The sequence below is a fragment of the Streptomyces cavernicola genome, from assembly GCF_029968035.1.
GTDB classification, from domain to species: Bacteria; Actinomycetota; Actinomycetes; order Streptomycetales; family Streptomycetaceae; genus Streptomyces; species Streptomyces cavernicola.
On sequence record NZ_JASCIQ010000002.1, the window covers coordinates 56492 to 287177 of the forward strand.

The window sequence follows — 230686 nt, forward strand, 5'->3', positions numbered from 1 at the left end:
CTCACCGACTGGACGATCGGCACGCTCCAGCGCGTCTTCGAGACCCGGCGGGCGGGCCAGCCGGTCAAGGCCTACCCGGCGCTCGTCGACGAGGGCGCCACCGTCGCCGTACGCCTCTTCGACACCGAGGCCGAGCAGCTGGAGTCGATGTGGCAGGGCACGCGGCGCCTGATCCTGCTCAACATCCCCGTGAACGCGGCCAAGTTCGCCACCGGCAAGCTCACCAACCAGCAGAAGCTCACCCTCTCCGCCAACCCGCACGGCTCCATCCAGGCCCTGGTGGAGGACTGCGCCACGGCCGCCGCGGACAAGCTGATCGCCGACTTCGGCGGCCCGGCCTGGGACGAGGCGTCCTACCGCGCGCTGTACGAGAAGGTCCGCGCCGACCTCGTCGACGCCACCGTGCACACGGTCGGCCAGGTCCAGCAGGTCCTCGCCACCTGGCAGGCCTGTGAGCGCCGCCTGAAGTCCACCAACTCCCCGGCGCTCCTGGCCAACCTCACGGACGTACGCACGCAACTGGACGCCCTGGTCAGGCCCGGCTTCGTCACGGCGACGGGGCTGCGCCGGCTGCCGGACCTGATGCGGTACCTGACGGCCGCGGACCGCCGGCTGCAGCAGATGCCGACGAACGTGCAGCGGGACACCACGCGCATGCACAAGGTCCACGAGATGCAGGACGAATACGCCTGGCTCCTCGAGCAGTTGCCGCAGGGCCGCCCGGTCCCGCAGAACGTGCGGGACATCCGCTGGATGCTGGAGGAGCTGCGGGTCAGCTACTTCGCGCACGCGCTCGGCACGGCGTATCCGATCTCGGACAAGCGGATCGTGAAGGCCGTGGACGCGGCGGCGCCGTAGCGAAAAGGGGTGCGACCGTGGCGAAAAGGGCGTGACGGGCCGCTCACGGAGAGCGAGTTCGACCCTGGCCAGCTGCTGCTGTAGAGTCTCTTCTCGCAGCGCAACGCACTGATCAAGCGCCGCAACACCTGGTCCTGTGGAGCAGTTTGGAGTGCTCGCCACCCTGTCAAGGTGGAGGCCGCGGGTTCAAATCCCGTCAGGACCGCACAGATTCGAAGCCCGCATCCGTCGGATGCGGGCTTCGGTGCGTCTTGACTCCGTCAGCCGCCGCCGGTACTCACACACCAAGGGGTGGACGGGGCGAGGAGGTCGCACATGCGGGCGTCCCCACGGCGACATGAGACACGGGCACTGCTGCGGGCCCATCTGGCCGCGGTCTCCGGCAACGGCTCCGGCTATCGCCATCTGACGCGCCACTGCCCGATCTGCCATCGCCTCCTGCGGCTCGCGATGGAACCGCCGCCGCGACCTCTGAGCGAGCGTCAGAAGCCGCTGGAGGCCCCTCAGGCCACAGAGGACGAGAGTCCCGCCTCCGCATGACCTATGCCACCCCACAGACGCCCGCCGCAGTGGCACGCTGGGCACGGAGGGACCGTACGGCCGGAGCGCCGGTTCGGGTGATCTCCCTTAGCGCAGAAGCGACTTGAGGAACAAGCTGCGCCTCATGTGACGGGTGTCACCGAACTGGTTTTGGAAACGCCGGGACTTACACCCTCCCTACAAAGGGTCAATTTAATATGTGCAATTGCACTACCCTCCGAGGCCTGTTGCACGGTCCGTCGAGGCTCTCCCCAAAGATCTCCGGGGGTGGGCCCGAGGCACTTCCGACGGACTCCCACAGACCCCCTCAGGCTCCAACACGACGCGCCCGACCAGGTGTTCAGGGATCAACATCGGAGCCACCGCTCCCGTCCCGCCCCGCTTTGTGGGCACAAAAAAGATCGCGCTGGACCCGGCGGAGTCCAGCGCGATCGACGACGTACCCATGATGCTCGGGCGCGGAGCCTGTTGGGGCAGGCTCCCGTCATATGGAGCTGTTTCGGGCGGTTTTCGGGTTGGGGGACCCTGAACTGCCCGGTAATGCAGTGCTAGGCGGTGTTTCAGGCCTCGCTGCGCTGCTGCGGGATCCCCGCAAGAAGCGCGCGGACCTCAGCCTCGCGGTAACGGCGGTGCCCACCCAGGGTGCGGATGGACGTGAGCTTGCCGGCCTTCGCCCAGCGCGTGACCGTCTTCGGGTCGACGCGGAACATCGTGGCGACCTCAGCCGGGGTCAGCAGCGGCTCGGCATCAGGGGTGCGAGCGGTCATGAGCGGCCTCCTCGGGTGAACCGAAGCTTCTCGGTTCATTCCTCTAAATTCTGCACCTTGACCCACGTTGCCCGAAATGGGAGACGCGGGTCGAGTCGGTTATAGGACGAACGGCTTGTCCTCGGCACTACAACTACACCATCTGTCCAGCCGCGTCGGCCAAACCGATGGAATTGCCCTCTCAGGTGTCCATCAGCGGCGGAAGCCAATGGACCGTGCCATAGCGGACAGTCACGCCACTGTGACGATCAGTCACAGGGTGATCAGCAGTCATCAGGCCCCCCATAGAGTGCAATGCCAAGCACTCCGCCCATAATTGGACGGAAGGAGCCCTCCCCGGACTCCTTGTCCTATTTTGGCACGAGGGTAGGGGAAGAGGGCAAGGGCGATGTAAGTGCGGTCCGTCACGCTTGAGACAAAAGCCCGGATCGGGACCTACGTCCTCGCGGTCCTCCGACGATAGACCCACTTCACCCGAGGCATTGGCCCCGAAGGGTCCGCTTCGTCAGGATAACTACTAGCTCGCGAACTGCCGTTCGCGGACCGCGCGCCACCGTTCCACGAGCCGCGCATAGGCCTCGCCGGCCCGGACCCCGTCCCCGTCACGCAGCGCCTCGACGCCCTCCGCGACATCCGCCGCCGAGTGGTCCGCATCGAGCCGGTCGGCCGGAAGAGCGTGCACGAGCCCGCCGTAGTCGAGCTCGACCAGCGAACGGGGGTGGAACTCCTCAAGCCAACGCCCCACATCTACCAGGCCGTCGATCAACGCCCCCTCGTCCAGGGCGTCCCGCAGCGCCTTCAGGGCCCGCGCGAGCCGGCGCCGCGCCTGCACCATCGGCGTCCGGTACCGCAGCGCCGGCGCCCCGGCCTCGGTGGCGGGGTCCCCCGACCCCTTCTCGTAACTCCGCTCCTCGTCGGCGAAGAGCGCGAACCAGTGCAGCGGCACCTGCCAGGTTCCCGTGCGGATCCAGGGGCGGGCGTCGGGGTTGCGCTCGCGCCACTCCTCGTAGTCCGCGCTCGCCTGCAGCCGGACCACCGGCGGCAGGACCGCGTCGAGCACCGGCAGCGGCAGCTCCTCGGCAAGATCGCCGAGCGCCTGCCAGCCGCGCAGCCGCGTCCGCCAGGGACAGACGCAGAGCACCCCGTCCACGTACGTCACGAACGCGTCCGCACTCTCGTGCGCCGGCACCGGCATCGGCGGCGTGGGCAGCAGGTCACCGAGGGAGCGACGGAGTTCGACCTGGTACGTCGGACGCTCCGGGCGCTCCGCGTAGCGCGCCCAGTGGCTGCGCTCAGGCTCGGGAAACGCGGCGAGCGGCTCGTACACGCGCAGGTACGAGGCGTAGGGGACGCAGAGCGATGCGGGCGGGGTCGCTTCGGGCACGTTTCGCTCCCTCCCCTCACGACAGCCGGGAAAACCCTGCCGATCGTCCCATGTGCGGGCGCACCATGGAGTGATCCACGACACTGCCTCCCTGGAGTGCCATGACAGGTCGTACTCTCTTGCTCACGCGGCCCACCAGCCGCCCACCACAGCTCGCCCCCACCCTCCGCCCGCCACAAGCAGGCGGCGAGACAGAGCTGGTTCCATCCGCCGCTACCCACCCGGGAGTCACCACCGTGACCGAAGTGACCGGCGCGCCTGCCGACGTACTGCACACCCTGTTCCACTCGGACCAGGGCGGCCATGAGCAGGTCGTGCTCTGTCAGGACCGCGCCAGCGGCCTCAAGGCCGTCATCGCGATCCACTCCACCGCACTGGGCCCCGCCCTCGGCGGCACCCGCTTCTACCCGTACGCGACCGAGGCCGAGGCCGTCGCCGACGCGCTCAACCTCGCGCGCGGGATGTCGTACAAGAACGCCATGGCCGGGCTCGACCACGGCGGCGGCAAGGCCGTCATCATCGGCGACCCCGAGAAGATCAAGACTGAGGAACTCCTGCTCGCCTACGGCCGGTTCGTGGCCTCGCTCGGCGGACGCTACGTCACCGCCTGCGACGTCGGCACGTACGTCGCGGACATGGACGTCGTGGCCCGCGAGTGCAGGTGGACCACCGGCCGCTCCCCCGAGAACGGCGGCGCCGGCGACTCCTCGGTGCTCACCGCGTACGGCGTCTTCCAGGGCATGCGCGCCTCCGCGCAGCACCTGTGGGGCGACCCGACGCTGCGCGGCCGCAAGGTCGGCGTCGCGGGCGTCGGCAAGGTCGGCCACCACCTGGTCGAGCACCTTCTGGAGGACGGCGCCGAGGTCGTCATCACCGATGTGCGCGAGGAGTCGGTGCGCCGCATCCTCGACAAGCACCCGGGCAAGGTGACCGCCGTCGCCGACACGGACGCGCTCATCCGCACCGAGGGCCTCGACGTGTACGCGCCGTGCGCGCTCGGCGGCGCCCTGAACGACGAGTCGGTCCCGGCGCTCACCGCCAAGGTGGTCTGCGGCGCGGCCAACAACCAGCTGGAGCACCCGGGTGTGGAGAAGGACCTCGCCGACCGCGGGATCCTCTACGCCCCGGACTACGTGGTGAACGCCGGCGGCGTGATCCAGGTCGCCGACGAGCTGCACGGCTTCGACTTCGAGCGCTGCAAGGCCAAGGCGTCCAAGATCTTCGACACCACGTTGGCCATATTCGCACGTGCGAAGTCGGACGGGATTCCGCCCGCCGCGGCAGCGGACCGGATCGCGGAGCAGCGCATGGCGGAAGCCCGCAGCGCACGCTGAGCCGATCACTCCGGGTGACCCTCCGGCGGGGGTTGTCTCATCACGTGGACATGACGAGACAAGCCTCACCCCCGTCGGCGGGTCGCTCGCCGAGAAGAGGTTAAAATCGCCTGTGACCAGCGAGGACGTAGCTCCTCCAGGGTCTGTGGGCAAGGCGCGTCCTGTGGGCGGCGTACCGTATGGCCGCCGAAGCAGGTACCGTTGAAGCCCTACGGACCGGTCTCTCCGAGGAGAGTCCGTTCTGAATCATGAACGCGTGTCAAGACTCTGGGGCCGTCGAGCCCCGTATCCGAGGGGGTCGAGCCATGGGGCGCGGCCGGGCAAAGGCCAAGCAGACGAAGGTCGCCCGCCAGCTGAAGTACAGCAGCGGCGGGACTGACCTGTCGCGTCTGGCCAATGAGCTGGGCGCATCGACGACTTCGAGCCAGCCGCCGAACGGCGAGCCGTTCGAGGACGACGAGGACGAAGACGACCCGTACGCGCAGTACGCGGATCTCTATAACGACGACGATGAGGACGAGGACGACGAGTCCGGTCCTTCGTCGCAACATCGCCGCGGCGCGTAACCAGCTCGCCGCACCTTCGCACTTCACCCGGTCCCGGGTTCGCCGGGCCGGGTTTCGTGCTGTCTTCCTGCTTACGGGTGTGAGGTGGCCGGACGCGATGCCGCTTGCCCTCTTGCATGGCTGAGGAGCGGGGCTCCGTCCCGGAACCCCGCTTCCTGCATGCCTTGGTGGTCCGGCCTCAGGCGTAGTCGCCGGTGAGGGTCGCGCCCGTGGCGTGGTCGCCACGCTCGGTGATCTCGCCGGCGACCCAGGCCTCCACGCCGCGGTCGGCGAGGGTGGCGAGGGCGACGTCGACGGAGGTCTCGGGGACCACGGCGATCATGCCGACGCCCATGTTCAGGGTCTTCTCCAGCTCCAGGCGCTCGACCTGGCCGGCCTTGCCGACGAGGTCGAAGACCGGGCCGGGGGTCCAGGTGGCGCGGTCGACCGTGGCGTGCAGGCCGTCCGGGATGACCCGGGCCAGGTTGTTCGCCAGGCCGCCGCCGGTGACGTGGCTGAAGGCGTGCACCTCGGTCGTACGGGTCAGGGCCAGGCAGTCCAGGGAGTAGATCCGCGTGGGCTCCAGGAGCTCCTCGCCGAGCGTGCGGCCGAACTCGGCGACCTGCTCGTCGAGGGACATCTTCGCGCGGTCGAACAGCACGTGCCGGACCAGCGAGTAGCCGTTGGAGTGCAGGCCCGAGGAGGCCATGGCCAGGACCACGTCGCCCTTGCGGATGCGGTCGGCGCCGAGGACCTGGTCGGCCTCGACTACGCCGGTGCCGGCGCCCGCGACGTCGAAGTCGTCCGCGCCGAGCAGGCCCGGGTGCTCGGCGGTCTCGCCGCCGACGAGGGCGCAGCCGGCCAGGACGCAGCCCTCGGCGATGCCCTTGACGATGGCGGCGACGCGCTCGGGGTGGACCTTGCCGACGCAGATGTAGTCGGTCATGAACAGCGGCTCGGCACCGCAGACGACCAGGTCGTCGACGACCATGCCGACGAGGTCGTGGCCGATGGTGTCGTACACGCCGAGCTTGCGGGCGAGGTCGACCTTCGTGCCGACGCCGTCGGTGGCGGAGGCGAGGAGCGGGCGCTCGTACCGCTTCAGGGCGGAGGCGTCGAAGAGGCCGGCGAAGCCGCCGAGACCACCGAGGCCGGTGGTCTCGGGGCGCTGGGTCTTCTTCACCCACTCCTTCATCAGCTCGACGGCGCGGTCGCCCGCTTCGATGTCGACGCCCGCGGCTGCGTAGCTGGCACCAGTGGTCTCGGACATGGCGGAGAGAACCTTCGTGTCGTTACTGCGGGTGTTACTGCGGCTGTTACGGACGACGGATCGCGTCGGTCGCGGCCGTGGCGGCGGCGCCCGCGGCGAGCTCCGTCTCCAGAAGCTGCTTGCCGAGCAGCTCGGGGTCGGGGAGCTCCATCGGGTACTCGCCGTCGAAGCAGGCACGGCAGAGGTTCGGCTTGGCGATGGTGGTCGCCTCGATCATCCCGTCGATGGAGATGTACGCCAGGGAGTCGGCGCCCATGGACTTGCCGATCTCGTCGACCGACAGGCCGTTGGCGATCAGCTCGGCGCGGGTGGCGAAGTCGATGCCGAAGAAGCAGGGCCACTTCACGGGCGGCGACGAGATGCGCACGTGCACCTCGGCCGCGCCGGCCTCGCGGAGCATCCGGACCAGGGCGCGCTGGGTGTTGCCGCGCACGATCGAGTCGTCGACGACGACCAGGCGCTTGCCCTTGATGACTTCCTTGAGCGGGTTCAGCTTCAGCCGGATGCCCAGCTGGCGGATCGTCTGCGAGGGCTGGATGAAGGTCCGGCCGACGTAGGCGTTCTTGACCAGGCCCACGCCGTACGGAATGCCGCTGGCTTCCGCGTATCCGACGGCGGCCGGGGTGCCGGACTCCGGCGTGGCTATCACCAGGTCGGCGTCGGCGGGGGCTTCCTTGGCGAGCTTGCGGCCCATCTCCACGCGGGAGAGGTAGACGTTCCGCCCGGCGATGTCGGTGTCGGGGCGGGCCAGGTAGACGTACTCGAAGACGCAGCCCTTGGGCTTTGCTTCGGCGAATCGGGAGCTTCGCATCCCGTTCTCGTCGATGGCGATCATCTCGCCCGGCTCGACCTCGCGGACGTACGCGGCGCCGCAGATGTCCAGCGCCGCGGACTCCGAGGCCACGACCCAGCCGCGCTCCAGGCGGCCGAGGACCAGCGGGCGGATGCCCTGCGGGTCACGGGCCGCGTACAGCGTCTGCTCGTCCATGAAGACGAGGGAGAAGGCGCCCTTGACGTGCGGAAGCACCTGGGGGGCGGCGTCCTCCACGGTCAGCGGCTTGCCGTCGGCGTCCGTCTGGCCCGCGAGCAGGGCGGTGACCAGGTCGGTGTCGTTGGTCGCCGCGACCTGCGTCGAGCGGCCGTTCTCCTTGGGGAGGTCGGCGACCATCTCGGCGAGCTGGGCCGTGTTGACCAGGTTCCCGTTGTGGCCGAGCGCGATCGATCCGTGCGCGGTCGCACGGAACGTCGGCTGCGCGTTCTCCCACACCGAGGCTCCGGTGGTGGAGTAGCGGGCATGACCGACCGCGATATGGCCCTGGAGGGAACCCAGGGAGGTTTCGTCGAAGACCTGCGAGACCAGACCCATGTCCTTGAAGACGAGGATCTGGGACCCGTTGCTCACTGCGATGCCCGCGGACTCCTGTCCACGGTGCTGCAGGGCATACAGTCCGAAATAGGTGAGCTTGGCGACCTCTTCACCCGGAGCCCAGACACCGAAGACGCCGCAAGCGTCCTGGGGGCCCTTCTCGCCGGGGAGCAGGTCGTGGTTGAGTCGTCCATCACCACGAGGCACGCCACCGAGTGTAGGCGAGATCGACCACTGGTCCGAATTGGGGACGCCGGTCAACGCGCGTAGGTGATACGGCTCGCAATCGGGTGGGCCGGATCGTGCGTGAGGGGGCGGTGGCCGGGGGGTTTGCGCGCCCCCGGCCCCGGCCCTTCTCTCACTTCTTCGCGGCCGCCTCCGCGTTGAGGCCGAGGCCGTCCTTGCCGGTGAGGTGCAGGGTGCGGTGGTCGATCTCGTACGTCACCGTCGAGCCGAAGAGCTTCGCCAGGTTCTGCTCGGCCTTCATGACCTCGCCGTCGCACATCTTGCGGGTGAGGCGCGGGGTGCCGAGCTCGATCTTGCCGTCGGTGACCGTGGCCTTGGCGTTGACCTCGTTGCAGCCGAGGTTGCCGTGGACCGTGCCGGCCTTCTCGTCGAAGATCAGGTGGGCCTTGTCGGCCTTGCTCGCGCTCTCCGGCAGGGAGGTCGCGACCTCCTTCTCGACGACCGCCTTCAGCAGCCACTTCGTGCCGGCCAGCTCGGCGGGCGGTTCGGAGGTGAGCGTGATCGAGTCGCCCTTGGCCGTGGTCAGGGTCAGCTTGTCGCCCTTCACGGAGGCCTTGAGCTTGCCCTTGAGGGCCTCGGTCAGGGTGGTCTCCAGCTTGTCGATCTCGTCGCCGCAGGACATCTCCGTCTTGGCGATCTTGTCGACGGTGATGGTGTCGCCCTTCACCGAGGCGGTGCCGCCGAAGCCGTTGCACCCGAAGTTGCCCGTGGCCCGGCCCTTCTTGTCGAAGGCGACATGGGCCTTGGTGCCCGGGGCGTCGATCTTCTTGCCGCCGGCCGTGACGCTGTCCACGGTCCAGTGCGTGCCGGTCACGGGCACGCTGGGTTCGGCCGGGGCGTCGCCGGCGCTGGTCTTGTCGGCGCCGCAGGCCGTGAGCAGCCCCAAGGCCGCTACGGCACTGACGGCTCCGACGGTGCTGAGGGTCTTTCGCTGGGTGTGCATGCCGATGTGACGGAGGAGGTGGGGGAATCGGTTCCGTTCTTTTTCCGGTCACCTCTCCCCGACAATCGCTCCGGCCCGAGCTCAGCTCATGACCGGCAGGAGCGCCGAGAGGTCGGCCCGCTCGCCGCCGGCCGAGACCTTCGCCTCGTCGAGCGCGGTGGCCCAGTCCGTACGTCCCGTGGCGAGCCGGACCCAGGTCAGCGGGTCCGTCTCCACCACGTTGGGCGGGGTGCCGCGGGTGTGCCGCGGGCCCTCGACGCACTGCACCACGGCGTACGGCGGGATCCGCACCTCCGTCGCACCGCCGGGGGCCTTCGCGGCGAGCGCGTCCGCGAGGAACCGGGTGCAGGCGGCCAGGGCCTGGCGGTCCATCGGCACGTCGATGCCGGTCGCCCGGTTCAAGTCGTCGGTGTGGGTGACGAGTTCGACCGTGCGCGTCACCAGGAAGTCGTTGAGGTACATGGTGCCGATCCGTGTCGCGACCGTGCGGTGCGGGTCGGCCGTGGCGAGGCGGTCGTCGAAGTCGGCCAGGGTCCGCTCGAACAGCTCGTCCAGCTGCTCCGGGGCCCGCGCGGCCATCTCCGGCACCACGTCGGCCAGCGCACCGGCGAACCTGGCGGTGCCGGCCGGCCAGTCCAGGAGCGGCAGTTCGGCCTTGGGCGGCTCGACGTCGTCGATGTGCCGGACCACCGCGGACACGGCCATGTCGATGTGCACCAGAAGCTCGCGCACGGTCCAGGGGTGCAGGTGCGTGGGGCTCGCCAGCTGCTCGGACGTGAGCTCCTTCGCGGCTTCCCGTACGGCGGCGAACTGGGCCCGGACGGCTGCGGCGGTCTTCTTCGGGTCGTACGTACGCGGACGCTTCTTCGCAGGCGGCATGCGGGAACCCTACGTCTGGGGTACGACAACGGGTCTCGCCGCGGGGGTTGCTGTTTCGTCGCCGGGTGCGGCCCGATGAGCGGCGGCGCAGCCGCATCGCTCAGGGGCGCGGGGAACTGCGCGAGGACGGACCACCGGCCCGCACCCTGCGACGAAACCGCACCCAGGAACGCACTTCGGCCCCGCCAGAACACCCGGGCGGGGCCGAAGCCGCGTACATACGAGACGTACGGGAGGAGGAACCTCAGGCCAGCAGGCCCGGGACCGTCTCCTCGTGGGCCGTGCGCAGCTCGCTCAGCGGGATGCTGAACTCGCCCTGCACCTCCACGGCGTCGCCGTCGATGACGCCGATCCTCGTGGCCGGAAGCCCGCGCGCCCCGCACATGTCCGTGAACCGGAGCTCCTCGCTGCGCGGCACCGCGACGATCGCGCGGCCCGCGGACTCGGAGAGCAGGAACGTGAACGCGTCCAGGCCGTCGGGCACGACGAGCCGCGCACCGCGACCGCCGCGCAGGCAGGACTCGACGACCGCCTGCACGACACCGCCGTCGGACAGGTCGTGCGCGGCGTCGATCATGCCGTCGCGCGAGCCGGAGATCAGGATCTCGGCGAGCAGCCGCTCCCGCTCCAGGTCGACCTGCGGGGGCAGACCGCCGAGGTGGTCGTGGACGACCTGCGACCAGGCCGAGCCGCCGAACTCCTCGCGGGTCTCGCCCAGGAGGTAGAGCAGCTGGCCCTCCTCGGCGAAGGCGATCGGCGTACGACGGGTCACGTCGTCGATCACACCGAGCACCGCGACGACGGGCGTCGGGTGGATCGCCGTGTCCCCGGTCTGGTTGTAGAGCGAGACGTTGCCGCCGGTCACCGGGGTGCCGAGGATCTGGCAGGCGTCCGCGAGGCCGCGCGTGGCCTCGGCGAACTGCCACATGACGCCCGGGTCCTCGGGGGAGCCGAAGTTCAGGCAGTCGGAGATCGCGAGCGGCTTGGCGCCGGAGGCGGCCACGTTGCGGTACGACTCGGCGAGCGCCAGCTGCGCGCCCGTGTACGGGTCGAGCTTCGCGTACCGCCCGTTGCCGTCCGTGGAGACGGCCACGCCGAGGTTGGTCTCCTCGTCGATCCGCACCATGCCGGAGTCCTCCGGCTGCGCGAGGACCGTGTTGCCCTGCACGAAACGGTCGTACTGGTCGGTGATCCACGCCTTGGAGGCCTGGTTCGGGGAGGCCACCAGCTTGAGGATCTGCTCGCGCAGCTCGTCCGCGTTGGCCGGCCGGGCCAGCTTGTTGGCGTCGTCGGCCTGCAGCGCGTCCTGCCACTCGGGGCGGGCGTACGGCCGGTGGTACGTCGGGCCCTCGTGGGCCACGGACCGCGGCGGTACGTCGACGATCTGCTCGCCGTGCCAGAAGATCTCCAGGCGCTCGCCCTCGGTCACCTCACCGATGACGGTGGCGATGACGTCCCACTTCTCGCAGATCTCCAGGAAGCGGTCCACGTTGCCGGGCTCGACGACCGCGCACATGCGTTCCTGCGACTCGCTCATGAGGATCTCCTCAGGCGAGAGCGTCGCGTCGCGCAGCGGCACGGTGTCCAGCTCGACCCGCATGCCACCGGAGCCGGCCGAGGCCAACTCGCTGGTGGCGCAGGAGAGTCCGGCGCCACCGAGGTCCTGGATGCCCGCGACGAGGTCCTCGCGGAAGATCTCCAGGGTGCACTCGATGAGCAGCTTCTCCTGGAACGGGTCGCCGACCTGGACGGCCGGGCGCCGGGACGGACCGGTCGAGTCGAAGGTCTCGGAGGCGAGCACGGAGACGCCGCCGATGCCGTCGCCGCCCGTGCGGGCGCCGTACAGGATGACCTTGTTGCCGGCGCCGGAAGCCTTGGCGAGGTGGATGTCCTCGTGCTTCATGACGCCCACGCAGAGCGCGTTGACCAGCGGGTTGCCCTGGTAGCAGGGGTCGAAGACGACCTCGCCGCCGATGTTGGGCAGGCCCAGGCAGTTGCCGTAGCCGCCGATGCCCGCGACGACGCCCGGCAGGACGCGCTTGGTGTCGGGGTGGTCCGCGGCGCCGAAGCGCAGCGGGTCCATGACGGCGACCGGGCGCGCGCCCATCGCGAGGATGTCGCGCACGATGCCGCCGACGCCGGTCGCGGCGCCCTGGTACGGCTCGATGTACGAGGGGTGGTTGTGCGACTCCACCTTGAAGGTGACCGCGTAGCCCTGGCCGACGTCGACCACACCGGCGTTCTCGCCGATGCCGACGAGCAGCGCGTCGTTCTCGGGCGCCTTCTCGCCGAACTGCTTGAGGTGCACCTTGGAGGACTTGTACGAGCAGTGCTCGGACCACATCACCGAGTACATGGCGAGCTCGGCGCCGGTGGGACGGCGGTCGAGGATCTCGCGGATGCGCTCGTACTCGTCCTGCTTGAGGCCGAGTTCCTTCCAGGGCTGCGCGGACTCGGGGGTCTCGGCGGCGTGCTTGACCGTGTCGAGCGTCATGCGTTGGCCCCCTTGAGGAGGTTCTTCAGGATCGAGGTGAAGAAGCCGAGCCCGTCGGTGCGGCCGGTGCCGACCAGCGGCTCGACGGCGTGCTCGGGGTGCGGCATCAGACCGACGACGTTGCCCGCCTCGTTGCTGATGCCGGCGATGTCACGGAGCGAGCCGTTCGGGTTCACGTCGAGGTAACGGAAGGCGACGCGGCCCTCGGCCTCGAGCATGTCCAGGGTGCGCTCGTCGGCGACGTACCGGCCGTCGATGTTCTTCAGCGGTACGGAGATCTCCTGGCCGGCCGAGTAGTCGGAGGTCCAGGCGGTCTTGTCGGTCTCGACCCGCAGCTTCTGGTCGCGGCAGACGAAGTGCAGGTGGTTGTTCCGCAGCATCGCGCCGGGCAGCAAGTGCGTTTCTGTCAGCACCTGAAAGCCATTGCAAATGCCCAGAACCGGCATTCCGCCCTTGGCCTGCTCGATGATCGTCTCCATGACCGGCGAGAACCGGGAGATCGCCCCGGCCCGCAGATAGTCGCCGTAGGAGAAACCGCCGGGAAGGACCACGGCGTCGACCTGCTTCAGGTCCTTGTCGCGGTGCCACAGCGGCACCGCTTCCGCGCCGGCGACACGGACCGCGCGCTGCGTGTCACGGTCGTCGAGTGTGCCGGGAAAAGTGACGACTCCGATACGAGCAGTCACTTCGACTCCCCAGCCGTGGCGGGTTCTTCGACCTTGACGACGAAGTCCTCGATGACGGTGTTGGCGAGGAACGTCTCGGCCATCTCGTGGATACGGGCGAGGGCGGCCTCGTCGACCGGCCCTTCGACTTCGAGCTCGAAGCGCTTTCCTTGACGTACGTCCGCGATGCCCTGGAATCCCAGGCGCGGCAGTGCACGCTGCACCGCCTGTCCCTGGGGGTCGAGGATCTCGGGCTTGAGCATGACGTCGACTACGACGCGTGCCACTGGCACTCCCGGTGTGTGGTGCGTGAGAACGGTTCCTTCAGCGTATCCGACGGAAATTTCTACGCGCATAGATTCGTAGAGTCCTACGTGATGGCCGTCACTTTAGGGAGACATCGGACGCCCACCGGGGAAAATCCAGGGAAAATTCCGTGCAGGCATTGCCACACCCATTGCACACGGACACGCTGACGTATTCAGTCGGACTTCCCAATGCATTGCCAAGACCTGTACAAAGGAAATGGCAATAACTCGGGACAGTCGGCACTCCACCCGGAAATCGTCCGAGGAAGAGCCGCAACACAGCCGAACAGCAGTCGGCCATCGCCGCATGTCAGCGCGGTGAGTCCGCATGAAGGGACCGATATTCGTGGCGCAACGTGTCGTGGTCACTCTCTTTGACGACATCGACGGCGGAGAAGCGGCGGAAACGGTCGCCTTCGGTCTCGACGGCAAGTCGTACGAGATCGACCTCAATCAAGCCAATGCCAAGAAACTGCGCAAGGTGCTCGCCCCCTACCTGCAGGCGGGCCGCAAGCAGTCGCGGACGAGCCGGGCCGGCAAGCCGGGCAAGGAGTTCAAGCACACCGCGGTGACCGCCGACCCGGCCGCGGTCCGCGCCTGGGCCCGATCGCACAAGATGGAGGTCCCGGCCCGCGGGCGGATCCCCAAGAAGGTCTACGAGGCGTTCGAGGCCGCCAACTGACCGTCGCCGCACGGCCGCTGCGGCGGCGCTCGCGGCGGTGCTCCAAGAGGCCGCCGCGACAGCCGACTTGCACAACACCCCTGCAGGTCGGCTAAAGTCTGGAGCGCGCCGCGGGGCGAGGCCGAGAGGCCGGACTCCACGGAGAACGCGCGGGTGTAGTTCAGTAGCAGAACACCCTCTTTCCAAGAGGGAGGCGCAGTGTGCAATTCCTGTCACCCGCTCTGCATCGGTTACCAACCACTCCGGTGGATCAGGTACTCTGGTGCTCGCGCCGATCGGTGAGAGCCGGTCGGAGGCAATGCGAACGTAGCTCAGTTGGTAGAGCGCAACCTTGCCAAGGTTGAGGTCGCGAGTTCGAACCTCGTCGTTCGCTCCATATCGAAGGCCCCGGTCCACTGGACCGGGGCCTTCGGCGTATGCACCCCGGCGGCTCTCTGACATTTGTCATGCCCGCTCATGACAGCGCGCACTGCCGCCCGCCCGCCGGCCGGGAAAAGCTGGATCACATGAACACCGATGACCACGTGATCGAAGTCACCGATCTGCGGCGCGTGTACGGGGGCGGTTTCGAGGCCGTACGGGGAATCTCCTTCGCCGTCGGCCGCGGCGAGCTCTTCGCCCTGCTCGGCACCAACGGCGCGGGCAAGACCTCCACCGTCGAAGTGCTCGAAGGACTGGCCAGGCCCACCGGGGGACGGGTGCGGGTGCTCGGGCACGACCCGTACGCCGAGCGGAGCCTCGTACGGCCGCGGATCGGCGTGATGCTGCAGGAGGGCGGATTCCCCTCCGAGCTGACCGTCGGCGAGGCGGTCCGGATGTGGGCCGGGTGCACCAGCGGCTCCAGGCCCACGGGAGAGGCCCTGGAGCTTGTGGGCCTCGGCCACCGTTCCCGCGTACGCATCAAGCAGCTGTCCGGCGGCGAGAAGCGGCGGCTCGACCTCGCGCTCGCCCTGCTCGGCCGGCCCGAAGTGCTGTTCCTCGACGAACCCACCACCGGACTCGACGCCGAAGGACGCGTCGAGACCTGGGAGTTGGTGCGGGCGCTTCGCGCCTCCGGCACCACCGTGCTGCTCACCACGCACTACCTCGAAGAGGCCGAGTCGCTCGCCGACCGGCTCGCGATCATGCACGCCGGGCGGCTCGCGGTGAGCGGCACGCCCGCCGAGGTCACCGCCACGCAGCCCTCGCAGATCAGCTTCGAACTGCCCGACGGGCACCACCTCGGCGACCTGCCGCCGCTCGGCCCGCTCGGCGTCACGGCGCACGAGACGGCCGGGCGGACCGTGAAGCTCCGTACCGACGCGCTCCAACAGACCGCCACCCGGCTGCTGTTGTGGGCGCAGGACGCGGGCGTGGAGCTGCGCGGGCTCGATGTGCGGTCGGCCTCGCTCGAGGAGGCGTTCCTGCGGATCGCTCGGGACGTCAAGCAGGAGGACGCACGGCGGCAGGACGCACCTCAGCAGGACGCCCTGGACAAGGAGAAGGCAGCATGAGCGCAGCGACCACCACCGCAGGAGCCGCCACGACCGCCGCAGGGCGCCTCGCGGCCCTGGGGCGGGCCGAGTTGACGCTGCTCGGCCGCAGCAAGGGCATGCTCGTCACCGCGGTCGTCGTGCCGCTGCTGCTGCCGCTGAGCGTCCAGCAGACGCTGAAGGGCGACATGTTGGAGAAGGCCGGGCTCAGCATGGGGACCGCCATGCTGAGCGCCGGCATCGGGTTCGCGATGCTCTTCGCGGTGTACGCGGCGCTCGTCAACATCTACGTCGCCCGCCGCGAGGAGCTCGTCCTCAAGCGGCTGCGCACCGGCGAGCTGCTCGACCGGGAGATCCTCGCCGGGACCGCGCTGCCCGCCGCGCTCATCGGGATCGCGCAGTGCGTCGTGGTGGCGCTCGCCTGCACGGCGCTCATCGACCTGGAGGCTCCCGAGGCGCTCCATCTGGCCGTCCTGGGCGTGCTGTTGGGGATCGTGCTCATGGTCGCGCTCGGGGCCGTCACCGCGGCGTTCAGCCGTACCGCGGAGAGCGCGCAGGTCAGCAGCCTGCCGCTGATGTTCGTCTCGATGATCGGCTCCGGCATGACCGTGCCGCTGGAGGTCTTCCCCGACCGCGTCGCCTCGGTGCTCGAACTGCTGCCGCTGTCCCCCGCGATCCGCCTCGTGCGCGGCGGCTGGACCGGGGAGCTCTCCGCGTACGAGGCGCTCGGCGCGACCGCCACGGCGGTGGCCTGGGTCGTGCTCGCGGTGTTTGCTGTACAGCGGTGGTTCCGCTGGGAACCGCGGCACTGAACGGGGAGTGGGCGACGGTGGGCGTGCGGTTCGGTAAGTGGCGGCAGAGCAGTGCGCTGGAACGGGTCGACCTCTACACGCGCGGCACCATCTACCTGCTCGTCTGGGTCGCCGTCCCCGTCATGATCGCCCTGTCCGTGACGCGGCCGGTCCGGCAGCACGCCCCGGCCGCCCTGATCGCCGCCGTGGTGCTGCTCGCGCTCGCCCAGGGCTGGTGGTCGATCCGGCTGATCCGCGGCGCGTTCCTGCAGTACTTGGGTGTCGAGGACGTGCCCCGGCGCCGGGTCGCGGTGGGTGCCGCGCTCACCGCGGCCCTGCTCGTCGGCCTGCTCGCGCTCGGCCGGATCAGCGGGATGACCGAGTACCCGATGCTGACGACGGCCCTCGGCTGCGCCACGCTGCCGTTCTTCTGCGGGTACGCCCTGCTCGTCCCCGCCCGCACGGCCGTCCGCCGGATCCTCGCGATCGCCGCGGTGGTCTGCGGGGCCGTGTGGCTGCTCAGCGGGAGCGTGGGGCTGACACTGTCCGCGCTGATCGGGCAGACCTTCGCGGGCTGCTGGATGGCGCTCACGGCGCGCGCCTCGGCCTGGGTCCTCGGCGTGATGTACGAGCTGCGCGAGGCCCGCGACATCGAGACCCGCCTCGCCGTCGCGGAGGAGCGGCTGCGGTTCGGGCGCGATCTGCACGACGTGCTCGGCCGCAACCTCGCCGTGGTCGCCCTCAAGAGCGAGCTCGCCGTCCAGCTGGCCCGGCGCGGCCGGCCCGAGGCGGTGGAGCAGATGATCGAGGTCCAGCGGATCGCCCAGGAGTCCCAGCGCGAGGTCCGCGAGGTCGTACGCGGCTACCGCGAGGCCGGACTCGGGGCCGAACTCGCCGGTGCGCAGGGCGTGTTGAAGGCCGCCGGGATCGACTGCCGGGTACTCGGCGCGGAGGCCGCGGACGCCCTGCCGTCCGCCGTGCACGCGGCGCTCGGCTGGGTCGTCAGGGAGGCGGCCACGAACGTGCTGCGGCACGGGGACGCGGAGCGCTGCACGATCGCCCTGCGCGTACGGGACGGGGCCGGGTCCGCCGCCGTCCTGACGGTCGAGAACGACGGCGTACGGCCGTCGGCCGCGCCCGCCGCCTCACGCGGCTCGGGCCTCGTGGGGCTGCGCGAGCGGCTGTCCGGCGTGGACGGCGTCCTGGAGGCGGGCCCGGCCCAGGGCGGCCGCTTCCGCCTGACGGCCGAGGTCCCGCTGCCCACCGGCGCCGAGGCGGAGCCCGCAGCAGAGAACGCCGCAGAAGAGAACCCCGTAGAAGAGAACAAGGCGTCGCAGGCCGGCGAGCCGGTCGGCACAGCACGGAAGGACAACCGGTGACGGCCGTACGCGTACTCCTCGCCGACGACGAGCATCTGATCCGGGGCGCGCTCGCCGCACTGCTCGCGCTGGAGGACGACCTGAGCGTGGTCGCCGAGGCGGCCTCGGGACCCGAGGCGCTCGCCATGGCGCGGGCGCACCGGCCGGACGTCGCGGTCCTCGACCTGCAGATGCCGGGCGCCGACGGTGTGACTGTGGCCACATCGCTACGGTCCGAACTTCCCGACTGCCGCACCATGATCGTGACCAGTCACGGCCGTCCCGGACACCTCAAGCGTGCCCTCGCGGCGGGCGTGCGCGGCTTCGTCCCGAAGACGGTGAGCGCCCAGCGGCTCGCCGAGATCATCCGCACCGTGCACGCCGGAAACCGTTATGTGGACCCGGAGTTGGCGGCCGACGCGATCGCCTCGGGGGACTCTCCGCTGACCGCGCGGGAGGCCGAAGTGCTCGAGCTCGCGGCCGACGGAGCCCCCGTCGCGGAGATCGCGCAGCGGGCCGCCCTGTCGCAGGGAACGGTCCGCAACTACCTCTCGTCGGCCGTCTCGAAACTGTCCGCCGAGAACCGTCATGCGGCAGTGCGCATCGCACGCCGTCGAGGTTGGCTATAGTGGAGGTGCACCGACGCGGTGCACGCCTTGCGGACGTAGCTCAGTTGGTAGAGCGCAACCTTGCCAAGGTTGAGGTCGCCAGTTCGAACCTGGTCGTCCGCTCCAGATCGAAGCCCCCGGCGCCATCGGCGCCGGGGGCTTCGTCGTGTGTCCTACCAGCGGGTGCCGGTCAGCTTCTCGTACGCCTCGATGTACTTGGCGCGGGTCCGCTCCACCACCTCGGCGGGCAGCGCGGGCGGCGGCTGCTCGCTCTTGCGGTCCCAGCCGGAGGCCGGCGAGGTCAGCCAGTCCCGGACGTACTGCTTGTCGTACGAGGGCTGGGCGCGGCCCGGCTCCCAGGTCTCGGCCGGCCAGAAGCGCGAGGAGTCCGGCGTGAGCACCTCGTCGGCGATCACCAGCTCCGTGCCGTCGAAGCCGAACTCGAACTTGGTGTCCGCGAGCAGGATGCCGCGCTCGCGGGCGATGTCCCGGGCCCGGCCGTAGACGGCGAGGGTCGTCTGGCGCAGCTGGGCGGCGGTCTCGGCGCCGACCTGGCGGACCACTTCCTCGTACGAGACGTTCTCGTCGTGCTCGCCGACCTCGGCCTTCGTGGCAGGCGTGAAGATCGGCGCGGGCAGCTCGGAGCCGTCGACGAGGCCCTCGGGCAGGGCGAGGCCGCAGACCGTGCGGGACTCCTTGTATTCGACGAGGCCCGAGCCCGTCAGGTAGCCGCGCGCGACGCACTCGACCGGGACCATCTGCAGCGACTTGCAGATCAGCGTGCGGCCCGCCCAGTCGGCCGGGGCGCCCTCGGGCAGCTCGGTGGAGAGCACGTGGTTGGGGACCAGGTCGGTGAGCTGGTCGAACCACCAGAGCGACAGCTGTGTGAGGACGCGGCCCTTGTCGGGGATCTCGCTGGGCAGCACCCAGTCGTACGCGGACATACGGTCGCTGGCGACCATCACGAGGTCGCCCGCCTCGTTCTGGTACAGCTCGCGCACCTTGCCGGTGTGCAGATGCACCAGACCCGGAACCTCGATGGGCTCGGGCTTTTCAACGAATCCGGACACGGTTCCTCCCCGTGGTTTTGGCTGAGTGCTTCGCATTCTCCCGTACGCGGGGGGCTGCTTTCGGCCAGGGGACCAGGGGTGGGGCCGGGTGGTGGCAGGTGTCAGTCGCGTTTGCAGATGCGGTCGAGGAGGTTGGCCGTGGCGCGCTGGATGCGCGGGTCGACGTGGCCCGGACGGTCAAGGGCCGGGGACCAGGCGAAGGTGCCGGAGGCGAAGACCAGGGCGCCGGAGGGGGCGCGGTAGAGCGAGGTCTCCTGGTGGCGGCGGGCGCCGCCCGCGTCCTGGTAGGGCGAGTGGGCGAGGAGGATGCGGCCGCGGTGCTCGGGGAGCGCGGTCCGCGGGTAGTAGCGGTCGGCCTCGCCGGCGACCAGGCCGTCCAGCTCGTCGCCCTCGTGCGCCCCGGTCGCCTCCCACAGCCAGTGCTCGGCGTTGCGCACGACCAGCGGGAACGGTTCGGGTACGCGGCCCGCGTACTGGATGCCGAGGAGCTGCTGCTCGGCCCGGTCCACCTCGCGCCACAGGGCGGCCTTTCCCGGACCTCGGCGTTTGCGGCAGGTCAGCAGGCGGTCGGGGATGCCGGACGGGGAAGGGCTCAACTCCACTTGCCAGTACATGGTGTTGGCGGAGAGGAAGACGAGCGACGTGCCGCCGTCCCTGGCCTGCTCGGCGGTGCGGCGCATGGGCGCCGACCAGTACTCGTCGTGGCCGGGGAAGACCAGGCCGCGGTAGCGCGTGGGGTCGATGCGGCCCGCGTGCAGGTCACGGGCGTCGGCGTACGCCAGGTCGTAGCCGTACCGCTCGGCCCAGCGGATGAAGTCGTAGGCGTGGCCGACGTGCAGGGGGAGGCCCGCGCCCGCGTACGGCCGGTCGAAGGAGACCGTGACCGCCGCTTCGCTCTCGCCGAGCAGCCGGCCCTCCTCGTCCCAGGCGTGGTAGAGGCTGGCACCGGTCCGGCCGTCCTCCGGGTACAGGTTGTACGCCTGCCAGGTGATGTCCGGGAGCAGCAGGAGGAGGTCGGCCGGGCGGTCGTCGCGGACGGTGAACGGGATGTGCGAGCGGTATCCGTCGGCGGTGGTGAGGACCGCCACGTACGCCCCGATGTTCCAGTAGCTGGGGATCTGCAGGCGCCAGGAGAGCCACCAGTGGTGGCAGGAGACCGTGCGGTCCGCGGCGAGCGGGGGCGGCTGGACGATGCCGGAGAGGCGCGGGCTGGTGGTGATCTTCGCGGCGCCGTCGCCCGCGTAGTGCCCGATGCGGTAGACGTCGACGCCGAACTCCTGTGGCGGGTCCACGGTCACATGGAAGTCGATCGCCTCGCCCGGGGCCACCGCTCCGGTCGACGTGAAGCCCTTGATCTGCCGGTGCACGTCGTCCGCGGTGCGGGGGCCCGCCGTTCCCGTGCGCGGCTGCGGGATCCCGGGGGCGGCTCGGGTGGCGCTCGGCCGGGCCTCGGTGGGCTGCGCCTCGCCTGCCTCGGCAGGGGCCAGGTCTACGTACCAGGGGACGACCTTGCCCGTGTCGTCGAAGTAGTGCTCGCTGCCGCGCAGCCAGGGCAGCGGGCCCTGGCCGAAGGGGTCGGTGACGCCGTGCGCGAGGGCGCCGGACTCCCAGCGCCGGATCGGCCGCTTCGGGCCCCGGGTCCGCGACGCCTGCCGCTGCGCCGCCCGTTCCGTCCCCATGCCGCCCCTCTCTCGCTTCTCGGGTGCCCCGCCCTCGTCTGTGCGCCTCAGCCCTCTTCGTGTGGGTCCTGGCCTGTTGTCCGGATGGCCGTGCACAGCACATCACATAACGCATGCACGCCGTCACCCTTCGTCGCGAATTTCAGGGTTTCTCAGGGGAGTTGGAGGGTCTCCCCTGACATGTGTCGGGGTCGGACCACCGGATTCCGCTTCGGCGCTCTCGACCTCGGCTCCCGGGTGCGGCGGGGCGGCGCTGCCCCGGCTACACCAGGCGTACGGGCTTCTCCGGGCGCACGCCCAGGACCTTCAGCCAGCCGCGCAACGGCTCCGGATCACCGTCCTCCACAAGGCTCTGGACACGGGGCGCGAGGTCCACGACGCGCTCACCGGCGACGAGCAGCGTGGGCCCGTCCAGCCAGTCGAGCCCGGGGGCGGCGCCGGCCGTGTCGACGGCGGCGCAGCAGATCATCGCCAGCACGTGGTCCGTCAGCAACTCGCGTCCGGAGCGCGGGGGTTGCAGCGGGAAGAGCGGCAACTGCCCGTCGCCCCACAGGGCTTCGTCCGGCCCGATGCCTGCCGCCACGGGCACCGGAGCGGCGGCCTCCTCCCGCGCCACCTCTGCGGTGAGCCGCGCGGCCAGGGCGGCTGCCTCGGCCGACTCCGCGGAGTCCGTCGCGTCCGCTGAATCGGCGTGGATGGTGGGGTTGTTGAGGTCGAAGGGGTCTGTGGAGTCTGTGGGGTCCGTGGGGTCTGCTGTGGCCTCGGGTTCCGTCACCGTGGCCGCGGTGACCGTCTGCGAACGCGCTCCGGAGGCGGCCGAGGCGGGGGCAGAAGCGGCGGAGGCCGAGAGCGAAGAGACGGCGGACGACGAAGGCCCGGTCGGCTCGGAGGCGGCGGCACCGGATCCGGCACCGCCGGGTCTCGCCGACAGATGGTCCAGGATGCGCGCGAGCGTGGGCGGCTCCGGGTCGTCCTGAGCCGTGCCCGTGCCCGTGTCTGTGCCTGTGTCTGCGCCTGTGCCTGTGTCTGTGCGAGTGCCTGCGCCTGCGCCTGCGCCTGCGCCTGCGCCTGCGCCTGCGCCTGCGCTGCGTACGCCCAGGTCGTTCAGTACGCGGTGGAGGCGCGCCGCGTCCGTGCGCCACTTCCGGTCGACGACCTCTTCCGGATACTCCTGCCAACCGACCGGCGCCCAGTCCGGACCCCGCTCCGCGGGACCGCCGTGGAAGAGGCGGGCGGCGAGCAGGGACGTCGCCTCGTCCACCGCGCCGGGCTCTTCGAGCAGGTCGCAGGCGGGCCGCTCGCCCAGCCGTGAGGCGAAGCCCTCCGCGAGCCGGTCGCGCCGGGACAGCTCGGTCAGGGCGGCGACCACTCCGGCGTCCAGCTGATCGGGCCAGCGCCCCATGCGCCAGGCGGGCAGCGCGACCCTGGTGAGGAGCCGGTCCCAGCCCGCGTACGCCAGGCCGACCTGCTCCTGCGCGGCGATCCGCAGGCCGTAGTCCACCGTCTGGGCGCGCTCGGCCGCAGCGGAGGCGACGCCCCGCTCCATCTCGGCGGCGTGCCCACGGCAGGCCCGCAGCATCAGCCGGGAGACCCAGCCGACACCGGCGAGGACGGCTCGCGGCACCGAACTCCGGCCCGGCTTCGAGGCCACCGCGACCGCCGCGTCCAGGCCGCGCACGAAGCGCCGGGCCGCCGCTATGTCGGGTTGCGCGGAGGGCCCCGTACCGGCGACGACCGGGGCGAGGACCGCGCGCAGCTCGCCGACGCGCATCCACCACAGGAACGGCGAGCCGATGACGAGCACGGGCGCGGTGGGCGCGGGCTCGGCAGCCGTGGCGGAGCCGGGGGCCGTGGCGGAACGGTCGGACGGCGAGCGCTCTGCGGCGGGGCGGGGCGGGCCGTGCGCCGGGTGCGTACGGTCCTCCAGCCAGCTGTCGCAGTCGGGCGTGAGGGCTATGGCGGAGGGCGCCGGAACGTCGAGCCGGTCCGCGAGGTCGCGCACCAGGCGGTACAGATCCGGGGCGGACTCCTCGGCGATGGGGACCGTGGGACTGAGCGCGGGCCGCGCGCGGGCCACCACCAGCGCGACGCCCGCCGCCGCGAGCAGCACGAGCAGTGCGGCGCCGGTCACGATCCAGCGCACGACGTCCCAACTCCCGCCGCCGATACGGCCGGTGACGCCTCCGACCAACAGCACCACGGCCACCGCCGCGGGCAGCAGAGCCACCGCGACGGCACGGCTGCGCACCCGCAGCACGGCCAGCGCACGGAAGCGCGCCGCCTGCGCGCCCATCTCACCCTGCACACCGGTTCCGGACACGGCCGGACGTCACCCCCTCTGCCCTGCGACGGCTTTGCTCACTCCCCCACTGTGGCACCCACCACTGACATCGCAATGCCGGTGGGCCAAGTGCCGGAATGCTTGCGCCGCACCCTAGTTGGGGCATCGGGGCACGTCAGCCGGTTGGGCCAGCGGTCACTCGATGGAATGGCTTTGGCTAAAGGTGGATGACGATCACGTCCCCGATCAGGCGTCAGATCCAGCCGACGTCCCGCGGGCCCGGGAGGCGTGCGCGGCGGCGTCCACGCGGGCGTATCGGGGCGCCCAGACGTACACGGGAAAGCCGCCGGTGAGCCCACAACCGCATGGCAGAACGCGGACTGCGCGGGCCGTGAAGATCACGTCCCGCGCAGTCCGGTGAGGTGAACGCCGAATCGGCTGAGCTTCGCGCTCGGGATACGGGCTGGTCAGCCGGCGGTCGGCGTTCCGGCGGCGGCCTTGGCCGCGATGTCCGTACGGTGCTGCCCGCCGTCGAGACGGATCCGGCCCAGGGCGGCGTACGCGCGCTCCCGCGCCTCGGTCAGGTCGGTGCCGGTCGCGGTCACGGACAGCACACGGCCGCCCGCGCTGACGACCGCGTCGCCGTCGCGCTTGGTGCCGGCGTGCAGCACGTACGCGTGCGGAGCGTCCTGCTCCGCCACCGCGTCGAGGCCGTCGATGGGGTCGCCCGTGCGCGGCGTGCCCGGGTAGTTGTGCGAGGCGACGACCACGGTGACCGCGGCGTCGTCGCTCCAGTTCAGCGGGGGCTCGTCGGCGAGGGTGCCCTCCGCGGCGTGCAGCAGTACGCCCGCGAGCGGGGTCTTGAGGCGGGCCAGGACGACCTGGGTCTCGGGGTCGCCGAAGCGGGCGTTGAACTCGATGACCCGCACACCCCGCGAGGTGATCGCGAGACCCGCGTACAGCAGACCGGAGAACGGCGTTCCGCGGCGTCGCAGCTCGTCGACCGTGGGCTGGAGGACGGTGTCCATGACCTCGTCGACCAGCTTCGGATCGGCCCACGGCAGCGGCGAATACGCGCCCATGCCACCGGTGTTGGGGCCTTCGTCGCCGTCGAGGGCGCGCTTGAAGTCCTGCGCGGGGGTGAGCGGCAGGACCGTCACGCCGTCGGTGATCGCGAAGAGCGAGACCTCGGGGCCGTCCAGGAACTCCTCGATGACCACGCGCTCGCAGGCGTTGGCGTGCGCCCGCGCGGCCTCCAGGTCGTCGGTGACGACGACGCCCTTGCCCGCGGCGAGACCGTCGTCCTTCACGACGTACGGGGCGCCGAAGGCGTCGAGCGCCTCGTCGACCTCGGCCGGGGTGGTGCAGACGTACGAGCGGGCCGTGGGCACGCCGGCGGCGGCCATGACGTCCTTGGCGAACGCCTTGGAGCCTTCCAGCTGCGCGGCCTCGCCGGACGGGCCGAAGCACGGGATGCCGGCGGCGCGCACGGCGTCGGCGACCCCCGCGACGAGGGGCGCCTCCGGGCCGACCACGACCAGGCCGGCGCCGAGCTCGGTGGCGAGCGCGGCCACGGCCGCGCCGTCGAGGGCATCGACCGCGTGCAGCTCCGCGACCTCCGCGATGCCGGCGTTGCCGGGCGCGCAGTGCAGGGCGGTGACCGCCGGGTCGAGGGACAGAGAGCGGCACAGGGCGTGTTCGCGGGCGCCGCTGCCGATGACGAGGACCTTCACACGTGCAGCCTAGCCGGAACGACCCGGTGCTTTTGTACGGGGCGACGGGCGTGAGACGCGTCGCCTTTCGTAGGTTCCTCTACCTGGCTCTACCTGGAGGAAAGGCGCGGGCGGCGGCGACCGCTACTCGTTCGTGAACTCCTCGACCACCGTCGCGCCCAACTCCCGCATGATCAGGTCGTGTCCGGAGAGCGCCGAGTCGTCCAGGTCCGGGTCGTCGTCCGCCGGGACGTCGTCCTCGATGGAGTACGGCGGCGGCTCCGGCGCGGAGGGCTCGGGACGCGGGGCGGGCGCGGCCGGAGCCGGTGCCGAGGCCTGCGGCGGTGCGGGGCGCTGCGGGGCCGGGGCCTGCTGCGGCTGTACGGGGGCCTGCGGCTGGGGCGCGGGCTGGCGCGGAGCCGGAGCGCCGCCGCCGAAGTTGGCCGCGGCGGGCGGCGGTGCGGCACCGCCCGACGGGTCGACGATGGCCTCGATCTTCCAGTGCGCGTTGAACTGCTCGGCCAGGGCCTGGCGGAGCACGTCCTCGCTGCCGCTGCTCACGAAGTTGTCCCTGGCTCCGGCGTTGATGAAGCCGACCTGCAGGGTCTGGCCGTCGAACCCGGCCACCGAGGCGTTCTGGCTGAGCAGGATCCAGGTGAAGCGGCGGCGGTTCTTGACCGCCTCCAGGATGTTCGGCCACAGGCTGCGGGCGTCGAGCCCACCGGCGGGCGGCCCCACCGGGGCACCGGCCGGGGGGCCCTGCGGAGGCTGCGGCGCCTGCGGGGCGGCGGCCTGCGCCGGGGCCGGGCTCGGCGGGTTCGGACGGCCGCCGCCCGCGGGGGCGGCCGTGGGCCAGGCGCCGGGACGCGAGCCGCCGCCGGCAGGCGCACCGCCCTGACCGGGACCGCCGCCGGAACCGGCACCCGAGACCGTCGGCCACGCACCGGGCGCGGGCGCGGCAGCCGGACCGCCGGCCTGCGCGGCCGGCGCCATCGGAGCAGCAGCAGGAGCCGCGGGCTGTACGGGCGCGGGGGCGGGCTCGACGGGAGCGGCAGCCGGAGCCGGAGCCGGGGCGGGCGCAGGAGCAGGCGCGGGCGCAGGAGGCGTTGCTTCCGGAGCAGCGGGGGCCGGAGCCGGAGCGGAGCCGGAGGGAGAGGGAGCGGCACCGGCTCCGCGCACCGCAGCACGCGCGGCGGCCGGTCCCCCACCGGGAGGCACGGCGGGGCCGGGCTGCGGCATGGGCGCGTGGGCGTCGGGCCCCGGCACGTACCCCATGGCGGGGGCCTGGGCGCCGGCGTTGAAGTTCCCGCCGCGCTCCAGGCGGTCGAGCCGGGCCATGACGGCGCGCTCGTCGTCGTACGCGGCGGGCAGCAGCACGCGCGCGCAGATCAGCTCCAGTTGCAGCCGCGGCGAGGTGGCGCCGCGCATCTCCGTCAGGCCTGCGTTGACGAGGTCGGCGGCGCGGCTGAGCTCGGCGGCGCCGAAGACCCCGGCCTGCGCCTGCATCCGCTCCACCACATCGGCGGGGGCGTCGATGAGCCCCTTCTCCGCGGCGTCCGGCACCGCGGCGAGGATGACGAGGTCCCGCAGCCGCTCCAGCAGATCGGCAACGAAGCGGCGCGGGTCGTTGCCGCCCTCGATGACCCGGTCCACCACCTCGAAGGCGGCGGCGCCGTCACCGGCCGCGAAGGCGTCCACCACGGAGTCGAGCAGGGAGCCCTCGGTGTAACCGAGCAGGGACGTCGCCATGGTGTACGTCACACCGTCCGCGCCCGCGCCCGCGAGGAGCTGGTCCATGACGGACATGGAGTCACGCACGGAGCCCGCGCCGGCCCGCACCACCAGCGGCAGCACCCCGTCCTCCACGGGGATGTCCTCCTTGCCGCAGACCTCGCCGAGGTAGTCCCTGAGGGTGCCCGGCGGCACGAGGCGGAAGGGGTAGTGGTGCGTACGCGAGCGGATGGTGCCGATGACCTTCTCGGGCTCCGTCGTCGCGAAGATGAACTTGAGGTGCTCCGGCGGCTCCTCGACCACCTTCAGGAGGGCGTTGAAGCCCGCCGAGGTGACCATGTGGGCCTCGTCGATGATGTAGATCTTGTACCGACTGCTGGCCGGGCCGAAGAAGGCCTTCTCGCGCAGGTCACGGGCGTCGTCCACGCCACCGTGCGAAGCCGCGTCGATCTCGATGACGTCGATCGAGCCCGGCCCGTTGCGCGCGAGGTCGCGGCAGGACTGGCACTCGCCGCAGGGGTTCGGAGTGGGACCTTGCTCACAGTTGAGGCAGCGCGCCAGGATGCGCGCGCTGGTCGTCTTACCGCAGCCGCGCGGGCCACTGAACAGGTACGCGTGATTGACCCGGTTGTTCCGCAGCGCCTGCTGCAGCGGGTCGGTCACATGTTCCTGCCCGATGACCTCGGCGAACGACTCCGGGCGATAACGGCGGTACAGCGCAAGGGACGACACGCATACGAGGTTAATGGTGCCCACCGACAACCGGCCCCGCCCACGGACTGCGGCGGCCCCCCGGCCCCTCCCCGGAAACGCAAGCGCCCCCCACGCACCCGCCAGAGCCGACCTACCCTTGCTGCCTTCCGGCCCTGGGGGAGTTCAGTCAGATAGCGCCACGTGAGGGGCTGCGCCAAGAGTACATGCTCCGGGCGGAGGGGAACGAGTTCGCGAGCACTCCTCAACGTCTTGTATTGTTTGCCGCGGAGGATTCGCCTAGAGGCCTAGGGCGCACGCTTGGAAAGCGTGTTGGGGGCAACCCCTCACGAGTTCGAATCTCGTATCCTCCGCCAGTGCCTCACCGGGCACGATGTCGAAGGGCCCCACCGTTCGCGGTGGGGCCCTTCGACGTTTCCGCCGCCAAGTCGGGCTCTGTGCCGCCCGTTTCCGCCTCTTAAAGGTGCCGGTTAGAGGTGTCGGTCAGGGGTGCCGGTCAGGGGTGCCGGTCAGGGGTGCCGGCCTTCATCTCCCGTTCCCGCGCAGTGAGCCCGGGGTGCGGGCGAGGAGGGTTCGGGAGGTGCGGGTCAGGTGGGGCTGGTCGGCGAAGCCCGCTGCGGCCGCGGAGTCGGCCGGCGAGGAGTGCGGGAGGGCCGCGACCGCTTCGCGCAGGCGGGACCAGCGGCGCAGCAGGGCGAGCGGGACGCCCACCGACTCCCGGACCAGGGCGCGCAGTCGGGGCGGGGAGAGGCCGACGTCGGCGGCGATCTCGTCCAGGGGCGCGTGCGGGACGGGGCGGGCGGCCTCGCGTACGGCCTGCACCACGCGCGCGTCCAGGGTGGGCCCGGTCCCGGTGTGCGGGCGCAGCAGCGCGTGGAGTTCGGCGTGGACGGCGGGCAGGTCGGGCGGCGCCGCGTCGGCGGTGACCGGGCCGAGGGCCGCGAGCAGGCGTCGTACGGCGTGCTGATCGAGGCGTACGAGGCCCAGGTCGGGGCGGAGGTGCCAGGCGTCGAGGAACAGGGCGGCGTAGCCGGAGGTCGTGGCGCAGGTGTGGGCCAGCTGCGGGGGCACGATCAGGCCCGGTGCGGTGAGCGGCGGGCGGGCGCCGCGGCCCAGGACGGTGTGGCCGGCGGTCGGCAGGACGACCTTCCAGGCCGGGTGCCGGTGGCGGGTGACGGCGAACGGCGCGGACTCGGCGAACAGCGTCGCCTCGGGGCCGGTGGCGAACGCCCGTAGCCGATCGTTCTGTTCAAGCGTCCAGGTGCGGGATGAGTCGAACATCGCGGCATGGACTCTATGGGTGCGGTCGCGCTGGCGGTGTTCCTTGTGGCGGCGGGGTGTGCGCACTTCGTGTTCCCCGGCTACTTCCGGTCCCTTGTTCCCGAGTAGCTCGGGGCGGGTGGGGTGCTCGTGGTGGTTTCCGGGGTGGTGGAGGTGCTCGTCGGGGCGCTTGTGCTCGCGCCCGCGAGCCGGGCGGTCGGGGCGTGGGCCGCTGCGGGGCTCTTCGCCGTGTATCTCGTGCCGCATCTCGACGCCTTTCGGCCCGTGCACCGCGACCGGCCCGGCGTGCTGTGGCAGCCGGCCGGGGTGGCGGCGCGGCTCGTGGTGAACATCTGGTACGTGGGCTGGGCGGTCGCCGTGGCGCTCACCGCCTGAGCGGCCCGGGACCGAGCTCTCTGGGCCCGAGCGGTCCGGGACGAGCTGTCGGGGCCCGAGCGGTCCGGGTCGGACTGCGTCGGAGGGCCGTTGTCAGTGGGCGCGACTAGCCTGAAAACATCATCGGCTTGATCCCCATTTGGGAGGTTTCCATGGCTTCGCGCCTCAATCCGTACCTCAGCTTCGACGGCGACGCCCGGCAGGCGATGGAGTTCTACAAAGAGGTGTTCGGCGGCACGCTCTCGCTGAACACCTTCGGTGATCTCGGCGGCCAGGCCGGCGGCGCCGAGGCCGACAAGATCATGCACTCCATGCTGGAGACCGCGAGCGGCTTCACGCTGATGGGCGCGGACAACCCGCCGGGAATGGAGTTCAAGGCGGGCAACAACTACTCGGTGAGCGTCAGCGGTGACGACGACGCGGAGCTGCGCGGGTACTGGGAGAAGCTCTCCGCCGACGGCACGGTGGCCGTGCCGCTGGAGAAGCAGATGTGGGGAGACGTCTTCGGGATGTGCACGGACAAGTTCGGCGTCCCGTGGATGGTCGACATCACCCAGCCGCAGGGCTGAGCCGGAGATCGCGCGCGGGCGGCCGGCTCCGGGACCGACTGACTCCGGAGGCCGACCGGCCTCGGGGGCCGACCGGCTCCTAGGAACCGACCGTCTCGCGGGCCAGGGCGACCAGGTCCGGGATGGCCGGATGGCCGCCCCGTTCGCGCCAGGCAAGGAGGACGGGGACGTCGGGTGCGTCGACGAGGGGCCGGTAGGCGACGGCGGGGTGGGCGTTCATACGGGGAGTGGATTCGGGGGTGACGCCGATGGCGCGGCCGGCGGCGATCGCGGCGTGCCAGTCGTCGGTGTTGGTCACCGACACCACGGCCGTGGGCCGGCGGGTGGCGGGCCACAGGTCGAGGTTGGTGATGCCGGAGACGGTGTTGATCGCGACCGGCTGGTCCGCGAGCTCCGCCAGGGTCAGCTCGGGGCGCCCGGCGAGCACGCTGTCGGCGGCCACGACGGCGACCCGGCGCTCGGTGAGCAGCGACTCGCTGACGAACCCGGGGGCTTGGAACGGGGCGCGCAGCAGGGCGACGTCGGATCTGCCCTGGGTGAGGCCTGCCGTGCGGTCGTCGATACGGAGCAGCTCGAGCGGCGTCTCGGGGTGCCGTCGGTCCCAGCGGCGCAGCAGTTCCGAGGTGTGCTCGCCGAGCGCGGGTCCGGTGTGCCCGAGGCGCAGCGGCCAGGGGGCCAGGGCTCCGGGGTCGAGCGCGGCGTCCACCGCGGCGACGGCGGCAGCGGCCCGGTCGCGGAACACCCGCCCTTCCGGGGTGAGTTCGAGGTGGTGCGTGGAGCGGTCGACGAGCCGGGCGCCGAGGTGGTCCTCAAGGGCGCGCAGAGTGCGGGAAAGGGCGGGCTGGCTGATGTGGAGACGGGCAGCGGCGCGGGTGATCGTGCCCGCGTCGGCGATCGCGAGGAAGCAGCGCAGGTGGCGCAGTTCTACGGCCATCGCCCCCCCTCGCTCCTCTCACGTACCGGCCCGCTGCCTCTCACGTACGGGTCCGCTGCCTCGGCGGGCGTACGGTCATGCGTGTCGAGCATAACCACGGGTCATTGCGCATTTCACCTGGAGCGGAGGGCTCCGTAGCGTGGAGGGCATGACGACGACCGCCCCTCGCCCCGCTTCCGTCTCCGCCGGTACGGCCACGGGTCCCGAGCCGTCGGCGGGGCGCGGTCGGCTGGTCGGGGTGGGGCTCGTCGTGGCCGGGGCGCTGTCGACGCAGTTCGGGTCGGCGGTCGCCGCGCTGCTGTTCCCGCGGGCGGGCGCCCTCGGGATCGTCACGCTGCGGCTCGTGCTCTCGGCGGTGCTGCTGCTCGCCGTGTGCCGGCCGCGGCTGCGCGGGCACACGCGCTCCGACTGGGCCGTGGTGTGCGGGTTCGGGCTCGCGCTCGGCGGGATGAACACGTTGTTCTACCAGTCCATCGAGCGGATTCCGCTCGGCCCCGCGGTGACCCTTGAGGTGCTCGGTCCGCTCGCCCTTTCCGTGATCGCCTCGCGGCGGCTCGCCAGCCTGCTGTGGGCGGCGCTCGCCCTGGGCGGTGTGTTCCTGCTCGGCGAGGGCGGCTTCGGCCAACTCAACCTCGCCGGTGTCGCGTTCGCGCTCGGCGCCGGGGTGATGTGGGCCGCGTACATCCTGATGAGCGCGCGGGCCGGGGCGCGGTTCCCGCGGGCGGACGGGCTGGCGCTCGCGATGGGAGTGGCGGCTGTGGTCAGCCTGCCGATCGGCCTGGCGAGCGCGGGGGCGGCGCTGTTCGTACCGTCGACGCTGGCGCTCGGGCTCGCGCTCGCCGCGATGTCCTCCGGGCTGCCGTACTCGCTCGAGCTGTTCGCGCTGCGCCGGCTGCCCGCGTCGACCTTCGCCGTACTGATGAGCCTCGCGCCCGCGGTCGCCGCGCTGGCCGGACTGCTCGTCCTGGGGCAGGAGTTGGCGGTCACGCAGTGGCTGGCCATCGCACTCGTGGTCACGGCGAGCATCGGGGCGGTACGGATGGGATCGGCGCGGCGTACGCCCACCCGTCTGCGCATGCGTACGCGCACGAAGGGCGTCACGAAGGGCGTGGGGTAGCGCGCGGCCGCGTCGAAACGGTCAACTGAGGGTCCACCCCCATCCGGCCGGGAGACGAGATGCCGCAAGCACCGGAGCACGGCCAGGACGCCGAGCCCGAGCCCGACACCACGCTGCGCGAAGGGCCCGAGCACGTGGACGTTCTCATCGTCGGCGCCGGGCTCTCCGGCATCGGTGCGGCCTGCCACCTGCGGCGCAGCGCGCCCGGCAAGAGCTTCGCCGTGCTCGAGGGGCGGGAGGCGATCGGCGGGACCTGGGACCTGTTCCGGTATCCGGGGGTCCGCTCGGACTCGGACATGCACACGCTCGGCTACGCGTTCCGGCCGTGGACCGAGGAGCGGGCGATCGTCGACGGCGCCTCGATCCGCGCGTACATCCAGGAGACCGCGCGCACGTACGGCGTGGACCGGGCGATCCGGTTCGGGCACCGGGTGAGCCGCGCCGAGTGGTCCTCCGCCGAGGGCCGCTGGACGGTGACCGTGCAGCGCGCGGGCGCCCCCGGAGAGACGCACCCCGAAGGGACCCACCACAGCGAGACGCACCCCGGAGAGAAGGACCTCGGCGAGAAGGACCTCGGCGAGAAGCGGCTGACCTGCACGTTCCTGTTCGTCTGCGCCGGTTACTACCGCTACGACGAGGGGTACACCCCGGACTTCCCCGGCATCGCGGAGTTCGGCGGGCAGGTCGTGCACCCGCAGCACTGGCCCGCGGACCTGGACCACGCCGGCAAGCGGATCGTGGTGATCGGCAGCGGGGCGACGGCCGTGACGCTCGTACCGGCGCTCGCCGAGACCGCGGCCCACGTGACGATGGTGCAGCGCTCGCCCAGCCATGTGCTCGCACTGCCCTCGAAGGACCTGTTCGCGCGCCCGCTGAACCGGATCCTGCCGCGCCGCACCGCGGGCAGCGCGCTGCGCTGGAAGAACGCGCTGCTCGCCCTTGCCAACTTCCAGCTCAGCCGGCGCGCGCCGCGGTTCGTCGCGGGCGCCCTGCGCCGGGCCGCGCGCCGCCGACTGCCCAGCGGGTACGACGTGGACACGCACTTCCGGCCGAGCTACGGGCCCTGGGACCAGCGCCTCTGCATCGCGCCGGACGGGGATCTGTTCACCGCGATCCGCAGGCGCCGGGCGTCCGTGGCGACCGACACCGTCGCCGGGTTCACGCCCACCGGGGTGCGGCTCGGCTCGGGCGAGGAGCTGGCGGCCGATGTCGTGGTGACGGCGACGGGCCTGAACCTGCTGGCGATCGGCGGGATCGGCCTGACCGTCGACGGCAAGGAGATCGATGTCGCGGACACGGTCGCGTACAAGGGGATGATGCTGTCCGGCGTGCCGAACTTCGCGCTGACCATCGGCTACACCAACGCGTCCTGGACCCTGAAGGCCGATCTCGTCGCGACGTACGTCTGCCGGCTCCTGGCGCACATGGACGAGCACGGGTACGACGTGTGCACACCCCAACTCCCCGACGACGGCGGCGCGTTGAGGCCGCTGATCGACCTGGACTCGGGGTACGTGCGGCGCTCGCTCGACGCGCTGCCGAAGCAGGGGGCGACGGCGCCGTGGCGGCTCAACCAGAACTACCCGCGCGATGTGCGGACGCTGCGCCACGGGCCGGTGCAGGACCGGGGCGTCCGGTTCGAGCGCACCGCCCGCACCCGCCCTTGACCTCAACTTTGCTTGAGGTTCTACGTTCGCCACATGACGACGACACAGCGCGACCACGGCAACGGCAACGGCAACGGCAACGGCAACGGCAACGGCAACGGCAACGACCAACAGCCCGCCCGCACTGATGAGTTCACGTACAGCCATGACGACGCCGGGCTGCTCAACCAGCCCATCGGCTACTGGAGTTGGGCCGCGAACAAGGCCGTCGTCGACTTCATCCGGGCCGGCCTCGCCGAGGTCGGCCTCACCCAGCCGCAGTGGTGGGTCGTCAACCAGGTCCGGGAGGGGGCCCGCCCGCGCGACGAGGTGTTCACGATGCTGCGGGGCTACCTCGGCGTGGGCGACGCCCTGCACGCGGACATCGACGACCTGATCGACCGCGGCCTCCTCGCGACCGGCCGGGACGGCGCCGGCGCGGAGCTGATCTCCCTGACCGACAGCGGCGTGGAACTCCTCGAAACCGCCACCGCACGCCAGCGGATCTCCCTCGCGCGCGTCCATGAGGGCGTGTCCGACGAGGAGTTCCTGACGACGATGAAGGTGCTGCAGCGGATGATCCACAACACCGGTGGCAAGGCCTGGCACCACTGAGCACGCCCACGAGCACCCCCGCGAAAACACCCGCGAACACACCCACCGAGGGTCAGCCTCACGAGCCACTTAAAGGAACGGGACCCCCGTTAGGCTGACCCCATGACCTCCGACGAAGCCCCACCCGCGCCCGAACCCGGCACCGTCCGCCCCGGCGGCCGCACCGCCCGAGTGCGGGCCGCCGTGCTCGACGCCGCGGGGGACGTGCTCGCCGAGGGCGGGTTCGCGGGCCTCGACCTGGGCGACGTCGCCCGCCGCGCCGGGGTCGGCAAGACCACCGTCTACCGCCGCTGGGGCACGCCCGCCGCACTGGTCGCCGACCTGCTCGCGGACATGGCCGAGCAGTCCTCGCCGCGCGCGGACACCGGCGTGCTCCTGGACGACCTGCGGGCCAACGCCCACCTGGTCCGCACCACCCTCACCGACCCGCGCCAGGGCCCCCTGTTCCGGGCGGTGATCGCGGCGGCGACCTGCGACGAGCGGACCGCGCACGCCCTGCACCGCTTCTACGAGATCCGCGTCGCCGAGTGGGTTCCGTGCGTCGAACTCGCCGTACAGCGCGGCGAGTTGCCCCCGGAAACGGATGCGCAGGAGGTCGTGCGCGCCGTCTCCGCACCCCTCTACCACCGGTTCCTGCTCTCCGGCGCCCCGCTCGACGAGGAGTCCGCCGAGCGCGCGGCGCGGGCGGCGGCGGCCGCGGCGCGCGCAGGCGCGTACCGGACGACGGCCGCGCCGCCCTGCGCGATCATCGAGGCATGACCAAAGCACCGAAGCCCGCCGACATCCACCTGGCCCAGGAGCCGGAGGCCGACGCACTGCTCGGCCGCAGCCCGCTGGCCGCGCTCGTGGGCATGCTCCTCGACCAGCAGGTTCCGATGGAGAAGGCGTTCTCAGGGCCGTACGTCATCGCGGAGCGGCTGCAGGCGGACGACCTGGACGCGCACGACATCGCGGCGTACGACCCGGAGCAGTTCGCCGAGCTGATGAAGGCGAAGCCCGCCGTGCACCGCTATCCCGGCTCGATGGCCGGCCGGGTGCAGAAGCTGTGCCAGTACCTCGTCGACGAGTACGGCGGCGACGCCGAGGCGGTCTGGCGCGACGCGAGCAGCGGCACGGAACTCCTCGCCCGCCTCAAGGCCCTGCCCGGGTACGGCGACCAGAAGGCGCAGATCTTCCTGGCCCTGCTCGGCAAGCAGTACGGGGTCACGCCGAAGGGCTGGCGCGAGGCGGCCGGCCTCTACGGCGAGAAGGACGCGTTCCGCTCCGCGGCCGACATCACGGGCCCGGAGACGCTGGCCAAGGTGCGGGCGTACAAGCAGGAGATGAAGGCCGCGGCCAAGAAGAAGTAGCCGGGCCGACCGCCAGGCCCGGCTTTCTTGACAGAGGATTCCGCTCAACGGAGCATAGATTCCGTATAACGGAAGTAACTTCTGGAAGCGTGGGAAGCAGGGGCAGGCAATGGCAAAGATCGGTTTCATCGGCCTCGGCATCATGGGCAGCCCGATGGCGATCAACCTCGTACGCGCCGGGCACACGGTCACCGGCTGGAACCGCAGCCCGGAGAAGACCGCGCCGCTCGTCGAGGCGGGCGGCTCGGCGGCCGCGACGATCGCGGACGCGGTGCGCGACGCCGACGTCGTGATCACGATGGTGCCGGCCTCCCCGGAGGTCGAGGCGGTGGCGTACGGACCGGACGGCATCCTGGAGAACGTCCGCCCCGGCGCCCTCCTGATCGACCACTCCTCGATCACACCGCAGACCTCGGTCGACCTGGCCGAGAACGCCCGCGACCACGGCGTCCGTGTCCTCGACGCCCCGGTCTCCGGCGGCGAGGCGGGCGCGGTCGAGGGCGTCCTGTCCATCATGGTCGGCGGCGACAAGGCCGACTTCGACGCGGCCAAGCCGGTCCTCGAAGCCATGGGCACGACGATCGTGCACTGCGGTCCGCACGGCTCCGGCCAGACCGTGAAGGCCGCCAACCAGCTGATCGTCGCCGTGAACCTGGAGGCCTGCGCCGAGGCCGTCACGTTCCTGGAGAAGTCCGGCGTCGACCTGAAGGCGGCCCTTGAGGTCCTCAACGGCGGCCTCGCCGGGTCCGCCGTCCTGACCCGCAAGATGGAGAACTTCCTGCTCCACGAGTACCGGCCGGGCTTCAAGGTCGACCTGCACCACAAGGACATGGGCATCGTCACCGAGGCCGCCCGCAACGTCGGCGCGGTGCTGCCCGTCGGCGCCGTCGCCGCCCAGCTGATCGCCTCCGCCCGCGCCCAGGGCTGGGGCGACAACGACCACTCGGTGCTACTCAAGGGCGTGCAGCGGCTCAGCGGGGACGCGGACGCCTGATCAGCAACTGCCGTACGCCGGGCCGCCGTTCCCCTCCCGGGGGCGGCGGCCTCAGCGCCTGCGGCGCGTGCCGAACACCGACCGGGAGATCTCCCGCCCGATCTGCGTACCGAGCGAGCGCGCAAGGGACTTGAAGATCCCCGAGCCCATCACCTGATCCACCATCGAGGCGTCCTGCCCGGACCGTCCCGCCCCCTTCCGGTCGCCCTTCTCCGCCTCGGCCGCCTCCGCCTCCGCCCGCTTCTGCGCGTCCCGCTCGGTCTCCCGCGCGGTGAGCACCTCGTACGCCGACTCCGGATCCACGGCCTCCGCATACCGCGCGTACAGTGTCGAGGCCTTCACCGCACGGTCGAGCTCCGCCGCGTCGACCGGGCCCATCCGCGACTCGGGCGCGCGCAGCCGGGTCGCGGCCACCGGGGTCGGCGCGCCCTTCTCGCTCAGCACGGTGACGACGGCCTCGCCGGTCCCGAGCGAGGTCAGCGTCTCCTCCAGGTCGTACGCCGAGTGCGGGAAGGTCTTCACCGTTGCCCGCAGCGCCTTCTGGTCGTCCGGCGTGAAGGCCCGCAGCGCGTGCTGGACCCGGTTGCCGAGCTGGGCGAGCACATCGCCCGGGACGTCCTTCGGCGTCTGCGTCACGAAGAAGACGCCCACGCCCTTCGACCTGATCAGCCGCACGGTCTGCGTGATCGACTCCAGGAACGCCTTGCTCGCCCCGTTGAACAGCAGATGCGCCTCATCGAAGAAGAAGACCAGCTTGGGCTTCTCCACATCGCCGACCTCGGGCAGGTTGTTGAACAGATCGGCGAGCATCCACATCAGGAACGTCGAGAACAGCTGCGGTTTGTCCTGTACGGCTGGCAGTTCGAGCACCGACACCTGCCCCCGCCCGTCCGCCGCCGTACGCAGGAACTCGCTCACGTCGAACTCCGGGTTCCCGAAGAACGGCGCCATGCCCTGCGCCTCGAACGCGGTGAGCGCCCGCAGGATCACCCCGGCCGTGACCGTGGAGAGCCCGCCGATGTTCTTCAGCTCCGGCTTGCCCTCGTCGGAGGTCAGAAACGCGACGACCGCCCGCAGGTCCTTCAGGTCGTGCAGCTCAAGCCCCTTCTGGTCCGCGTAGTGGAAGATCAGCCCGAGCGACTGCTCCTGCGTCTGATTGAGCTGCAGCACCTTCGACAGCAGTACGGGCCCGAAACTCGTCACCGTCGCCCGTACGGGAATCCCCTCGCCGAGCCCTCCGAGCGCGTAGAACTCGCACGGGAAACCCTTGCCCGCCCAGTCCTGCCCGACCTCGCCGGAACGCTGCCGCACCTGGTCGTTCGCCTCGCCCGGCGCCGCGAGCCCGGACAGGTCGCCCTTCACGTCGGCGAGGAAGACGGGCACGCCCTGCGCGGCCAGCTGCTCGGCGATCAGCTGCAGCGTCTTGGTCTTGCCGGTGCCGGTGGCCCCCGCGACCAGGCCGTGCCGGTTGAGCATCGGCAGCGGGATGCGCACCTGCGCGTCGGCCAGGCACGCGCCGTCCCAGAGCAGCGCCCCGAGGTCGAGGGCGGGCCCGCCGAAGGCATAGCCGGCGGCGATCTCCATGGCCTCCCGCGGCAGCGCGGACGCGGAGCGCACGCCCTCCCCGGCGACCAGCGGCGCGGAGTGCGCGGCCGGCGCGGGAGCCGGGTCGGCGGGCGCGGGATCGGCGGTCGCGCCGTCGGTCGCGTCAGCGGCGGGGGCCGGGGATTCGCCCGTGCGGGGGACGCGCTCGGCGGCGGTCGTCGGGGCCGCGCCCGCCGGTGGCGTGGGCGTCGCAATCGGGGCCGACCGGGCCGGTGTCTCCCCGGGCTGCTGCGGCTCGCTCTCGCTCATTTCAGGCCCCTGTTCCCGGTTTGACTGTCACCGGTATGTCGGCTTTGCGGCGGCATATTCCAGCCTCGCACTCGGTCGCCATGGCTGCGCCCGGAGCCCCTTGCCCGGTAGGCTTTCCGTGTGATCTTCAAGCGCATCGGAAACGGCCGGCCGTACCCCGACCACGGCCGGGAAAGCACCCGGCAGTGGGCGGACGTCGCGCCGCGCCCGGTCCGCCTCGATCAGCTGGTGACGACCAAGGGCCAGCTCGACCTGGAGACCCTGCTCGCCGAGGACTCCACGTTCTACGGCGACCTCTTCGCGCACGTGGTGAAGTGGCAGGGCGACCTGTACCTGGAGGACGGGCTGCACCGCGCCGTGCGCGCCGCGCTCCAGCAGCGCCAGGTCCTGCACGCCCGCGTCCTCGAACTGGGCTGATCCGGACCGGAGTTCAGACCTCCGCCCCCCCTCTCGGCCGCCGCCCACCCCTGGGCCGCAGCCGCCCGAGCCCGCTCCCGGCCGCCCGATCAGCGCGCCCCGCCGCCCTGATCGTCCACCGCTGCCCGTCTCGTACGTATTGGCCCTTTCGGGTTGGCTCGCACCCGGTCGATTGATCATCTAGTAGGCATCACGCCCCGGCCGCATTACGCTGCGCACATGAGCATGCTCACACCCCCCGGAATGGGCGGCGAATACCGCATCACCGGGGACAAGTACCCGCGGATGCGCCGCAATCGGCACCGCCGGACCGTGCTCGCAGTGATCGCCTCGGCCGCCGCCCTCGGCCTGGTCGGCTGGGGCGTCGTGCAGCTCGTCGACGTGTTCTCCGGCAGCGAGAAACGCGGCGCCGTCGCGGCTGACCGGCCCGACTGCAAGCCCGCGCCGAAGCCGTCGCCGTCCCCGAAGGCGCTGCCGAAACCCGGCCAGATCAAGGTCAACGTCCTCAACGCCACGCCCCGCACCGGCCTCGCCAAGAAGACCGCCGACGAGTTGAAGAAACGTGGCTTCACGATCGGCGAAGTGGGCAACGCGACCAAGGAGTACGACAAGAAGGTCGAGGCCGCCGCCGTGCTGCTCGGCCCCAAGTCCGCCCTGAAGAGCGGCCTGCCCGTGCTCGGCACACAGCTCGCCGGCGCCGAGCGGAAGACGGACGGCCGCAAGGGCGAGGAGATCGACTTCATCATCGGCAAGGCCTTCAAGTCCCTGGCGAAGAAAGAGGACGCCGAGAAGGCCCTGACCAAGCTGGCCGAACCCGCCCCGACGCCCTCACGCGGCAACTGCTGAGCCCAACGGCTCGCCGAGCTACTCCGCGGAGCCGTACATCCGGTCGCCCGCGTCGCCGAGGCCCGGGACGATGTAGCCCTGGTCGTTGAGCCGCTCGTCGACCGCCGCCGTCAGGACCGTCACCGGGGTGCCCGCCAGCTCGCGCTCCATCACCTCGACGCCCTCGGGCGCCGCGAGCAGCACGACCGCCGTCACGTCGTCGGCGCCGCGCTTGATCAGCTCCTGGATCGCCGCGACGAGCGTGCCGCCGGTCGCCAGCATCGGGTCCACCACGTACACCTGCCGCCCCGACAGGTCCTCCGGCATGCGCGTCGCGTACGTGGAGGCCTCCAGGGTGTCCTCGTTGCGGACCATGCCCAGGAAGCCGACCTCGGCCGTCGGCAGCAGGCGGACCATGCCGTCGAGCATGCCGAGACCGGCGCGCAGGATCGGGACGACCAGGGGGCGCGGGCGGGCCAGCTTCACGCCGGTGGTCGGGCCGACCGGGGTGTCGATGTCGACCTGCTCGGTGCGCACGTCGCGCGTGGCCTCGTAGGCGAGGAGGGTGACCAGCTCGTCGGCGAGGCGGCGGAAGGTCGGGGAGTCGGTTCGCTTGTCGCGCAGCGTGGTCAGTTTGTGCGCCACCAGCGGGTGGTCGACGACGTGCAAGCGCACAGGAGCCTCCGTGGGTCTGATCTGCAACAACGGCCGCAGCAGCGACCCGCCCTTCAGGCTACCGGGGCCCTGCGGCCACCGCGCCCGCCCGGCCCGGCCTTGCCCCGAGCCTGTCTCTCCGTACCGCATCGCTGGCATCAAAGCCGCCGAGCGGGGGAAAGTGGAGGGAACGGACGACCCCGGGTACCCCACTGGGCAGGGTGGTGGAGCCATGCAGGACGGCGAGAAGGAACCGGAGCAGCTGGAGACCGACGCGGAGCGGCGCCGCCGCCGCGCCCAGTTCCTCCGCGAGCTGCACGAGGCGAAGGAGCTGCGCGCCCGCGTCCAGCCCCGCAAGGCGCGCGCGGCCCGGATGCGTCAGCAGATGCGTATGCGCACCTTCCGCTGGTAGTCCGGCGACAGCGTGCCGGGCCGCGACGTGCGGCGCGCCACAGACACAGCGCGCGGAAGACCTCTCGCAACGGCTCCGTTTCTGCCACGATGCCGACTGGGCGGGCGCACTTCGCGACTCCCCGCCCGTCAACCTCCGCCGGGGGGAACCCCAACCGGCAGCCTCTTACCAGTGGGAGAGTCACGGTGTACTTCGCCGCACTGCTCGCGCGCACCGAAGACGGGTGGGAAGCGAGCGACACAGAGCTCGACGATGTGGAGACCCTGTCGGATCTCGCCGACCTGGCCCGCGAGGCCACGTCCGGCGGGTACGACGACGAGACAGTGCTCGTTTTCATCGAGCAGGAGGACGCCTGGTTCGGCATCGTGCGTGTGGAGGGTGAGGACGACCCTCGTATCTACGTCTCGGACGCGGCCGCCGCGTCCCGCAGCAGTTACGGCGAGATCCTGGTCACGGACGAGCTCCTCGGCCGTGAACCCGGCTCGTCCGACGACTCGGCGCACCTGGAGGAGCTCGTCGACCTCGACGGCACCGAGGACGGCGAGCCGGCCACCGACCCCGACGACGACAGCGACGACGGCGACGCATCGGTCCCGGCCGGGCCGCTCGGGGACATCGCGATCCTCGACGACCTGGGCCTGCCCGAGAAGGAGTTGCTGTCCCTGAGGACCGACGCCCTCAACACGATCGCCGAGGCCCTCGGCGCCTCGGACGTACTCGAGGCCGTCCGCTAGTGAACGAGTTGCACGACCTGTGAACGACCCCGTACGAGACCGCTGGCTGCCGGCGATGCGCATCGCCCTCGAGGAGGCCGAACAGGCCGCACTCGGGGGCGATGTCCCCGTCGGCGCCGTGGTTCTCTCCCCGCACGGCGAGACCATCGCCACCGGCCACAACGAACGCGAGGCGACCGGCGACCCCACCGCGCACGCCGAGGTGCTTGCGCTGCGCCGGGCCGCCGCCCAGCTCGGCGAGTGGCGGCTGACCGGCTGCACGCTCGTCGTCACCCTCGAACCCTGTGTGATGTGCGCGGGCGCCCTCGTGCAGTCCCGCGTCGAGCGCCTGGTCTACGGCGCCAGGGACGAGAAGGCCGGCGCGACCGGTTCGCTCTGGGACCTGGTCCGTGACCGGCGGCTCAACCACCGGCCCGAGGTGATCGACGCCGTGCTCGCGGACGACTGCTCGGCACAGCTGACCCGCTTCTTCCGGGACCGCTGAGCCCGCCGCGCCCGCGTCGAACCCCCGTCGGCAAGGCCTCGGGACCGCTTCGCGGATATGGATTTCGGCGCACGGGCATCTTTGGGCTAGAGTTCCTCTCGGTAGCGTGTCCGAGCGGCCGAAGGAGCTCGCCTCGAAAGCGAGTGTGGCGTAACCCGTCACCGTGGGTTCAAATCCCACCGCTACCGCTCTTGGAAGTGGCCCCGATCCGTGCGAACGGATCGGGGCCACTTCGTTTTTCCGGTGCGCGCACGGGCGTTGGCGTTGCACGCTGGGGCGAGCGAGCCGGGCCGGGCGGACGGCCCGGCCCCCAGCGGAAGGTGAACCATGTCCGAGGAACCGCCCGCGGACCGGAGCGTCCGGGAGGTACGCCTGGGGATCTACGCCACCGAGCGGCAGGCCGAAGAGGTCAAGGAGCAGATCGCGCGGCTGCTCTGTCCCGACCCCGAGCACGCCTCTCCGTGCCCGATCCCGTGGTCGATCAGCGTCCTGGACGGCTCGGACCTGGAGGACGAGGACCCGTACCCGGAACTGATCGAGCAGGCCCGCGCGGAGCAGCAGGCGCTCGGCGGCCGCCCCTGAGCCGCCCTGCGTACGTACGACGAGAGCCCCGGCGCCATGACCCGTGCGCCGGGGCTCTCGTGCGAGGAGGCCGGGGGAAGCGGCATCGGGGGGACAAGCCGCTTCCCCCGATGAGGACCGGGCTCTCAAGTCCACGTCGCTGTCAGGGGGAAGCCCACGACGTGGACCCCGCAGTGGAGCCGGGTCCCTGCCCTGCGGATTCCTGCCAGACCCGCCGGGCTCACCACCCATACTGAGCCGCCGACCGCCGCCCGCGGCGCGGCAAAGGGCCTGGACCGGTGGGCCGTTGGTCCCTAAAAGGCGTGTGAAGGCGTGTGAGCGCGAGAGCCCTGGGCAGTCGCCGCAGGGGGCGCGAGCGCCGGGGCGTGCGGCCACTGGCGTGATCCGCGCGGCGGGATAGACTCACCCGACTGCACGCGGGGACAGAGAACAGGCAGGGGAGGCCGGGACGTGGTGCAAGCCAAGAAGATCGCCCTTTACGTGGTGATCGTCTTCGTTTTCTACACCATCATCAACTCCCCCGACCGGGCCGCCGACCTCGTCCAGGTGGGCTTCGAGGGGATATCCGACGCGGCCCAGGGCGTCGGCGACTTCATGACCCAACTCGTGCAGTAGGCAACGCTCGTACGACCTCTCACCGGAATCGGTGGGGGGTCTTTTGTGCGTTTGACCCCAACTTGCCCTCAACACGGCGTTATCGGGTGCTTGCACACAGTGCACATGTCTTGTGATGCTATGACCGCTTTTGACGGATGAGTGGAACGGTTCGACCAGAACGGTTCGTTTCGAAAAGGGGTGGCGTTGACCGTGCCGGCCAGTACTGCGCCTCAAGTGCCGCCCCAGGACGCCCCACAGGAGGCGACCAGGGCCACGGCCGGGGCGGCCGAGGCATCTCCCGCCAAGAAGCGGGGCGCGGACACCCGGGCACTGACACAGGTGCTGTTCGCCCAACTCAAGGACATGACCCCGGGAACGCCCGAGCACGACCGCGTGCGGGCCGCCCTGATCGAGGCCAACCTGCCGCTGGTGCGGTACGCGGCAGCCCGCTTCCGCAGCCGCAACGAGCCGATGGAGGACGTCGTCCAGGTCGGCACCATCGGCCTGATCAACGCCATCGACCGCTTCGACCCGGAACGCGGTGTGCAGTTCCCGACGTTCGCGATGCCCACCGTCGTCGGCGAGATCAAGCGCTACTTCCGCGACAACGTCCGCACCGTGCACGTGCCCCGCCGGCTGCACGAGTTGTGGGTGCAGGTCACCGGGGCCACCGAGGACCTCACCACGGCGTACGGGCGCTCCCCCTCGACCGCCGAGATCGCCGAGCGGCTGCGCATCGGCGAGGACGAGGTGCTGGCCTGCATCGAGGCCGGACGGTCGTACCACGCAACGTCGTTGGAGGCCGCGCAGGAGGGCGACGGGCTGCCGGGGCTGCTCGACCGGCTCGGCTACGAGGACCCCGCGCTCGACGGCGTCGAACACCGCGACCTCGTGCGGCACCTGCTCGTCCAACTCCCCGAGCGCGAACAGCGGATCCTGCTCCTGCGCTACTACAACAACCTGACGCAGTCGCAGATCAGCGCCGAGCTCGGCGTCTCCCAGATGCACGTCTCCCGGCTGCTCGCCCGCAGCTTCGCGCGGCTGCGGTCCGCCAACCGCATCGAGGTCTAGCTTCCGCCAAGGCCCGCGGCGCGCCCTGTCCCGCCCCCGTCCGGCTCGTCACTCCCGTACGAGCCGGGCGGGGGTTTCTCGTGCGCCGTACGAGCCGGGTGCGGGGGTTTCTCGTGCGCCGTACGAGCCGGGTGCGGGGGTTTCTCGTGCGCCGGTCGTGCTTCCACCGTGCGCCCCCCTGTACTCCCTCCCAGGTCCCCCGTGCGGGCGGCATACTCCGGCACAACCTGCGGAGGTCGAGGTTCCGCACAAGGGAGCGAACGGCCACCGTGACGGGTGGAGCTGGATCTTGGGGCGCTGCGGCAGAAAAGCCACAGACCAGGCTTTTCCTGTACAGATTTGTCGACTTGGCGCTACAGCGTGTTGCCGACATGTGACATTCTGCTGGAACCGCGTTTGCCGCAGCCTCATGACCGGTATTCAGGTGGAGGCTGCGTTCCTGAAGACGGAGCGCCCGCCGCGACCGTCCGCGACCTCAAGGGGGTGGCATGTCCGCAGAACAGGGCAGCTCGAAGGTGCTCACGCTCACGAAGAGCGCACCCAGCGCACCCGAGGAGCTCCGTCCGGAGCCATCGACAGCCATCGACACCCGCACGTTGTCCCGTTCCCTGTTCCTGCGCCTGGCCGCGCTGGACGAGGACAGCCCGGAGCGCGCGTACGTACGTGACACGCTCATCGAGCTGAACCTGCCGCTGGTGCGGTACGCGGCGGCGCGGTTCCGCAGCCGCAACGAGCCGATGGAGGACATCGTCCAGGTCGGCACGATCGGCCTGATCAAGGCGATCGACCGCTTCGACTGCGAACGCGGCGTGGAATTCCCGACGTTCGCGATGCCGACGGTCGTCGGTGAGATCAAGCGCTTCTTCCGGGACACCAGTTGGTCGGTGCGCGTGCCGCGCCGGCTGCAGGAGCTGCGGCTCGCGCTCACCAAGGCGAGCGACGAGCTGGCGCAGAAGCTGGACCGCTCGCCGACCGTGCCCGAACTCGCCGCCGCGCTCGGCGTGTCCGAGGAGGACGTGGTCGACGGCCTCGCGGTCGGCAACGCGTACACCGCCTCCTCGCTCGACTCGCCCGCGCCCGAGGACGACGGCGGCGAGGGCTCGCTCGCCGACCGGCTCGGGTACGAGGACAGCGCACTGGAGGGAGTGGAGTACCGCGAGTCGCTGAAGCCACTGCTCGCCAAACTCCCGCCCAGGGAGCGGCAGATCATCATGCTCCGCTTCTTCGCGAACATGACGCAGTCGCAGATCGGCGAGGAGGTCGGCATCTCGCAGATGCACGTCTCGCGACTGCTGACGCGTACGCTCGCGCAGCTGCGGGAGGGTCTGATCCAGGACTGAACCCGCCTCTCGGGGTTCAGATTTGACGGAGCGTCAGCCAGACTGGCGCCCATGACACGAGCACGAGCCGGTATCGCTTGGGCACGCAGCCGCCGAGGCGCCGTGACTACGGCCTCGGTGGCTGTCGTGTGTCTGGGAACGCTTCTCGCCGCCTGCGGAAGCGACTCCTCCGCGGAGGACGACGGATACGTGGCGGTCGGCGCCGTGGGAGCCACGCCCGACAGAACCCCGCAGCGCACGGTCGCCCCCACGGGCGAGGTGCGGATGGTGCCGTTGGAGGGGGCCGGGGAGGGTTCCGGGTCCAAGGGTGGGGGCTCCGGGAGCGGAGGTTCCGGGTCCGATGGCGGTACGGGTACGGGCGGTACGGGTGGTACGGGGAGCGGCTCCTCCGAGGGTGCGCCCTCCGGGGATCCGGCGAGCCCGCCGGCGACGCCCGAGCCCGGCACGCCCGCCGAGGGCGGCAACTCCGGCTCGGGGGAGGGGAGTTCCGACGACTCCGAGCCGCCCGGCTCCGGCGACTCCGACGGCTCGGGCGAGGACACTCAGCAGCCCTCCGGCCCCGCCGTGCTCAAGATCGGGGAGCCGGTGCGCAAGGCGCTGGAGGAGCGCTGGTGCGAGAAGGTGACCGTGAAGTTCCACAACTCCGGTGGCACAGCGGTGCGTTCGGGGACCGTCACCTTCGGCACGCACGTCATCGGCGGGCTCGGCGTCGACTGGGCCACCGTCGAGTCGGAGCGGAAGCTGCCCGCGCCGATCGAGCCGGGCGAGACCGTCACCGAGTCCTGGAACCTCTGCGTGGACGCCTGGCGGGTGCCGCTCGGCATGCGCATCGAGACCCAGGACGTCTCGGTGAAGTGGAAGTGACCCCGCCCCTGCAAGGAATCTTGCAAGGAAACCCGCAAGGAAACCTGTAAGGAGACCGCCCTCAGGACAGGGCGAGCCAGGCCACCGCCGCGACGATCGCGACGACGGCCACGACGCCGACGATCAACCCGACGCGCGAGCCGCCGCGGGCGGACTCCTGCTGCTGCGGGGCCGCGTCGTCGACGAAGGCGCGGAACATCTGCGTGCTGCCCGCGGGGTCGTTGCCGCCCTGGGGGTTCTGCGGGGCGTGGGGGTTGTGTGCCATGGGGCAGGACCCTAGCGAATCCGGGGATCCGGCCCAAGCCCTGGGTGACTCTCGGTCGCGGGCGCGCACGGACCGTCCCCTTTGCCTGAGCATTGCCAGCTTTTTAGCCGCGAGGCCCCTTTTTAGTTTGCCTTCGGCAACCAACTGCTTCTATCGTTGCTCTAAGCAACAAACAGTGGTGGAAGGGTGGCCATGGCCGCACAACCTCAGTACGAGGAACTCGGTCGGCAGCTGAGTGCCATCGGCGCCGTCAAGCGGGAGCTCTCCCGCACCCTCCCGGCCGAGTGTCCGGCCGGAGCGGCCGCCGTCCTTCTGCTCCTCGACAAGTACGGCGAGATGCGGATGAGCCGGCTAGCGGAGCTGCTCGCCGTCGACATGTCCGTCACCAGCCGCCATGTCGCGCACGTGGCGGACCGCGGCTGGATCGACCGGTCCCCCGACCCCGACGACCGGCGCTCCCGCATCCTGCGGATCACGCCCGAGGGCTCGGACGTGCTCCAGCGACTCTCCGAGCGCTACACGGACGCGCTCGCCCACTACCTGCGGGACTGGTCCGACGACGACGTCAACCAGCTCAGCGCCCTGCTCGCCCGGCTGCGGAGCAGCTTCGGCGAGTGCCGGCAGGCCCGCTCCCACACTTCGCCCACCCGTACACCCGCGTAAGAAGTAAGAGAAGGAAGTTCATGGCAACGACCACACCGGCCGGTGTGCGGGGCAGCCATGCCAAGCACGGCGGCCAGGCGGGTCACGACGATGCCTCGCCCATGACGCACCGGCAGATCATGGAGGCCCTCTCGGGCCTGCTGCTCGGCATGTTCGTCGCGATCCTCTCGTCGACGATCGTCTCCAACGCCCTGCCCGAGATCATCTCCGACCTCGGCGGCGGCCAGTCCGCGTACACCTGGGTCGTCACGGCCTCGCTGCTCGCGATGACGGCGACGACTCCGCTGTGGGGCAAGCTCGCCGACCTGTTCAGCAAGAAGCTGCTCGTCCAGATATCGCTCGTCATCTTCATGGCGGGCTCGGTCGTCGCGGGCCTCTCGCAGGACCCGGGCATGCTGATCGCCTGCCGTGTCGTGCAGGGCATCGGCGTCGGCGGTCTCTCCGCCCTCGCGCAGATCGTGATGGCCGCGATGATCTCGCCGCGCGAGCGCGGCCGGTACAGCGGCTACCTCGGCGCGACCTTCGCGGTCGCCACGGTCGGCGGCCCGCTGCTCGGCGGCGTCATCACCGACCACTGGGGCTGGCGCTGGTGCTTCTACGTCGGCGTGCCCTTCGCGGTCGTCGCGCTGATCGTGCTGCAGAAGACCCTGAAGCTCCCCGTCGTGAAGCGGGACGTCAAGGTCGACTGGGGCGGCGCGTTCTTCATCTCCGCCGCCGTCTCCCTGCTCCTGGTCTGGGTGACCTTCGCGGGCGACAAGTACGACTGGCTGTCCTGGCAGTCGTACGCGATGGTCGGCGGCTCGGTGCTGCTCGCGCTGATCTTCATCTTCATCGAGACCAAGGCCAGCGAGCCGATCGTCCCGCTGCGGCTCTTCCGCAACAAGACGATCACCCTGGCCTCGCTCGCCTCGCTCTTCGTGGGCATCGCGATGTTCAGCGGCACCGTGTTCTTCAGCCAGTACTTCCAGCTGGCCCGGGACAAGTCGCCGACGATGTCCGGCGTCATGACGATCCCGATGATCGGCGGCCTGTTCGTCTCCTCGACGGTCTCCGGCCAGATCATCACCAAGACCGGCAAGTGGAAGGCCTGGCTGGTCAGCGGCGGTTTCCTGGTGACGGCGGGCATGGGCCTGCTCGGCACGATGCGGTACGACACCGAGTACTGGCACATCGCGATCTTCATGGCCCTGATGGGCCTCGGCATCGGCATGATGATGCAGAACCTCGTGCTCTGCACCCAGAACCAGGTGGACCCGAAGGACCTCGGCGCGGCCAGCTCCGTCGTCACGTTCTTCCGGTCCCTCGGCGGCGCCATGGGCGTCTCGGCGCTCGGCGCCGTGATGGCCACCCGCGTCACCGACTACGTCAAGGACGGCATCGCCGAGCTCGGCCCGAAGGCCGCGGGCCTGGCCGGACACGGCGGCACCGGCGGCGGCGCCATCCCGAACCTGGACGAGCTGCCGGCTCCGATCCGCACCGTGATGGAGAGCGCGTACGGACACGGCGTCGCCGACGTCTTCCTGTACGCGGCGCCCGCGGCGCTGCTGGCCTTCCTCCTGACGCTGTTCATCAAGGAGGTCCCGCTGAAGACCGGCGCGATGGCGAAGGCCGTCCCGGCCGAGGCCGCCGAGCTGCCCGAGTCCGCCGGCACCCCGACCGCGACCCCGGCTCCGGTCTCCGTTCCGACCCCGCAGCCCGAGGAGGCGCAGACGATCGTGCAGAGCGGCACGGCCGGCAAGCCCGGCATCGAGGTACGCGGCGTGGTCCGCGCCGGCGACGGCGCCGGGGTCCCCCGGGCCGCGGTCACGCTGATCTCCCTCGGCGGACGGCAGTTGGGCCGCACCATCGCCCAGAACGACGGCGGGTACGTCCTCGACGCCCCCGGCGCCGGTTCGTACGTCCTGATCGCCTCGGCCGACGGCTTCCAGCCGCAGGCCTCCACCGTCGTCGTCGGCGCCGAGCCGCTCGCGTACGACGTGCTGCTCAGCGGCACCAGCGGCCTGGCCGGTGTGGTGCGGACGGCGGACGGGGCGAAGCCCGTGGTCGGCGCGATGGTCGTGGTGACCGATGTGCGCGGCGACGTGCTGGCCACCGGACAGACCGGCGAGCAGGGCGAGTTCACGTTCGGCGAGCTGGTCCCGGGCCCCGTGACCCTGGCCGTGAACGCCGAGGGCCACCGGCCGCTGGCGCTCCCCGTCGACGTGGCGGGCCAGGGCGTCACCCGTATCGAGGTGGCGCTGCAGGCCGGTGCGCGGGTGCAGGGCACCGTGCTCGCGGCGGGCGGACCGCTGCGGGACGCGCGGGTCACCCTGGTCGACGCGGCCGGGAACGTGGTCGCCACCTCGACCACCGGTGAGGACGGCGCGTACGCCTTCACCGACCTGGACAGCGGCGAGTACACGGTCATGGCGAGCGGCTACCCGCCGGCGGCCATGGCGCTGACGGTCGGCGGCAGCGACGCCGACGGTCACGACATCGAACTGGCCCACCCGGACGCATAGTTCGGGACCCCCGGACGCGTAGTTCGGGCGGTCGGTTCACGACTCCGGTCGCCTGTGTCCGTTCCGAGCGGAGGCGGGCACGGCGAGCGGCAGGAGGAGGGCCCGGCGGGCAGGGGACGGCCCGCCGGGCCCCATATTTTTTCAGCAATACGTGATTTGCGGGGCTTTCGACCTTGGCCCCGGACCTTTGGCGAGGAGTGGAACGTGGGACTCAGCGCACGGATTCGTACGCGTGACGGGTGGGCCGTGCAGCACGCCGTCGTCACCCTGACCGACATGCGCGGCGCCCAGATGCTGCGCGCCGAGGCGGACGAGGAGGGCGTCGTACGCGGCGACTCGCTCGCGCCCGGCCCCTACACGGCGATCGTGACCGCCGTCGGCTACGCGCCCGCGGCCGCCACGGCCCTGGTCTCGGCGAGCGGCCGGGCCGACCTCGGCACGGTGACCCTGACCCGGCAGGGCGGCGCCGAACTGCCGCCGCCCGGGGTGTGGACCCTGGACCCGGCGCACTCCTCGGTGGGCGCGGTCGCCCGGCACCTGGGCATCTCCAGCGTGCACGGCCGGTTCACGGAGTTCGGCGGGCAGATCGAGATCGCCGAGGCCCCCCTCGCCTCGCGGGTGGACGCGGTGATCAGCGCGGCCTCGGTCGACACCGGCAACGGGATGCGCGACAAGCACCTGGTCTCGCCGGACTTCCTGGACGTGGAGCAGTACCCGGAGATCCGCTACCGCAGTACGTCGGTGAGCGCCGCCGGGCCCGACCGCTGGACCGTGCACGGCGAGCTTTCGCTGCACGGCGTGGTGCGCCCGGTCGACCTGGACCTGGCCTACCTCGGCACCGGGCCCGACCCGTGGGGCGGACTGCGGGCGGCGTTCCACGCGACGGCCGAGCTGCGCCGCGAGGACTTCGCGATGAACTACAACCAGGTCGTGCAGGCGGGGATCTCCGCGATCGGCGCGACGCTGCGGGTGGAGCTGGACATCCAGGCGGTGCAGGGGGAGAGCCTGCCGGGTGCGGCCTAGTCCGAGGCGGGGGGGGCGGGGCACTGCCGGGTGCGGCCTAGTCCGACGCGGGGGGCGGGGCACTGCCGGGTGCGGCCTAGTCCGACGCGGGGGGCGGGGCGCTGCCGGGTGCGGGATGGTCGGGCAGCGCCTAGGGTCGGCGTATGGCCCCTCAGATCGCTTCCAACACCCGTGTCGACCTTGCCGAGTTGCTGGACTTCGTACGGCCTCGGCACCGCGCGATCCTGCTCACCCGGCGGTCCGACGGATCGCCCCAGGGCTCGCCGCTGACCTGCGGTGTGGACGACTCCGGCCGGATCGTGGTGTCCACGTACCCGGAGCGCGCGAAGACGCGGAACGCGAAGCGGGATCCGCAGGTCAGCGTGATCGTGCTCAGCGACGAGTGGAACGGGCCCTGGGTGCAGGTCGACGGCACGGCCGAGGTGCTCGACGTGCCGGAGTCCGTGGAGCCGCTCGTCGAGTACTTCCGGAACATCTCCGGCGAGCACCCGGACTGGGACGAGTACCGCGCCGCGATGGTGAAGCAGGGCAAGTCGATCCTGCGGATCACGCCGGAGCGGTGGGGTCCGGTGGCGACGGGCGGGTTCCCGGCGCGGCTGGCCGGCTGAGCCCGCCGGGGTTCAGGAGGTTCAGGACTCCGTCGCGTACCGGGTGACCATCGCCTCGATGCCCGCGATCATCAGGTCGAGGGCGAAGGCGAAGTCCGCGTCCCAGACCTGGGCGACCGTACGGCCGGCGTGCGCGCCGATGACGTCCTTGAGCTCGTCGATCTGCTCGGACGTCCGCGGGTTCTCCGTGAAGGCCTCCATGGCCTCCTCGTAGTACTCGTCCACGGTCAGGCCGGAGGCGGCGCAGCGCCGGCTGAAGTTGCCCTCCATCGTGCCGAAGCCGTACGCGAACTGGAACACCGCGGCCGTCGCCCCGGTCCGCACCGAGACGGGCAGGCCCGTGGTGCGGATGATCTTCTGGACGGCCTCCGCGAAGGCGATCGAGTGCGGGCCGATGTTCAGGTACGTGTTGAGGATCGTCGAGACCCAGGGGTGCCGGACCAGCACCTCGCGGTAGTCGGCGGCGAGCCTGCGCAGGTGGACGCGCCAGTCCTGGCCGTCGTCCGGGTCGGTGAGCGGGAGTTCGCCGAAGACCGCGTCGACGGCCAGTTCGAGGATGTCGTCCTTGGTGTCCACGTACCAGTAGAGGGACATCGCCGTGACGTTCAGCTCGGTGGCGATGCGGCGCATGGAGAGCTTGGGCAGGCCCTCCGCGTCCAGGAGTCGGACGGCGGTCGCCACGATCCGGTCGCGGTCGAGGCCCTCCGGCTGCTCCGCCTTTCGGCTGCTCGCGGGGCGGGCGGCCTTGTCCTCCAGCCAGACGCTGGAGCGCGCCGGGTTCCTCGCGCGGTTCGCTGCGCTGACCATGTCGTCCCTCTTACGTCGTCCTGCGCGTGCGGTTGTCCTGGGCACCGTACCCGGGGGCTGCGCCCCCGGACCCCCGCCCCCTTTCTCGGCCTTCGGCCTCGTCCTCAGGCTCCGGACGGGCTGGATTTACCCCGGGGCGGGCTGTTCTTCTCCGCCCGCTCCGCCCGCTCCGCCCGCGCCAGCATCGCCGCCGCCACAAGCCCACCCGCGAACACCGCGGCCGCGCCGACCAGTTGGCTGGTCTGCAGGCCCGAGGCGAAGGCCTCGGCGATCTGCTTCCGCTCGGCCGGGCCGTGCGCCGCCGCGAGGGCCGCGGGCAGCGAGGCCGCGGTGACCGTGACGAGCGCGGCGAACCGGGCGTTGAGGACCGCGCCCAGGACGGCCACCCCGAGCCCGTTGCCGAACTCGGCGAGCGTGCCGTTGATGCCCGCGCCGACGCCCGCCTTCTCCGGCGGAATGGCGCTCATGATGGCGTTGGCCATGGCCGGCTGGGACACCGCCATGCCCGCCCCGAACAGCACGAGGCCGAGCAGGATCCCGCCGTACGAGCCGTCCGTGCCGCCGCCGAGCAGGGCGATGGACGTCAGCCCCGCGGCCACCATCGTCATGCCGAGGACGACCGTACGGGGCGTGCCCAGCTTGACGACGACCTTCGGGCCGAGCCCCGACAGGTTGAGGCCGACGATGGTGAGGGCCAGCGGCGCCATCCGCAGGCCGGCCTCCAACGGCTCGTACCCGAGGACGAATTGGAGGTGCTGGGTGAGCAGGAACAGCGAGCCGCCCATGCCGAAGACCACGAGCAGCGAACCGGCGATCGCGCCGACGAACTTCGGGGACCGGAAGAAGTGCATGTCGAGCATCGGGTACGGGGTGCGCAGCTCCCAGAGCGCGAAGAGCACGAGGACCACGACGCCGGCGGCGGCCGGGAGCAGGACCTGCGCCGAGGTCCAGCCGTGCTCGGGCCCGACGATGATCGCGTAGACGAGCGTGGCCATGCCGATGGTGGAGAGCAGCGCGCCGAGCAGGTCGGGCCGGTCGCCGTGGGGGTCCCCCCTGCTCGAACGAAGTTGAGAGCTTGGGGGAGGGTTCTTGGACTCGGGGACGAGCTTGACGACGGCCACGAGGCCGAGCAGGGCCACGGGGATGTTGATCAGGAAGATCGCGCCCCACCAGTAGTGGTTCAGGATGACGCCGCCGATCAGCGGCCCCGCGGCGAAGCCGAGCGAGCCGACGGTGGCCCACAGGGCGATGGCCTTGACGCGCTCGGCCTCGTCGAAGATCTGGATGACCACGGCGAGCGTGGTGGTCATGAGCAGCGCGCCACCGATGCCCATGCCCGCACGGGCGGCGATCAACTGCCCGCTGGTCTGGGCGAGTCCGGCACAGAGCGAGCCGACGCCGAAGAGCGCGAGGCCCGCGGTGAGCATCTTCTTGCGGCCGTACCGGTCGGCGGCGTTGCCCGCGGTGAGCAGCAGCCCGGACTGGACGAGGGAGTACGCGTTGATCATCCACTGGATGTCGGCGGTGGACGCGTTCAGCTCCGTGGTGAGGGAGGGAATCGCGACGCCGAGGACGGTGTTATCGAGCAGCACGGTCAGCTGGGCCAGGCAGATGACGCCGAGGATCAGCCAGCGCTGCGGGTGGCCGCCGGACGTGGCGGCGGCTTCGGCTTCGGCTTCGGGCGGTTGATCGGTCGTCGCCGCCACGGGCACTCGCCGCCCCTCTTGTACGGTGTACGGGACCTTCCCCATACACCGTACAAGAGTTCCTCTTACACCGTACGGTTATTTCTTCGGCGTGCGCTCCGTGAGGTCGTAGAGGGTGGCGACCCCGGCGGCGGCGCCCGAAACCGAGGCCGGAGCCGAGGCCGGAGCCGAGGCGTCCGGGGTTCGCTCAGGCCGCGGCCGTCGCCTCCGCGGGCTTGATCAGGTAACCGGCCCCGCGCCGCGTGTGGATCATCGGCGACCGCCCGGCGTCGATCTTCCGCCGCAGATACGAGATATAGAGCTCGACCACGTTCGCCTGCCCCCCGAAGTCGTAGCTCCACACGCGGTCCAGGATCTGCGCCTTGCTGAGCACCCGCCGCGGGTTGCGCATCAGATAGCGGAGCAGCTCGAACTCGGTGGCCGTGAGGTGGATCGAGTCCCCGCCGCGCGTGACCTCGTGGCTGTCCTCGTCGAGAGTCAGGTCGCCGACGGCGAGCACGGACTCGCTGCGCCGGGCCGACGCCCCCGACCGCCGGATGAGCCCGCGCAGCCGCGCCACGACCTCCTCCAGGCTGAACGGCTTCGTCACATGGTCGTCGCCGCCCGCCGTGAGCCCCGCGATCCGGTCCTCCACCGCGTCCTTGGCGGTGAGGAAAAGCACGGGCACGTCCGGCTGTTCACGCCGCAGCCGGCCGAGGACGGTGAGCCCGTGCATGTCGGGCAGCGTCACGTCGAGCACGACGGCGTCGGGGCGGAACCCCCTGGCCGCCGCCACGGCCCCGGCCCCGTCGGCGGCGGTACGGATCTCCCAGCCCTCGTAGCGCAACGCCATGGAGAGCAGCTCGGTCAGGGACGACTCGTCGTCGACTACCAGCACCCGCACGGGGCTGCCGTCGGGCCTGAGCAGTTCGGTACGCGATTCGGAGCTCGTGGTCATACGCGCCACCCTGGCCCCGCCCTCTGAGAACACCCTTTCCCGAACCTGTGAATTCCCTGAGAAACGAGTGCCGGTTTCTGAGAAACGAGTTCCGGTTCCGCGAGTTGTCAGGCGGAACAGCCCCGATGTCAGGCTGCGGCAGCGCCGAGCCCGAACAGCCGCGCCCCGTTGTCGTGACAGACCCCCCTCAGCCACTCGTCCCCGAGCCCGAGCCGCTCCAGCGCTTCGAGCTGGTGGACGTACGGATACGGGATGTTGGGGAAGTCCGTACCGAGCAGGACCCGGTCGCCCAGATCGGCGAGCCGGGACCGCTCCTCGACCGGGAACGGGCTGAGCCGCTCGCTGAAGTCCGTGAACGCCATCGTCGTGTCGAGCCGCACCTCCGCGTACCGCTCGGCGAGGTCCAGGAAGTCCGCGTACTCCGGCATCCCCATGTGCGCCACGATCAGCCGCAGCCGCGGATGGCGCGCGAGGACCCGCGCCACCGGCTCCGGCCCGGTGTGCTTGCCGGGCTGCGGGCCCGAGCCGCAGTGCATCACGACGGGCGTGCCGGACTCGGCGAGCAGCCCCCACGCCGGGTCGAGCAGCGGGTCCGCCGGGTCGTAACCCCCCACCTGCACATGGGACTTGAAGACCCGCGCCCCCGCCTCGACGGCCTCGCGCACATACGTCTCCACGCCGTCCTCGGGAAACAGCGTCGCCGTGTGCAGGCAGTCCGGCGTACGCCCCGCGAACTCGGCCGCCCAGCCGTTCAGCCAGGACGCCATGCCCGGCTTGTGCGGATAGAGCATCGCCGTGAACGCCCGCACCCCGAACTCCCGCAGCAGCGCGAGCCGTTCCTCCTCGTCCTGTCGGTACGAGATGGGCCACTCCATCCCGGTGAGCGGCCCGACGCCGTCGAAGTACGCCCAGACCTTGCGCAGCACCCGCTCCGGCATGAAGTGCGTATGCACGTCGACCAGCCCGGGAACCCCGAGCCGCCGCCAGAACGCCCGCACCCGCACCCGCTCCCGCTCACCGCCCCCGGCGGTCCCGCCGCTACTCCCGCTCCCGCTGCTGCTCCCGCACAAAGGAGTAGCTCCTCTCCACCTTGCTGACGTGCACCGAGAAGTTCTCGTACCACTGCGCCCTGCCGCGCTCCCGCGCCGCCCGGTGCTCGACCTGCGAGCGCCACTCCCTGATCGCGTCCTCGCTCTCGAAGTAGCCGACGGTGATGCCGAGCCCGCCCGGCGTACGCGCCGAGTCCATCCCGAGGAACCCGGGCGTCTTCCGCACCAACTCCTCCATCCGCTCGGCCGTTTCGCCGTACCCCGCGCCGTCGGACATGCGCAGCGACGTGAAGATGACGGCGTAGTACGGCGGCTCGAACGGCGGCACAGGCACCGGCGGCGCAGGCGGCTGCGGCACAGGCGACGGCTGCACAGGCGACGGCGCCGCAGCCGCGGCGCCCGAATCAGTGGTCATGCCATCCACTCTCGCCACACACTCCCCATCTGTCCACGCCCTTCCGGTAGTTGAGGGCGCAGCCGACCCCGCCCCTCTCCAGTCCGCCCTCAGAACAGCCCGCCCTGCACGCCCCTGCTCCCCTCGTCCCGCACCGTCAGCGCCTCCACGGGAACGCTCACGCCCGCCCGCTCCGCCTCCGTCTCGGCCGCGACGAGCCGCCAGCCGCCCAACAGCCGCCCGTCCACGACCACTGGCCCGCCCCCGTCCCGCGGCCGCAGCAGCAGATCGGGTCCTGCGACGCCCACGAGCCGCCCGGCGACCCCGCCGCCGTCCACCAACTCCCGTACGACCCGCACCTCCGCCACATCGCGCAGCTCCTCCAGCCCGAACAGCCCAGCGTGGTCGACCGGTTCGAACTCCACCCGCCGCAAGGACTCCGGCCAGCCGGCGAGCGCGACGGCCCGCGCATGGCAGTCCCGCAGCTCCGCGACCCGCGCGGCGAGCGGCGGCAGGTCGAGCCGCGCGGCCCGCTTGCGCGCGTACGAAATCCGGTCGGGCACCTTGAGCGCCGCCCCGAGCAGCTCCTCCGCCCGCCGAGCCGCCATCAACGGCCCCCGCCCCAGCCAGGCGAACGCCACCGCCCCCTGCTCGAGGAGCCGAGCCGGCCCCCGCCGCACGCCCGTGATCCCCACCTTCAGCAACCCGGGCCCGAACCACGCCAGATACACCGCGTACGGCCGCTGGTCAGCGGCGTTGGTGTCGGCGGCGACGGAGAACGAGCGGTCGATCCGCGCGCACTCCGCGCACTGGTCCCGCGTCCCCCGCCCCGGCACGACGGCCCCCACCGGACACGGCGTACGCCGCCCCGCTCTCCACACCCCGACACAACACCGCTCCCCCCGCGCCACGAACGCCAACTCCTGCCCGAACCCGAGCACACTGCCCCGCTCCCCCCGCCCGTCCCCGAACCACCGCAGCTCCGGCCGCCCCTCACGCCACCGAACCCCCGCACACCACCACGCCATATCCCCAGCATGCTCCCCACCACTGACAACGCGACGGGCCCCGGACTCTCGTCCGGGGCCCGTCAGGAAGGTCCGCGCTACGCACCGGGTTTCCGGTACCGGACCTCCCCGGCCTTCCGCAGGGCGTCCATGGTCTCGTCGACGCTCAGCAGAACGGTCGTCTCGAACGAGCTGAGCGCACCGCCTCCGCTGATCGCCAGCGCGACCGAGGCCATGGAGACGTTGTCGGGCGCCTCCCACAGGTTGTAGCCGTCGCGAGCCCCGAACGCGTACCAGAATCCGTGCAGCTTGCCCCCGACGGACTCGATGTACGACTGAGCGGCCTTGGCCCGGTCCTCGGGGTTCCCGATGAGCCTCGCCCAGGTCTCCGGCGTATAGCTGAACCGCGACAGATAGAGCGGCATCACATCTCCCTTCGTCCCCCAAGAGATGCCCCCGGCCCGGACCAGGGCCCCGACACCGCCCACACATCCCCCGAGCGGCCGACACCGACAACGCAAGAGGCCCGGACTCTCGTCCGGGCCTCTTGTCTGTGTGCACTCGGCAGGATTCGAACCTGCAACCTTCTGATCCGTAGTCAGATGCTCTATCCGTTAAGCTACGAGTGCTTGTTCTGTTTTCGTCTCCGCTCCCCGGCCTTTCGGCCCGCTCGCGGCGACAGGAAGAACATTACATGACTGCCGTCGTCATGTGAAATCCGATTGCCTCACCCCTTGTGACCTGCGAAAACGCACCTGTCAGCGGTCATGGGGCCCCGGACGCACCGAAGCCCCGGTCCTGTTGGACCGGGGCTTCGGATCTTGCTGCGGAGGCGGAGGGATTTGAACCCTCGATGGGCTTTAAGACCCAAACCGCATTAGCAGTGCGGCGCCATAGACCGGACTAGGCGACGCCTCCAGCACACCTCGCTTGCGCGTGGTGCGTTGCAGATGATGACACAGCCCAGCGGGCTGTCACCAATCGCCCCCCACGGTACTAGGCGGGCGGGCGGCAGGGCAAAGCGTTAGCCCCGGCGCGGCCTGCGGCGATGTGGGCGGGGCGCGCGGGGCGCAACGTCGGGGCGCGTCAGGCGTTAGTAGGGGTGAAGCGTTTCCTCTCCGCCCGCACACTCTCCTGGAGTCCCCGTGCTGCTGCGCCGTCTCGCCTGTACCGCCGTCGCCTCCCTCGCCGCGCTGTCCGCCGCCGCCCCCGCCGTGGCGCAGGAGGCCGCCCCCGCGCCCCGGTTACCGCTGGCCGAGCAGGACCACCTGACCGTGACCGTCTCGGACACCGGCACCGAGGAGGACGGGACGTACCAGCTGGAGTGCGGGCGGGACGGGAGCTTCGGCGGTACGCACCACCGGGCCGAGGCGGCCTGCGAGCGGCTCGGGCAGTTGGCCGAGGAGAACGAGGACCCGTTCGCGCCGGTGCCCGCGGACTCGCTCTGCACTATGCAGCACGGCGGCGCCGGCACGGCCCACGTCACCGGGGTCTGGCAGGGCCGGCCGGTGGACGCCTCGTACGACCGCAGCGGCGGGTGCGAGATCGGGCGCTGGAACACGATGGTGCCCGTGCTGCCCGAGTTCGCGGGCGGCCGAGGAAGCGAGGCGGCAGAAGGCGGAGCAGGCGATGGGCTCGGCGGTGGGCTCGGCGGGCCGCTCGGCCTGCGCTGAACCGACCGGGCACGCCCCTGGGCGCACCCGAGCAACTCCGGTACGCCCAGGGGCTGCTGGGGAAGACGGGTGGAGGGGAGCGGGCGGGGTCGTGTGCGGCTCGTGTGGGGCTTGCGCACCTCACGTATGCACTCCCGTCACGGCGTGCGCGCGAGGCGCTCACACCTCCTCCGTGCGACCTCCCTCTCATCCGGCGTCGCGAGCGGAACGGGTGCCCGTAGACTCCTTCCCGTGACACGCCAAGGGCCGCGGGACGGGGAGTCCCAGAGGCCGGCAAAAGGGCAGTAACAGGGAGGATCCGTCGTCGTGAGCAGCAGGCCATCCCGAGGCGCTGCTCGCCTCGCAGCCATACTCGACGCCCTTCCGGACGCGCTGTTGCTCGTCAACGCCAACGGCACGGTCGTCAACGCCAACAGCATCGCGCTGGAGACCTTCGAGACCTCCGGCTGGTCCCTGGTCGGGCGCGGTCTCCTCGACCTGCTGCCGGAGTTCGACTCCCGGCTGATCCCGGGTTCGATGCGCCGCCCCGACTCCGTGGACGCGGACAGTCACGGGCGGACGAAGCCGCGGCGGATGACGGCACGGCGCACGGACGGAAGCGAGTTCCCGGTCGAAGTCACCAGTGCGAATCTGGAGGACTCCCGGGACGCGTACGAGTCCCACGGCACCTACGGGTATTCCGGTGACGAGCTGCTGATGCTCGTCGTACGGGATCTGTCGGGCACCGTGGACACCGAGGCGGAGCTGGCGCGTTCGCAGCGACAGACCGAGATGATCCTGCGAGCCGCCGCCGAGGGCTTCGTGGGCACCGACACCGAGGGCCGCGTCGTCCTCGTGAACCCGGCCGCCGCGCAGATCCTCGGCTACCGCGCGAGCGACCTGGGCGGCAAGGAGCTGCACGCGCTCGTGCAGCACTCGCGCCCGGACGGCGAGCCCTTCCCGTACGAGGAGAGCCCGCTCGCGGACACGTTGCGGTCCGGGCGCAAGCACCGGGTGCGCGGGCAGGTGCTGTGGGCCAAGGACGGCAGCAAGGTCAGGGTCGACCTGACGACCGCGCCGGTGCGGGACGGGGACGAGCTGGTCGGCGCGGTCCTGGCGTTCACCGACCGGCGGGCGTACGACGAACTCGTCGAGCGGCACGCGAAGGAGACCGCGCAGGCCGAGCAGCGGTACGCGGACCTGGAAGCGCGCGAGCAGCAGCGGTACGCGGAGCTGGAGACGCGCGAACAGCAGCGGTACGCCGACCTTGAGGCGCGCGAGCAGGAGCGGTACGCGACGCTCGAGGAGCGCGAGAAGGACCGGTACGCGGCCCTCGCCGAGCGGGAGAAGGACCGGTACGAGGCCCTCGTCGAGCAGGAGACCGAGCGGTACGAATCGCTCTCCGCGCGGCATGCCCAGCTGATCGCGGTGCTCGGTGAGTCGCTGCGCGGCCCGCTCGAGGAGATGCGCCGCGAGCTCGGCACGCTCGCCGCGGACCCGGCGGGCCAGCTGTGGCCCGAGGCGAACCAGGTCCTTCACCACCTCGCCGCCGGGTACGCGCGGATGACGACCCTCGTCGACAACGTCCTGGCGTACCAGCACCTCGACACCGGCACGGCCGAGCTGCAGAAGCAACGCGTCCTGATCGACGGTGTGGTGGCCGCGGGCGTCGAGGGCGCCGTCGAGCTGATCGGGCCCGGCCGCGCCCAGTTCGCGGTGCACGCGCCGCCGTTGGAGGCCGAGGTGGACGGGCCCCGGCTCGCCACCGCGCTCGCGCATCTGATCGCGGACGTCGCCGGCATCGACGCGACCGGCAACGCGCGCGTGCCCGCGGGTCCCGGCGCCTCGGCGCAGGTGGACTCCACGATCGTGGTCGCGGCGGCTCGGCGCGGCGAGGTCGTCCGCATCGAGGTGCGCGGTCCGTACGCGGGCGGCGATCCGGTGCACGGGCCGATCGTGCGCGGCATCGTGCGGGCCCACGGCGGTGTCCTGCAGACGCACGAGGTGCCGGGGATGAGCGGCAGCGCGTACGTCCTCGAAGTACCGCTCGGCGCCACGGCTGCCGATGACGAGACCGGTGCGGGTACGGCTGCGGTTCCGGGTGCGGGTACGGCTGCGATTCCCGACCCCCGTACCGCTCCGGCCGTCGGGTCGGAGTTGGAGCTGGCCTCCGCTGCGGGTTCCGGTTCTGACTCCGGTACAGGGCAGGCGGACGCGGCTGGTTCGGGTGCCGGGCCGGTGCCCGCGCAGCAGCAGACCGAGGGCCGTGGGCGGCGGCGGGCCCGGCGTGGGCCGTCGGTGGACGCGTTCCTCGACGACAACTCCGCCGGGGCCGACGAGGCCGAGTCCGCGGAGAGTTCACCGGCCGACGAGAGCGCGCAGGCCGCGGAGGAGCCGCGCGGTCGGCGTCGGCGCCGGGCCGCGGCCCCGGCCGTCGAGTCCGCCGAGGGCGGCGAGGGCGGCGAGGGCGGCGAGGGCGGCGAGACGCAGGGCGGCGGCGAGCCGGCGCCCGCGCAGAGCGCCGGCCAGCCGTCGACGGACGGCGCCGGAATCCCGGGCGCTTCCGCGGGTACGGGCCGCAGGCGCCGTCGTCCGGCGCCCGCCGAGGGCCAGGGCGAGCCGGCTCAGGGTTCCGTCGTGACCGCGGCCGAGCACGCCGCGGGTGGTTCCGCTTCGCGTTCCGGTTCGGGGCAGCAGCTCGGCGAGACGGTGCCGCCGCAGGGCGTTCCGGTGCCGGCCGAGTCCGCAGGCACCGCGCCGACCGGGCGCAGGGCGCGGCGGAGCGTGGAGGGGGCGCCGCAGGCGCTCGCCGCGCTGCCGGCGGCGGGCACGGAGCCTGCCGCGGCCGAAGCCGTCACCGCCGAAGCGGCCGCTGCCGAAGCCGGTTCCGCCGAAGCCGTCGCCGCGCAGGCCCAGGTGTCCGGGGGCGCCGAGGTCGAGGTGCGGCCCAGGGGCAGGCGCGCGCGGCGTGCGCTGGCCGCCGCGCAGGAGCGTGCCGCGGCCGCCGAACAGAGCGGCCCGCGCGTCCCGTTCGCGCTGCCGCCCGCCGCGGCCGACCGTACGCCGGAGGTTCCGGGAGCGGGCCTGCCCGCAGCACCGGGCACCGCCGACGCACCGGCCACACCGACTGCACCGACTGCACCGACTGCACCGACTGCACCGACCGGAGCAGCCACACCACCGGCCGCACCCATCGCGCCGCCCGCACCGGCCGCACCGGCCGCACCGGCCGCACCGGCCGCACCGGCCGCACCGGCCGAGGCCACCCCCGTGCCGGTACCGGTACCCGCGCCCGCGCCCGTTCCCGTACAGGAGAACGTGCCGGTGGAGGGGGCTGAAGTCCCGGAGGGCGCTGACGAGTTGGCGCACCCGGCCGATGTCGAGGGTGATCACGGCTACAACGCGCCCCACGGACCGTCGTCCGACCACACGCCGCCGCAGCCGCACCCGGTGTCGGCCCCCACCGGCAGGCGTCGCGCCCGACCGGCGACCGAGCCGGAGCCCGCACCTGCCGCACCTGCCGTGCCTGCCGCGCTGCCGCCCGAGCAGGAGGCCGAACCGGCAGCGGCGGAAGCAGCCGCGGAGGCGGTGGCCGAGGCAGCACCGGAAGCGCAGGCAGCAGCCGAGCCCGCCGCCCCGGAAGCGCCGAAGACGCCGGAAACCCCGGAGGCGCAGGCAGCACCGGAAGCCCCCGCTCCCACCGCAGCCGAACCGGCCGAACCGGCCGAACCCGCCGGGCAGTCACACCCGTTGCCCGAGCCCCAACCGCAACCCCAGCCCCAGCCCCAGCCGGAAGCGCAGCCCCAGCGGCTCGCGCAGCCGTTGCCCGCTGAGGCCGATGCTCCGGCGGCCGGGTCGAGCACGTCGACGCAGGGCCGGGCGATCAGCGTGCGGACGCTGGGTCAGGGCGTCCCGTTCGCCCAGCACATCGCCGAGCAGCAGAAGCCGGGGCAGAAGCCGGGACCGCTCCCGCCCAGGGCGCAGGGTCCGCAGAGCCAGCCGTCGAACGCGACGAAGTCCCAGACGGGCAGCCTGAACACGTCCGGCGCGCAGCAGACCGGCGGTTCGGGCCGGCGCCGCAAGCTGGGCACTCCGCCGGAGAGCGGGCGTACGGCCGAGGCGCTCGCGAAGGGCGACAGCGCAGCCCCCTCAGCGGGCCCCGGCCCGCTGCCCCCGGCCGGCGCACCCGGCACGGGTTCGCTCCCGGGCTCCGGACCGCTGCCCGGCATGGGTTCGCTCCCGGGCTCCGGTTCCCTGCCGGGCTCCGGACCGCTGCCCGGCGCGGGTTCGCTGCCGGGCTCCGGTTCGCTCGCTGGAAGCGGGCCGCTGCCCGGCGGTGACGGGCAGCGCACCGAGGGCCGGTCGTACGCGATCGGCGCGCCGGACGAGGGCGCCGAGGGGCCCGAGCCGCTCGACGGCCCGGGAGGCGCGGTCGAGGTCGCGAACAGCCCGCAGCCGCAGCCGATGGACGACGAGCTGCCGCCCGAACCGCTCGACAACCCGCGGCGGCTCCTGGTCTGGCCCGCGCCCGACGTGACCACGCAGCAGGCGCTGAGCGACCGCGGCTACCGCCCGGTGATCGTCAACTCCCGTGACGAGGTGGACGCCCAGATCGCGGCGTTCCCGGCCGCGCTTTTCGTCGACCCGCTCACCGGGCCGATCACGCGGACCGCGCTGCAGTCGCTGCGGCAGGCGGCGGTCGCGGCCGAGGTGCCCGTCCTGGTGACGGCCGGACTCGGCCAGGCCTCGCGCGACGCGGCGTACGGCGCCGACCCCGCCGTACTCCTGAAGGCGCTCGCGCCGCGGGACAGCGAGCAGCACCCGCCGCGGGTCCTGCTCATCGAGGAGCACGACGAGATCGCGCAGGCGCTCACGGCGACCCTGGAGCGGCGCGGCATGCAGGTCGCGCGGGCTGGAACCGACGCGGACGCGGTGACGCTCGCGACGCAGATGCACCCGAACCTGGTCGTGATGGATCTGCTGCAGGTGCGTCGCCGGCGCGCCGGGATCGTCGACTGGCTGCGCGCCAAGGGCCAGTTGAACCGCACCCCGCTGGTCGTCTACACCGCGGCCGTCGACCAGTCGGAGCTGCCGAAGCTGGCCTCCGGCGAGACCGTGCTGTTCCTCGCGGAGCGGTCCACGAGCGCCGAGGTGCAGGGCCGGATCGTCGACCTGCTTGCGAAGATCGGCACCAACTGAGCACCAACTGACCGCTGCCACAAGGTCGTTACGGCCGTACGCGGATGGGGCGCTGTTTCACGTGAAACAGCGCCCCATCCGCGTACCGAAGACCCTCAGAACTTCTTGATGTCCAACTCCCCGTCCGCGTACTGCTTGCGGATCACCTTCTTGTCGAACTTGCCGACACTGGTCTTCGGGACCGTCGGGATGATCGACCAGCGCTCGGGCAGCTGCCAGCGGGCGATGTGCTCGCCGAGGAAGTCGCGGAGCGTCTCGAAGTCGGCGGTCGAGCCCTCCTTCAACACCACGGTGGCGAGCGGCCGTTCGCCCCACTTCTCGTCCGGTACGGCGACGACCGCGGCCTCGGCGACCTCCGGGTGGGCCATCAGCGCGTTCTCCAGCTCGACCGAGGAGATCCACTCGCCGCCGGACTTGATGACGTCCTTGGCGCGGTCGGTGAGGGTCAGGAAGCCGTCGGGGCTGATGATGCCGACGTCGCCGGTCTTGAGCCAGCCGTCCTCGCTGAACTTGTCGGCGGGCCGGAAGGGTTCGCCGTCCGCGCCGCCGTAGTACGCGCCCGCGATCCAGGGTCCGCGGACCTCCAGCTCACCGGCCGAGGTGCCGTCCCAGGGCAGGTGTTCGCCGCCGGGGCCGCTGAGGCGGGCCTCGACTCCGGCCGGGAAGCGGCCCTGGGTGAGGCGGTAGCCCATCTCCTCGGACTCGCTCACCCCGGCGGGCGGCCGGGCGACCGTGCCGAGCGGGGAGGTCTCGGTCATGCCCCAGGCGTGGCAGACCCGGATACCGAGCTTGTCGTACGCCTCCATCAGCGAGGGCGGGCAGGCGGCGCCGCCGATGGTGACCTGGTCGAGGCTCTCGATGTCCCGCGGGTTGGCGGTGAGTTCGGCGAGCAGGCCCTGCCAGATGGTGGGCACGGCGGCCGCGTAGGTGGGGCGCTCCTGCTCGATCATCTCGGCGAGCGGGGCGGGCTGCAGGAAGCGGTCCGGCATCAGCAGGTTCACGCCGGTCATGAAGACGGCGTGCGGCAGGCCCCAGGCGTTCACATGGAACTGCGGGACCACGATCAGGCCGGTGTCCTGGTCGGTGAGGCCCATCGACTGGCCCATGTTGACCTGCATCGAGTGCAGGTAGATGGAGCGGTGCGAGTAGACGACGCCCTTGGGGTCGCCGGTCGTGCCGGAGGTGTAGCACATGGCCGCGGCCTGGCGTTCGTCCAGCTCGGGCCAGTCGTACGCGGTGGGCTTCCCGGCGAGGAGCTCCTCGTACTCGTGCACCTGGACGTTCGCCTCGGCGAGCAGCGAGCGGTCGCCGGGGCCTGAGACGACGACGTGCTCGACCGGGGTGAGCTGCGGCAGGAGCGGCGCGAGCAGCGGAAGCAGCGAGCCGTTGACGATGATCACGCGGTCCGCGGCGTGCTGGACGATCCACACCAACTGCTCGGCCGGCAGGCGCAGGTTGAGGGTGTGGAGCACGGCGCCCATGGCGGGGACCGCGAAGTACGCCTCGACGTGCTCGGCGTTGTTCCACATGAGCGTTCCAATACGCTCGTCGCCCTCGACGCCCAGGTCCTCGCGGAGTGCGTGCGCCAGCTGGGCCGAGCGCTCACCGATCTCGGCGAAGGTGCGGCGGTGCGGCTCGCCCTCGCCGGTCCACGTGGTGATCTGCGATGTGCCGTGGACGGTCGACCCGTGCTTGAGGAGTCGGGTCACGGTCAGCGGTACGTCCTGCATGGTGCTCAGCACGGCGTCCTCCCGGTGGGCGCTACGGAGCAGTAGGGTTTCGCTGATTCTCACCGCATACCACTTGGTATGTCACTACTGCGGCGCGGATGGATGCCCGACGGCGGCGTGATCCATCCCATGACGGGCCCCGATCGACCGCTCGGGCCCCTCCGCCGTTCACGGCGTCGGCGCCAGCTCCGGGTCCTGGCGGAGCTTGCCGAGCGCCCGGGAGACGGCGCTCTTCACGGTGCCGACGGAGACCCCGAGCACCTCGGCGGTCTGCGCCTCGCTCAGGTCCTCGTAGTACCTGAGGACCACCATCGCGCGCTGGCGGGCGGGAAGCCTCATGATCGCGCGCCACATGGCGTCCCGGAGCGCCTGCTGCTCGGTCGGGTCGGCGAGCGGCAGCGGGTCCGGCTCGGGCAGCTCGTCGCAGGCGAACTCGTCGAGCTTGCGCTTGCGCCACTGCGAGGTGCGGGTGTTGAGCAGGGCCCGGCGCACATAGCCGTCGAGCGCCCGGTGGTCCTCGATCCGCTCCCAGGCCACGTACGTCTTGGCGAGAGCGGTCTGCAGCAGGTCCTCCGCGTCGCAGGGGTCGGCCGTCAGCGAGCGCGCGGTGCGCAGGAGCACCGGCCGACGGGCGCGCAGATACGAGGAGAACGACGGGTACCGGGCGTTCGCGCTTCCCCCGGTGCGGACGGGCGGCCCATCGATAACGGTCATGGCTTCCACGCTAGGAGCGGCCCCACCCCCGCGGATCGGCCCCAGGTCCCGAACCCGCGTCCCCCTCAGGTTGTAGGAGTGGGGCCTGCCCCACCTCCTGAGGGTGGAGGCGGCCGGGCCCGCCCCCGAGGGGTGGGCCCGGGACCGCCCCGCGGGGAGCGGCCGCGGCGGTCAGCCGATCCGGGCGACCGGGGCGTCCATCAGGTTGCGGTCGATGAGCAGGGTGTGGCCGCCGTGCCGCTCCTTGACGTTGCCCCGGTACTGGTGGATGCGCTTGTTCGGGTACCAGGCGCCCGGCTCGAAGACCGGCTCGCGGTTGAGGTTCGGCTTGCCCTTCCAGCGCGCGAACCAGATGGCCTCGGGCAGGTCCTTGACGCCCGCCCGGCGTGCCAGCTCCATGTGCTTCACACCGGAGTCGGCGCTGCTGTAGAAGCCCGTGATGTACCCCTGGGCGCGCACTTCGCGGTTCCAGGCGCGGACGAAGGACAGCGTCGTGTCCAGGCACTTCTTGTTCCGCAGGTCGTACGACTCGATGTCGAGGTAGAGCGGGCTGCCCTCGCCGATCGCGAACGTACGGGCTCGGGCGACCGCGTCACGGCCCTCCGCGGCGCCCTGCGCGACCGGGTCGGAGCCGATGCGCACCTTCTTCTTGTTCTTGGCGATCACGCACGGCGGCTGCGAGCTGACGTACAGGGGCAGTACGCGCCAGCCCATGCCGTGGACGCCGCGCAGCCAGGCGCGGTCGAGGTTCGGCTGCGCCTTGCAGTGCCGGCCCCGGCCGCCGAAGTAGACGCCGACGGCGCGGTAGGGGGAGTGGCGGCGCCAGGCGGCCATGGTCTCCAGGGTCGGGGCGCTGCAGGTGTCGAAGGCCCAGCCCTTGTAGGTGCGCGGCGCCGCCCGCTTGTCGGGGGCGGCCGCGGCAGCGCGGGCTCCGTCCGCCGGCGCCGCGCCCGACCCGGCGTCCGTCCCCCGGGCGACGGTCGGCGGCGCGGCGAGCGTGAGCAGCCCGAGCACCGTGAGGACAAGTCCAACGATCGGCTTTTTGCGGTCCATACGGCGAGTCAAAAGGCCCGTCCGCCGTGCGCGCCGAGGACACGCGCACGGCGCCGCAGACTTCAGCCGTCCGCTGCGAGCAGCAGCCCCGAAGTGGGCACTCCCGTACCGGCCGTGACGAGGACTCGGGAGGCGCCGGCGATCTGGTTGACGGCGCTTCCGCGCACCTGCCGTACGCCCTCCGCGATGCCGTTCATGCCGTGCAGATACGCCTCGCCGAGCTGCCCGCCGTGGGTGTTCAGGGGCAGCGCCTCCTCGGCGACGAAGTCGGCGGCCTCGCCCGGCTTGCAGAAGCCGAACTCCTCCAGCTGCATGAGGACGAACGGGGTGAAGTGGTCGTAGAGGATGCCGACGTCGATCTCGGCCGGGGTGAGGCCCGAGCTGCGCCACAACTGCCGTGCCACGACGGAGGTTTCGGGCAGTCCGGTGAGGTCGTCGCGGTAGAAGCTGGTCATCTGCTCCTGCGCCCGGCCCGCGCCCTGGGCTGCGGCCGTGATCACCGCCGGTTTCTGTCGCAGATCACGGGCGCGCTCCGCGCTCGTCACGACGATCGCCTGGCCGCCGTCGGTCTCCTGGCAGCAGTCGAGCAGCCGCAGCGGCTCCACGATCCAGCGCGAGGCGGCGTGGTCGGCGAGCGTGATGGGCTTGCCGTGGAAGTAGGCCGCCGGGTTGGTCGCCGCGTACTTCCGGTCGGTGACCGCGACATGGCCGAAGGCCTCGGGGCCGAGCCCGTACGTGTGCAGATAGCGCTGGGCGGCCATCGCGACCCAGGAGGCCGGGGTGAGCAGTCCGAACGGCAGGGCCCAGCCGAGCGCCGCGCCCTCGGCGGAGGGCTCGCGGTGCTGCACCCCGGAGCCGAAGCGGCGGCCGGAGCGCTCGTTGAACGCCCGGTAGCAGACGACGACTTCGGCCACTCCGCTCGCCACCGCGAGGGCCGCCTGCTGGACGGTCGCGCAGGCCGCTCCGCCGCCGTAGTGGATGCGCGAGAAGAAGGACAGCTCGCCGATGCCCGCCGCCTGCGCGACGGTGATCTCGGGGCTGGTGTCCATCGTGAACGTGACCATGCCGTCGACGTCGGCGGGGGAGAGGCCCGCGTCGTCGAGCGCGGCGTGCACCGCTTCGACGGCGAGCTTCAGTTCGCTGCGCCCGGAGTCCTTGGAGAACTCGGTCGCGCCGATGCCCGCGATGGCCGCCTTGCCGCCGAGGCTGTCCCTGTTCCGTACGCTCATGCGCCCGCCTCCTCGGCAAGTGCCACGGTGACGGTGCCGGTGACGTGCTTGCCGAGGCCGTTCGCGCCGACCACGTCCACACGCGCCGTGCCGCCCTCCACCTCGGCGACCGTGCCCGTCAACACCATCGTGTCGCCCGGGTAGTTGGGCGCGCCGAGCCGGATCTTCACCTTCCGCAGGACGGCCTCCGGGCCGAAGCAGTCGGTGACGTACCGTCCGACCAGGCCGTTGGTGGTCAGGATGTTCATGAAGATGTCAGGGGAGCCCTTCTCCTTCGCGAGCTCCGCGTCGTGGTGCACGTCCTGGTAGTCGCGCGAGGCGAGCGCCCCGGCGACGATCAGGGTGCGGGTCACCGGGATCTCCAGGGGCGGCAACGCCTCCCCTGCCCTGAGGTGTGTCATGAGCGCTCCCCCTCCTCGATCGCGTCGTCCCCGTGCGCTATCAACTCCCCCAGATCCGCGAGGAGTTCGGCCCCGCCGCCGAGGTAGGCGTCCAGCTGCCGCCCCCACAGGAAGTGCCGGTGCACCGGGTGGTCCAGGTCCGCGCCCGTGCCGCCGTGCAGATGCTGGCCCGCGTGCACGACCCGGCGGCCGCCCTCCGAGGCCCACCAGGCGGTGGTCAGGGACGCGGCCCGGTGGTCGAGCCCCTCGTCCCTGCGCCAGGCCGCCTCGTACGCGGTGACCCGGATCGCCTCGATGTCCATGTACGCGTCGGCCGCCCGCAACAGCACGGCCTGCTTGGCGGCGAGCGGCTTGCCGAACTGCTCGCGCGTCGAGGTGTGTTCGACGGCGCGGGCCAGGGAACCGGCGCACACCCCGGCCTGCAGTCCGGCGAACGCGGTGCGCGCCGTCGCGAGCACGTCGTCGTACGCCCCCGCGCCGCCGAGCCGCTCGCCCGGGGTCGCGTCGAGGACGAGACGGCCCGCGGACCAGGGCGCGGTCAGCTCGACCGGCTGCACCTCGGCGTCCTCGGTGCGCACCAGCCAGAGCCCGTGGTCGGCCGCAGCCACCAGGACGTACGTGGCGTCGCGCAGCCAGGGCACCCAGGCGACGGCACCGGTGAGCCGCCCCTCCGCGTCCGCGCGTACGCCCGGCTGGGCCGGGAACGCGCCGGTCGCCACCTCCGTGCCGTCCTCCAGGGCGGGCAGGAGGCGCTCGCGCTGTTCGGCGGTCCCGTGCGAGGCGACGGCGAGCAGGCCGTACGCGCCGGAGGCCGCGAAGGGCACCTGCGCGGTGCGCCGGCCCTGCTCCTCCAGGAGCAGGACGAGGCCGAGCAGCCCGGTCTCGCGCACCGCGCCGCCGAGTCCGGCCGCGCACAGCTCCTTCCACAGCTCCCGGTCGCTGTCCGCGCCGAGTGCGCCGAGCCGCTCCGGCGTCGACAGGTCCGTGAAGATCCGCGCCGCGAGCTCCAGGGCCGCGGACTGTTCCTCGGTGGGCGTGAAGTCCATCAGGCGATGCTCCCTGGGACGGCCCGGAAGACCGGGAGGACCAGCTCCTCGTCCACCTGCTGGAACTCGACCCTGACCGGCATCCCGATGCGCACCTCGTCCGTCGGCGTCCCGACGACGTTGCTGATCATCCGTACCCCTTCGGCGAGTTCGACGAGCCCCACCGCGTACGGCGGGTCGAAGGCGGGGAAGGGCGGGTGGTGCATGACCACGTACGAGTAGACCGTGCCCTCGCCGCTCGCCTCGACGGTGTCCCAGTGCTCCGAGCCGCAGCCGTTGCACCCCGGCAGCCAGGGGAAGCGCAGGGTTGCGCAGTCGGTGCAGCGCTGGACGAGGAGCCTGCGCTGCTCGACGCCCGCCCAGAAGCCGGCGTTGTCCCGGTTGATCACCGGGCGGGGCCGGGTGCGCTGGGGCTGCTTGCCGCGCGGTCTGCGCTGCGCGGGTGCGTACTTGAGGATCCGGAACCGGTGCGTCCCGGCCGGTTCGCCGTTCGCTTGGACGTCCATCCGCGTCGTCACGAAGTGCCCCGTACCCAGTTTGGTGGTCTTCTGCGCCGAGACGGACTCGATCACCGCGTCGAAGGTGATCGCGTCCCCCGGCCGCAGCGGGCGCAGGTACTCCTGCTCGCAGTCGGTGGCCACGACCGAGGTGAACCCGGCGCCGTCGAGCAGCCCGAACAGCGCGTCGTACGCCGCCGAGCGGCCCGCGCCGCCGTGCCCGGAGAGCCCGCCCATCGTCCAGGCCTGCAGCATCGTCGGCGGAGCGACGGCGTCCGGTCCTTCGTACGCCGGATTCGCGTCGCCCATCGCCTCGCACCAGTGCCGGATCATCGGCTCGTTCACCGGGTCCTTGCCGACGCCGGCCTCGGCTGCGGGCCTGCCCTCGTACGTCTTCAACTCCCGCAGGAACGGGGTGAGTTCCCGCTCCTCGGCGGCATCGGTGGACTGCCCGGCGCTCGGCGAACTCTGCGCGCCCTCCGCCCGTATCTCGCGCGTCCCGCTCACCGGCGCACCTTCCTCATGCCGAGCCGCATCGTCGCGACGATCTCCCGCTGCACCTCGCTCACCCCGCCCCCGAAGGTGTTGATCTGCGCCGCCCGGTTCATCCGCTCCAGCTCGCCGTCCCCGTCCCGCCCGATCCCGTACGCACCGGGCGATCCGGCCCGTACGAGACCGGCGTCGCCGACGATCTCCTGGCACATCCGGTACACCTCGACCGCCGACTCGGTGCCCGCGAACTTCACGCCGCTGGCGTCGCCGGGCGCGAGCCGCCCGGCGCCGACGTCGCCGACCAGGCGCCAGTTGAGCAGCCGGGTCGCGGCGAGCCGCGCGTGCACCTCGGCGAGGCGGGCGCGCACCCAGGGCGTCTCGGCGGGACGCCGGCCGGTGACCGGGTCGGGGGTGCGGGCGAAGGCGAGCGCGCTCGCGTAGCAGTCCTCGGCCTGCATGCCGATCGCCGCGAGGGCGACGCGCTCGTGGTTGAGCTGGTTGGTGATCAGGCCCCAGCCGCCGTTCTCCTCGCCCACCAGGTTCGAGACCGGCACCCGGATCGAGTCGTAGTAGGTGGCGGTCGTGGTCAGCCCGCCCACCGTCTCGATCGGCGTCCAGGAGAACCCGGGCGCGTCCGTCGGCACCAGGATGATCGAGATGCCCTGGTGCTTGGGCGCCTCGGGGTCGGTACGGCAGGCCAGCCAGATCCAGTCCGCCTGCTGGGCGTTGGACGTGAAGATCTTCTGCCCGTCGATCGCCCAGTCATTGCCCTTCCGCACAGCCCGGGTGCGCAAGGAGGCCAGGTCCGTGCCGGCGGACGGCTCGCTGTACCCGATCGCGAAGACCAGCTCGCCGCTGAGGATCCGCGGCAGGAAGTACGCCTTCTGCTCCTCGGTCCCGTACTTCATCAGGGTCGGCCCGACGGTGTTCAGGGTGACCATCGAGACGGGCGCGCCCGCACGGTACGCCTCGTCGAAGAACACGAACTGCTCGTCCGCGCCCCGCCCCTGGCCGCCGTACTCGACGGGCCAGCCGAGCCCGAGCATCCCGTCGGCCCCGATCCGGCGCAGCACCTCCCGCTGGCCCGGTCCGTCGTCCGGTGGCTCCTTGCCGAGCAACCGGTGGAAGTACGCGCGGAGTTCGGCGCGCAGCTGCTCCTGGCGGCGGGTGGGGGCGAGGTGCACGGCGTCCCTCCTGGGAGCTCGTACGGATCGGGGGGTCTGGCGGTGGGGTCTGACAGTGGGTCCGGCGTGGTCTGGCGCTGGAGTTTCCTGACTGTCCGTCAGAAAAGACTCCGTTGTCAAGGTCACGGACGCCTCCCCGGAAGTGACGCAACACACCGGCGCGGCGGCACAGTTCGTGCCGCCGCGCGGTGCATGTACCCCCCGCCGCGCGGACCCCGCCCTCCCCCCTCTGGAGGGCGCGGCCCTACGCGGACCGGCGGCTCACCAGAGCTGGGCGAAGTTGACGGCGTACGTCTCGTTCGACTGGTCGATGGCCGTGAAGGCGGAGCCGTCCACCTGGGCGTTGTTGTTCTGGTTGGAGGCGCCGGAACCGGTCGCCACCTGCTGGTTGGTGGCGTTGCTGCCGCCGTTGACCCCTCCGACGCCACTGCCCGTGACGGTCGCGACGCCGGTGTTCGATCCGTCGCTCGCGAAGCCCCCGTTGTCGGCCTGGGCCACGCCCGTGAAGAGCGCCGCGGCGAGCGGCAGGGCGGCGGCTGCGGCGAGGACGCGAGCGGTCCGGATGCGTGCCATGTGATTCCTCCAAAGAGTCCGGCCGAGTTGTTCGAGCCGGTAAGTGCGCCTGATCCAGGGGCAGTTGGCCGACCGCCCCTGCGGTGTTCACGACGTCGCGAGAGCAGAGGTGCCCACCGCACACCCGCCGAACCACCCACGGCGCCGCCTTCCCCCGCAAGCGTGATGACAAGTCGATAAACCTGCTGAACCCACCGGAATCACCCCGCGCCCGCGGAACCCGGAACCGACCGCGAGTTCCAGGTGCGGCGCACTGCCGGGCGAGCGGGCCCCGTACCTCGTTCGAGTGGCCCACCCGAAATCCCCCTTCCCTTCTTCGAACGTACGTACGAAAATGAAGCCATGGCCACCACCGACCGGCACGCCGCCACCCTGGCCCTCGCCCATGCCCTGTCCGCCGCAGAGCGTGGGCTCGCCGTCATCCCGCTCTCCCGCACCAAGCTCCCGGCCCTGCGCTCCCCGCACCGCGACGAGCCGTGCCCGCCCGCCCCCTGCCACGGCGAGTGCGGCCGCCCCGGCCACGGGGTGTACGACGCGACGACCGACCCGGCCCGCATCCGCGAGCTCTTCACCGCCGCCCCCTGGGCCACGGGGTACGGCATCGCGTGCGGCCTGCCCCCGCACCACCTCATCGGCATCGACCTGGACGACAAGCCGGGCCCCGAGGGGCCGGACTGCTCGGCGACGCTGCGCGAGCTCGCCCTGCGGCACCTCTTCTCCATCCCGGACACGGTGGTCGTCCTCACCCCGAGCGGCGGCCGCCACCTGTGGCTCTCCGGCCCGCCCGACGTGGTCGTCCCCAACTCCGCGAGCCGCCTCGCCCCCGGCATCGACGTCCGGGGCGCCGGCGGCTATCTCGTCGGCCCCGGCTCCCGCACCGAGCACGGGGTCTACGGCACGGAACCGGGCACGGCCCACCTCGCGCCCGCCCGCTGCCCGCGCGCCCTGCTCCGCCTGCTCACACCCCCGCCCCGCGGCCGCACGCGCCCTGCGCCGGGCAGCTCGTCGGGCTCCGCCCAGGGGGAGGGCCTGGTCCAGTTCGTCCTCGGCGCCCGCGCCGGCCAGCGCAACACCCGCCTCTTCTGGGCCGCCTGCCGCGCCTACGAATCCGGCCTCGGCGAAACCCTCGCCCCCCGCCTCACCACAGCAGCCACCCAAACAGGCCTCCCGGCCCACGAGGCCCGAGCAACGATCGCCTCGGCGGCACGGGCGATCGGCAACCGCGGATAACGGCTGCCGCTCCATGCCCGAATCACCGCACTACAAGGCCTGCATCCGCTGGGAAGCGGAACGCGACCGTCGACGAGGCATCAACTGACCGTAGTCTCAGCCCATGAACAGCGACCGTGAGCGGGTAACGAAGGAGATCACCAGTGGGCTTAACCACCTGTCGATGCGACAACTTGAGACCGTGGCATCAATGGTCAAGAGCCTCAACATACCCGTCCAGTTCATCCCGGGTTCAAGCGCAGACATCGTGGATGAGGCGTTTGCCGAGGAGATGTCCAATCTTCTCAGCCTCCACCACTCAAATCACGAGGCACCACTCAACAAGAAACCATTTGAGTACGCGATGAAGCGTTGCCTGATTACCCAAGGGCACAACGAGGCTGATCTCAACCCGGCGCCTGGTGAGTCCGCTTATGACGTCTTCGGAAACGGCGAGCGATGGTCACTGAAGACGGAAGCCGCCAAGGGGCTGAGCGCTACACAGATCAAGATCGAAAAGTTCTCCGAGGCTCGTTGGGTGCGCGAAGCGACGACGGCCGACCTCTGTGCAGCAGAGGTTCGTCAACGCCTCCCCCGACATATGGACGGGTACGACCGCATCCTGATCCTGCGCGCGGAGACTCGCCCTGACCGCTTTGTCTACACCTTGGAGGAGGTGCCGAAAAAGGTCCTGCTCGACTGCTTCACTTCAGCCACCCCTGAGATGTTCACAAAGAAGAACCGTGGCGGAAAGCCAGGGATCAGCTTCGGCTCGGACTTCCCACACCCGACGAACGGGGACAAGGTTTTCAGGATGCTTCTGGATTCCAGCGTCGAGAAAGTTCGGCTCTGGTACCAGACGAAGTACTGCATTAACCATGGCTCTTGGGTGGTACTCAAGCCCGACAGTGACGATCTGCCCCGGTGAGGATCCACTGAGCGACCCACGCGAGCCGGTGGGAAACAAGCTCGCGAACCGTGCACTGCCGATCCTGTTCGGGGTGAGCGTAACGCCCGTTGCCAAATGCGAGCATTCGCGGCCAAGCCCGTTCAGCTGTCGACGAGTTGGAAACCGTACGACCTCACCGTCGGCACTCTCGTCGTACTCCCCGAAGGCGGACCGCACGCAGGCGCCGGAGTCATGAACCGCATGGCCGCCATCGGGATCACCGTCAGCCACGCAGTCGAGCAGCCGGAACCCCGGCAGGCGACCGCCGAGGAAGCATCACTGCTCGGCACCCAGAAGCCCGCACTCGTCACGCACATCCGGCGGACCTACTACAGCGTCTCGGGGGGGGAGTGGTGCGCAACGGCCCCCGCCCACGCCAAGGGCCCCCGACCGAAATCCCCGGTCAGGGGCCCTCAACTACCGCGGTGGGTGTGGGATTTGAACCCACGGAGGCTTGCGCCTCGACGGTTTTCAAGACCGTTCCCTTAGGCCGCTCGGGCAACCCACCCTCGCCCCGCCTCACCTGCTGCGGAGCGGCTACAGCCTACCGGCCCCGGCGGCCCTCGTGGGCGTTCGGGCGGTCACAGCCGGGCCGCCTGCCGCTTGATCCGGCCACCGGAGGACCGGTCACTCCTCGCCCTTGCTGCCCAGGACGACGTCCACCGTGCGCTCGTCGCCGCCGCGCTTGTACGTCAACTTGACCGTGTCGCCCGGCTTGTGGGTCCAGATCTCGCTGATCAGGGTGGGGCCGCTGTCGATCGGGCGGTCGTCGAGCCGGGTGATCACGTCGCCGGCCCTGAGCCCCGCCTTGTCCGCGGGCCCGCCCTTGGTGACCGGGGACGATCCGCCCACGCCCTCCTGGGAGATCTGCGCACCGTCGCTCGTGGACTGGTCCAGGGAGACCGAGGCGCCGATCATCGGGTAGACGGCCTTGCCGGTCTTGATCAGCTGGTCGGCGACGTTCTTCGCCTGGTTGATCGGGATGGCGAAGCCGAGGCCGATCGAACCGCCCTGCCCGCCGCCGAGCCCGCCCCCGCTCTCCGCCGGCTTGATCGCGGAGTTGATGCCGATCACCGCACCGCGCGCATCGAGCAGCGGCCCGCCCGAGTTGCCCGGGTTGATCGACGCGTCCGTCTGCAGCGCGCTCATGTACGAGTTCTTCGAGCCCGTGCCGTCCCCGGAGGCCACCGGGCGGTTCTTGGCGCTGACGATGCCGGTCGTCACCGTGTTGGACAGGCCGAAGGGCGCACCGATCGCGATGGTCGAGTCGCCCACGGCCACCCGCTCCGAGTTACCGAGCGGCAGCGGCTTGAGGCCCGAGGCGTTCTTGAGCTTCAGGACCGCCACGTCGTACCCCTGCGCCAGGCCGACCACCTGCGCCTCGTACTTCTTCCCGTCCGAGAACGTCACCTGGATCCGGCCGCCGTCCGCGGCGGACGCCACCACATGGTTGTTGGTGAGGATGTGTCCCTGCTTGTCGTAGACGAAGCCGGTGCCCGTGCCGCCCTCGCCCTGCGCGCCGCCGCCCTGTGCGTCGATGGTGACGACGCTGGGGAGCGCGTTCGCCGCGATGTTCGCGACGGTGCCCGGCTCGCGCTTCAGGTTGGCGGGGGTGTCCGACGCCGAGACCGTGGTCGAGTCCACCGCCGAGTCGTTGCGCTCCGCCGCCCAGTACCCGACCCCGCCGCCGATGCCGCCGGCCAGCAGCGCGGCGACCAGGACCGCGGCGACCAGGCCGCCCTTGCGCCGGGCGGGCACCGGCGCGGGCTGCTGATAGCTCGCACCCCACTCATGGCCCCCGCCGCCCTGCGCGTACGCGGGCACGGCGGGCGGTGCGGGCGGCCAGCCGCCCGCACCCGCGGGCTCGCCCCCGGCTCCCGCCGGAGGAGGCGGCACGGGCGGAAGGGGCGCGGTGTGCTGCTGGTCAGCCGAAACCGTGCGCTGCTGGTCCGCCGAAGTCGGCTGCTGTCGCTGCTCGGTCGGCGACGCCTCCGCTGCGTGGTTCGCGTCGGGAGCGGCCGCCGGGGGCACGGGCACGGAAGGTGCGGACGGGGCGGGGGTGACCTCGTTGCCCTCGTTGCCCTCGTTCTCGGTGCTCACAGCTCTCTCTCCTCGATCCACGGCGCCTTGTCGTCCTGTCCCGGCGGTGCGGTTGTCCTGGTGCGGTTCAGCCTGCGGTTCAGCTTTTCCCACTGTGTGGTTTCAGCTTTTCCCATGGGACGTCAGGGGACCATAAGCCGCACCTGTGCGTCCTGCCGTCGCTCTTCATGTCGGACCAAACGGGCGCACCCACCCCTCCCGGGGCCGCACACCGCGACCGCCGCGGGTGACACCATGACGCGGTGACTTCCGCACCACAGACACCTCCCGCGGGCCCGATCCGACCCTTCGCAGGGGTCCCTCAGGTCGTCGCGCACAGGGGCGCCTCCGACGACGCCCCGGAACACACCCTCGCCGCCTACAAGAAGGCCATCGAGGACGGCGCCGACGCCCTGGAATGCGACGTCCGTCTCACCGCCGACGGCCATCTCGTATGTGTGCACGACCGTCGCGTCAACCGTACGTCAAACGGCCGGGGCGCGGTCTCGACCCTGGAGCTGGCCGATCTGGCCGCCCTCGACTTCGGCTCCTGGAAGCTCCGCGCCGACGCCGAGGAGCCCGCCGAGGCCCCGGACTGGACCGAGCACCCCGACGGCGCCGACACCTCGGTCCTCACCCTGGAGCGGCTCCTGGAACTGGTCGCCGACGCGGGCCGCCCGGTCGAGCTCGCCATCGAGACCAAGCACCCCACGCGCTGGGCCGGCCAGGTCGAGGAGCGGCTGCTGCACCTCCTGAAGCGCTTCGGCCTCGACGCACCGCCGGCCGAAGGCCCCTCCCAAGTACGGATCATGAGCTTCTCGGCGCGTTCGCTGCACCGGGTCCGGGCCGCGGCGCCGACGATCCCGACCGTCTATCTGATGCAGTTCGTCTCGCCCCGGCTGCGCGACGGCCGGCTCCCGCGCGGTGTCGGAATCGCCGGCCCTGGCATCCGCATCGTCCGCAACCACCCGGCGTACATCGAGAAGCTGAAGCGCGCCGGAAACCAGGTGCATGTGTGGACCGTGAACGAGCCCGAGGACGTCGAGCTCTGTGTGGACCTGGGCGTCGACGCCATCATCACCAACCGGCCGCGCGCCGTGCTCGACCAACTCGGCCGCCCCTGAGGCCCCTGGGCCGAATCCGTCACTACGCGCGCGTGCCGCCCGTCCAGTCGTCCCCCGCCCCGGAAGACCCCTCGGGCAACGCCCATCCGCCTCTGCCGTCACTCACGCAGAGTGCACCGGCGCGTTCGGCCCGTACGCGATCGTCACGAGTGCGTCACCAGAGGCGGATTGGCCGGTTTCCGGTCCAGTCCAGTGGGGCATTCACACCGTGGCGTGGGGCAAAGGAGGTCTCGGGGGTGGCGTTGGTGGTGGCACAGGAGGTGCCCGCGCAGACGAGCATGGCCGTACCCCATGGCCCTGCGGGCGTGGGCAAGGCACGACACCGGATGCGGGACCAGCTCCGCATCAGCGGGGTGTCGGATTCGGTCATTGACGATGCCGTCCTGATCCTTTCGGAGTTGCTGAGCAACGCGTGCCGGCACGGCCGGCCGCTGGGCCGGGGATCGATGGTCGGCGACGGAGATGTACGAGCCGCATGGCGGGTGGAGCCCGCGGGGCGGCTGACGGTGGAAGTGACGGACGGCGGTGGTCCGACCCGCCCGGTTCCGGCCACGCCCTCGGTCACCGCGCACGGCGGCCGCGGGCTCAACATCATCACGTCGCTCGCCGAGGACTGGGGCGTCCGGGACGACGCCGCGGGCGAGGTCACCGTATGGGTCGTCCTGAAGGACGTCTCGTGCCGTACGGATTTCGCTACGCGCGTCGCGGCCCCGGCGGCCGTCGCCGGTCTGGAATTCGCCGACCCCTTCGAGGACTTGGCCTGAGCGACCGCAGCGGCCCGGCGGGCCCCGGCGCCCCGAGCGCCGCCCGGCTCGTTCCCGGCGAAGGTTGTCCACAGGCAACCCGGTCTCCGCGTACGAACGGCTAGGCTCGCGCCCGTACGCAGGAAGACGTCACCGGGAGACACCCACGATGGCCAAGAAGCGCCCCCAGACCAAGGGCCAGCCCCAGGGCAAGAAGGCACAGCTCACCGATGGAGAGATCCCGGTCGTCGGTGCCCGCGAGCCCTGCCCCTGCGGTTCCGGCCGCCGGTACAAGGCCTGTCACGGCCGGGCCGCGGCGCACGCCGTGACCGAGCTGGTGCACCGCCCCTTCGAGGGCCTGTCCGGCGAGGGCGACTGGGTGGCGCTGCGCGAACTCGTGCCCGCCGCGACTGTCGAGCTGACGCTCAAGGGCGGACTGCCCGAGGGCGTCCCGTCGGTCACGCTCGCCACGGTCCTCCCGATGGCCTGGCCGGGTCTGCGCCGCGAGGACGGCTCGGTGCTCATCGGCCTGCAGAACGACATGGCGTCCGGCGACCTCAGCCGTGACCTGGCCGACACCCTGCAGCAGGCCCTCACCACGGAGCCGGGCAAGCCGGTGAACGGCCGCCGCGCCCCGGCCGACGGCCCGCGTCTGCAAGACCTGCTCGACCCGGCCGCGCCCTTCGAGCCGGTGGTGCACACGGGCTTCGAGTTCTGGGTCCCGGACTCGGAGAACGCCACGCCGGACGTCGCCGCCTCCCTGGAGCGGGCCAACGCCGCGGCGATCCCCACGGTCAAGCTGGCCGGCGTGGACGCGGCGTACTGGTGCGAGACCCCGGAGAAGAACCACCTGCGCTGGGTCATGCCGCACCCCGAGGAGCAGCTGCTCGACGCCCTGGCCCGGCTGCACGCCGCGGGCACGTCCAGCCTCGGAGAGGGCACCCGCCTGGTCGGCTCGTTCCGTGCGCACGGCCTGGTGGTCCCGGTCTGGGACCTGCCGAGCGAGGTGCAGGCGGCGGACGTGGAGAAGCCCGCCACCGAGTTCGCCGAGCGCCTCGCCGCCGCGCTCGCCACGGACGCCCCGCTGACCCCCGAGGAGCGCCGGGCCCGCGGCGGCCTCACCAACCGCCAGGTCACCCTGAACTGACCCGTCGGAGACGTCCGGAACGGCCCCGAACCAGGGGGGAACATATGACTCGCGTCACAACTCCCGGTAAAGGCACGTAAATCCGTGTCCGAATAGCCGAGATCGAATTTGCGAACCGCCGATCTCTTGTTACCGTTCAGGTAGCCCGGTTGCTGGTGCATCCCCCGTCGCCAGCAACCGGGCCCTTGTCTTTTCTGCGGAATCCCGCGTTCAGCCCCCGCCCGGCCCGGCAGCCGTTCTCCGGCTCAACTCCTGGGCGTGTGAGGCGAGTTACTCCCGGAGCGCAGCAGCAGCGGCCGCTCCTCCTCGTCGCCCTCCGCCCCCTGCGGGGCGGCGAACTCCGCGATCGCCGTGTAGGCCGCGGGCTCTCCCCGGCCGGGCTCGCGCGGGGTCTCGCAGGCACCGGGCTCGTCGTCGGCCCCCACGGCGCAGTGCATCTGCACGGTGCGCCCGCCGGGCCCCATCAGCGTGAGGACGGCACGCAGCCGCTCGCCGGTCGCATTGCGGTAGTACGTCCGCGCCCAGGTGTCGCCCTCCTGCGCCAGTACGCAGGTCTGCGCCTCCACTCCGTCGGGGGAGGCGAGTTCGGGTCCGCACTGCGCGGCGGTGGTGAGGCCGAGCCCGGAGAGCAGCCCGCCCCCGGTCGTCCGCCCCGGCGCCTTCTCCTCCACCCCGGCCCCGGCCGAAGCCCCGGCCCGCCCCGGCTCACCCGAAGAGCCTGAAGGATCCGAAGGGACCGGATCGGCGGCGCCCTTTCGTGCGTCGGACGACGCCTGCCGTGCGGCTTCGGTGCGGTCGGTGCGGCCCTCGCTCGTCGGGCCCGCGAGTGCTCCGGCCAGCGGCAGAGAGGCGGTGAGTGCCACGGCGGCGACGAGCACCGCCAAGCGAGTGCGCTGCATGGGACCCACCTGCTCGACTGCTACGGGGGAAGGGAGACGGGCCCGAAGATATCGGCGCGGCAGAGGGCGCCGAACCGATCCGCGCCCGTTTCCGCTACATCTCGGGCGCGCTCACACCCGTACGAGTGAGGGTCTCGACGAGGACGTCCACGACCGCCTCGACGTCCGGCACCCAGGGCCGGGCCGAGCCGGGGAGCGGGGCGCGCTCCCAGCGGACCTGGCCGCGTCCCGTCTCGGACGGCGGGAGCACCACATAGCCGCCCTCGCCGTGGAAGCGGAGCGAGCCCGGCACCCAGTCCTTGGCGTAGAGCAGCTCGCCGAGCTGGGCGAGGGAGTAGGGCGCGACGAGGACGTACCAGCGGTCGGGGGTGGCGACGACCGGGCCGAGGCGGAGGTCGGCGCGGTCGAGCTCGGCGAGGGCGCGGGCCGCGGCGAGCGCGGGCAGGCTGACCGCGCACGGGCCGGGGGCTCCGGTGGCCAGCACCATCGGGGCGCCGGGGCGGTTGGTCCACCACCAGCGCACCATCCGCTCGTCCGTGGTCGCGGCGAGGAGGCCGGGTTCGAAGGGATGCGCGCCGGGCTGGGCGCAGTCGGCGTCCGGGCAGGCGCAGTCGGGGGCGCCCGGCTGCCTGGTTCCGACTCCGGGCAGCACCGGCCACTGCCACTCCGTGGCGAAGGTCAGGGCTGCGCCGATCTGGTCAGGCCGGCGACCTGACCGCTTCGACAGGAGCTTGCGTCGCCTTCCGAGGATCTCGCGCATGAGCGCTCGTTCCTTTCCGTTGAACGCCGAGGGCCACATCACACCATGCGTGCATCTGTTCACCGTGCGTACAAGTCGGCGCTTCACACCCCAGGCTCAGGCATGGGGAACCCCTACGGGTCGAGCTGGCTGTGCTCCATTAAAGCCTGGCGGAGGGTGGCGCGCGCATGGCGTTTGTGTGCCGATGCGTATTGCCGTGTGCGTTTGCTCGCTGTACTCGAAGCTCCGCCGTTTCCACCGTCGAATGGGTGGGGAGCGGCCGCCGCCGGTTAAGACGCGGAGGTTCGGCGTCAGGTTCCGGGACGGCCCAACTGCCCCTGCCCTACACCGATTACGTACCCGTCACGACCGCTGTGACGCCGTGTTGAACGAGGCCAGTCGACCGCAATATGCCCTTAGTGCTGTCAGTTTTCGGCCAACTTGCATTTAGCTTCACAAGCGGTCGCAAACACTCCGCCAGACCTCTGAAACCACATGGACACCAGCAATCCCAGCTGGACAATGCTGGACATCCCATCACCAGGCCGTGTACATGTGGAGGCACTGCTGACGGCGGAGAATGACAGGGGGTTTGCGATGCTATTGAGCAATACGCACCGACCTGAAAGTCGGACGCCATGAGCGCCCCGCACCTTCCGAAAGTGGCTGGAATCGACTCAACGGTCCCCTCTCCTGCGCAGACTGCCGCGCCGGTGCAGAGCCACCCTGAGTCCGCGAGCTCCACCGCGCCGCCCGCCGGCGCCGCGCTGCAGGATCGCCTCGCCGGCTGGGTCTCGGACCTCACGACGCTGCACGAGCTCACCGAGCGGCTGACCCGCACCGGAACCCTCGACGAAGCGCTCCAGGAACTGCTGCGTGCCGGAGCCGCCCTGGTCGGCGCCCGCCGCGGCCTCGTCGTCCTCGAACCCGCCGACGGCAACGGCCCCGACACCACGATCGGTCTCGGCCTCGCCCACGCGGACATCGGGCACATCGAGACCGTGCCGCGAAGCGCCACCTCGTACGGCCGGCTCCTGGACGGGCTGCCGGAGGGCGAGGCGGAGATCGCCAGCCCCGACCTGCTCTCCGAGGACGGTCTCGACCCGCGCCACCGCGAGGTCGCCGCCCGCCTCGGGTACGCGGCGAGCTACGCCGTCCCCCTGGCCACCACCGCCGCGGGCCGGCTCGGCGCGGCGGTCTGGCTGTACGACGAGCCCGCCGAACCGGTCGAGCACCAGCGCCACTTGATCGGCCTCTACACCCGGTACGCGACCGAGCACCTGGCCCGCCTGCTCGAACTGGAGCGGGCGCGCGCCACGTTGGCGACGGTCACCGAGGAGCTGCTGCCCAGCCGGCTGCCGCGGGTCGCCGGAGTGCAGCTCGCCGCCCGGCACCGCACCGGACCCCGCGGCGGCGGCGACTGGTACGACGCGCTGCCGCTGCCCGAGGGCGCGCTCGGCCTCGCCGTCGGCTCGGTCACCGGATCCGGGCCGAGCGCCGTTGCGGCGATGGGGCGGCTGCGCGCCTCGCTGCGGGCGTACGCCGTGATGGAAGGGGAGGATCCGGTCGCGGTCCTGTCCGATCTGGAACTCCTGCTTCGGCTGACCGAGCCCGCGCGCAGTGCCACCGCGCTGTTCGCGTACTGCGAGCCGCGCCGGCGGAAGATCGTTCTCGCGGGCGCCGGGCACACGCCGCCGCTGATCATCGGCGAGCGGCGCACCGAGTTCGTGGAGACCTCGCTCTCGGCGCCGCTCGGGATGCTGGCCTGCTGGGAGGCGCCCAGCGTCGACCTGTCCCCCACACCTGGCGAAACCGTTCTCTTCTACACGGACGGTCTGCTGCACCGCACCGGCGACTCCATGGACCGCGCCTTCGCACGGCTGCACTCGGCCGCGGCCGGCGTGCCCCGCTCGATCCGGCACGACCCGGGCGCGATCGCCGACCATGTGCTGCGCACGGTGCTGCCGGACGGCCTCGACGCGGCGGACAGCCGTGAGGACGTCGTGCTGCTCGCCGCGCGCTTCGACTGACCGTTCCGCGCCCTGCCTCAGGAGAGACGGTTCTGCGCCACCTCCCGCAGAGACGCTTTTCAAATCGTGCGCCACAGGCGACGCCGGCCATAGGTCTTAAGGCTCTGGGACGTATCTCCGTACGGACATACGATGGAAGGCGGTCCAGTGTCGTACTGAGGAGGCAGACCGTGGCCGAACAGCTCACCCCGGAGAACCCGGAGAACCCGGACGAGTCCGAAGAGCAGCCGATCAAGCAGCGCAAGAACGGCCTGTACCCGGGCGTGTCCGACGAGCTGGCGGCGAACATGCAGTCCGGCTGGGCCGACACCGAGCTGCACGACCTGCAGCCGATCCCGCAGGCCGAGCACACCGCGCGCCGCCGCGCCGCGCTCTCCGCGCGCTTCCCCGGCGAGCGCCTGGTGATCCCCGCGGGCAACCTGCGCACCCGCTCGAACGACACCGAGTACGGCTTCCGCGCCTCCACCGAGTACGCGTACCTCACGGGCAACCAGACGGAGGACGGCGTCCTCGTCCTGGAGCCGAAGGACGGCGGGCACGAGGCGACGATCTATCTGCTGCCGCGCTCCGACCGCGAGAACGGCGAGTTCTGGCTGGACGGCCAGGGCGAGCTCTGGGTCGGCCGCCGCAACTCCCTCACCGAGGCCGAGAAGCTGTACGGCATTCCCGCCTCCGACGTGCGCGAGCTGCCCGCGCAGCTCGCCGAGTCGACCGGCCCGACGCGGGTCGTGCGCGGCCACGACGCCGGCGTCGAGAAGGCCCTGACCGACAAGGTCACCGCCGAGCGCGACGAGGAGCTGCGGGTCTTCCTCTCCGAGGCGCGCCTCGTGAAGGACGCCTTCGAGGTCGCCCAGCTCGAGCAGGCCTGCACCTCGACGGCCCGCGGCTTCGAGGACGTCGTACGCGTCCTGGACAAGGCCGAGGCCACCAGCGAGCGCTACATCGAGGGCACGTTCTTCCTTCGCGCGCGCGTGGAGGGCAACGACGTCGGCTACGGCTCGATCTGCGCCGCGGGCCCGCACGCCACGACCCTGCACTGGGTGCGCAACAACGGCCAGGTCCGCTCCGGCGACCTGCTGCTCCTGGACGCGGGCGTGGAGACGAACGAGCTCTACACCGCCGACGTGACCCGCACCCTGCCGATCAACGGCCGGTACACGGAGCTGCAGAAGAAGATCTACGACGCGGTGTACGAGGCGCAGGAGGCCGGCATCGCGGCGGTCAAGCCGGGCGCCAAGTTCCGCGACTTCCACGACGCCGCGCAGCACGTGCTCGCCGAGAAGCTGGTCGAGTGGGGCCTCGTCGAGGGCCCGGTGGAGCGGGTGCTCGAACTCGGCCTGCAGCGCCGCTGGACCCTGCACGGCACGGGCCACATGCTCGGCATGGACGTCCACGACTGCGCGGTCGCGCGCACCGAGGCGTACGTCGCGGGCACGCTCGAACCGGGCATGTGCCTGACGGTCGAGCCGGGTCTGTACTTCCAGGCGGACGACATGACCGTGCCCGAGGAGTACCGCGGCATCGGCGTCCGCATCGAGGACGACATCCTCGTCACCGAGGACGGCAACCGGAACCTCTCGGCCGCGCTGCCGCGCCGGTCGGAGGACGTGGAGCGGTGGATGGCCGAGCTCAAGGGCTGAGCCGGCGCCGACTGTCTCGATCGAAGGCCGGTCGCTCCCCTCGGGGGCGGCCGGCCTTCGGCGTTCCCGTAGCAGGGCGGTTTTCCCTAGTGGTCGATACAGAAACCGTGCTAGGTTTTTCTGTAGGGATCGATACGGAATTGTCGAACGAGGGGGACCCCATGCCCGTACACACACCTGCGCAGACGCCTGTGCGGATTCGCGCGCCCAGGTCCACGTACGCCCGGACCGTTCGGGGCGCCGGGCCCGGTCTGCTGCTCGCGCACGGGGCCGGAGGCGGCGTCGAGCCCAACTACGGCCCGCTGCTCGACGGCCTCGCCGCGGAGCACACCGTGGTCGGCGTGGACTATCCGGGCACGGGGGCCACGCCGCGTGCCCAACACCCGCTCTCCCTGGACGAGTTGGCGGACGAGCTGGTCGGCGCCGCGGACGCGGAAGGCCTCGAACGGTTCGCGGTCGTGGGGTACTCGCTCGGCGGGGCCGTCGCCGTGCGCGCCGCGACCCGGCATCCGGGGCGGGTGACCGGGCTCGTCCTGACGGCCACCCTCGCCCGTACGGACGACCGGTTGCGGTGGGACGCCGAGGTCTGGCGGGACCTCTACGCGACCGGGCGGCACGAGACGCTCGCCAAGTTCCTGCTCGGGAAGGCGCTCAGCCCTGCGGCGCTCGCGGCCCTCGACCCGCAGGGCCTGGACGCCGCGCTCGCGGGGGTGCGCGAGACCCTGCCCGCGGGAAGCGCCGAGCACGCGGAACTGGTCCGGCGCCTCGACGTACGGGAGGACCTCGCCGCCGTCGCCGCGCTCGGGATCCCGGCCCTGGTCGTGTCGACGACGGCCGATCAGCTCGTCCGCCCCGAGCTGCACCGCGAGGTGGCGGCGCTGCTGCCCGGCGCGCGGTTCGCCGAGCTCGACTCGGGTCATCTGCCGTTCGCCGAGCGGCCCGAGGACTGGCTCGGGCTCATCACCGGGTTCCTCGCGGAGATCAGCGGAGATCAGGAGCCTTTGAAAAGAGTCAGGCGCTGACCAGCGGGGCGTCCGTGCGCCACTTCAGGATCTTGTCGAAGCTGACCACCGCGCCGCCGCGGCCCGGCCGGTTGCCGAAGGACGCGTGGTCGGCGATCTCCCGGATCAGGCACAGGCCCCGGCCGTGCTCGGCGTCCAGGTCCGGCGTCCTGGCCGGGCGGCCGTGGCCGTGGCCGACGGCAGGGAAGCCGGGGCCCGAGTCGGCCACCTCGATGCGGCACATGTCGCCGTCGAGATAGGCCGTGACCTGGAAGCCGCCGGGGGACGCGCAGGAGTGCGCGCCGTCCGGGTGCGCGGCGCGGCCGCCGTGCTCGACGGCGTTGGCGCAGGCCTCGCTGAGGGCGACCGAGAGGTCGTAGGAGATGTCCGGGTCGACACCGGCCTTCTCCATCGTGCCGAGCAGCAGGCGTCGGGCGAGCGGCACGCTCGCAGCTTCGCGCCGCAAGTGGAGGGACCACCAGATGCTCATGCTCCCGCCTCCCGGCCGCGGCTCGACATACCGATACCTATTGCCGCGACCGACCACACATAAGCGCAGAGTTGACGTGATGCCGCCCATACGGCGGATGCGCGGACGTCCCGGACGAGGTACGGCGCCACCGGCCCGACATCCGGGCGGGAGCCGACCTTTCGGACCTTGCGGACCTGCCGTATGAAGCGACAAGGGCCAGTGCGATGATGAGCCGGTCATGGCTGCCCCCCTTCCGCGCCCCCTGCGCGCGGCGCGTGAGACGCGCGAGACCCGCACCGGAGTGAGCCTCCGGGCACTTCGGGCCGCGGTGTTCGCCGCGGTCTGCGTCGCGCTGTCCGCGGGCGGCCATGCTCTCGCCTCCTGTGCTTCGGTCCCGCTGTGGTCGCTGGCCGTCGGGTTCCTCGCGGTGCTCGCGGTGGCGCTGCCGCTCGCCGGGCGTCCGCGTTCGACGCCCGGCATCGCCGCCTCGCTGACGCTCGGGCAGCTCGGTCTGCACGCCCTGTTCGGGATCGGACAGCAGGGTGCGCACGTCCTGCCGGGTTCGGCGGACAGCGCGCTGATCGCTCGGGCCGCCCGTCTGGTGTGCGGCGCGGGGGCCGCGGCGATCAGCCCCGCGGAGGCCCGCCGCATCCTGAGCAGCGCGGGCATCGACCCGGACTCGGCCGTCGCCGCGCACCAGCACGGCGAAGCCGCCGTACCGGGACAGGGCATGGCGGTGGGGCTCGCCCCCGATGTGCCCATGCTGCTCGGGCACCTGCTCGCCGGGCTCGCCGCCGGCTGGCTGCTGCGCCGCGGCGACCTCGCCCTGCTGCGGCTCTTCGAGCTGTCGGCGTACGCGGCGCACGGCATCGAGGAGGGCGTGCTCGTACGTCCGCTGCGGGCCGCGGTCGCTCTGGCGCTGCTGCTGCGGGCCGGGCTGCGGACGCTGCTCGGCCGCGTGCCGTGCGCCGCGCGTACCGCCCGATGGGTGCTGTGGCAGCCGCGCACGGCGGTGCTCGACGACACGGTGACCAGGCGCGGGCCACCGGCCGACGCCTTCGCGCTCGCTGCCTGACGCGGCCCTTCGACGGTACGGAGGAGGCCGCGCCACGCGCGCGTGGGCCCGTGCCCTTGCGGCGCCGGCCGTCTGCTTCCGCCTGGTGTGCCCCTGCCCTGCCGATGTGCCGGGTGGGCCGCGCGCCCCTCACCGTTCCCACTGCCGAAAGTGGAGTGTTTCCGTCATGTCAGCCATGTCTGCCGTGCCCCGTCAGCTCAAGCGTGCGGCCGCCGTCGGTGCGGTCGCCGCCTCCGCCGTGTTCGTCTTCTCCGCCCCGGCCTTCGCGCATGTCAGCGTGGAGCCGACGGGCGAGGCCGCGAAGGGCGGCTACGCCACGGTCAACTTCAAGGTGCCGAACGAGCGGGACAACGCCTCGACGACCAAGCTCGAGGTGAACTTCCCGACCGACCACCCGCTCGCCTCCGTGATGCCCCAGCCCGTCGACGGCTGGGACGTGAAGGTCACCAAGTCCAAGCTGGACAAGCCGATCGAGATGCACGGCGAGAAGATCGCCGAGGCCGTCTCCAAGGTGACCTGGACCGCGGACGACAAGGGCATCGAGCCCGGTACGTTCCAGCAGTTCCCGGTCTCCCTCGGCGCCCTGCCCGAGGACGCCGACCAGGTGGTCTTCAAGGCCCTGCAGACGTACTCCAACGACGAGGTCGTCCGCTGGATCGAGGAGCCGCAGAAGGGCGCCCCCGAGCCCGAGTCGCCCGCTCCCGTACTGGAGCTCGCCGCGGCGGCCGACGGACACGGCGGCGCCGCATCCGCGGAGAAGGCCTCGGACGACGCCGGGTCCGAGGCGGGCGCCGCCGAGCAGGCGGCCGCCGACAGCAGCGACGGCCTGGCCCGCGGGCTCGGCGTCGCAGGCATCCTCGTCGGCGCCGCCGGCGTGGCCTTCGGCCTCCTGGCCGGACGCCGCCGCGGCGAGTCCGCGAGCTGAGACAGCCGGTGAGCGGCGGGGGTGTCCGACGTACGCCCCCGCCGCTCACCGGGCCATCACGAACACCCATGGGAACACCCGTCATGCGCAAGAAGACCGCTCTCGCCGTCACCGCCCTGTTCGCCGCCGCCACGTTGAGCCTCTCGGCCTGCGGCACCGGCGGCGCGGAATCCGACCAGCCCGTCGCGGACGTCTCCGCCGAGGCGCAGGACAAGGCCGCGACCGTGCTCGACCGGCCCTTCGAGAAGCCGGACCTGGTCCTGAAGGACACCAAGGGCAAGGAGTTCGACCTGCGGGAGCGGACGAAGGGCAAGCCGGTGCTGATGTACTTCGGCTACACGCACTGCCCGGACGTCTGCCCGCTCACCATGAGCAACATCGCGGACGCCAAGCGGCGCCTCGCGCAGAAGCTCCCCAAGGACGAACTGGCCGAGCTGCAGGTCGTCTTCGTCACCACCGACCCGGAGCGTGACACTCCGGCGGAGCTCGGCAAGTGGCTGAAGGCGCAGGACCCTTCGTTCATCGGTCTGACGGGTGACTTCCCGACCATTCAGGCGAGCGCCCGGACCCTCGGCATCAGCATCGACGCGCCGAAGAAGGAGAAGGACGGCTCCGTCACGTCCATGCACGGCAAGCAGGTCATCGCCTTCTCGCCGAAGAGCGACGCGGGCTACGTCCTCTACAACGGCGAGGAAGCGACCGCCGACGACTACGTCAAGGACCTGCCGAAGATCATCAAGGGAGAGAACCCGTGACACCCCGTAAGGCCCACCCGTTGCCCGGCCACCGCCCCTCAAGGAGCTTCGCGCGTTCTTGGACTGTCGTCGCCATTGCCGCCGCGTCGGCTCTGGCGCTGGCGGGCTGCAGTTCGTCCGACGGCGCCGACAAGGAGCCCGCCGCGGACGCGAAGCCCCAGCTCAGCGTCACGGGCGCGTACATGCCCGAGCCCGTCACGAAGGACATGGGCGGCGGCTTCCTGACCATCGCCAACAAGGGCGGCGCCGACAAGCTCACCTCGGTCACCACCGAGAGCGCGAAGTCGGCCGGGCTGCACGAGACCGTCGACCAGAAGATGAAGATGGTCAAGGCCTTCGACATCCCGGCGGGCGGCGCCCTGAAGCTGGAGCGCGGCGGCAACCACATCATGTTCCACGACCTCACGGAACTGCCGAAGAAGGGCGACAAGATCGCCGTCGAGCTGCACTTCGAGAAGTCCGCGCCGATCAAGGCCGAGCTCGACGTCAAGGCGCCGACCTACAACCCGCACAGCCACTGAGGGATGACGAGTTGATGCTGCCCACCGCTCCCCGCCTCGGCCGCACCGGTCCGCTGCTGCACCTCGTGCTGCTGCTCGCGGCCACCGTCGGCGCACTGCTCGCCGGCGCCTCCCCCGCGTCCGCGCACGCCGCGCTGACCGGCAGCGACCCGAAGCAGGGCGCGGTGGTGCGGCAGGCCCCGGAACAGGTGACCCTGCAGTTCTCCGAGCAGGTCGCCATGTCGGACGACTCGATCCGGGTGCTCGACCCGAAGGGCAAGCGGGTCGACACCGGCGAACTTCAGGACCTGTGCAGCGGAAGCGTCGTCAAGTACGGCGTGCCGCTGCACTCCGGGCTGCCCGAGGGCACCTTCACGGTCGCCTGGAAGGCGGTCTCCGCGGACAGCCACCCGGTCTCCGGCGCCTTCAGCTTCTCCATCGGCGCCCCGTCCGAGACGAGCGTGGCGCTGCCCGAGCAGGCGGCCGGCGGCGGCGCCGTGGGCGTGCTCTACGGCATCGCCCGCTATGTGTCGTACGCCGGTTTCACCCTGCTCGTCGGCGCCGCCGCCTTCCTCCTCGCCTGCTGGCCAGGCGGCGTGGGCGTACGGGCGCTGCAGCGGCTCGTCGCGTACAGCTGGGTCGGCCTGGCCGGGGGCACGGTGGCGCTGTTGCTGCTGCGCGGGCCGTACACCGACTCGGGGCAGCTGGCGGACGTGCTCGACCTCGGCGGGCTCGGCGCGGTGCTCGCGACGAAGACCGGGGCGGCGCTGATCTCCCGGCTGCTGCTGCTCGGCGCGGCCGCGCTGTTCGTCGTGGTGCTCTTCGGGGCGTACGCGAAGCGCGAGGACCCGGCCGAGAAGCGGGACCTGACGTTCGGGCTCGCGGTGGGCGGCGGGGTCGTCGCGGCAGGTCTCGCCTCGACGTGGGCGCTGGCCGAGCACGCCTCGACCGGCATCCAGACGGCTCTGGCCATGCCCGTCGACGTGGTGCATCTGCTGGCCGTGGCCGGCTGGCTCGGCGGGCTCACGGCGCTGCTCGTCGCGCTCTACCGTGCCCCGGCGGACCGGCCGGTCGAGCGGAGCGCGGTGCGGCGCTTCTCCCGGGTCGCGTTCGGCTCCGTACTGGTCCTGGTGGCGACGGGGCTCTACCAGTCGTGGCGGCAGGTCGGCTCGTGGAACGCCCTGGTGTCCACGGCGTACGGGCAGTTGCTGCTCGTGAAGGTCGGGCTCGTGGTGCTGCTCGTCGGGATCGCGTCGATCTCGCGGCGCTGGACGGCACGGATCACGCGCGAGGCGTCGGAGGCTGAGGCGGACGTCGCGGATGCGGACGTCGCCGAGGCGGATGTGGTCGAGGCTGACGTGGTCGAGGCGCACGTCGTCGAGCAGCGGGCCGCGCGGGAGGACGAGCCGGTGGCCGTACGGGCGTCGGCGGCCGGAAGCGCGAAGGCAGACCCCGCACCCGAGGTCGACGGGGACGCGAAGGCCGAGGGCGACAGCGCCGCCGACCCCGAGCGCGCCGCCCAACTCGCCCGCCAGCGCGCCGCCATGGACACGGCGCGCGAGAAGCGGATCAGGGACGCCGACCCGGACCGCGCGGGCCTCAGGCGCTCGGTGCTCGCGGAGGCGGCCGTCGCCGTCGTCCTGCTCGCCGTCACCACGGCCCTGACCGCCACCGAGCCGGGCCGGACCCAGGAGCAGGTCGACCGGGCGAACGCGGCCTCCGGCAGCGCGATGCCGAACCGCCCCGTGAAGATCGAGCTCCCCTTCGACACCGGCGGCGAGGACGGCAAGGGCACCGTCCGCATCGACCTCGACCCGGGCCGTACCGGCTCCAACACCCTGCACGTCTGGGCCGAGCGCCCGAACGGCGAGGCCTTCGACGTACCGGAGCTCAAGGTCGCGCTGACCCTGAAGGCCAAGGACATCGGGCCGCTGCCGGTCGAGCCGGACCGGATCGCCGCCGGCCACTGGAGCTCGGCGGGCCTGCAGGTCCCGATGCCGGGCGACTGGCAGCTCTCGGTGACCGTGCGCACCTCGGACATCGACCAAGTGACCGTGAACAAGAACGTGAAGATCGGCTGACCCCATGACTGTTGACGACCGCGCGGAGAACCCGTCCCGTACGACCGGGGAGCGGGACGACACCGCAGGCCCCGCCGCCGAGCTGTCCCGGCGGCGGCTGCTCGGGACGGTGGGGGCGGCGGGGGCCGGCGGGCTCGCGCTCGGCGCGGTCGGCGGCGTGGCCGGGCACGCGGCGGCGCAGCCCGAGCCCGGTGCGGGGCTCGCCTCGGTGGGGCGGACCGAGGTGCCGTTCGGCGGCGAGCACCAGCCGGGCATCACCACGCCGATGCAGGCCCGCGGCCATCTCGTCGCCTTCGACCTGGCCCCCGGCGCGGGCCGCAAGGAGGCCGCCGCGCTCCTTCGCCGCTGGTCGGCGACGGCCCGCAGGCTGATGGCGGGGCGCCCGGCGGGCGACTCCACCATCACGCTCGACGCCGGGCCGTCCTCGCTCACCGTCACGGTCGGCTTCGGCCGCAGCTTCTTCGGCCGTACAGGTCTGGAGAAGCAGCGGCCGTTCGCGCTCGACCCGCTGCCCGCGTTCTCCTCCGACCGGCTTGACGCCAAGCGCAGCGAGGGCGACCTGTGGGTGCAGATCGGCGCCGACGACGCGCTCGTCGCCTTCGACGCGCTGCGCACCCTGCAGCGGGACGCGGGCGACGCGGCCCGGGTGCGCTGGCAGATGAACGGCTTCAACCGCACGCCCGGCGCGACCGAGCAGCCCATGACGACCCGCAATCTGATGGGCCAGGTCGACGGCACCAACAACCCGAAGGAGTCCGAGCCGGACTTCCGGAAGCGGATCTTCGTGCCCGCGAACGCCGCCGACGGCTCGTCCGACCCCGCCTGGATGGCCGGCGGCTCCTACGCGGTCGTACGCCGGATCCGGATGCTCCTCGACGACTGGGAGAAGCTCTCGCAGACCGCCCAGGAGAAGGTCATCGGGCGCAGGAAGTCCGACGGCGCCCCGCTGACCGGGGGCTCCGAGACGACCGAGCCGAAGCTGGACGCGTTCGACGCCGAGGGCAAGCCGGTCATCCCCGCGGACGCGCACGCGCGCATCTCCCGGCCGGACCAGAACGGCGGGGCCGCGATGCTGCGCAGGCCGTTCTCCTTCCACGACGGGTACGACGAGGACGGCGTGCCGGACGCGGGCCTGCTCTTCATCTGCTGGCAGGCCGACCCGATGCGCGGCTTCGTGCCGGTGCAGCGCAAGCTCGACCGGGGCGACGCGCTCTCGGCGTTCATCCGGCACGAGTCGAGCGGCCTCTTCGCGGTACCCGGAGGCGCACGTTCCGGTGAATATGTGGGGCAGCGGCTCCTGGAGTCCTGAGCGGCTCCCGGGGCAGGTCTCGGGTTCGGCGGCGCCGCGGCCCCGTACAGCGCATTAAGGTGACGGTATGTCGGCCACCCGCTACACCTATCTCGGACCCGAGGGCACCTTCACCGAAGCCGCCCTGCGCACTCTGCCCGAAGCGGCCACCCGGGAGCTCGTGCCCATGGTGTCCGTGCCCGCGGCGCTCGACGCCGTGCGCGGCGGCCAGGCCGCGGCCGCGCTCGTGCCGATCGAGAACTCGGTGGAGGGCGGCGTCACCGCGACGCTCGACGAGCTCGCCACCGGCGAACCGCTGATGATCTACCGCGAGGTGCTGCTCCCGATCGCGTTCGCGCTCCTGGTCCGCCCCGGCACGAAGCTGTCCGACGTCAAGACGGTCACCGGCCACCCGGTCGCCCAGCCGCAGGTCCGCAACTGGCTCTCGGCGCACCTTCCGGAGGCCCATTGGGAGTCCGCGGCCTCGAACGCGGACGGTGCGCGCCTCGTGCAGGAGGGCCGCTTCGACGCCGCGTTCGCGGGCGAGTTCGCGGCTGCGACGTACGGCCTCGAGGCGCTGGTCACCGAGATCCACGACGCGGAGAACGCCGAGACCCGCTTCGTGCTCGTCGGCCGCCCCGCCCGGCCCGCGGCACCGACCGGCGCCGACAAGACCTCCGTCGTCATCTGGCTCGACGACGACCACCCGGGTGCGCTGCTCGAGTTCCTGCAGGAGTTCGCGGTGCGCGGGGTCAACCTGATGTTGATCCAGTCCCGGCCTACGGGCGCGGGCATCGGCAACTACTGCTTCTGCGTGGACGCCGAGGGGCACATCGCGGAGCGCCGGGTCGGCGAGGCTCTGATGGGGCTGAAGCGGATCTCGCCGAAGGTGCGGTTCCTCGGCTCGTACCCGCGGGCCGGCGTGACGCCCGACGAAGTGCGGGCGCTGCGCGCGGGCACGACGGACGCGGAGTTCACGTCGGCGGCGGACTGGCTGGCGCGGGTCCAGGACGGCCGGGCGTAAGCCCTCCTGCGGGCGCGGGCGGGCGTGGCCCACGACGCCCGCCGCTCCCCTCGGGCGCGGTTCGGCACCTTGTCCTACCTGCGGATTTTCTCTGTCCACAGGGTTATCCACAGGTTGTCTTCTCGACCTGGGGACAAGTCGACACCAACCCCCGACTTCGTCGACAAATCACCCTTGTCGCCCCATCTCCCTCCACAGGCCCGCACGCCCCCTCTCGTCCACTCAATTCCTTTCATCAATCCTTTAGGGCGAGCCTTTTCCACTCGAAAGTGAGCGCGCGAGGGGTTTGTGCCAGGAATTCTTCGGTCCGCTTTGCACTTCGAGAATGATCGTTTCCGATATCCACAGACCTTTCGCACAGCCTGTGGATAACTCTCCTCCGGGACCCATACCTGTGGACAAGCGCAGCTCAAGTGCCGCTCTCCACAAGGAGTTACGGTCAAGCCGCGACGAGCGAGCTGCCTCCATCCGGGGATGCGAGGGGTTTTCCCTTGACCCTCCGCCGGCCTTCCGCTGACCGTCCGGCGACCTTCCGCCGGCCCTCGCGAAGGCGCAGCGGGAATACGGGTCGAGGACCCCGAGCGCGCACCGGTAGCCTGGAGCGCGTGATTGACCTTCGCCTGCTCCGTGAGGACCCCGACCGTGTCCGCGCTTCTCAGCGCGCCCGTGGAGAGGACGTCGCGCTCGTCGACTCTCTGCTCTCCGCCGACGAGCGGCGCAGGTCCTCCAGCGTCCGCTTCGACGAGCTGCGCGCCGAGCAGAAGCAGCTCGGCAAGCTCATCCCCAAGGCCACGCCGGAAGAGCGGGCCGAGCTCCTCAAGCGCGCCGAGCAGCTGAAGAGCGACGTCAAGGCAGCCGACGCCGAGCAGGACGAGGCCAAGGCCGAGACCGACCGCCTCCTGCTCCAGCTCGGCAACCTCGTGCACCCGGACGTCCCGGTCGGCGGCGAAGAGGACTTCGTAGAGCTGGAGACGCACGGCACGATCCGCGACTTCGGCGCCGAGGGCTTCGAGCCCAAAGACCACCTGGAGCTCGGCACGCTCCTCGGCGCGATCGACGTCGAGCGCGGCGCCAAGGTCTCCGGTTCGCGCTTCTACTTCCTCACCGGCGTCGGCGCGCTGCTCGAACTCGCCCTGGTGAACGCCGCGTTGGCGCAGGCCACGGCCGCCGGCTTCACGCCGATGCTGACCCCGGCCCTGGTCCGCCCGCAGTCCATGGCCGGCACGGGCTTCCTCGGCCAGGCCGCCGCCGACGTCTACCACCTGGACAAGGACGACCTCTACCTGGTCGGCACGTCCGAGGTGCCGCTCGCGGCGTACCACATGGACGAGATCATCGAGGCGGACAAGCTGCCGCTGCGCTACGCCGGGTTCTCGCCCTGCTTCCGCCGCGAGGCCGGCTCGCACGGCAAGGACACCCGCGGCATCTTCCGGGTCCACCAGTTCGACAAGGTCGAGATGTTCTCGTACGTCGACCCGGCCGACTCCGAGAACGAGCACAAGCGGCTTCTGGAGTGGGAGAAGGAGTGGCTGGCCTCGCTTGAGCTGCCGTTCCGCGTCATCGACGTCGCCACCGGCGACCTCGGCTCCTCGGCCGCCCGCAAGTACGACTGCGAGGCCTGGATCCCGACGCAGGGCAAGTACCGCGAGCTGACCTCGACGTCCGACTGCACCGAGTTCCAGTCGCGCCGCCTGTCCATCCGCATGCGGGAGGACAAGAAGGTCAAGCCGCTGGCGACGCTGAACGGCACGCTGTGCGCCGTGCCGCGCACGATCGTGGCGATCCTGGAGAACCACCAGCTGGCCGACGGCTCGGTGCGCGTGCCCGAGGTGCTGCGCCCCTACCTCGGCGGGCGCGAGGTACTGGAGCCGGTCGCCAAGTGAGCTCACTTCCCGGTCCGGAGACCACTGCGGGGGACGGCGACGCCGCGCGCGTCGTCACGGTCGGCCAGATGAAGGCGGGCGCCGCCGTTCAGGCCGCCGCCCAGCGGGACGCGCTCGCGGCTCCGGCCGCGCCGGGCGCGTTCCCGTACAAGCTGATCGCGACCGATCTCGACGGCACGCTGCTGCGGTCCGACGAGACGATCTCGCCGCGTACGCGCGCCGCGCTCGAAGCCGCCTGCGGTCTCGGCGCCGCGCACATCGTGGTCACCGGCCGGGCCGTGCCCTGGACCCGGCACATCCTCGACGACCTCGGGTACGAGGGCCTCGCGGTGTGCGGCCAGGGCGCGCAGGTCTACCACGCGGGCGAGCACCGGCTGCTCACCTCGGTGACCCTGGACCGCCAGCTGGCCGGGCTCGCCCTGGCCAAGCTGGAGGCCGAGATCGGGCCGCTCGCCCTGGCCGCGAGCCAGGACGGGGTGGACGGCAAGGTGCTCGTCGGCCCCGGCTACCGCGTGCAGGAAGGCCCGCTCTCGGTGCAGCCGATCGCGGATCCGGCGGAGATCTGGGCGGCCCCGCTGAACAAGCTGTACATCCAGCACCCCGACCTCTCCGACGACGCGCTCGCCGCGACGGCCCGGCGGGTCTCCGGTGACCTGGTGGGCGTGACCATGGCAGGCCCGGGGATAGTCGAACTCCTGCCGCTCGGGCTCTCCAAGGCGACCGGCCTCTCGCTCGCCGCGCGCCGCCTGGGCGCGAAGGCCAAGGACACGATCGCCTTCGGCGACATGCCCAACGACATCCCGATGTTCGGCTGGGCCGCGCACAGCGTGGCCATGGCCAACGCCCACGACGAGCTCAAGGCCGTCGCCGACGAGGTGACCGCGTCCAACGAGGACGACGGCATCGCGCTGGTCCTGGAGCGGCTGCTCGCCGACCGGGGAACACCCACGCGGTAGTTCCGAAGTCACGCGGTAGTTCCGAAGTTCGGAGGACCTGGATCATGACCGCTGCGCGTACCGTCCGTCTCCGCCGGGTCTACGAGACCCCCGAGGCCGAGGACGGTACGCGCGTCCTCGTCGACCGCCTCTGGCCACGCGGCCTGAGCAAGGCGGACGCACGGATCGACCTCTGGCCCAAGGACCTCACCCCGTCGACGGAGCTGCGCCGCTGGTTCCACGGCTCCGAGGGCTCCTTCGACGAGTTCCGCGAGCGGTACGAGGCGGAGCTCGACGGGGAGGCGCAGCGGGCGGCGCTCGACGAGGTGCGGGCGCTGGCGGCGAAGGGGCCGGTCACGCTGCTGTCCGCGGTCAAGGAGCTTGAGCGGAGCCATGTTTCGGTGCTGGCGGAGCGGTTGAGGTAGGGGTTCTTCCTCCCCTCCCTGCCCTTTCCGCCCCTTCCCGCCCCTTCTCCAGGGGCCTGGCGGACGGCTCCGTGGGCTGCGTTCCCGTGCGTCGTTTCCAGGGCTGCCGCCCTTGGATCCTGGTTGGCCGAGGCTGCCGCCTCCGCCCGTGACTCACCTCCACCGGAGCCCGCTTCAAGGCTCCGCCCGGACCCGTCCCGGGGCCTGGCCCCAGCCCCCGTCGGGGGACCAGCTTGGCCCCTCCCAGCGCTCGGCTCCGCAGGGGCCGGATTGTGCAGGCCGGCGCCGAGAGTGCCCCGATAGGGGCGCGGGGAACTGCGCGACCGGCCACGACGGCGCGGCAGCCGAACGACGGCCGGGATCCGGGGCGACAGCCCCGGGCAGGGTCCCGGGACGGGAGCCTCGGTGGGGACAGGCCTCGCAGCCCCGACGAACGGAGTCCAGGGAGGGGCGGGGTGGGGAAGCGCACAGGGACGTAGCGCGAGGCAGTTGTAGGATGACTGGGCAACAGGGCAAACCGAGAGGAACGCGCATGGCGCTGCAGGCCGCGGGCCGACAGTCACTGGTGGACACGGTCGTCGACCAGCTCCGTACGCAGCTCACCGAAGGCGAGTGGGCCGTCGGCGACCGCATCCCGACCGAGCACACCCTCGCCGAGCAGCTCGGCGTCGGCCGCAACACGGTCCGCGAGGCCGTCCGCGTCCTGGTGCACGCGGGCCTGCTCGAGTCCCGGCAGGGCAACGGCACGTTCGTACGGTCCGCCGCCGACCCCTCCGCCGTACTGCGCGGCATGCGCCACGCGGGCGCCCTGGAGGTCACCGAGGTCCGCGTCGCCCTGGAGGCCGAGGCCGCCAGGCTGGCCGCCGAGCGCCGGGACACCCACGACCTGCTGCGGCTGCGCGCCGCCCTCGACACGCTGCACGAGGAGGGGGACCGGAACGCGGACGCGGACATGGCCTTCCACCTGGCCGTCGTCGAGGCCACGCACAACACCGCGTTCATCGAGGTCTACCGCTTCTTCTCGGTGCAGGTGCACGAGGTGCTCGTGCACGCGCTCGGCGACCGGGACATGCCGCCCGTCGACATCTCCGCGCACGAGGCCCTCGTCGACGCCGTCGAGGCCGGCGACCCGGTCGCGGCCGACGCCGCCGTGCGCGCACTCCTGAAGGTGCCCATCGACGCACTCCGGCAGCTCGGCGTGCGCTGACCCCGCCCCGCGCACATCCCCTGACCCCGCACACGTACGGGCCCGTACAGCCGTACGCCCGAGAAAGGTGCCCTCTTTTGTCACGCCCCGACACAGCACCGGCCGACACCGCGCCGACCGGCACCGCGCCCGCCGACGCAGAAAAGTTCCTTCTGGACGCCGAGGCCGACGTCCGCCCCTCTCCCCAAGGGCGCGCCGCGCGGCGGGAGTTGCTGGCGCATCCCGTGGTGCTGCTCGTCGGGATCGTGCTCGCCTCGCTCAACATGCGGGCCGCGCTCGCCAGCGTCTCGCCGCTGGTCGGCGAGATCAGCGAGGCGTTCGGGCTCTCCTCCACGGCGAGCAGCCTCGTGACCTCGGTGCCGGTGCTCTTCCTCGGCGTCGGCGCGCTCGTGGCGCCCTGGCTCGCCCGGCGCTTCGGCACTGAACTGGTGCTGTTCTGCGCCCTGTTGCTGCTCGGAATCGGCATCCTCGTACGGGTCCTGCCGTCCGTGGGCGCCCTGTACGGCGGCGGCGTCCTCGTCGGCACCGCGATAGCCCTGCTCAACGTGTTGATGCCGGGCCTGATCAAGCGGGACTTCCCGGACCGCGCCGCGTCCATGACGTCCGTCTACACCGGCGCGATGATCGCCGGCGCCACCGTCGTCGCGGCGGCCTCCGTGCCGCTGGAGAAGGCCTTCGGCGACAGCTGGGAGGCCTCGCTCGCGTTCTGGTCGCTGCTCGCCGCGGTCGCGGCCGTGGCCTGGCTGCCCCAGGTGCTCATCGCTCGCGGCCGCACCGGTCACGAGGTCCGGAAGGCCGCCCCGGCGGGACGGCCGGCGCGCAGCGTGTGGCGCTCTTCGCTGGCCTGGCAGGTCACGCTCTTCATGGGCCTGCAGTCGCTCTGGTCGTACGTCCTGATCGCCTGGATGCCGACGATCTTCACGGACCACGGGATGAGCCGCGCCACGGCCGGCGTGATCTTCGCGTTCAACAACCTGATCCAGGTCGCGGGCGCGTTCGGCGTTCCGCTGCTCGCCGGCCGGATGCGCAGCCAGCGGCCGCTGGTCGCCCTGGTGACGGCGTTGGTCGCGGCCGGGTACGCGGGTCTGATGGTCGCGCCGGTGTCGGGCGCCTGGCTGTGGTCGGCGGTCCTCGGCATCGGGCAGGGCGGTGCGGTGGGGCTAGCCCTGACGCTGATCGTGCTGCGCTCGGGCGATGCGATGGCCGCAGCCCGGCTCTCCGGGATGGCGCAGACGGTGGGCTATCTCCTCGCCGCCGCGGGCCCGTTGGCGGTCGGCGCCGTGTACCAGGCGACGGGCAGCTGGACCGTGCCGATCTGCCTCGTCCTCGGGGTCTGCGCGGCGGCCCTCGTCGTCGGACTGCTCGCCGCCCGGGACCGTACGGTCTGAGCCCGTCCATACGACGAAAACGGCCACTACGCGCGCGTGGTGGCCGTTTTCGCGTTCCTGTACGGGTGGTGGCGCGGGCCCGAAAACCCGCACTGCACAGGGAGTTACTCCTCCCCGGCCAGCGTCAGTGTGCGCAGCTTCTGGCCCGCGTACCAGGTCGCGAGGACCGTCACGCCGGTCAACAGGGCCACGGCGAGCGGCAGTCCGACGTCGGAGCTGACCAGGTCGCCGCGCGCGACGCGTTCCGCCACCGCGAGGGACCACTGCTGCACGCTCAGCGTCCGCGCGCCCTCGACCAGGGAGCCGAACAGCGTCTCCCAGACCAGGGCGTAGACCAGGCCGAAGACCACGGCGTGCTTGCTGACCGTGCCGAGCAGCAGGAACAGCGCCGCGTACGCGATGGAGGCGACGAGGGCCGCGACGGTGTACGCGATCGCCACCTGCTGGCCGTTGCCGTTGAGGATCAGCCCGGCGACGAACGTGGGAATCGCCGAGAACGCCATGGTCACGGCGATGGCGACGATCAGCTTGGTGACGATGATCGTGGGGCGCTTGATCGGCTTGGAGAGGAGATAGACGACCGAGCCGTCGTCGATCTCCGGGCCGATGGCGCCGGTGCCCGCGATCACGCCGATCAGCGGGACCATCGTGGCGAGCGCGAAGCCGCCGAGGACGTCCGCGGCGACCTGGTCGTCGACTCCGGTGAACCCACGTACCAGAGAGGCGATGACGATCAGCAGGACCGGAAGTGAGAAAAGGATGAGAGCACGGCGGCGGCCGAGCAGCGCCCGGTAGGTGAGCCGGGCGACGGTGGGGTCATACATGTCGGGGGCTCCCTTCAGGCCGCGACGAGGTACGAGAAGACCGACTCCAGGGACTCGTCCGAGGGCGAGACCGTGAGGAGGCGGATGCCGTGCTCCTTGGCGACGCGCGGCAGGAGCTGGGTGAACCGGCCGAAGTCGACCGCCTGGATCAACAACGCGCCCTCCGCGCGGTCGACTTCGATGCCCGCCGTGGACGGGTCGGCGATCAGCGCGGCGGCAAGCGCCCGGTCGTCGTCGGAGCGCACCAAGTAGCGGTGCGGGCGGTCCGTCATCAGGCGGCGGATGCGCCGGAAGTCGCCGCTCGCGGCGTGCCGGCCCGCGACGATCACCTCGATGTGGGAGGCGAGTTGCTCGACCTCCTCCAGGATGTGCGAGGAGAACAGGACCGTCCGGCCGTCCGCGCCCATGCGCCGCAGCAGGTCCATGAGGTGCATGCGCTGGCGCGGGTCCATGCCGTTGAAGGGCTCGTCGAGCAGCAGCACCGCCGGATCGTGCACAAGAGCGGAGGCCATTTTCACGCGCTGGCGCATGCCCTTGGAGTACGTGGAGATCTTGCGGTCCTGCGCGTACTCCATCTCGACCGTGGCGAGGGCCCTTTGGGCCGCCTTCTTGCCGAGGCCGTGCAACTCGGCGTTGGCGACGACGAATTCGCGGCCCGTGAGGAAGTCGTACATCGCTTCCCTCTCGGGGACGATGCCGATCTCCTGGTAGATCTCCTCGTTGCGCCAGATCGGGCGGTCGTCGAGCGTGACCGTGCCCGTGGAGGGGGCGAGGAAGCCGCCCATCATGTTGATGAGCGTGGACTTTCCGGCGCCGTTGGGACCGAGCAGGCCGGTCACGCCGGGGCCGATGCTCATGGTGATGTCGTTGACCGCGACGACGTTCCCGAACCAGCGGGAAGCATGGCTGATGTGGATCGTGGTCACAGCCCGACCTTTCGGTAGCGGCGCATCAGGGCTGCGTACGAGCCCGCGATCAGCGCGAGGACGACCAGGAGATAGACAGCGCCGGTACCTGTACCGGGTCCGTGGCCGCCGGGGAACGCGGAGGTCGCCCCGAGGAACGCGGTCTGCACGCCGTCGATCAGGGTGATCGGCGAGAACAGGCCGAGCCACGGGACCGCGCCCGTCGAGCCCTGCACGTCGGCGATGGCCTGCACGGTGGAGACCGCCCCGTACGAGATGGTCAGGACGGCGATGACGGCGGCGACGCCGAAGCCGCGCCGGGGCGTCAACGCGGCCACGACCAGGCCGAGTCCGGCGAAGAGCAGCGAGAGGAGCGCCACGGAGACCAACCCCTGTGCGAACCCCTTGGTCTGGTCCGCGAAGTCCATCTTGGCGAGCAGGGAGCCCAGGTAGAGCACGATCAGCGGCGAGGCGGTGAGCACGAACAGGGCCGAGGCCATCGCCGCGAACTTCGCCGCCACGTAGTCGCCGCGCTCGATCGGGCGGGAGAAGTACAGCGGCACCGTCCGGAAACGCAGGTCCCGGGAGACCGACTGCGGGGCCTGCGCGGCGAGGAAGAGGCCGATGACGGCCTGCGTGGTGATGGCGTACCGCGTGTAGTCGAGCGGCAGGTCCGTCATCTTGGTCTGTACGGCGACGGCCACGACGATCGCCGCCGGCACGCACATCACGGCGAACAGGATCACCGGCAGCACCTTGGACTTGGCGCTGCGGCCGAGACCGTACGCGCCGCGCAGGGACTGCGAGTAGAGGCTGCGGCGGGCGTAGGCGCGGCCGAGCCGGGGGCCGTCGTACGACCGGTACCCGATGTTGTGGATCCGGGTCTGCGCCCCGTCCGGGCGCCGCGTCTCAGCTGCCGTCACGGCCGTCTCCTCGCTCTGCCGCCGTCTTCAACAGGGCCTGGTTCTGGGCCTGTCGGGGCACGGGTTGCTGCTGCTCGTCGGTGCGGAACACCTCGGCGATGTGGTGCCTGCGCTGTTCCATCCGGACCAGGCCGAGGCCGAGTTCGGCGACGGTGTCGCGCACCACGTCGTACGTCTCCTCGCCGGCCGCCTCCAGGAGGAGTACGTGTCCTGCGCCGGGCAGACCGTCCTCCACGCGCGCGTGGAGCGTGATTCCGCGCTCCTGGAGGCGGGCGCGCAGCACGGCGGTGCCGTCAGGGTGCTCGTCCGTGTCGGTGACCTCGACGGCGAGCGTCGCCATGGTCTGGGTGAAGTCGCTGGTGGAGCTGGAGCGGAGCAGCGCTCCGCCGTCGATGACGACGACGTGGTCGCAGGTGCGCTCCAGCTCGCCGAGCAGGTGCGAGGTGACGAGCACCGAGATGCCGAAGTCGGTGTGGACGCGGCGGATCAGGCCGAGCATCTCGTCCCTGCCGACCGGGTCGAGGCCGTTGGTCGGCTCGTCCAGGAACACCAACTGCGGGTCGTGGACCAGGGCTTGGGCCAGTTTCACGCGCTGCTTCATGCCGGTCGAGTAGCCGCCGATCGGCCGGTAGCGCTCCTCGTAGAGGCCCACGTGGCGCAGGGTGTCGGCGGTGCGCTCGCGGGCCGCGGTGGGCGGCAGGCCGGACATCCGGGCCATGTGCACCACGAACTCGGTGGCGGACACGTCGGGCGGCAGGCAGTCGTGCTCCGGCATGTACCCGACGCGCTCGCGGATGTCGCCGCCGTGCGTCGCCACGTCGAGTCCGAGCACCTGGGCGCGGCCCTCGGTGGCGGGGGAGAGGCCGAGCAGGATCTTGATCAGGGTGGACTTGCCGGCTCCGTTGGCCCCCACGAGCCCGGTCACACCCGGGCCGATGTCCACGGAGAGCCGGTCGAGCGCGGTCACCCGGGGGAACCGCTTGCTGAGGCTTTCGGTCGCGATCACAGTCACGTTCTCGACGGTAGTGGCGTGCACCACAGCGGTCGTCACCCCAGACGACTGCTTCCGTGTGCGACTCCAGGCGTACGGACCCGTAGGGGTCGTAGCGCTCAGGTACCCCCCGAGGGAGTTATCCACAGGGCCGCCGCACACCCCTTGACGTAGCCGTCAGGCATTGTCACATTCATCAGTGTCACGTTACGGACGCGTAGCGCAGCAAGGCGGGATTCGGCGGGACCTCACGGGACGGACGGTGGCATGACCTCAGCGGTGGACACTGAACTCGCGGCCGAGCTGCGGGGGTTCAGGGAAGTGCAGGCCCTCAGCTATGCCTGCGCGGAGGCGGTCGCGGCGCGGCTCGAACCGGGTGTGACGGAGCGCGAGGCGGCGCGGATGCAGCGGGAGTGGCTGCGCGAGCGCGGGGTGCGTGACTGGTTCCACCTGCCCTTCGCCTGGTTCGGGGACCGCACGGCGTTCGCCGGGTTCAAGATCCCGCTGCAGTTCTTCCCGACCAACCGGAAGCTGGAGCCGGGGATGCCCTTCATCCTCGACATGGCCCCGGTGCACAAGGGCTTCACGGCGGACATCGGGTACTCGGGCAGCCTCGGCCCGAACCGGGTGCAGGAACGGCTGATGGCGGACCTGGAGGAGCACCGCGAGCTGATCCTGCGCGAGGTCCGCGAGCGCCGTTCGCTGCGCGAGATCTACGAGGACGTGGAGCAGCTCATGAACCGCCAGGGGTACGCGAACCGCCACCGCGCCTACCCCTTCGGCGTGATCGCGCACAAGGTCGACCGGGTGAAGCAGAGCCGCTTCTCGCCGAACGTCTTCGGGTTCGGCACGCAGGCGCTCAAGGGCCTGGCGAGCGACGCGGTGCACGGCCACCGGGACGGCTGGTCCCCGCTGTGGAGTCCGTACAAGTTCTCCGACCATCCGCCGCAGCCCGGTCTGTGGGCGGTCGAGCCGCACCTCGGCTTCCGGGGCACGGGCGCGAAGTTCGAGGAGATCCTGGTCGTCACGGACTCCAAGGACCCGCAGGAGAGCGCGTTCTGGCTGGACGACGACCTTCCGCATGTGCGGCGCTGGGCGGAGGCGAAGGCACTGTGAGCGCGCGGGGCGAGCGGAGCGGTCAGGGCCGCGCGGGCGGCAAGGGACAGGGCGAGCAGCCGGACGAGCCGCACAAGGGCGAGCGGCGCAAGGGCGAGCGGGATCGAAAGGGCGAAGTCCGAATGAGCGGTGGACTGTTGAAGGACGCGCGCGAGCGCTGGGTCCGTACGGGCGGGGTGGAGCTCTGCGTCGCCGAGCTGGGCGACGCGGCGCAGCCGACGGTCCTGCTCGTGCACGGGTACCCGGACTCCAAGGAAGTGTGGTCCGAGGTGGCGACGCGCCTCGCGGACCGCTTCCACGTGGTCCTGTACGACATCCGGGGCCACGGCAGGTCGACGGCGCCGGTGCCGCTGCGCGGCGGCTTCACCCTGGAGAAGCTGACGGACGACTTCCTGGCGGTGGCCGACGCGGTCAGCCCGGACCGCCCGGTGCACGTGGTCGGGCACGACTGGGGCTCGGTGCAGTCCTGGGAGTTCGTGACGGTCAAGCGCACGGAGGGGCGGATCGCCTCCTTCACCTCCATGTCGGGCCCGTCCCTCGACCACTTCGGCCACTGGATCAAGAAGCGCATGGTCCGCCCGACCCCGCGCCGGGTCGGCCAACTCCTCGGCCAGGGCGCCAAGTCCTGGTACGTGTACATGCTGCACACCCCGGCCCTGCCCGAGATGGCCTGGCGCGGTCCGCTCGGCGCCCGCTGGCCGAAGCTGCTGCAGCGCTTCGAGGGCGTCCCGGCGGACGGGTACCCGACCTCGTCGCTGCCCTCGGACGCGGCCACCGGCGCCTGGCTGTACCGCGACAACGTCCGCGCCCGGCTGAGCAGGCCCCGCGCGGACGCGTACGCGCACGCGCCGGTGCAGCTGATCACCCCGCTCGGCGACGCTTTCCTCTCCCCGCGGCTCTACGACGAACTGGAGCTGTGGGTCCCCCAGTTGACGCGTCGTACGCTGCCGGCCAAGCACTGGGTGCCGCGCACCCGGCCCGACCAACTGGCTGCCTGGGTAACGGACTTCGTGACCGCCAACGAGGGACTCCAGGACCTCGGGTGCGCGGCCGCGCAGGAAGCCGCCGCCGCCACCCGCAGCGCGGCGCCCACGGGCAGGTACGCGGACCGCTTCGCCGGCCAGCTGGTCCTGGTCACCGGCGCGGCCAGCGGCATCGGCCGCGCCACGGCCTTCGCGTTCGCGGAGGCGGGCGCCCGCGTCGTCGCGGTGGACCGGGACGCGGAGGGCGTGGCGCGCACGGCCGAGCTGGCGGCCCTCGTCGGTGCCCCGGCCGCCTGGGGCGAGACGGTGGACGTCTCGGACGAGCAGGCCATGGAGAAGCTCGCCGAGAAGGTCGCCAGGGAGTACGGCGTGGTGGACGTCCTGGTGAACAACGCCGGGATCGGCCTGTCCGGCTCGTTCTTCGACACGACGGTGGACGACTGGAAGAAGGTCCTCGACGTCAACCTGTGGGGCGTCATCCACGGCTGCCGGATCTTCGGCAAGCAGATGGCCGACCGCGGCCAGGGCGGTCACATCGTCAACACGGCTTCGGCCGCGGCCTTCCAGCCGTCCAAGGCGCTGCCGGCGTACAGCACGTCGAAGGCCGCGGTGCTGATGCTCAGCGAGTGTCTGCGCGCCGAGCTGGCCGGGCAGGGCATCGGCGTTTCGGCGATCTGCCCCGGCCTGGTCAACACCAACATCACGGCCACGGCGCGGTTCGCGGGGGTGGACGCGGAGGAGGAGAAGCGCCGCCAGCAGCGCAGCTCGCGCCTGTACGGGCTGCGGAACTACCCGCCGGAGAAGGTCGCCGGCGCGGTGCTCGACGCGGTGGTCAGGAATCGGGCGGTCGTCCCGGTGACACCGGAGGCGCGCGGCGCCCACGCCCTGTCCCGCTTCGCCCCGAAGGCGCTGCGGAGGCTGGCCAGGATGGAGCCGCCGCTGTAGCCGGTCGCGCGTCAGGTGGACTGTCGGCCCCTGCAGCCGAGTTGGGCCGCGGGGGCCGGGCAGCGGAGAGTGGTGCCCGCGCGGCCGCACCCGGAGCGGCGGACGCACCGAGAAGCGGAGGTGGCAGGGAAAGTGCAGCCTGCAGTCGAGTACCGGATCGAGGACCTGGCACACCACAGCGGCGCCACGGTCCGTACGATCCGCGCCTATCAGGACCGCGGCCTGCTGCCCCGCCCGGAGCGGCGCGGCCGGTCCAACGTGTACACGGACGCGCATCTGGCCCGGCTGCGCCAGATCGCCGACCTCCTGGACCGGGGCTTCACCCTGGCCTCGATAAAGGAACTCCTGGAGGCCTGGGACGCGGGCCGCGGCCTCGGCGGCGTACTCGGCCTCGTGGCGGAAGTGGACGGCCCGTGGACGGACGAGGAGGCGGGCCGTATCACGCGCGCCGAGCTCGACCAGTGCTTCGGCGGCACGCCTGACGAGGCGGCGGTGGAGGACGCCATCGAGCTCGGTGTCCTGGAGCGAATCCCGGGCAGGGACGACGAGTTCCTGGTGCCGAGCCCTCAAGAGCTCGCTGTGGCAGTGGAGTTGCACGCGGCGGGTGTGCCGCTGATCGCAATCTCCGGCCATTTGCGGGAGTTGCGCATCCATGTCGAGTTCATCGCGTCCAGATTCCTGGACTTCACGACCGAGCACGTCTTCGCCCGCTACATCGGCGGACACCTGCCGCCGACGGACGACGAAGCGGCGGAAGCGGCCGAGCTCGTACGCCGCCTGCGCCCGCTGGCCCAGCAGACGGTGGACGCCGAACTCGCCCGCGCCATGCGGCTGTTCGCCACGCGTCACCTCAGAGAACAGCTCGGCGGCACACCATCCACGACTCCTCTGTACGAGGCGTCCCCGGTGGCACTGCCCGCGACCACAATTCAGGCCGTGCAGCAGCTGGTTGGCGCGGAGAACATCGCGGCGTTCGTCTCGGCGGCCGCCGAACGGGAAGTGCAGTCCCGGAAGTTGGATCAGTTGACATCAACCACCGCACAGACCGCAGAAATTGGCGAACTACCGTAATCCACCGGCCTGTTGTCCACAGAACTCCCAACTGGCCTGTGGATAACCGGGGTTGGCTGTGGATCATGCATTCCGACGGTAAAGAGTTGGAGAACTTATCGACGCTCCGGGCACCCTGGGAACATGAACGACCGACCCACCGACGGCCCCACCGAAAGACCCACCGATCGCCCTACCGATCAACCCACCGTCAGACATACCGACCAGCGCACCGACCGACGCATCGTGAAGGTCTCGAAGTACCTCTCCAAACACCTCCGGCACGAGCCGGGCCGGATCGGCCTCACGCTCGACACGGCCGGCTGGACGGAGATCGACGCGCTCCTCGAAGCCGCCGCCACGCACGGCTTCCCGATCACCCGCGACGAGCTGGACGAGGCCGTCGCCACCAGCGACAAGCAGCGGTTCGCGATCGACGGCGCCCGGATCCGCGCCAACCAGGGCCATTCGGTGGACGTGGACCTGGACCTGCCCGCGGCGACGCCGACCACATATCTCTTCCACGGCACCGTCGCCGCGAACCTGGCGGCGATCCGGCGCGAGGGCCTGCGGCCCATGAACCGGCACGACGTCCACCTCTCGCCCGACCGCGAGACCGCGACCCGCGTGGGCGCCCGCCGAGGCAGGCCCATCGTGCTCAGCGTGGACGCACCGGCCATGCACGCCGACGGCCACACCTTCCGCCTCAGCGCCAACGGCGTCTGGCTCACCCAGGCCGTGCCCCCGCGCTACCTGCGGCTGCCGAACTGAACGACACCCGCCGCCGCCCCGCTCAGGCCCGGCCGCACGATCAAAGCTGCCCGACCGCCTCCGACGCGATCCGCTCGAAGAGCTTCTCGTCCGCCGCGAAGTCCGAGTCGGGGATCGGCCAGTGCACGACGATCTCCGTGAAACCCAGCTCCGCGTGCCGTCCCGCGAAGTCCACGAACCCGTCGAAGGAGTCGATCGGCCGCCGCCCACGCCGGTTCACCGGGTGGAAGTCCGGCGTGAACCCGGTGAGCAGCACCTTGTCGAGCTCCGTGACATCCCGGCCGGACTCGGCGCACGCCTTGGAAAGACCGTCGAGCTGACCGCGCAGCGCCGCGTACGACTCCTCGGGGGAGCCCTCCTCGTACAGCTTCGGGTTGCCCGTCGTCACCCACGCCTGGCCGTGGCGGGCGGCGAGGCGCAGGCCGCGCGGGCCGGTCGCGGCGACCGCGAACGGCAGCCGCTCGCGCTGCACGCAGCCGGGCAGGTTGCGGGCCTCGGTCGCGTCGTAGAAGTCGCCCGCGTACGTGACGTCGGCGGGCTCGCGAAGCAGCCGGTCGAGGAGCGCGACGAACTCGGCGAAGCGGTCGGCCCGCTCCCGCGGAGACCACGGCTCCGCGTCCGGCCTGCGCAGCGTGGTCGCGTCGAACCCGGTGCCGCCGGCGCCGATGCCGAGCGTGATCCGGCCCTCCGAGATGTCGTCGAGGGTGATCAACTCCTTGGCGAGAGTGACCGGATGGCGGAAGTTCGGCGAGGTCACGAGGGTGCCGAGGCGCAGCCGCGAGGTGGCGGCCGCGGCGGCGGTCAGCGTGGGCACGGCCCCGAACCAGGGCCCGTCGCGGAAGCTGCGCCAGGACAGGTGGTCGTACGTGTACGCCGCGTGCAGACCGAGTTCCTCGGCCCGCTGCCAGCGCGCCCGACCGCCGTCGCTCCAGCGGTGGATGGGCAGGATCACGGTGCTCAGACGCAGCGGAGAGGTCATGGCGCCAGCCTACGGTCCGGCCCCGAGCCTTTCCCCCGGAAAACGGCTGCCCGGCTCCCACGGAGAACGGCCACCCGGCTCTCCCGGAGAACGACCACCCAACTCTCCCGGGAGAACGACCGCCCGACGGCCCGCCCCTCGCCCCGCACGGCGCCACCCGCCCCGGCCGCCCGCACACCGGCCCGCCCTCCTCGCGTCTGCGCTCGCCCGTACTCAAATGTGCACCCAGCCCCCCGGACGTGCGGCATATGCGGAAGAATGCGGGCGTGACCTCGACGCGAACGGACGACCTCGACCCCGCCCCCGCTCCCACCCCCGATCACCGCATCCGGCTGATCGCCACGGACCTGGACGGCACCCTGCTGCGCGACGACAAGTCGGTGTCCCCGCGCACCGTCGCCGCCCTCGCGGCCGCCGAGGAAGCCGGGATCGAGGTCTTCTTCGTCACCGGCCGCCCGGCCCGCTGGATGGACGTCGTCAGCGACCACGTCCACGGCCACGGCCTCGCGATCTGCGGAAACGGCGCCGCCGTCGTCGACCTGCACGGCGGCGCGGGCGCGCACAGCTTCGTCAAGATCCGCGCCATCGAGCGAACGGCGGCCCTGGACGTCGTCGCCCTGCTGCGCGCAGCCGCGCCCGGCACGTCCTTCGCCGTGGAGCGCACCGGCGGCATCGGCCACGAGCTCGCCTACCCGCCGCTCCACCTCGACCCGGCGGTCACCATCGCCCCCGTCGAGAAGCTGCTCGCCGAGCACTCCGACCGGGCCGACGAGCCGGTCCTGAAGATCCTCGCCCACCACGGCGAGCTGACCCCCGACGCGTTCCTCGCCCTGGCCCGTACGGCCATCGGAAGCGCCGCCAACGTCACCCGCTCCAGCCCCACCGCGCTCCTGGAGATCAGCGCCGCCGGCGTCTCCAAGGCGAGCACCCTCGCCCTGTGCTGCGCCGAGCGCGGCATCGCCCCGGACGAGGTGGTGGCCTTCGGCGACATGCCGAACGACGTCGAGATGCTCGCCTGGGCCGGCACGTCGTACGCGATGGGGAACGCCCACCCGGACGTCGTCGCCGCCGCCTCCGGCCGCACCGTCGCCAACAACGACGACGGCGTCGCGGTGGTCATCGAGCGGATCCTGGCGCAGCGCACCGGCGCCTAAACGTTTCAGCACACGGCCCCCCGGCCGCGCCCGTCACAGCTCCCCCCCCCCCCCCCCGCTGCAGCTCCATTCCCCGCTACAGCTCAACTCCCCGCTCCGCCAGCCACGTTCGCGGGTCCACGCCCGAGCCGTAGTGGGGAGTGAGCCGTACCTCGAAGTGCAGATGCGGGCCGGTCGAGTTGCCGGTCGTGCCCGCCTGCCCGAGCCACTGGCCGGTGCGGACCCGCTCGCCCTGGTCGACGGTGACGGCCGCGAGATGCGCGTACTGCGTGTAGTAGCCGCCCGCGTGCTTCACCACGACCTCGATGCCGAAGCCCTGGCCGCACGTGACCCGCACGACCTCGCCCGCGCCGGCCGCCCGCACCGGCGCCCCGATGCCCACCGCGAAGTCCTGGCCGGTGTGCCGGCTCGCCCAGCGCTCGCCGGAACCACCGAATCCGGCGGAGAGCTCGTACTTCTCCACCGGCGCCACCCACTCCCGCCCCGCCGTGTCCGCGGCCGGTTCGTCCAGGCGTACGGCGCCCCGGCAGCGGCCGGCCGTGACCTGCCGGTCGGCCTCGCTCTGCAGCGTCCACTGGGCCTGCTCCAGCTTCCGCTCGATGTCGGCCTTGAGCGTCGCCAGCTCGGCCTTACGCACGTCGAGGCCGCGCCAGGCGGCCTGCGCCCGCTGCTGCCCGCTGTCCAGGGCGCGGGCGGTCCGCTGCGTCCTGCCGATCGCGTTGTTCATCGCCAGATCCGCCTTCCACAAGGCCCGCTGACTGCGCATCAGGGCGTCCGGATCGTCGGCGAGGAGCAGCTGCGCGGTGTACGAGATGTCGCCGCCGGTGCGGTACTGGTTGCGCGCGATCCGCCCCAAGTCCTCGCGCAGCAGCTCCAGTCGACGGCGCTCGCGGTCCACCAGGCGCTCCATCTTGCGGGCCTTGGCGCGCTGCTCGTCGGCGGCCCGGCGGCCCGCTTCGTACTGCTCGGTGGCCTTCGCGGCCTCCTCGAACAGCCGCGCCACCTCGGCGCTTGCGCTCGGCCCGTCCGATGCGGTGGCGGGCGGGGCCCCTGCCGCGTTCAGCCCGAGGAGCGCGCACAACGCAAGCGCCGTCGGCAGCCGCAACCACGTGCACGGCCACTGCTTGCACCGCCACTGCGGCAGTGACCGATGCATCCTTCGGCGAGAACGAGAGCGCATGCCCGGATCGTCACCCCGCACCCGGCGCGGCGCGTGTAAGAGGCGTGCGAGCGGGTGGACCTGTGCCCCGTACAGGCCATACGGACTCTGCCGGACGGGGCACGGCGGCGCGGGACACGTCCAGGCGCAGTGCGGGACGCGTCCGGGCGGCCCGGGACACGTCCGACCGTCAGCGGCCCGACGCCTGGTCACTCAGTGCGGCGCCTGCCAGACCACGGTCGTCCCGCCGCGAATCCGCTTCCCGTGGCTGTCCTCATCCTCGTACGCATCCTCGTACGCATCCTCGTACGCATCCTCGTACGCATCCTCGTACGCGTCGTTCCCGAGGCCCGGCCCGTACCAGCTGTCGCCGCCCAGGGACTCGGCGCGGCGCTTGAGGTTCTTCAGGCCGCTGCGGCGGCCGCCCGCGGGGATGCCTACGCCGTCGTCGGCCACCGTGAGCCGTACGCCGGGAGTGCCGTCCGGAAGCGTCACCTCCGCGTCGACCACGACCTCGATCCGGGAGGCCTGCGCATGCCGGAACGCGTTGGACAGGGCCTCGCGCAGGGCCGCGATCAGGTTCTTGCCGGTGACCTCGCCGACCAGCGAGTCGACCGGGCCGAGGAAGCGGTGCGCGGGCTTGAAGCCGAGCGGCACGGCGGCCATGTTGATCTCCCGGAGCACCCGCGTCCGCAGCCCCGAGGGCGCCTCGGCCGGGCCCTGCTGGAGCGCGAAGATCGCCGTACGGATCTCCTGGATCGTCACGTCCAGCTCGTCCACCGCCTTGCCGACGCCGACCTGCACCTCGGGCACCACGGAACGGCGCTGCGCGCTCTCCAGCATCATGCCCGTCGCGAACAGCCGCTGGATCACGAGATCGTGCAGGTCACGGGCGATCCGGTCGCGGTCCTCGAAGACCGCGAGGCGCTCCCGGTCGCGCTGCGCCTCGGCCATGATCAGGGCGAGCGCGGCCTGCGCGGCGAACTGTCCGGCGAGGGTCTTCTCGGCCTCGGTGAACTTCGGTGCGCCGGGCGAGCGCGGCGTGGCCAGGGCGCCGAGCACCCGGCCGCCGCTGTGCAGAGGCAGCAGCATGCTCGGCCCGTACTCCTTGGCCAGTTCGGTGATCATGCGCGGGTCGGCGGCCGCGTCCTCCACGAACACCGGCTCCCCGGCGAGCAGGTGGTCCACCGCGGGCGACTCCGGCGGGATCACCACGCCGAGCGGTCGCAGCGGCAGCTCGGTCGCCACAGCGACGATCTCCAGACCACCCTCGTCCGCGGGCAGCAGTACGAGGCCGGCCTCCGAGTCGGCGAGACGGCGGGCCTGTTCGGCGACCACGGTGAGCGCCTCGTCCGCGTCGGCCCCGGAAAGCAGCGCCGTGGTGACGGCCACCGAGCCGTCGATCCACCGCTCGCGCTGCCGGGTCGCCTCGTACAGGCGGGAGTTGCCGATCTGGATGCCGGCCTCGGTCGCGAGGACCTTCACCATGTGCAGGTCGTAGACGCTGAACGTGCCGTCGCCGCCCTGCTTCTCGGTCAGATACAGGTTGCCGAACACCTCGTCGCCGACCCGGATCGGGACGCCGAGGAACGTCCGCATCGGCGGGTGGTTCGGCGGAAAGCCGACCGAGCGCGAGTCAGCGGTCAGATCGTCGAGGCGCAGCGAGACCGGGTCCTGGATGAGCGCCCCGAGGATTCCGCTGCGCCCGTCCGGCAGCTCCCCGATCTGCTCCCGCTCCTCCTGCGTGACGCCGTACGTGACGAAGTCGGAGAGCCCGTCGCCCTGGTCGTTGATCACGCCGATCGCGGCGTACCTGGCGCCGGTGAGGCTGGCCGCGGTCTCCGCGATCCGGTCGAGCGTGGAGTGCAGGTCGAGCCCGCTGCCCACGGACACCATCGCCTCGAGCAACTGCGGCAACCGCGCCGCCAACTCCTCGGGCAGCCCCTGCAGACTCCGCGCGGCAAGCTCGGCAGCAGCAGACCCGGAATCCACCCGCTCGGGAAAGGAGGCCGGAGGGGTCGGAGAAGGCGGAGGGGGTGGGTCTTGGGGGGCTGCGGGGGCGGCTGACATGCACTTGAGAGTAGTAAGTCCTATTTGCCAAGGAAAGTCGGGTACGGACCCGTTCGGGAAAGTCCTGCGGACCGCTTTCGGGGCCCACGGCCTGAGCCCACGGCCTGAGCCCAGATCTCGCCACGACCGCAGGGAAGGGCAGGGAAGGGCAGGGAAGGGAAGGGAAGGGAAGGGGCGGGTCAGGGGAACAACCCCGCGCCCGACAACGTCTCCCCTTCCCGTTCCCGTTCCAGCATCCGCGCCAGCGGACCCCCCACGAGCCCCGCCAACTCCGCGTACCCCCCGCGCTGCACAACCCGCCCCCCGTCCAGAACGATCACCTCGTCCACCGCGTCCAGCCCGGCGAGCCGATGCGTGATCAGCAGCGTCGTCCGCCCCTCGGTCGCGTCGAGGAGGTCGGCGGTCAGGGCGTCCGCGGTCTCCAGGTCGAGGTGCTCGGCGGGCTCGTCCAGTACGAGGACGGGGAAGTCGGCAAGCAACGCCCGCGCCAGGGCGAGCCGCTGCCGCTGCCCCCCGGAGAGCCGCGCGCCGTGCTCGCCGACCAGCGTGTCCAGGCCCTGCGGCAGCGAGTCGACCCAGTCCAGGAGCCGCGCCCCCGCCAACGCACCGCGCAGCGCGCCCTCGTCGGCGTCCGTGCGCGCCAGCCTGAGGTTCTCCCGGATCGAACTGTCGAAGATGTGGGCGTCCTGCGCGCACAGGCCGACTACCCGCCGCACCACGTCCCCGTCGAGCGCGTCCGCGTCCGTCCCGCCCAGGCGGTACGTCCCCGCCTCCGCGTCCAGGAACCGCAGCAGCACCTGCGCGAGGGTCGTCTTGCCCGAGCCCGAGGGCCCGACGACGGCGACGCGACGGCCCCGCTCCAGCGTCAGGTCCACGTCGACGAGCGCCTCCCGGTCCTGCCCCGGGTGCCGCGCCCGCACCCCCGCCACCTGCAGGGGGAAGGGGTCGGCGGGGGCCTCCCCGCCGACCGCACCGGGGGCCTCCCGTACCGGCTCCGCCGCATCCAGCACCTCGTACACCCGCTCCGCGCTCTTCCGTACCCGCTGCCGGAACTGCACGGCGAGCGGCAGCCCCGTGACCGCCTCGAACGCGGCGAGCGGTGTGAGGACGACGACGGCGAGGGCCACCCCGTCAAGGCGTCCGTCGCGGACGCCGCCCACGCCGACGAGCGCGGCGGCCGCCACGGTCAGCCCGCAGGCGAGCGCCGAGAGTCCCGCGCCGAGCGCGGTGGCCGTGGCCGCCCGCGAGGCGATCCCGGTCAGCTCCTTGTCGGCCTCCCGCGCCAGCGTCGTACGGGCCCGCAGCGCGCCCGCGACGGTCAACTCGGCGGTCCCGGTGAGCAGATCGGCCACGCGGGTGGCGAGCACTCCGCGCGCCGGGGCGAGCCGGCGCTCCGCCCGGCGGGCCAGCGCACCGCTCAGCAGCGGCACCCCCGCCCCGGCCACGAGCAGTCCGACGGCGAGCAGCACGCCCGCCTCCGGAAGCAGCCAGCCGGTGAAGCCGACCGCCCCGAGGGAGACGACGACGGCCGTGCCGACGGGCAGCAGCCACCGCAGCCAGTAGTCCTGCAGCGCGTCCACGTCGCCGACGAGCCGGGCGAGGAGATCGCCGCGCCGCGACTGCCGGAGCCCGGCGGGGGCGAGCCGTTCCAGGCGGCGGTAGACGGCGACCCGGGCGTCGGCCAGCATCCGCAGCACCGCGTCATGCGTGACCAGGCGCTCCGCGTACCGGAAGACCGCCCGGCCGAGGCCGAACGCGCGCGTCGCGGTGACCGCCACCATCAGGTACAGCACGGGCGGCTGTTCGGAGGCGCGGGAGATCAGCCACCCGGACGTCGCCATCAGGCCGACGGCGCTGCCGAGGGCGAGGCTGCCGAGCAACAGCCCGAGCAGCAGCCGCCCACGCCGCTCCCCGGCCATCGCCCGCACCCGTGCAAGGACCCGCCCCGCAGGCTGAGCCCCGGCGGCCGGGGGCGCGGGCACAGCGGCCGGCGCGTACTCGTCCCCGGGCGCAGAGCCGACGACCACATCGGCCTCAGCAGCCTCACGGGCCTCAGCAACCTCCGCGCGACCCGCATCGGAAACGGCACGACGACCCGCAACCGCACCACCCTTGGCGGAGGCCCCCGCAACCGCCGGCGGCTCCTCGATCCGCACCACCCGATCCGCCACGGCAAGCAGCGCCGGCCGATGCACGACAAGCAGCACGGTCCGCCCGACCGCGAGTCGCCGCACAGCGTCCACGACTTCGGCCTCGGTCTCACCGTCGAGCGCCGCGGTGGGCTCGTCGAGCAGCAGTACGGGCCGGTCGGCGAGGAACGCCCTGGCGAGCGCGAGGCGTTGCCGCTGTCCCGCAGAGAGTCCGGCCCCGTCCTCGCCCAGCTCGGTCCGCGCACCGGCGGGCAGCGCCTCGACGAACCCGAGGGCGCCCGCGTCCCGCAGCGCCTCCCGGACCTCGTCGTCGCTCGCCCCGGCCCTGGCCAGCCGTACGTTCTCGGCGATCGTCCCGGCGTAGAGGTGCGGGCGCTGCGGGACCCAGGCGATGCGCTCGCGCCAGGCGTCGAGCGAGACGGTGGCGAGATCGGTGCCGCCTACGGTGACCCGCCCCTCGTCGGGCCGTACGAAGCCCAACAGCACGTTCAGGAGCGTGGACTTGCCGGCGCCGCTGGGGCCGACGAGCGCGACCGTCTCGCCCTGTTCCACGTGAAACATCGCGCCCTCGACGGCCGCACGGTCCCGCCCCGGGTACCGGACCGTCACGCCCTCGAAGCGCACTTCACCGGTCGGCGCGAGCCCGTCACCCGAGGCCGGCGGCTCGGTCTCCAGTACGTCGAAGATCTCCTCCGCGGCCGCGAGCCCCTCGGCGGCCGCGTGGTACTGCGCGCCCACCTGCCGCAGCGGGAGATACGCCTCGGGCGCGAGGACGAGCACCACGAGCCCGATGTAGAGATCCATGTCGCCGTGCACGAGCCGCATGCCGATCGTCACGGCGACCAGCGCCACCGAGAGCGTCGCGAGGAGCTCCAGGGCGAAGGAGGAGAGGAAGGCGATCCGCAGCGTGCGCATCGTCGCCTGCCGGTACTCACCGGTGATCCGCCGGATCGACTCGGCCTGCGCCTTGGCCCGGCCGAACACCTTCAGCGTCGGCAGTCCGGCGACCACGTCCAGGAAGTGCCCGGAGAGCCGGGAGAGCAGCCGCCACTGACGGTCCATCCGGGCCTGGGTCGCCCAGCCGATCAGGATCATGAAGATCGGGATGAGCGGCAGCGTCACCACGATGATCGCGGCCGACACCCAGTCCTCGGTGACGATCCGCGCGAGCACCGCCACCGGCACCACGATCGCGAGGCCCAACTGCGGGAGGTAGCGCGCGAAGTAGTCGTCGAGCGCGTCCACCCCACGCGTCGCGAGCGCGACGAGCGAGCCGGTCCGCTGCCCGCTCAGCCAGCCGGGGCCGAGCGCCCCGGCACGTTCCAGGAGCCGCCCGCGCAGCTCCGACTTCACCGCGGCGCTCGCCCGGTGCGCGGCGAGTTCGGTGAGCCAGCCGACGAGGCCCCGGCCGAGCGCGACGGCCGCGAGCAGCAGCAGTGGGGTGACCAACTCGGCTGCGTCGAGCCCCTGTTGGAAGCCCCCCACCACCACTTCGGCGATGAGCATCGCCTGGGCGACGACCAGGCCCGCCCCGGCGAGCCCGAGGACCACCACCGCGATCAGGAACAGACGAGTGGCTCGGGCGTACCGGAGCAGGCGCGGGTCGATCGGTTTCACGTGAAACAGCCCCAACTAGTACCGGCTAGTACCGACTAGTGCGCATCGGCGGCGATGTGCTGCGTACCGATCCGCTTGCGGAACACCCAGTAGGTCCAGCCCTGGTAGAGCAGCACCACCGGAGTGGCGATGCCCGCGAGCCAGGTCATGATCTTCAGGGTGTACGGAGTCGACGAGGCGTTGGAGACCGTGAGGCTCCACGCCGGGTCGAGGGTCGACGGCATGACGTTCGGGAAGAGCGTCAGGAACAGCATCGCAACCGCAGCGGCGATCGTGACCCCGGAGAGCGCGAACGACCAGCCCTCGCGCCCGATCTTCACAGCCCCGACCGCCCCGACGAGCGCGACCGCGGCGACGATCATCGCGACCAGACTCGTCCCGTCGCCCTTGTCGGCCTGCGTCCAGACCAGGAAGCCGAGCGCGAGCACCGCCGTGACGAGCCCGAGCCCGAGCGCCAGCTTCCGCGCCCGCATCCGGATGTCGCCCAGGGTCTTGAGCGCCGCGAACACCGTGCCGTGGAAGGTGAAGAGCGACAGCGTGACGAGCCCGCCCAGGATCGCGTACGGGTTGAGCAGATCCCAGAAGTCGCCCACGTACTCCATCTCGCGGTCGATCTTCACCCCGCGCGCGATGTTGGCGAAGGCCACACCCCAGAGGAACGCCGGGAGGAGCGAGGTCCAGAAGATCGCGTGCTCCCAGTTGGTCTGCCAGCGGTCCTCGGTCCGCTTGTGGCGGTACTCGAAGGCCACGCCGCGGATGATCAGGCAGATCAGGATCACGAGCAGCGGCAGATAGAAGCCGGAGAACAGCGTCGCGTACCACTCCGGGAAGGCCGCGAAGGTCGCGCCGCCCGCGGTGAGCAGCCACACCTCGTTGCCGTCCCAGACGGGACCGATGGTGTTGATGAGAACCCGGCGCTCCTTGCGGTCGCGCGCGAGCAGCTTGGTCAGGATCCCGACCCCGAAGTCGAAGCCCTCCAGGAAGAAGTAGCCGATCCAGAGGACCGCGATCAGTACGAACCAGACGTCGTGAAGTTCCATGCCTCAGCAGCTCCTCAGGCTCAGTACGAGAAGGCCATGGGCCGGTCGGCGTCGCGGTCGTCGCCGCCGATCTTGGTGGGCGGGTTGAGGTCCGCCTCCGAGAGCTCGGGCGGGCCGGCCTTGACGTACTTGATGATCAGCTTGACCTCGATCACGGCGAGCACCGCGTAGAGCAGCGTGTAGACGGCGAGCGAGGTGATGACCTCTCCCTGGGAGACGCCGGGGGAGACGGCGGCGGAGGTCTTGAGGACGCCGAAGACCACCCACGGCTGTCGGCCCATCTCCGTGAAGATCCAGCCCCAGGAGTTGGCGATCAGCGGGAAGAGCATGGTCCACAGCGCCACGAGCCAGTACCACCGGGTGAACTTCGGGCTCAGGGCCTTCTTGAAGAGCACCAGATGCGGCACTTCGTCCTCACCCACCCGCATCGACTGCGGCAGCAGGAACTTCTTCCGCGTCAGCCAGAGCCCGAGCACACCGATGCCGAGCGAGGCCATGCCGAAGCCGATCATCCAGCGGAAGCCCCAGTAGGCGACGGGGATGTTCGGGCGGTAGTCACCGGGCCCGTACTCCTCCTGCATCTCCTCGTTGAGGTCGTTGATGCCGGGGACGTGCTCGTCGAAGTTGTTGTGCGCGAGGAACGACAGCAGACCCGGGATCTCTATGGCGACCTTGTTGTGCCCCTGCGCGACGTCTCCGTACGCGAAGATCGAGAACGGCGCGGAGTCCTCGCCGTCCCACAGCGCCTCGGCGGCCGCCATCTTCATCGGCTGCTGCTCGAACATGATCTTGCCGAGCACATCGCCGCTGACGGCGGTGAGCAGTCCGCTGATGGTGACGGTGACGAGCCCGAGCCGCAGCGAGGTCTTCATGACCCGCACGTGCTTCTTGCGCGCCAGGTGGAACGCGGCGATGCCCGCCATGAACGCGCCGCCGACCAGGAAGGCCGCGGTCAGCGTGTGGAACATCTGCGCCAGGGCGGTGTTCTGCGTCAACACGGCCCCGAAGTCGGTCAGTTCGGCGCGGCCGCGCTCCTCGTTGATCCGGTAGCCCACCGGGTGCTGCATCCAGGAGTTGGCCGCCAGGATGAAGTACGCGGAGAGGATCGTGCCGATGGAGACCATCCAGATGGTCGCCAGGTGCAGCTTCTTCGGGAGCTTGTCCCAGCCGAAGATCCACAGGCCGATGAAGGTGGACTCGAAGAAGAAGGCGATGAGGGCTTCGAAGGCGAGCGGGGCCCCGAAGATGTCACCGACGAACCGCGAGTAGTCGGACCAGTTCATGCCGAACTGGAACTCCTGCAGGATGCCGGTCACGACACCCATCGCGATGTTGATCAGGAAGAGCTTGCCCCAGAACTTCGTGGCCTTGAGGTACTTCTCCTTCTCGGTCCGCACCCAAGCGGTCTGCAGGCCGGCGACGAGCGCGGCGAGCGAGATCGTGAGCGGTACGAAGAGGAAGTGGTAGACGGTCGTGATGCCGAACTGCCATCGCGCCAGGGTTTCCGGCGCCAGAGCCAGGTCCACGTCGTCACTCTCCTTACGTCGCCGTGGTCACAGCGGCAGTCTGCCCTTAGGAACCCGTACATCACGGGATCAATCAGGCGCGCTTGTGAACGCGTTCACATTCACAAGCATTATGTCGTACCGGTTCTGGCGTCTCACTCGGGGGTCCCCTTACTCGCGGTCGCACCGGGAAGCCGCCGCCCGCCCCTTCCCAAGGGCTTCAACATATTGTTGAATCCGCGGCATGCAGATCCGAATCACCTGGCCCGCCGGACACCTGACCGCGACGCTCGAGGACACCCCGACCGCCCAGGCGCTCCACAAGGCGCTGCCGCTCTCCGCCACCGCCAACACCTGGGGCGAGGAGGTCTACTTCGACACCGGCATCAGCGTCGACCGCGAGGCCGACGCCCAACAGGTCGTCGAGCCCGGCACCGTCGCCTTCTGGACCGACGGCGACGCCCTCGCCCTGCCGTACGGCCCGACCCCGATCTCCCGCGGCGACGAGTGCCGCCTCGCCAGCCCCTGCAACCTGCTCGGCTCGCTCGACGGCGACCCCCGCAAGCTCGCCACGGTCCGCAGCGGCGACCCGATCCGGGTGGAACTGGTCGCCGACTGACGGACCGCAGGACAGACCGCAGGGCGGACCGCAGGACGGCCGGCGGGCGTGAGGGGGCCCGCGTACCGCTAGAGCTCCTTGCGGAAGGCCTCCGCCGTGTGCAGGAAGATGTCGTTGGCCTCGGTCTCGCCGATCGTGGCCCGCATGCCCTCGCCCGCGAACGGCCGCACGACCACACCGGCCTTCTCGCAGGCCGCCGCGAAGTCGAGCGTACGGTCCCCCAGGCGCAGCCAGACGAAGTTGGCCTGGGTCTCGGGGACCGTCCAGCCCTGCTTCCGCAGGCCCTCGACCACGCGCGTGCGCTCGCAGACCAACGAGCCGACGCGGCCCAGGAGTTCGTCCTCCGCGCGCAGCGAGGCGACCGCCGCGTCCTGCGCCAGCTGGCTCACGCCGAACGGCACCGCCGTCTTGCGCAGCGCCGCCGCCACCGGCTCATGGGCGACCGCGAAGCCGACCCGCAGCCCCGCCAGGCCGTACGCCTTGGAGAAGGTGCGCAGCACGCAGACGTTGGGCCGCTCGCGGTAGAGCTCGATGCCGTCCGGGACGTCCGTGTCGCGGATGAACTCGCGGTACGCCTCGTCCAGGACCACCAGGACGTTGCTCGGCACCCGGTCCAGGAACCGCTCGAGCTCGGCCCGGCGCACCACCGTGCCCGTCGGGTTGTTGGGGTTGCAGACGAAGATCAGGCGCGTGCGGTCCGTGATCGCGTCCGCCATCGCGTCGAGGTCGTGCACCTCCCCCGACGTCAGCGGCACGCGCACCGAGGTCGCCCCGCTGATCTGCGTGATGATCGGGTACGCCTCGAAGGAGCGCCAGGCGTAGATCACCTCGTCCCCCGGGCCGCTCGTGGCCTGCAGCAGCTGCTGCGCGACGCCGACCGAGCCGGTGCCCGTGGCCAGGTGCGAGAGGGGGACGCCGAAGCGGTCCGCCAGCTCGTTCATCAGGCCCGTGCACGCCATGTCCGGGTAGCGGTTGAAGGTGTCGGCCGCCGCCGTCACCTGCTCCATCACGCCGGGGAGCGGCGGATAGGGGTTCTCGTTCGAGGACAGCTTGTACGCCACCGGGCCGCCGGCCGCGGCGGGCTTGCCCGGCTTGTACGTCGGGATGCCGTCCAGCTCGGCACGCAGCCTCGGGGTCTTCTCGCTCACTGCAGGTCCTCCTCGTACCGCCCGGGTTCGAATACTGCTCACCCTATGAGGATTCGGCGTTTCTGCGAATGCCCTGTGGACAACCCACCCCTGCCCTGTGGACAACGGAGGCATCGGCGCGCAGGGAGGGGGGAGCGCTCCCCGAGATGCCGTGCGCCGGTGGCTTGCGCCGTGGCGCGCGTCCCCCGTGAAGGTGAGTTGAGACCTCTTCGAGACCTGCGGTAGGCACCAGGCAGGCGGGCACATGCAAGGCACGGACTACGCTGGAATCCCCCAACTCCCTTGAATTCCAAGGCATTTGATGGTCTTTCACCATGCAGAAACGTGCCTGTCAACGCGTGAATATGCAGTCACGACGACCACCCTCATGAGCCCTACTATCGGCTCGCCATGACAGCAGCAGGGAAGCACCAGGTGAGCCGGGCACAGACTCGGGGCAACCGGCAGGGCCGGGCGGGCATCCGGGACGTGGCCGCCGCTGCCGGCGTCTCCATCACGACCGTCTCCGACGCGCTCAACGGCAAGGGCCGGCTCCCCGACGCCACCCGCCAACACGTCCGCGAGGTCGCCGACCGGCTGGGCTACCGCCCGTCCGCCGCGGCCCGAACCCTCCGTACCGGCAAGTCGGGCCTCATCGGCCTGACCGTGACGACGTACGGGGATGAACCTTTCACCTTCACCGAGTTCGCGTACTTCGCGGAGATGGCCAGAGCCGCCACGTCCGCGGCGCTCGACCGGGGATACGCCCTGGTCATCCTGCCCGCCACCTCCCGCCACGACGTCTGGTCGAACGTCGCCCTCGACGGCACCGTCGTCATCGACCCCTCCGACAAGGACCCGGTCGTCAGCGAACTCGTCCGGCAGGGCGTGCCCGTGGTGTCCGACGGCCGCCCGGCGGGCTCGCTCCCGGTGACCGCGTGGGTGGACAACGACCACGAGGCCGCCGTGCTCGGCATCCTCGACCACCTCGCCGCCGCCGGCGCCCGCCGCATCGGCCTGCTCACCGGCACCACCACGGACACGTACACCCGGCTCTCCACCACCGCCTATCTGCGCTGGTGCCGCCGGATCGGCCAGGACCCGGTGGTCGAGTCCTACCCCGCGCACGACCCCTGCGCCGGGGCCGTCGCCGCCGACCGGCTGCTCGCCCGCCCGGACCGGCCCGACGCGGTCTACGGACTCTTCGACCCCAACGGCACCGACCTGCTCGCCGCCGCCCGGCGGTACGGGCTTCGCGTGCCGGACGACCTGCTGCTCGTCTGCTGCAGCGAGTCCACGGTCTACGCCAACACGGAACCGCCCATCACCACGCTCTCGCTCAAGCCGCGGCGGATCGGCACAGCCGTCGTCCAGCTGCTGATCGACGCCATCGAGAGCGTCGAGACCAACCAGCCCATCGAGCAGGTGATACCGACGGAGCTGATCGTGCGGACCTCGTCGCTGCGGCGGCCGCCCCGTACGACGGTCAGCCCGCCGCGCCCTTCGGGGCAGGGATAGCCCTCCCGGCAGAAACGATCGCAACGGCGCCTCGCCGGAACGGAATCGGAACGGAGAGCGAAGCCCTTCGGAACGGATGGAGGCGCTTCCCGGAACGGACGGCGACGCCTCGCGGGACGAGGAAATGTGTTTCTCGGGGCGAGGACGAGCGATCTCCGGCCGAAGCAGGGAAGAAGAGTTGCCCTCAATTCGGGAGAAAACCCCGGTCAACCCCGGGTTCAGGCCGATTCAACACCCCTGGTGCACCACACAGCGCGAGCCGCATTCCTATGATGGGCGCACGACACCGCGGACCGCTGCGACCAGGCCGTCCGAACCCGGTGGAGAAAAGCGGCGCGACGGTGGTGGAGGGGTCGATGACTCAGGGGGCCGGTCAGGTACCCGCGGTGCGTACGGACACGGTGCGCGACTTCCGCGTACCCGCTTATGTGCACCAGGCCGGCCAGGAGCCCCCTGCGGAGACCGGCCAGGACACCGCGCAGGGCGGGCTGCCCGAGGGGTACACGCCGACACAGCGCGATCTGCCGGTCATCAACCGCGGTGACACGGTCCAGGTGCACATCAACCCGGCCGCCGAGCCCACGGGCACGTCGAGCGGCCTCGGCCCGCTCTACGTCGTCGGGGACGTGCACGGCTATCTCGACGAGCTGCTCGCCGCACTGCGCGAGCAGGGCCTGATCGACGAGGCGGGGGACTGGGCCGCGGGCAACGCCCGGCTCTGGTTCCTCGGCGACTTCACGGACCGCGGGCCCGACGGCATCGGCGTCATCGACCTGGTCATGCGGCTCTCCGCGCAGGCCGCGGCGGCGGGCGGGTACTGCAAGGCGCTGATGGGCAACCACGAGCTGCTGCTGCTCGGCGCGAAGCGCTTCGGCGACACCCCCGTCAACTCCGGTGCGGGCACGGCCACGTTCCAGGCCGCCTGGCTGCTCAACGGCGGCCAGAAGTCCGATATGGACCGGCTGCAGGACGTGCACCTGCAGTGGATGTCCCGGCTCGACGCGATCGAGCTGGAGGACGAGCACCTCCTGGTGCACTCGGACGCGCTGACGTATCTGGAGTACGGCGACTCGATCGAGGCCGTCAACGACACCATCCGCGAGGCGCTCACCCGCAACGACGCCGACGAGGTCTGGGACCTGTTCCGCAAGTTCACCAAGCGCTTCGCGTTCCGCGACGAGGGCGGCTCCGGGGCGGTCCAGCAGCTGTTGAACACCTACGGCGGCCGGCGCATCGTGCACGGCCACAGCCCCATCCCGTACCTGCTCGGCGAAGTGGGTTCGGAGGAGGGCGAGGACAGCTCGGGCCCGCAGGTCGACGGTCCGCATGTGTACGCCGACGGCCTCGCGATCGCCATGGACGGCGGCGTGACCATGGCCGGAAAACTCCTTGTGTGCCAACTCCCCCTGGATAACTGACGGTTGACCGGGCAGGCGTAGAGCACATGGGACGTCCCTGACCAGGGGCCGAATTCTTCAAACCCCCTGTCACGGCGCGCCGGAACCGCTCTACCATCTGCTTATCCGTAGCAGGCTCTCCTCCGTTTCCGCCCAACCGCCCGTGAGCACACGGGTGTCCCGGCCCTACGGAGCATCGGGGGATGCACATGAACAGCGCTCCGCACCTGCTGAATGAGGACCGCAAGGACTACGAGCGGATCCTCGATGAGGCGCTGCGCACCGCACCACACCGTCCAGAACTCGCCGCTGTGGGCGAGCGCCTGACTTCCGAGCAACTGCGCACGATGGCGTTGAACGCCACCGCCCTGATCACCGCCGCCGCGGCGACGGAGTACGAGCACTACGTCAAGGTCCGCGAGGAGCTGCGCGCCCCCACCCGGACCACCGCGGCCGCAGGTGAGCCGAGCGCGCCCGAGCCCGCCGCCGGTTCCGTCGGCCTGGCCACCACCATGGGCGAGGTCACCGAGACCGCGGGCGCCGGCCTGGTGGCCGTGCTCGCCGTGCTCGCCCCGGTGCTCGCGGGCACGGCCGCGGCGATCTTCCTGCTCGTCGGGTACATCCTGAAGATGGTCACGCCCCAACCCGCCCTCGCCGACACGCTGTTGACGGCAGGCTGGCTCTTCGGAGCGCTCACCGCGGCGGGCATTCTCGTCGCCGCGGTCGGCCTGCTGCTCACAGCGCTGCGCAACGGCTCCACGGCTCTTCCGGCAGGCCCACCGGAGGAGTCGAACGAGGAGCTGGTGCGCGCCCGGGAGGTCTGGCGGGAGGCGCTGCTGGAACGTGGCGTGCTGCCGTTCCTGCGCGAGGCCCTGGCCCAGCCGCGCGACGTCGTCGATCACGGACCGGGCCCGTCCGGTACGAGAATGCCCTCGCTCGGCTACAACCGGCCGGGGTTCAGCAGCCCCCTCGACGACGGCGACAGCGGCAGCGGCAGCGGCAGCGGCAGCGGCAGCGGCAGCGGCAGCGGTACGGATTCTGGCTCACGGCCGAGCTATTCGCGGCCGGACTTCTCCAGCCCTGACTTCGGCGGGCCGGAACATCGGCCGGACTAGCGGGTCGGACCAACTGGTCGGACCAGCAAGCCGGATGAGCAGATCGGTAGCGGTTTCACGTGAAACACCCACTCCCCACAGGCGAGGGCATCCGTATCCGGGCCCTGGCCCGAGCCGTCGTCCCGCTCGCCGCCCTGCTGCCGCTCACCGCGTGCGGGGTCGGCGAGAACATCTGCACCCTGCGGGATTCGCCCTCCGGCGTGGGGGTGTCCGTAGCGCCGGAGTTCGCGCCCGAGGCAGCAGAGGCCGAGCTCGTCGCCTGCTGGGACGGCCGCTGCCACTCGGGCGGAATGCCCCTGCAGAAGGAGCTCAGGGAGGCCGCGCAGCCGTCCGAACCTCCGACGGCCTGGCCCGGGTTCGCCATGATGGACGGCCTGCCGGAGGACGGGAAGAAGATCCGGGTGCGGCTGGTCCTCAAGGACGAGCGCGGGACGCCGCTGCTCGACGACGAGGTCATGGTCGTCACCGAGCTGACCTATCCCAACGGCCGCGAATGCTCACCGGGCGGCCCGCAGGCACACGTGAAGGTCACGAAGGACGGCAAGCTGACCGCACTCTGAGGCTGAGCACCGGGCCGGGCGACGGTGCCGGAAACGCCGCATGGGCCCCGGCACCACAGCCGGGACCCATGCGCAGCGCGCGATCAACGGACCGTACGCGTCGAAGAAGGAATCGACTCTCAGTACGGGATCAGTCCGCGAGCGGCAGGTAGACCCTGTTGCCCGCCGCGGCGAACTCCTTCGACTTCTCGAGCATGCCCGCCTCGATCTCCTCCTGGGAGGCGCCCTCCTCACCGCCGAACTGCTCGGTGATGCTCCTGCTGATCTTCATCGAGCAGAACTTGGGGCCACACATGGAGCAGAAGTGCGCCGTCTTCGCGGGCTCGGCCGGCAGCGTCTCGTCGTGGAACTCCCGAGCCGTGTCCGGGTCGAGGGCCAGGTTGAACTGGTCCTCCCAGCGGAACTCGAAACGGGCGTCCGAGAGCGCGTCGTCCCAGTCCTGGGCGCCCGGGTGGCCCTTCGCCAGGTCCGCCGCATGCGCCGCGATCTTGTACGTGATCACGCCGGTCTTCACGTCGTCCTTGTTCGGCAGGCCCAGGTGCTCCTTGGGCGTGACGTAGCAGAGCATCGCCGTGCCCCACCAGCCGATCATCGCGGCGCCGATGCCCGACGTGATGTGGTCGTAGGCGGGCGCGATGTCCGTGGTCAGCGGGCCGAGCGTGTAGAACGGCGCCTCCTCGCAGATCTCCTGCTGGAGGTCGATGTTCTCCTTGATCTTGTGCATCGGGACATGCCCCGGGCCCTCGATCATGGTCTGCACGTCATGCGCCTTGGCGATCTTGTTCAGCTCGCCCAGGGTCTCCAACTCCGCGAACTGCGCACGGTCGTTGGCGTCCGCGATCGAACCGGGGCGCAGCCCGTCGCCGAGCGAGTACGTCACGTCGTACGCGGCGAGGATCTCGCAGAGCTCCGCGAAGTTCTCGTACAGGAAGCTCTCCTTGTGGTGCGCGAGGCACCACGCGGCCATGATCGAGCCGCCGCGCGAGACGATGCCGGTCTTGCGGTTGGCGGTCAGCGGCACGAACGGGAGGCGGACGCCGGCGTGGACCGTCATGTAGTCCACGCCCTGCTCGGCCTGCTCGATGACCGTGTCCTTGTAGATCTCCCAGGTCAGCTCCTCGGCCTTGCCGTCGACCTTCTCCAGGGCCTGGTAGAGCGGCACGGTGCCGATCGGCACGGGGGAGTTGCGAAGGACCCACTCGCGGGTGGTGTGGATGTTGCGGCCGGTGGAGAGGTCCATGACCGTGTCGGCGCCCCACTTGGTGGCCCAGGTCATCTTGTCCACCTCCTCCTCGATGGAGGACGTGACCGCGGAGTTCCCGATGTTGGCGTTGACCTTCACCAGGAACCGCTTGCCGATGATCATCGGCTCGATCTCGGGGTGGTTGACGTTGGCCGGGATCACCGCGCGGCCCGCGGCGACCTCTTCCCGTACGACCTCGGGGTCGAGGTTCTCGCGGATCCCGATGAACTCCATCTCGGGCGTGATCTCCCCGCGACGGGCGTACGCGAGCTGCGTCACCGCCTGTCCGCCACGGCCCCGGCGCGGCTGCCGGGGGCGGCCGGGGAAGACCGCGTCGAGGTTCTTCAGTCCCCCGCGCGGCGACGTGTGCTTCACGCCGTCGTCCTCGGGGCGGGGCGGGCGGCCCGCGTACTCCTCGGTGTCGCCGCGGGCGATGATCCAGTTCTCCCGCAGCGGCGCGAGGCCGCGGCGGACGTCGGTATCGGCTGTCGGATCGGTGTACGGCCCTGATGTGTCGTACAGGGTCACGGCCTTGCCGTTGGTGAGGTGCACCTGGCGGACCGGCACGCGCAGGTCGGGGCGCGAGCCCTCGACATACGCCTTGTGCCAGCCGATGGACTTCCCGGCCTCGTCGCCCTGGTTCTGCGTCGAGGCAGGCGTGCGTGCGTCCGATGTGGTCATGAGACCTACTCCCTACGCCGGCATTACCCGGTAACAGGTTCGGCGGTCGACGCAGCCGTATCCGTATTCGAAGAACTGGCGTTAGCCAGACATTTCGTACGGAGGTCAGCGCCCTCTCAGCCCGGTGCTCCGAGCTCCCGCGATTGCAAAGGTGCCCCCACGCTAGCGCCCCCACGGCCACGCTGAACAGAGGGCCCCTTCCGTTCTTGCGATGATCGGGCGGTGACCACCACGCATCAGCCACCTCAGCCGCCCTCCGAACCGCCCCACGGAAACGGGCACGGTGGTGGCGGAAACGGCGACTCCAACGGCGATTCCAACGGCTCGCACGGCCATTCCCACGGCCACTCGCACAGCCACGGCCCGGCCGAGCCGGTGTCGAAGCATCTGCGGAAGGTCATCGCCGCGGTGCTGATCCCCTTCGCCGCCGCGGTGCTCGTCGGCCTCGCCGTGCTCTGGCCGGGCGGCGCCCCTCCGCACGAGCGCAGCGGCGTCGGCTTCGACCGGCAGACCGAGTCGGGCCGCGTGGTCCAGCTCCAGCGGGTCGACTGCAAGGACGTCAACGCCTCCCAGGTCCCGCCCACCGGCGACCCCTCGACGCCCGAGGGCCAGGAGGCGCAGCGTTCGCAGACCGGCACCTGTGCGAAGGCGACGATCGAGGTGACCAGCGGCAAGGACGCGGGCCGCACCTTCGTCGAGGTCGTCCAGCCGGACGCGCCACGGCAGTTGAAGAAGGACCAGGACGTGGTCGTGGCGTACGCGCCCGGGGCGCCCAAGGAGCTGCAGTACTCGGTGACCGATGTGGACCGCAGCGTTCCGATGTGGATCCTCGCGGCGGTCTTCGCACTCGCCGTGGTCGTGGTCGGGCGGATGCGCGGCTTCATGGCGCTCGTCGCGCTCGCCGTGAGCTTCGCGCTGCTGACCCTGTTCATCCTGCCGGCGATCCTGCAGGGCTCGAATCCGCTGGTGGTCGCGGTGGTCGGGGCGAGCGCCATCATGCTGATCGCCCTGTACATGTGCCACGGACTGACCGCGAGAACCTCGGTGGCCGCCCTCGGCACGCTGATCTCGCTGCTCCTCATCGGGCTGCTCGGCTCGCTCTTCATCGGCTGGGCGCACCTGAGCGGCAACACCGACGACAACACCGGCCTGATCCACGGTCTCTACCCGGAGATCGACATGAGCGGTCTGCTGCTCGCCGGCGTCATCATCGGTTCCCTCGGCGTGCTCGACGACGTGACGGTGACGCAGACCTCGGCCGTCTGGGAGCTGCACCACGCCGACCCGACGATGACGGCCCGGCAGCTGTACCGCGCGGGCATCCGGATCGGCCGCGACCACATCGCCTCGGTGGTCAACACCCTGGTCCTCGCGTACGCGGGCGCAGCCCTGCCGTTGCTGCTGCTCTTCTCCATCGCGCAGAGCAGTGTGGGAACGGTGGCCAACAGCGAGCTGGTGGCCGAGGAGATCGTGCGCACCCTGATCGGCTCGATCGGCCTGGTCGCCTCGGTGCCGGTGACCACCGCGCTCGCGGCCCTGCTGGTCTCGGCCGACAAGCCCGGTATGGCGGAGGCGAGTTCGGCCGCCTCGGGGCGGGGTGCGGCACGCGGCGGGGGCCGCGGCCGACGCCGCAAGCGCTGAGCCGGGGAGCGAACCCCGTCGCTCGTACGGCGAGGCGAACCCGGCGCTCGTACGTACGGCGAAGTGAACCCGACGCGCGTACAGCGAAAAGAACCGGCCGCGCCGAAGCGTTTCAGCGCAGCCGGGGAGGGAGTCACGGACAGTGCTCAGCCGGTGCTGGGCTCCTCCGCCAGGATGCGGCCGAGGGCCTCGTCGAGGTTGGCCTCGAAGTCGGCGAGCGTCCGCTCCTGGCCGAGCGGGACCAGCTTGTCCGTACGGTCGAGGAAGGCGAGCAGCGGGGCGATGCCCGCGCGGAACAGCGCCTGGTCGCCGCCGACCTGAAGGCGGATCAAGGCGTCGGTGAGCGGCTCGGGACCCTCGGGCGCGATGTGCACGTCGCCGTCGCCGCACGGGCCGCCCACTCCGTCGACCAGGAGTTCACGGCTGAATGCCCAGGTCACCGGGGCGTCGCCGGGCAAATGGAAGGTCAGTCGCACGGCAAAGGGGTCTCGGGTCTCGTACCGCAGCTCCACCGGGATGCGGAACGAGAGCTCCTCGGACACGAGAAAGCTCATCATGACCTCTGCCTGGACGGACTCGCGCATCGCCTACCCCGTTGCTGTGCCGTTGAGTTGGGCCGGAATCATCTTCTCGACCCTGAGGGCATCTTGCTCAACGTACGTAATAGATCACAAGGAGTGAGTTTTCAGATACTGATAGAGAAGGCCAGCGTGGCAAGCTTCCGGCCAACGTCGCTCTGCAACTCACGGACCGCCGGAAGCAGTCGGCCGCGCTGGTGCAGCGGCAGCGAGATCGCCAGCGTCGCCGCCGTGGTGCCGACGGTGATCGGGACGGCGGCGCAGACCGTCCCCAGTGCGTACTCCTGCTGTTCGACGACGGGTTGCATCCGCCCCATCCGCTCCAGGCGCCGCAGCAGAGTCCCGCTGTCCCGGACGGTGTACGGCGTGATGGCCTGCGCGGGATAGCGGGAGAGGTGCTCGCGCCGGTCGTCCTCGTCGAGCTGGGAGAGCAGGCACTGGCCGATCGCGTGGGCGTGCGCGGTCTGCCGGAAGTCGGCCCACTCCTCGACCGCGGGGCTGCCCTGGTTGTCGGCGATGTCCACGACTTCGACCTCGCCGTCGCGGTACACCGCGAAGTACACCGGCACGCCGATGGCGTCCCGCCAGTGCGCCAGGACGTCGCCGATCTTGCTGCGACGATTCTGCTCCGCTCCGCTGCTGGTCAGTCGCTCGGCCGCGGGCCCGAAGACGAACACCCCCTGTTCCCGGCGGAGATAGCCCTCGTGCGTGAGGGTGCGGAGCAGGTGGTACGCGGTGGGCAGGGGCAGTCCGGCCTCTCTGGCCAGCTGCTTGGCGGGCGCTCCGTCGGCGTGCGCGGCAACGGCCTCCAGGAGGCGCATCGCCCGCTGCACGGAGCCGATGAGGGTAGGTGCGGGGGTGCTGACTGCCGTGGCCAAGGTCCAACTCCCGTGGCGCGTGGGGGGAGCCCCCGTGGGGGAAGCGGAGCTGCCCGGAGACGCACCCCGCATCACTGTCCCGGACTCTAACGCCGACTGCGCCTCAGCGACCCTCCTGGCCGAAAGATTCCCCCTGCCGAGCGAAAGTGCGCTACATGCTCGCCCCGGGGACCATTCGCGCTCGCCGGGCTACCAGTCGCTGCGCGAGGACGACGAGGACATGAACTTCCGTACGACATAGATGAGTCCGCCGACGAGCGCGGCGAAGATCAGCACCTTGAAGAGCAGCGCTATGACGAAGCCGAGCAGCGAGAAGATCAGCCCGCCGAACACGAACAGCGCGATGGCCGGCACCGCGACCCACTTCACCCACCAGGGCAGTCCCTCGAACATCTCCTGCACGGCCATCGCCTTCTCCTTCCGCTTCCCCGAGTTCCGTCTCCCCGAGCTGTGCCTTCGATGCTAGGCGGGCGATCCGGCGTTCGGGGGCCGCGCAGCCCTTGTCCTTCCCTGAGTGAACCCTGAGGGGGTCTCGGGGTTCGCCCCTGACTCCGGACCGGCGCTCAGCCCTCGGGCGGCGGCGCGGCGCTCTCGCTCAGCGGCGCTCAGCCCTCGGGCGGCGAGAAGACCACGAGGACGCGCAGGTCCTCGCTGATGTGGTGGAAGCGGTGAGGAACGCCGGCCGACACGTAGACGACGCTGCCCCGGCTGACGGTCGTGGTCTCCGTGCCGACGGTGATCGCGGCCCGGCCGCTGGCCACGAAGTAGACCTCGTCCTGGTTGTGCGGCTGCTGCGGGTCGCTCTCGCCGGCGTTCAGCGCGTACAGGCCGACGGACATGTTCCGCTCGCGCAGGAACTGCAGGTACGCCCCCTGGTTCTCGGCCCGCTCCACCTCGAGCTCGTCCAACCGGAATGCCTTCATCGCCTGCCCGCCCTCGCTGCCGTCGTACGCCTGTGTCCGGCGCCGATCACGTCTGCCACGATCAGACACATGAAGAATTTCGTAGTCAAGACGGTCGCCAACTCGGCGGCTCTGGCCGTGGCCATCTGGCTGCTGGCCGACATCACCCTCACCGGGAACAGCACTTCCAAGAAGGTGATCACGCTCGTCCTGGTCGCCCTGGTCTTCGGCGTGGTGAACTTCCTGGTCAAGCCCCTCGTGCAGCTCCTGACCCTGCCGCTGTTCATCCTCACGCTCGGCCTGATCACCCTGGTGGTGAACGCGCTCATGCTGCTGCTCACCTCGTGGCTGGCCGAGCAGCTCTCCCTGAGCTTCCACGTCGAGGGCTTCTGGACGGCCGTACTCGGCGGCTTGATCATCAGTGTCGTCTCCTGGGCGATGGACGTGATCCTGCCCGACGGCAAGGACTGACGGACGACGATGAACGACCCCTTCCGCGTCTGTTTCGTCTGCACCGGCAACATCTGCCGGTCCCCCATGGCCGAGTCCGTCTTCCGCGCGCGCATCGACGAGGCCGGGCTCGACCGCCTCGTCGAGGTGGACAGCGCCGGCACCGGCGGCTGGCACGTGGGCGACGGGGCGGACCCACGCACAGTGTCCGTCCTCCTCGCCAACGGGTACGAAAGCACCCATTCCGCACGGCAGTTCAGCGCCGACTGGTTCGCCCGGCTCGACCTGGTGATCGCCCTCGACGCCGGGCACCTGCGCGATCTGCGCCGCCTCGCCCCCACTCCGGCCGACGCCGCCAAGGTGCGGCTGCTGCGCTCGTACGATCCCACCGCCGTGGATCTCGACGTTCCGGATCCTTATTACGGCGGTACGGACGGTTTTGAAGAGTGCCTCGAACTGGTCGAGGCCGCGTCCCCCGGGCTGCTCGCCGCGGTCCAGGAGGCGCTGACGGAGAGAGGTGCGGCATGACGGAACGCGGAATTCAGGGCTCGGCGGGCGACGGCACGCGCGCGGTGCGGGCCGGGCTCCCGGAGCCGGTGAAGCACGAACCGACGCTGCCGGGGCCGGTGTTCGCCGCGCATTTCCACCTGTCCGGCGAGCCGACCGGGCCCTATACGTACGGCCGTGACGAGAACCCGACCTGGACGCTCCTGGAGCGCGCCATCGGCGAACTCGAAGCGCCCGACGCCGAGGTCGAGACGCTGGCCTTCGCCTCCGGCATGGCCGCGATCTCCGCCGTGCTGTTCTCGCAGCTGCGCGCCGGCGACGTGGTGGTCATGCCCGACGACGGCTACCAGGCCCTGCCGCTCGTGCACGAACAGCTGCGGGCGTACGGCGTCGAGGTGCGCACCGCGCCCACCGGGGGCGACGCCCAGCTCGACGTCCTGGAGGGCGCGAAGCTGCTGTGGATCGAGACGCCCTCCAACCCGGGCCTCGACGTCTGCGACATCCGCCGCCTGGTGGCCGCCGCACATGAGCAGGGCGCCAAGGTGGCCGTCGACAACACCCTGGCGACGCCCCTCGGTCAGCGCCCGCTGGAGCTCGGCGCGGACTTCTCAGTGGCCAGCGGCACCAAGGGCCTCACCGGCCACGGCGATGTCCTGCTCGGGTACGTCACCGGCCGGGACGCCGAGGCGATGGCGGGCGTACGCCGCTGGCGGAAGATCGTCGGCGCGATCCCGGGCCCGATGGAGGCGTGGCTCGCCCACCGTTCCCTGGCCACGCTGCAGCTGCGCATCGATCGGCAGGTGGAGAACGCCCTGGCCGTCGCGGAGGCGCTGCGCACACGCGACGACGTGAGCGGCCTTCGCTACCCGGGGCTGTCCGAGGACCCCTCGCACAAGCTGGCCGCCCAGCAGATGCGGCGCTTCGGCAGCGTCGTCTCCTTCACGCTGGCCTCGCGCGAGCGCGCCGAGCGCTTCCTGGCCGCGCTCCATCTCGTCGAGGACGCCACGAGCTTCGGAGGCGTACGGTCCACCGCCGAGCGGCGGGCGCGCTGGGGCGGCGACGCCGTTCCGGAGGGCTTCATCCGCTTCTCCGCCGGCGCCGAGGACACCCAGGATCTGGTGGCCGACGTGCTGCGGGCGCTCGACGAGACCGCGGGCTGAAACGTGTGATAGACGGTCCGAGCCTCCCCCCTCGTGGCTCGGACCGTCGCGGTCCCGCATACGGAAATCACCGCTTCCGGATGCGCTTCCGGATGCGCTTCCGGGTGCTTCCAGATGCGAAGAACCGCTCGTACAAGGCTAGTTGACTCTCTGTCAGTGTCCAATCACGGTAGCGACAGAGACCTATCGACTTATTTATAGTTGGGTGCCTGCGGGGGCTTGAGGGGAGTGGGCATCGCATGGACCTGGCCTTGCTGCGCACGTTCGTCACTGTGCACCGGGCCGGCTCCTTCACCCGCGCCGCCGCTCTCCTGGGCCTCTCCCAGCCGGCCGTCACCTCCCAGATACGCACCCTGGAACGGCAGTTGGGCCGCCCCCTCTTCCTCCGCCAGGCACGCGGCGTGACGCCCACGACGGTCGGCGACGAGCTCGCGCACAAGGCCGCCCCACATCTGGACGCCCTGGTGGAGATCGCGGAGGGCGTCCCCGACGAGGAGTCGTCGACCCGCACCCTGCACCTCGCGGGCCCACCGGAGTTCACCGCGGAACGCGCCCTGCCCGCGCTCACCGCTCTCACCGGTGAGGACGGCCGGAGCTATGCGCTGCGCGCCTCGTTCGGCACGGCCGAGGAAGTGCTCGAAGGGCTCGCCGCCGGCCATCACGACCTGGCCATCTCGACCGCCCGCCCCCGTGGCGCACTCCTGACCGCGACCGCGCTCTGCGACGAGGAGCATGTCCTGGTCGCCTCCCCCGAGCTGGCCAAGCGATTCGACCCGGCGGGGCTGGGATCCGCTGAGCTCGACCCGGCGGGGCTCGACCCGGCGGGGCTCGGTCCCTGGGGCGGCGTGCCTCGGCTCGGGGCGCTGCCGGTGGTGGAGGTGCATGAATCGCTGCCGCTCGTCACGCGCTACTGGTCGGCCGTCCTCGACTCCCGGCCCGCCGCCTCCGGCACGGTGATCGCGCCGGACCTGCGGGCCGCCCTCGCCTGTGTCACGGCCGGCGCGGGCCTCTCCGTACTGCCGCGCTATCTCTGCGTGGAGGCCTTGGAGCGGGGGGACGTGGTGGCGCTGCTCGACCCCGCGGTGCCTCCGCTGCGCACGTACTTCCTGGTGGTGCGTACGGGGACGCTCGCGCTGCCGCATATCGCGCGGGCGCATGACTGGCTGCTGCGCGCGGCGGCGGACTGGAGCTGACGGGCGGCAGGCGATGTTTCACGTGGAACGTCGTTTCCTGAGGAACCCGCTCCGGGTGTGTTTCACGTGGAACATGACGGGCCACATTTCTTCCATGACCGTCCGACCCGTGGTCAAACGCACCGCCCGAGCCGTCCTCCTCGACGGCAACGATCTGATCCTCATCAAGCGCACCAAGCCGGGAGTGGATCCGTACTGGATCACGCCCGGCGGGGGAGTCGAGGCCGAGGACACCACTGTGGTCGACGCCCTGCACCGTGAGGTGCACGAGGAGCTCGGTGCGAAGATCACCGATGTGGTGCCCTGCTTCGTCGACACCGTGGAGCACATCGGCGCGGACGGCGGCGCCACCGGCGTGAAGGTGCAGCACTTCTTCGTCTGCCGTCTGGAGTCCATGGACACCTCGCAGCGGCACGGCCCGGAGATCGAGGAGCCCGCGGGCGAGTACGAGATCGTGCGGATCCCCTTCACCCGCGTCGGCATCGCCTCGGTCCACCTGGTGCCGCTCTCGCTGCGCCACTACCTCGACGGCAACATCGAGGGCGTACGCGCCATGCACGCACCGGACCTCGGATAGCCGGACCTCGGACAGCCGGACTTCCTACAGCCGGGCCGCTTCCAGTGCCGCTACGCGCCGGCTGCGACCAGTTCTTCCAGGGAGTCGTGGCGGATCCGGTTCACCGGGATGCCCGCGTCCCGCAGGACGTGCACGCCGTTGCGGATCAGTCCGGGCGGGCCGGAGAGGTACGCGTCGTACTCGTTCCACGGGCCGAACTCCCGTACCGCGTCCGGGAGCTGGCCGAGTCGGCTCTGCTGGTCGAAGCGGTCGATCACCGGGCGCACCGAGAGCCACGGGTGGGTCTGCTGGAGCTGCAGCATGGTGTCGATGTCGTACAGATCGTGGTCGCTGCGGGCGCCGTAGAAGACCTCGACCGGGCGGCGGTCGCCGTGCTCGGCGACGTCCTCGACGAGTGCCTTGATCGGGGCGATCCCGGTGCCGCCGCCCACACAGAGCAGCCCGTTGTGCTTCCCGTGGTCGACGGTCATGCTGCCGGCGGGCGGGCCGAGGCGGAGGGTGTCGCCGGGGCGGGCGCGGTGCACCAGGGCGCCGGAGACCCAGCCCGCCGGGACGGCCTTGACGTGGAAGCTCAGCAGCCCGTCGGCGCGGGGCGCGGAGGCGAACGAGTAGTGCCGCCACACCCGCGGCCACCACGGGGTCTCCAGGCTGGCGTACTGCCCGGCACGGAAGGGGTAGGGCTGGTCGGGCCGTACGGTGATCACCGCGATGTCGGGGGTCCGGCGCTCGTGCGAGACGACCTCGCCGAACCACCAGGCGGGCGCGCGCTGCTCGTCCTCCGCGGCCGCGTCGATCATGATCTGCGAGATCGTCGTGTACGTCCGCACCCAGGCGGCCTCGGTCGCCTCGTCCCAGGTGCTGCTCGCATACCGGCTGAGTGAGCCGATGAGCGCCTCGCCGACGGCCGGGTAGTGCTCGGGCTCGGTGCCGTACTTGCGGTGGCCGCGCCCGAGGTTCTTCAGGTACGAGACCAGGGCCTCGGTGTTGTCGAGGTTCTCGGCGGCGGTGAGCAGCGCCTTCAGGAGCCGGTCGCGCTGGGTGTCCATCGAGGCCGGGAAGAGCATCCGCAGGTCGGGGTGGCGCAGGAAGAGCAGCGCGTAGAAGTACGAGGTGACCTTGTCGGCGACGGGGCCCACCTCGGCCATCGTGCGCTGGATGAGCACCGCGTCCGGGGAGGGCTCGGAGACCGCCGCGGTCGGGGCGGCAGGGGCGGTCGGGGCGGCAGCGGTCGGGGCGGCGGGGGCTGTCGCGCCGGTCGGAGCGGCGGGGACGGAAGAGGCCGCGGGTGCGGTGCGCGGGCCGGGCTCGGCGGCACTCGCCGTACGGGACGCGGCGGGCGGCTGGGCGAGTGCGGTGCCCGCGGGCCTGGAGAAGAAGGACGAGGCGGGGGCGGGACCGGAGACGGTCTCGGGCTCGGCCGTCCCAGCGGAAGACAGGGCGGACGGCGCGGACGGCGCGGACGCGGAGGGCGAAGCGGACGCGACAGCGTTGGCGGGCGTCCTCGACGGCGTGCTCAACGCATCGGCGGGCCGCCGCGCCTCGGGTATCCGGTGCTCACGTGCGCTGCCGTCGCGCCACGGGCCCTCGTAGCCGGAGCCGGGCGGCGTGGGCTGCTCCTGCGACTGCGCGGACTGCTCCCGCGCGGGCTCGGGCCTGAACTGCTCGGGCGTGGGCTGCTCGGGCGTGGGCTGCTCCGCCGGTGCGGCCGGGTTCGTCGTCCTCTTGCGCGGGGTGAACCAGCCGCCCCCGTCATCGCCAGAACTGCCGTTGTCGGCCGACTTGGTGGTCGGAGCGTCCATTCTTTGCCTCGCCTCGAACATCTTTCGGTTGGTCTGTGCACTTTCCGTAGGGAAAGCACCTGTCTTTCCCCGCTCTGCACCCGAAGGAAATTGGGCCCACATTGAACCTTGCCCTACCGCCTATTACGGACCAGTAGGTCGAAATGTGATATTGCCCGCAAGCCGTCAACGCGGCCTGCAACCCCGTGTCTTCACACCGGACAAGTAGCGAGAAGTCCGGTAACCGATCCCCCTCCAGCCTTGCGGCTTCGCTGCTCTCGCGCGGGCTCGGGCGCCCGCTGCTCAACCGGACTCGACCATACCGGCAGCGGCAGCGCACACAAGCCCCTCACCCCTCGTTCGGTTTTCCCCCAGGGCACGTGCGCGGCGCAATTCCTCAATTGCGCCTCGCCGCACCCCTTTTCGTCTCGGCCCCGCGGAGCACGCGCTACGCCCCCGCGAGTACCTGCACTTACTCCCCTTGTCGGACGCGCGTACCCGCCTCCCGGCGAGACGGTGTTTCACGTGAAACTTGACCGCCCCGCACGACGGGCCACCCTCGCTGTCCATGTGGTCGCCGCCGCCGGCTGGCTCGGGCTGACGCTCGGCCTGCTCGCCCTCGCGGTCACGGCGATCACCACCGACTCCCCGGCGATGACCGAGGCCACCGTCCGCTCCATGAAGCTCTTCGCGGACTGGCTGGTCATCCCGCTGGCGCTGCTCACCCTGCTGAGCGGCCTCGTTCTGTCCCTGGGCACGCCCTGGGGACTCGCACGGCACCGCTGGGTCTATACGAAGTTCTGGCTGACCCTCGCCACCACCGTCGCGTCGGTCTTCGCACTGCGCCCAGGCGTCAGCGACGCCGCGGAGACGGTCGCCTCGGGTTCCACGGTGGTCGACCCCTCGGATCTGGTGGCCGGCCCCCTCGTCTCCCTGTCCGCGTACCTCTTCATGACGGTGCTCTCCGTACTGAAGCCCTGGGGGCTGACGAAGCGTGGCCGAAAGCACCGGGCCGCATCGCGTAATGCGGTGGACGCCAAGGGCGTACGTCAGACAGCCTGATCCGGGTGTCGACACCTTCGCTCTCCACGCTGCCCGTCCGACGACTCACCCCGCGCGATCTGACCGCCTGTGCGGACCTCTCCGAGAACCGCGGCTGGCCCCGCGAGGAACACAAGTGGGGCCTGCTGCTCTCCGCCGGCACCGGCCATGGCATCGACGACCCGGAGGGCGGCCTGGTCAGCGCCTGCGTCGTCACCTCGTACGGGCCTTATGAGCGCCCGGAGTTGGCGGCCATCGGCATGGTGCTCGTCTCCGAACGCCACGCCCGCCAGGGCATCGGCCGCCGCCTGATGCAGCACGTCCTCGACACCGTCGGCTCGACTCCGCTGACGCTGCACGCGACGGAGTACGGGCGGCCGCTGTACGAAGGGCTCGGTTTCAGGACGACCGGCCGCGCCGAGATGCTGCGCGGCCGCTTCCGTCTCTCCGGCCCGGCCCCCGCCGTACGCACCCGGCCCGCGACGGCCGAGGACCTGCAGGCGATCCTCCGCCTGGACGGCGAGGTCTTCGGCACCGACCGGACCGGCATGCTCACCCGCCTCCCCGCCTTCGCCGACCAGTTGCGGGTCGCCGAGGACGACGGCGAGCTCATCGGCTACGCGGCGGCCTGGCCGAACATGGGCACCCAGGTCGTCGGCCCGCTGATCGCCCGGGATACGGAGACCGCCAAGGCCCTCGTCGCCGATCTGGCCCAGAACACCGACCGCCCGCTGCGCACCGACATCGACGTACGGCACGAGGAGCTGGTGGCATGGCTGAAGCTCCAGGGCCTGGAGTCCTGGAGCTTCAACTCGGTGATGACGTACGGGATTTCGGAGCTGCCCGGCGACTGGACGCGACGCTACGCCCCGCTGACGGTCGCCGCCGGCTGAGCCTAGGGCCTGTCGTTTGGATCAGGCCGGATCTGGTCGACGGTGAGGGGCGGTCGCGACCCCGGCAAGATCCAAACGACAGGCCCTAGTCCCGCTCAGTGCCTCAGCCGGTGCTGCGGGCGAGTGCCTCCTGCCCGGCCGGCGCTCCGGAGGCGACGACCCGGGTGGCGCCGGAGCCGCGGCGCTCCAGTGCGGCGGAGAGCACGGCGAGCACGAGGGCGGAGGCGGCGAGCACGGCGCCCACCCAGTTCGGCGCGGTGAAGCCGAAGCCGGCGGCGATGACCAGTCCGCCGAGCCAGGCCGCCAAGGCGTTGCCGAGGTTGAACGCGCCGATGTTGACCGCCGAGGCGAGGGTGGGCGCCCCGGCCGCCTGGTCGAGCACGCGCTTCTGCAGCGGCGGCACGGTGGCGAAGCCCAGGGCGCCGATCAGCACGATCGTCACGGCTGAGGCGATCTTGTCGTGCGCGGTGAGCGTGAACAGGGCGAGGACGAGGGCGAGCGCGCCGAGCGAGACGTACAGCATCGGCATCAGGGCGCGGTCGGCGAACCTGCCGCCGATGAGGTTGCCGCCGACCATCCCGAGGCCGAAGAGGACGAGCAGCCAGGTGACGGAGGTGCCTGCGAAGCCTGCGACCTCGGTCATCATCGGCGTGATGTAGGTGATCGCGGCGAAGACGCCGCCGAAGCCGAGCACCGTCATCGCCATGGCGAGCAGCACCTGCACATTGCGGAAGGCGGCCAGCTCATGGCGCAGGCGCACGCCCTCCGGCTTGGGCATGTCCGGGACCAGCCTGGCCACACCGAGCAGCCCGATCACGCCGAGCAGGGCCACGATGCCGAAGGTGACGCGCCAGCCCACGCTCTGCCCGATGAATGTGCCGAGCGGGACACCCACCACGTTGGCGACGGTGAGGCCGGTGAACATCATCGCGATGGCGCCGGCCTTCTTCTCGGGCGCGACCAGATCCGCGGCGACGACCGAGCCGATGCCGAAGAACGCACCGTGGGCGAGCGAGGCGACCACCCGGCCGGCCAGCATCAGGCCGAAGACGGGGGCGAGGGCGGAGAGGACGTTCCCGACGATGAAGAGGCCCATCAGGAGCATCAGCATCCGCTTGCGCGAGACCTTGGTGCCGAGGGCGGTCATCAAGGGAGCGCCCAGGACGACGCCGAGCGCGTATCCGGTCACCAGGTAACCGGCGAGGGGGATCGAGACATCGAAGTCGGCGGCCACCTCGGGGAGAAGCCCCATGATCACGAATTCGGTGGTGCCGATTCCGAAGGCCCCGATCGCCAGGGCGAGGAGTGCGAGCGGCATGAGGGGTTTCGCCTTCCCAGAGGGGTGACTGCGCCTTACGAGCGTCCACAATAATTGCAGACGCTCTTTAATTGCAAACGCAGGCTATTTCATGCTTGGTCTATCCTGGGCGTCAGCCGCACCGGGAAACGGCCCACCAGGGCCTCACGGCAGGGAGGCAGGAGCCCCATGACAGCGACGGACCCCGCACTGACCGCTCTCGCGCAGGGCTGGTGCGCCCTCTCTTCCCTGCACGGCAAGATCGAGGCGCATATCGAGCGCGCCCTCCAGGCGAAGCACGAGCTGAGCGTCCGCGAGTACTCGCTCCTGGACGTCCTCAGCCGCCAGCACGACGGGCCGGGCGGCCATCTGCAGATGAAGCAGGTCGCGGACGCGGTCGTGCTCAGCCAGAGCGCCACCACCCGCCTGGTCACCCGGCTCGAGGACCGCGGACTGCTCTCCCGCTACCTCTGCCCGACCGACCGCCGCGGCATCTACACCGACGTCAGCGAGGCCGGGGCGCAGCTGCTCGCCGAGGCCCGGCCGACCAACGACACCGCCCTGCGCGAGGCCCTCGACGCGGCGGCCCAGAACGCCGAGCTCGCCCCGCTGGTCAAGGCCGTCGAGTCGCTCAACGCCCCGGCGCCGGCCTGAGCTCCTCGGCTCCGCCTCCGCCGTAATCCGCCGCACTTCCCCCAGGGGGCGCCGCCGCCCGCCCCGTAGGCTCCGCCCCATGGGAGATTTCGCGATCCGACCCGCCACTGCCGACGACCTTCCGGACATCGTGGCCATGCTCGCCGACGACCCCCTGGGCGCCCAGCGCGAGTCCCCCGACGACCTCACTCCGTACGAGGCGGCCTTCACGCGCCTGGCCGGTGATCCGCAGCAGCACCTGGTGGTGGCTGTGCGCGAGGACCGGGTCGTCGGCACGCTCCAGCTCACGGTCGTTCCCGGCCTTTCCCGTCGCGGCGCCACCCGCTCGATCATCGAGGGCGTACGCATCCACTCCGACGAGCGCGGCAGCGGTATCGGCACCCGCCTGATCGAGTGGGCCGTCGACGAATCCCGCCGCCAGGACTGCCAGTTGGTCCAGCTGACCTCCGACGCCACCCGCATCGAGGCGCACCGCTTCTACGAGCGCCTGGGCTTCGAGGCATCGCATCTGGGGTTCAAGCTGCGGCTGGGGTGAGGTCTGAGTGGGAACGTCGGCGGTCGTGTTTCACGTGAAACATGACCGCCGACGCCCTCCGCCGTTTCAGCCGCCGCCTCCGAAATCGCTTCAGCCGAGGCCGAACCACCCCTGCGGGTCCACCCCGCCCGGCACCGGCGCCCCCGCCTCGTACGGCTCGCGGGTGAAGACGAACGAGCCGAGGTCGAGGTGGCTCACCGAGCCGTCCTCCCGCCGCACCGCGCGCAGCGTCTCCCCCGCGTAGTAGCCGTTCAGGCCGGTCCACGTCCCGTCGGCCTCGGCGCGGAACGAGGCCGAGCGGCCGGCCGCCGCGAGCGGGCCGAGGTCGAGCCCGTCGTCCCCGCGCAGCCGAAGCCCGAAGGCATGCGTCCCCCAGTACCAGGCGCCCGCCAACTCCAGTACGCCCTGGTCGACTTCGGAGGCCGGCCGCCAGGTCTCCGGGATGCGCGGCTCCGCCTCCACGACGGTCTGGACGAGCTCAGCCGCCAGCGAACCGAGCAGCGGGCCCGAGGTGCAGTTGGCCAGAGCGACGGCCCCGACCTCCTCCTCCTCGCTGAACAGCAGCCCGGCCAGGAACCCCGGCAACGACCCCATGTGCCCGGCCAGCGTCCGCTGCTCCACGTTGAGCAGCTGCATCCCGAGGCCGTATCCCATGTACCGGTCCCCCGACTCGGGTGGCGCGGCCGGCGTCCGCATCTCCCGTACGGACTCCGCGCTCAGCACTCGCTCGTCGCCGCGCGCCAGGAAGGCCGCGAAGCGCGCCAGGTCCCCGGTGGTCGACCAGAGTTGGCCGGCGGGTGCCATCAAACCGAGGTCCTCCACCGGTTCGGCGAGGAGCACGTCCGCCCACGGGTGCACGGCAAGACCCTGCGCGTACGGGGCCTTCGGCTGCGCGCTCGTACGGTGCAGCCCGAGCGGTTCCAGGACCTCGGCCCGCAGCACCTCCTCCCAGGGCGCACCGCGCAGCTCCGCCACGAGCGAGCCGAGCAGGGTGTAGCCGGGGTTGGAGTAGTGGTGGCGCTGCCCCACCGGGTGCCGGAACGGCTGCTCGCCGAGCACGTCCGCGAGCTCGGGGCGTACGGTGCCGGGCGTCCGCTCCCACCAGGGCGAGGGTGACTCTGCGGCCAACCCGCCGGTGTGGGCGAGGAGTTGGGCAACGGTCACGTCACCGGCGGCCGCGCCTACGCCAGTGCCCGCGCCCGCTTCCAGGTCGGGGCACGGCAGATGCTTGCCCAGCGGGTCGTTGAGGTCGAGCAGCCCCTCGTCGCGCAGCCGCATCACCAGGACGGCGGTGAAGGTCTTGGTGATCGACCCGATGCGGTACTGGGTGTCCGCGTCCGGGAGCCGACCCGCCACCGAACCCCGCGCTCCGTGCCAGACGACCTGCCCGTCCCGTACGACGGCTGCGACGAGCGACGGCGCCCGGCCCTCGGCCTGCGCCTTGGCGGTCCGGTGCAGCAGGGCGCGGCGCGTGGCGGGGAGCAGCTCGTCGTAAGCGTGGTCTTCGAGTGTCATGCCCTCAGTTCACCGGCAGGTCCGGGCCTCAGTCGAGCGGATTACGGCACCGTCCCGCCGTACGGGTCGTCAGGCGTACGGGTCGTGTGCCCGGCTGTCCCCAGGGCGCGTCAGGAGCGCGGCTCGTCCCCCGGCTCGTCCCCCGGCTCGGGCAGCAGCGGAAAGAGGCGGCTGATGAGCGCGACGGGGCGGGCGCCGTCCGGCCGGGCCAGCGGGCGCTGCTCCCGGTCCCGGTAGGGCGCGAGGGCCTGTCGGACGGCCTCGGCGACGCGGCTCATCTCGTCCGGTGTCAGATAGGCGACCGCGCTGAAGGCCTCGTCGTGGCGCCACTCGTCCGGCACCTCGTCCCTGCGGCTCAGCCACCGCTGCCAGCTCTCGTCCTCCAACCCCCGGGCCAGATCGCCGAATTGGGCGTCAGCGGTCGGGAAGCCGCTTGAGGATGTGGCCGGGGAGCCGGTCGGAGAACCGGTCGGGGATTCGCTGCGGCTCCGCAGCCGCCAGGGTCGGGCGCGCCCGCCGCTGTGGGGCGCTTCCTCGATCCGGCCGTGCCGGGCCAGCTGCCGCAGGTGGAACGAGCAGAGCCCCGAGCTGTAGCCGAGCCGAGCCGCGGCCTCGGTCGCGGTGACGACGCCGACGTCGGCGAGCAGTTCGAGCAGCGCCGTCCGCACATCGTGCTCGGGCAGCCCTTCGCCGCTCGTGCGGCCCTGGCCCCGGCCTCGCCCGTAGGAGGTGTTGATGTCGTCCTCGGTCACTTCGCCACCTTCAAAAACCCTGGCTCGTATGCTTTGCAAAGTCTGCTAGTTTGCAAAGCAGTTGGCAAGGACAGAAGGGGAGTCCGTCATGTCCGTTCCGCAGGAGCAGTCGTCCCGTCCCGTCGACCGACGCCCTCGCGTGCAGGGCCGGCCCGTCGACGCCCACCCAGCCCGTCCCCGGAAGCGGCGCGGGGCTCGGTGCGCCGGATCACGGAGGTCGGCGAGGACGTGCTGGCCCGACCGTGCCGGGACGTCACCGAGTTCGGCTCCCTGGAGCTCGCGACCCTGATCGACGACATGTTCCTGACGATGTACGTGGCCGACGGCGCCGGCCTCGCCGCCAACCAAGTCGGCGTCGACCTGCGGCTGTTCGTCTACGACTGCTGGGACGACCAGGGCATCCGGCACGTCGGCCACATCCTCAACCCGGTCCTCGAACTGCCCGAGCCGGGCGAGCGCCGACTCGTCGACGACATGGAGGGCTGCCTGTCCGTGCCCGGCGCCGGCCTGCCCGTCCCCCGCACGGACCACGCCGTCGTACGCGGCCTCGACCAGGACGGCGACCCGCTCACCGTCGAGGGCACCGGCTACTTCGCCCGCTGCCTGCAGCACGAGACGGACCACCTCCTCGGCCGCACCTACGTGGACCGCCTCTCCAAGCGCGACCGCAAGGAAGCCCTGCGCCAGATGGAAGAGCGGCGCGAGGCGGTCTTCGCCCAACGCGCCTCCAGAGAAGCCGAGTTGGGCCCCCGATGACCGACCGATGAGCCACCTTTCGCCGGGCGGCTCCGGCATGATGCTCGTCCATGAGTGCAGGATCGGATTGGTTCACGCAGGCGGGCCACGGCGTGCGCTTCGAGTGGGGGCCTGCCGGTGCGGGGCTGCTCGCGCAGGACGCTGCCTGTCTTGTCGTCGTCGATGTGCTGTCGTTCACCACAGCTGTGACCGTTGCGGTGGAGGCGGGCACCAAGGTCTTCCCCTACCGCTGGCGCGACGCGACCGCCCAGGAGTTCGCCGACGAGGTCGGGGCCCGGCTGGCCGTGGGGCGGCGGATGGCCGACGAGACATCGCCCTGGTCGCTGTCACCCGCCGCGCTGCGCCGCGCGCCCTTCGCCTCACGCCTTGTGCTCCCCTCGCCCAACGGCTCCAGCATCGCCGCCGCGGCAGGCGAATCTACGGTGGTGGCCGGGGCCTTGAGGAACGCGAGCGCCGTCGGCCGTTGGCTGGCGGGCAGCGGGTTCGGCACGGCCGAGCGGCCCGTACTGGTGGTCGCCTCGGGTGAGCGTTGGCCGGACGGCAGCCTCAGGCCCGCGCTCGAAGACCTCCTCGGCGCCGGCGCCGTGATCGCCGCACTGCACCGGTCCGGCCGGGACCTGCTCTCCCCGGAGGCGGCCATGGCCTCCGCCGCGTACGAGAGCGTGCCGGACATCGCAGCCACCCTGGCCGCCTGCGCCTCGGGGCGGGAGCTCATCGCGGGCGGCTACGCGGACGACGTCGCCGTCGCAGCGGAGTCGGACGCCTGCGAGGTCGTCCCCGTACTGATCGACGGAGCGTTCGCAGCCGCCCGCTGGATGCCCCGAGCCGGACCTCTCAGGTCTGCGCCATGTCCACGAAGCGCGAGTAGTGGCCCTGGAAGGCGACCGTGATCGTGGCCGTCGGGCCGTTACGGTGCTTGCCGACGATGATGTCCGCCTCGCCCGCGCGGGGCGACTCCTTCTCGTACGCATCCTCGCGGTGCAGCAGGATGACCATGTCCGCGTCCTGCTCGATGGAGCCGGATTCACGCAGGTCGGAGACCATCGGCTTCTTGTCCGTGCGCTGCTCGGGGCCACGGTTCAGCTGCGAGAGCGCGATCACCGGAAGCTCCAGCTCCTTGGCGAGGAGCTTGAGGTTTCGCGACATGTCCGAGACCTCCTGCTGGCGGCTCTCGGCGCGCTTGGAGCCGCCGGACTGCATCAGCTGGAGGTAGTCGATGACGACGAGCTTCAGGTCGTTCCGCTGCTTCAGGCGGCGGCACTTGGCGCGGATCTCCATCATCGACAGGTTCGGGGAGTCGTCGATGTAGAGCGGGGCGGCCGAGACGTCCGGCATCCGGCGGGCGAGCCGGGTCCAGTCCTCGTCGGTCATCGTGCCCGAGCGCATGTGGTGCAGGGCGACGCGCGCCTCGGCGGAGAGCAGACGCATCGCGATCTCGTTGCGCCCCATTTCGAGCGAGAAGATCACGCTCGGCATGTTGTGCTTGATGGAGCAGGCCCGCGCGAAGTCCAGCGCCAGCGTGGACTTACCCATGGCGGGACGGGCGGCGATGATGATCATCTGGCCCGGGTGCAGGCCGTTGGTGAGCTGGTCGAGGTCGGTGAAGCCGGTCGGCACACCGGTCATCTCCCCGGAGCGCGAGCCGATCGCCTCGATCTCGTCGAGCGCGCCCTCCATGATGTCGCCGAGCGGCAGATAGTCCTCGGTGGTGCGCTGCTCGGTGACTTGATAGATCTCGGCCTGGGCGCTGTTGACGATGTCGTCGACGTCGCCGTCCGCCGCGTATCCCATCTGCGTGATGCGCGTGCCGGCCTCGACGAGGCGGCGGAGCACGGCGCGCTCGTGGACGATCTCCGCGTAGTACTCGGCGTTGGCGGCCGTGGGGACCGTCTGCACCAGCGTGTGCAGATAGGAGGCGCCGCCGACCTTGGTGATCTCGCCGCGCTTGGTGAGCTCGGCCGCCACGGTGATCGGGTCGGCGGGCTCGCCCTTCGCGTACAGATCGAGGATCGACTGGTAGATCGTCTCGTGCGCCGGGCGGTAGAAGTCGTGGCCCTTGAGGACTTCGACGACATCGGCGATGGCGTCCTTGGAGAGCAGCATGCCGCCGAGGACGGACTGCTCGGCGTCCAGGTCCTGCGGGGGGACGCGCTCGAAGGCCGAGGCGCCGTCCCACGGGCCGTCCCCGCCCCTGTCGTGCTGGTCGTCCCGGCCGCGGCCACGGCCGCCGTCCCTGCGCTGGCGGGTTACGGGCAGTCGGTCACCCGGACCGCTGTCGGCCCAGGGGCCTTCCAAAGGCTCGGACACACTCACCGGGCACCTCCTCCCGTCCGCCGAGCGGACCTCGCCGTGCCCGCTCTTTTCTACGGCACGGCACTGACAAACCAGAGACCCAACTCCGCTTCTGTCGCGTTGGTTATGCGGGGGTTTCCGGGAGCGGAAAACGGGGCGGGCGCCGGACCACGGTAGGGCCGCGGGCACCGTCAGCCAATCTGGTTATCCACAGGGCCTGTGGATGACGGACCCGATGCTGTGGAGAACTCGCCGAATCCTGTGCACGGTCCGGTGGACAGCGCTGTGAACAAGCCCTCAGGCCTCCTGACGAACATCCCCTGACCTGGCCTTTTACTACCCCCCGGCTGTGCATAGAAAAAAGTTCTGAAACCGGAGCAAGATCAGGGCGGGCAGCGCCCCGCAACGACCCGAGGAGACGGCAACGTAAGGGTCAGAATCACATTGCGTCCATTACCTGTGGAAGATTACATTGGAGCCCATGACACAGGCTCCCGCCAACCCCGAGGCCGACCCCAAGGCCGTCCGCAGACGGCACGACCGCGAGATCATCTCGCTCGCCGTGCCGGCCTTCGGAGCACTGGTCGCCGAGCCCCTCTTCGTCATGGCCGACACCGCCATCGTCGGCCACCTCGGCACGGCCCAGCTGGCCGGCCTCGGCGTCGCCTCCGCCCTCCTCATGACGGGCGTCAGCATCTTCGTCTTCCTCGCGTACGCGACGACCGCCGCCGTCGCCCGCCGGGTCGGCGCCGGCGACATGCAGTCCGCGATCCGCCAGGGCATGGACGGCATCTGGCTCGCGCTGCTCATCGGCATCGCGGTCGTCGCCGTCATCGTGCCGACGGCGCCTGCGGTGATCGACCTCTTCGGCGCCTCCGCCACCGCGGCCCCGCACGCGATCACCTATCTGCGGATCTCCGCCATCGGCATCCCCGCGATGCTCGTCGTCCTCGCCGCCACCGGAGTCCTGCGCGGACTCCAGGACACGAAGACCCCGCTCTACGTCGCGATCGCGGGCTTCGTCGCCAACGCCCTGCTCAACGTCGGGCTCGTCTACGGCGCCGGGCTCGGCATCGCAGGATCCGCCTGGGGCACGGCCATCGCCCAGATCGGCATGGCGGTCGCGTACCTCGTCGTCGTGGTCCGGGGCGCCCGGCGCCATCACGCCTCGCTGCGCCCGGACACCGCCGGCATCCGCGCCTGTGCACAGGCCGGGATCCCGCTCCTCGTCCGTACGCTCTCGCTGCGGGCGATCATGATCATCGCCACCGCGGTCGCCGCCCGCCTCGGGGACGCGGACATCGCCGCCCACCAGATCATCCTGACCCTGTGGAGCCTCTTGGCCTTCGCCCTCGACGCGATCGCCATCGCCGGTCAGGCGATCATCGGCCGCTACCTCGGCGCCGGGGACACCGAGGGCGCCAAGGCCGCCTGCCGGCGCATGGTGCAGTGGGGCATCGCGTCCGGCGTCGTGCTCGGACTGCTCGTCGTGGCCGCCCGGCCGATCTTCCTGCCGCTGTTCACCGGCGACACCCAGGTCCAGGACGCCGCGTTCATCGCGCTGCTCGTCGTGGCCGCGTCCCAGCCGGTCTCCGGCATCGTCTTCGTGCTCGACGGCGTGCTGATGGGTGCGGGCGACGGACCGTATCTGGCCTGGGCGATGCTCGCGACGCTCGCCGTATTCATCCCGGCCGCCCTGCTCGTACCGAACTTCGGCGGTGGACTGACCGCGCTGTGGGGAGCGATGGCGCTGATGATGACGGTCCGGATGATCACGCTCTGGCTGCGCGCCCGCTCGGGCCGCTGGATCGTCACGGGCGCCACCCGCTGACGTTTCACGTGAAACGGCGCTGCCGAACACGCACGAACGAGAGCGCCGTACGAACAAGCCGTACGAACAAAAAGTTGGGCCCGCACCCCGGAAGGTGCGGGCCCAACTCTTCGACTCAGCAGTGCCGAGCGCGACGCTTACGCGGCGACGACCTCGATGTTGACCTTGGCGGCCACCTCGGGGTGCAGGCGCACGGACGTCTCGTAGCCGCCCAGCGTCTTGATCGGCGAGCCCAGCTCGACGCGACGCTTGTCGATCTTCGGGCCGCCGGCAGCCTCGATCGCCGAAGCGACGTCGGCCGGGGTGACGGAACCGAAGAGGCGACCGGCCTCACCGGAGCGGACGGCAAGGCGAACCTTGACGGCCTCGAGCTGGCCCTTGATCTGGTTGGCCTGCTCGATCGTCGCGATCTCGTGGATCTTGCGGGCGCGGCGGATCTGCGCCACGTCCTTCTCGCCACCCTTGGTCCAGCGGATCGCGAAGTTCCGCGGGATCAGGTAGTTGCGGGCGTAACCGTCCTTGACGTCGACGACGTCGCCAGCAGCGCCGAGGCCAGAAACCTCGTGGGTCAGGATGATCTTCATGTTTCGGTCACCCTTTCCTTATCGCGCGGTGGACGTGTAGGGCAGCAGCGCCATCTCACGGCTGTTCTTGACGGCCGTGGCGACGTCACGCTGGTGCTGCGTGCAGTTGCCGGTCACGCGGCGGGCACGGATCTTGCCGCGGTCGGAAATGAACTTCCGCAGCATGTTCGTGTCCTTGTAGTCCACGTACGTGACCTTGTCCTTGCAGAAAGCGCAGACCTTCTTCTTCGGCTTGCGCACAGGCGGCTTAGCCATGGTGTTTCTCCTGTGTGATCAAGAAGTGTGGAGTTCGAACCCCACCCCGGAGGGGGTGATCCCCAGAGGGGAGTGATCCCTAGAAGGGGGGCTCGTCCGAGTAGCCGCCACCGCCGCCGGAGCTTCCGCCCCAGCCGCCACCGCCGCCGCCCTGCTGGCCGCCGCCGGCCGGCGCACCGGTCGCCCAGGGGTCGTCGGCGGGAGCACCGCCGCCGCCCTGCTGCTGACCGCCGCCGGGGCCACCGCCCCAGCCGCCGCCACCGCCGCCGCCCTGCTGGCCGCCGCCGTAACCGCCCTGGCCACCGCGGCCGCTGGTCTTGGTGACCTTGGCCGTGGCGTTGCGCAGGCTGGCGCCGACCTCGTCGACGTCCAGCTCGTAGACCGTGCGCTTGATGCCCTCGCGGTCTTCGTACGACCGCTGCTTCAGACGGCCCTGCACGATGACGCGCATGCCGCGCTGAAGCGACTCCGCGACGTTCTCCGCCGCCTGGCGCCAGACCGAGCAGGTCAGGAACAGGCTCTCGCCGTCCTTCCACTCATTGGTCTGACGGTCGAAAGTGCGGGGAGTGGACGCGACACGGAACTTCGCGACCGCCGCACCGGAGGGGGTGAAGCGCAGCTCGGGGTCGTCGACAAGATTGCCGACGACCGTGATGACGGTCTCGCCTGCCATGGGGGAACCTCTCGGCGGGTTTGCTGCTGGCTGCTTGCTGCTACTCGAATCCCGGTTACTGCTGAGCTAAAGAGCTCAGTGCATCTCGGGACGGAGGACCTTGGTCCGGAGGACCGACTCGTTCAGGTTCATCTGGCGGTCGAGCTCCTTGACGACCGCAGGCTCGGCCTGCAGGTCGATGACCGAGTAGATGCCCTCGGGCTTCTTCTTGATCTCGTACGAGAGACGACGACGGCCCCAGGTGTCGACCTTCTCGACCTTTCCGTTGCCCTCACGGACGACGGAGAGGAAGTTCTCGATCAGCGGGGAGACAGCGCGCTCCTCGAGATCGGGGTCGAGGATGACCATCACCTCGTAGTGACGCATGTAGAACCCACCTCCTTTGGACTCAGCGGCCACGGTCGTTCCGTGGCAGGAGGGTCGTGATGCGTACGCAACGGTATCGGCCGCCACTGACAGTCGACTCCCGCGAGCGGGGCGACGCTGTGGCCTGGGCAGACACCGGTGCAGACGGTACAGAGTACCCGCACGTCGCCTTCCGGTTGAAATCAAGAGGTCAGGGGCCGCAATCTGTACGCATCGGGTGTCCATGGCGCTACGATGCGCCGCCTCTTGCCAGGAGGTGCCTCATGGCACAGGCAATACGTCGGAACACGGCAGGCTCTCTCCTCGCCACGGACGGGAAGCCGCACCCCGTCCAGGACACGCTTCTCGGCGTGACGCTGATCCTCGGCGCCGTCGCGTTCGTCACGGCGATGTTCCACCACCTGCACCTGCTCAGCTCCTGGGCCGGACTCGTGGGGATCATCACGGGCGCGTACGGGCAGTTCATCAGTGAGACCACGCGTGAGCGGTTCCTGATGGTGATCGGGCTCGGCGCCTCTGCGGTGGGCTTCTTCCTCGGTATGGCGCACGGCGGACTGTTCGGCGGACTGCTCGGCTGACGCCCCGACAGAGCGCTTACAGGCTGCCCGGGAACCCCCCGGGCAGCCTCAGCCTGCATACGGCCAGTCGGGGCGCTCCCCGGGCGCAGTAGGCTTCGGCGGGTGAGCCGGAAGCCCCTGCCCCATGGGGACACACCAGCCGAGGAGCGCCCCGCATGAGCCTGACCCTGAGGACCATCAGCCGCGAGCAGCATCTGGAGTACATCCAGAGCCTGCCGTCGGCTAGCCACTGCCAGGTCCCGGCGTGGGGAGACGTGAAGAGCGAATGGCGCGCGGAGAGCCTCGGCTGGTTCGACCCGGCGGGTGAACTGGTCGGCGCAGGCCTGGTGTTGTACCGCCAGGTCAACGTCAAGGACATCATCAAGCTCAACCGCTATCTCGCGTACATGCCCGAGGGTCCGGTCATCAACTGGCATGCGACGAACCTGGACGACTGGCTCCAGCCGATGCTGGCTCACCTGAAGAAGCAGGGCGCCTTCTCCGTGAAGATGGGCCCGCCGGTGGTCATCCGCCGCTGGGAGGCGCCGACCATCAAGAAGGGCATCCAGGACCCGGACGTGAAGCGTCTGCGGGACATCGAGGCGGACGTCATCGAGCCGCGCGCCTTCGAAGTCGTGGAGCGGCTCCGGAAGATGGGCTGGCAGCAGGGCGAGGACGGCGGCGCGGGCTTCGGCGACGTACAGCCGCGCTACGTGTTCCAGGTGCCGCTCGCCAACCGGTCGCTCGACGAGGTGCAGAAGAGCTTCAACCAGCTCTGGCGGCGCAACATCAAGAAGGCCGACAAGGCCGGCGTCGAGGTCGTCCAGGGCGGCTACGACGACCTGCCGGTCTGGCAGGAGCTGTACGAGATCACGGCCGAGCGCGACCGGTTCCGGCCCCGTCCGCTCAGCTACTTCCAGCAGCAGTGGAAGGCCCTCAACGCCGAGGACCCCAACCGCATGCGGCTCTACATCGCCAAGCACGAGGGCGAGCCGCTGGCCGCCGCCACGATGCTGACGGTCGGCAGCCACGTCTGGTACTCGTACGGCGCGTCCGTGAACCACAAGCGCGAGGTGCGGCCGTCCAACGCCATGCAGTGGCGGATGCTGCGGGACGCGTACGCGCTCGGCGCGAGCGTCTACGACCTGCGCGGCATCTCCGACACTCTGGACGAGACGGACCACCTCTTCGGCCTGATCCAGTTCAAGGTCGGCACCGGCGGCGAGGCCGTCGAGTACATCGGCGAGTGGGACTTCCCGCTCAACAAGGTGCTGCAGAAGGGCTTCGACTACTGGATGTCGAAGCGCTAGCCGCCGGACCTCCCGCCGTGGCCACACGTCGGGAGACGCGGCAAAATGCTGCTCATCCCCGCACCTCACACGACCCCACTTCAGACACAAGAAAGGTTCCGGGACCGGCCATGGCGCTCACGCTCTACGTCGACACCACGCGCTGGCGAGCTCATCACAAGCAGGTGCTCGAACAGTTCCCGGGACTCGTGCCCGTCTGCAAGGGCAACGGATACGGCTTCGGGCACGAGCGGCTCGCGGACGAGGCGACGCGCTTCGGCTCCGACATGCTGGCCGTCGGCACGACCTATGAAGCGGCCCGTATCAAGGACTGGTTCAGCGGCGACCTGCTCGTCCTGACCCCGTTCCGTCGCGGCGAGGAGCCGGTGCCGCTGCCGGACCGGGTGATCCGCTCGGTCTCGTCCGTGGAGGGCGTGCACGGCCTGGTGGGCGCCCGCGTCGTCATCGAGGTCATGAGCTCGATGAAGCGGCACGGCGTCAGCGAACAGGAGCTCGGGCAGCTGCACGCCGCCATCGAGGACGTGCGCCTGGAGGGCTTCGGCATCCACCTGCCGCTCGACCGCACCGACGGCTCGGACGCCGTCGAGGAGGTCATCCAGTGGATGGACCGGCTGCGCGCGGCCCGTCTTCCGCTGCACACCATGTTCGTCAGCCACCTCTCGGCGCAGGAACTGGCCCGGCTGCAGCAGCAGTTCCCGCAGACCCGCTTCCGCGCGCGGATCGGTACGCGGCTCTGGCTCGGCGACCACGACGCGACCGAGTACCGCGGCTCCGTCCTCGACGTGACCCGGGTCGCCAAGGGCGAGCGCTTCGGTTACCGCCAGCAGAAGACCGCCTCGGACGGCTACCTGGTCGTCGTGGCGGGCGGCACGTCGCACGGTGTGGGTCTGGAGGCGCCGAAGGCGCTGCACGGCGTCATGCCGCGCGCCAAGGGCGTGGCCCGCGCCGGCCTCGCCACGGTCAACCGGAACCTGGCCCCCTTCGTCTGGGCGGGCAAGCAGCGGTGGTTCGCGGAGCCGCCGCACATGCAGGTGTCGATCCTGTTCGTGCCGTCGGACGCGCCGGAGCCGAAGGTCGGCGAGGAGCTGGTGGCCCATCTCCGGCACACCACCACGCAGTTCGACCGCCTGGTCGACCGTTGATGAGTCGGCTGTTGGTGAGTCGACGTTGATGAGTCGAGCGTCGATGAGCTGAGTACGGCCCGTTCCGCGGGTCACGGCGAGGGGCCGGTCGCATGCATCGCGACCGGCCCCTCGCCGTTGAAGTCCCGCTGAAGCACGGGGAGTTCGCTCAGGGCGAACCGTCCCGTACGGCGCTCCGCTCCGCGCCCCAGGCGACCTGCGTACCGCCGTCCGTCATCGCCGCAGCGTGCCGTGGCGGGTGGGCGGCACGGCCGAGGACGAACGCGTCGGGCGCCCGGTCGAGCACCCCGCCGGAGGGGTCGTCGGAGCCGTCCCGGCGTACGACGTCCCGCTCGGGCATGAGGATGTCGCGGACGACGACGGCGCAGAGGTACAGGGTGCCGATCAGATGGGCCAGGATGGCGAGGTGGTAGCCCTCCTGCGGGAGCCCGTGGTGTTTGTCGCCGCTGGTCGTGTAGGCCAGGTAGAGCCAGATCCCCAGGAAGTAGACGATCTCGCAGGCCTGCCAGATCAGGAAGTCACGCCAGCGCGGCCGGGCGAGCGCGGCGAGCGGGATCAGCCAGAGCACGTACTGCGGTGAGTAGACCTTGTTCGTGAGGATGAACGCGGCGACGACGAGCAGGGCGAGCTGGGCGAAGCGGGGCCTGCGCGGCGCGGTCAGGGTGAGCACGGCGATGCCGAGGCAGGCCAGGGCCATCAGGAGCGTCGCGAGCGTGTTGACGCTGTCGGTGTCGAGCGCGTCCTTGCCGCGGTCCTGCAACTGCTGCTGCAGGATCAGCCAGAACGAGCCGAAGTCCACGCCGCGCTCCTGGCTGAACGTGTAGAACTTCTGCCACCCCTCGGGCGCGAGCACCATCACCGGCAGGTTGACGACTAGCCAGGAGCCCGCCGTACCCGCGGCCGCCGCCAGGAACGACCGCCATTTCCCCGCCCGCCAGCACAGCACGAGCAGCGGTCCGAGGAGCAGTACGGGATAGAGCTTGGCGGCGGTGGCGAGGCCCAGGAGGACGCCGAAGGCGACGGCCCGGCCGCGGGACCACATCAGCATCGCGGCGGCCGTGAGCGCGATGGCGAGCAGGTCCCAGTTGATGGTCGCGGTGAGCGCGAAGGCCGGGGCGAGCGCGACGAGGAGCCCGTCCCAGGGGCGGCGGCGGTGGGTACGCGTGACGCAGACGGCGATGACGACGGCGCAGACCATCAGCATCCCGGCGTTCACGAGCCAGTAGATCTGCTCGCGGTGCTGGATGGTGCCGCCGTCGGGCACGACCCAGGAGGCAACCTCCATGAACACCCCGGTCAGGACCGGGTATTCGAGGTACTCCATGTCTCCGGCGAGCTTGTCGAAGTACGGCACCAGGCCGTCGGAGAAGCCGCGTCCGGCGAAGAGGTGCGGGATGTCGGAGTAGCAGGCGTGGGTGTACTGCGCGCTGGCGCCGTAGAACCAGGCGCCGTTGTAGCAGGGCAGCTTCTGCACCATGCCGAGCGCGAACATCCCGATGGCGACGAGGGCGATGACGCGGACCGGCGTCCACCAGCCGGCGCCGTACAGCACCCTGCGTCCGAGGGGGCCGCCGATCAACTCACTGCCCGCTCTTGCGACTTCGTCCTGTCCGGTCGGCGCGACCACCGGGACGGGCCCGGTGGAGGCGGGGGAGGCGGACGACCCGCCGTCTCCCTGGGGCTGCGAGTGCGGCGCGCTCGGGTCCGGGCTCGTGCTGCTCGTCATGGGGCTCATCCTGCCGTACGTGCCTGAGGACGTGCGCGTGCCCGCCTGTGGGCAAGCCCAGGTTGCCCGTGGACAGGCCTCACGTGCCCGTGGACAGGCCCCCACGTGCCGGTGGACGGGCTTACGTGCCCGTGGACAGGCCGAGGGCCGCCGCACCGGGTGGTGCGACGGCCCTCGTTTCACGTGAAACACCCGCGCTCGTGGCTCGGGCAGAAGGGGGACCTAGCCGGTCGGCCCGCCGAACCATCCGCCTCCGCCGCCGTCTCCGCCGGTCCCGTTGCCATTGCCCCCGGTGGGCGGCTCGGGAGTGGTGGTCTCGCCTCCTGTGGTGCCTCCGTCGGTCGTACCGTCGGTCGTACCGCCGTCGGTCGCGCCGCCGGTGTCCTTGCACTTCCAGTCGAACGGGTCACAGGTCTCGCCGGGGCTCGGCTCGCCGCTGGGTGAACTCGAGGGTTCCTCCGTCGGAGACGCCGTCGCGCTGTCCTCCGGGTCCGCCGTCTCGGTCGGGGAGGGCGGCGCGGTCGGCTTGCCGACGATCTCGCCGATCTTCTCGGCCTCCGGGAAGGGCTCGGGCGTCATGCCCTTCATGGCCTCCGCCATGTAGTCCTTCCAGATCTGCGCCGGGATGTCACCACCATGGATGGAGGGCACACCGCCGGTTCCGTTCATGGAGAGCAGCTCGCCCTCCTTGGGGTCCGTACGGAAGAGCGTGACCGAGGTCGACAGCTCCCGGGTGTAGCCGACGAACCAGGCCGACTTGTTCTTGTCGGTGGTACCGGTCTTGCCGGCCACGGGGAAGCCGATGTCGGCGATCTTCTTGCCGGTACCGGTCTTGATCACGTCCTGCAGGACGTCGGTGACGTTGTTGGCGATGTCGGCGTCCATCGCCGACTGCCGCTTGGGCTTCTGGAACTCGGGGAGGACCTCCTCCTGACCGTCCTTGGTGATCGTCACCTTGGTCACGGAGTAGGGCTCGTAGTGCACGCCCTCATTGGCGAAGGTGCCGTACGAGTCGGCCATGCGGATCGCGCTCGGCGTGGACGTACCCAGGGAGAACGAGGCGTTGCCCAGGTTCCCCTTGTCGAAGCTCTCCTCCAGGATGCCGGTGCTCGCGGCGAGGTCCCGGGTCTTGGAGAGGCCCACGTCGATGCCGAGCTGGACGAACGGGGTGTTGATGGACTGCTCCATCGCCTTGCGGAGCGTCACCTTGCCCCACATCCGGTCGCTCTCGTTCTTCTGCCGGAACGGGTTCCCGTTGACGTCCTTGATCGGGTCGCCGTTCTGATCGTTGATGATCAGCTGGTCGTTGCCGTTGTAGAGGCTCTCCGGCGAGATCGGCGCACCGCCGCTCTTCACCGTGCCATCCTTCATCGCGGCCGCGAGGACGTACGGCTTCCAGGTCGAACCGACCGGCACACCACGGGTGTTGGCGTTGTTCGTGTAGTGGCCCTCGTCCATGCCCTCGCCGCCGTAGATGGCGACCAGGGCACCGCTCTTCGGATCCACGGACGCCGCGCCGAACTGGACGAACCTGTCCCTGTCGCGCTTGTCCGGGTCGAGGAAGGCCTTCTTGGTCTTCTCGACGGCCTTCTCCATCTGCCCGACCTTCTTCTTGTCGAAGGTCGTGTAGATCTTGTAGCCGCCCTTTTCGAGCTCCTCCGGGGAGATCTTGAGCTTGGTGGTCACGTAGTCCTTGGCCGTGTCGACCAGGTAACCGGTCTGACCGGACAGGGAGGACTTCTGCTTCACCAGCGTGGGGAAGTCGCCGGCGTTGGCGCGCTTCTCCTTGCTGAGGTTGCCGGTCTCGACCATCCGGTCGAGGATCCACTCCCAACGCTCCTTGGCCCGCTTGGTGTTGGCCTTGGAGGACGCGTTCGGGCCGACGCCGCCGTCCGGGTTGTACAGGTTCGGACCCTTGAGGACGGAGGCCAGGAAGGCGCTCTCCGACAGAGTCAGCTTCTCGGCGTCCTTGTCGAAGTAGGCCTGCGCCGCCGACTGGATGCCGTAGGCGTTGCGGCCGTAGTAGGCGGCGTTGAGATAGCCGGCGAGGACATCGTCCTTGTCCATCTCAGCGCCGACCTTTATGGAGATGAAGAGCTCGCGCGCCTTACGTGTGAGGGTCTGGCTCTGGTCCAGGTACGTGTTCTTCACGAACTGCTGGGTGATGGTCGAGCCACCCTGGGTCTCGCCGCCGGTCGCCATGTTGAACACGGCGCGGCCGATACCCATGGGGTCGATACCGCTGTCTTCCTTGAACGTGGCGTTCTCGGCCGAGATGACCGCGAGCTGCATGTGTTCCGGAATGCGGTCGATCCCGATGATCTGCCGGTTCTGGCCGCCGCCGGTGGCAGCCATCTGCTTCCCGTTGCTCCAGTAGAAGACGTTGGTCTGCGCCTCCGCCTTCTTCACGTCCGGGATCTCCACCAGGGCGTACGCGATACCGCCCGCGACCATCACTGCGGCGCAGAACGCGATGAACGTGCCCGTGACCTGCTTCCAGGACGGCACGAACTTCCGCCAGCCGGCCTTGCCGTACCGCGGATAGTCAATGATCCGCTTCTTCCCCGGCGGCGGCTCGGCGCCCCGGCCACGGCCACGGCCCGGCCCACCGGCGCCGGGACCACCGGGACCGCCGCCACCGCGACGCCCTCCGGCTCCCGCGCCGGCGCCGACTCCGGCGCCCTCGGCCGCGCGCCGGCGGCCGCCGGAACGTTGCGCTGCGCGCCGAGCCGCGGCCCGGCCCTCGTACGGCTGCTCCTCACCGGCGGACGAGCCATGCGACCCGTACGAACCGGAAGGAGACCCTGTGGCACTACGCGGTGCTGCGCGCCGACCGGAGGATCCGGTGACGCCGCGCCTGACCGCGGCACGTCCGCCGCCCTGCGACTGCGGCGGTTTGCGACGGTGCTCGCTCATCGAACGACTACTCCTCGGGCAGGCGCGAGGTCGCGCGCCTGGAAGCGGCAGGTGGTTTCCGGTCCCCCCGAAGTGCGGACGCGCCCCGGAAGGCTCGCGACCGCACTGCACCCCGGACGGGGACGCCATCTGGCGTCGCGCGGTTCCCGGTGGTCTGCATGGCGCACACACTACGCACCGCCAAAACCCTCCTAGCCCTGAAGTTCACCCCAAATCAGGCAAGTTGCATCCTATGAATCCGTGATGTGACGCCGTTCACCGTGGCCCCACTTGCTGGCTCCGGGGGGCCGTTCTATCGTCGTGATGTATCGAGTCGATACATCAGCTCGACATAAAGAGTCCCGGCGAGTGCGGCCAGAGAGTCGCGAGAGGAGGCGAACGTGAGCAGGCGCTCCGGCATCCTCGAGTTCGCCGTCCTGGGCCTGCTGCGTGAGTCCCCGATGCACGGATACGAGCTGCGCAAGCGGCTCAACACCTCCCTCGGGGTGTTCCGGGCCTTCAGCTACGGATCGCTCTACCCCTGCCTCAAGGCGCTGGTCGCGAGCGGCTGGCTGATCGAGGAGCCGGGCAACAGCACGGAGGACCCTCTCGCCGCGCCCCTGGCCGGTCGCCGCGCCAAGATCGTCTACAGGCTCACGGCGGAGGGCAAGGAGCACTTCGAGGAGCTCCTCTCCCACACGGGCCCGGACGCGTACGAGGACGAGCACTTCGCCGCCCGCTTCGCCTTCTTCGGGCAGACCTCGCGGGACGTGCGGATGCGCGTACTCGAAGGCCGCAGGAGCCGGCTCGAGGAGCGGCTGGAGAAAATGCGCGCCTCCTTCGCCAGGACCCGTGAGCGTCTGGACGACTACACCCTCGAGCTGCAGCGCCACGGCATGGAGTCCGTGGAGCGCGAGGTGCGCTGGCTGAACGAGCTCATCGAGAGCGAGCGGGCGGGACGCGACCAGCAGCGGTCGGCCCCCGGCGGCTCGGCTCAGCAGGACACGGGCCGGACCCGGCAGGACACGGGCTCGGCTCAGCAGGACACATCAGGAAAGGCGGGCGGCCTGCCCCGGACCCGGGACAGCTCCCGGCCGGATTCGTCCGCCGACACCGAAAAGTGAGGCAGCCCCGCGATCCGCGGGACCTCATCGAGAACGAACAGGGAGCAACCGGAATGGGTTCGGTTCGCGTAGCCATCGTCGGCGTGGGCAACTGCGCCGCCTCGCTGGTGCAGGGCGTCGAGTACTACAAGGACGCCGACCCGGCGTCGAAGGTCCCGGGCCTGATGCACGTCCAGTTCGGCGACTACCACGTCAAGGACGTCGAGTTCGTCGCCGCCTTCGACGTGGACGCGAAGAAGGTCGGCCTCGACCTCTCGGACGCGATCGGCGCCAGCGAGAACAACACCATCAAGATCTGCGACGTCCCGAACAGCGGAGTCCAGGTCCAGCGCGGCCACACCCACGACGGCCTGGGCAAGTACTACCGCCAGACCATCGAGGAGTCCGCCGAGGCGCCCGTCGACGTCGTCCAGGTCCTCAAGGACAAGCAGGTCGACGTCCTGGTCTGCTACCTGCCGGTCGGCTCCGAGGACGCGGCGAAGTTCTACGCCCAGTGCGCCATCGACGCCAAGGTCGCCTTCGTCAACGCCCTCCCGGTCTTCATCGCCGGCACCAAGGAGTGGGCGGACAAGTTCACCGAGGCCGGCGTCCCGATCGTCGGCGACGACATCAAGTCGCAGGTCGGCGCCACCATCACGCACCGCGTCATGGCGAAGCTCTTCGAGGACCGGGGCGTCATCCTGGACCGCACCATGCAGCTGAACGTCGGCGGCAACATGGACTTCAAGAACATGCTCGAGCGCGAGCGCCTGGAGTCCAAGAAGATCTCGAAGACCCAGGCGGTCACCTCGCAGATCCGCGACCGCGAGCTCGGTGAGGACAACGTCCACATCGGCCCGTCCGACTACGTCGCCTGGCTCGACGACCGCAAGTGGGCCTACGTCCGCCTCGAAGGCCGCGCCTTCGGCGACGTCCCGCTGAACCTGGAGTACAAGCTCGAGGTCTGGGACTCCCCGAACTCGGCCGGCGTGATCATCGACGCCCTGCGCGCCGCGAAGATCGCCAAGGACCGCGGCATCGGCGGCCCGATCCTGTCGGCGTCGAGCTACTTCATGAAGTCCCCGCCGGTCCAGTACTTCGACGACGAGGCCCGCGAGAACGTCGAGAAGTTCATCAACGGCGAGGTCGAGCGCTGACCTCCCCCTCCGTGTGCGTCCCGCACGCACAGGTTGCTTGATCGCAGGCCCCCGGGAAATCCCCCCGGGGGCCTGCGGGCTGTGTGAGGCTTGGCGCCATGGCCGTCGTACGTGATCTGCGCGTACTCGTGCGCTTCCGGGACTTCCGGCACCTGCTCGCCGTTCGCCTGCTGTCGCAGTCGGCCGACGGGGTCTACCAGGTGGCGCTCGCGACATACGTCGTCTTCTCGCCGGAGCGGCAGGCCTCGCCGGCCGCCATCGCCTCCGCCATGGCCGTGCTGCTCCTGCCGTACTCCGTCATCGGCCCCTTCGCCGGCGTCCTCCTCGACCGCTGGCCACGGCAGCGCGTCTTCGTCTACGGCAATCTGCTGCGCGCGGTCCTCGCCTGCGCCACCGCCCTGCTGATCCTGTTCGGCGTGCCCGACTGGCTGTTCTACGCCTCGGCCCTCTGTGTCACGGCCGTCAACCGCTTCGTCCTCGCGGGCCTCTCCGCCGCACTGCCCCGCGTGGTCGACGCCGAGCGGCTGGTCATCGCCAACTCCCTTTCCCCCACGGCCGGAACGCTCGCGGCGACGCTCGGCGGCGGCCTCGCCTTCGGCGTACGCCTGGTGGCATCGGACTCCGATGCCGCGGTCGTCCTCGTCGGGGCCGCGCTCTACCTCTGCTCGGCCCTCGCCGCGCTGCGCATCCCGCGCACCCTGCTCGGCCCGGACCCGGACGAGGTGCAGTCCCGTATCGGCGCCGCCCTCGCCTCCACGGCCAGGGGTCTGGTGGCCGGCGTACGGCACCTCGCCGCCGTCGAACGCCGGCCCGCGGCACGGGCGCTCGGCGCGATGACGCTGATGCGGTTCTGCTACGGCGCGCTGCTCGTGATGGTCCTGATGCTGTGCCGGTACGCCTGGTCGTCGGACGAGGCCGGCGGGCTCGCGCTGCTCGGCCTGGCCGTCGGCTTCTCGGGGGCGGGCTTCTTCGCGGCGGCCGTCCTGACGCCACTGGCCGCCGAGCGGATGCGCCCGAGCGGCTGGATCGCGGTGTGCGCGGGCGCGGCCGCCGTTCTGGAACCGGCCCTCGGCCTGCCCTTCGAGCCGATCCCGATGCTGATCGCCGCCTTCGTCCTGGGCCTGGTCTCGCAGGGCGCGAAGATCGCCACCGACACCGTCGTGCAGTCCTCGGTGGACGACGCCTACCGAGGACGGATCTTCTCGGTGTACGACGTGCTCTTCAATGTCGCCTTCGTGGGGGCGGCCGGGGTAGCCGCGCTGATGCTGCCGCCCGATGGACGTTCCGTACCGCTGGTCGTCGCCGTGGGGGTCCTCTACGCGGCGGTTGCGGCGACTATGGCCCGATTCAACCGCCCCTGAACTGTCACATCACTGCGAAAGAGCCGTACCAGGCTGCGAGTTGGCGCGATCGCATCGGTACCTTACGAGGGCCATACATGCGCCGTCGGCGTAGTCATCAACAAGGGGGATCCCATGTCTTACCCGCCTCCCCAGGGGCAGGGCCAGTACCCTTACCCGCCCCAGCAGCCCGGCCCCGGATACCCGCAGGGCCAGCCGCAGCAGCAGCAGCAGCAGTGGGGAGGTCCCCCGCAGCAAGGACAGTGGGGAGCCCCTCCGCCCCCTCCTCCGGCGCGCAACGGCATGAGCGTCATGCAGAAGCTCAAGATCGTCGGCCTCGCCATCGCGGTCATCATCGGCGGAGTGATCTGGTTCATGAGCCAGAACAACTCCTCCGAGGCGGAGGCCGGCGACTGCATGAAGAACAAGGGCACCATGTCCGCCCCTGATCTCGAAATCGTGGATTGCGGCACCTCGGAAGCCAAGTACGAAGTGGTGAAGCGCATCGACGACACCCTGGACATGAGCCAGTGCGAGGGTGTTCCCGGAGCCGAGATCCCCTACCAGGAGCAGACCAGCGGAAGCAGGAGGAGCTCGGGCGAGCAGTTCGTGCTCTGCCTCAAGGAGGTCTAGGCCGTGCATTGCGGTGTTTCACGTGAAACACCGCAACCGCACTCATGAAGCGGGGCCCTGTTTCACGTGAAACAGGGCCCCGTTCGTTTGCTCGGACTCAGCTCAGCCCTGCGCCGCCCACCACTCCTTGAGCTCGGCGACCGCCGCCTCCCGCTCCATCGGCCCGTTCTCCAGGCGCAGTTCGAGCAGGAACTTGTACGCCTTGCCGATCACCGGGCCGGGGCCGACGCCCAGGATCTCCATGATCTCGTTGCCGTCGAGGGCCGGGCGGATGGCGTCCAGCTCCTCCTGCTCCTGCAGCCGCGCGATCCGCTCCTCCAGACCGTCGTACGCCCGCGAAAGCGCGCTCGCCTTGCGCTTGTTGCGCGTCGTGCAGTCGGAGCGCGTGAGCTTGTGCAGCCGGGAGAGCAGCGGGCCCCCGTCGCGTACGTAGCGCCGCACCGCGGAGTCCGTCCACTCGCCCGTGCCGTAGCCGTGGAAGCGCAGGTGTAGCTCGACCAGACGGGAGACGTCCTTCACGAGCTCGTTGGAGTACTTGAGCGCGGTCATGCGCTTCTTCGTCATCTTGGCGCCGACCACCTCGTGGTGGTGGAACGAGACCCGCCCGTCCTTCTCGAAGCGCCGCGTCCTCGGCTTGCCGATGTCGTGCAGGAGCGCCGCGAGCCGCAGCGTGAGGTCCGGGCCGTCCTCCTCCAGGGCGATCGCCTGGTCGAGGACGGTCAGCGAGTGCTCGTAGACGTCCTTGTGCCGGTGGTGCTCATCGCTCTCAAGCCGCAGCGCCGGCAGCTCCGGCAGTACGTGAGCGGCCAGGCCGGTGTCGACGAGCAGCGTGAGCCCCTTGCGCGGGTGCGCGGAGAGCAGCAGCTTGTTGAGCTCGTCCCGGATGCGCTCGGCCGAGACGATCTCCAGGCGCTCCGCCATCGCCGTCATCGCAGCGACCACCTCGGGCGCCACCTCGAAGTCCAGCTGCGCGGCGAAGCGAGCGGCCCGCATCATCCGCAGCGGGTCGTCCGAGAAGGACTCCTCCGGGGTGCTCGGCGTGCGCAGTACCCGCTCTGCGAGGTCCTCCAGGCCGCCGTGCGGGTCGATGAACTCCTTCTCCGGCAGCGCCACGGCCATCGCGTTGACGGTGAAGTCCCGGCGCACGAGGTCCTGCTCGATGGAGTCGCCGTAGGACACCTCGGGCTTGCGCGAGGTGCGGTCGTACGCCTCAGAGCGGTATGTCGTGACCTCGATCTGGAAGTGCTGGTCGGCGTCTCCGACGCGGGCGTGCTTCTGGCAGCCCACCGTGCCGAAGGCGATCCCGACCTCCCACACCGCGTCCGCCCAGGGCCGGACGATCTTCAGTACGTCCTCGGGGCGGGCGTCGGTCGTGAAGTCCAGGTCGTTGCCGAGCCGGCCGAGCAGCGCGTCCCTGACCGAGCCGCCGACGAGGGCGAGCGAGAACCCGGCCGCGCGGAAGCGTTCGGCGAGCTCGTCGGCGACGGGGGAAACGCGCAGCAGCTCGCTCACCGCGCGGCGCTGCACCTGGCTGAGGGCACTGGAGTTGTCTTCATTGGCGTTCGGCACAACAGAACAGGGTACGGGGCCTGCGCTGCGGCAGCTTCCCCGTTTCCGGCGGCCCGGCTCGGCAGGCGGACCAGCTCGTCGTGAGTTCCGACTCAGTCGCGCCGCCTCTCCCATTCCCTGCGCACCCCGACACGCTGCCGTGCGCCCCCGGCTCGGTCGCGGCCCTGCCCCTCGGGGCTCGTGCCGGGCCGGTTCGACGCCCGCCGATGTGCCCCGTACCGTCGCTGGCCTGCCGGGGGGCTGCGTGAGCGCACCCCGGCACTCAGGCACAGCGCGCCTCGTTACCATGCGGGGACGCAAATGCGGACGACCACTGACGACGACGAGGGACGGGCGAGCGCGTGGCCGAGGCGGCAGACTTCCAGGGGATGACTCCCTCACCTGCCCGCCGGTGGTTCCGGCGTACGGCGGCCCTCTTCGCGGGGGCGCCGCTGCTTGCCGGTCTGCTGCAGCTCCCGGCCGCCGCCCCCGTGGCCGCCGCATCCCCCACGGCGGCTCCCGCGGCCCCCGCAGGCGCCGGCTCCGGCACCGTCGACGTATCCGTGGACAGAATGTCGCCGAACGTGCCGACGGACGAAGACACCGTCACGATCTCCGGCAAGATCACCAACGAGGGCAAGCAGACGATCACGGACGCGGAGGTCGGCCTCCGCGTCGGCCCCGCCCTGACCGACCGCCCCTCCATCGACAACGCGGCCAAGCGGTCCGACTCGCTGCGGGGAGCCCCGGGCCGCGAGGTCGACGGCAAGAACGGCAAGGACGCCACGTACACGGCGGCGTTCGGCAAGCTCGCGCCCGGCGTCTCGCAGGACTTCCGCCTGGCGGTCCCCGTCGAGGACCTCGACCTCTCCGCCGACGGCGTCTACCAGTTGGGCGTCGCCCTCACCGGCCGCAGCGCCGCCCAGCCGTACCCGCAGCTGCTCGGCATCGAGCGGACCTTCCTGCCCTGGCAGTCGGAGGCGCCGAGCGAGAAGACGAAGGTCAGCTACCTCTGGCCGCTGATCTCCACCTCGCACCTCACCGCCGAGACCGCCTCCGACGAGCAGCAGACCCCGGTCTTCGCCGACGACAAGCTGGCCGAGGAGGTCGCCCCCGGCGGCCGGCTCGAGCAGATGCTGTCGCTCGGCAAGGACCTGCCGGTGACCTGGGTCGTCGACCCGGACCTGCTCGCCTCCCTCGACGCCATGGCCACCAAGGGCTACAGCATCGAGAACCCCGAGGGCGGCAACCCGATCCCCGGCTCGGCCAAGAACCGGACCCTGGCGAAGCAGTGGCTCAACCAGCTGCAGCAGGCCGTCAAGGGCAAGAAGGTCGTCGCGCTCCCGTTCGCCGACCCGGATCTGGCCTCGCTCGCGCACCAGGGCAAGACGGTCGGCGGTTCGCTGAGCCATCTGAAGCCCGCCACGGACGTGGCCGCGAAGACGGTGAAGTCCGTCCTGCACGTCGAGCCCAGCACGGACTTCGCCTGGCCCGCCGACGGCGCGGTCGACCCGTCCGTCGTGGACGTCGCCACCTCGGCCGGCGCGCACTCGGTGATCGCCCGCAGCGACAGCCTCCGGGAGACGGGCGGCCTGCCGTACACCCCGACCGCGGCCCGGCCGATCGGCGGCGGCACCACGGCGGTGGTCGCGGACGCACGCCTGTCGACCGCGTTCGAGGGCGATATGACGCGCGCCGAGAACTCGACGCTCGCCGTGCAGGAGTTCCTCGCCCAGACCCAGATGATCACGCTGCAGGACCCGGACAAGCAGCGCAGCATCGTCGTCGCCCCGCAGCGCATGCCCACCGCCAGCCAGGCCCAGTCGATGGCCAGGGCCCTGGACGCCCTCGGCTCCGAGAGCTGGACCGAGCCCGACGACCTGATCGCCGCCGCCAAGGCCACGCCCGATCCGAAGGCCACGACGCAGGTGCCCGGCACCGGCTCGTACCCCGGCCGACTGCTCAAGCACGAGCTGCCGAAGCAGGCCTTCGAGTCGGTCCGCACCACGCAGGAGAGCCTGAACCGCTTCAAGGTCATCCTGAGCGCGCCGGACCGGGTCGTCACGCCGTTCGGCCGGGCCATGGACCGCGAGCTGTCCACGTCCTGGCGCGGCCGCGCCAACGACGCCGAGACGTACCGCAACAGCGTGCAGCAGTACCTGACCACGCTCACCGGCCAGGTCAGCCTGATCGAGAAGACCGAGGCGAAGCTCTCCGGCCGCAGCGCGACCATCCCGATCACGGTCCAGAACAACCTGGTCCAGGGCGCCGAGAACCTGACGCTCCGCCTCACCTCCACCAAGCCGACCCGCCTCAAGATCGGCGAGGAGCCCGGCCCGTACGAAGAGCAGCCGATCAAGGTCTCCGGCGGCCACAGCCAGACGGTGAAGTTCACCACCACGGCCAACGCCAACGGCCCGGTCCCGGTCGTCGCCCAGCTCTACACCGAGGACGGCACTCCGTACGGCAAGGAGATCCGCTTCGACGTCGACGTCACGGAGATCACCCTGACCGTGATGCTGGTCATCGCGGGCGGCATCCTGCTGCTCGTCCTCGCGGGCTTCCGCATGTACACCCAGCGCAAGGCGGCCGCCCGCCGCGCCGAGGAGGAAGAGGCCGAGGCCGAGGCCGACGACGCGGACAACGGCGAGAACGGCGACGTTCAGGCGAAGGGCGACGAGGGCCCGGAGCCCGGCCCGCCCGCCCCCGAGCAGCCGAGTGACCCGACACCGGACACCGCACCGGAAAGCACCGACCCGTCCGGCACGGGTGAGAGAGTGGACCGTTGAGCGATGACGTGGCCACTGGGGCCGCGGGACCGATGAGGTGGGGTAAGCATGAATGCGCCGTACGACGGTGACCGCGGCCAGGGCGCGGGCAGCGGCGAACCCGCGGGCGGGCAGGTACCCCCGCAGCAGCCCACGCCGGACATGTACGTCGAGGACGCCTACGCCCAGGACCCGTACCGCGCGCAGGACCTCGCCGCCCAGGACCCGGTGACCGAGGCCCTCTACGACCGGGCCTCGCACCCGCCGCCCCCTCCGGGCACGTACGCGGACCCGCAGTCCCTGTACGACCGGCCCGCGCCGCCGCAGAACGCGCCGGACCCGCAGGTCTGGGCGCAGACCCCGGCCCCGGAGCCGGACGGCCCGTCCCGGCATCTGCCGTACGGCGACGACGTCCGCAGCACCCAGTTCGTCGGCGTCGACGACCTGGTCAGCCAGGCCGCCGAGGAGCGCCACGAGCCGGACGCGTTCGCACACCTCTTCCGCGACCAGCAGCCGGGCGGCGCGCGCCCGCAGAGCGAGCAGGCCGCGGTCCCCGCCCCGGCGGGCCCCCCGGTTCCGGGCAGCGCCCCGGAGCCCACGCCGGTCCCGGCCGCCGCGCCCAAGAAGGCCGGCAAGGCCGCGAGCATCCTCAAGTCCAGCGCCGTGATGGCCGCGGGCACGATGGTGTCCCGCATCACCGGCTTCCTGCGCACGCTCGTGATGGCCGCGGCCATCGGCGTCGGCACGCTCAACGACTCGTACCAGGTCGCCAACGTCCTGCCGACGATGATCTACATCCTCGTCGCGGGCGGCGCGATGAACGCGGTCTTCATCCCGCAGCTCGTCCGCGCCATGAAGAACGACGACGACGGCGGTGTGGCGTACGCCAACCGCCTCCTGACGCTCGTGATCGTGCTGCTCGGCGCGGTCACCGTGATCTGTGTGCTCGCCGCCCCGGCCTTCGTCCAGGTGATGTCGCCCGAGCTGGCGTCCGAGCCCGAGACGTACGACCTGACGGTGACGTTCGCCCGCTTCTGCATCCCGACCCTGTTCTTCATGGGCGTGCACGTGGTGCTCGGGCAGATCCTGAACGCGCGCGGCCGCTTCGGCGCGATGATGTGGACGCCGGTCCTCAACAACATCGTCATCATCGCCACGTTCGGCGCGTTCATCTGGGCCTTCGGCACGTCCGGCACCTCCGGGATCGACACCGGGAACATCACGTCCGAGGGCGTCCGGCTGCTCGGCATCGGCACCCTGCTCGGCCTCGCCGTGCAGGCCTTCGCGATGGTCCCGTATCTGCGCGAGGCGGGCTTCAAGCCGCGTCTTCGCTTCGACTGGAAGGGCCAGGGCCTCGGCAAGACCGCCGCCCTCGCCAAGTGGACGCTGTTCTTCGTCCTCGCCAACCAGCTCGGCATGGTCGTCGTCACCCAGCTCGCCACCGCCGCCGGCGCCACCGCCTACGACGACGGCCACTCCGGCACCGGCATCACCGCGTACAACTACGCGCTGCTCCTCTGGCAGATGCCGCAGGCCATCATCACCGTCTCCGTGATGACCGCTGTCCTGCCCCGTATCTCCCGCGCCGCCAACGACGGTGACGCCGCGGCTGTCCGGGACGACCTCTCGTACGGACTGCGCACCTCCGCCGTCGCGATCGTGCCGTGCGCCTTCGCCTTCCTCGCGCTCGGCGTCCCGATCACCACGCTGCTGTACGCCGGCACCGACGGCGCGACCAACATCGGCTACGTCCTGATGGCCTTCGGCCTCGGCCTCATCCCGTACTCCGTGCAGTACGTCGTCCTGCGCGGCTTCTACGCCTACGAAGACACCCGCACGCCGTTCTACAACACCGTCATCGTGGCCGCCGTGAACGCGCTCGCCTCGCTGATCTGCTACCTCGTCCTGGACCCGCGCTGGGCGGTCGTCGGCATGGCCGCCTCGTACGGACTCGCGTACGCGGTCGGCGTGGGTGTGGCCTGGCGCAGGCTGGGCAAGCGCCTGGGCGGAGACCTGGACGGTTCCCACGTGGTGCGGACCTACGCCCGTCTCATCGGCGCCTCCATCCCGGCGGCGCTGCTCGGCGGCGCGGTCGCGTTCGGGCTGATGGAGGCCATCGGCAAGAGCGCGCTCGGTTCGTTCGCGGCGCTGGTCGGCGGCGGCATCGTGCTGCTCGGCGTCTTCTTCGTGGCGGCCCGCCGGATGCGGGTGCAGGAGCTGAACGCGCTCGTCGGCATGGTCCGGGGTCGACTCGGCCGCTGATCCGGCGTCCGGTCCACGGTCCCGCCAGGTTTCGTCAGAACCCCTCGGGTTTCGTCGAGGGGTTCGCACAACCATCCCCGGCCATCGCGTGTCGTGGATAGCGGCAGACTGTGGGCACAATTGGCTTTGGCGTCGGACAGCAGCGCGCAACGGATGGGGAGGCAGGAACGACGGTGGCGGAACGGAGCACGGCTGCCGTCGACGTGGCAGCAGGGAGCGACGAGGAGTCGCTGACCGCCAAGGCGGACCAGGCCACGGCCGACGGGGCGGCCCAGAGCCGGGAGACGACGGCTTCCGAGGGCGATATTCAGCCGGATGACGACGACTCTGCGGAGACCACGAAGCCGCAGGCCAAGCAGGCGCAGACCGCGAAGCCGGAGAGCTCGAAGGCGCAGGCCACCCCACCCGAGAAGCCGCAGTCGACCCCACCCGAACTGCACAGCGGCCACAAGCTCGCGCGCCGCTACCGCCTCGAGGAGTGCGTCACCCGTCTGGACGGTTTCAGCAGCTGGCGCGCGGTCGACGAGAAGCTGCGTCGCGCCGTCGGCGTGCATCTGCTCCCGGCCGACCACCCGCGCGCCCGCGCCGTCCTCTCCGCCGCCCGTTCGTCCGCGCTGCTCGGCGACCCCCGCTTCGTGCAGGTCCTCGACGCGGTGGAGGAGAACGAGCTCGTCTACGTCGTGCACGAGTGGCTGCCCGACGCCGTCGAGCTGACCGCCCTGCTCGCCGCCGGCCCGCTGGAGGCGCATGACGCGTACCAGCTGGTCAGCCAGGTCTCCCAGGCCATGACCGCCGCGCACCGCGAGGGCCTGGCCCACCTCCGGCTCACGCCGAGCGCGGTGCTGCGCAGCTCCTCCGGCCAGTACCGCATCCGCGGCCTCGCCGTGAACGCCGCGCTGCGCGGCATCAGCAGCGACACCCCGCAGCGCACCGACACGGAGTCCATCGGCGCGCTCCTCTACGCCTCGCTGACCCAGCGCTGGCCGTACGAGGAGGATGCGTACGGCCTGTCGGGGCTGCCCAAGGACGTCGGCCTGATCGCCCCCGACCAGGTGCGCGCGGGCGTCCACCGCGGTCTGTCCGAGCTCGCGATGCGCGCCCTGGTCAACGACGGGGCGACGGCCTCGCGCCAGGACCAGCCGTGCACCACCCCGGAGGAGCTCGCCAAGGCCGTCTCCGAGATGCCGCGGATCCGCCCGCCGGAGCCCTCGTTCACCGCGCCGCCGGAGTACCAGCGCACCACGTACCAGCAGGGGACGTACGGCCGGCCGACCGCCGCCGCGCCGGGCCCGCAGCCGATGCCGGCCGCACCGCCCGCCCCGCTGCAGAGCCGTACGGGCAAGGCCCTGAAGTGGGCCGTGTCCGCGCTCCTTATCGCGGCGCTCGGCCTGGGGAGCTGGCAGCTCGCGGACGCCCTCATGGAGCGCGAGCAGCCCACCGACCCCGGCACCTCGCAGCCGGGCGAGGGGGAGGGCGCCAAGCCCGTCGCGGGCAAGCCGATCAAGATCAGCGATGCGTACGAGTTCACTCCCAGCGGCAGTGGCATCAAGGAGCAGGACGTCCCGCAGGCCGTGGACGGCGATCCCGGCACCGCCTGGATCACGCCGCAGTACAAGGGCTTCGCGAACTTCGGCAACCTTCCGAACCGTAAGCAGGGCAGCGGCATAATCGTCGATCTCGGCAGCGTCCAGGACGTGGCCGGATTCCAGATCGACATGTATCGCGCCGGGCACAAGGCGGAGGTGCTCGCCGCCCCCGAGGACGCCTCGCACCCGACGTCCCGCGATGAGTTCTCCAAGGAGCTCAGCAAGCTCGGCGATGCCGGAGCGCAGCTCAAGAAGACCCTCGACCAGGCGGTGCGCACCCGGTACCTGCTGGTGCGCATCACGTCTCTGCCGACCGACGGTTCGGCGGAGCTCTTCCGGGGCGGGATCTCCGAGATCAAGGTGCTGGGCACGGCACGCGAGGAATAGCGACCGCACGTCGTCGGCCGTATGCGGTCGGCAGCCCATAGTCGGCGACACCTAATCCCGCTACGCTGAACCCTCGACCGAGGTAGGGGGAGCAGGTGCAGGCGGAGGACATCTCAGGGGTCCCTGACGCGACGCTCCTGACCCGCCATGTCGACGGAGACCCGGACGCCTTCGGCGAGCTCGTACGCCGCCATCGCGACCGGCTCTGGGCCGTGGCGCTGCGCACCCTCGGGGACCGGGAGGAGGCGGCCGACGCCGTGCAGGACGCGCTGGTCTCCGCCTATCGCGCCGCGCACACCTTCCGCGGGCAGTCCGCGGTCACGACCTGGCTGCACCGGATCACCGTCAACGCCTGTCTCGACCGTGCCCGCAAGGCCGCCTCCCGCAAGACCTCACCGGTCGACGACACGGAGCGCCTGGAGCAGCTCCTCGAACCTCATGAGTCGGCCTCCGCGCCGGCCGAGCGGCACGACCTCCACCGGCAGCTCATCGAGGCGCTCGGTACGCTCCCGCCGGACCAGCGGGCCGCGCTCGTCCTCGTCGACATGCAGGGCTACCCCGTGGCCGAGGCCGCCGCAGTGCTCGACGTCCCCACCGGCACCGTGAAGAGCCGCTGCGCCCGCGGCAGAGCCCGCCTCCTCCCGCTCCTCAGCCACCTGCGCACGGAGGGACCGGGTACGCGAGAACGGAAGCGCTCCGGTTCACCGGGCGGCCCCGAGGAAAAGAAGCAGAGTGCGGGAAGGAACCGGACGCAGAACACATCCGTCCCACCCTCAGCACCAGCGCACGACGCAAGGACACAGGGAACCGATCCAGGCGACTCAGCAGCCGTGAAGGGCGGAGGTGGGCGAGCGTGACAGCCACGACCGGCGCGGCCGAGCACCCGGACGTGTCAGAGCTCTCCGATCTCACCGAGGGCCTCCTCCCGCCGTCCCGTACGAGCGATGTGCGTGACCACGTCGCCGGCTGCGAGCTCTGTGCCGACGTACTCGACTCCCTGACCGAGATCCGCGACCTGCTCGGCACGCTGCCGGGCCCGCCGCAGATGCCCGCGGATGTCGCGGGGCGGATCGACGCGGCACTGGCCGCCGAGGCTCTTCTCGACGCAACTCGCCCTGGCGGCAAGGGAGTCGACGTTGCTGCGGCGCTCGCCACCGAGTCCTCCGTACCCTCCGACGAGGCGGCGGAGTCCACGGAGTCGGCGCCCGAGCGTCATGTTTCACGTGAAACAGCGAGCGGTCCGGTCGCGACAGGTGCCGTTCCCGCCTCCTCCTCTGCCTCCGCCTCATCCGCCGAGTCGGCCGGTGCTCCGGATCGACCGGCCGGGCGTCCGCGTGCTGCGACAGGTCCGGGTCGTCGGCCGAGTGCCCCGCGTCGGCGGCGCCGGAACGTCGCCGGAGCGGTGCTCGGCGCCGTCGCCACGGTCGCGGCGATCGGCCTGGGCACGCTGATGCTCCAGTCCGGCAACAACAGCGCGGACTCCGGCCAGAACAGTGCCTCGGACACCGCGGGGGTGCAGACCTTCTCCGGGGGCACGCTCGACGACCAGGTCTCCTCACTGCTCGCCCAGGACAAGCGCAAGGAGAAGAGCGCGGCCCCCGACGGGTCGACGCCGTCGTTCAGCACGGAGTCCAGTCCCGAGTCGACGGACGGGGACACCCGTCGTACGCCGAAGACCAATGCGCCGATGCGCGGCGAGGGTCCCCACGTCCCGCAGTGCATCGCCCTCGGCATCGACGAAGACGCCCCGCCGCTGGCCGCCAAGAAGGGCACGTACGACGGCAAGGCCGCGTATCTGGTCGTGCTCCCGGACAGCGCCGACAGCTCGCGCGTCACCGCGTATGTCGTCGATGCCTCCTGCGTCGAGGAGAACACCGGGGGCAAGGGCGAGGTGCTGGTCTCCCACTCGTACCCGCGGTCCTGACAGCTCGTACCCTGGCCCAGCCCACCTCCGGGCCGGCCCGCGCGCCCTCTGCGTGCGCACGAACACACCATGTGCGCGGACACGGCGGGAATGCTGGCCCCGTAGGATCCGTTGGGTGGGGTGAGAGTCCGGAAGAAGGGCTCCTCCCGAGGCATTAGGCAGTCCGCAGAGACGAGGAATCAAGCCGTGAGCGACGTCCGTAACGTGATCATCATCGGCTCCGGGCCCGCCGGCTACACGGCCGCGCTGTACACCGCGCGCGCCTCGCTGAAGCCGCTGGTCTTCGAGGGTGCCGTCACCGCAGGCGGTGCGTTGATGAACACCACCGAGGTGGAGAACTTCCCCGGATTCCAGGACGGCGTGATGGGCCCCGAGCTCATGGACAACATGCGCGCCCAGGCCGAGCGCTTCGGCGCCGAGCTGATCCCGGACGACGTGGTGTCCGTCGACCTCTCCGGTGAGATCAAGACCGTCACCGACACCGCCGGCACGGTCCACCGCGCCAAGGCCGTCATCGTCACGACCGGCTCGCAGCACCGCAAGCTCGGCCTGCCGAACGAGGACGCGCTCTCCGGCCGCGGCGTCTCCTGGTGCGCCACCTGTGACGGGTTCTTCTTCAAGGACCAGGACATCGCCGTGATCGGTGGTGGCGACACCTCGATGGAGGAGGCCACCTTCCTCTCCCGCTTCGCCAAGTCCGTGACCATCGTGCACCGCCGCGACAGCCTGCGTGCGTCGAAGGCCATGCAGGACCGCGCGTTCGCCGACCCCAAGATCAAGTTCGCCTGGGACAGCGAGGTCGCCGAGATCCACGGTGACCAGAAGCTCACCGGCCTCACCCTGCGCAACACCAAGACGGGCGAGACCTCCGAGCTGCCGGTCACCGGCCTGTTCATCGCGATCGGCCACGACCCGCGTACGGAGCTCTTCAAGGGCCAGCTGAACCTGGACGACGAGGGCTACCTCCAGGTCGAGGCCCCCTCGACGCGCACCAACCTGACCGGTGTCTTCGCGGCCGGCGACGTCGTGGACCACACCTACCGCCAGGCCATCACGGCGGCCGGCACCGGCTGCTCGGCCGCGCTCGACGCCGAGCGTTACCTGGCCGCCCTGGCCGACAACGAGACCGCTGCCGCCGCCGCGGTCTGACCCCCATCACTTCGCAACACCCTCAGTTCAGTTAAGGAGAACAACGCCATGGCCGGTGCCACGATCACCGTGACGGACGCAGACTTCGAGGAGAAGGTCCTCAAGAGCGACAAGCCCGTGCTCGTCGACTTCTGGGCCGCCTGGTGCGGCCCGTGCCGCCAGATCGCCCCCTCCCTGGAGGCGATCGCGGCCGAGCACGACGAGATCATCATCGCCAAGCTCAACATCGACGAGAACCCCGGCACGGCCGCGAAGTACGGCGTCATGTCGATCCCGACGCTGAACGTCTACAAGGGCGGCGAGGTCGCCAAGACCATCGTCGGCGCCAAGCCGAAGGCCGCGATCGAGCGCGACCTCCAGGACTTCATCAAGTAGTCCTGTTTCACGTGAAACATCGAACGGGCCCAACCCTCAAGGGGGTTGGGCCCGTTCGCATGTCGCGTCTGCCCAGCGGCTCGGCCACTCACAGCCGCCGCAGCGCCTCAGCCATTCACAGTGGCCGCAGCGCCGGCTCCTTCTGCACCGCCCCAAGCAGACGATCAAGCGCGAGCTCGACATCTTCCTTCCATGACAACGTCGTACGCAGCTCAAGGCGCAGCCGTGGATACGTGGGATGCGGCCGTACGGTCTTGAAGCCCACCGCAAGCAGATGGTCCGCCGGCAGCACGCACGCCGGCTCCTTCCACCGTGCGTCGCCGAAGGCCTCGATCGCCTTGAAGCCCCGGCGCAGCAGATCCTTGGCGACGGTCTGCACCAGCACGCGCCCCAGCCCTTGCCCCTGATAGCCCGGGATGATGAAGCCGGTCATCAGCTGCACGGCGTCGGGGGAGACCGGGCTCGTCGGGAACGCCGTGGCCCGCGGCACGTAAGCGGGCGGCGCGTAGAGCACAAAGCCCACGGGGACGTCGTCCACGTAGACGACACGGCCGCACGAACCCCACTCCAGGAGCACAGCGGAGATCCAGGCCTCCTTCTCCAGCTCCGGAGTGCCTGCCTTTACCGCGTCCTGTCCGCTGACCGGATCGAGCTCCCAGAAGACACAACTACGGCAGCGCTTCGGGAGATCCGGGAGATTGTCCAGCGTGAGCGGTACGAGCCGACGCCCCATGAAGGCGATTCCTCACTTTCTTGCCGCGCCACCCCACGGGCGGCTGTCAGAGCGCCCCGCTCCCTGAGCAAGCTGCCGACGAACCCGCCGACAGCCCCTAGCCCGAGGCCTGCGGTCATCAGGCCCGTCCGGCTCACCGCTCGCATCGACCCCTGCTCCTTCTGCTGAAGTGCTGCCAGGTGGTTGCGCTCTACTCGAACGCATCGTATCCACCCAGCGATTGCATCGATACCGGTGGAAAGCAAAGAGCAGGCCGTGTTCCGGTACACACCGGACACGGCCTGCTCTGCACTGGCAGGTCTACGAACGCCTCATCCGGCGTCTGCACTGCATGGCTACTCGTCGGCGTCGTTCGCGGGGCCCTTGTCCAGGACCGGTCCCTCGCCGGGAGCCAGAGTTCCGAGGATGCGCTCCAGGTCGTCCATCGAGGCGAACTCGACGACGATCTTGCCCTTCTTCTGCCCCAGGTCGACCTTCACCCGCGTCTCGAAACGGTCCGAGAGCCGGGAAGCCAGATCGGTGAGCGAGGGCGAGACACGACCGCCGGCACGCGGACCCTTGCTACGAGGCGCACTCTGAGGCCGCGAGCCCATCAGCGTGACGATCTCCTCGACCGCCCGCACCGAGAGCCCCTCGGCGACGATGCGGTGAGCGAGGCGGTCCTGCTCCTCCGAGTCCTCCACGGACAGCAGCGCCCGCGCATGCCCGGCGGACAGCACACCCGCCGCCACCCGCCGCTGCACGGCCGGGGAGAGCTTCAGCAGCCGCAGCGTGTTGGAGACCTGCGGACGCGAGCGCCCGATCCGGTCGGCCAACTGGTCATGCGTGCAGTTGAAGTCCTTCAGCAACTGGTCGTACGCCGCGGCCTCTTCCAGCGGGTTCAGCTGCGCGCGGTGCAGGTTCTCCAGGAGCGCGTCCAGGAGCAGCTTCTCGTCGTCCGTGGCGCGGACGATCGCGGGGATCCGCTCAAGACCGGCCTCACGGCAGGCCCGCCAGCGCCGCTCACCCATGATGAGCTCATAGCGCGAGGGCCCCAACTGCCGTACGACGACGGGCTGGAGGAGACCCACCTCCTTGATGGAGGTGATCAGCTCGGCGAGCGCATCCTCGTCGAAGACCTCACGCGGCTGCCGCGGGTTGGGCGTGATGCTGTCGAGGGGAAGCTCCGCGAAGTGCGCCCCCGCGGGCGACTCCGGCGCAGCGGCGTCCTCGCTCGACGGCTGCTCCGTTTCACGTGAAACATTGCCCTGCGGCAGCGAAGCCACCTTGGCTGCGGCCACGCCGCGCTCAGCGGTCAGCACCGGCGCAGCACCGGAAGAGGCCGCGGCCTCACCCATCGCCGGGGGCACCGGCTTATCGCCCGTGGGCGCCGCAGGAATCAGCGCGCCGAGTCCCCGCCCCAGCCCCCTACGTCGATCGCTCACTGGATCCCCTCCGCCATGTTCTGCTGCCCGTTCTGCGTACGCGCGTGGGCCTGCTGTGCGTCGTACCGTACGCCCACACCGCGCAGCGCCATCTCGCGGGCAGCTTCGAGGTACGAGAGTGCGCCACTCGACCCCGGATCATAAGTGAGCACGGTCTGGCCGTAGCTCGGAGCCTCCGAGATACGCACGGAGCGCGGGATGCTCGTCCGCAGCACCTCATCGCCGAAGTGGTTGCGCACCTCGTCCGCCACCTGGGAGGCGAGGCGGGTCCGGCCGTCGTACATGGTGAGCAGGATCGTCGACACATGCAGATCGGGGTTGAGGTGCCCGCGCACGAGGTCGACGTTGCGCAGCAACTGGCCGAGCCCCTCCAGCGCGTAGTACTCGCACTGGATCGGGATGAGCACCTCGGCACCGGCGACCATGGCATTGACTGTGAGCAGCCCCAGGGACGGCGGGCAGTCGATCAGGACGTAGTCCAGCGGCTGCTCGTAGGCCTGGATGGCTCGCTGCAGGCGGCTCTCCCGCGCGACCAGCGACACCAGCTCGATCTCCGCACCGGCGAGATCGATGGTGGCCGGAGCGCAGAAGAGCCCCTCGACGTCGGGGACGGGCTGGACCACATCGGAGAGCGGCGCGCTCTCCACCAACACGTCGTAGATGGAAGGGACTTCGGCGTGATGGTCGATCCCCAGCGCCGTGGAGGCGTTGCCCTGCGGGTCAAGGTCGATCACCAGAACGCGCGCACCGTGCAGCGCGAGCGAAGCGGCAAGGTTGACCGTCGTAGTCGTCTTGCCGACCCCGCCCTTCTGGTTGGCGACCACCATGACTCGGGTCTGCTCAGGCCGTGGCAGACCCTCGCCGGCGCGGCCAAGAGCATCCACCGCCAGTTGGGCAGCACGACCAATGGGGGTGTCGTCCATCGGGGTCGGTGTTTCACGTGAAACATCCTCCCCCGCCGACTCAGTACGGGGACCGGGGACCGGATCGGTCATCGGTCCCGCGATGTTGGCGTCGGACCGCAAGGATTCACTCTCCTCGACTTCAGGCTCGGAATGAACAGAGCCTCCCATGCCCTTGGGGTCGCGAACCAGCGAGGCCCGTTCTTCTGTGGATGAATCCGCCTCTGTGGACAACTCCGCCCCCCTTACGGGGGGTTTCCGGTCGCGCGGAGTGGCGGCAGCGCGTCCTCGGCTGATGATCCCCTGCAGCAGTGAGCGATGTTTCACGTGAAACACGATGCCAGGGCAGCGTCCGTTAAACCCGTGACACTCCGATTTGCCCGCTTTATCCATACCGGAGCGAGCACGCCCTGAAGGGCGATCAACTCGCTCACCAAGCCAGGCTGTTCAGGCTCCCGCCCGCAGAGGGCCGCTCCGCGAAACGGCTCAGCGACGACGCCCGCGGGCGGCCCGCGAGGGACGGGCGGCCTTCGCGCGCTTCGCCGCGAACCGCACACCGCCGGGGCTCTCCCCGACCTCGACCCGGACCACGGTGGACAGCGGATCGACGACGCCCTCACCGACCTGCATGACGGAGGTCTTCACCGCGCCGAGCTTGCTGAGGGCGGCCTTGGCGCCCTTGACCTCTTCCTCTGCGGTGTCGCCCTTGAGCAACAGCATCTCCCCGTACGGACGGAGCAGCGGCACGCCCCAGGTGGCCAGGCGGTCCAGCGGCGCCACGGCACGGGCCGTCACCACGTGGACGGGCTGGAACTTGCCGAGGACCTCTTCGGCCCGCCCGCGCATGACCGTCACATGGTCGAGGTCGAGCAACTCGACGACCTCGGTGAGGAAGTTCGTACGACGCAGCAGCGGCTCGAGGAGCGTGATCTTCAGGTCGGGTCGGACCAGGGCCAGCGGGATGCCCGGCAGACCGGCGCCCGAGCCGACATCGCAGACCGTCACACCCTCGGGCACGACCTCGGACAGCACCGCGCAGTTCAGCAGATGCCGCTCCCACAGCCGAGGCACCTCGCGCGGACCGATCAGACCGCGCCGCACTCCTGCATCGGCCAGCAGCTCCGCGTACCGGACCGCGTCCGTGAAGCGCTCACCGAATACCTCACGGGCCTGCTCCGGCGCCGGGGGGAGTTCTGCTGCCTCCGTCACGGGGACCGTCCTTCCGTACCGCACTGGGTGCTGAATATCAGGCTGACAAAGATCGGCCCCGCCTGCGAAACAGACGGGGCCGGGGACTGCTCAGGATCAGGCAGGGAGCACGACGACGAAGCGCTGCGGCTCCTCGCCCTCGGACTCGCTGCGCAGACCGGCGCTCTTGACCGCGTCGTGCACGACCTTGCGCTCGAACGGCGTCATCGGCTTGAGCTTGACCGGCTCGCCGCTGCTCTTGGCCTCGGCCGCGGCCTTGGCGCCCAGCTCGGAGAGCTCGGCCCGCTTCTTGGCGCGGAAGCCGGCGATGTCCAGCATCAGGCGGCTGCGGTCACCGGTCTCGCGGTGCACGGCGAGCCGAGTGAGCTCCTGCAGAGCCTCGAGCACCTCGCCGTCACGGCCGACCAGCTTCTGCAGGTCACGGCCGCCGGAGTCGCTGATGATCGAGACAGCGGCTCGGTCGGCCTCGACGTCCATGTCGATGTCGCCGTCGAGGTCGGCGATGTCCAGCAGACCCTCGAGGTAGTCCGCCGCGATCTCGCCCTCCTGCTCCAGGCGGGTCAGGGTGTCGCCGGCCTCAGCAGCAGCCGAGGGGGTGGTGCCTTCCGTCACGGGATGGGCTCCTCTTCTTACTTCTTGGACGGGTGCTTGGGCCGCTGCGGACCCTTGCGCTGTCCGGACTTGGCTTTGCTGCGGTTGCCGGTGCCGGGCTTGGCACCCGCCGGCTTGGCCTTGGACACGGCGTCCTTGGGCTCGTCCGCGGACTTCTGCAGCGAGGTCTTGGCTTCGGAGTCGCTCTTCGCGGACTGTGCCTGCGCGGTGCCCGACTGCCGCTGCGACTTCGACTGACGCTTGGGCTGCTGGCGCTTCTGCGGACCGCCGGCGGCACCGGACTCGTCGCCCTCGGCCACGGCGACGGCCGTGTCGCTCTTCGCCACGACACCGTCGGCCTGAGCGGCGAGGCCGGCCTTGCTCAGGCCGTTGATGAACTTGCGCTCGATGTCGTTGCGGTCACGGCCCTTGGCGACGATCGCCTTGACGATGTTGCGCTCGCTCTTGCGCATCTTGGCGCCCTCGCTGCGCGTCAGCTTGGCCTGCAGCCGCTCCAGGTAGGCGCCCTGCGCCTTGCTGCCCGGGGTCGGGTTCTGGCGGATGACGTACATCTGCTGGCCCATGGTCCACACGTTGGTGGTCAGCCAGTAGACGAGGACACCGACGGGGAAGTTGATGCCGAAGACGGCGAACATGACCGGGAAGACGTACATCAGCATCTTCTGCTGCTGCATGAACGGCGTCTTGACCGTCATGTCGACGTTCTTCGTCATCAGCTGGCGCTGCGTGAAGAACTGCGACAGCGACATCATGACGATCATGACCGCGGTCACGATGCGGACGTTGGTCAGCGTGGCGTCGAGGGCAGCGACCTTCTCGGGGCTGTCCATGAACTTCGCGGCCAGCGGGGCACCGAAGATGTGCGCCTTCTGCGCGCTCGCGAGCAGCGACTTGTCGATGACGTCACCGACGGTCTCGTTCGACGCGATGCTGTTCAGCACGTGGTACAGCGCGAAGAAGAACGGCGACTGGGCCAGGATGGGAAGGCACGAGGAGAGCGGGTTGGTGCCCGTCTCCTTGTACAGCTTCATCATCTCTTCGGACTGGCGCTGCTTGTCGTTCTTGTAGCGCTCCTGGATCTTCTTCATCTCGGGCTGCAGCGTCTGCATGCCACGAGTCGCCTTGATCTGCTTCACGAAGAGCGGGATCAGGCAGATCCGGATCAGGACCACCAGAGACACGATCGACAGGCCCCAGGCCCAGCCCGTGTCAGGGCCGAAGATCGCCCCGTACAGCTTGTGGAACTGGACGATGACCCACGCGACGGGTGTGGTGATAAAGCTGAAGAAACTGGCGATCGTGTCCACTAATCAGGCTCCTTGAGCATGGGACGGGGTCTCAGTGGCGGACTTCCCGCCCTTGTTGCGCCAGGCGTTGCGCAGCATTTCGTGCCACCGGGGTCGTTTGCGCGGCGGGACATGGTCCACGCCTCCGTGCGACCACGGATTGCACCGCAGGATGCGCCAGGCAGTGAGCGCCGTCCCCTTGATCGCACCGTGCCGGTCGATGGCCTGGTAGCCGTAGTGGGAGCACGACGGGTAGTACTTGCACACCGGGCCGAGAAGTGGACTGATGGTCCACTGGTAGATCTTGATCAAGGCCAGCAGTGGGTACTTCATCGCGCGCCCCCTCCCAGCAGTCGCTCCAGGGCGACGTCCAGGTCTCGGGCCAGCTGTGCATGGTCGGCGTCGCCCGCTCCGGGCAACGCGCGTACGACTACCAGGCTACCGGGGGGCAGCTGAGCGAGCCGTTCGCGCATGAGGTGACGCAATCTGCGCTTCACCTTGTTCCGTACGACCGCCACGCCCACGGCCTTGCTCACGACGAAACCCGCACGCGTCGGGGGAACGCTCTCCCCAGGCGCGTGCGGGTCCGTTGTACCGCTGCGTAGATGAACGACGAGGAGCGGACGGCCGGCCCGGCGTCCTCGGCGTACTGCGGTCGCGAAGTCTTCGCGCCGCCTCAGCCGGTTCTCGGTAGGCAGCACGACGTCATGACCTGCTGCGAATCAGGCAGACAGGCGGGCGCGACCCTTGCTGCGGCGGGACGCCAGGACGGCGCGGCCGGCACGGGTGCGCATCCGCAGCCGGAAGCCGTGGGTCTTCGCGCGACGACGGTTGTTCGGCTGGAAGGTGCGCTTGCTCACTCGGGGGCTCCAGAAATGAATCGGGTGACGGCGGGTGTCGTGTGGCTGTCACCGTGCGCCCGCGAGGAGCTCGCAATACGCCCGAGTGCACCGCTGCACGGTTCATTCGTACGGACCGTGATCCATGCCCATCGGAGGCAGGCGGCAGCAGCCATCGACAACTCGACCTGGTCACGGTACGCGCGGCTACGCCATCCGGTCAAACCGGGAGTGCACTGAGGGACACTATGCACAGCCTGTGGACAACAACTTGAACCGTACCCGTCGCCCTGACTACCTTGGCTGAACTCCGATTCGTTCCCTTCCCCCCGCACCACCCGATTTCCGTTTCGACCCGTCCCGAGAACCACACATTCGTGGGACCCATGAGAGAGCGTGCCCTGTGGCTGACGTACCTGCCGATCTTGCCGCAGTGTGGCCACGCGTGCTGGAACAACTGCTGGGCGAGGGGCGCGGTCAGGGCGTCGAGGCGAAGGACGAACACTGGATCCGGCGCTGCCAGCCGCTTGCGCTGGTCGCCGACACCGCACTGCTCGCCGTGCCGAACGAGTTCGCCAAGGGCGTCCTCGAGGGCCGGCTCGCCCCGGTGGTCAGCGAGACCCTGAGCCGCGAGTGCGGCCGCCCGATCCGTATCGCGATCACCGTCGACGACTCGGCGAACGAACCGGCCCCGACTCCCGCGCCCGCCCCGCAGCGCTACGAGGACCCGCAGCAACAGCGGTACGAGGAGCAGGAGCTTCCGGGCGCGAACCAGGAGCGGGACCAGCGCGACCAACGGGATCAGTACGAGGGCTACCGACGCCGCGAGGACGCTCCCGCGGGACGGGGCGAACATCCCGGCGCCCACGGCGGATCGCACAACGACCAGCTGCCGACGGCCCGCCCCGCCTACCCGGACTATCAGCGTCCGGAGCCCGGCGCCTGGCCGCGGCCGACGCAGGACGACTACGGCTGGCAGCAGCCCCGCCTCGGCTACCCCGAGCGCGACCCGTACGCCTCGCCCTCCAGCCAGCACGATTACCGCCCCGGCCCGCAGGACCGCCCGCAGTACGAGCAGGAGCGCCCCGCGTACGAACAGGACCGTTCCTCCCAGTACGAGCAGGAGCGTCCGTCGTACGAGCAGGAACGCCCGCAGTACGAGCAGGAGCGTCCGTCGTACGAGCAGGAACGCCCGCAGTACGAGCAGGAGCGGTCGCCGTACGAGCAGCAGGGGCGCGGTGAGCGCAGGGAGCACCCCGACTCCGGGCACAGCGGTCCGGGTGGTCCGCGGGGCGGCCACTCCGGTCAGCACGGCGGTCACTCCGGTCCCGGTGGCCGGGGTGTGCACGGCGGTGCGGGGCCCGGGGCCAGTTCGCTGCCCGCTGCCAGCGGTGCGCCCGGTCCGCTCGCCGCTCAGCCGGCTCCCGCGACGGGACCGGGTGAGCCGACGGCGCGGCTGAACCCGAAGTACCTGTTCGACACGTTCGTCATCGGCGCCTCGAACCGCTTCGCGCACGCCGCCGCTGTCGCGGTCGCCGAGGCGCCGGCCAAGGCGTACAACCCCCTGTTCATCTATGGGGAGTCGGGCCTCGGCAAGACGCACCTGCTGCACGCGATCGGGCACTACGCGCGGAGCCTCTACCCGGGGACACGTGTGCGGTACGTGAGCTCGGAGGAGTTCACCAACGAGTTCATCAACTCGATCCGCGACGGCAAGGGCGACAGCTTCCGCAAGCGGTACCGCGAGATGGACATCCTGCTCGTCGACGACATCCAGTTCCTCGCGGACAAGGAGTCGACACAGGAGGAGTTCTTCCACACGTTCAACACGCTCCACAACGCGAACAAGCAGATCGTGCTCTCCAGCGACCGGCCGCCCAAGCAGCTGGTGACGCTGGAGGATCGGTTGCGCAACCGCTTCGAGTGGGGCCTGATCACGGACGTCCAGCCGCCTGAGCTGGAGACCCGGATCGCGATCCTCCGCAAGAAGGCGGTGCAGGAGCAGTTGAACGCTCCGCCGGAGGTCCTCGAGTTCATCGCGTCCCGGATCTCGCGCAACATCCGTGAGCTGGAAGGGGCGTTGATCCGTGTCACAGCCTTCGCCTCGCTCAATCGACAGCCTGTGGACCTCGGTCTGACGGAGATCGTCCTCAAGGACCTGATCCCCGGCGGCGAGGACGCGGCGCCGGAGATCACAGCGACGGCGATCATGGCGGCGACCGCGGACTACTTCGGGCTGACCGTGGACGACCTCTGCGGATCCTCGCGCAGCCGCGTGCTGGTGACGGCCCGCCAGATCGCGATGTACCTCTGCCGCGAGCTGACCGACCTGTCCCTGCCGAAGATCGGCGCGCAGTTCGGCGGCCGCGACCACACGACGGTGATGCACGCGGACCGCAAGATCCGCGCGCTGATGGCGGAGCGGCGCTCCATCTACAACCAGGTCACCGAACTCACCAACCGCATCAAGAACGGCTGACGGCGAGCGAGTCTCACGCCAGACGGCTTCACACGGCTTCCGACAGCTTCAGACGGCTTCTCAGGGCGCCCGCGAGCACAGCTCGCGGGCGCTTTTGCGTGCTCCTCGCGTACGTCTTGGGCGCGCCTTGCCTGCGTCTTGCGTGCGTCCCAGGTGTCCGGAGAGCCCTCGGGCGGTGTCCCACGCTGTCCCCAGGGGGCACCGGGTGTTCGATTCCAGGTCTGCGGGAGGCTGTTGTCCACAGAAATGTGGCTGAAGGCCCGTCCACACCCTGGGGACTGGGAAGTTGTCCATACTGCGTCCACAGGCAAGCCTGATGACAGATCATCAACGCAGGTCAAGTGGCTGTGGATTCGTGGATGAAAGATCTCCACAGGCTGTGGACAACGAGTTGGCCCACAAGGGGCCCGAAGCGTTGTCCACCGGCCGCCCACAGGCAGAGGCCGGTTGTCCCCAGGTTTCCCGGGCTTCTCCACATCGCTGTCCACTGTTCGGCAACACAACCCGCTTCCTCACCGGGTCGAGTGAAAGCCGTCACACCAAGGTGCTGGGTTGGGCTGTGGGGAACCGGGGTAAAGCTGGGGACAGGCCTGGGGAGAAGTCGGCCTTTCCTGTGTATCGGGTGTGCAGAACTTTTCGGTGTCCACAGCTGAGCCTGGTTATCCACGGGCTCCACCCACAGGACCGGTGGACAAAATTTGGGGCCTGACCTGGGAAAACGCGGTTATCCACGGTTTCCACAGGCCCTACTACTACTCCCACCTAGATAACCCGGGGAACTTGTCTCGAAGACGGGGCTGTGCACAACTCGCGCTTCGTCGGTCGGCTGCCGCTCATCACGACTTGACCCCGAGCCGCACCGAGTGTCGGTGCCGTGCGTCAGACTGGTCCCCGGTGTTCTCCCCACCCTGGGGACGCATCAACCAAACCGACGAGAGCCCAGTGGGCTCAGCAGGCCAGCAGGGCGAGCAGCCAGGCAACAGCAGGAGGCGGCTTACGTGAAGATCCGGGTGGAGCGCGATGTACTGGCGGAGGCAGTGGCCTGGGCGGCACGTAGCCTCCCCGCCCGTCCGCCGGCGCCGGTCCTGGCGGGCCTGCTGCTGAAGGCCGAGGACGGCGCCCTGAGCCTTTCCGGCTTCGACTACGAGGTCTCGGCGCGAGTCTCCGTCGAGGCTGAGATCGAGGAGGACGGCACGGTCCTCGTCTCCGGCCGCCTGCTCGCGGACATCTGCCGCGCCCTCCCCAACCGTCCGGTGGAGATCTCCACCGACGGTGTGCGCGCGACCGTCGTCTGCGGCTCCTCGCGATTCACACTCCACACGCTCCCTGTGGAGGAGTACCCGGCGCTGCCGCAGATGCCGACCGCCACCGGCACGGTCCCCGGAGAGGTCTTCGCCGCGGCCGCCGCCCAGGTCGCCATCGCCGCCGGCCGTGACGACACCCTCCCGGTGCTCACAGGTGTGCGTATCGAGATCGAGGGCGACACGGTCACGCTCGCCTCCACCGACCGCTACCGCTTCGCGGTCCGCGAGTTCCTGTGGAAGCCCGAAGTGCCGGACGCCTCCGCGGTCGCCCTGGTGCCCGCCAAGACGCTCCAGGACACCGCCAAGTCGCTGACCAGCGGTGACAGCGTCACCATCGCGCTGTCCAGCTCCGGCGCCGGCGAGGGCCTCATCGGCTTCGAGGGCGCGGGCCGGCGTACGACGACGCGACTGCTCGAGGGCGACCTGCCGAAGTACCGCACGCTGTTCCCGACGGAGTTCAACTCCGTGGCCGTCATCGAGACCGCGCCGTTCGTCGAGGCCGTCAAGCGCGTGGCCCTCGTCGCCGAGCGGAACACCCCGGTTCGGCTCAGCTTCGAGCAGGGCGTGCTGATCCTGGAGGCCGGCTCCAGCGACGATGCACAGGCTGTGGAAAGGGTCGACGCCCAGCTGGAGGGTGACGACATCTCGATCGCCTTCAACCCGACGTTCCTGCTCGACGGCCTGAGCGCGATCGACTCCCCGGCCGCCCAGCTCTCCTTCACGACGTCGACCAAGCCCGCGCTGCTCAGCGGCAAGCCGGCGCTCGACGCCGAGGCGGACGAGGCGTACAAGTACCTGATCATGCCCGTCCGCCTGAGCGGCTGAGGACGGACGGACCGCGGGCCCTGGGCCGCGCAGTTGAGCGGACCAGGCCGGCAGGTGTGCCCACACGTCCGGGCGTAGGCTCGGACGTGGGTACGAAACACCAGCACGCGAATTGAAGGATGACCTGATGGAGCTCGGTCTCGTCGGCCTCGGCAAGATGGGCGGCAACATGCGCGAGCGCATCCGCCGCGCAGGCCACACCGTCATCGGATACGACCGCAACGCGGACCTCGCGGACGTCCACAGCCTGCAGGAGCTTGTGGAGAAGCTGAAGGGCCCGAAGGTCGTCTGGGTGATGGTCCCCGCCGGCGGCGCGACCCAGTCCACCATCGACGAGCTGGCCGAACTGCTCGAGCCGGGCGACGTCGTCGTGGACGGCGGCAACTCCCGCTGGACCGACGACGAGAAGCACGCCGAGGAGCTCGCCGCCAAGGGCATCGGCTTCGTGGACTGCGGAGTCTCCGGCGGCGTCTGGGGCCTGGAGAACGGCTACGCGTTGATGTACGGCGGCTCCGCCGAGGACGTCGCGAAGGTCCAGCCGATCTTCGACGCCCTGAAGCCGGAGGGCGACTTCGGCTCCGTGCACGCGGGCAAGGTCGGTGCGGGCCACTTCGCGAAGATGGTCCACAACGGCATCGAGTACGCCATGATGCAGGCCTACGCCGAGGGCTGGGAGCTCCTGGAGAAGGTCGACTCGGTGACGGACGTCCGCGAGGTCTTCCGTTCCTGGCAGGAGGGCACGGTCATCCGCTCCTGGCTGCTCGACCTGGCGGTCAACGCCCTCGACGAGGACGAGCACCTCGACAAGCTGCGCGGTTATGCACAGGACTCCGGCGAGGGCCGCTGGACTGTGGAAGCCGCCATCGACAACGCCGTGCCGCTGCCGGCCATCACCGCCTCGCTGTTCGCGCGGTTCGCCTCCCGCCAGGAGGACTCGCCGCAGATGAAGATGATCGCCGCGCTGCGCAACCAGTTCGGCGGCCACGCGGTGGAGAAGAAGTAGCGAAGCCGCCCGTAGCCGAGAAACCGCAGTAAGAGAAGAGCAGTCCGGATCCACAGCCTGTGGATCCGCAGCACGCGGATCCACGGGACTGTCCACACTTGGGGGAGGTCGGTCCACGGCCATGCACGTCACGCATCTGTCGCTGGCCGACTTCCGCTCGTACGCCCGGGTCGAGGTCCCGCTCGAGCCGGGCGTCACCGCTTTCGTGGGGCCCAACGGCCAGGGCAAGACCAACCTCGTCGAGGCCGTCGGCTACCTCGCGAACCTCGGCAGCCACCGGGTCTCCTCCGACGCCCCACTGGTCCGCATGGGCGCCGACCGCGCCATCGTCCGCGCCGCCGTGCGCCAGGGCGAACGCCAGCAGCTGATCGAGCTCGAACTCAACCCGGGCAAGGCCAACCGCGCCCGCATCAACAGGTCCTCGCAGGTCAGACCGCGTGACGTGCTCGGCATTCTGCGTACGGTCCTGTTCGCGCCCGAGGACCTCGCCCTGGTGAAGGGCGACCCGGGCGAGCGCCGCCGCTTCCTCGACGAGCTGGTCACCGCCCGCTCCCCGCGCATGGCCGGCGTCCGCTCCGACTACGACCGGGTGCTCAAGCAGCGCAACACCCTGCTCAAGTCCGCCGCCATGGCCCGCAGGCACGGCGGCCGCTCGATGGACATGTCCACGCTCGACGTCTGGGACCAGCATCTGGCCCGCGCCGGCGCCGAACTCCTCGCCCAGCGGCTCGACTTGATCGCCGCGCTCCAGCCCCTGGCCGACAAGGCGTACGAGCAGCTGGCCCCCGGCGGCGGCCCGCTCACCCTCGAGTACCGCCCCTCCGCCGAAGGCGCCGCCCACAGCCGCGAAGAGCTGTACGAGCAGCTGATCGAGGCCCTCGCCGGAGTCCGCAAGCAGGAGATCGAGCGCGGCGTCACCCTCGTCGGCCCGCACCGCGACGACCTCCTCCTCAAGCTCGGCCAGCTCCCCGCCAAGGGGTACGCGAGCCACGGCGAGTCCTGGTCGTACGCCCTCGCGCTGCGCCTCGCCTCGTACGACCTGCTGCGCGCGGAGGGGAACGAGCCGGTGCTCGTGCTGGACGACGTCTTCGCCGAGCTGGACGCCCGCCGCCGCGAACGCCTCGCCGAGCTGGTCGCCCCGGGCGAGCAGGTCCTGGTCACCGCAGCTGTGGACGACGACGTCCCGGACGTCCTGGCGGGCACGCGGTACGCGGTCGCGGACGGCGAGGTGACCCGGGCATGACGGACCAGCCGCATCAGCCCGACCCGTCCGGTCAGCCCGGGGAGAACCCCAAGCCCGCCGAACCCAGCGGTGTCGACCTGGCCCGGGTCGCGCTGCGCGCCGCGAAGGAGCAGGCCCGCGCGCGCGGCGCCGCCGCGGAGCAGAAGAAGCAGGCCAGGCGCGGCGGCCTCAGGTCGGGCGCCCGCGCGGACGGTCGCGACCCGCAGCCGCTCGGCGCCGCCATCAACCGCCTGATCACCGAGCGCGGCTGGGAGACCCCGGCCGCGGTCGGCGGCGTCATGGGCCGCTGGCCGCAGATCGTCGGCGACGACCTCGCGAAGCACTGCGTACCGCAGCGGTACGACGAAGAGGAGCGGATCCTCACCGTCCAGTGCGACTCCACGACCTGGGCGACGCAGCTGCGGCTGCTCGCGCCGCAGCTGGTGGCGCGGCTCAACGAGGACCTCGGCCACGGCACCGTGAAGCTGATCAAGGTGCACGGCCCGCAGGGCCCCGTCCGCCGCTTCGGCCCGCTGCGCGCCCCCGGCAGCACGGGCCCCGGCGACACCTACGGCTGACCGAGGCCGAACGAGACCGACCGGGTTTGGCAGAGGCCGACACAGAGACCGACACAGGCCGACAGAGACACCGACAGCAGCCGACCGATAGCCCCTTGCACGGCCCGCGCACGGCCATGCAAATCGGGTGCTACCGCACCGTAGCGGAAGGTTGACAGCCCGAAGCGCTGAGTGCCGCTGTGAGCCTCTCGGAGCCCCTTTCCACATATGGGGAGTCGGCTGCGGCCGATTCAGGGCGGCACATGCGGACTCAGGTACCGCCAAACGCCCATCACTGTCGGCGCTACCGGTAGACTGAAGGCTAATCTCGCCCCATTCGTGGGGCGCGGTCAGGAAACACGCGAGAACGCTGCACCAGGCTGTCCACTCAGCCGACCACCAGTCGACACACAGAACGACGCAGCCGCTCCCGCCACACGGGAGCTCGGCTTGTGCTGTGCCAGAAAGGGCGCTTCGTGGCCGATTCCGGCAACCCCAACGAGAACATTCCGTCTCCCGCCGGTGAGAACGGCGAGGCACCGGTGTCCTACGACGCCAGCGCCATCACCGTCCTCGAGGGGCTGGACGCGGTCCGCAAGCGACCCGGCATGTACATCGGCTCGACCGGTGAGCGGGGCCTGCACCACATGGTCCAGGAGGTCGTCGACAACAGTGTCGACGAGGCGCTCGCGGGCCACGCGGACACCATCGACGTCACGATCCTCGCCGACGGCGGCGTGCGCGTCGTCGACAACGGCCGCGGCATCCCGGTGGGCATCCACCCCGTCGAGAAGAAGCCGGCCGTCGAGGTCGTCCTCACCGTGCTGCACGCAGGCGGCAAGTTCGGCGGCGGCGGTTACGCCGTCTCCGGTGGTCTGCACGGCGTCGGCGTCTCCGTGGTCAACGCGCTCTCCACCAAGCTGGCCGTCGACATCAAGACCGACGGCTACCGCTGGACCCAGGACTACAAGGGCGGCGCCCCGACCGCGCCGCTCGAACGGCACGAGTCCACCGACGAGACCGGCACGACGGTGACGTTCTGGGCCGACCAGGACATCTTCGAGACCACCGAGTACTCCTTCGAGACGCTCTCGCGGCGCTTCCAGGAGATGGCCTTCCTCAACAAGGGCCTGACCATCAGCCTCACCGACGAGCGCGAGTCCGCCAAGGCCACCACCGGCGCCGACTCCGCCGAGGGTGCCGAGGACGACCAGGCGCGCACGGTCACGTACCACTACGAAGGCGGCATCGTCGACTTCGTGAAGTACCTCAACTCCCGCAAGGGCGACGTCATTCACCCCACGGTGATCGACGTGGAGGCCGAGGACAAGGAGCGCCTGCTCTCGGTCGAGATCGCCATGCAGTGGAACACGCAGTTCAGCGAGGGCGTCTACTCCTTCGCGAACACGATCCACACGCACGAGGGCGGTACGCACGAAGAGGGCTTCCGTGCCGCGCTGACCTCCCTGGTCAACCGGTACGCGCGGGACCGCAAGCTGATCCGCGAGAAGGACGACAACCTCTCCGGCGAGGACATCCGCGAGGGCCTCACCGCGATCATCTCGGTCAAGCTCGGCGAGCCCCAGTTCGAGGGCCAGACCAAGACCAAGCTGGGCAACACCGAGGCGAAGACCTTCGTCCAGAAGGTGGTGCACGAGCACCTCACCGACTGGTTCGACCGCAACCCCAACGAGGCCTCGGACATCATCCGCAAGGCCATCCAGGCGCAGACGGCCCGCGTCGCCGCCCGCAAGGCCCGCGACCTGACCCGCCGCAAGGGCCTGTTGGAGAGCGCCTCGCTGCCGGGCAAGCTGAGCGACTGCCAGTCCAACGACCCGACGAAGTGCGAGATCTTCATCGTCGAGGGTGACTCCGCAGGCGGCTCCGCCAAGTCCGGCCGCAACCCGGAGTACCAGGCGATCCTGCCCATCCGAGGCAAGATCCTGAACGTCGAGAAGGCCCGGGTCGACAAGATCCTGCAGAACACCGAGGTCCAGGCCCTCATCTCGGCCTTCGGCACCGGTGTGCACGAGGACTTCGACATCGAGAAGCTCCGCTACCACAAGATCATCTTGATGGCGGACGCCGACGTCGACGGCCAGCACATCAACACCCTGCTGCTGACCTTCCTCTTCCGCTTCATGCGCCCGCTGGTCGAGGCCGGCCACGTCTACCTCTCCCGCCCGCCGCTCTACAAGCTCAAGTGGGGCAAGGACGACGTGGAGTACGCGTACTCGGACCGCGAGCGCGACGCCATGGTCGAGCTCGGCAAGCAGGGCGGCAAGCGCTTCCGCGACGACACCATCCAGCGCTTCAAGGGTCTCGGCGAGATGAACGCCGAGGAGCTGCGCGTCACGACGATGGACCAGGACCACCGCGTCCTCGGCCAGGTCACGCTCGACGACGCCGCGCAGGCCGACGACCTGTTCTCGGTCCTGATGGGCGAGGACGTCGAAGCCCGGCGCTCGTTCATCCAGCGCAACGCCAAGGACGTCCGCTTCCTCGACATCTGAGTCGGCCGCACCAGCCGCAGCTCGAAAGGACTTTGACCAGCAATGGCCGACGAGACCACCCCGAACAACCCCGTCACGCCCGAAGTGCCCACGCCCGACGACCCCGAGGTCCCCGGCGTCGGCATGCGCGTCGAGCCCGTCGGACTCGAGACCGAGATGCAGCGCTCGTATCTCGACTACGCGATGTCCGTCATCGTCTCCCGCGCCCTCCCCGACGTCCGCGACGGGCTCAAGCCCGTCCACCGCCGCGTCCTGTACGCGATGTACGACGGCGGCTACCGCCCCGAGAAGGGCTTCTACAAGTGCGCCCGCGTCGTCGGCGACGTCATGGGCACGTACCACCCGCACGGCGACTCCTCCATCTACGACGCCCTCGTCCGCCTCGCCCAGCCCTGGTCGATGCGGATGCCGCTCGTCGACTCCAACGGCAACTTCGGCTCCCCGGGCAACGACCCCGCGGCCGCCATGCGCTACACCGAGTGCAAGATGGCCCCGCTGTCCATGGAGATGGTCCGGGACATCGACGAGGAGACCGTCGACTTCCAGGACAACTACGACGGCCGCAACCAGGAGCCGACGGTCCTGCCGGCCCGCTTCCCGAACCTCCTGGTCAACGGCTCGGCGGGCATCGCGGTCGGCATGGCCACCAACATCCCGCCGCACAACCTCCGCGAGGTCGCCGAGGGCGCCCAGTGGTACCTGGAGAACCCCGAGGCCTCCCACGAGGAGCTCCTGGAAGCCCTGATCGAGCGCATCAAGGGCCCCGACTTCCCGACCGGCGCCCTCGTCGTCGGCCGCAAGGGCATCGAGGAGGCGTACCGCACCGGGCGCGGGTCCATCACCATGCGCGCGGTCATCGAGGTCGAGGAGATCCAGGGCCGCCAGTGCCTGGTCGTCACCGAACTGCCGTACCAGGTCAACCCGGACAACCTCGCGCAGAAGATCGCCGACCTCGTGAAGGACGGCAAGATCGGCGGCATCGCCGACGTCCGCGACGAGACCTCCTCGCGTACGGGACAGCGCCTCGTCATCGTCCTCAAGCGGGACGCGGTCGCCAAGGTCGTCCTCAACAACCTCTACAAGCACACCGACCTGCAGACCAACTTCGGCGCCAACATGCTGGCCCTGGTCGACGGCGTGCCCCGCACCCTCTCCCTCGACGCCTTCATCCGGCACTGGGTCAACCACCAGGTCGAGGTCATCGTCCGGCGTACGAAGTTCCGCCTCCGCAAGGCCGAGGAGCGCGCCCACATCCTGCGCGGCCTGCTCAAGGCCCTGGACGCGATCGACGAGGTCATCGCCCTCATCCGCCGCAGCGACACGGTCGACGTCGCCCGCACCGGCCTGATGCAGCTCCTGGAGATCGACGAGATCCAGGCCAACGCCATCCTCGAGATGCAGCTGCGCCGCCTGGCCGCCCTGGAGCGCCAGAAGATCACCCAGGAGCACGACGAACTCCAGGCGAAGATCAACGAGTACAACGCGATCCTGGCCTCGCCCGAGAAGCAGCGCCAGATCATCAGCGAGGAACTCGCCGCGATCGTCGAGAAGTTCGGCGACGACCGCCGCTCCAAGCTCGTCCCCTTCGACGGCGACATGTCCATCGAGGACCTCATCGCCGAAGAGGACATCGTCGTCACCATCACGCGCGGCGGCTACGTCAAGCGCACCAAGACCGACGACTACCGCTCGCAGAAGCGCGGCGGCAAGGGCGTCCGCGGCACGAAGCTCAAGGAAGACGACATCGTCGACCACTTCTTCGTGTCCACCACGCACCACTGGCTGCTCTTCTTCACCAACAAGGGCCGCGTCTACCGCGCCAAGGCGTACGAACTTCCGGACGCCGGCCGCGACGCCCGCGGCCAGCACGTCGCGAACCTCCTCGCCTTCCAGCCGGACGAGCAGATCGCCGAGATCCTCGCCATCCGCGACTACGAGGCGGCGCCCTACCTGGTCCTCGCCACCAAGGCCGGCCTCGTCAAGAAGACGGCCCTGAAGGACTACGACTCGCCTCGTTCGGGTGGCGTCATCGCCATCAACCTCCGCGAGATGGAGGACGGCCGTGACGACGAGCTGATCGGCGCCGAGCTGGTCTCCTCCGCGGACGACCTGCTGCTGATCAGCAAGAAGGCCCAGTCCATCCGCTTCACGGCGACGGACGAGGCCCTGCGCCCCATGGGCCGCGCCACCTCCGGCGTCAAGGGCATGAGTTTCCGCGAGGGCGACGAGCTCCTCTCGATGAATGTCGTCCGGCCCGGTACGTTCGTCTTCACCGCCACCGACGGCGGGTACGCGAAGCGCACCGACGTCGACGAGTACCGCGTCCAGGGCCGCGGCGGCCTCGGTATCAAGGCCGCCAAGATCGTGGAGGACCGCGGCGAACTCGTGGGCGCGCTGGTGGTCGAGGAGACCGACGAGATCCTCGCCATCACGCTCTCGGGCGGTGTGATTCGTACGCGAGTCAACGAGGTCAGGGAGACGGGCCGTGACACCATGGGCGTCCAACTGATCAACCTGGGCAAGCGCGATGCCGTCGTCGGCATCGCACGTAACGCCGAGGCCGGACGCGAGGCCGAGGAAGTCGACGGCGACGTCGACGAGTCGGACGAGGCGACCCCGGTCGCAGGCACGGACGACGGCGCGAGCACCGAGTCCGAGTAGCGCGAGGAGTGTAGGTCGTGAGTGGAGCCACGGGCGCCTCAGCAGGCACCAACGGATCGGACGGCGGCCGTGGCCCCGCCACTGACCCGCAAGGGGCTCAGGGGGGCACCGTGACGGACACCCGCGAACCACAGCCGGAGGCGTACGCCGGCAAGAAGGCCGAGTACGCCCCCGGCGCCCTCCCGAGCGAGCGCCAGCCCGCACAGGAGCAGGCCACGGCCTACCACCCGCCGCAGGCCTACCAGTCCGACGACGCGGTCCGTCGGCCGCGTACGGGCGCGCGCACGACCCCGCGTACCCGCAAGGCGCGGCTGCGCGTGGCCAAGGCCGACCCCTGGTCGGTGATGAAGGTCAGCTTCCTGCTCTCCATCGCCCTGGGCATCTGCACGGTCGTCGCGGCCGCCGTGCTCTGGATGGTCATGGACGCCATGGGCGTCTTCTCCACGGTCGGCGGCACGATCGCCGAGGCCACCGGCTCCAACGAGTCCAACGGCTTCGACCTGCAGTCCTTCCTGTCGCTGCCGCGCGTGCTCCTCTTCACGTCGATCATCGCGGTCCTCGACGTGGTCCTGGCGACGGCCCTGGCGACCCTCGGCGCGTTCATCTACAACCTGTCCGCCGGTTTCGTCGGCGGTGTGGAGCTGACGCTCGCCGAGGACGAGTGAGCGTCTCCGAAGGCTCCCGGGGCATCGATTTTGGGACTGGCCGCGTCGTGCGCTAATCTTCAGAGGTCAGCGCGCGGGACACACACCGCAAAGCGCGGCGGGGCTATAGCTCAGTTGGTTAGAGCGCATCCCTGATAAGGATGAGGCCACAGGTTCAAATCCTGTTAGCCCCACCAGCACGAAGACCCTCAACCAGATGGTTGGGGGTCTTTGTCGTTCCCGGCCGCGGTTCTGGCCGCGGGCTGGCCCAGGGGCCTGGGTCTGGGGCCTGAGTCTGGGGTCTGGCCTTGGGGCGCCTGGCTCGTCCGGACATGGCTGAGCGCACCGTTCCCGTACGAGGAGGTCGGCGCGCATGCGAAACGGCCCGTACACCGGAGGCTGTGGCCGGTACGGGCTTGGGTCTGTCGGGCGATGTGGCGGTGGGGTGGTTCTGCGCAACGTCAGGTGGACCGGTGGCGCGGGCCCTCATGGTTCTCCCCGGTGAGGTGAAGGGAGAGAGGCCGGTCACTGGTCGGGTGGTGCGTTCCGTGCTTCGTGCTGTGTGTCTTGTGCTTTGCGCTTCGTACTGCGGGCTTCGTACTGCGGTGGTGCTGTGGTGCGTTGACGGCTGGGCCGTCCAGGAGGGGCATGGGCCGGCTGGGGCTGGGGCTTGGGCTCGGGGCCCGGGGGCCTGAACGCCTGTGGTGCGGGCGTCTGCCGGCTGCGTACTGCGGTTGTCGAGCTGGTCCTGCTGTTGTTGCTGTCTTGCGGTCGAGCTGTCCTGCGGTTCTGCGGTCTTGCCGGCCTGCTGTTCCGTCTGGTGTTGCTCGTGCAGCGAGGGGGCTCGGGCCGGGGTTCTTCGTGCCTGGCCCGTGAACTGTCCTTGCTGGTAACGGCGTTGAGAGGTACGTCACCTCTGCCGGGGCTCAGAGCGCCAGCTCTTCGGAGTCGGCCGGCTGGACGCGCTCCCGGTTGACGACGTCCGCTTCCGTGGCTGCGTCGACCTGGTTCACGTCGGACAGGGGCGTGGCGAGCGTCAGACCGCGGGTGCTGGGGGACGAGCCGTGCGCCTCGGCGCGGATGCGCTGCTTCATCGTGGGCGGCCGGTTGAGTTCGTACGGCTTCGCCTTGGGCGCGGGCGCCACGTACGGGGCCTTGGCGGCGGGCTCCGCGCTGCTGCTGCCGCTGCTGTCCTGCTGCGGGGCGGCCGGGGCGGCGGTGGCGGTGGTGATGAGGCCCAGGGAGGCGAAGAAGGCCAGCAGGGCGGCGACGACGACGGACCAGATACGGGTGACGTTGTTGGGAGCCACGATCCCTCACTTTCGGGTCGGAGGATTTGCGTACTTTCCTCATGATGTGTACGAGGTCCGAGAAGTGCGGGAGCTCGATCCGTGATTCGCGGATCTTCCGATGAACACCACCCGTATGGGCGCAAACCGCCCAGGAGTGCCGAAAAATCACGTTCTGTGGGTGGATCGGTGCGCATCGTGAGGGCGTCTACTGCTGTGCGCGGAGCGGGAGTTGAGTCCGGCGGCAGGTCACCGATCGGTATCGATCGGTGTGTATAGTCGGGCGCCAGAGGTCCCCTACGTCAAGGAAAGACGAGGTAGCGCGGTGAAGAAGCTTCTCCTGGTCGCACTGGCCGCCATCGGCGGGCTCCTCGTGTACCGCCAGATCCAGGCGGATCGCGCCGAGCAGGATCTGTGGACGGAGGCGACTGACTCCGTGCCCGCAGGTTCGTGAGTCCCGTAACGCTCTTCGCAGGCCCCGGTCGCCCCAGGCGGCCGGGGCTTTGTGTTGCGGTGGCGGGGTTCGGGGCTCTGCTGTAGGCCGTGGCGTGACTGTGGATGCGTACGCGGGATGCGCACGGCGGATGTGTGGCGGATGCGTACGGCCTCGGGATTTGCCTGCGTTAAGGAATTCCTTGCAGAAGCAAATGGATCGGTGATTCTGTCCGGCGCAGACAACGCGGGGATCTGCGGGGCAGGATGGTGCGCGGCCGGGCGACGACGAGGGGGCGGGATGGAGCGGCGCGGCACCGGGCGCTGGAGGAAGCACGGGGCGGCGGTGTGCGGCGCGGCGGTGGCCGGGACGGCACTGCTGTCGACGGCGGCCGCCCACGCCGCGTCGGCGGAGGACCCGAGCCCGTACGCGTTCGCTTCCGATGCGGAGCGCGTCCAGGGGGCCGCTGACCGGGGTGGGGCGCAGCCGCTCAACTCCGGTTCCGTGTACCGCAGTTCCATCGGCGCGGGGCAGACCCTCTACTACGCCGTCGAGCTCGACGACGAGTCCAGCGCGTACGCGTCCGCCGTCGCCGTCCCCCGCTTCGGTTCGGCGGTGGCGTACGGGGACCGGATCGCGGTGACCCTCCAGGACGCGGAGGGGAACACCTGCGGCTCCGAGAAGGCCTCGTTCGGGGCGGCCGACTACGCGGCCCCGCTCGCCGCCACCGCCGAGCGGCTCATCGACGGAGGCGGTACGCGCTGCCGGGAGGCCGGCACGTACTACGTCGTCGTACAGCGTGGCAGCGGCGGTGAGTCGTCGCGGGCGGCCTGGGACCTGGAGTTGAGCCTGGCGGCCGAGCCGCGGCTCGAAGGGGGTGCGCCCAGCGAGGCACCGGCGGAGGCCCAGGATCCGGTCGCCCCGCCGCCGCCCACAGGGGCGCCGGAGGAGGCCGAGGGCGGCACCGGCTTCAACGACGCGCGGCTCCTCGGCCACGGCGTGTGGCAGGACCGCATCAGGCCCGGCCAGACGCGGTTCTACCGAGTGCCGGTCGACTGGGGCCAACAGCTGTCCGCGCAGGTCGAGTTGGAGGGCGCGAAGAGCGGCGGGGGCGGGGTGCTCGGCAGCGTGCCCAAGGCGCTGAACGTGAGCGTCCACAACCCCGCCAGGACCACGGTGACCTCGGTCGGGGAGAGCTACCGCGGCGAGCCCGTCGACACGACCCTCGAACCGATGGCGGCGGTGGCGTACGAGAACCGGTACGCGGCGCGGCCCGAGACCAAGCAGGTGCGGTTCCCCGGCTCGTACTACGTGCAGGTGACGCTCGATCCGAAGCTGCGCCAGAAGTACGGCGACGACGGGCTCGCGCTCACCCTGCACCTCGGCGTCACCGGCGAGCCCAGGACGGACGTCGCGTACGCGGGCGACCCGGGGCCCTTCCAGGTCGGCGAGGGCGGCACGGACGCGCCGACGAGCGGGTCCGGGGCGGCCGACGCGGACTCCGGGGTCGGGAGCGGCCTGGGGCGCGACGTGCTGACGGTCCTCGCGGTGGCCGGGATCGGCACGGGCACGGTGCTGGTGCTCGTTCTGATGCTGTGGACGCTCGCCGCCCGCAGGCTCGCCGCACGCCGGGCGGCGAAGGAGGAGACCGTGCCGCGCGCGCCGAAGGAAGAGGCGGCGGCGGGGGCGTACGGGGCTCCGCGGTCGCGCTAGATCCCGTCGGGGCCCCGCGTGCGTCGAAAGCCTGTTCAGGGGCCCGCGTTCAGAGCTGGCTCAGCGCCCAGAAGCCGACCGCGTAGCCGACGAGCGCAAGCAGCAGGACGGGCACGGCCACCTTCACGGGCGGGCCGGGACGGCGCCTGCGGTGTTGCTGCCGCGGGGCCTCGCCGACAACCCCGCCGGGGGCTGCGACGGGGGCCGGCGCGGTCGGGGGCGTGAACTGCTCGGCCGGCGTGGGCTTCGCCGTGTACGGGCGGGTGATCGGGTACGTGTACCCGTCCTCGTCGAACGGGGGCCCAGGCAGCCGCTCCGCCAGTGGCGCGGGTGGCGTCGACGGCTGCGGTGGCTGCGGAGGGGCAACCGGAGCCGGAGGCACGGGAGTTGGGGTGGGGGTCGGTGTCGGGGTCGGGGTCGGCGGATGGGCGGCCGCCGGCGACGAGTCCCGTACGGCGGAGGGCGTCCCGTCGGGCGGCGCCAGGTGGAAGTCGTCGCTCCGGTCCGGCGCGCGTGTGGGCGGAGGCGTCACGGGCCGGGCCGGCGGCGCCTGTGGAGGGGGCGGGAGCGGCGGCGGGGTCGTCACGGGCGGGCGCTTGAGCGGGCCCTCCGGCCCGAACCCCGGTGGCAGCGGCCCGAGTTGGTCGAAGACCTCGATGATCTCGTCGTCCGGGCCGGGCTCGGGCAGCAGCTCGACCGCCGCGAGCAGCGCCTTGCGCGCACCCGCCGCCGTACGGAACCTGGCGTCCGGGTCCGGTTGCAGCAGGGTCGCGAGGACCTGCCACAGCGGTTCCGGGATGCCCTGCGGGGCGTCCGGGGTGCCGTGCGCGGCGAAGTGCTGGATCAGGGCCTTGGAGTCCGGCTTGGCGCCCTCCAGGAGATACAGCGCCACGAGCCCCACCGCGAACAGGTCCCCGGGGAAGTCCGGCTCGTCGCCGAGCATCTGCTCGGGCGCGAAGTAGCCGGGCGTCCCCACCACGTAGTCGGTCTCGGTGAGCCGGGGCTCGCCCTTGCGCATGGCGATGCCGAAGTCGGACAGGCGCAGATGCGGCCGTCCGGTGCCGGTGGCCTCCAGGAGGATGTTGGCCGGCTTGATGTCGCGGTGCACGACGCCTTCCTCGTGCACCGCGGTGAGCCCGGCGAGCAGCTGGTCGAGCAGCGTGCACACGAACGCGGGCGCCAACGGCCCGTAGTCCCCGATGACATGGGCCAGGGAGCCGCCCTTGACCAGGTCCATGGTGAACAGGACCTTGTCGTCGTCCGCCGCCCAGCTGGCCGGGGCCAGGACGTGCGGATGGTCGATGCGCAGGGCCTGCTCGCGGACGAAGCGGAGCAGGGTGTGCGCGTCGCTCTGCTGCAGGACCTTGGCGGCGACATAGCGGCGCCTGCGGTGGTCCCATGCACGCCACACGGCGCCCGCGCCACCGCGGCCGATCGGGTCGACCAGTTCGTACCGGCCGGCGAAGACCTCACCCATGGCCCTGCTGCACTCCCAGCTCCAGCCTCTCCGGCTGCTCGGACTAGTGCCTGGACTGTTCGTACGTACCGTTCTCGTCGTACGTACCGCTCTTGCTGAGTCGCGTGCCGCTCTTGCTGAAACCGTTCAGCAGAAGCGGAAGCGGTCAGTTCTGGTGCGACTCGTAGTGGGCGACGGCGTCCGAAGTGCGCCCGGCGCCGTACACCTTGAGGAACTCTGCCAGTTCGGGGTGGGTCGAGGCGAGAGCGTTCGCGGCCTCGATGATGTCCCCCGCGGCCGAGACGGAACGCAGCAGCGACTGGATCTCGCGGACCACGCGCTTGACCGTCGGGGCGCCCGAACTGATCGCCGTCTGACCGGCGTTGGTGAGGACCGAGCCGCCCTGCGACTTCTTGATCTCCTCCATGCGCTCGGCGGCCTCCGCGGCGCTGACGCTGCCGTCCGCCACCTGGCCGGCCAACTCCTGCAGGTGCTGCACCCGCTGGACCACGGCCGGGTTGCCGATCTTGGCCCGCTGGCCGCTCATCAGCTGGGAGAGCATCGGGGCGGAGAGCCCGAGCACCGCGGCGAGCCGGGCCTGGTTGAGCCCCAGATCGTCGATGAGCCGCCGGAACAGCGCCCCCAGAGGCTCCCCGTACCAGCTGCGCTGCAGCTCCCTGGCTCTTGCGGTGGCTTCCTGCTGTGCCGTGTCCATGGCGTCTCCCCTTCGCTGCTGCGAACCTCGCCGAGCATCTTACGGAGAGTGGTCGTCCACCGGGACCCCCAATCTTTTTGCGAGACTCGGGGGAAGACCCGGTACTCTGGTCTGCGGCGGACGAGAGACCGGGGTTCTTCCGGTCGATCAGTCGTTTCCGGGGCCTTAGCTCAGTTGGTAGAGCGCTGTCTTTGCATGGCAGATGTCAGGAGTTCGACTCTCCTAGGCTCCACCGGACAGAACCCCTCCGAACTGCGGAAACGCAGGGCGGAGGGGTTCTCGCATGTACCGCGTGCACCACATGCATTGCGTGCACCACATGCAGAAGGCCGTGGGGCGGAGGACTCGAAGTCCTCCGCCCCACGGCCTTCCGCACGCGGTGGCCGCTGTGCTGTCAGCGTTCGTCAGGGCGCTGGGGCGTCCAGTTGCCGCCCTCGCGCTTCGCCGCCTCCTCCTCGGCCTCCTTGGCCTGGACCTCGGGGTCGAGTACGTCCTGGCGGCTGCCGTCGACCGAGGACAGCCGGGCCGAGTCCGGCACTTCGGTGGGGGCCGGCGGTTCCACGAGCCAGTCCGGGTTGGCCTGCTTGTCCCACCACTTCCACGCGGCGAACGCGGCGGCGCCCAGCAGGCCGACCAGGCCGATCCGCTTGAGGGCACGGCCGGCGAAGGCGCGCCGCCGGTGCCTGCGGACCAGGTGCTCGATCTCCTTCGGCGAGACCTGACCGCGCAGCGCCGAGACGGCGGCGCTGCCGCGTGCGGCGGCCTCGGTGGCAGCGGGCTGGGCGGCCGCCACGGCCTGCTCGACGTGCGGCCGGGCCGCGGCCGCCGCCTGCCGGGCCGCCTTGCGAGTGCGGTGGGCCGCCTCGTCCAGCTTCGGCGGCACGTGCGTACGGGCCTGCACGATCCGCGGGGCGAGATGGGCGTCGTACTGGGCGCGTGCCTGATCGGCCGCTTCCTTGGCGGCGTCGGACACCTTCGGCGCGAGCCGTACGCGGGCCTCGTGCGCGTAGAGCGCCGCCCGGTCCTTGGCCGTGTCGGCGTAGGGCGCCACCACTTCCGCGGCGTGACGCACGCTGTCCTTCGCCGAGCTGGCCGCGGCGCGCGCGCTGTCGATGCGGGTCACGGGTTCCTCCTCCTCGGTGGCGTACGGTATTTCACCTTTCCACCCTTTTTCGGATCATGCCCGTCGGGTGACGGGGTGGCATGCGTGGGCGGGCATCCGGGTCATCGGCCCCAGGGGGCGTCGACTCCGGGCAATCTTCGTAACTTTCGCGGTCGACAATGCCACGGATCGGTCGTGTGCGCGCCGCTTCCGGCGGTAGTGATCGGGCGGTTCCGGGCGCGTTGCGAGGTCGAGTACCCGATGTGCGTGCCTCCTGTCACCGGATCCCGGGGTTCCGTTCATTTCTCCCGTCGGGTACGGAATCCGTGGGAGGATTCGGGGCGTCAGAGAAGGCAACGGAAGGCAGATCGTGGCTGAGCAGCTTTACGCCACCCTGAAGACCAACCACGGCGACATCGAGATCCGGCTGCTGCCGAACCACGCGCCGAAGACGGTTGCGAACTTCGTGGAACTCGCCCAGGGCGAGCGGGAGTGGACTCACCCGGCCACCGGCAAGAAGTCCACGGACAAGCTGTACGACGGCACGGTCTTCCACCGCGTGATCAGCGGTTTCATGATTCAGGGCGGCGACCCGCTGGGCAACGGCACCGGCGGCCCGGGTTACGAGTTCAAGGACGAGTTCCACCCGGAGCTCGGCTTCGACAAGCCCTACCTCCTGGCGATGGCCAACGCGGGGCCGGGCACCAACGGCTCGCAGTTCTTCATCACCGTCTCGCCGACCGCCTGGCTGACCCGTAAGCACACCATCTTCGGCGAGGTCACCGACACCGCGAGCCAGAAGGTCGTGGACGCCATCGCGGCCGTGCAGACCAACCCGCGCACCGACCGGCCGCTCAACGACGTCGTCATCGAGTCGGTCGTGGTCGAGAAGCGCGAGGGCTGAGGCAGGCACGGATCCTGGCGCGGATCCCGGCTGGCGTCCCGGCACGGATCCCCGGCAGGGAACCTTTTCGCCCCGCTCGTCCGTAAGGATGAGCGGGGCGGTGCGTTGCGCACCCGTGCCGTCGTACGGAGAGTGAGGGGACTCATGGACCAGGCGCCCGGCAGTCCGCAGGAACCGCAGGGCACGTCCGGCCTGCCCGGCTGCTACCGGCATCCGGACCGCGAGACGGGTGTGCGCTGTACCCGCTGCGAGCGTCCGATCTGCCCGGAGTGCATGGTCAGCGCCTCGGTCGGGTTCCAGTGCCCGACGTGCGTACGGGAGGGCTCGGGCACCGGGCACGCGCCCGCGGCGAACCAGCCGCGGACCATCGCGGGCGGCGCCGTCGCCGCCGACCCGCGGCTGATCACCAAGATCCTCATCGGCCTGAACGTCGCCGTGTTCGTCCTTGTGTCGGTGAAGCCGGAGCTGGTCAGCGAGCTGTTCCTGGTGGGCGGGGCCGCGTACCTGCCGTGGGGCGTCGCGAGCGGTGAGTGGTATCGCCTCGTCACGTCGATGTTCCTGCACGAGGAGATCTGGCACATCGCCTTCAACATGCTGGGCCTGTGGTGGCTCGGCGGTCCGCTGGAGGCCGCGCTCGGCCGGGTGCGGTACGTGGCGCTGTATCTGATCTCCGGCCTCGCCGGCAGTGCGCTGACCTATCTGATCGCCTCGCCGCTGCAGCCGTCGCTCGGCGCTTCGGGCGCGGTGTTCGGGCTGATGGGGGCGACGGCCGTGCTGATGCGCCGCCTCGACTACGACATGCGGCCGGTCCTGGCGCTGCTCGCGCTGAACATGCTGTTCACGTTCACCTGGTCGGGCATCGCCTGGGAGGCGCACGTCGGCGGACTCGTCGCGGGTATCGCCGTCGCGTACGGGCTTGTGCACGCGCCCCGCGAGCGGCGGGCGCTTGTGCAGTGGGGGACGTGCGGGCTCGTGCTGCTGCTCGTGCTCGGCACGGTGATCGTCCGGAGCGCGCAGCTGAGCTGAGACCGGCTGCTCCGCCGACCGCCTTGTGGCCCCTGTGGATCCCCTGTGGGCTCCTGTGGAGAGCCGGGGACAACCGCTTCGTTCACCGCAGGTGGACGGTTGTGCACACACTGTGGCCGAAGTTGTCCACAGCGTGTGGCGGATCTTGTGCACGCTGTGGGGAACAGCAGTGCCCCTTGTCACTGACCTGGGTTTTCCCAGGAAGGACAAGGGGCGTGCGATGTTCCAGGTGGCGGCGTTCCGGTCCTACCGGCGTCAACGTCGCGGGGGTTATCCACAGATCTTCTTAGTTTTCCGCAGCTGTGGAAACGGCTGTGGATAACTCAGTGGATAGCTCGGGGCAGGACTTGCGTCCCAGGGGCCGAGCGGGGTAGTTCAGCGCCCTACTTCCACTGCGTGGAGACGCCGAAGCCGGCCGCGATGAAGCCGAAGCCGACCACGATGTTCCAGTTGCCGAGCGCCTCGACGGGCAGCTTGGTCTCCGTCACGTAGAAGACGACGATCCATGCCAGGCCGATCAGGAACATGGCCAGCATGACGGGGGCCACCCAGCCACGGCTGGTCAGCTTGATGTTGGCCGCCTGCTTCGAGGAAGGCGGCGGCGTGTAGTCGGCCTTCTTGCGGATACGTGACTTCGGCACGAGGGTTTCTCCTGTCGATGCGCTGCGTGGCCGCGCAGGGAACGGGTTCGGCTGGCGCCGGGCGGGGACGGCGATGGGGGCACGATGCTCTCCCCCAAGCGTCCGTTAGCGTAGTGCTTCCGCCGCGCCGTAAGGAGTAAGGGTACGTTGAGCAATTCTGCCGACTCCTCCGACGAGGCCCCCAAGGGCCCTGGTCGCAGCTCCGGACTGCGTCCCGTGCGCCTCCTGACCGCCGCTGTGTTCGCGCTCGCCGGGTTGATCTTCTTCACCAGCTTCAACACTGCCAAGGGTACGAACATCCGTACCGACGCCTCGTTGCTGAAGCTGTCCGACCTGATCCAGGAGCGCAGCCACGAGAACGGCCGGCTCGACGAGGCCAACGGCGCCCTGCGCGAGGACGTCGACGCCCTCGCCGAGCGGGACAGCGGCAGCTCCGACGTCGAAGCGGCCGAGCTCGACGCCCTGGAGAAGGAAGCCGGCACCAAGAAGCTCAAGGGCGAGGCCGTCTCCGTCACCCTCACCGACGCCCCGCCCAACGCCACCGCGAAGATCCCCGGCTACCCCGAGCCGCTCCCCAACGACCTGGTCATCCACCAGCAGGACCTCCAGGCCGTCGTCAACGCTCTGTGGAAGGGCGGCGCCAAGGGCATCAAGGTCATGGATCAGCGGCTGATCTCCACCAGCGCCGTCCGCTGCGTCGGCAACACCCTGATCCTCCAGGGCCGCGTCTACTCGCCCCCGTACAAGGTCACCGCCGTCGGCGAGCCCGAGAAGCTGCGGCAGGCGCTCACCGCGTCGCCGGAGATCCAGAACTACATGCTGTACGTCAACGCGTACGGACTCGGGTGGAAAGTCGACGACCACCGGGCGGTGACTCTTCCCGGTTACTCGGGCACAGTGGATCTCCACTACGCGACGCCCGTGAAGTAGGAGCAGCGGGGCGCCAACCAGCCGTGGGGCCACGGCAGTTCGGGGAGGGGCCGGACCGTGTCGGTGCGAGTGCTCGTCAGGACGTTCAGCGAACTGTGCCTCACCGTCGGCATGTTGATCGTGCTGTTCGTCGCGTACGTCCTGTTCTGGACCGGTGTGAAGGCCGACGGGGCGATGGACAGCCAGATCGAGCAGCTGCAGAGCGAGTGGGCGCAGGGGTCCGTGCCGGCGGGTGAGGGCGCGGCGCCGGGCGATCAGGGGACGGGCGATCAAGGGACCGGCGCGGACGCGAAGCCCGAAACCCCGACCGGCGACAGCGGCGAGGCCGAGACGAGTCCGCCCTCCCCGCCCGCCTACCAGGACGGCAAGCCCTTCGCCGTCATGTACATCCCGCGGTTCGGCGCCGCGTGGAACAAGCCCGTACTCGAAGGCACCGGCGTCGAGACCCTCAAGAAGGGCCTCGGCCACTACGACTCGACCGCGCAGCTGGGGCAGCGCGGCAACTTCTCCGTCGCGGGCCACCGGCGCACCTACGGCGACCCGTTCAAGGACTTCCCCCGGCTGCGCCCCGGCGACCCGGTGGTGCTGACCGACGGCTCCACCTGGTTCACGTACCGCATCGTCAACAAGCCCTACAAGACGCTGCCCAGCGACATCGGCGTGATCGACCCCGTCCCCCGCAAGTCCGGCCTCGACGGGCCGGGCCGTTACCTCACCCTTACGACCTGTGAGCCAGAGTGGGGGCACAGCCACCGGCTGATCGTCTGGGCGCACCTCGACGCGACCCAGCCGGTGGAGGAGGGGAAGCCCGAGGCATTGCGCAGCTGACCCACGTACACCGGGCGCCGCCCCTTAGTCTGGTGGCGTAGGCCGAGAGGGCCATCGGGGCCACGGGCGTGGGAAGGGACTGCGGACAGCATGTACGGCTGGATCTGGCGGCATCTGCCGGGCGACACGTGGCTCAAGGCCCTCATCTCGGTCGCCCTGGTGCTCGGAGTCGTCTATCTCCTCTTCCAGTTCGTCTTCCCGTGGGCGGAGCCGCTGCTTCCGTTCAACGACGTGACGGTGGACGAGAACGTGGGCATGGGCGCGGGTACGGGCATGGGCGCGGGTATGGGCGCCCTCAACGGCTCGACGGGAGCGGCCCTGTGAGCGCGCGCATCCTCGTCGTCGACAACTACGACAGCTTTGTCTTCAACATCGTCCAGTACCTCTACCAACTGGGCGCCGAGTGCGAGGTCGTGCGCAACGACGAGGTCTCCACCTCGTATGCGCATGGGGGCACCTCCCGCTCGAGCGAAGCCGAGAGTGGGGGAGGATTCGACGGCGTGCTGCTCTCGCCGGGGCCCGGCGCACCCGAACAGGCCGGTGTCTGCGTCGACATGGTCCGGCACTGCGCGGCGACCGGCGTGCCCGTCTTCGGCGTCTGCCTCGGCATGCAGTCGATGGCCGTGGCGTACGGCGGGGTCGTGGACCGGGCGCCCGAGCTGCTGCACGGCAAGACGTCCCCGGTGGTCCACGAGGGCGTCGGCGTCTTCGCCGGACTGCCCTCGCCGTTCACCGCCACCCGCTACCACTCGCTCGCCGCCGAGCCGGCGCACCTGCCGGACGAGCTGCGCGTCACCGCGCGCACGGACGACGGCATCATCATGGGCCTCAGACACCGTGAACTGCCCGTCGAGGGCGTGCAGTTCCACCCGGAGTCGGTGCTCACCGAGCACGGCCACCTGATGCTCGCCAACTGGCTGGTCGAGTGCGGTGACCCGGAGGCGGTGGCGCGATCGGCGGGGCTTGCCCCCGTCGTGGGCAGGGCCTCGGCGTGACCGCCACCCGCCCCGAGCGCGAATCAGGCGCCCCGTACGAGCAGGATCCCGCGTACGGGGGCGCCGGTGCGTTCGAGGCGGCGGTCGACCGCATGGACGACCCCCTCAACGACCCGCTGCCCGGCGGCGGCCACACCTCCCCGTGGTTCCGCACGCCGCCCGCTGCTCCGGCGGACGAGCCGCAGCCGGTCGCGTACGACGCGCCTCTTGCGTACGACGAGGCGCATTCCTTCACGTACGACGAGCCGCAGCCGTACTCGTACGAGGAACCGCAGCCGTCCTCGTACGAGGAGCCGCAGCGGGCACTGGACTCGTTCGAGGAGCCGCAGCCCCAGCCCCAGCCCCAACTCCAGCCCCAGCCGCACGTCCACGAGGAGCCGCAGCCCCAGTCGTACGAAGAGCCCGAGTCCTACGCCGAGCCCGTCGACGACGAGACCGTGGGGCTGCGTACGGCCGACACCCGGCGGGCGGCCGAGGGGGCGGACCGGGCGGACCGGCCCGAGGCGGAGGAGAGCCCGGCCCCGACCGGAGAAGGGCGGGCGGCCCGGCGCAAGGCGGCGCAGCAGGCCGCGCGGCGGAGCGTCGTCGGCGTGGTCGGCGGCGGAGGAGGCCGACGCAGGCGCACACCGGGCGGTACGGCCGCGGCCGCCACGTCCGAGACGAAGGCGGACGGCAAGCCGCTGTCCCGCGTCGAGGCGCGGCGGGCGGAGCGCGCGCGGAGACCCAGCCCCGCGGTCGTGGCGAGCCGGGCCGTGGGCGAGCTCTTCATCTCCGTGGGCGTACTGATGCTGCTGTTCGTCGCGTACCAGCTGTGGTGGACGAATGTGCGCGCCGGCCAGGAGGCGGGCAGCGCGACGGACACGCTCCAGGAGGACTGGGCGAGCGGCAAGCGCAAGCCGGGCGCCTTCGAACCCGGCCAGGGCTTCGCCATCATGCACATCCCGCGGCTCGACGTGGTCGTCCCCGTCGCCGAGGGCATCGACAAGGAACGCGTCCTGGACCGCGGCATGGTCGGGCACTACGCCGAGGGCGCCCTGAAGACCGCGATGCCCGACGCGAAGAAGGGCAACTTCGCGGTCGCCGGCCACCGCAACACCCACGGCGAACCGTTCCGGTACGTGAACCGCCTGGAGAAGGGCGACGAGATCGTCGTCGAGACCCAGGACAAGTACTACGTGTACTCGATGCAGACCATCCTTCCGCAGACCAGCCCGAGCAATACGGGGGTCATCGCGCCGATCCCCAAGGGCTCGGGCTTCACGGAGCCGGGGCGGTACATCACGCTGACCACGTGCACCCCGGAGTTCACCAGTACGTATCGAATGATCGTCTGGGGCAAGATGGTCGAGGAACGGCCGCGCAGCAAGGGCAAGCCCGACGCCCTGGTCCGCTGACCCGGCCCAACTCCACCTGACCAGAACGCACTTCACTCACTTCACTTCACTTGACGGGGCGGGAAGCCGTGGTAGCCACCACCGACCAGGACGAGCGGACCGAGAGCCCGCAGCCCGCGCCGAGGCGGCGCTCCCGACCCGGGCGGATCGCCAGAGCCGTCAGCGTCTTCGGTGAACTCCTCATCACCGCCGGACTGATCCTCGGCCTCTTCGTCGCCTACTCGCTGTGGTGGACCAACGTCCAGGCCGACAAGGAGGCCCGCAAGCAGGGCGACGCGGTGCGCGACCGCTGGGCGGGCGGCCCCGGCGCCCTCGACACCAAGGACGGCATCGGCTTCCTGCACGTACCGGGTATGAAGGTCGGCGAGATCCTGGTCAAGAAGGGCACCACGCCGAAGATCCTCAACGACGGCGTCGCCGGCTACTACACCAAGCCGGTCAAGTCGGCGCTGCCCGAGGACGACAAGGGCAACTTCTCGCTGGCCGCCCACCGCGACGGCCACGGCGCCAAGTTCCACAACATCGACAAGCTCGAGGAAGGCGACCCGATCGTCTTCGAGACCAAGGACAAGTGGTACGTCTACAAGGTCTACTCGAAGCTCGCGCAGACCTCGAAGTTCAACGTGGACGTCCTCGACGACGTGCCCAAGGAGTCCGGCAAGAAGAAGGCCGGCCGCTACATCACGCTCACCACGTGCACGCCGGTCTACACGTCCACGTACCGCTACGTGGTGTGGGGCGAGCTGGACCGCGTCGAGAAGGTCGACAACGAGCGGACGCCGCCGAAGGAACTGCGCTGAGGGACTCCGCTGAGTGAACCCCGCTGAGCTGGGGCTCGCTGAGCCGAGGCTCACTCAGCCGAGGCTCGGGTACCCGGGGCTCGCGTACCCGAGAAGAGACAAAAGACTCCCGGCCACCTCCTCGAAGGAAGTGGCCGGGAGTCTTTGCGTTCAGGCGCCGGCCGAGCCGTGGCCGGCCCCGGGGCTCAGTCCCTCTCGCGGGTGCTGAGGCCGGACGGGCCGCCGAAGATTCCGCCGCCGCCGTCTTCCTCACCGCCGTCGCCCTGGCCGGGCATCGTCGTGAAGTTGACGGTCGTGCCACCCGGCACCTGCGTGCCCGCGGGCGGATCCGTCATCACCACCTGGGCGTTCGGGTCCTGCGGCCCGCTGGTGACGTTGCCGGGCGTGAGCCCCGCGTCCTGCAGCGCCTTCTTCGCGTCCTTCAGCTTCTGGCCCGTCAGCGACGGCACCGGAATCTGCTCGGAGGCCTTCGCCACGGTCAGCGTGATCTGCTCACCCCGGCGCGCCTTCGAGTTGCCGGCCGGGTCCTGCTCCACGACCTGCCCGGCGGGCACGTCGTCCTTCGGGACCTCCTGCGTCACCACCGTGAAGCCGTTGGCCTCCAGCTGCTGCGTGGCCTCCGCGACCTGCTTGCCGACGACGTCGGGAACGGTCTTCTTCTCCTCCTCCTTCGCCACGGTCAGCGTGATGGTGGAGCCCTTCTCCCGCTCGGTGTCGCCCGCGGGGTCCTGGCCGATGACCGTGCCCGGCGTCCGCTCGGACACCTCGGTCTCCTTGGAGACGGCGAAGCCCTTCTCCCGCAGCTGCTCCGAGGCCTTCTCGTACGTCAGACCCTGGACGTCCGGCACGGTGGCCTTCGGCGCACCCGTCGAGACCACCACGTCGATCGTGGCGAACTTCTCGACCTCGCCGCTCTCCGGGTTCTGGCTGCAGATCTTGTCCTTGGCCTGGTCCTCGCACGGCTTGTGGTCGACCGACAGCTTCACGTCGCCGTTCTTCGCGCGCTGCTCCGCCTCGGCGAGGGTGATGCCCACCAGGTGCGGCACCGGCACCTTGCCGTCACCGCCGCCGCCGTTGCTGCCGAAGACTTCCTTGCCGATCAGGATCGCGCCGACCAGGACGAGCAGACCCGCGAGGATCAGCAGGATCGTCGACGTGGTGCCCTTGCGCTGGCCACGGCGCGGCGGGCGGTCGTCGTACCCGTAACCCCCGTCGTCCGGGTTCACCGGCGGCAGCATCGACGTCTGGCCGCCGCCGTTCTGCGGGCGCAGCACCGCCGTGTGCTGGTCGTCGGGGTGGCCGCCGCCGTACCCGACCGCGCCGAGCGCGGCCGTCGCCGCGACGGGCTGGCCGTCCAGGCAGGCCTCGATGTCGGCCCGCATCTCGTCGGCCGACTGGTAGCGGTAGTCCGGGTCCTTGACCAGGGCCCGCAGGACGATCGCGTCCATCTCGGGCGTGATCTCCGGGTCGAACGTGCTGGGCGGCTGCGCCTCTTCGCGTACGTGCTGGTAGGCCACCGCGACCGGCGAGTCACCGACGAACGGCGGGCGCACGGTCAGCAGCTCGTAGAGCAGGCAGCCCGTCGAGTACAGGTCGCTGCGCGCGTCGACCTGCTCGCCCTTGGCCTGCTCCGGCGACAGGTACTGCGCGGTGCCGATCACGGCCGCGGTCTGCGTCATCGTCATGCCGGAGTCGCCCATGGCGCGGGCGATGCCGAAGTCCATGACCTTGACCTGGCCGTTGCGCGTCAGCATGACGTTCGCGGGCTTGATGTCGCGGTGCACGATGCCGGCGCGGTGCGAGTACTCGAGGGCCTGGAGGATGCCGATGGTCATCTCCATGGCCCGCTCGGGCAGCAGCTTCCGCCCGGAGTGCAGAAGCTCACGGAGCGTGGAGCCGTCGACGTACTCCATCACGATGTACGGAATGGAGACCCCGGCGCTGCCGCCCGTCTCGTACACCATGTCCTCGCCGGTGTCGTAGACCGCGACGATGGCCGGATGATTGAGCGAGGCGGCGGACTGGGCCTCACGGCGGAACCGGGCCTGGAACGACGGATCGCGGGCGAGGTCCGCCCGGAGCGTCTTCACGGCGACGGTGCGGCCGAGGCGAGTGTCATGGGCGAGGTAGACCTCCGCCATGCCACCACGGCCGAGCACCTGGCCCAGCTCGTACCGGCCGCCGAGGCGACGCGGCTCTTCCATAGCTACCTACCAGCCCTCTCCGTCAGTCCCGACCGCACCCTTGTGTGGTCCGGCGGTGTGCTGTCCCGGCTACCGTACCGGCCTGTCCGAGCGTGATCTGGCCGCAACCGTCACCTGATACAGGACCGGTACCGCCGTGACCGACGTCACTTCTTGCTGTCGATGACTGCCTTCATGACGTTCTTCGCGATGGGTGCGGCGAGGCCGCCGCCCGAGATGTCACCGCGGTCGGCGTCGCTGTCCTCGACGACCACGGCGACCGCCACCGGGGAGCCGCCGTCCGGGTTCTTGGCGTAGCTGATGAACCAGGCGTAGGGATTCTCACTGTTGTCGACGCCGTGCTGCGCCGTACCGGTCTTGCCGCCGACCGTCACGCCGGGGATCCGCGCGTTGGAGCCGGTGCCCTGCTGGACGACCGTCTCCATCATTTCCTGCAGCTTCTGGGCGTTCGCCTTCGACAGCGGCTCGCTCATCTTCTTCGGATCGTGCTTCTCGATCACGTCGAGGTTCGGCGCCTGCAGGTTGTCGATCATGTACGGCTCCATCAGCGTGCCGTCGTTCGCGACCGCGGACGCGACCATCGCCATCTGCAGCGGAGTCGTCGCCGTCTCGAACTGACCGATGGAGCTGAGCGCCGTCTGCGGCTTGTCCATCTCCGTCGGGAACGTCGACGCCGACGAACGCACCGGAATGAACTGCTCCTTGTTGAAGCCGAACTTCTGGGACGTCTCCAGCATCTTGTCCTTGCCGAGATCCGAACCGATCTTGCCGAAGACCGTGTTGCAGGACACCCGCAGCGCCTCGCGGAGCGTGGCGTCCTTGCAGGGGATCGGGCCCTCGTTCTTCAGCTCCGTGTTCGTGTTCGGCATCGTCCACGGAAGCGGGGAGTCCGTCTCCTCGTCCGGGTCGTCGTAAAGACCGTGCTCCAGCGCGGCCGCCGCCGTGACCACCTTGAACGTGGAACCCGGCGGGTACGTCTCGCGCAGCGCCCGGTTCAGCATCGGCTTGTCCGGGTCCTTCTCCAGACGCTGCCAGGCCTTCGAGTCGTCCTCGCTGTTGCCCGCGAACTCCGACGGGTCGTACGACGGCGTCGACGCGAGCGCCAGGATCGCGCCCGTCGACGGGTCGATCGCCGCGACCGCGCCCTTCTTCGAGCCGAGGCCCTCGAACGCGGCCTTCTGCGCCCGGCCGTTCAGCGTGGTGACGACATTGCCGCCGCCCTGCTTCTTACCGGTGATCATGTCGAGCGTGCGGCGGAAGAACAGCCGGTCGTCGTTGCCCGTGAGGATCTCGTCCTCCAGGGACTCGATCTGCGTGGCCCCGAACGCCTGCGACGCGAACCCGGTCACCGGCGACCACATCTCGCCGTTCTTGTACGTCCGCTTGTAAGCGAAGTCACTGCCCTTCGTCGGCGCGGAACCCGTGATCGGCTTCTCCCCGACGATGATGTCGCCACGCTTCTGCGCGTACCGCTCGATCAGCACACGACGGTTCTTCTCGTGCGTACGCAGCTCGTCCGCCGACACGTACTGCAGCCAGTTGTCCCGCAGCAGCAGCGCCAGCATGAGCAGACCGCAGAAGATCGCGATCCGGCGCAGAGGCTTGTTCACGGCCGCACCACCTGAGTCATCTCGGCGTCGGGGTTGGGCGCCGGCGCGGGCGCGGGACGACGGGCCGTGTCACTGATGCGGATCAGCAGACCGACCAGCGCCCAGTTCGCGATCACCGACGAACCACCCGCCGCGAGGAACGGCATCGTCATACCCGTCAGCGGAATGAGACCCATGACACCGCCGGCGACCACGAAGATCTGCAGCGCGAACGCACCCGACAGACCCACCGCGAACAGCTTGCCGAACGGGTCACGCGCGGCCAGCGCCGTACGCACACCCCGCTCGATCAGCAGCGCGTAGAGCAGCAGGAACGCCATCACACCCGCGAGACCCAGCTCCTCGCCGATCGTCGCGAAGATGAAGTCCGCGTTGGCGGCGAAGCCGATCAGGTCCGAGTGCCCCTGCCCGAGCCCCGTGCCGAGCACGCCGCCCGAACCGAACGCCATGATCGACTGGCCGATCTGCTCACACGCACCGGACGTCGCATAGCAGCCGAAGGGGTCCAGCCACGCGTCCACACGCGCCTGCACATGGCTCGCGAACGTCGCCACAGCCACAGCGCCCGCCACGGACATGCCCAGACCGATGACGATCCAACTCGTCCGCTCCGTCGCCACGTACAGCATGATCACGAACATGCCGAAGAACAGCAGCGACGTACCCAGGTCGTTCTCGAAGACCAGGATCAGCAGGCTCATCGCCCAGATCACCAGGATCGGACCGAGGTCACGGCCACGCGGCAGATAGAGCCCGAGGAAACGACGGCTCGCGAGCGCCAGCGCATCCCGCTTCACCATGAGATAGCCGGCGAAGAACACCGCGATGACGATCTTCGCGAACTCACCGGGCTGAATGGAGAACCCGCCGATCCGGATCCAGATCTTCGCGCCGAACTGGTCGGTGCCGAGCCCCGGAACCAGCGGAAGCAGCAGCAGCATCAGCGCCACGACCATCGAGATGTACGTGAAGCGCTGCAGGATCCGGTGATCCTTCATCACCAGCATCACCGCCACGAACAGGGCGATGCCGAGCGCCGAATACATCAGCTGGTTCGGAGCGGCCGGGTTGAACGCGCCGAACGCGTTCTTCTGTAGCTGCTGCAGCCGCTCCGACTGGTCAAGGCGCCAGATCAGCACCAGACCCAGACCGTTGAGCAGCGTCGCCAATGGCAGCAGCAGCGGATCCGCGTACGGCGCGAACTTCCGCACCACCAGATGCCCGACCGCAGCGAGCAGACCGAGGCCGACTCCGTACCCGAGCATGCCCGTGGGCATCTCGCCGGTCATGGCGAGACCCACATTGGCATACGCGAAGCACGGGATGACCACTGCGAAGACCAGCAGCGCCAGCTCGGTGTTACGGCGGCTCGGCGCCCCGATCGCTCCAATGGTGGATGTATGTGTCGTACTGCTCATGGCTAGGAAGGCCCCCTGCGCCTACTGCTGACCGGCGGTCGCGCTGCCGCGTGGGGTCGGTGACTTCGTGCTCTGCTCGACGGCGTCCTTGCCGTCCTTCGTCGCACCGGAGGTGCCGCCCGCCTCGCCCTCACCGGTCGCGGCGTTCGCCTCCTCCTCCGCCTTGCGCTCCTGCGCCTCCCGGCAGTCCGCCGTCAGCTCGGAGATCTTCTGGCGGGCCGCCTCGAGGGTCGTCGGGTCGAGACCCTTCTCCTCGAGCTTGGTGCGCTGGAAACTCGGCAGGCAGCTCAGCTCGACCTCCGGATGCTCCTCTTCGAGCTCCGACAGGTTCACCCACGCCAAGTCCTGGTTGATGCCCCGGTACAGAGCGAGATGCCCGTCCTTCGCACCGACGTAGTACTGCGTCTGCGTCCAGTGGTACGCCCCGTAGAGACCGCCGCCCACGACGGCGAGGGCAAGCGCGATCAGCAGCGACCGCTTGATCCACTTCCCGCGACGCCGCGGCTTGACGTAGTCCTCCTCCATGTACGCGCCGAACGAACCGTCCGGGACGTACGCATCGGGTTCCGCGGAGCCGGGCGGGCCGAAGCCGCCCGTGGGCTGCGGCGGCACCGGCCGGCCGAGACCGGCGGCACGACCCGCGGGGGTCTGCATCGCGCCGTTGTCGTTCAGCTGCAGCTGGTTCTCGGCGACCGCGCCCACCACGACCGGGGTGTCGACGAGTTGACCCGCAAGCGTGTCACCGCTGTCGATGTCCAGGACGTCCGCGACGATCACCGTCACGTTGTCCGGACCGCCGCCGCGCAGCGCGAGCTGGATCAGCTCCTGCACGGTCTCCTGCGGACCCTGGTAGCTGGCGAGGGCCTCCTCCATCGTCTGGTGCGACACCACACCGGAGAGACCGTCGGAACAGATCAAGTACCGGTCGCCCGCGCGGACTTCACGGATCGACAGATCCGGCTCCACATGGTCGCCGCTGCCCAACGCCCGCATGAGGAGCGACCTCTGCGGATGCGTGGTCGCCTCCTCCTCGGTGATCCGGCCCTCGTCGACCAGCCGCTGCACCCAGGTGTGGTCCTGCGTGATCTGCGTGAGAACGCCGTCCCTGAGGAGATACGCACGCGAGTCGCCGACATGCACGAGACCGAGGCGCTGACCCGTCCACAGCAGGGCGGTGAGCGTCGTGCCCATGCCCTCGAGCTGCGGGTCCTCCTCGACCATCACGCGCAGCTGGTCGTTGGCCCGCTGCACGGCGTCGCCCAGCGACGTCAGGATGTCCGAACCCGGCACATCGTCGTCGAGCTGCACGAGAGTGGAGATCACCTCGGAGCTCGCGACCTCACCGGCCGCCTGGCCTCCCATGCCGTCGGCGATCGCGAGCAGCCGCGGACCGGCGTAACCCGAGTCCTCGTTCCCCTCCCGGATCATTCCCTTGTGCGATCCGGCGGCGAAGCGCAGTGACAGACTCATGCGCACCTCGCCCGTCGGCTCCGGGTACATCCGCACGGTGCCCACCCTCCGGTCGGGAGCGAGCTCGGGCCCGTCGCACGGGCCGCGTCGGCTCGCTCGCTCCGCTCGCGCTTATTCATGACGTAGCACTACTTCCGCAGCTCGATGACGGTCTTGCCGATGCGGATCGGCGCACCGAGAGGCACGGGCGTCGGAGTGGTCAGCCGGGTCCGGTCGAGATACGTGCCGTTCGTGGACCCGAGATCCTCCACGATCCACTGACCGTCGCGGTCCGGGTAGATCCTGGCATGCCTGCTCGACGCGTAGTCGTCGTCCAGGACGATCGTCGAATCGTGCGCACGGCCCAGCGTGATCGTCTGACCCTGCAGGGCCACCGTCGTACCCGTGAGCGTGCCCTCGGACACCACCAGCTTCGACGGCGCACCACGGCGCTGCCGCCCCCCGCCGCTCTGCTGCCTCGGCGCCGGCGGCGAAGCCTGCTGGCGGCCCTGCGGGCGCGCCTCTCCGCCGCGGCGCGACGAACCGCGCTGTGTGACGCGCGTACCGAACAGGTCGCTGCGGATGACCTGGACGGCCACGATCACGAACAGCCACAGGACGGCCAGGAAACCCAGCCGCATGACCGTCAGGGTCAGCTCTGACATTGCCCCCGCTTCACCCTTCGGCTTGCCGGTAAATGATGGTGGTGCTGCCCACGACGATCCGCGAGCCGTCGCGGAGCGTAGCGCGGGTGGTGTGCTGCCCGTCCACCACGATGCCGTTGGTGGACCCGAGATCCTGGATCGTCGGGGGCGTTCCGGTCCGGATCTCACAGTGCCGGCGCGATACGCCGGGGTCGTCAATCCGTACATCAGCGTCGGTGCTGCGGCCGAGGACCATCGTCGGCCGCGAGATCTGATGCCGTGTGCCGTTGATCTCGATCCAACGCCGCGTCTGCGCACCGGGCAGCGGGGCCGAGGGCCCCTGCCCGCGCGCCTGCGGGCCACGGCCCGCACCGGGCGGCGGCGCGGAAGGCATCGGCGGCGCACCCGCGGGCGCAGCCGCCGGAGGACCTCCCGCGGGCGGGTAGCCGTAACCACCGCCGCGCTGCTCGCCGCCCGAAGGCCCGGCGGATCCCGCCGGGGACTGGGACGAACTCGACGCCAGCGTCCGGCTCCTGACCCGGTACAGACCCGTGTCCAGATCGTCGGCCTTCTCCAGGTGGACCTTGATCGGCCCCATGAAGGTGTACCGCTGCTGCTTCGCGTAGTCCCGGACCATCCCGGAGAGCTCGTCCCCGAGCTGGCCCGAGTACGGGCTCAGCCGCTCGTAGTCGGGAGCGCTCAGCTCCACGATGAAGTCGTTGGGCACGACGGTCCGCTCGCGATTCCAGATCGTGGCGTTGTTGTCGCACTCACGCTGCAGAGCACCAGCGATCTCGACCGGCTGGACCTCGGACTTGAACACCTTGGCGAAGGTGCCGTTGACCAGACCTTCGAGTCGCTGTTCGAACTTCTTCAGGACTCCCATGGGCACCTCCTCCGGTCGTAATCATCCTGGTACTGCTTACTGATCGTATCCACGCGCCGGGAAATCGGCTGGTTCCCCTTCTCTGGCCTGCGGATGGGTGTCGCCTCTCACATGTCCCCGTCGACGCACTTCACACGTCCCGTCGACGTGCTCCGCATGTCCAGGTACATATGCCCAGGTCCAAGCGCTCCGCATGTCCTCGACCACGTGCTTCCACATGGCCATGTCCACGTGCCGCACGTGTCCAAGTCCACGTGCTCGGCCTGTGCTCGTCCGCGCGCATCCGCCGTGCTGCCACTGCTTCTGCCCGCGCACTCCCACACCGGATCGTAGAGGCGGCCCCGAGCCAGTGTCCCGCACCTGGGGATGTGGGTGCCTTGCCTGTGGATAAGTGGCCAGGGGGCGGCGGAGAGGGCCTGGCCGGGTCGGTGGGGCGGGCCGGGTCGGTGGGGCGGGGGTCGCGGTCGGTGGTCTCGGGATCTTGGGCGTTGGGTGTTGGGGCTCGAGGCGTCCGGAGGCGGTGTTGTGGTTGTGGGTCTCTTGGTGGCTGAGGAGGAAGTGCTGAGCTACTGCTCGTGCGCTGCGGGTTCGGGACGACGTACTGGTTCGTGGGTGCCGGGATGTGGTCGCCGCAGGTCCAGGGCCTGCGGGCGCGCGGCGGGCGTCGGTGGGGGCCCGTGGAAACGGATGTGAATCCACCGTCCGCACCGTGCTAGTCTTCTCGATGTCGGCAGGCGAACGCGGCAAGCGAAAGCCAGGCGACACACCCAATGCGCGGGTGGCGGAATAGGCAGACGCGCTGGATTCAGGTTCCAGTGCCCGCAAGGGCGTGGGGGTTCAACTCCCCCCTCGCGCACAAGTCGGAAGCCCCGCAGGTCAATGACCTGCGGGGCTTTTGCTATGCCCTGCCGCGTTGTGTTCGGCGGCCCGCCCTTCTGTTGTTTTCCTCTGCTATCTCTTCTGCTGTGCAGGCTTGCGGGGAGCGGGGGTTGACCCTCGGGCCATCCGCGCCGAACGTGCCGAAGCTCACACCGGTCGAGGCGGCTCCGTGAGGTGCGGAGGGGCTCATTCCGGAGTTATCCACAGGCCCTGCCGCACTTCGCACCCCGGCGGTACCGTCGTCCCAATCGATGCCACACCCGCCCGACAACGGCGGAAACACCGGGGGAGGCGGTCCACGTGACCGAGTTGGACACAGCAGCACCTGAACAGCACACGCGAGCGGACAGCCCCGGCCCCATCCCCCACCGCCTCCCCCACGTACCGGGCTTCGCCCACCGAGCCGGCGAAGAATCCCCGAAGCGCACCGGCAAGGAACTGCGCACCCGCGTACCTCGCTCCGCGCACGCCCAGGAAGCCCCCGACGCCGACAGCCGCCCCGACGCCGTCACCGCCGTCGAAGAGTCCAACCACGGCCGGCTCCCCGAACTCACGCCCATCCGCGTCGGCAGAATGGCCGCCACCCCCTTCGCCTTCCTGCGCGGCTCCGCCGGCCTCATGGCGTACGACCTCGCCCGCACCCCGGCCACCGGCATCGGCGCCCAGATATGCGGAGACGCCCACGCCGCCAACTTCGGCCTGTACGGCGACGCCCGCGGCGAACTCGTCATCGACCTCAACGACTTCGACGAGACCGTCCACGGCCCCTGGGAATGGGACCTCAAGCGGCTCGCCACCTCCCTCGTCCTCGCCGGACGCGAAGCGGGCGCGAGCGAAGACGTGTGCCGGGCCGCCGCCCACGACTCCGCCGGCGCCTACCGGCGCACCATGCGACTCCTCGCCAAACTCCCCGTCCTCGACGCCTGGAACGCCATCGCAGACGAAGAACTCGTCTCCCACACCGACGCCCACGACCTGCTCGGCACCCTCGAACGCGTCGAGGAGAAAGCACGCAACAACACCAGCGGCCGCTTCGCCGCCCGATCCACCGAAACCCTCGCCGACGGCAGCCGCCGCTTCGTCGACGCCCCACCCGTACTGCGACGCATACCCGGCGTCGAAGCAGCCGCCGTCGCCCAAAGCCTCGGCGAATACCTGACCACGCTGTCCGAAGACCGGCTCCCGCTCCTCGCCCGGTACGCGATCCAGGACGTCGCGTTCCGAGTCGTCGGCACCGGCAGCGTCGGCACCAGGTCGTACGTCGTGCTGCTCCAGGACCACCGCGGCGAACCGCTCGTACTCCAGATCAAGGAAGCACGGCCGTCGACCCTGCTGCCGCACCTGCCCACCGTCGGCTTCAAGGCACCCGACGTCCCGCACGAAGGACGCCGCGTCGTCCTCGGGCAGAAGCGGATGCAAGTCGTCAGCGACATACTCCTCGGCTGGACCACCGTCGACGGACGACCCTTCCAGGTACGGCAGTTCAGAAACAGAAAGGGAAGCGTCGACCCGGCCGCACTCGCCGCCGACCAGATCGACGACTACGGCCGCATGACCGGAGCACTCCTCGCCCGCGCCCACGCACACAGCGCCGACCCGCGCCTCATAGCCGGGTACTGCGGGAAGAACGAGGAACTGGACGAGGCGATCGCCGGCTTCGCCGTGTCCTACGCCGACCGCACCGAAGCCGATCACGCACGGCTCGTCTCGGGCATCCGGGAGGGGCGGATCGAGGCTGAGTTGGGGGTTTGAGGAGGGGAGGGGGATTGAGGGGGTGGGGTGGGGGAGGGAGGGGGGGAGGGGGCCCTCCCCGAGAGTGGGAGTAAAGCCCACACCCCCCGGGCCGTACGCTGGGTGGGTGACGAACCCGGAGGACGCGGTGAACCGGCCCGATGACGAGCGGCCCGAGGCCAGGCTCGAGCAGGCTGTGCGGGTCGCGGAGCAGGCATTGATCGAGTTCGAGATCGCGGTGGAGACGTTCCGGGTCGAGGTGGAGAACTTCTCCCGGCTGCACCACCAGAGGCTCGGCCCGATGTACGCGCGGCTCGAGGAGCTGGACGCCCAGATCGCCGAGGCGACGGCGGCGCGTACCGGGGATGCCGAGGATGTGCGGCGGGCGCAGGAGCTGCGTGCTCGTGTGATGCCGATGCCGGATGTGTCGGAGTTGTTCCAGGAGTGGATGGACACCGACGGGTTGTCGCCCGAGGCTTCGGCGATGTTGTCCGAGCTGCCGGTGCGCGCCCCTGAGCGGGTGCGGCCGAGTGACGAGGCGCGCAGGCTCTACCGCGAGCTGGTCCGCAAGGCGCACCCCGATCTAGCGCAGGACGACGAGGAGCGGGAGCGGCGCGAGAAGTTCATGGTCCGCGTCAATGCCGCGTACGGGCGGGGCGACGAGGTTCTGCTGACGGAGCTGTCCGCGGAGTGGGCTGCCGGTCCGGTGGCCGAGGCGGATCGGCCGAGCAAGAGCGAGGAGCTGTACGCGCGGCTCGAGTGGTTGGCGCAGCGCAAGGAGATGCTGTCGCTGGTTGCCCGGGATCTTGAGGAGGGCGCGATCGGCTCGATGCTGCGGATGGCGCCGGACGACCCGGACCGGCTGCTCGAGGAGATCGCCGAGCAGCTCCTTGCGCAGGTCGCCGAGCGTGAGGCGGAGCTGGGCCGGCTCGTCGGTTGATGCGTCGGGGCTGCGTGTGTGCAGCTGGCCGTGGCGCAGGGCGACGAGGTCGTCGAAGGCGTCGAGGGGGATTCGATGGTTCGAGGTCGTGCGGCCGGGCGCTGGTGAGGGCAGCGTCCGGGGTGGGCGGAAGGTCCGGTAGCGTCGGGGTATGGCTTTCGGATCTGTGCCCACGGTTGGTGTCGCTGAGCTCGCGGACGGTGACTTTCTGCTCGATGTCCGTGAGGACGATGAGTGGCAGGCGGGTCACGCGGAAGGTGCGCTGCACATTCCGATGAGCGAATTCGTCGCGCGGTACGGCGAGTTGACCGAGGCGGCGCCGCAGGACGGGCGGGTCAATGTGATCTGTCGGTCGGGCGGTCGGTCCGCGCAGGTGACGATGTACCTCGCGCAGCAGGGCATCGACGCGGTGAACGTGGCCGGTGGCATGGAGGCGTGGGCCGGCTCGGGCCGCCCCGTCGTGAATGCCGAGGGGCAGCCCGGCGCCGTCGTGTGAGCTTCTGCCTGGGCGCAGGGCGCAGGGCGCAGGGCGCAGGGCGCAGGGCGCAGGGCGCAGGGCGCAGGGCGCAGGGCGCACAGGGCATAGGTAGCGGCTTCAGCTGAGGCTGTGGGCGGCGAGGAGGTCGCCCAGGGTTTCCTCGTGGGCGGCTGCCGGGCCGAGGGACAGCTCCAGCTGCTTGGCCCAGGCGTGGTAGCGGTGCAGCGGGTAGTCGGTGTCGGCACCGAAGCCGCCGTGCAGGTGTTGGGCGGTCTGTACGACGCGGCGTACGCCTTCCGAGGCCCAGATCTTGGCCACGGCCACGTCGCCGGCGGTGGGAAGCGCGCCCTCGGTCTCGGTCGCCAGGCGCCAGGCGGCCTGCCACAGGGTGACTTCCATGGCGCGCAGGTCGATGTAGCGGTCTGCCGCCTGCACGGCCACGGCCTGGAAGGTGGCCACGGGGTGGCCGAACTGTTCGCGTTTGCTGGTGTAGTCGCTGGACATGGCGAGTACGGCTTCGCCGAGGCCGAGGGCGAGTGCGCAGGTCCCGGTCGTGAGGAGTTCGCGCAGCCGGTCCCAGGCGCCGTCGGCGTCGATGACGTCCGTGGCGGGGATGCGGGTGGAGTCGAGGTGGAGTTCGCCGAGGCGTTCGCCGTTGGTGGAGTACTGGTCGGTGAGGCTGAGGCCGTCCTGGGTGCGGTGGACGGCGGCGAGCACGGTGCGGCCCTCGGGCGTGTGGGCGGGCACCATGATCAGGTCGGCGTTGTGGGCCCAGGGCACGGCGGTGTGGGTGCCGTCGAGGGTCCAGCTGTTGTCGTTCGGGTCCTGGTGTGCGGTGACGGCGAGTTCGGCGGGGTCGTGGCCGGTGCGGCCGTTGGCGGCGACGTTGAGGACGAGTTCGCCGCGGGCCGTGGCCGGCAGGGTGCGCTGCTTCAACTCGGCGCTGCCGTAGGTCTGTACGGCCTGGGCGGCGGCGCTGTTCTCCAGTAGGGGTACGCGGGCGATGACCTTCGCGGACTCGCGCAGTACGAGGCACAGGGCGATGGCGTCGAGGCCTGCGCCGTTGTGTTCCGGGGCGATGAGCAGGCTGAGCAGGTCGGCCTTGGCGAGCTTGTCCCACAGGGCGCGGTCGAGGTCGTCGGCGACGGCTCTGGTGGTGAGGGCGGGGCTGGGTACGGCGTCGGGTGCGGTGTCGGCGAAGACGGCCTTGGCTGCCTCGACGGCTGCTTGTTGTTCTTCGGTGAAGGTGAAGTCCACTGCCTGTCCTCCCCGGCTCCGGTGCTGTCCTGTCCTGCGGGTCCTGGTGGCCGGCCCGCGGCGGACCACGATCTGACGGGTCGTCAAGATAGAACAGGTTCTAGGGGAAGGGAAGGGCGCAGAGCGGGCTTCGACGGTCAGCGGTCGAAGTCCAACTCCACCTTCTCCGTGGCCGGATGGGACTGGCAGGCGAGTACATAGCCCGCCTCGGTCTCCTCCGGTTCGAGGGCGAAGTTGCGGTCCATGCGCACCTCCCCCGAGACCAGGAACGCCCGGCAGGTGCCGCAGACGCCGCCCCTGCACGCGTACGGGGCGTCGGCTCTGTTGCGCAGCACCGTGTCGAGCAGGGGTTCGCCGTCCTCGACGGGCCAGGTGCCGGAGCGGCCGTCGAGGGTGGCGGTCACCGTGCTGTGCGCGGGCGTGGCGGCTGTGGGTGCGGGGGGCGATGTGCCGTCGTCGACGTGGAAGATCTCCTCGTGGATACGGGTTCTGCGTACGCCTAGGGAGCGCAGGGCTCGCTCGGCGCCCTGGACCAGGCCGAAGGGGCCGCAGAGGAACCAGCCGGCGATTCTTGCGACGGGGAGCAGTGCGGGCAGCAGATGTGTGAGGCGTTCCTCGTCGAGCCGGCCGGTCACCACGCCGGCCTGCTGTTCCTCTCGGGAGAAGACCGTGACGAGCTGGAACCGCGTCGGCCAGCGGTCCTTGAGGTCGGCCACCTCGTCCAGGAACATCGTCGAGGCGGCGGTCCGGTCACTGCGTATCAGGCAGAACCGGGCGTTCGGCTCGCGGGCGAGGAGCGTCGAGACGATGGACAGGACGGGTGTGATGCCACTGCCGCCGACGATCGCGGCGTAGTGCCCGGGTCGGGGGTCGAGGGTGAAGCGTCCGGCGGGCGTCATCACGTCCAGTACGTCGTCGACGGCGATCTCCTTCTGTGCGTACGGGGAGAACGCGCCGCCTTCGACCATGCGCACCCCCACCCGCAGGCGCTCCGGCCCGTCCGGGTCGAGGGCGGGGGAGCACACGGAGTAGGTGCGCCGGACCTCCGTACCGTCCACGTCGCGGCGCAGGGCCAGGTGTTGGCCTGGTGAGTACCGGTAATCGGCGCGGAGTTCGGCCGGTACGTCGAAGGTCAGGGCGACGGAGTCGTCGGTGAGGCGGTCGACCGCTGCGACGCGGAGTCGGTGGAAGCGGGCATGGGGGCCCGGCTTGGCTGCCATCACAACTCCTTGAAGTGGTCGAAGGGTTCGCGGCAGGTGACGCAGCGGCGCAGTGCCTTGCAGGCGGTGGAGGAGAAGCGGCTGAGGAGTTCGGTGTCGGTGGAGCCGCAGTGCGGGCAGCGCACGGCGAGGGTGAGGGGGACGGGGCCGTGCGCGGCGCCGGCGCGGGGCGGTGCGATGCCGGACTCGGCGAGCTTGCGGCGGCCTTCGGCGGTGATGTCGTCCGTGGACCAGGCCGGGGTGAGGACGCGGCGGACGTGGACCTCGGGCATGCCGTGGTCGTGCAGCACCTGCTCTATGTCGGCGGTCATGGCCTCCACGGCGGGGCAGCCGGTGTAGGTGGGGGTGAGCTCCACCTCGACGCTGCCGGGGCCGAGGACGTGGACTCCGCGCACCACGCCCAGCTCCGCGAGGGTGATCATGGGCAGTTCGGGGTCGGGGACCGAGCCGGCCAGCTCCCTGAGCCGTTCTTCGAGGCGGGTCTCGAACGGCGTCGGCGAGGTCGTCTGGGGCACCGGGGTCATCACCAGCTCGCCCCCGGGTGGCTGCGATGCAGGTGCTGCATCTCGGCGAGCATGCGGCCGAAGGGCTCGGTGTGCAGGCCCTGACGCCCGGCGCCCGCGGTCCAGGCGCCGGAGCGGGGGGTCTCGGGGAGCGTCAGGGTCGCTCCGCGCAGGGTCTCGCCGATGGATTCGTCCCAACTGGCCTGCAGGGCGGCCCAGTCGGTGCCGTGGGTGGCGGTGAGGCCGTCGATGGGCTGGAACATCTCGCCGGTGTACCGCCACAGCGCGTCTACCGCGCGTTGCATACGGGTGTGGCTCTCCACGGTGCCGTCGCCGAGGCGGAGCGTCCACTGCTCGGCGTGGTCGCGGTGGTAGTCCACCTCCTTGACGGCCTTGGTGGCCAGGGCGGTGAAGGGGCCTTCGGTGCGGGCCAACTCCGCGTACAGGAACGCCTGGTAGGTGGAGAAGTACAGCTGGCGGGCGATGGTGTGCGCGAAGTCGCCGCCTGGCTGCTCGACGAGTTGGAGGTTGCGGAAGGCGCGCTCCTCGCGGAGGTACGCGAGTTCGTCCTCGTCGCCGACTCGGGAGAGCAGGATGCGGGCCTGGCCGAGCAGGTCGAGGGCGATGTTGGCGAGGGCGACCTCCTCTTCGAGTACAGGCGCGTGACCGGCCCACTCCCCCAGCCGGTGGGAGAGCACCAGCGCGTCGTCGCCGAGGGCGAGGGCGGCCGCGGTGACGGCGGGGGCGTCCGTCGTAGGTCCGGTCATAGGTGCTTCACTCCCTCCGGGATGTCGTAGAACGTCGGGTGGCGGTACGGCTTGTCGCCGGCGGGCTCGAAGAACGAGTCCTTCTCGTCGGGGGACGAGGCGGTGATCGCGGCCGAGGGCACGACCCAGAGGGACACGCCTTCGTTGCGGCGGGTGTAGAGGTCGCGTCCGTTGCGCAGGGCCATCTCCGCGTCCGGGGCGTGCAGGCTGCCGGCGTGGGTGTGGGAGAGCCCGCGGCGGGAGCGTACGAAGACCTCCCAGAGCGGCCAGTCTGTTGATTCGGTCATGCCGTCGCCTCCCCGGCTGCGGTGGTCTGCGCGGGGCGGCTTGTGAGTCCCGCCTGCACTGCCTGTCCTGGCTGCCCTGCCTGCCTCGACTGTTCAGCGCGTGCCGCCTGTTCCGCCTGTGTCCCCTGTCCCGTCTGTGTCGCCTGTCCCGTCTGTGCCGTCTGTGCCGTCTGTGCCGTCTGCCGTGCCGTGTCGTGCTTCGCCGCGTACGCAGCGGCCGCTTCGCGGACCCAGGCGCCTTCGTCGTGCGCCCGCCTGCGCTGGGTGATGCGCTGTTCGTTGCAGGGGCCGTTGCCCTTGAGGACCTCGTGGAACTCCTGCCAGTCGATGGGGCCGAAGTCGTAGTGCCTCCGGTCCTCGTTCCACTTCAACTCCGGGTCGGGCAGCGTCAGTCCGAGGGTCTCGGCCTGGGGGACGCAGATGTCGACGAAGCGCTGGCGCAGCTCGTCGTTGGAGTGGCGCTTGATCTTCCAGGCCATGGACTGCGCGGAGTGCGCCGACTCGTCGTCGGGCGGGCCGAACATCATCAGCGACGGCCACCACCAGCGGTTCACCGCGTCCTGCGCCATCTCGTGCTGCGCCGGGGTGCCTCGGCTGAGGGTGAGCAGCGATTCGTACCCCTGTCGCTGGTGGAAGGACTCCTCCTTGCAGATGCGGACCATCGCGCGGGCGTACGGACCGTACGAACAGCGGCAGAGGGGGACCTGGTTGGTGATCGCGGCGCCGTCCACGAGCCAGCCGATCGCGCCGACGTCGGCCCAGGTCAGCGTGGGGTAGTTGAAGATCGACGAGTACTTCTGGCGGCCGGAGTGCAGCTTGTCGAGGAGTTCGTCCCGGCCGGTGCCCAGGGTCTCCGCCGCGCCGTAGAGATACAGGCCGTGGCCGGCCTCGTCCTGGACCTTGGCGATCAGGATGGCCTTGCGGCGCAGGGAGGGGGCGCGGGAGATCCAGTTCGCCTCGGGCTGCATGCCGATGATCTCGGAGTGGGCGTGCTGGGCGATCTGGCGGACGAGCGTCGCGCGATAGGCGTCCGGCATCCAGTCGCGTGGCTCGATGCGCTCGTCAGCGGCGACCGCGGCGTCGAACGCCGTGGTCCGGTCCTGTGCGGTCACCGACGTCATGCCAGGCCCCCTTTGCCCCGTTCCCGTCCGCGTTCCTGCCTGCGTTCCTGTTCGCGTCCTTGCCCGTGCCCTGCCTGCGTCCCGGTGCGTGGCGGGCTCCGCCGCCACCCCGGCCAGCCTACCGACCGATCGTTCGGTTCGTCGATTTCAATGGTGGGACCGGCGGCCATACGGTGTCAACCCTGTGGATAACCTCACGGCCGCTGTGCGTGGACACCTCGGCTGAGTACCGTTCGGTGGCGGATCAGCGGGCGGGGACGGGAGCGGGCGCGATGGACGGGTACGAGCAGGGTCGCGGCGCCGGGCCGCCCGGACCCCGCACCGGCATCGCCGCACTCTCCCCGCCGTACCAGGTCGCGGCAGCCCTCGTTCTCGCCGTCGTCGTCCTGGTGTCCTGCGTTCACCTCGCGATGGTCTTTCTGCACGTGGCCCCGGCCAACACGGTGTCGAAGCAGCACGGCGCGGCCGTCGACGACTGGGTCTACCCCGAGTTCGAGCAGAACTGGAAGCTGTTCGCCCCCAACCCGCTGCAGCAGAACATCGCGGTCGAGGCCAGAGCCCAGTTCCGCACCGCGGACGGCGGCGTGCGGCACACCGAGTGGCACGGCCTCTCCGCCCAGGACGGCGCGGCCATCGACGGCAACCTGCTGCCCAGCCACACCCAGCAGAACCAACTGCGCCGCGCCTGGGACTACTACACGTCCACGCACGACACCAAGGACCGGCCGAACGGCATGCGCGGCGAACTCTCCGCGGAGTACCTGCGCCGGATCGCGGTCCTCCGCATCGGCCGAGAGGAGGCCGGCGAACCCGCGGACGGCCTGCTGCGCGTGCAGCTCCGCTCGGTGACCACCAATGTGCAGCCGCCGTCGTGGAGCGGCGAGAAGCTCGACCCGAAGCCCGTGATCCGCCTGCTGCCCTGGTGGAACGTCACGTCCCAGGACTTGGAGGTACGTGACCGGTGAACCGTCTCCGTCTTCCCGCCGCGGGGCTGTCCCGCGGCATCGGCCGGATCACCTCCACGGCCCTCGGCCCGTACCAGACGGCCGTGATCCGCATCGGGTTCTCCGCGACCTGGCTGCTCTTCCTGCTGCGTGAACTCCCCAACAGGCATGAGCTGTACGGCCCGCAGGGCCCCTGGAGCTGGGAGCTCGCGCAGCGCCTGATCGCCGACAACCAGGCCTTCACCGTACTGACGTGGACCGACAGCCGGCTCTGGTTCGAGTGCGTCTACGGCCTGGCGATCGTCTCGAGCGCGCTGCTGATGCTCGGCTGGCGCACCCGCACCATGTCCGTGCTCTTCCTGGTGGGCGCCCTGTCGGTGCTCAACCGCAGCGTGTTCGTGGGCGACGGCGGGGACAACGTCATCCACCTCATGGCGATGTATCTGGTCCTGACGCGCTGCGGCCAGGTCTGGTCGTTGGACGCGCGGCGGGCGGCTCGTACGGCACGCGCGCGTGGAGGCGGTTTTCCCGAGCAGGAACATGAGACCGCAGAGCTGGACTTCGACCGGGTCGGGCCCGTCCTGTGGTGGCTTCTGGGGCTCGCGCTCTCCCTTGTGACGCTGCTGGGGCAGCTCAGCTGGGGCTGGTCGCTGATCTTCTGGACGATCTGGGCGGTGCACGGCCTGTGGTGGTACCTGGGCCGCCGCGCGCCCGGCTCGGAGCTCCGTGCCCTGTGCGATGTCGCCACCAACCTCCTGCACAACGCAGCCCTGTTCGTGATCATGGCGGAGGCCTGTCTGATCTACGCGACGGCCGGCTGGTACAAGATCCAGGGCAACCGCTGGCAGGACGGCACCGCCGTCTACTACCCGCTGCACCTCGACTACTTCTCGCCCTGGCCCGCCCTCTCCCAGTGGCTGTCGACGCACGGCACCGCGATCATGCTGATCACCTACGGCACGGTCATCGTGCAGGTCGCGTTCCCGTTCACGCTCTTCAACCGCCGCGTCAAGAACGTGCTGTTGGCGGCCATGATGGTCGAGCACGCCGTGATCGCCGTACTGCTCGGACTGCCCTTCTTCTCGCTCGCGATGATCGCGGCCGACGCGGTCTTCCTGCCCACCACGTTCCTGCGCCGCATCGGAAAACGCGCCGCACGCGCGCGTAGCGCCCTCACGGCCCGCACGCGCGGAGTCCCGGAACAGCGCGGCGGTACGGCCACGGGCCAGGACGAGGCGTACGGGACGGGGGCGCCGCAGCCCGTCCCCTCGGAGGCGGAGCCGCCGCCGAGCAGCCCGCCCGAGGCGGACGTCACCCCGCGCCCCTGAGCCCGGAGGCGGGCCGCCCGACGGGTGGACGGCGCCCCTCGCCGGCCCACGTAGGCTGCTCGGCATGAGTGGTGCGGAAGACGTGGACGGGGCTGTGCGCCGCTGGCGGGGGCTGAGCGAGACGGCCGTCCTGCTCGACGGATTCCACGCCCTCAAGCACGCCCTGCGCTTCGGCGCCACCGTCCCCGCCGTGCTGACCAGCGACAAGGACGCGGCGCTCGGGCTCGCCGACGAGCTGGCCCCCGACGTCCGCGACCGCATCGCCGAGCTCGCCGTGGCGGTCCCGGCCGACGTCCTGCGGGGCCTCGTGCCGCGCGCGCACCCCACCGGCGTGGCCGCGCTCGCGCTGCGCCCCGACCGGGCGGCCCAGCTCGCCGTGCTCGCGCAGCGGCAGCGCTCCGCGCCCGCCGTGGTCCTCGACAACCCGCGCAACCTCGGCAACGCGGGCGCGGTGATCCGCCTGGCCGCCGGTTTCGGCGCCACCGGCGTCATCACCACGGGCTCCCTCGACCC

General features: G+C 70.7%; 206 protein-coding genes, 12 tRNA genes, 1 other RNA gene and 2 pseudogenes (2 of these 221 cut by a window edge). 124 read left to right on the forward strand and 97 right to left on the reverse strand.

What is annotated here, in order from left to right; genetic code table 11:
• The 3 genes from hrpA to QIS96_RS02020 all read left to right on the forward strand — a co-directional run.
• Positions 1-858, forward strand: the end of a protein-coding gene (hrpA, locus tag QIS96_RS02010; protein ID WP_282540572.1) for an ATP-dependent RNA helicase HrpA. It extends 3126 nt beyond the left edge of the window; the window shows 858 of its 3984 coding nt (coding positions 3127-3984); the start codon falls outside the window, past its left edge; its stop codon occupies positions 856-858.
• Between the two features lie 130 nt (positions 859-988).
• Positions 989-1063, forward strand: a tRNA-Asp gene (locus tag QIS96_RS02015).
• A 110-nt stretch (positions 1064-1173) separates the two neighbouring features.
• Positions 1174-1398 carry a DUF6274 family protein gene (locus QIS96_RS02020; RefSeq protein WP_282540573.1) on the forward strand — a complete coding sequence of 75 codons (225 nt, stop codon included), beginning with the start codon at positions 1174-1176 and terminating at the stop codon, positions 1396-1398.
• A 560-nt stretch (positions 1399-1958) separates the two neighbouring features.
• Here QIS96_RS02020 and bldC read toward each other — a convergent pair.
• Both bldC and QIS96_RS02030 read right to left on the reverse strand, forming a co-directional pair.
• Positions 1959-2165 carry a developmental transcriptional regulator BldC gene (bldC, locus tag QIS96_RS02025; RefSeq protein WP_003949541.1) on the reverse strand — a complete coding sequence of 69 codons (207 nt, stop codon included), beginning with the start codon at positions 2163-2165 and terminating at the stop codon, positions 1959-1961.
• A gap of 517 nt (positions 2166-2682) precedes the next feature.
• The gene (locus QIS96_RS02030; protein ID WP_282540574.1) at positions 2683-3549 is read right to left on the reverse strand and encodes a hypothetical protein; all 867 of its coding nucleotides are present in this window, start codon (positions 3547-3549) and stop codon (positions 2683-2685) included.
• Between the two features lie 236 nt (positions 3550-3785).
• Here QIS96_RS02030 and QIS96_RS02035 point away from each other — a divergent pair, with 236 nt between their 5' ends.
• Together QIS96_RS02035 and QIS96_RS02040 are read left to right on the forward strand one after the other, a co-directional pair.
• Complete coding sequence (locus tag QIS96_RS02035; RefSeq protein WP_282540575.1) at positions 3786-4883, forward strand: Leu/Phe/Val dehydrogenase; 1098 nt, start codon at positions 3786-3788, stop codon at positions 4881-4883.
• A 305-nt stretch (positions 4884-5188) separates the two neighbouring features.
• Positions 5189-5449, forward strand: a complete 261-nt coding sequence (locus QIS96_RS02040; protein WP_282540576.1) for a DUF3073 domain-containing protein — start codon at positions 5189-5191, stop codon at positions 5447-5449.
• Between the two features lie 178 nt (positions 5450-5627).
• Here QIS96_RS02040 and purM read toward each other — a convergent pair whose 3' ends face one another.
• From purM to purS, 7 genes are all read right to left on the reverse strand, one after another.
• Positions 5628-6698 carry a phosphoribosylformylglycinamidine cyclo-ligase gene (gene purM, locus QIS96_RS02045; RefSeq protein WP_282540577.1) on the reverse strand — a complete coding sequence of 357 codons (1071 nt, stop codon included), beginning with the start codon at positions 6696-6698 and terminating at the stop codon, positions 5628-5630.
• Between the two features lie 46 nt (positions 6699-6744).
• Entirely contained in the window at positions 6745-8271 is a 1527-nt protein-coding gene (gene purF / locus QIS96_RS02050) for an amidophosphoribosyltransferase (RefSeq protein ID WP_282540578.1), read from the reverse strand.
• A gap of 151 nt (positions 8272-8422) precedes the next feature.
• The gene (locus tag QIS96_RS02055; protein ID WP_282540579.1) at positions 8423-9253 is read right to left on the reverse strand and encodes an META domain-containing protein; all 831 of its coding nucleotides are present in this window, start codon (positions 9251-9253) and stop codon (positions 8423-8425) included.
• Positions 9254-9334: 81 nt separating this feature from the next.
• Positions 9335-10132 carry a maleylpyruvate isomerase family mycothiol-dependent enzyme gene (locus tag QIS96_RS02060; protein WP_282540580.1) on the reverse strand — a complete coding sequence of 266 codons (798 nt, stop codon included), beginning with the start codon at positions 10130-10132 and terminating at the stop codon, positions 9335-9337.
• A 244-nt stretch (positions 10133-10376) separates the two neighbouring features.
• Complete coding sequence (purL, locus tag QIS96_RS02065; protein WP_282540581.1) at positions 10377-12626, reverse strand: phosphoribosylformylglycinamidine synthase subunit PurL; 2250 nt, start codon at positions 12624-12626, stop codon at positions 10377-10379.
• The gene (gene purQ, locus QIS96_RS02070; protein ID WP_282540582.1) at positions 12623-13312 is read right to left on the reverse strand and encodes a phosphoribosylformylglycinamidine synthase subunit PurQ; all 690 of its coding nucleotides are present in this window, start codon (positions 13310-13312) and stop codon (positions 12623-12625) included. The genes purL and purQ overlap by 4 nt, the downstream gene beginning before the upstream one ends.
• A complete protein-coding gene (purS, locus tag QIS96_RS02075; RefSeq protein WP_282540583.1) occupies positions 13309-13578 on the reverse strand; it encodes a phosphoribosylformylglycinamidine synthase subunit PurS in 270 nt (89 codons plus the stop codon). Before purS ends, purQ begins: the two co-directional genes overlap by 4 nt.
• A gap of 367 nt (positions 13579-13945) precedes the next feature.
• On the opposite strand from purS, the gene QIS96_RS02080 reads away from it, so the two are divergent.
• The 8 genes from QIS96_RS02080 (at position 13946) to QIS96_RS02115 (ending at position 18636) form a co-directional block, all read left to right on the forward strand.
• Positions 13946-14281 carry a histone-like nucleoid-structuring protein Lsr2 gene (locus QIS96_RS02080; protein WP_282540837.1) on the forward strand — a complete coding sequence of 112 codons (336 nt, stop codon included), beginning with the start codon at positions 13946-13948 and terminating at the stop codon, positions 14279-14281.
• Between the two features lie 149 nt (positions 14282-14430).
• Positions 14431-14502: transfer RNA gene (locus QIS96_RS02085), tRNA-Gly, on the forward strand.
• Between the two features lie 79 nt (positions 14503-14581).
• Positions 14582-14657 (forward strand) — tRNA-Gly (locus tag QIS96_RS02090).
• 130 nt (positions 14658-14787) lie between these two features.
• Positions 14788-15774 (forward strand): ABC transporter ATP-binding protein, encoded by a 987-nt coding sequence (locus QIS96_RS02095; RefSeq protein ID WP_282540584.1) that lies wholly within the window; start codon positions 14788-14790, stop codon positions 15772-15774.
• Entirely contained in the window at positions 15771-16565 is a 795-nt protein-coding gene (locus QIS96_RS02100) for an ABC transporter permease (protein ID WP_282540585.1), read from the forward strand. The genes QIS96_RS02095 and QIS96_RS02100 overlap by 4 nt, the downstream gene beginning before the upstream one ends.
• A 23-nt stretch (positions 16566-16588) precedes the next feature.
• Positions 16589-17923: a sensor histidine kinase gene (locus tag QIS96_RS02105; RefSeq protein ID WP_282540586.1), complete on the forward strand. Its 1335-nt coding sequence runs from the start codon at positions 16589-16591 to the stop codon at positions 17921-17923.
• Positions 17920-18531: a response regulator transcription factor gene (locus tag QIS96_RS02110; protein ID WP_282540587.1), complete on the forward strand. Its 612-nt coding sequence runs from the start codon at positions 17920-17922 to the stop codon at positions 18529-18531. The genes QIS96_RS02105 and QIS96_RS02110 overlap by 4 nt, the downstream gene beginning before the upstream one ends.
• A gap of 29 nt (positions 18532-18560) precedes the next feature.
• A tRNA-Gly gene (locus QIS96_RS02115) sits at positions 18561-18636 on the forward strand.
• A gap of 47 nt (positions 18637-18683) precedes the next feature.
• On the opposite strand, the gene QIS96_RS02120 is transcribed toward QIS96_RS02115, so the two are convergent.
• The 6 genes from QIS96_RS02120 to ffs all read right to left on the reverse strand — a co-directional run bounded on the left by QIS96_RS02120 (position 18684) and on the right by ffs (position 27890).
• Positions 18684-19580 carry a phosphoribosylaminoimidazolesuccinocarboxamide synthase gene (locus QIS96_RS02120; RefSeq protein ID WP_282540588.1) on the reverse strand — a complete coding sequence of 299 codons (897 nt, stop codon included), beginning with the start codon at positions 19578-19580 and terminating at the stop codon, positions 18684-18686.
• A gap of 101 nt (positions 19581-19681) precedes the next feature.
• Positions 19682-21259, reverse strand: a complete 1578-nt coding sequence (locus QIS96_RS02125) for a N,N-dimethylformamidase beta subunit family domain-containing protein (RefSeq protein WP_282540589.1) — start codon at positions 21257-21259, stop codon at positions 19682-19684.
• 262 nt (positions 21260-21521) lie between these two features.
• Positions 21522-23552 (reverse strand): hypothetical protein, encoded by a 2031-nt coding sequence (locus tag QIS96_RS02130; protein WP_282540838.1) that lies wholly within the window; start codon positions 23550-23552, stop codon positions 21522-21524.
• A gap of 455 nt (positions 23553-24007) precedes the next feature.
• Positions 24008-25273 carry a phosphoribosylamine--glycine ligase gene (gene purD / locus QIS96_RS02135; protein ID WP_282540590.1) on the reverse strand — a complete coding sequence of 422 codons (1266 nt, stop codon included), beginning with the start codon at positions 25271-25273 and terminating at the stop codon, positions 24008-24010.
• 123 nt (positions 25274-25396) lie between these two features.
• Positions 25397-27715 (reverse strand): DNA polymerase III subunit gamma and tau, encoded by a 2319-nt coding sequence (locus QIS96_RS02140; protein WP_282540591.1) that lies wholly within the window; start codon positions 27713-27715, stop codon positions 25397-25399.
• A gap of 76 nt (positions 27716-27791) precedes the next feature.
• An RNA gene (ffs, locus tag QIS96_RS02145) (signal recognition particle sRNA small type) lies at positions 27792-27890 on the reverse strand.
• 72 nt (positions 27891-27962) lie between these two features.
• Between ffs and QIS96_RS02150 the strand changes: the two genes are divergently transcribed.
• Positions 27963-28050 (forward strand) — tRNA-Ser (locus tag QIS96_RS02150).
• A gap of 169 nt (positions 28051-28219) precedes the next feature.
• Here QIS96_RS02150 and QIS96_RS02155 read toward each other — a convergent pair.
• On the reverse strand, positions 28220-28975 hold the full coding sequence (locus tag QIS96_RS02155) for a helix-turn-helix domain-containing protein (RefSeq protein ID WP_282540592.1): 756 nt from the start codon (positions 28973-28975) through the stop codon (positions 28220-28222).
• Between the two features lie 129 nt (positions 28976-29104).
• Here QIS96_RS02155 and QIS96_RS02160 point away from each other — a divergent pair, with 129 nt between their 5' ends.
• Positions 29105-29350, forward strand: a complete 246-nt coding sequence (locus QIS96_RS02160; RefSeq protein WP_282540593.1) for a hypothetical protein — start codon at positions 29105-29107, stop codon at positions 29348-29350.
• A gap of 152 nt (positions 29351-29502) precedes the next feature.
• A complete protein-coding gene (locus QIS96_RS02165; RefSeq protein WP_282540594.1) occupies positions 29503-29919 on the forward strand; it encodes a VOC family protein in 417 nt (138 codons plus the stop codon).
• Positions 29920-29998: 79 nt separating this feature from the next.
• On the opposite strand, the gene QIS96_RS02170 is transcribed toward QIS96_RS02165, so the two are convergent.
• A complete protein-coding gene (locus tag QIS96_RS02170; RefSeq protein WP_282540595.1) occupies positions 29999-30853 on the reverse strand; it encodes a LysR family transcriptional regulator in 855 nt (284 codons plus the stop codon).
• 148 nt (positions 30854-31001) lie between these two features.
• Between QIS96_RS02170 and QIS96_RS02175 the strand changes: the two genes are divergently transcribed.
• The 6 genes from QIS96_RS02175 (at position 31002) to QIS96_RS02200 (ending at position 36574) form a co-directional block, all read left to right on the forward strand.
• Positions 31002-31970, forward strand: a complete 969-nt coding sequence (locus tag QIS96_RS02175; RefSeq protein WP_282540596.1) for an EamA family transporter — start codon at positions 31002-31004, stop codon at positions 31968-31970.
• A gap of 59 nt (positions 31971-32029) precedes the next feature.
• Positions 32030-33637 carry a flavin-containing monooxygenase gene (locus tag QIS96_RS02180; RefSeq protein WP_282540597.1) on the forward strand — a complete coding sequence of 536 codons (1608 nt, stop codon included), beginning with the start codon at positions 32030-32032 and terminating at the stop codon, positions 33635-33637.
• 33 nt (positions 33638-33670) lie between these two features.
• Positions 33671-34231, forward strand: a complete 561-nt coding sequence (locus QIS96_RS02185) for a MarR family winged helix-turn-helix transcriptional regulator (protein ID WP_282540598.1) — start codon at positions 33671-33673, stop codon at positions 34229-34231.
• Between the two features lie 102 nt (positions 34232-34333).
• Positions 34334-34990, forward strand: a complete 657-nt coding sequence (locus QIS96_RS02190; RefSeq protein ID WP_282540599.1) for a TetR/AcrR family transcriptional regulator — start codon at positions 34334-34336, stop codon at positions 34988-34990.
• Positions 34987-35580: an HhH-GPD-type base excision DNA repair protein gene (locus tag QIS96_RS02195; RefSeq protein WP_282540600.1), complete on the forward strand. Its 594-nt coding sequence runs from the start codon at positions 34987-34989 to the stop codon at positions 35578-35580. Before QIS96_RS02190 ends, QIS96_RS02195 begins: the two co-directional genes overlap by 4 nt.
• Positions 35581-35689: 109 nt before the next feature.
• Positions 35690-36574 carry a 2-hydroxy-3-oxopropionate reductase gene (locus tag QIS96_RS02200; protein ID WP_282540601.1) on the forward strand — a complete coding sequence of 295 codons (885 nt, stop codon included), beginning with the start codon at positions 35690-35692 and terminating at the stop codon, positions 36572-36574.
• Between the two features lie 51 nt (positions 36575-36625).
• Here QIS96_RS02200 and QIS96_RS02205 read toward each other — a convergent pair whose 3' ends face one another.
• A complete protein-coding gene (locus QIS96_RS02205; RefSeq protein ID WP_282540839.1) occupies positions 36626-38158 on the reverse strand; it encodes a helicase HerA-like domain-containing protein in 1533 nt (510 codons plus the stop codon).
• Between the two features lie 390 nt (positions 38159-38548).
• Here QIS96_RS02205 and QIS96_RS02210 point away from each other — a divergent pair, with 390 nt between their 5' ends.
• On the forward strand, positions 38549-38845 hold the full coding sequence (locus QIS96_RS02210) for a type II toxin-antitoxin system VapB family antitoxin (protein ID WP_003955420.1): 297 nt from the start codon (positions 38549-38551) through the stop codon (positions 38843-38845).
• Between the two features lie 219 nt (positions 38846-39064).
• Entirely contained in the window at positions 39065-39691 is a 627-nt protein-coding gene (locus QIS96_RS02215; protein WP_282540602.1) for a LytR C-terminal domain-containing protein, read from the forward strand.
• Positions 39692-39709: 18 nt separating this feature from the next.
• Here QIS96_RS02215 and upp read toward each other — a convergent pair whose 3' ends face one another.
• Positions 39710-40345: a uracil phosphoribosyltransferase gene (gene upp / locus QIS96_RS02220; protein WP_282540603.1), complete on the reverse strand. Its 636-nt coding sequence runs from the start codon at positions 40343-40345 to the stop codon at positions 39710-39712.
• Between the two features lie 211 nt (positions 40346-40556).
• On the opposite strand from upp, the gene QIS96_RS02225 reads away from it, so the two are divergent.
• From QIS96_RS02225 to QIS96_RS02265, 9 genes are all read left to right on the forward strand, one after another.
• Positions 40557-40736, forward strand: a complete 180-nt coding sequence (locus QIS96_RS02225; protein WP_282540604.1) for a hypothetical protein — start codon at positions 40557-40559, stop codon at positions 40734-40736.
• A 185-nt stretch (positions 40737-40921) separates the two neighbouring features.
• Positions 40922-41470 carry a tRNA adenosine deaminase-associated protein gene (locus tag QIS96_RS02230; RefSeq protein ID WP_282540605.1) on the forward strand — a complete coding sequence of 183 codons (549 nt, stop codon included), beginning with the start codon at positions 40922-40924 and terminating at the stop codon, positions 41468-41470.
• 55 nt (positions 41471-41525) lie between these two features.
• Positions 41526-41954 carry a tRNA adenosine(34) deaminase TadA gene (tadA, locus tag QIS96_RS02235; RefSeq protein WP_282540840.1) on the forward strand — a complete coding sequence of 143 codons (429 nt, stop codon included), beginning with the start codon at positions 41526-41528 and terminating at the stop codon, positions 41952-41954.
• 100 nt (positions 41955-42054) lie between these two features.
• Positions 42055-42142 (forward strand) — tRNA-Ser (locus QIS96_RS02240).
• 139 nt (positions 42143-42281) lie between these two features.
• Positions 42282-42536 carry a hypothetical protein gene (locus QIS96_RS02245; RefSeq protein ID WP_282540606.1) on the forward strand — a complete coding sequence of 85 codons (255 nt, stop codon included), beginning with the start codon at positions 42282-42284 and terminating at the stop codon, positions 42534-42536.
• A gap of 450 nt (positions 42537-42986) precedes the next feature.
• Positions 42987-43151: a hypothetical protein gene (locus QIS96_RS02250; protein ID WP_282515132.1), complete on the forward strand. Its 165-nt coding sequence runs from the start codon at positions 42987-42989 to the stop codon at positions 43149-43151.
• 192 nt (positions 43152-43343) lie between these two features.
• Complete coding sequence (locus QIS96_RS02255; RefSeq protein WP_282540607.1) at positions 43344-44204, forward strand: RNA polymerase sigma factor SigF; 861 nt, start codon at positions 43344-43346, stop codon at positions 44202-44204.
• A gap of 488 nt (positions 44205-44692) precedes the next feature.
• Positions 44693-45544 carry an RNA polymerase sigma factor SigF gene (locus QIS96_RS02260; RefSeq protein ID WP_282540608.1) on the forward strand — a complete coding sequence of 284 codons (852 nt, stop codon included), beginning with the start codon at positions 44693-44695 and terminating at the stop codon, positions 45542-45544.
• 102 nt (positions 45545-45646) lie between these two features.
• Complete coding sequence (locus tag QIS96_RS02265) at positions 45647-46408, forward strand: hypothetical protein (protein ID WP_282540609.1); 762 nt, start codon at positions 45647-45649, stop codon at positions 46406-46408.
• Positions 46409-46469: 61 nt separating this feature from the next.
• On the opposite strand, the gene QIS96_RS02270 is transcribed toward QIS96_RS02265, so the two are convergent.
• Entirely contained in the window at positions 46470-46673 is a 204-nt protein-coding gene (locus tag QIS96_RS02270) for a hypothetical protein (RefSeq protein WP_282540610.1), read from the reverse strand.
• Positions 46674-46865: 192 nt separating this feature from the next.
• On the opposite strand from QIS96_RS02270, the gene QIS96_RS02275 reads away from it, so the two are divergent.
• From QIS96_RS02275 to QIS96_RS02290, 4 genes are all read left to right on the forward strand, one after another.
• A complete protein-coding gene (locus QIS96_RS02275; protein ID WP_282540611.1) occupies positions 46866-47336 on the forward strand; it encodes a MarR family winged helix-turn-helix transcriptional regulator in 471 nt (156 codons plus the stop codon).
• A 20-nt stretch (positions 47337-47356) separates the two neighbouring features.
• Positions 47357-49837: an MFS transporter gene (locus tag QIS96_RS02280; RefSeq protein ID WP_282540612.1), complete on the forward strand. Its 2481-nt coding sequence runs from the start codon at positions 47357-47359 to the stop codon at positions 49835-49837.
• Positions 49838-50041: 204 nt separating this feature from the next.
• Positions 50042-50860, forward strand: a complete 819-nt coding sequence (locus tag QIS96_RS02285; RefSeq protein WP_282540613.1) for a YceI family protein — start codon at positions 50042-50044, stop codon at positions 50858-50860.
• Positions 50861-51003: 143 nt separating this feature from the next.
• Positions 51004-51468 carry a PPOX class F420-dependent oxidoreductase gene (locus QIS96_RS02290; RefSeq protein ID WP_282540614.1) on the forward strand — a complete coding sequence of 155 codons (465 nt, stop codon included), beginning with the start codon at positions 51004-51006 and terminating at the stop codon, positions 51466-51468.
• Positions 51469-51489: 21 nt separating this feature from the next.
• Here the strand turns inward: QIS96_RS02290 and QIS96_RS02295 are convergent, their stop codons facing one another.
• The 9 genes from QIS96_RS02295 to QIS96_RS02335 all read right to left on the reverse strand — a co-directional run bounded on the left by QIS96_RS02295 (position 51490) and on the right by QIS96_RS02335 (position 58286).
• Positions 51490-52275: a TetR/AcrR family transcriptional regulator gene (locus QIS96_RS02295; protein ID WP_282540615.1), complete on the reverse strand. Its 786-nt coding sequence runs from the start codon at positions 52273-52275 to the stop codon at positions 51490-51492.
• A 104-nt stretch (positions 52276-52379) separates the two neighbouring features.
• A complete protein-coding gene (locus QIS96_RS02300) occupies positions 52380-53981 on the reverse strand; it encodes an MFS transporter (protein ID WP_282540616.1) in 1602 nt (533 codons plus the stop codon).
• A 187-nt stretch (positions 53982-54168) separates the two neighbouring features.
• Positions 54169-54918 (reverse strand): response regulator transcription factor, encoded by a 750-nt coding sequence (locus QIS96_RS02305; protein WP_282540617.1) that lies wholly within the window; start codon positions 54916-54918, stop codon positions 54169-54171.
• Between the two features lie 128 nt (positions 54919-55046).
• Positions 55047-55922 (reverse strand): amidohydrolase family protein, encoded by an 876-nt coding sequence (locus QIS96_RS02310; RefSeq protein WP_282540841.1) that lies wholly within the window; start codon positions 55920-55922, stop codon positions 55047-55049.
• Positions 55923-55956: 34 nt separating this feature from the next.
• Positions 55957-56382: an antibiotic biosynthesis monooxygenase family protein gene (locus QIS96_RS02315; RefSeq protein ID WP_282540618.1), complete on the reverse strand. Its 426-nt coding sequence runs from the start codon at positions 56380-56382 to the stop codon at positions 55957-55959.
• 89 nt (positions 56383-56471) lie between these two features.
• Positions 56472-57389: a DUF2797 domain-containing protein gene (locus tag QIS96_RS02320; RefSeq protein WP_282540619.1), complete on the reverse strand. Its 918-nt coding sequence runs from the start codon at positions 57387-57389 to the stop codon at positions 56472-56474.
• A gap of 77 nt (positions 57390-57466) precedes the next feature.
• Positions 57467-57793, reverse strand: coding sequence for a GYD domain-containing protein (locus QIS96_RS02325; RefSeq protein WP_282540620.1), 327 nt, complete (start codon positions 57791-57793; stop codon positions 57467-57469).
• A 131-nt stretch (positions 57794-57924) separates the two neighbouring features.
• A tRNA-Arg gene (locus tag QIS96_RS02330) sits at positions 57925-57997 on the reverse strand.
• A gap of 198 nt (positions 57998-58195) precedes the next feature.
• Positions 58196-58286, reverse strand: a tRNA-Ser gene (locus tag QIS96_RS02335).
• 227 nt (positions 58287-58513) lie between these two features.
• Here QIS96_RS02335 and QIS96_RS02340 point away from each other — a divergent pair.
• Both QIS96_RS02340 and QIS96_RS02345 read left to right on the forward strand, forming a co-directional pair.
• The gene (locus QIS96_RS02340; RefSeq protein ID WP_408907103.1) at positions 58514-59041 is read left to right on the forward strand and encodes an SSI family serine proteinase inhibitor; all 528 of its coding nucleotides are present in this window, start codon (positions 58514-58516) and stop codon (positions 59039-59041) included.
• A gap of 306 nt (positions 59042-59347) precedes the next feature.
• Positions 59348-64219 (forward strand): PAS domain-containing protein, encoded by a 4872-nt coding sequence (locus QIS96_RS02345; protein ID WP_282540621.1) that lies wholly within the window; start codon positions 59348-59350, stop codon positions 64217-64219.
• Positions 64220-64314: 95 nt separating this feature from the next.
• Here the strand turns inward: QIS96_RS02345 and QIS96_RS02350 are convergent, their stop codons facing one another.
• The 9 genes from QIS96_RS02350 to QIS96_RS02390 form a co-directional block, all read right to left on the reverse strand.
• On the reverse strand, positions 64315-65961 hold the full coding sequence (locus QIS96_RS02350) for a long-chain fatty acid--CoA ligase (RefSeq protein ID WP_282540622.1): 1647 nt from the start codon (positions 65959-65961) through the stop codon (positions 64315-64317).
• A 156-nt stretch (positions 65962-66117) separates the two neighbouring features.
• Positions 66118-66663 carry a SigE family RNA polymerase sigma factor gene (locus QIS96_RS02355; RefSeq protein WP_282540623.1) on the reverse strand — a complete coding sequence of 182 codons (546 nt, stop codon included), beginning with the start codon at positions 66661-66663 and terminating at the stop codon, positions 66118-66120.
• 171 nt (positions 66664-66834) lie between these two features.
• The gene (locus tag QIS96_RS02360) at positions 66835-67716 is read right to left on the reverse strand and encodes a glycoside hydrolase domain-containing protein (protein WP_282540624.1); all 882 of its coding nucleotides are present in this window, start codon (positions 67714-67716) and stop codon (positions 66835-66837) included.
• Between the two features lie 62 nt (positions 67717-67778).
• The gene (locus QIS96_RS02365; RefSeq protein ID WP_282540625.1) at positions 67779-68945 is read right to left on the reverse strand and encodes a lipid-transfer protein; all 1167 of its coding nucleotides are present in this window, start codon (positions 68943-68945) and stop codon (positions 67779-67781) included.
• The gene (locus tag QIS96_RS02370; RefSeq protein WP_282540626.1) at positions 68942-69346 is read right to left on the reverse strand and encodes a MaoC family dehydratase; all 405 of its coding nucleotides are present in this window, start codon (positions 69344-69346) and stop codon (positions 68942-68944) included. The genes QIS96_RS02365 and QIS96_RS02370 overlap by 4 nt, the downstream gene beginning before the upstream one ends.
• The gene (locus tag QIS96_RS02375; RefSeq protein WP_282540627.1) at positions 69343-70392 is read right to left on the reverse strand and encodes an acyl-CoA dehydrogenase family protein; all 1050 of its coding nucleotides are present in this window, start codon (positions 70390-70392) and stop codon (positions 69343-69345) included. The genes QIS96_RS02370 and QIS96_RS02375 overlap by 4 nt, the downstream gene beginning before the upstream one ends.
• Positions 70392-71396, reverse strand: a complete 1005-nt coding sequence (locus tag QIS96_RS02380; RefSeq protein ID WP_408907104.1) for a bifunctional MaoC family dehydratase N-terminal/OB-fold nucleic acid binding domain-containing protein — start codon at positions 71394-71396, stop codon at positions 70392-70394. Before QIS96_RS02380 ends, QIS96_RS02375 begins: the two co-directional genes overlap by 1 nt.
• Positions 71393-72565, reverse strand: a complete 1173-nt coding sequence (locus QIS96_RS02385) for an acyl-CoA dehydrogenase family protein (protein WP_282540628.1) — start codon at positions 72563-72565, stop codon at positions 71393-71395. Before QIS96_RS02385 ends, QIS96_RS02380 begins: the two co-directional genes overlap by 4 nt.
• A gap of 261 nt (positions 72566-72826) precedes the next feature.
• Positions 72827-73138, reverse strand: coding sequence for a hypothetical protein (locus QIS96_RS02390; protein WP_282540629.1), 312 nt, complete (start codon positions 73136-73138; stop codon positions 72827-72829).
• Between the two features lie 342 nt (positions 73139-73480).
• On the opposite strand from QIS96_RS02390, the gene QIS96_RS02395 reads away from it, so the two are divergent.
• From QIS96_RS02395 to QIS96_RS02405, 3 genes and pseudogenes are all read left to right on the forward strand, one after another.
• Positions 73481-74368: a bifunctional DNA primase/polymerase gene (locus QIS96_RS02395; protein WP_282540630.1), complete on the forward strand. Its 888-nt coding sequence runs from the start codon at positions 73481-73483 to the stop codon at positions 74366-74368.
• A gap of 103 nt (positions 74369-74471) precedes the next feature.
• Positions 74472-75275, forward strand: a complete 804-nt coding sequence (locus tag QIS96_RS02400) for a hypothetical protein (RefSeq protein ID WP_282540631.1) — start codon at positions 74472-74474, stop codon at positions 75273-75275.
• Between the two features lie 114 nt (positions 75276-75389).
• Positions 75390-75641: pseudogene (locus QIS96_RS02405) on the forward strand (GntR family transcriptional regulator); the annotation flags it as partial.
• Positions 75642-75719: 78 nt separating this feature from the next.
• On the opposite strand, the gene QIS96_RS02410 reads toward QIS96_RS02405, so the two are convergent.
• A tRNA-Ser gene (locus QIS96_RS02410) sits at positions 75720-75804 on the reverse strand.
• Between the two features lie 119 nt (positions 75805-75923).
• Positions 75924-77396, reverse strand: coding sequence for a S1C family serine protease (locus tag QIS96_RS02415; RefSeq protein WP_282540632.1), 1473 nt, complete (start codon positions 77394-77396; stop codon positions 75924-75926).
• Positions 77397-77674: 278 nt separating this feature from the next.
• Between QIS96_RS02415 and QIS96_RS02420 the strand changes: the two genes are divergently transcribed.
• The 3 genes from QIS96_RS02420 (at position 77675) to QIS96_RS02430 (ending at position 80389) form a co-directional block, all read left to right on the forward strand.
• The gene (locus tag QIS96_RS02420) at positions 77675-78499 is read left to right on the forward strand and encodes a glycerophosphodiester phosphodiesterase (RefSeq protein ID WP_282540844.1); all 825 of its coding nucleotides are present in this window, start codon (positions 77675-77677) and stop codon (positions 78497-78499) included.
• A 149-nt stretch (positions 78500-78648) separates the two neighbouring features.
• On the forward strand, positions 78649-79263 hold the full coding sequence (locus tag QIS96_RS02425; RefSeq protein ID WP_282540633.1) for an ATP-binding protein: 615 nt from the start codon (positions 78649-78651) through the stop codon (positions 79261-79263).
• A gap of 148 nt (positions 79264-79411) precedes the next feature.
• Positions 79412-80389, forward strand: a complete 978-nt coding sequence (locus tag QIS96_RS02430; RefSeq protein ID WP_282540634.1) for a DUF5926 family protein — start codon at positions 79412-79414, stop codon at positions 80387-80389.
• A 245-nt stretch (positions 80390-80634) separates the two neighbouring features.
• On the opposite strand, the gene QIS96_RS02435 is transcribed toward QIS96_RS02430, so the two are convergent.
• Both QIS96_RS02435 and QIS96_RS02440 read right to left on the reverse strand, forming a co-directional pair.
• Positions 80635-81288: a hypothetical protein gene (locus QIS96_RS02435; protein ID WP_282540635.1), complete on the reverse strand. Its 654-nt coding sequence runs from the start codon at positions 81286-81288 to the stop codon at positions 80635-80637.
• 94 nt (positions 81289-81382) lie between these two features.
• Positions 81383-82048: a bifunctional DNA primase/polymerase gene (locus QIS96_RS02440; RefSeq protein WP_282540636.1), complete on the reverse strand. Its 666-nt coding sequence runs from the start codon at positions 82046-82048 to the stop codon at positions 81383-81385.
• Between the two features lie 617 nt (positions 82049-82665).
• Between QIS96_RS02440 and QIS96_RS02445 the strand changes: the two genes are divergently transcribed.
• From QIS96_RS02445 to QIS96_RS02455, 3 genes are all read left to right on the forward strand, one after another.
• Positions 82666-84057 (forward strand): PP2C family protein-serine/threonine phosphatase, encoded by a 1392-nt coding sequence (locus tag QIS96_RS02445; RefSeq protein WP_349017360.1) that lies wholly within the window; start codon positions 82666-82668, stop codon positions 84055-84057.
• A 170-nt stretch (positions 84058-84227) separates the two neighbouring features.
• Positions 84228-85697, forward strand: a complete 1470-nt coding sequence (locus QIS96_RS02450) for an aminopeptidase P family protein (RefSeq protein ID WP_282540638.1) — start codon at positions 84228-84230, stop codon at positions 85695-85697.
• Positions 85698-85858: 161 nt separating this feature from the next.
• Entirely contained in the window at positions 85859-86719 is an 861-nt protein-coding gene (locus QIS96_RS02455; protein WP_282540639.1) for an alpha/beta fold hydrolase, read from the forward strand.
• Here the strand turns inward: QIS96_RS02455 and QIS96_RS02460 are convergent.
• Entirely contained in the window at positions 86709-87188 is a 480-nt protein-coding gene (locus tag QIS96_RS02460; RefSeq protein WP_282540640.1) for an ATP-binding protein, read from the reverse strand. The genes QIS96_RS02455 and QIS96_RS02460 overlap by 11 nt on opposite strands.
• A 220-nt stretch (positions 87189-87408) precedes the next feature.
• Between QIS96_RS02460 and QIS96_RS02465 the strand changes: the two genes are divergently transcribed.
• The 12 genes from QIS96_RS02465 (at position 87409) to QIS96_RS02520 (ending at position 100656) form a co-directional block, all read left to right on the forward strand.
• The gene (locus QIS96_RS02465; protein WP_282540641.1) at positions 87409-88245 is read left to right on the forward strand and encodes a hypothetical protein; all 837 of its coding nucleotides are present in this window, start codon (positions 87409-87411) and stop codon (positions 88243-88245) included.
• Positions 88246-88411: 166 nt separating this feature from the next.
• Positions 88412-89170 carry a YcnI family protein gene (locus QIS96_RS02470; RefSeq protein WP_408907105.1) on the forward strand — a complete coding sequence of 253 codons (759 nt, stop codon included), beginning with the start codon at positions 88412-88414 and terminating at the stop codon, positions 89168-89170.
• An 83-nt stretch (positions 89171-89253) separates the two neighbouring features.
• Positions 89254-89925 carry an SCO family protein gene (locus QIS96_RS02475; protein WP_282540642.1) on the forward strand — a complete coding sequence of 224 codons (672 nt, stop codon included), beginning with the start codon at positions 89254-89256 and terminating at the stop codon, positions 89923-89925.
• Positions 89922-90446, forward strand: coding sequence for a copper chaperone PCu(A)C (locus tag QIS96_RS02480; RefSeq protein WP_282540643.1), 525 nt, complete (start codon positions 89922-89924; stop codon positions 90444-90446). Before QIS96_RS02475 ends, QIS96_RS02480 begins: the two co-directional genes overlap by 4 nt.
• A 14-nt stretch (positions 90447-90460) precedes the next feature.
• Entirely contained in the window at positions 90461-92506 is a 2046-nt protein-coding gene (locus tag QIS96_RS02485; protein ID WP_282540644.1) for a copper resistance CopC/CopD family protein, read from the forward strand.
• Positions 92507-92510: 4 nt separating this feature from the next.
• Positions 92511-93815, forward strand: coding sequence for an iron uptake transporter deferrochelatase/peroxidase subunit (gene efeB, locus QIS96_RS02490; protein ID WP_282540645.1), 1305 nt, complete (start codon positions 92511-92513; stop codon positions 93813-93815).
• Positions 93816-93882: 67 nt separating this feature from the next.
• Entirely contained in the window at positions 93883-94818 is a 936-nt protein-coding gene (gene pheA, locus QIS96_RS02495; protein ID WP_282540646.1) for a prephenate dehydratase, read from the forward strand.
• A 605-nt stretch (positions 94819-95423) separates the two neighbouring features.
• Positions 95424-96701, forward strand: coding sequence for a serine--tRNA ligase (gene serS, locus QIS96_RS02500; protein WP_282540647.1), 1278 nt, complete (start codon positions 95424-95426; stop codon positions 96699-96701).
• Between the two features lie 68 nt (positions 96702-96769).
• The gene (locus QIS96_RS02505; protein ID WP_282540846.1) at positions 96770-97657 is read left to right on the forward strand and encodes an HAD family hydrolase; all 888 of its coding nucleotides are present in this window, start codon (positions 96770-96772) and stop codon (positions 97655-97657) included.
• Positions 97658-97701: 44 nt separating this feature from the next.
• Positions 97702-98061: a DUF488 domain-containing protein gene (locus QIS96_RS02510; RefSeq protein WP_282540648.1), complete on the forward strand. Its 360-nt coding sequence runs from the start codon at positions 97702-97704 to the stop codon at positions 98059-98061.
• 532 nt (positions 98062-98593) lie between these two features.
• Positions 98594-99268, forward strand: coding sequence for a FadR/GntR family transcriptional regulator (locus QIS96_RS02515; protein ID WP_282540649.1), 675 nt, complete (start codon positions 98594-98596; stop codon positions 99266-99268).
• Between the two features lie 152 nt (positions 99269-99420).
• Positions 99421-100656 carry a CynX/NimT family MFS transporter gene (locus QIS96_RS02520; RefSeq protein ID WP_282540847.1) on the forward strand — a complete coding sequence of 412 codons (1236 nt, stop codon included), beginning with the start codon at positions 99421-99423 and terminating at the stop codon, positions 100654-100656.
• Positions 100657-100760: 104 nt separating this feature from the next.
• On the opposite strand, the gene QIS96_RS02525 is transcribed toward QIS96_RS02520, so the two are convergent.
• Genes QIS96_RS02525 through QIS96_RS02540 form a run of 4 tightly spaced genes read right to left on the reverse strand, consistent with a single transcriptional unit; the run spans position 100761 to position 104320 of the window.
• On the reverse strand, positions 100761-101480 hold the full coding sequence (locus QIS96_RS02525) for an ABC transporter permease (protein ID WP_282540650.1): 720 nt from the start codon (positions 101478-101480) through the stop codon (positions 100761-100763).
• 14 nt (positions 101481-101494) lie between these two features.
• Positions 101495-102406, reverse strand: a complete 912-nt coding sequence (locus QIS96_RS02530; protein WP_282540651.1) for an ABC transporter ATP-binding protein — start codon at positions 102404-102406, stop codon at positions 101495-101497.
• Positions 102403-103308, reverse strand: a complete 906-nt coding sequence (locus tag QIS96_RS02535) for an ABC transporter permease subunit (protein ID WP_282540652.1) — start codon at positions 103306-103308, stop codon at positions 102403-102405. Before QIS96_RS02535 ends, QIS96_RS02530 begins: the two co-directional genes overlap by 4 nt.
• Positions 103295-104320 carry an ABC transporter ATP-binding protein gene (locus tag QIS96_RS02540; protein ID WP_282540653.1) on the reverse strand — a complete coding sequence of 342 codons (1026 nt, stop codon included), beginning with the start codon at positions 104318-104320 and terminating at the stop codon, positions 103295-103297. The genes QIS96_RS02535 and QIS96_RS02540 overlap by 14 nt, the downstream gene beginning before the upstream one ends.
• A gap of 246 nt (positions 104321-104566) precedes the next feature.
• Between QIS96_RS02540 and QIS96_RS02545 the strand changes: the two genes are divergently transcribed.
• The 4 genes from QIS96_RS02545 to QIS96_RS02560 all read left to right on the forward strand — a co-directional run bounded on the left by QIS96_RS02545 (position 104567) and on the right by QIS96_RS02560 (position 109164).
• Complete coding sequence (locus tag QIS96_RS02545) at positions 104567-105415, forward strand: M24 family metallopeptidase (RefSeq protein ID WP_282540654.1); 849 nt, start codon at positions 104567-104569, stop codon at positions 105413-105415.
• Between the two features lie 122 nt (positions 105416-105537).
• The gene (locus QIS96_RS02550; protein ID WP_282540848.1) at positions 105538-107343 is read left to right on the forward strand and encodes an SDR family oxidoreductase; all 1806 of its coding nucleotides are present in this window, start codon (positions 105538-105540) and stop codon (positions 107341-107343) included.
• 132 nt (positions 107344-107475) lie between these two features.
• On the forward strand, positions 107476-108414 hold the full coding sequence (locus QIS96_RS02555; RefSeq protein WP_282540655.1) for a MerR family transcriptional regulator: 939 nt from the start codon (positions 107476-107478) through the stop codon (positions 108412-108414).
• Between the two features lie 123 nt (positions 108415-108537).
• Entirely contained in the window at positions 108538-109164 is a 627-nt protein-coding gene (locus QIS96_RS02560; RefSeq protein ID WP_282540656.1) for an RNA 2'-phosphotransferase, read from the forward strand.
• A 40-nt stretch (positions 109165-109204) separates the two neighbouring features.
• On the opposite strand, the gene QIS96_RS02565 is transcribed toward QIS96_RS02560, so the two are convergent.
• Complete coding sequence (locus QIS96_RS02565) at positions 109205-110143, reverse strand: LLM class flavin-dependent oxidoreductase (protein WP_282540657.1); 939 nt, start codon at positions 110141-110143, stop codon at positions 109205-109207.
• Between the two features lie 248 nt (positions 110144-110391).
• On the opposite strand from QIS96_RS02565, the gene QIS96_RS02570 reads away from it, so the two are divergent.
• Entirely contained in the window at positions 110392-111297 is a 906-nt protein-coding gene (locus tag QIS96_RS02570) for a Cof-type HAD-IIB family hydrolase (protein ID WP_408907106.1), read from the forward strand.
• Between the two features lie 76 nt (positions 111298-111373).
• Here QIS96_RS02570 and QIS96_RS02575 read toward each other — a convergent pair whose 3' ends face one another.
• The 5 genes from QIS96_RS02575 to QIS96_RS02595 form a co-directional block, all read right to left on the reverse strand.
• Positions 111374-112477 (reverse strand): M23 family metallopeptidase, encoded by a 1104-nt coding sequence (locus QIS96_RS02575; protein ID WP_282540658.1) that lies wholly within the window; start codon positions 112475-112477, stop codon positions 111374-111376.
• A 192-nt stretch (positions 112478-112669) separates the two neighbouring features.
• Positions 112670-114526 carry a GAF domain-containing sensor histidine kinase gene (locus QIS96_RS02580; protein ID WP_408907107.1) on the reverse strand — a complete coding sequence of 619 codons (1857 nt, stop codon included), beginning with the start codon at positions 114524-114526 and terminating at the stop codon, positions 112670-112672.
• 179 nt (positions 114527-114705) lie between these two features.
• The gene (gene cydD / locus QIS96_RS02585; RefSeq protein ID WP_282540659.1) at positions 114706-118293 is read right to left on the reverse strand and encodes a thiol reductant ABC exporter subunit CydD; all 3588 of its coding nucleotides are present in this window, start codon (positions 118291-118293) and stop codon (positions 114706-114708) included.
• A gap of 35 nt (positions 118294-118328) precedes the next feature.
• Positions 118329-119333: a cytochrome d ubiquinol oxidase subunit II gene (gene cydB, locus QIS96_RS02590; protein WP_282540660.1), complete on the reverse strand. Its 1005-nt coding sequence runs from the start codon at positions 119331-119333 to the stop codon at positions 118329-118331.
• 20 nt (positions 119334-119353) lie between these two features.
• Complete coding sequence (locus QIS96_RS02595) at positions 119354-120859, reverse strand: cytochrome ubiquinol oxidase subunit I (protein ID WP_282540661.1); 1506 nt, start codon at positions 120857-120859, stop codon at positions 119354-119356.
• A gap of 223 nt (positions 120860-121082) precedes the next feature.
• Here QIS96_RS02595 and QIS96_RS02600 point away from each other — a divergent pair, with 223 nt between their 5' ends.
• Entirely contained in the window at positions 121083-121457 is a 375-nt protein-coding gene (locus QIS96_RS02600; RefSeq protein ID WP_282540662.1) for a cyclophilin-like fold protein, read from the forward strand.
• 68 nt (positions 121458-121525) lie between these two features.
• On the opposite strand, the gene hisC is transcribed toward QIS96_RS02600, so the two are convergent.
• Positions 121526-122605 carry a histidinol-phosphate transaminase gene (gene hisC, locus QIS96_RS02605; protein ID WP_282540663.1) on the reverse strand — a complete coding sequence of 360 codons (1080 nt, stop codon included), beginning with the start codon at positions 122603-122605 and terminating at the stop codon, positions 121526-121528.
• A gap of 390 nt (positions 122606-122995) precedes the next feature.
• Between hisC and QIS96_RS02610 the strand changes: the two genes are divergently transcribed.
• The 4 genes from QIS96_RS02610 to QIS96_RS02625 all read left to right on the forward strand — a co-directional run bounded on the left by QIS96_RS02610 (position 122996) and on the right by QIS96_RS02625 (position 127174).
• Positions 122996-124102: a LacI family DNA-binding transcriptional regulator gene (locus tag QIS96_RS02610; protein ID WP_282540664.1), complete on the forward strand. Its 1107-nt coding sequence runs from the start codon at positions 122996-122998 to the stop codon at positions 124100-124102.
• A 356-nt stretch (positions 124103-124458) separates the two neighbouring features.
• Positions 124459-125520, forward strand: coding sequence for a metallophosphoesterase family protein (locus tag QIS96_RS02615; RefSeq protein WP_282540665.1), 1062 nt, complete (start codon positions 124459-124461; stop codon positions 125518-125520).
• 182 nt (positions 125521-125702) lie between these two features.
• A complete protein-coding gene (locus QIS96_RS02620) occupies positions 125703-126614 on the forward strand; it encodes a hypothetical protein (RefSeq protein ID WP_282540666.1) in 912 nt (303 codons plus the stop codon).
• Between the two features lie 59 nt (positions 126615-126673).
• On the forward strand, positions 126674-127174 hold the full coding sequence (locus tag QIS96_RS02625) for a hypothetical protein (RefSeq protein ID WP_282540667.1): 501 nt from the start codon (positions 126674-126676) through the stop codon (positions 127172-127174).
• 130 nt (positions 127175-127304) lie between these two features.
• On the opposite strand, the gene thiC is transcribed toward QIS96_RS02625, so the two are convergent.
• Complete coding sequence (gene thiC, locus QIS96_RS02630; protein WP_282540668.1) at positions 127305-129098, reverse strand: phosphomethylpyrimidine synthase ThiC; 1794 nt, start codon at positions 129096-129098, stop codon at positions 127305-127307.
• 222 nt (positions 129099-129320) lie between these two features.
• Between thiC and QIS96_RS02635 the strand changes: the two genes are divergently transcribed.
• Positions 129321-130739, forward strand: coding sequence for a YibE/F family protein (locus tag QIS96_RS02635; RefSeq protein ID WP_282540669.1), 1419 nt, complete (start codon positions 129321-129323; stop codon positions 130737-130739).
• A 146-nt stretch (positions 130740-130885) separates the two neighbouring features.
• On the opposite strand, the gene QIS96_RS02640 is transcribed toward QIS96_RS02635, so the two are convergent.
• The 4 genes from QIS96_RS02640 to QIS96_RS02655 all read right to left on the reverse strand — a co-directional run bounded on the left by QIS96_RS02640 (position 130886) and on the right by QIS96_RS02655 (position 133118).
• Entirely contained in the window at positions 130886-131323 is a 438-nt protein-coding gene (locus QIS96_RS02640) for an SsgA family sporulation/cell division regulator (protein ID WP_282540670.1), read from the reverse strand.
• Positions 131324-131424: 101 nt separating this feature from the next.
• Positions 131425-132150 (reverse strand): IclR family transcriptional regulator, encoded by a 726-nt coding sequence (locus QIS96_RS02645; protein ID WP_349017361.1) that lies wholly within the window; start codon positions 132148-132150, stop codon positions 131425-131427.
• Between the two features lie 234 nt (positions 132151-132384).
• Positions 132385-132597: a DUF5326 family protein gene (locus tag QIS96_RS02650; RefSeq protein ID WP_282540850.1), complete on the reverse strand. Its 213-nt coding sequence runs from the start codon at positions 132595-132597 to the stop codon at positions 132385-132387.
• Between the two features lie 203 nt (positions 132598-132800).
• Positions 132801-133118 (reverse strand): cupin domain-containing protein, encoded by a 318-nt coding sequence (locus QIS96_RS02655; RefSeq protein WP_282540851.1) that lies wholly within the window; start codon positions 133116-133118, stop codon positions 132801-132803.
• 69 nt (positions 133119-133187) lie between these two features.
• Here QIS96_RS02655 and QIS96_RS02660 point away from each other — a divergent pair, with 69 nt between their 5' ends.
• The 5 genes from QIS96_RS02660 (at position 133188) to QIS96_RS02680 (ending at position 136984) form a co-directional block, all read left to right on the forward strand.
• Positions 133188-133568: a phage holin family protein gene (locus QIS96_RS02660; RefSeq protein ID WP_282540672.1), complete on the forward strand. Its 381-nt coding sequence runs from the start codon at positions 133188-133190 to the stop codon at positions 133566-133568.
• A gap of 9 nt (positions 133569-133577) precedes the next feature.
• Positions 133578-134075: a low molecular weight protein-tyrosine-phosphatase gene (locus tag QIS96_RS02665; RefSeq protein WP_282540673.1), complete on the forward strand. Its 498-nt coding sequence runs from the start codon at positions 133578-133580 to the stop codon at positions 134073-134075.
• Positions 134072-135214 (forward strand): cystathionine gamma-lyase, encoded by a 1143-nt coding sequence (locus QIS96_RS02670; protein ID WP_282540674.1) that lies wholly within the window; start codon positions 134072-134074, stop codon positions 135212-135214. The genes QIS96_RS02665 and QIS96_RS02670 overlap by 4 nt, the downstream gene beginning before the upstream one ends.
• A gap of 239 nt (positions 135215-135453) precedes the next feature.
• Positions 135454-136407 (forward strand): LysR family transcriptional regulator, encoded by a 954-nt coding sequence (locus QIS96_RS02675; RefSeq protein ID WP_282540675.1) that lies wholly within the window; start codon positions 135454-135456, stop codon positions 136405-136407.
• Positions 136408-136501: 94 nt separating this feature from the next.
• On the forward strand, positions 136502-136984 hold the full coding sequence (locus QIS96_RS02680) for an NUDIX domain-containing protein (RefSeq protein WP_282540676.1): 483 nt from the start codon (positions 136502-136504) through the stop codon (positions 136982-136984).
• A gap of 50 nt (positions 136985-137034) precedes the next feature.
• Here QIS96_RS02680 and QIS96_RS02685 read toward each other — a convergent pair whose 3' ends face one another.
• Complete coding sequence (locus tag QIS96_RS02685; RefSeq protein WP_282540677.1) at positions 137035-138783, reverse strand: globin domain-containing protein; 1749 nt, start codon at positions 138781-138783, stop codon at positions 137035-137037.
• 504 nt (positions 138784-139287) lie between these two features.
• Here QIS96_RS02685 and QIS96_RS02690 point away from each other — a divergent pair.
• Together QIS96_RS02690 and QIS96_RS02695 are read left to right on the forward strand one after the other, a co-directional pair.
• Positions 139288-139824, forward strand: a complete 537-nt coding sequence (locus tag QIS96_RS02690; protein ID WP_282540678.1) for a DUF2269 domain-containing protein — start codon at positions 139288-139290, stop codon at positions 139822-139824.
• Positions 139825-139829: 5 nt separating this feature from the next.
• Positions 139830-140696 (forward strand): GNAT family N-acetyltransferase, encoded by an 867-nt coding sequence (locus QIS96_RS02695; RefSeq protein ID WP_282540679.1) that lies wholly within the window; start codon positions 139830-139832, stop codon positions 140694-140696.
• Between the two features lie 103 nt (positions 140697-140799).
• Here QIS96_RS02695 and QIS96_RS02700 read toward each other — a convergent pair whose 3' ends face one another.
• On the reverse strand, positions 140800-142014 hold the full coding sequence (locus QIS96_RS02700) for an MFS transporter (protein WP_282540680.1): 1215 nt from the start codon (positions 142012-142014) through the stop codon (positions 140800-140802).
• Between the two features lie 168 nt (positions 142015-142182).
• Here QIS96_RS02700 and QIS96_RS02705 point away from each other — a divergent pair, with 168 nt between their 5' ends.
• A complete protein-coding gene (locus QIS96_RS02705) occupies positions 142183-142647 on the forward strand; it encodes a MarR family winged helix-turn-helix transcriptional regulator (protein WP_282540681.1) in 465 nt (154 codons plus the stop codon).
• 79 nt (positions 142648-142726) lie between these two features.
• Complete coding sequence (locus QIS96_RS02710; protein ID WP_282540682.1) at positions 142727-143182, forward strand: GNAT family N-acetyltransferase; 456 nt, start codon at positions 142727-142729, stop codon at positions 143180-143182.
• Between the two features lie 90 nt (positions 143183-143272).
• Here the strand turns inward: QIS96_RS02710 and QIS96_RS02715 are convergent, their stop codons facing one another.
• Positions 143273-144697: a serine hydrolase domain-containing protein gene (locus QIS96_RS02715; RefSeq protein WP_282540683.1), complete on the reverse strand. Its 1425-nt coding sequence runs from the start codon at positions 144695-144697 to the stop codon at positions 143273-143275.
• A gap of 110 nt (positions 144698-144807) precedes the next feature.
• A complete protein-coding gene (locus QIS96_RS02720) occupies positions 144808-145449 on the reverse strand; it encodes a winged helix-turn-helix domain-containing protein (protein WP_282540684.1) in 642 nt (213 codons plus the stop codon).
• 88 nt (positions 145450-145537) lie between these two features.
• Here QIS96_RS02720 and def point away from each other — a divergent pair.
• A pseudogene (gene def, locus QIS96_RS02725) lies at positions 145538-146205 on the forward strand (peptide deformylase).
• Positions 146206-146255: 50 nt separating this feature from the next.
• The gene (locus QIS96_RS02730) at positions 146256-147095 is read left to right on the forward strand and encodes a 2-phosphosulfolactate phosphatase (RefSeq protein WP_282540685.1); all 840 of its coding nucleotides are present in this window, start codon (positions 146256-146258) and stop codon (positions 147093-147095) included.
• On the opposite strand, the gene dnaB is transcribed toward QIS96_RS02730, so the two are convergent.
• A complete protein-coding gene (dnaB, locus tag QIS96_RS02735) occupies positions 147040-148518 on the reverse strand; it encodes a replicative DNA helicase (RefSeq protein WP_282540686.1) in 1479 nt (492 codons plus the stop codon). The two genes, QIS96_RS02730 and dnaB, sit on opposite strands and share 56 nt — an antisense overlap.
• A 460-nt stretch (positions 148519-148978) precedes the next feature.
• On the opposite strand from dnaB, the gene QIS96_RS02740 reads away from it, so the two are divergent.
• Positions 148979-150328, forward strand: a complete 1350-nt coding sequence (locus QIS96_RS02740; RefSeq protein ID WP_282540687.1) for an MATE family efflux transporter — start codon at positions 148979-148981, stop codon at positions 150326-150328.
• Between the two features lie 137 nt (positions 150329-150465).
• On the opposite strand, the gene rplI is transcribed toward QIS96_RS02740, so the two are convergent.
• The 4 genes from rplI to rpsF all read right to left on the reverse strand — a co-directional run bounded on the left by rplI (position 150466) and on the right by rpsF (position 152206).
• Entirely contained in the window at positions 150466-150912 is a 447-nt protein-coding gene (gene rplI, locus QIS96_RS02745; RefSeq protein ID WP_282540688.1) for a 50S ribosomal protein L9, read from the reverse strand.
• A gap of 18 nt (positions 150913-150930) precedes the next feature.
• Entirely contained in the window at positions 150931-151167 is a 237-nt protein-coding gene (gene rpsR, locus QIS96_RS02750; RefSeq protein WP_003949403.1) for a 30S ribosomal protein S18, read from the reverse strand.
• A gap of 79 nt (positions 151168-151246) precedes the next feature.
• Complete coding sequence (locus QIS96_RS02755) at positions 151247-151840, reverse strand: single-stranded DNA-binding protein (protein WP_282540689.1); 594 nt, start codon at positions 151838-151840, stop codon at positions 151247-151249.
• Between the two features lie 75 nt (positions 151841-151915).
• Positions 151916-152206, reverse strand: a complete 291-nt coding sequence (gene rpsF, locus QIS96_RS02760; protein WP_016644628.1) for a 30S ribosomal protein S6 — start codon at positions 152204-152206, stop codon at positions 151916-151918.
• A gap of 263 nt (positions 152207-152469) precedes the next feature.
• Here rpsF and QIS96_RS02765 point away from each other — a divergent pair, with 263 nt between their 5' ends.
• From QIS96_RS02765 to QIS96_RS02775, 3 genes are all read left to right on the forward strand, one after another.
• Positions 152470-152784: a hypothetical protein gene (locus tag QIS96_RS02765; protein ID WP_282540690.1), complete on the forward strand. Its 315-nt coding sequence runs from the start codon at positions 152470-152472 to the stop codon at positions 152782-152784.
• A 155-nt stretch (positions 152785-152939) separates the two neighbouring features.
• Positions 152940-154073 carry a lipid II:glycine glycyltransferase FemX gene (locus tag QIS96_RS02770; protein WP_282540691.1) on the forward strand — a complete coding sequence of 378 codons (1134 nt, stop codon included), beginning with the start codon at positions 152940-152942 and terminating at the stop codon, positions 154071-154073.
• A gap of 110 nt (positions 154074-154183) precedes the next feature.
• Positions 154184-155215 carry an alanine racemase gene (locus QIS96_RS02775; RefSeq protein ID WP_282540692.1) on the forward strand — a complete coding sequence of 344 codons (1032 nt, stop codon included), beginning with the start codon at positions 154184-154186 and terminating at the stop codon, positions 155213-155215.
• 148 nt (positions 155216-155363) lie between these two features.
• Here QIS96_RS02775 and QIS96_RS02780 read toward each other — a convergent pair whose 3' ends face one another.
• Together QIS96_RS02780 and QIS96_RS02785 are read right to left on the reverse strand one after the other, a co-directional pair.
• On the reverse strand, positions 155364-156941 hold the full coding sequence (locus QIS96_RS02780) for a glycosyltransferase family 87 protein (RefSeq protein WP_282540693.1): 1578 nt from the start codon (positions 156939-156941) through the stop codon (positions 155364-155366).
• A 222-nt stretch (positions 156942-157163) separates the two neighbouring features.
• Positions 157164-159857, reverse strand: coding sequence for a transglycosylase domain-containing protein (locus QIS96_RS02785; protein ID WP_282540694.1), 2694 nt, complete (start codon positions 159855-159857; stop codon positions 157164-157166).
• Positions 159858-160237: 380 nt separating this feature from the next.
• On the opposite strand from QIS96_RS02785, the gene QIS96_RS02790 reads away from it, so the two are divergent.
• The 4 genes from QIS96_RS02790 (at position 160238) to QIS96_RS02805 (ending at position 164069) form a co-directional block, all read left to right on the forward strand.
• Complete coding sequence (locus QIS96_RS02790; RefSeq protein WP_282540695.1) at positions 160238-160960, forward strand: PadR family transcriptional regulator; 723 nt, start codon at positions 160238-160240, stop codon at positions 160958-160960.
• Between the two features lie 53 nt (positions 160961-161013).
• The gene (locus tag QIS96_RS02795; protein WP_282540696.1) at positions 161014-162096 is read left to right on the forward strand and encodes an inositol-3-phosphate synthase; all 1083 of its coding nucleotides are present in this window, start codon (positions 161014-161016) and stop codon (positions 162094-162096) included.
• 98 nt (positions 162097-162194) lie between these two features.
• A complete protein-coding gene (locus QIS96_RS02800) occupies positions 162195-163457 on the forward strand; it encodes an MFS transporter (RefSeq protein ID WP_282540697.1) in 1263 nt (420 codons plus the stop codon).
• Positions 163458-163748: 291 nt separating this feature from the next.
• A complete protein-coding gene (locus QIS96_RS02805) occupies positions 163749-164069 on the forward strand; it encodes an LppU/SCO3897 family protein (RefSeq protein ID WP_282540698.1) in 321 nt (106 codons plus the stop codon).
• A gap of 102 nt (positions 164070-164171) precedes the next feature.
• Here QIS96_RS02805 and QIS96_RS02810 read toward each other — a convergent pair whose 3' ends face one another.
• Positions 164172-165638, reverse strand: coding sequence for a CCA tRNA nucleotidyltransferase (locus QIS96_RS02810; protein WP_282540699.1), 1467 nt, complete (start codon positions 165636-165638; stop codon positions 164172-164174).
• 341 nt (positions 165639-165979) lie between these two features.
• Here QIS96_RS02810 and QIS96_RS02815 point away from each other — a divergent pair, with 341 nt between their 5' ends.
• The 7 genes from QIS96_RS02815 to trxA all read left to right on the forward strand — a co-directional run bounded on the left by QIS96_RS02815 (position 165980) and on the right by trxA (position 176068).
• The gene (locus tag QIS96_RS02815) at positions 165980-168406 is read left to right on the forward strand and encodes a DUF6049 family protein (protein WP_282540700.1); all 2427 of its coding nucleotides are present in this window, start codon (positions 165980-165982) and stop codon (positions 168404-168406) included.
• Positions 168407-168454: 48 nt separating this feature from the next.
• Positions 168455-170647, forward strand: coding sequence for a murein biosynthesis integral membrane protein MurJ (gene murJ, locus QIS96_RS02820; protein ID WP_282540701.1), 2193 nt, complete (start codon positions 168455-168457; stop codon positions 170645-170647).
• A 173-nt stretch (positions 170648-170820) separates the two neighbouring features.
• Entirely contained in the window at positions 170821-172620 is a 1800-nt protein-coding gene (locus tag QIS96_RS02825; protein WP_282540702.1) for a protein kinase family protein, read from the forward strand.
• A gap of 95 nt (positions 172621-172715) precedes the next feature.
• Entirely contained in the window at positions 172716-173477 is a 762-nt protein-coding gene (gene sigM, locus QIS96_RS02830) for an RNA polymerase sigma factor SigM (RefSeq protein ID WP_282540703.1), read from the forward strand.
• Positions 173474-174544 (forward strand): anti-sigma factor, encoded by a 1071-nt coding sequence (locus tag QIS96_RS02835; RefSeq protein ID WP_282540704.1) that lies wholly within the window; start codon positions 173474-173476, stop codon positions 174542-174544. Before sigM ends, QIS96_RS02835 begins: the two co-directional genes overlap by 4 nt.
• A gap of 186 nt (positions 174545-174730) precedes the next feature.
• Complete coding sequence (trxB, locus tag QIS96_RS02840) at positions 174731-175693, forward strand: thioredoxin-disulfide reductase (protein ID WP_282540705.1); 963 nt, start codon at positions 174731-174733, stop codon at positions 175691-175693.
• Positions 175694-175741: 48 nt separating this feature from the next.
• Positions 175742-176068 (forward strand): thioredoxin, encoded by a 327-nt coding sequence (trxA, locus tag QIS96_RS02845; RefSeq protein ID WP_282540706.1) that lies wholly within the window; start codon positions 175742-175744, stop codon positions 176066-176068.
• Positions 176069-176183: 115 nt separating this feature from the next.
• Here trxA and QIS96_RS02850 read toward each other — a convergent pair whose 3' ends face one another.
• The 9 genes from QIS96_RS02850 to rpmH form a co-directional block, all read right to left on the reverse strand.
• Positions 176184-176801, reverse strand: a complete 618-nt coding sequence (locus QIS96_RS02850) for a GNAT family N-acetyltransferase (protein ID WP_282540707.1) — start codon at positions 176799-176801, stop codon at positions 176184-176186.
• A gap of 335 nt (positions 176802-177136) precedes the next feature.
• Entirely contained in the window at positions 177137-178225 is a 1089-nt protein-coding gene (locus QIS96_RS02855; RefSeq protein ID WP_282540708.1) for a ParB/RepB/Spo0J family partition protein, read from the reverse strand.
• Positions 178222-179298, reverse strand: a complete 1077-nt coding sequence (locus QIS96_RS02860; RefSeq protein WP_282540852.1) for a ParA family protein — start codon at positions 179296-179298, stop codon at positions 178222-178224. The genes QIS96_RS02855 and QIS96_RS02860 overlap by 4 nt, the downstream gene beginning before the upstream one ends.
• A 315-nt stretch (positions 179299-179613) precedes the next feature.
• Positions 179614-180336: a 16S rRNA (guanine(527)-N(7))-methyltransferase RsmG gene (gene rsmG, locus QIS96_RS02865; protein ID WP_282540709.1), complete on the reverse strand. Its 723-nt coding sequence runs from the start codon at positions 180334-180336 to the stop codon at positions 179614-179616.
• Positions 180337-180432: 96 nt separating this feature from the next.
• The gene (locus tag QIS96_RS02870; RefSeq protein WP_282540710.1) at positions 180433-180948 is read right to left on the reverse strand and encodes a Jag family protein; all 516 of its coding nucleotides are present in this window, start codon (positions 180946-180948) and stop codon (positions 180433-180435) included.
• 17 nt (positions 180949-180965) lie between these two features.
• Positions 180966-182255, reverse strand: a complete 1290-nt coding sequence (gene yidC / locus QIS96_RS02875) for a membrane protein insertase YidC (RefSeq protein ID WP_282540711.1) — start codon at positions 182253-182255, stop codon at positions 180966-180968.
• Positions 182256-182258: 3 nt separating this feature from the next.
• Complete coding sequence (gene yidD, locus QIS96_RS02880) at positions 182259-182567, reverse strand: membrane protein insertion efficiency factor YidD (protein ID WP_282540712.1); 309 nt, start codon at positions 182565-182567, stop codon at positions 182259-182261.
• A complete protein-coding gene (gene rnpA / locus QIS96_RS02885; protein ID WP_282540713.1) occupies positions 182564-182935 on the reverse strand; it encodes a ribonuclease P protein component in 372 nt (123 codons plus the stop codon). The genes yidD and rnpA overlap by 4 nt, the downstream gene beginning before the upstream one ends.
• A gap of 21 nt (positions 182936-182956) precedes the next feature.
• On the reverse strand, positions 182957-183094 hold the full coding sequence (gene rpmH / locus QIS96_RS02890; RefSeq protein WP_016644655.1) for a 50S ribosomal protein L34: 138 nt from the start codon (positions 183092-183094) through the stop codon (positions 182957-182959).
• A gap of 382 nt (positions 183095-183476) precedes the next feature.
• Here rpmH and dnaA point away from each other — a divergent pair, with 382 nt between their 5' ends.
• The 9 genes from dnaA (at position 183477) to QIS96_RS02935 (ending at position 196478) form a co-directional block, all read left to right on the forward strand.
• On the forward strand, positions 183477-185552 hold the full coding sequence (dnaA, locus tag QIS96_RS02895; RefSeq protein ID WP_282540714.1) for a chromosomal replication initiator protein DnaA: 2076 nt from the start codon (positions 183477-183479) through the stop codon (positions 185550-185552).
• A 998-nt stretch (positions 185553-186550) separates the two neighbouring features.
• Positions 186551-187681 (forward strand): DNA polymerase III subunit beta, encoded by a 1131-nt coding sequence (gene dnaN / locus QIS96_RS02900; protein WP_282540715.1) that lies wholly within the window; start codon positions 186551-186553, stop codon positions 187679-187681.
• Positions 187682-187808: 127 nt separating this feature from the next.
• Positions 187809-188684 carry a phosphogluconate dehydrogenase (NAD(+)-dependent, decarboxylating) gene (gene gnd, locus QIS96_RS02905; RefSeq protein WP_282540716.1) on the forward strand — a complete coding sequence of 292 codons (876 nt, stop codon included), beginning with the start codon at positions 187809-187811 and terminating at the stop codon, positions 188682-188684.
• 121 nt (positions 188685-188805) lie between these two features.
• On the forward strand, positions 188806-189927 hold the full coding sequence (gene recF, locus QIS96_RS02910) for a DNA replication/repair protein RecF (RefSeq protein ID WP_282540717.1): 1122 nt from the start codon (positions 188806-188808) through the stop codon (positions 189925-189927).
• Entirely contained in the window at positions 189924-190484 is a 561-nt protein-coding gene (locus QIS96_RS02915; RefSeq protein WP_282540718.1) for a DUF721 domain-containing protein, read from the forward strand. The genes recF and QIS96_RS02915 overlap by 4 nt, the downstream gene beginning before the upstream one ends.
• Positions 190485-190915: 431 nt before the next feature.
• Entirely contained in the window at positions 190916-192976 is a 2061-nt protein-coding gene (gene gyrB / locus QIS96_RS02920) for a DNA topoisomerase (ATP-hydrolyzing) subunit B (protein ID WP_282540719.1), read from the forward strand.
• Between the two features lie 42 nt (positions 192977-193018).
• Positions 193019-195637 carry a DNA gyrase subunit A gene (gene gyrA / locus QIS96_RS02925; RefSeq protein WP_282540720.1) on the forward strand — a complete coding sequence of 873 codons (2619 nt, stop codon included), beginning with the start codon at positions 193019-193021 and terminating at the stop codon, positions 195635-195637.
• A 17-nt stretch (positions 195638-195654) separates the two neighbouring features.
• Complete coding sequence (locus tag QIS96_RS02930) at positions 195655-196302, forward strand: DUF3566 domain-containing protein (protein ID WP_282540721.1); 648 nt, start codon at positions 195655-195657, stop codon at positions 196300-196302.
• A 99-nt stretch (positions 196303-196401) separates the two neighbouring features.
• Positions 196402-196478, forward strand: a tRNA-Ile gene (locus tag QIS96_RS02935).
• Between the two features lie 729 nt (positions 196479-197207).
• Here QIS96_RS02935 and QIS96_RS02940 read toward each other — a convergent pair.
• On the reverse strand, positions 197208-197591 hold the full coding sequence (locus QIS96_RS02940; RefSeq protein ID WP_282540722.1) for a DUF6344 domain-containing protein: 384 nt from the start codon (positions 197589-197591) through the stop codon (positions 197208-197210).
• Positions 197592-197895: 304 nt separating this feature from the next.
• Here QIS96_RS02940 and QIS96_RS02945 point away from each other — a divergent pair, with 304 nt between their 5' ends.
• Together QIS96_RS02945 and QIS96_RS02950 are read left to right on the forward strand one after the other, a co-directional pair.
• The gene (locus QIS96_RS02945) at positions 197896-198024 is read left to right on the forward strand and encodes a DLW-39 family protein (protein ID WP_010467770.1); all 129 of its coding nucleotides are present in this window, start codon (positions 197896-197898) and stop codon (positions 198022-198024) included.
• 279 nt (positions 198025-198303) lie between these two features.
• A complete protein-coding gene (locus QIS96_RS02950; protein ID WP_282540723.1) occupies positions 198304-199716 on the forward strand; it encodes a hypothetical protein in 1413 nt (470 codons plus the stop codon).
• A 49-nt stretch (positions 199717-199765) separates the two neighbouring features.
• Here QIS96_RS02950 and QIS96_RS02955 read toward each other — a convergent pair whose 3' ends face one another.
• Together QIS96_RS02955 and QIS96_RS02960 are read right to left on the reverse strand one after the other, a co-directional pair.
• Positions 199766-201193: a serine/threonine-protein kinase gene (locus tag QIS96_RS02955; RefSeq protein WP_282540724.1), complete on the reverse strand. Its 1428-nt coding sequence runs from the start codon at positions 201191-201193 to the stop codon at positions 199766-199768.
• A 145-nt stretch (positions 201194-201338) separates the two neighbouring features.
• Positions 201339-201887: a helix-turn-helix domain-containing protein gene (locus QIS96_RS02960; protein WP_282540725.1), complete on the reverse strand. Its 549-nt coding sequence runs from the start codon at positions 201885-201887 to the stop codon at positions 201339-201341.
• A 159-nt stretch (positions 201888-202046) separates the two neighbouring features.
• Between QIS96_RS02960 and QIS96_RS02965 the strand changes: the two genes are divergently transcribed.
• A tRNA-Ala gene (locus QIS96_RS02965) sits at positions 202047-202119 on the forward strand.
• A 162-nt stretch (positions 202120-202281) separates the two neighbouring features.
• Here the strand turns inward: QIS96_RS02965 and QIS96_RS02970 are convergent.
• Positions 202282-203010, reverse strand: a complete 729-nt coding sequence (locus tag QIS96_RS02970) for a DUF5324 family protein (protein WP_282540726.1) — start codon at positions 203008-203010, stop codon at positions 202282-202284.
• Between the two features lie 349 nt (positions 203011-203359).
• Between QIS96_RS02970 and QIS96_RS02975 the strand changes: the two genes are divergently transcribed.
• Both QIS96_RS02975 and QIS96_RS02980 read left to right on the forward strand, forming a co-directional pair.
• Positions 203360-203893 carry a peptidylprolyl isomerase gene (locus QIS96_RS02975; RefSeq protein ID WP_282540727.1) on the forward strand — a complete coding sequence of 178 codons (534 nt, stop codon included), beginning with the start codon at positions 203360-203362 and terminating at the stop codon, positions 203891-203893.
• Positions 203894-204037: 144 nt separating this feature from the next.
• A complete protein-coding gene (locus QIS96_RS02980; protein ID WP_282540728.1) occupies positions 204038-204919 on the forward strand; it encodes a rhomboid family intramembrane serine protease in 882 nt (293 codons plus the stop codon).
• A gap of 383 nt (positions 204920-205302) precedes the next feature.
• Here QIS96_RS02980 and crgA read toward each other — a convergent pair whose 3' ends face one another.
• Positions 205303-205560: a cell division protein CrgA gene (crgA, locus tag QIS96_RS02985; protein WP_282540729.1), complete on the reverse strand. Its 258-nt coding sequence runs from the start codon at positions 205558-205560 to the stop codon at positions 205303-205305.
• A gap of 147 nt (positions 205561-205707) precedes the next feature.
• Here crgA and QIS96_RS02990 point away from each other — a divergent pair, with 147 nt between their 5' ends.
• From QIS96_RS02990 to QIS96_RS03015, 6 genes are all read left to right on the forward strand, one after another.
• Complete coding sequence (locus QIS96_RS02990) at positions 205708-206490, forward strand: DUF881 domain-containing protein (RefSeq protein WP_408907108.1); 783 nt, start codon at positions 205708-205710, stop codon at positions 206488-206490.
• A 63-nt stretch (positions 206491-206553) separates the two neighbouring features.
• Entirely contained in the window at positions 206554-207318 is a 765-nt protein-coding gene (locus QIS96_RS02995) for a class E sortase (protein ID WP_282540854.1), read from the forward strand.
• 90 nt (positions 207319-207408) lie between these two features.
• Positions 207409-207642 carry a hypothetical protein gene (locus QIS96_RS03000; protein WP_282540730.1) on the forward strand — a complete coding sequence of 78 codons (234 nt, stop codon included), beginning with the start codon at positions 207409-207411 and terminating at the stop codon, positions 207640-207642.
• Positions 207639-208313, forward strand: a complete 675-nt coding sequence (locus QIS96_RS03005) for an aminodeoxychorismate/anthranilate synthase component II (protein WP_282540731.1) — start codon at positions 207639-207641, stop codon at positions 208311-208313. The genes QIS96_RS03000 and QIS96_RS03005 overlap by 4 nt, the downstream gene beginning before the upstream one ends.
• Entirely contained in the window at positions 208310-209707 is a 1398-nt protein-coding gene (locus tag QIS96_RS03010) for a class E sortase (RefSeq protein WP_408907109.1), read from the forward strand. Before QIS96_RS03005 ends, QIS96_RS03010 begins: the two co-directional genes overlap by 4 nt.
• A gap of 68 nt (positions 209708-209775) precedes the next feature.
• The gene (locus QIS96_RS03015) at positions 209776-210507 is read left to right on the forward strand and encodes a class E sortase (protein ID WP_282540732.1); all 732 of its coding nucleotides are present in this window, start codon (positions 209776-209778) and stop codon (positions 210505-210507) included.
• 185 nt (positions 210508-210692) lie between these two features.
• Here the strand turns inward: QIS96_RS03015 and pknB are convergent, their stop codons facing one another.
• The 6 genes from pknB to QIS96_RS03045 form a co-directional block, all read right to left on the reverse strand.
• Positions 210693-212711: a Stk1 family PASTA domain-containing Ser/Thr kinase gene (gene pknB, locus QIS96_RS03020; protein WP_282540733.1), complete on the reverse strand. Its 2019-nt coding sequence runs from the start codon at positions 212709-212711 to the stop codon at positions 210693-210695.
• Positions 212712-212857: 146 nt separating this feature from the next.
• Entirely contained in the window at positions 212858-214321 is a 1464-nt protein-coding gene (locus QIS96_RS03025; protein ID WP_282540734.1) for a peptidoglycan D,D-transpeptidase FtsI family protein, read from the reverse strand.
• Positions 214318-215739, reverse strand: a complete 1422-nt coding sequence (locus tag QIS96_RS03030) for an FtsW/RodA/SpoVE family cell cycle protein (protein WP_282540735.1) — start codon at positions 215737-215739, stop codon at positions 214318-214320. The genes QIS96_RS03025 and QIS96_RS03030 overlap by 4 nt, the downstream gene beginning before the upstream one ends.
• A 21-nt stretch (positions 215740-215760) precedes the next feature.
• The gene (locus QIS96_RS03035; RefSeq protein WP_282540736.1) at positions 215761-217254 is read right to left on the reverse strand and encodes a Stp1/IreP family PP2C-type Ser/Thr phosphatase; all 1494 of its coding nucleotides are present in this window, start codon (positions 217252-217254) and stop codon (positions 215761-215763) included.
• A gap of 83 nt (positions 217255-217337) precedes the next feature.
• Positions 217338-217853, reverse strand: a complete 516-nt coding sequence (locus QIS96_RS03040; RefSeq protein ID WP_282540737.1) for an FHA domain-containing protein FhaB/FipA — start codon at positions 217851-217853, stop codon at positions 217338-217340.
• A 10-nt stretch (positions 217854-217863) separates the two neighbouring features.
• A complete protein-coding gene (locus tag QIS96_RS03045; protein ID WP_282540738.1) occupies positions 217864-218718 on the reverse strand; it encodes an FhaA domain-containing protein in 855 nt (284 codons plus the stop codon).
• A gap of 772 nt (positions 218719-219490) precedes the next feature.
• Here QIS96_RS03045 and QIS96_RS03050 point away from each other — a divergent pair.
• From QIS96_RS03050 to QIS96_RS03065, 4 genes are all read left to right on the forward strand, one after another.
• Positions 219491-219574, forward strand: a tRNA-Leu gene (locus QIS96_RS03050).
• A 332-nt stretch (positions 219575-219906) separates the two neighbouring features.
• Positions 219907-221349, forward strand: coding sequence for a DUF2252 domain-containing protein (locus tag QIS96_RS03055; protein WP_408907113.1), 1443 nt, complete (start codon positions 219907-219909; stop codon positions 221347-221349).
• 106 nt (positions 221350-221455) lie between these two features.
• Entirely contained in the window at positions 221456-222268 is an 813-nt protein-coding gene (locus QIS96_RS03060) for a J domain-containing protein (protein ID WP_282540739.1), read from the forward strand.
• 166 nt (positions 222269-222434) lie between these two features.
• Complete coding sequence (locus QIS96_RS03065; RefSeq protein ID WP_282540857.1) at positions 222435-222764, forward strand: rhodanese-like domain-containing protein; 330 nt, start codon at positions 222435-222437, stop codon at positions 222762-222764.
• Positions 222765-222863: 99 nt separating this feature from the next.
• Here the strand turns inward: QIS96_RS03065 and QIS96_RS03070 are convergent, their stop codons facing one another.
• From QIS96_RS03070 to paaA, 6 genes are all read right to left on the reverse strand, one after another.
• Positions 222864-224003, reverse strand: coding sequence for an acyl-CoA dehydrogenase family protein (locus tag QIS96_RS03070; RefSeq protein ID WP_282540740.1), 1140 nt, complete (start codon positions 224001-224003; stop codon positions 222864-222866).
• A gap of 137 nt (positions 224004-224140) precedes the next feature.
• A complete protein-coding gene (gene paaE, locus QIS96_RS03075) occupies positions 224141-225223 on the reverse strand; it encodes a 1,2-phenylacetyl-CoA epoxidase subunit PaaE (protein WP_282540741.1) in 1083 nt (360 codons plus the stop codon).
• A complete protein-coding gene (paaD, locus tag QIS96_RS03080; protein WP_282540742.1) occupies positions 225223-225747 on the reverse strand; it encodes a 1,2-phenylacetyl-CoA epoxidase subunit PaaD in 525 nt (174 codons plus the stop codon). The genes paaE and paaD overlap by 1 nt, the downstream gene beginning before the upstream one ends.
• Positions 225747-226493, reverse strand: coding sequence for a 1,2-phenylacetyl-CoA epoxidase subunit PaaC (paaC, locus tag QIS96_RS03085; RefSeq protein WP_282540743.1), 747 nt, complete (start codon positions 226491-226493; stop codon positions 225747-225749). Before paaC ends, paaD begins: the two co-directional genes overlap by 1 nt.
• A complete protein-coding gene (gene paaB / locus QIS96_RS03090; protein WP_282540744.1) occupies positions 226490-226780 on the reverse strand; it encodes a 1,2-phenylacetyl-CoA epoxidase subunit PaaB in 291 nt (96 codons plus the stop codon). The genes paaC and paaB overlap by 4 nt, the downstream gene beginning before the upstream one ends.
• Entirely contained in the window at positions 226777-227901 is a 1125-nt protein-coding gene (gene paaA, locus QIS96_RS03095) for a 1,2-phenylacetyl-CoA epoxidase subunit PaaA (protein ID WP_282540745.1), read from the reverse strand. Before paaA ends, paaB begins: the two co-directional genes overlap by 4 nt.
• Before the next feature lie 236 nt (positions 227902-228137).
• On the opposite strand from paaA, the gene QIS96_RS03100 reads away from it, so the two are divergent.
• The 3 genes from QIS96_RS03100 to QIS96_RS03110 form a co-directional block, all read left to right on the forward strand.
• Positions 228138-228866, forward strand: a complete 729-nt coding sequence (locus tag QIS96_RS03100) for a DUF5819 family protein (protein ID WP_408907114.1) — start codon at positions 228138-228140, stop codon at positions 228864-228866.
• Positions 228863-230173: an HTTM domain-containing protein gene (locus tag QIS96_RS03105; protein ID WP_282540747.1), complete on the forward strand. Its 1311-nt coding sequence runs from the start codon at positions 228863-228865 to the stop codon at positions 230171-230173. The genes QIS96_RS03100 and QIS96_RS03105 overlap by 4 nt, the downstream gene beginning before the upstream one ends.
• A gap of 64 nt (positions 230174-230237) precedes the next feature.
• Positions 230238-230686 carry the 5' portion of a TrmH family RNA methyltransferase gene (locus tag QIS96_RS03110; RefSeq protein WP_282540748.1) on the forward strand. It continues 325 nt past the right edge of the window, so 449 of the gene's 774 nt are visible here — the first part of the coding sequence; its start codon is at positions 230238-230240; the stop codon falls past the right edge of the window.

Coding starts and splice junctions, on each gene's coding strand:
- purM (WP_282540577.1), bottom strand. CDS start 6,698: ATGTCCGAGACCACTGGTGCCAGCTACGCAGCCGCGGGCGTCGACATC.
- QIS96_RS02785 (WP_282540694.1), bottom strand. CDS start 159,857: ATGAGCGAGCACCGTCGCAAACCGCCGCAGTCGCAGGGCGGCGGACGT.
- QIS96_RS02195 (WP_282540600.1), top strand. CDS start 34,987: ATGACCAAAGCACCGAAGCCCGCCGACATCCACCTGGCCCAGGAGCCG.
- QIS96_RS02510 (WP_282540648.1), top strand. CDS start 97,702: ATGACCGCTGCGCGTACCGTCCGTCTCCGCCGGGTCTACGAGACCCCC.
- QIS96_RS02125 (WP_282540589.1), bottom strand. CDS start 21,259: ATGGGGACGGAACGGGCGGCGCAGCGGCAGGCGTCGCGGACCCGGGGC.
- QIS96_RS02770 (WP_282540691.1), top strand. CDS start 152,940: ATGAGCCTGACCCTGAGGACCATCAGCCGCGAGCAGCATCTGGAGTAC.
- QIS96_RS02040 (WP_282540576.1), top strand. CDS start 5,189: ATGGGGCGCGGCCGGGCAAAGGCCAAGCAGACGAAGGTCGCCCGCCAG.
- pheA (WP_282540646.1), top strand. CDS start 93,883: ATGTCGGCCACCCGCTACACCTATCTCGGACCCGAGGGCACCTTCACC.
- QIS96_RS02665 (WP_282540673.1), top strand. CDS start 133,578: ATGAACGACCCCTTCCGCGTCTGTTTCGTCTGCACCGGCAACATCTGC.
- QIS96_RS02705 (WP_282540681.1), top strand. CDS start 142,183: ATGACAGCGACGGACCCCGCACTGACCGCTCTCGCGCAGGGCTGGTGC.
- QIS96_RS02620 (WP_282540666.1), top strand. CDS start 125,703: ATGCACATGAACAGCGCTCCGCACCTGCTGAATGAGGACCGCAAGGAC.
- QIS96_RS02715 (WP_282540683.1), bottom strand. CDS start 144,697: ATGACACTCGAAGACCACGCTTACGACGAGCTGCTCCCCGCCACGCGC.
- QIS96_RS02505 (WP_282540846.1), top strand. CDS start 96,770: ATGAAGGCGGGCGCCGCCGTTCAGGCCGCCGCCCAGCGGGACGCGCTC.
- QIS96_RS02175 (WP_282540596.1), top strand. CDS start 31,002: ATGACGACGACCGCCCCTCGCCCCGCTTCCGTCTCCGCCGGTACGGCC.
- QIS96_RS02305 (WP_282540617.1), bottom strand. CDS start 54,918: ATGACCACGAGCTCCGAATCGCGTACCGAACTGCTCAGGCCCGACGGC.
- QIS96_RS02095 (WP_282540584.1), top strand. CDS start 14,788: ATGAACACCGATGACCACGTGATCGAAGTCACCGATCTGCGGCGCGTG.
- trxA (WP_282540706.1), top strand. CDS start 175,742: ATGGCCGGTGCCACGATCACCGTGACGGACGCAGACTTCGAGGAGAAG.
- QIS96_RS02295 (WP_282540615.1), bottom strand. CDS start 52,275: ATGGTCAGCGCAGCGAACCGCGCGAGGAACCCGGCGCGCTCCAGCGTC.
- QIS96_RS02465 (WP_282540641.1), top strand. CDS start 87,409: ATGGCTGCCCCCCTTCCGCGCCCCCTGCGCGCGGCGCGTGAGACGCGC.
- recF (WP_282540717.1), top strand. CDS start 188,806: ATGCACGTCACGCATCTGTCGCTGGCCGACTTCCGCTCGTACGCCCGG.
- yidD (WP_282540712.1), bottom strand. CDS start 182,567: ATGAAGTACCCACTGCTGGCCTTGATCAAGATCTACCAGTGGACCATC.
- QIS96_RS02165 (WP_282540594.1), top strand. CDS start 29,503: ATGGCTTCGCGCCTCAATCCGTACCTCAGCTTCGACGGCGACGCCCGG.
- QIS96_RS02020 (WP_282540573.1), top strand. CDS start 1,174: ATGCGGGCGTCCCCACGGCGACATGAGACACGGGCACTGCTGCGGGCC.
- QIS96_RS02430 (WP_282540634.1), top strand. CDS start 79,412: ATGGCCAAGAAGCGCCCCCAGACCAAGGGCCAGCCCCAGGGCAAGAAG.
- rpsR (WP_003949403.1), bottom strand. CDS start 151,167: ATGGCTAAGCCGCCTGTGCGCAAGCCGAAGAAGAAGGTCTGCGCTTTC.
- QIS96_RS02280 (WP_282540612.1), top strand. CDS start 47,357: ATGGCAACGACCACACCGGCCGGTGTGCGGGGCAGCCATGCCAAGCAC.
- QIS96_RS02700 (WP_282540680.1), bottom strand. CDS start 142,014: ATGCCGCTCGCACTCCTCGCCCTGGCGATCGGGGCCTTCGGAATCGGC.
- murJ (WP_282540701.1), top strand. CDS start 168,455: ATGAATGCGCCGTACGACGGTGACCGCGGCCAGGGCGCGGGCAGCGGC.
- paaB (WP_282540744.1), bottom strand. CDS start 226,780: ATGACCGAATCAACAGACTGGCCGCTCTGGGAGGTCTTCGTACGCTCC.
- QIS96_RS02600 (WP_282540662.1), top strand. CDS start 121,083: ATGCAGATCCGAATCACCTGGCCCGCCGGACACCTGACCGCGACGCTC.
- QIS96_RS02225 (WP_282540604.1), top strand. CDS start 40,557: ATGCAGGACGGCGAGAAGGAACCGGAGCAGCTGGAGACCGACGCGGAG.
- QIS96_RS02950 (WP_282540723.1), top strand. CDS start 198,304: ATGGAGCGGCGCGGCACCGGGCGCTGGAGGAAGCACGGGGCGGCGGTG.
- QIS96_RS02570 (WP_408907106.1), top strand. CDS start 110,392: ATGCGGAAGAATGCGGGCGTGACCTCGACGCGAACGGACGACCTCGAC.
- QIS96_RS02515 (WP_282540649.1), top strand. CDS start 98,594: ATGGCGCTGCAGGCCGCGGGCCGACAGTCACTGGTGGACACGGTCGTC.
- QIS96_RS02615 (WP_282540665.1), top strand. CDS start 124,459: ATGACTCAGGGGGCCGGTCAGGTACCCGCGGTGCGTACGGACACGGTG.
- QIS96_RS02170 (WP_282540595.1), bottom strand. CDS start 30,853: ATGGCCGTAGAACTGCGCCACCTGCGCTGCTTCCTCGCGATCGCCGAC.
- QIS96_RS02675 (WP_282540675.1), top strand. CDS start 135,454: ATGGACCTGGCCTTGCTGCGCACGTTCGTCACTGTGCACCGGGCCGGC.
- purL (WP_282540581.1), bottom strand. CDS start 12,626: ATGACGCTCGACACGGTCAAGCACGCCGCCGAGACCCCCGAGTCCGCG.
- QIS96_RS02390 (WP_282540629.1), bottom strand. CDS start 73,138: ATGGCACGCATCCGGACCGCTCGCGTCCTCGCCGCAGCCGCCGCCCTG.
- QIS96_RS03030 (WP_282540735.1), bottom strand. CDS start 215,739: ATGAGCAGTACGACACATACATCCACCATTGGAGCGATCGGGGCGCCG.
- gyrA (WP_282540720.1), top strand. CDS start 193,019: ATGGCCGACGAGACCACCCCGAACAACCCCGTCACGCCCGAAGTGCCC.
- QIS96_RS02670 (WP_282540674.1), top strand. CDS start 134,072: ATGACGGAACGCGGAATTCAGGGCTCGGCGGGCGACGGCACGCGCGCG.
- QIS96_RS02730 (WP_282540685.1), top strand. CDS start 146,256: ATGAGTGCAGGATCGGATTGGTTCACGCAGGCGGGCCACGGCGTGCGC.
- QIS96_RS02485 (WP_282540644.1), top strand. CDS start 90,461: ATGCTGCCCACCGCTCCCCGCCTCGGCCGCACCGGTCCGCTGCTGCAC.
- QIS96_RS02800 (WP_282540697.1), top strand. CDS start 162,195: ATGGCCGTCGTACGTGATCTGCGCGTACTCGTGCGCTTCCGGGACTTC.
- bldC (WP_003949541.1), bottom strand. CDS start 2,165: ATGACCGCTCGCACCCCTGATGCCGAGCCGCTGCTGACCCCGGCTGAG.
- QIS96_RS02980 (WP_282540728.1), top strand. CDS start 204,038: ATGGACCAGGCGCCCGGCAGTCCGCAGGAACCGCAGGGCACGTCCGGC.
- QIS96_RS02860 (WP_282540852.1), bottom strand. CDS start 179,298: ATGGGAGGCTCTGTTCATTCCGAGCCTGAAGTCGAGGAGAGTGAATCC.
- QIS96_RS02290 (WP_282540614.1), top strand. CDS start 51,004: ATGGCCCCTCAGATCGCTTCCAACACCCGTGTCGACCTTGCCGAGTTG.
- paaA (WP_282540745.1), bottom strand. CDS start 227,901: ATGACGTCGGTGACCGCACAGGACCGGACCACGGCGTTCGACGCCGCG.
- efeB (WP_282540645.1), top strand. CDS start 92,511: ATGACTGTTGACGACCGCGCGGAGAACCCGTCCCGTACGACCGGGGAG.
- pknB (WP_282540733.1), bottom strand. CDS start 212,711: ATGGAAGAGCCGCGTCGCCTCGGCGGCCGGTACGAGCTGGGCCAGGTG.
- QIS96_RS02355 (WP_282540623.1), bottom strand. CDS start 66,663: ATGACCGTTATCGATGGGCCGCCCGTCCGCACCGGGGGAAGCGCGAAC.
- QIS96_RS02660 (WP_282540672.1), top strand. CDS start 133,188: ATGAAGAATTTCGTAGTCAAGACGGTCGCCAACTCGGCGGCTCTGGCC.
- QIS96_RS02685 (WP_282540677.1), bottom strand. CDS start 138,783: ATGGACGCTCCGACCACCAAGTCGGCCGACAACGGCAGTTCTGGCGAT.
- QIS96_RS02655 (WP_282540851.1), bottom strand. CDS start 133,118: ATGAAGGCATTCCGGTTGGACGAGCTCGAGGTGGAGCGGGCCGAGAAC.
- QIS96_RS02765 (WP_282540690.1), top strand. CDS start 152,470: ATGGCACAGGCAATACGTCGGAACACGGCAGGCTCTCTCCTCGCCACG.
- tadA (WP_282540840.1), top strand. CDS start 41,526: ATGCGCATCGCCCTCGAGGAGGCCGAACAGGCCGCACTCGGGGGCGAT.
- QIS96_RS02395 (WP_282540630.1), top strand. CDS start 73,481: ATGGCCACCACCGACCGGCACGCCGCCACCCTGGCCCTCGCCCATGCC.
- QIS96_RS02365 (WP_282540625.1), bottom strand. CDS start 68,945: ATGAGCGTACGGAACAGGGACAGCCTCGGCGGCAAGGCGGCCATCGCG.
- QIS96_RS02565 (WP_282540657.1), bottom strand. CDS start 110,143: ATGACCTCTCCGCTGCGTCTGAGCACCGTGATCCTGCCCATCCACCGC.
- QIS96_RS02740 (WP_282540687.1), top strand. CDS start 148,979: ATGACACAGGCTCCCGCCAACCCCGAGGCCGACCCCAAGGCCGTCCGC.
- QIS96_RS02960 (WP_282540725.1), bottom strand. CDS start 201,887: ATGGACACGGCACAGCAGGAAGCCACCGCAAGAGCCAGGGAGCTGCAG.
- QIS96_RS02060 (WP_282540580.1), bottom strand. CDS start 10,132: ATGCCGCCTGCGAAGAAGCGTCCGCGTACGTACGACCCGAAGAAGACC.
- QIS96_RS02100 (WP_282540585.1), top strand. CDS start 15,771: ATGAGCGCAGCGACCACCACCGCAGGAGCCGCCACGACCGCCGCAGGG.
- QIS96_RS02545 (WP_282540654.1), top strand. CDS start 104,567: ATGACCTCAGCGGTGGACACTGAACTCGCGGCCGAGCTGCGGGGGTTC.
- QIS96_RS02245 (WP_282540606.1), top strand. CDS start 42,282: ATGTCCGAGGAACCGCCCGCGGACCGGAGCGTCCGGGAGGTACGCCTG.
- QIS96_RS02610 (WP_282540664.1), top strand. CDS start 122,996: ATGACAGCAGCAGGGAAGCACCAGGTGAGCCGGGCACAGACTCGGGGC.
- QIS96_RS02575 (WP_282540658.1), bottom strand. CDS start 112,477: ATGCGCTCTCGTTCTCGCCGAAGGATGCATCGGTCACTGCCGCAGTGG.
- QIS96_RS02955 (WP_282540724.1), bottom strand. CDS start 201,193: ATGGGTGAGGTCTTCGCCGGCCGGTACGAACTGGTCGACCCGATCGGC.
- QIS96_RS02525 (WP_282540650.1), bottom strand. CDS start 101,480: ATGTATGACCCCACCGTCGCCCGGCTCACCTACCGGGCGCTGCTCGGC.
- QIS96_RS02460 (WP_282540640.1), bottom strand. CDS start 87,188: ATGAGCATCTGGTGGTCCCTCCACTTGCGGCGCGAAGCTGCGAGCGTG.
- QIS96_RS02155 (WP_282540592.1), bottom strand. CDS start 28,975: ATGTTCGACTCATCCCGCACCTGGACGCTTGAACAGAACGATCGGCTA.
- QIS96_RS02130 (WP_282540838.1), bottom strand. CDS start 23,552: ATGGGCGCGCAGGCGGCGCGCTTCCGTGCGCTGGCCGTGCTGCGGGTG.
- QIS96_RS02055 (WP_282540579.1), bottom strand. CDS start 9,253: ATGCACACCCAGCGAAAGACCCTCAGCACCGTCGGAGCCGTCAGTGCC.
- QIS96_RS02795 (WP_282540696.1), top strand. CDS start 161,014: ATGGGTTCGGTTCGCGTAGCCATCGTCGGCGTGGGCAACTGCGCCGCC.
- QIS96_RS02360 (WP_282540624.1), bottom strand. CDS start 67,716: ATGGACCGCAAAAAGCCGATCGTTGGACTTGTCCTCACGGTGCTCGGG.
- QIS96_RS02215 (WP_282540602.1), top strand. CDS start 39,065: ATGAGCATGCTCACACCCCCCGGAATGGGCGGCGAATACCGCATCACC.
- QIS96_RS02315 (WP_282540618.1), bottom strand. CDS start 56,382: ATGACCACTGATTCGGGCGCCGCGGCTGCGGCGCCGTCGCCTGTGCAG.
- QIS96_RS02320 (WP_282540619.1), bottom strand. CDS start 57,389: ATGGCGTGGTGGTGTGCGGGGGTTCGGTGGCGTGAGGGGCGGCCGGAG.
- QIS96_RS02200 (WP_282540601.1), top strand. CDS start 35,690: ATGGCAAAGATCGGTTTCATCGGCCTCGGCATCATGGGCAGCCCGATG.
- QIS96_RS02755 (WP_282540689.1), bottom strand. CDS start 151,840: ATGGCAGGCGAGACCGTCATCACGGTCGTCGGCAATCTTGTCGACGAC.
- QIS96_RS02850 (WP_282540707.1), bottom strand. CDS start 176,801: ATGGGGCGTCGGCTCGTACCGCTCACGCTGGACAATCTCCCGGATCTC.
- cydB (WP_282540660.1), bottom strand. CDS start 119,333: ATGGAACTTCACGACGTCTGGTTCGTACTGATCGCGGTCCTCTGGATC.
- paaD (WP_282540742.1), bottom strand. CDS start 225,747: ATGACCCCGGTGCCCCAGACGACCTCGCCGACGCCGTTCGAGACCCGC.
- QIS96_RS02915 (WP_282540718.1), top strand. CDS start 189,924: ATGACGGACCAGCCGCATCAGCCCGACCCGTCCGGTCAGCCCGGGGAG.
- rpsF (WP_016644628.1), bottom strand. CDS start 152,206: ATGCGTCACTACGAGGTGATGGTCATCCTCGACCCCGATCTCGAGGAG.
- QIS96_RS02205 (WP_282540839.1), bottom strand. CDS start 38,158: ATGGAGATCGCCGCCGGCTATGCCTTCGGCGGGCCCGCCCTCGACCTC.
- QIS96_RS02270 (WP_282540610.1), bottom strand. CDS start 46,673: ATGGCACACAACCCCCACGCCCCGCAGAACCCCCAGGGCGGCAACGAC.
- QIS96_RS02375 (WP_282540627.1), bottom strand. CDS start 70,392: ATGGACTTCACGCCCACCGAGGAACAGTCCGCGGCCCTGGAGCTCGCG.
- QIS96_RS03045 (WP_282540738.1), bottom strand. CDS start 218,718: ATGGGAGTCCTGAAGAAGTTCGAACAGCGACTCGAAGGTCTGGTCAAC.
- QIS96_RS02260 (WP_282540608.1), top strand. CDS start 44,693: ATGTCCGCAGAACAGGGCAGCTCGAAGGTGCTCACGCTCACGAAGAGC.
- QIS96_RS02180 (WP_282540597.1), top strand. CDS start 32,030: ATGCCGCAAGCACCGGAGCACGGCCAGGACGCCGAGCCCGAGCCCGAC.
- QIS96_RS03040 (WP_282540737.1), bottom strand. CDS start 217,853: ATGTCAGAGCTGACCCTGACGGTCATGCGGCTGGGTTTCCTGGCCGTC.
- QIS96_RS02580 (WP_408907107.1), bottom strand. CDS start 114,526: ATGTCAGCCGCCCCCGCAGCCCCCCAAGACCCACCCCCTCCGCCTTCT.
- paaE (WP_282540741.1), bottom strand. CDS start 225,223: ATGGCAGCCAAGCCGGGCCCCCATGCCCGCTTCCACCGACTCCGCGTC.
- thiC (WP_282540668.1), bottom strand. CDS start 129,098: ATGACCACATCGGACGCACGCACGCCTGCCTCGACGCAGAACCAGGGC.
- QIS96_RS02475 (WP_282540642.1), top strand. CDS start 89,254: ATGCGCAAGAAGACCGCTCTCGCCGTCACCGCCCTGTTCGCCGCCGCC.
- QIS96_RS02325 (WP_282540620.1), bottom strand. CDS start 57,793: ATGCCGCTCTATCTGTCGCGGTTCAGCTATACGCCGGAGACCTGGGCG.
- QIS96_RS02470 (WP_408907105.1), top strand. CDS start 88,412: ATGTCAGCCATGTCTGCCGTGCCCCGTCAGCTCAAGCGTGCGGCCGCC.
- QIS96_RS02550 (WP_282540848.1), top strand. CDS start 105,538: ATGAGCGGTGGACTGTTGAAGGACGCGCGCGAGCGCTGGGTCCGTACG.
- rplI (WP_282540688.1), bottom strand. CDS start 150,912: ATGAAGATCATCCTGACCCACGAGGTTTCTGGCCTCGGCGCTGCTGGC.
- QIS96_RS02640 (WP_282540670.1), bottom strand. CDS start 131,323: ATGCGCGAGTCCGTCCAGGCAGAGGTCATGATGAGCTTTCTCGTGTCC.
- QIS96_RS02455 (WP_282540639.1), top strand. CDS start 85,859: ATGCCCGTACACACACCTGCGCAGACGCCTGTGCGGATTCGCGCGCCC.
- QIS96_RS02775 (WP_282540692.1), top strand. CDS start 154,184: ATGGCGCTCACGCTCTACGTCGACACCACGCGCTGGCGAGCTCATCAC.
- QIS96_RS02435 (WP_282540635.1), bottom strand. CDS start 81,288: ATGCAGCGCACTCGCTTGGCGGTGCTCGTCGCCGCCGTGGCACTCACC.
- QIS96_RS02440 (WP_282540636.1), bottom strand. CDS start 82,048: ATGCGCGAGATCCTCGGAAGGCGACGCAAGCTCCTGTCGAAGCGGTCA.
- QIS96_RS02780 (WP_282540693.1), bottom strand. CDS start 156,941: ATGACGAGCAGCACGAGCCCGGACCCGAGCGCGCCGCACTCGCAGCCC.
- QIS96_RS02400 (WP_282540631.1), top strand. CDS start 74,472: ATGAACAGCGACCGTGAGCGGGTAACGAAGGAGATCACCAGTGGGCTT.
- QIS96_RS02680 (WP_282540676.1), top strand. CDS start 136,502: ATGACCGTCCGACCCGTGGTCAAACGCACCGCCCGAGCCGTCCTCCTC.
- QIS96_RS02445 (WP_349017360.1), top strand. CDS start 82,666: ATGAGCGCCCCGCACCTTCCGAAAGTGGCTGGAATCGACTCAACGGTC.
- QIS96_RS02190 (WP_282540599.1), top strand. CDS start 34,334: ATGACCTCCGACGAAGCCCCACCCGCGCCCGAACCCGGCACCGTCCGC.
- QIS96_RS02185 (WP_282540598.1), top strand. CDS start 33,671: ATGACGACGACACAGCGCGACCACGGCAACGGCAACGGCAACGGCAAC.
- QIS96_RS03000 (WP_282540730.1), top strand. CDS start 207,409: ATGTACGGCTGGATCTGGCGGCATCTGCCGGGCGACACGTGGCTCAAG.
- QIS96_RS02805 (WP_282540698.1), top strand. CDS start 163,749: ATGCAGAAGCTCAAGATCGTCGGCCTCGCCATCGCGGTCATCATCGGC.
- QIS96_RS02275 (WP_282540611.1), top strand. CDS start 46,866: ATGGCCGCACAACCTCAGTACGAGGAACTCGGTCGGCAGCTGAGTGCC.
- gnd (WP_282540716.1), top strand. CDS start 187,809: ATGGAGCTCGGTCTCGTCGGCCTCGGCAAGATGGGCGGCAACATGCGC.
- QIS96_RS02370 (WP_282540626.1), bottom strand. CDS start 69,346: ATGACACACCTCAGGGCAGGGGAGGCGTTGCCGCCCCTGGAGATCCCG.
- QIS96_RS02560 (WP_282540656.1), top strand. CDS start 108,538: ATGAACGACCGACCCACCGACGGCCCCACCGAAAGACCCACCGATCGC.
- paaC (WP_282540743.1), bottom strand. CDS start 226,493: ATGACCGGACCTACGACGGACGCCCCCGCCGTCACCGCGGCCGCCCTC.
- QIS96_RS02710 (WP_282540682.1), top strand. CDS start 142,727: ATGGGAGATTTCGCGATCCGACCCGCCACTGCCGACGACCTTCCGGAC.